Consider the following 229,247-nt stretch of genomic DNA (forward strand, 5'->3'; position numbering starts at 1 on the left):
GGATCTGCGAGGGTGTCGCGCCCGATCAGACGCAGGTCGGCAGAGGGCCGCCGTGGAAGGCGATGGCGTCGCCGAACGCCCGCAGCAGGTCCAGCTCGCCGCCCCCGGCCGCGTCGAGGTAGGCGCGGTGCAGGTTGAGCACCAGGCGCTCGGAGTCCGCCCACCCGGCGAACTCACCGAGGTCGCACCGCTCGGCGGCCTCCAGCGGCGTCAGCCCGTCCCTGCGCCCGCGCTCGGCGGTGTCCAGCACCAGGCGGTAGTACCGTTCGTGGGCCGCCAGCGCCTCCGGCAGCGCCCGCGCGTCCACCAGCGGGCCGTGCCCGGGGACGACATGGTCGGGCTGGAAGGCCGCCATCCAGTCCAGCGACCGCAGCGCCCCCTCGACCGACCCCATGAACACCAGCGGCGTCAGTCCGTGGAAGACCAGGTCCCCGGAGAACAGCACCCGCTCCTCCGGCAGCCAGGCGACCACGTCGCCGGTGGTGTGCGCGGAGTATCCGGGGTGGCGCAGCTCCACCCGGCGCTCGCCGGTGAACACCGTCAGCTCCGAGCGCAGCGTGATGGACGGCAACCGGCGCCGCACGCCGCCCCAGTCGGGCACCGGCGCCCAGACCGGCGGGCACCCGTCGATGATCGGGTCCACCCGGAGCCCTTCGCGCATCGCCTCGTGCCCCACGATGACGGTGGAATCGGGCAGCAGGCTGTTGCCGTAGGCGTGGTCGCCGTGCTGGTGGGTGTTGACGGCGACGCGCACCGGGGCGTCGCCGGTGGCCCCGCGCACGGCGTCCAGCAGGCGGCGGGTACGCCGCTCGGTGGCGCAGGTGTCGATCAGGACCACGCCGTCGTCGCCCGTCACCACTCCGGCGTTGTTCAGCCACCACGTCCCGTCCGGCTGGACCCAGGCCAGCACGCCCGGGACGACCTCGTGCAGGGCGGCGGCGTCGGGCGTCGCATCGACGGGCTGCTGGGAGATGACCCTCACACCTCTTCCGGTAGGCGGAACACGACGAACAGCGCGAACGGCAATCTACCTCCTGCGCCGGCGTCGTCCCTCAGCCGGCCCTCCGCAGGTCACTGCACGATCGCGAGCATCACGTCCGAGGCGCTGGGACGGTTCTCCGGCCGCTTGTCCAGGCAGGTGCCGACCACCCGGGCGAGCGCCTCCGGCAGCGCGGACAGGTCGGGCTGCTTGGTGAAGATGCGGTGGAACACCGCCGCGATGTTGTCCTCGCCGAAGGCCGGACGACCGGTCGCGGCGAACACCATCGTGGCGGCCCAGCTGAAGATGTCCGACTCCGGCCCGACGCGCTCGCCCGAGACCTGCTCCGGCGACATGTACGCCGGGGTGCCCAGCACCCCGCTGCCGGTGGCGGTGGCGTTGTCCAGCACGCGGGCGATGCCGAAGTCGACGACGCGCGGGCCGTCCGCGCCGATCAGGACGTTGCTCGGCTTGAAGTCGCGGTGCACGATGCCGGCCCGGTGGATCGCGGCGAGCGCGCCGGCCGTCCCCAGCGCCAGGCGCACCAGGCCGTCGTGGCCGCGCGGGCCCCGGTCGCGGACCAGTTGCTCGAGCGACGCGCCCTCGACGTACTCGCTGACGATGAACAGCCGCTCGTCGGCGACGTCGGCGTCGATGACCCGGGCCGTCGAGAACGGCGCCACGCGACGGGCCGCCTCCACCTCGCGCAGGAAACGCTGCTGCGCGCCGTTCTCGGCGGCCAGCCGGGCGTGCAGGATCTTGATGGCCACCCGGGTGCCGTCGGGCGTCTCGCCCAGGTACACCGAGCCCTGTCCGCCCTGCCCGAGGCTGCCGATCAGGCGGTAGCGGCCGATGCGGTCGGGCTCTCCCGCGGGCAGCGGGCCGGGCGCCTGGGTGGGGATCGTCGAGACGTCCCGCGAGCCGGACGGGCCGGGGGCCGTGACCCGGGCCGCCACGGGCGCGTTCACGGCCGAGGGGGGTACGGAGGACGGGGTGTCCTGAGGCCGCCCGTCCAGCGGATACCGCCCCTGGTCCTGCGGCGCCAGGTTCTGCGGCGCTCGGTCCTGCGACCCCCAGTCCTGCGACCCCCGGTCGTGCGTTCCCTGGCTCTGTGGCGTCCGGTCCGCCGGTCCCTGGTTCTGCGGCGCTCGGTCCGCCGGTCCCTGGTGCTGCTGCGTCAGGAAGCGCGTCCGGTCCTGCGGCGGCCGCTGCGGCTGGTCCTGCGGCCGCTGGTGCTGGGACCACGGGGGGCGGGAGTCCTGGCCCGGATGACGCGGGGGGACGGCGCCGGGGTGGTAGGGGGGCTCGGGCCGCCGCTGGGCGTGGGGGTGGCTCTGGGCGTGGTTCTGGCCGGGACGCTGGTGGGGGGCGTGGTTCTGCTGCGGGTAGGGCCCGGAGGCGGGGCGCTGCGGGTAGGGCCCCTGCGCGTACGCGGGGTGCTGGTCCCGGCGCGGCGGCGGGTAGGGCGCGGCGGCGGCGACCCCGGGGGCGAACACCGTGGTGCGGATCGCCAGTGAGTGGATGAGCCCGCCGATCCAGTTCGTGAACAGCCCGACGACGATGAGCAGGCCCGCCCAGTCGGGGTAGTTGTCGACGCTGTCATAGGCGACGATGAGCACGAACATCACGAAAAGGCTGAGGAAGTACAGCATCGCCGCCACCGCGATCATCGGGGCGCGCTTGCGGTAGGCCGCGTACCCGATGGTGAAGGGCGTCGCGAATCCGCAGGTGAACACCGGAGCCAGCGCCCATACGAAGCTGATCGCGGTGGTGGTCTGCGAGGGCCTGCCTGGGTGCATATCGCGAAGATTACGGGGATAGACGGGCTTGTGCAGGTTTTTGCCGGTCAGGGCAGGTAGATGGTCATCTCCAGGAGCTCGGCGGTGAGACGGGGCGGCAGGTCGACGGCGATGGACATGTCCTCGGCCGAGATGAACCCGCCGACGTTCGCCCGCACCTCGGCCACCCGCTCGGCGAGCTCGGGCGTCATGCCCGGCAGGCCGGCGATCACGTTCACGGGCGCGTGGTTGACGTCGACCAGCCCGCCGTCGTCGTACTGCCGGGGCAGGTCGGGACGCCCGATGCGCAGCTCACGGGCCAGCGACGGGTCGCGCTCCACCAGCTCGCGGGCCTGCTGGCGCAGTTCGCGGCGGTGCTGGGCGAAGGCCACGGCATGGTCGTTGGGGGTCTCCGTGCGTTCGAAGACCTTCCTGCGGATGACCAGCGAGTGGATCGTGCCGCCGAGCCAGCTGCCGGTCGAGCCGATGACCGCGAGGGCCTCCGCGAAGTCGGAGCCGTTGTCCGCCAGCCCGACCACGACGGCGACCATGCCGATGGCGTAGATCGCCGCGGACAGCGCCAGCATCGTGCTGCGCAGCTTCGCCGCCGCGTACGCCATGGTGAACGGCGTGGCGGCGCCGCAGGTCAGCAGCGGCGCGAGGGCCCACAGGACGCTCGCGGCGCCGTTGCCCGACGGCGCCGGCGGCGGGACGCGGGGCGGGAACGGCGGCTGGTAGGGGTGGCCGTGCGGGCCGGCGGGCCCCGGCGCGCCGTACGGGCCGGGGGGCGCCGGGCGGGAGTAGGGGGCCAGCCCGTGCTGGTCGAGATGAGGCGGAAAGAACGGGTCTGCGGCCGGTCGGGGGTTCGGCGGGGCGTACGGAGGACGTCCTTGCTCGGGCCGGGGACGCCGACCTTGCGCGGGCCCCTGCCCTTGCGCGGGCCCCTGCCCTTGTGCAGGCCCGTGCCTCTGCGTGGGCTCTTGCCTCTGCGTGGGGTCTTGCGCGGGGCGCGGCCGGCCCTGGCCGGGCCACGGCTGCCCCTGCTCCTGGTGCGGCCGTCCCTGTTCCTGGTGCGGCCGTCCCTGCTCCGGCAACGGCCGCGCCGCCTGGCGGGGCCGTGGGGCCGTGGGGCCGTTCGGGTCCAGCTGGTGGGGACGTGGCACCGTCGGCCCATTCTGATCACCAGGCTGGGGGGAGGAGCCTCCCGGTGGCCCCGATCCTGGGCCCCCGTGGCCGTTGGTGGGGTGCATACCGCGAACAATACGGCCTCCGGTAGGCTCCCGCATCGGCCACAAGGACCACATGCCCAGGCCGATTAGTCCCCCAAAATCGTGATGATTGTGGAAAACCCGGAGATGGCCGGGGCTCGTGCATTCACGGGGACGCCTATGTGCGCCATGATGTTGAACCGTGGCTCGTATACCAGGAGAAGGGCTGGCGAAGGGTCTGGCCGTCACCTTCCGCCACATGCTGAACAGGGCGGACACGCGGCAGTACCCGGAAGTGCAGCCTGATCTGCCCGCCCGCAGCCGCGGGGTCATCGCCCTGGTCGAGGAGAACTGCACGGTCTGCATGCTGTGCGCCAGGGAGTGCCCCGACTGGTGCATCTACATCGACTCCCACAAGGAGACCGCGCCGGCCCCCGAGGGGGGACGCCCGCGAGCCCACAATGTGCTCGACCGCTTCGCGATCGACTTCTCCCTGTGCATGTACTGCGGCATCTGCATCGAGGTGTGCCCGTTCGACGCCCTGTTCTGGTCGCCCGAGTTCGAGTACGCGGAGTACGACATCCGCAACCTCCTCCACGAGAAGGACAGGCTCGGCGAGTGGGCGCAGACGGTGCCGATCCCGCCCGCGCACGAGCCGAACGCCGAGCCCCCCAAAGAGATCGCCGCCGCCGAACGCGCCGCCTCCCGCCCCGCCCCCACCCGTCCCGGCACCGCCTCCGGCCCCGCCCCCGACCGCCCCAGCGCCGCCTCCGGCCCCGCCCCCGACCGTCCCGGCACCGCCTCCGGCCCCGCCCAGCCCTCGGCCGGTGCCGCCGCCCCGTCCGAGACCTCTTCCGGCTCCCCGTCCGCGGCCCCGTCCAGCCCCGCTGCCGCCGCATCCGGGGTTCGGCCCGCGGCTGCCTCCGAGGCTCAGCCCGGGGCCGCGGCCGGACCGGGGGCCACGACGGGCGGGGCGTCGCCGGGACGTACGGCGCACGCCGCCGTCCGCGCGATCAGGCCCCCAGGCGCGCTCCCCAAGAAGCCCGCCGCCCCACCGCCTGCAGCCCCGCCCGCCGCACCCTCACCCCCTGCGGCCCCACCCCCCGCCGCCCGGGAAGAGGCCGCGGAGCCCTCGAGTCCGGAGACCGGCTCCGAGCCCGCACCGCGGACCGGCTCCAAGCCCGCACCGCGGACCGGCTCCGAGTCTGGACCGCGGACCGGCCAAGGGCCGGGACGGAGACCGGAGGCGGCGCCGCACACAAGGGAGCGCCCGGAGGACTCCGAGGCGCGACCAGAACCAGGGCCGTCCGAGGGGCGGCCGAAGCCGGAGCCGTCCGAGGCGCGACCGGAGCCAGGGCCGTCCGACGGGCGGCCGGAGACGGGGACGGTGGGGGAGTCGTGAGCTCCGCGCCGCCCGGCCTGTGGCCCCCCACGGGGCAGGAGATCGTCTTCCTTCTGCTCGGCGTGGTGGCGGCCGGGGCGGCGCTGCTCGTGGTCACCACGCGCCAGATCGTGCACGCCGCCCTGTGGCTGGTCGTCTCCTTCGGCGCGCTCGCCGGGTGCTACCTGGTGCTCACCGCCGAGTTCGTGGCCTGGGTGCAGGTGCTCATCTACGTCGGCGCCGTCGTCGTGCTGCTTTTGTTCGGCGTCATGCTGACCCGCGCGCCGATCGGCCCGTCCACCGACCTGGACTCGGGGAACAAGACGGTGGCCGCGGTGGTCGCCGTGGCGACGGCCGCCGTCCTGGTCACCACCGTGATCGACGGGTTCCGCACCGCCTACGCCCCGCTGGAGCCGGGCGAGGGCGCCGCGAAGCCACTGGGGGCGAGCATCTTCCGTACCTGGGTGCTGCCCTTCGAGGCGCTCTCCGTGCTGCTGCTGGCGGCGCTGATCGGCGCGATCGTGCTCTCCCGTACCGACATCGGCGGAAAGGATTGACGTGCACGTCGTCTATCCCGTCGTGCTCGCCGCGCTGTTGTTCTCGATCGGCGTGTACGGCGTGCTGGCCCGGCGCAACACGATCCTCGTGCTCATGTCGGTGGAGCTGATGCTCAACGCCGTCAACCTCAACCTCGTGACCTTCGACGTCTGGCTCAAGGACGCCCTGCACGGCGGGCAGGTGCTGACCCTGTTCGTCATCGTGATCGCCGCGGCGGAGCTGGGCGTCGGGCTGGCGATCGTCCTGGCGGTGTTCCGCAACCGGCGCACCATCGAGATCGACCGCCTCCGCGACCTGGCCGAACCCGATTCGGACCCGGACCCGGCCGCCGGCTCACAGGACCGCCCGCACGACGCCGAGACCATCCCGGCCCGAGGCGGTGCGGCATGAGCGCCGGTGCGGTGCGGGCCGACCGGCGGTCACATCCGAGCCTGAGGCGGTGCGGCATGAGGGCCGCGGACGCCGGAGTCGTGGGCGGTGGCGCATGAACGCTCTGCCCGGGCTCGCGGCGGTGGCGGTGGTGCTGCCCTTCCTCGGTGCGGTGGCCGGTCTGCTGGGCACCCGCCTGCCCCGCCGCGGCCGGCCGCCCGGGACGGTCGATCGGGCGGTGTACCGGAGGGCGGCGTGGTTCGCCGTCGCCCCCACGGCGCTCGCCACCGTGCTCGCCGTCTGGGTGCTGGTGACCTACCTGGGCGACCTGCCGTCCGGCTTCACGACCTACGTCCCGATGCACGAGGGCCCCCGGCAGCCCGCCGGCGCCATCGAGAGCACCCTGTCGGTGGTCGGCACCGGGGCCGTCCCGATCACCATCGGCCTGCGCGTCGACGAACTGGCCGCCGTCATCGCGGTGCTGGTGGGGTGCGTGGCGCTCGCCGTGCAGATCTACTCGACCGGGTACATGCGCGACGAACGCCGCTACCCCTCCTACAGCGCGTTCATCAGCCTGTTCACCAGCGCCATGCTGCTGGTCGTCTACGCCGCCGACCTGCTGGTGCTCTACGTGGGCTGGGAGGTCATGGGCCTGTGCTCCTACCTGCTCATCGGCCACTGGTGGGAGGACCGCGCCAACTCGCGGGCGGCGGTCAAGGCGTTCCTGGTGACCCGGGTCGGCGACGTCGGCTTCCTGTTCGGCCTGTTCACCCTGGGCCTGGCCGCGGGGAGCTTCCGCGTCTCCACGGTGCTGGACCGGGTGCCCCACATGTCCACCGGCACGCTGGTCGCGGCGACGCTGCTCCTGCTGCTCGGCGTGGCCGGCAAGAGCGCCCAGGTGCCGCTGCACACCTGGCTGCCGGACGCGATGGCGGGCCCCACGCCGATCAGCGCGCTCATCCACGCCGCCACGATGGTCGCGGCCGGCATCTTCGTCGTCGCCCGGCTGTACCCGGCGTTCCTGGGCGCCCGACCCTCGCTGGACCTGCTCGCCGTGATGGCCGCCCTCGGCATGCTCGGCGCGGCGCTGGCCGCCCTGGCCCAGGACGACCTGAAACGGGTGCTCGCCTACTCGACGATCAGCCAGCTCGCGTACATGGCGGGCGCCCTGGCCGCCGGGTCCGACCAGGCCGCGATCTTCCACCTGGTCACCCACGGCGCCTTCAAGGCGCTGCTGTTCCTGTGCGCGGGAGCGGTGATCCACGCCGTCGGCTCCAACCTGATGAGCGACATGGGCGGGCTGCGACGGTCCATGACCGTCACCTTCCCGGCCATGACCATCGGCTTCGCCGCCCTCATGGGGTTGCCCCCCGCCAGCGGGTTCTTCAGCAAGGACGCCGTGCTCGCCGCCATCGAGCACGCGGCCACCGGAACCGCGCCGCTGACCGACGCCGCCGCGTGGCTGCTGTACGCCTGCGCCCTGGTGACCGTGGCGGTGACCGGCGCGTACGCGACCCGCGCGTGGCTTCGTACGTTCTTCGGGGCGAGCCGCGTGCGCCACGTCCCGCTGCCGGAGCCCGAGCCGGGCGTGGCCCACGTCTGGGACGGGCGTGAGGCTCCGGCGTCGATGCTGTGGCCGATCGGCGTCCTCGTCGTCCCGGCTCTGCTGCTCGGGTTCGCCGGCGCCGGCCTGGTCGAGTGGTCCTCGGCGGTGATCAGCCTGCTCGTGGCGCTGCTCGGCGCGGGCGTCGTGTACGCGTCCTGGCGCGCCGACCCGGCGGCCGACCCGGCCCGGGTGCTCGGGCCGCTGCGGACGCCGTGCGAGCGGGCCTTCTACGTGGACGCGGTGTACCACCGGCTGTTCGTCGCCCCCGTCCTGTGGCTGGCGAGAGCCGTCGCCCGGGCCGACGACACGGTCGTGGACGGGGCCGTCCAAGGGTCGGGACGGCTCGCGGTCGGCGTCTCGGGCCTGCTGCGGCGCGGCCAGACGGGCAACGCGCAGCTGTACCTGACGGGCGTCCTCGCCGGCGTCCTGATCATCGTCATCGGAGCGGTGGTGCTGGGATGAGCGCGGTCGGCGTCAGCGTGGTGGTGTCGCGATGAGCGCGGTCGTCGTCGGAGCCGAGGGCGGTCGCCGCCGGGGCGGTGGTGTCGTGGTGAGCGCGGTCGTCGTCAGGGCCGAGGGCGGTCGCCGCCGGAGCGGTGGTGTCGTGGTGAGCGGAGTCTTCGCCGGGGCGGTGGTGTCGTGATGAGCGCGGTGGTCGTCGGGCTGCTCGCCGTTCCCCTGGCGGGGGCGCTGCTCCTGGTGCTGTTCCCCGGCCCCGGGCGGTGGCCCTGGTACGGGGCGGTGGTGTCCGGGGTGACGCTGGTGCTCGCCCTGGGGCCCCTGGCCCGGTTCGACTACGCGCGGGCCGCGCGGCCGCAGTTCGAGATCGACGCCGCGTGGATCCCGGGCCTGGACCTGCGCTTCCACCTCGGCATCGACGGCATCTCGCTTCCCCTGGTCGTGCTCACCGCGCTGCTGACCTTCCTGTGCTTCGTGTACCTGGTGCGCCACCGGCCGGAAGAGGGCCGCGTCCGGTCCCTCGTGATCACGCTGCTGGTGCTCGAAGTCGGGATGATCGGGACATTCCTCGCGCTCGACCTGTTGCTGTTCTTCGTGTTCTTCGAGATCGTGCTCGTCCCGATGTACTTCGTCATCGCCGTGTGGGGCGGCGGGGGACGCCGGGCGGCGGCGGTGAAGTTCATCCTCTACACGCTGCTCGGCTCGGCCGTCCTGCTCCTCGGCCTGCTGCTGGTCTGGGCGCACACCGGCACGCTGGACATGGCACTTCTCGCCCGGCGGCACGGCGCCGGGATGTCCCACGGCGTGCAGGTCCTCGCCTTCCTCGCCATCGGCCTCGGCCTGGCCGTCAAGGCGCCGATGTGGCCGCTGCACACCTGGCTGCCCGCCGCGCACACCGAGGCCCCGACCGTCGGCTCGGTGCTGCTCGCCGGCGTGCTGCTGAAGATGGGCACCTACGGGTTCGCCCGCATCGCCATCCCCATCGTGCCGGAGGGGGCCGCCGCGCTCGCCCCCTGGCTCGGCGCGTTCGCGGTCGCCGGCATCGTGTACGGCTCGCTGGCCTGCCTGGCCCAGCGCGACCTCAAACGCATGATCGCCTACTCCTCCGTCGGGCACATGGGGTTCGTGCTGCTCGGGCTGGCGACGCTGACCCCCGTCGGGATGAACGCGGCCCTGTTCGGCAACATCGCCCACGGTCTGATCACCGGCCTGCTGTTCTTCGTCGCGGGCGGGATCAAGGAGCGGTACGGGACGGCCGACATGTCGCGGCTCGGCGGCGGCATGCTGGCCCGGATGCCCTACGTCGCCTCGCTGCTGACCTTCGCCTGCGTGGCCTCCCTCGGGCTGCCCGGTCTGGCCGGGTTCTGGGGCGAGATGCTCGCGCTGCTCGGCGCCTTCCAGCCGGCGCAGGGACTCTCCCGGCCGCTGTTCCTGGTCTTCATGGCCGTCGGCGGCCTCGGCACCGTCCTCACCGCGGCGTACTTCCTGCGCATGCTCTCCCGCGTCACCCACGGCCGGCCGCCCGACGCCGGGCCGGTGCCGGGAGAGCCCCTGGCGGAGGCGCCACCCGGCGAACCCGCGCCCTTCGGTGAACCCGTGGTCTTCGGTGAACCCTCGGTCTCCGGCGAACCCGCGATCTTCGGCGAACCTGCGTCCGAGGAAACCCCGGGCGGCGTCCCCGAGGAAACCTGGGGCGAGGTCCCCGCAGGGGCTCCGGGCGGCGCGCCTGCGCAGGTTCAGGGCGCCGCGCCTCCAGAGGTTTCGGGCGGTGTTCCGGTGGCGGTGGCGGGCGGTGTGCCCGCGCCTCGCGGGCCGATGCCGGATGTGAGCGCGTACGAGCTGGCGGCGTGGACGCCCCTGGTGGTCCTCACCGTGGCGCTCGGGCTGTGGCCCAAGGCGCTGCTCGCCGTCACCGACCCGGCGGTCCAGGCGTTCCTGGGGGCACGATGATCCAGTCCATCGACTACGCGGCCATCGCGCCGCCGCTGATCCTCGCGGTGGTGGCCGGGGCGGTGCTGCTGCTCGACGCGTTCCTGCCCCGCGGCGGGCGCACGACCACGGCGCTCGGTTTCCTCACGCTGGCCGGCGTCCTCGCCGCGCTCGCCGTGGTCGCCGCGCAGGCCCTGCGGGGCGGGCGCCTGGCGACCTTCTGCGTGCCCGCGGGCCTGAACGGAGGCGCAGGCGGCGCAGGAGGCACACCAGGCACAGGGGGCGCGGCCGGCGCAGGGAGCGCAGGCGGTGCCGCCTCCTCCTGCTCGTTCGTGGTCGACGGCGTCACCCTCGTCTTCGGCGCCGTCGTGCTCTGCGCCGCCGTCGTGGTCGTCCTGCTGTCCATGGCGCAGCTCGCCGACCGGACGATCCCGCCCGGCGAGTGGCACTTCCTGCTGCTGTGCACCCTCACCGGCGCGGTCACCCTGCCGGCGTCCCGCGACCTCATCATGCTGGTGGTCTCGCTGGAGCTGGTCTCACTGCCGGTCTTCGCGCTCGCCGCGCTCAAGCGGTACGACGCGCGGGGCTCGGAGGCCGCGCTCAAGCTGTTCCTGGTCTCGGTGATCTCGACGGCCGTGATGCTCTTCGGCGTCTCGCTGCTGTACGGCGTGACCGGGTCGGTCCACCTCGACCGCATCGCCGCCCGGCTCCCCGTCTCGGCCTCCGCCTTCCCCCGCATGTACGTCGACTTCGTCGCGTCGGGCGGGGCGGCGGCGGACGGGCCCGGCCAGGTGCCCGCCGGCGTCCTCACCGTGGGCGTCGTGCTGGTGCTCGCCGGGTTCGCGTTCAAGGTCGCGGCGGTGCCGTTCCACTTCTGGGCCGGGGATGTCTACCAGGGCGCCCCGGTGCCCGTGGCGGCGCTGCTGTCGGTCATCTCCAAGTCCGCCGGGTTCGCCGGGTTGATCCTCGTCCTGACCACGGCGCTGGCCGGCCAGGCGGGGATGTGGAGACCGCTCGTGGCGGTGCTCGCCGCGCTCACCATGACCGCCGGCAACCTGCTGGCCCTGCGGCAGCGCCACGCCGTGCGGCTGCTGGCGTGGTCGTCGGTCGCCCAGTCCGGGTACATCCTCGCCCCGCTGGGCGTGGCGGGCAAGGCGGCCGTGTCCGCGTCCATCGCCTACCTGGCGATCTACGCGGCCATGAACATCGGCGCGTTCGCCGTGGTCATGGCGGTCAGCAGGACGGCGGAGCGCAACGAGCTGGACGACTACCGCGGCCTGGCCTTCCGCGCCCCGGTGCCGGCGCTCGCGCTGGCGTTCTTCCTGATCTGCCTGGCCGGGCTGCCGCCGGGACTGGCGGGCATGTTCGCCAAGATCGTGGTGTTCCGCGAGATCGTCCAGGGCGGCGCGGGTTGGCTGGCCGTCGTCATGGCCGTCAACACCGTGATCGGGCTCTACTACTACATCGGCTGGACCGCCCGGCTGTTCGCCCCCGTCCCCGCCACCCGCCCGGTGACCGGCCCCGCCACCGGCCCGGTCACCGTGCCTGCCACCGGCCCGGACGAGGGTGACCGCGTCGACCGGCTCGCCGGGCGTGCCCCCTCCCGGGCGGTCACGGTCGCGATCGCGCTCGGGCTGGCGGCCTCCGTGGCCTTCTCGATCGCCCCGCAACTGGTCCTCTCCGTGGCCGGCTGACCTCGCCGCCCGACCCCTCCTCCACCCGCCCCGCCGCCCGAATCCTCCTCCGTCCGCCCCGCCGTCCGAATCCCTCCCGCGCACCCCACCGTCCGGACTCCTTCTCCGCACGCTGCATTGTCCGAACGACTCCTCCGCCCGCTCCGCCGTCCGGACCCCTCCCGCGCACGCCCCACCCGTCTTTTCCCTTGTCCTTTGTCCTTTGTCCCAGCGTGCCGACGACGGTCTTTTCCCAGCGTGCTGACATCGCGCGCCCGCCTGCCCCGGTCGCGCGGCTGGGAACGTTGGGGCAGGCCGCGAACGTTGCCAGTAGTGAGCGCAGCGTTCCGAGAGGGGGAAGCGTGCACAACAACGGCCTGCGTACCGCAGTGCTCATGGGCGCCTTGTCGGCTCTGATCCTGATCGCGGGATCATGGCTGGGAGGCGGCCGGGGCGTGCAGGTCGCCGTGCTCGTCGCCCTGGCCGCCAACGCGGTCGCCTACTTCTTCTCCGACCGCATCGCCCTGTCGGCCATGCGGGCCCGCCCGGTCGGCGAGGTCGAGCAGCCCGGCCTGTACCGCATCGTCCGCGAGCTGTCGACCGACGCCCGCCAGCCGATGCCGCGCCTATATCTGTCGCCCACCGTGCACCCCAACGCCTTCGCCACCGGCAGGAACCCGCGCAACGCGTCCATCTGCCTCACCTACGGCATCGTGCGATTGCTGGACGAGCGGGAGCTACGGGGCGTGATCGCCCACGAGCTCTCCCATGTATACAACCGCGACATCCTGATCTCCTCGGTGGCCGCGGCGCTGGCCACGATCATCACCTACTGCAGCTATCTCGCGGTCTTCTTCGGCGGCTCCGCGGACGACGACGAGGGGCCGGGGTTCATCGGCGCGCTGCTGATGATGTTCCTCGGCCCGGTCGCCGCCGGGATGATCCAGATGGCGATCTCCCGGTCCCGCGAGTTCCAGGCCGACGAGTCGGGCGCCCTGCTCACCGGCGACCCGCTCGGGCTGGCCTCGGCGCTGCGTAAGATCGAGATGGGCGCGCGCGACCTGCCCCTCCCCGAGGAGAGCCGGCTGACCTCCGCCTCCCACCTCATGATCGCCAACCCGTTCCGCGGGGCAGGGGTGGGCAGGCTGTTCTCCACCCACCCCTCCACGGCCGCCCGGGTGGCCCGCCTCGAACGCATGGCCGGCTACCGCCGCTGACCAACGGGAGGACCGTCCCGGCCTGCCTCACCATCGAACTGCGTGCGATCGTCCTCGGCACGCGCCAGACCTGTCCGCTCGCCAGGTCCCGGACCACGAACGCCTGGGCCCCTTCGCTGTAGTACGCGACGCGCCGCCGTCCCGGCTGACTTGAGCGGAGCGGCGACGTTCGTCTCGTTCTCCGAGGTCGGCTCGGAGTGGTTCTGCGGGAAGGGCGAGGAGCCCGATCGGGACGGGGGGTCTAGGAGCGGTCGTGCGCGGGGTCGGTCTCCTCGGCCTTGAGGGCGGGCAGGCCGTCGATGCTCTCCCGGTTGTGCTTGGCGCGGTAGGCGCGCCTCTGCCGCACGTCTTTGCGCTCTCCCCACTCGTCGAGCAGGGTGCGATCCTCGTCGAAGGACATGTGCGGCACGGCGAAGCCGCAGGAGTCGGCGATGCGGTCGCATTCCACGACGATGACCGACCGCACGCCCGGGTGAGGCCCGAAACGCCCGAGCAGCCGGGCGAACTCCGGGTCGCCGCTGGTGAGGACGCGGCCCCGGCCGGACAGGCGCACGATGTTCGGGGCGCCGGAGAACGCGGCGAACATGATGGTGATGCGCCCGTTCTCGCGGAGGTGCGCGATGGTCTCGACGCCGCTGCCGTCGAGGTCGAGATAAGCGACGGTGGTGTCGTCCAGCACGGCGAAAGTGTCGGCGTATCCCTTGGGAGACATATTGACGTGCCCGCCGCTCTCAGGTGCGGTGGCGACGAAGTAGACCGGCTGCTCGGAGATGAACGTGCGCAGCCGGTCGTTCAACGCGTCGTAGACCTTGGCCATTTAGCCCTCCTAAGACCCGATATATCGGACTTTATAGGAGAGGGCATCGGTCATTCCCCGGGGAGATCGGTCATTCTCCGGGAAGCCACCAGGTGTAGATCTTGCCGCGTACCCTGAATGAGTCGATCTTCTTCAGCGCGCCGTCGGACGGGTCGACCCTGCTGGCCGTCACCCGCGTCAGCGTGCCGTCGTCGCTGGAGCGCAGCCGCCAGAGCGTCAGCTTGCCGGACTCGTCCCAGTCGAGCCGGTAGGGGCTCTCGGAGGAAGGGACGTTCAGGTCGACGGCCGGTGAGACCGCGTCCGTGGACAGGTCGTACAGCCGCAGGCGTGGCCTGCCGGACGTCGGGACGATCACGACCCCCACCGTGACGCCGTCGTCGGCGAGCGCGATGGGCGAGTTGTTCGACACGACCTGCGGCACCTCCCGGCTCTCGCCGGCCTGGCCGTCGGTGTCGTACACCGTGAACTCGGTGGTGTTGTCCGCGGTCGTGCGCGACAGCAGAACGCGCCGGCCGTCGGGGCTGAACCCCTGCACATCGTCCTTACCGGGCAGCTTCACGACCTCACCCGACCTCAGGTGCACGACGAGCGTCGGCAGCTTGCCGCTCGCGTCGCCGTAGTCGACCACGACGGTGTCTCCGTCGTGGGAGAGCGTGGCCGCGACGTCCTCCATGCCCAGCCTCTTCGGCAGCTTGGCCGAGGAGCCGGGGAGGCCGTGGCTGCGGCCGCTCGCCACGTCCTTCCACACCAGCTTGTGGTCGGACCTGCGGAAGTACACCACCCGCGAGCCGTCGCCGCTGACCGCGAACGGGGCGCTCGACTCCTTGTCCGGCCTGCCGTCGGCGCCGCGCGGGTACACGGTGGCCTCCGGCACCTTCACGGTCTTCCCGTCGCGCAGGCTCAGCGTCCACGAGCCGCACGGGGTGACGTAGTCACCCTTGGCGCAGCTCGCCACCCAGGCGTACCTGACCGCCTTGCCGCTCGCTGTGTTCGTAGTGTGCGTGGTGTGTGTGGTCTCCCGGGTCTTCGCGGTGGAGGCGGCTCCCGTGAACGCCTCCGCCGGGCCGGTGAGGGCGGTGGCGGTGGCCATGGCGGCCATCGCCAGCAGTGCCATTGTGCGCGTCCGCTTCATGCGTGATCCTCTCGTCACCCTCAATAGATGCAGGTCTCCGACGAAAAGTTGAGTCACGATTCAGCGTCGGCCGAGCCCCGACCGGCGACCACAAAACGACGGCAGCCACAATCAGCTTTCAATCGCGATATGTCGCGCTATGTCGATGCGTTATGCCCCGTCAATCGACGCAATTCGGTCATTCGAGCGGTGGAGGTCGCGTTCGATACGTGTGCTCACGTTGCTCAGCACGAGCAGGCGCATGAAGTCCTCCCTGGGCAGCCCGCTGAGCCCGAGGGCGGCGCGGGATGCGGCGCTCGCCGCCTCGGCCGGTGAGGCGTTAAGGGCGCTCCGGAGGACGACCAGCGTCTGACTTGCCAGATCCAGCCGGTCCGTCTCACTCCCGCCGGGTGCATCTCGGAGCATCTTCGCCCGTATGTCACCGGCCTGCCGGCTCAATTCGGAGCGCAGGGCGTCTCGTTCTCCCTGGGCCGGCTCGCCATGATCAAGTATTCGCATGACCTTACCGGGAAGTGGACCTTCGAGTGAGGCGGCCGCGATGACGATGGAGACGACCTGTCTGAGGACGGCAGAGGCCATCGCCGGGGACGGATCGTCGAGGATCCGCGCGAACTCCGGCTCGTCCAGGAAGGGCGCTCGGGGATACCGGTACGCGGCTGGAACGAGGGGGTCCGGGAGCGCATCGGTGATCTTGAAGACGTATCGGGGAGATCGCAACCACGCGGGAGTCAGCGGCTGTCCGCTGATCTTCTTTCCCAGTGCGAGGACGCGCGCTTTGAGTTGCTCGGTCGTAAGACCTTGCCGCAGGCCCACTTCGGCCAGAATGCCGTCCAATGCGGCTGGATGAGCTCCCGATCGTCGCTCGGGGTCGAGGAGTTCGAAGGCGGTTTCGGTCACGCCGTCTACGGCGTAACCGATGGAGCTGTCCAGCTCGACGTTCCAGTGGACGTTGAAAGCTCGGCCCCCTTCGGAGAGCGACTCCAGGATGACGTTCCTCGAGCCCTGGTATCCACCTGGTTCGTACGCGATCGTCCAATCGCCGATCGTGGCGAGCTGCACCAGTTCAGCTGTGTCGTCTTCTTCGAGTTCCTCGATCTCGTCTTCCGTGGCCCACAGCCCGGTCTCCACGTCCGCGCCGAACCTGCGCGCCACCTCGTCCAGGTCACGCTCCTGACACCAGGTCAGGCACGGTTGCCTCGACAGGCCGGCGTGCAGTAGCTCCGAGTACTGCGCATCGGCGGAGCTCATATCGTCACCTCGGAAACGTGGTCCGCCGGGGAGCAAGCGTCAACACCGTACAGCTCCGCCTTGGCGCGGCGCCCGTGGTCACACCCGACATGTACGTGGGGAGTGGCCCGAGGCACAGGAGAGAGCGCGTGCCCTGGTGGACGGCGCGCTCGGCCATGTGCCCCGGATGTGCCCCCCGCGGGCTCCGCCCGATGAGCCGGCAGGTCGGAGCCGTGAAACTCGACCGGCTAGCGGTAGTTCGTGAACTGCAGGGCGATGTCGAGGTCCTTGCCCTTCAGCAGCGCGATGACATCCTGGAGCTCGTCCTTCTTCTTCGAGCTGACCCGCAGCTCCTCCCCCTGGATCTGCGCCTTGACCCCCTTGGGCCCCTCATCTCGGATGATCTTCGAGATCTTCTTCGCGTGCTCCTGGTCGATGCCCTCCTTGAGGCCGACGACCAGGTGGTACTCCTTGCCGGACAGCTTCGGCTCGCCCGCGTCCAGCACCTTCAGCGACAGCCCGCGCTTGATGATCTTCTCCTTGAACACGTCAAGGACGGCGCTCGCGCGTTCCTCGCTGTTGGCCTTGATCTCGATGTTGTTCTGACCCGACCAGGCGATGCCCGCGCCCGTGCCCTTGAAGTCGAAGCGGTGCCCGACCTCCTTGACCGTCTGGTTCAGCGCGTTGTCGACCTCCTGACGGTCGATCTTGCTCACCACGTCGAAACTGCTGTCGGCCATCGGTATAGGTGTCCTCTCTCGTCCCTCCGACCCTAGCGACCCAGGAGGTGTCGCGTGTGGATCAGGGCGTCGGCGGCCGTTGTCACAGCCGCCCCGGAAGTCCGCTATTCTTCTACCTGTCGCCGCGAGAGCGAAGACACGGCAGGTTGCCCGAGTGGCCAAAGGGAGCGGTCTGTAAAACCGTCGGCTCAGCCTACCCAGGTTCGAACCCTGGACCTGCCACACAAGCCAGCACGGCCCCTGACCAGCAGAGATGCGGTCAGGGGCCGTTCTTGTCATGTCCGGCTGTGTCCGACCGTCACCGGCTCTCTACGGGTGATCGTGCCCAATGCGTGCCCAAGGATCGGCCGGCGGTGTTCGGGTGTGGCGTATGGCATGCTCGCCCGTGGACGTACTTCGCGTAGACCCGCTAGCTACTTGCCCCTGAAAAAGAGGCTTTGAGGCTCGGGCGGATCTTGCCGGTCGGTTGAGGCTTGATCGAGTTGGCTGGGTGTCGGCTCTGCCGGAGCAGCAGCCGGTAGTCAGCCGCCGATCACGGCCATCCGCTGCAGGTTGTAGGCGAAGATCCCCAGCCCGGCCCAGGTCTGAGCGCCTCCGAGACGGCGTAGCCGGGTCCGGCGGAGTCCGAATGTCCGCTTGAGGTGACTGATACGGGCTTCGACTCCCACCCGCCAGTTGCGCATCCGCCGGAAGCTGCGGGTGTGCTCGTACTCACGCCGGGACTTGCTGAGGGTGCCACCACGCTGCAGGCCGATGTGCCGCACCCCCAACTCGGCCAGGGCCTTGTCTGCTGCCGCGGTACCGAATCCGCGATCGCCGACGACGGTGGCCGGGACACGGCCGGTCCGCTCGATGACCTGCTCGACAGCCGGGACAAGTTGGGGAGCATCACTGGGATTGCCCTTGTTCAGCCGATGGAAGCAGATGAAGCCACGTTCGTCTTCGGCCACCAGCAGGGTGTAACCGAACTGGGTCGGGTGCTGGGGCTTGCCCTTGCGGATCGGACGGGCATCGGGGTCGGCCAGCGACACCATCCGGTCGGGGATGGTGCGGTTGCCGGCCAGGCGTTGCGTGGTCTGAGCCAGCAGCCGACCGGTGCCCGACACCGTCTGCTCCAGATCGTTGATCAGGCGTGCGAGCCGCCTGGAGGGCCGACGCGATAGGGCACGGCGGGCATTGCGGATCACCTGCGCCACCTGCGCCGACGTCGTGGCCGCGATGCCGGCGATCTCGCCGGTGAGCCGATCGATCTCCCCCAGCGCCTGGCCGGTGCGCCGCCGCAGGGTGCGGCTGATCTGCTTCAACCGGCGCCCCGCTGAGCGGCTGCGGTTGCGAAACGGGGTCCGGATCGCCGCGCCCGCCGCTTTGATGCGCCGTACCAGCCCGCCCAGTTTTCGGACCCCGTGCTCCAGAAGGTCGGCATCGGTGGGGTGGTCGATGTCGGCTTCGACCACGGTGGTGTCGATGCGCAGCTTGTGTCCTCGCAGTAGCTTGTCCTCCGTCAGCTTGCCCACCAGTGCGGTGTTGAGCTGGTCGAACACCTCTGGTCCCGCCCGCCGGACCAGTTTGATCAACGTCGTTGAGTGCGGCACCCGCCCATCCAGTGGAATGCGGCAGAAGCGACGCCAGCTGATGGAATCGGCGACTTCCCGGCACAGCGATTCATAGCCCAGCTGGTAGCGGTGTTTCAGGTACAACATTCGCACCAGGCAGGAGATCGGCACCGACGGGCGCCCCAGCCGGGCGTGGAACAACCCTCTCCAGGGTGCAATGAACCGCTCATCATCAAGGTAGGCGTCGATCCGGGCCAGCTCCTGCGGTAGCCGCGTCACCTCCTCCGGCAGCAGCGTCTCCCACAACGCGATCTGTTGCCCCGAGACACGCAGCACCGGTTACCACCTCCGGCGGGAACGACATCGACGTCATTCTCAACCGGCCGAGCCTGCCAGCGCTGTGATTGCCGAGGTCAGAAGTGCCTACCTCGAACCCTTCTTCAGGGGCAAGTAGCTAGGGTCACGCGGTCCTCAGACGCCACCCTTCGAGGTGGGTCGGCGCGATGGTGTGCTGCGGGTACCAACCCCACTCCTCGCATTGATCGCCGGTCACGGGCGTCTTGCCGTCGGTCTTTCTCACCCGCCATGCCTCGATGGCGTAGTCCACGTTGTATCCGTCCACGCCATATTCGGCGATCAACCGGGTTCTCGGCGGCACGGTCGTCTCCAGGTTCACCCCGATGGAGGTCGTGCGGCTCATCTCGATAGTGGCACTGACGTTGGCGGTGAGATAGGGCCCCGGGGTCGCGGTGACCCCGGTCGTGGCCGCGACGCGGAACGTTTGGGATCTCGATGACGAGATCGTGTATCTGACAGGGGAGTCGGTGCCGTTATCAAGTAGCTGCCCGTCGCTGACGAGGAACTGGGGCGTGACGGACAGCGTCGTGAACCGATACCCTTCCCAAACTGCCACCCCCCTGCTGTAGGCGATGAGCTTCCATTCGGTTATCCCGTTGGGGCAGGGCACGATCGCGCCGGCGTTGGCCGCGGTCGGGGTGACCGTCACGGCCAGCACGGAGAGCAGGATCGCCATCGAGGTGATGCCACCGAGCCGGGTGCGCCGCCTTCGCCCGGCTCCTGATCGGGTTCGCTTCGCCGAACCGTTTTTCGGTACGTTCATATTGCCCTCCCAGTGCTGATTCGACGCGGAAGCAGTACGGCGACAGGCCTATCTACCGGGCGTCGGCATGCATGATTAAGGACGTCCGGAGTTCTGTGAATGGGTCCGCTCGCGAAAGTCATGTGAACGATGCCGGCGCCCACATCATCTACGGGCCCCCGGAACTTGACCAGGGCCCAAATTGAGTGAGCGTTTCATCCTGATTTGTGCGGCCGCGCGTTTCCCGTGTCCGCGGGGGGCAGTGGCTGTCCTGCAGCGGTGCGCCGCCGACGCGGGTGCGGGTGCGGGTGTAGCGGACCACGGGGCCCTGTCGTGCGCAGCATCCCGACGATCTGCTGGACGAGCAGGACGCCGCCGAGTACCTCGGCGTGAGCTACGCCGCGGTCCGCCATGACCGGGCCGCAGGCCGGCTCGGCGATGCGTGGAGAGAGGTCGGTGGGGTGTCGCATGCCCGCCGCGCCGACCTCGACCAGGTGATGACCGCCCGGCCTGGACGCGGAGTCGGTGGTGGCAGGCCCTGGCTCGCAGTATGCACATTCGTTAGCCCCAATAAGGTCAGGGCGCACAATCTGTGACGTCGTCTCGCAAACCCAGACGGCTCTCGTAGATGGCCACCTTATGGGTTATCAGCTCGAGGCAGTCGTTGAGTTCGTGCATCTGTGCGAGCACCCGCTCCTGATGTTCGCGCAACACCTCCAGCCGTTCCACCTCGTTGCCTTGGCCCGCCTTGACGAGCTCGGTGTAGCGCCGGATGTCGGTCAAGGGCATGCCGGAGGCTCGCAGCCGGATGCACACGCCCAGCCAGTCGACGTCGCCCGCAGCGTAGACCCGGTGGCCTGCGGCTCCCCGCCGTACCGGCTGGGCCAGCAGCCCCTCCCGCTCGTAGAAGCGGAGTGTGTGCACGCTGAGCCCGGTGCGTTCGGCGACCTGGCCGATTCTCAAACCCGACATGTGGCCCAGTTTGACTTAGAGTCGGCTCTAGATTCTACGGTCCGAGGTATGAGATATCGCATCCTCGGCGGCACCGGCATCGAGGTCAGCACCCACTGCCTCGGCACCATGATGTTCGGCGCGTCCGGCAACCCCGACCACGATGACAGTATCCGCATCATCCACACCGCTCTCGACCACGGCATCAACTTCGTCGACACCGCCGACATGTACTCGGCGGGCGAGTCCGAGGAGATCGTGGGCAAGGCGCTGCAGGGCCGGCGCGACGAGGTGGTGCTGGCGACCAAGGTGCACTTCCAGATGGGGGACGGGCCCAACCGCAGCGGCAACTCGCGGCGTTGGATCATGCGCGAGGTCGAGGCGAGTCTCAAGCGGCTGCGCACCGACTGGATCGACCTCTACCAGATCCACCGTCCCGACCACCGGACCGACATCGAGGAGACCCTCTCCGCACTGACAGATCTGGTACGGCAGGGCAAGATCCGGGCCTTCGGCAGCTCGGCCTTCCCAGCGCACGAGACGGTTGAGGCCTACCACGTGGCTCGGCAGCGCGGCCTGTACCGCTTCCGCACCGAGCAGCCGCCGTACAACATCCTGGCCCGCGGCATCGAGGGCGACGTCCTTCCCACTGCGCAGCGGCTCGGTATGGGCGTGCTCACCTACAGCCCGCTGGGCTGGGGGTTCCTGACCGGCCGATACCGCAAGGGGCAGCAGGTCGACATGTCGCAGGGCCGCGCCGCGCTCGCGCCGGAACGGTTCGACCCGTCGGTCCCGACCACCGCAGCCAAGTTTGAGATCGTCGAGGAGCTGGTGAAGCTGGCGGACGAGGTCGGCTGCACCCTGCCGGAGCTGGCCGTCGCCTTCGTCGCGTCACACCCGGCGGTCACCTCGGTCATCCTCGGCCCGCGCACGATGGAGCAACTGGAGAGCTTGCTGAAGGGCGCCTCACTGGCGCTCGACGACGCCGTGCTCGACCGGATCGACGAGCTCGTGCCACCCGGCACCAACGTCTACCACCCTGTCGGTCTCTGGAGTCCCGCACCCCTGACCGACCTCGCGCTGCGCCGCCGCCTGCTCGGCGACCGCGCCGCGAGCTAACCCAGGAACCGTACGCGACACGATCCTGGTGTTGGGAGCGGCCGGCACGACCGGCCGGCCGCGCGCGTCGCCGTAGGCAGCTCGTGGAAGGAGCAATGACCGACCAGGGACGGCGTCGGCCGAAAAGAGGCCCGCTGCGGGACTAGGCACCAATCCCCGGGTACGCCTCTCGTAAGGACCTACTGCCGAAGTTGAGACGAGGGCTGGCGGAGTGAAGAACCCTGGATCTGAGATTCAGGGGCCGGGGTAGACGCGTTTTCGCGGTGAGACGGTAAAACCGTCGGCTCAGCCTGCCCCGGTTCGAACCCTGGACCTGCCACACCAGCAGAGAGGGCCCCTTACCAGCAGAGATGTGGTCGAGGGCTTCCTCGTTTCATCGCCCCTGAGTGACCATGATTCCCCGCTGTTTCCCGTGAGATCTGGCACGCGATCAAGACGCGATTCCCGCGCGGACGCGCACGTTTCCTGAGCCGGAGGAGTCGGTCTGCTGGGCTTGCCTGGGTCGGGGCAGGCGGGACGATCAGGCTTCCACCTCGGCCACGTACGGCCCTTGGCGTGCACCGTTTCCTACCCGGAGCCGAGGCCCCCGCCGGAGGCATGGTTTGGGGTTGCAACCTGTACCGGGGTACGGGCCTACCGTCGAGCTGTAGGGGTCGCTCGCGTGAGAGTCGGGCGGTCTTGGCACGTGGAGGGCTCATGGGGTGGGCACCGGCTGCATGCACGCTGCCGACGGAGGAACGGCCGTTGAGGGTGGCGGAGTTCGATGAGTTGTTCGCCTCGGCGCTGCGCCGGCTGGAGCGTGTGACGTCTACGCGTCTGCGGCTGGTGCTGGGTGGTGGTGCGCGGGTGGAGGAGGCCGCGAGGGATCTGGCTGCGCGTGAGTCGGCCTGCTGCTCGTTCTTCGTCTTCACCTTCGCCGGCGACGGTGAGGGCCTGGTCCTGGACGTCGAGGTGCCCGCGGTTCACGCCCGTGTGCTTGATGGGCTGGCGGCTCAGGCGGTCAAGGCGGCTCCCCGGGTGGCGTCGTGAGCGGGAAGTGGTTGCGTACGGGAGAGGTCGCGGAGGCGGTGGGGGTCAACGTCCAGACGTTGCGTTACTACCATCGGCGGGGCCTGCTGGAGGAGCCGCGGCGGAGCAACGGAGGGCACCGGCTGTATCCGCCGGAGACCGTGACGGTTCTTCGTGTGATCAAGGTGGCGCAACGGCTGGGCTTCACGCTGGACGAGGTGGCCGGCCTGGTGGAGGCGGTCGCACATCGTCATGGCAGACCGGATCGGGGTTTGCGGGTACGGGCGTCGGCCAAGCTGGCCGAGGTGGAACAGAAGATCGCCGACCTTCAGGCGATTCGCGAGACGCTCGTCCAGGCGGTGGATGCCGGGTGTGACGACCTGGTGGCGTGTGCGGGGAGTCCGTGCTGTCCGCTGCCGTTCTCGGACGTGGCCGACGGGGGCGAGCATGCCGACGCCAACTGATCCCGGCCGAGGCCGGCGACTGCTTCCGGCCGGCGTGACGGGCTTGGCCGCACTGGCCTGCGCCGCTTGCTGTGTGCTTCCTGTACTGCCGGCGGCAGGGGTGATCGGTGGCGCTGGAGCTGTGGCGCTGACGAATGTGATGCCGATGGTGGCTGTGGGCCTGGCGGGCGTGGCCGTGCCGGCGTGGGGACTGGCGTGGTTCCTCCGGAGCCGCAGGCGGGCCACTGCATGCGCAGGCGGAGACGGCTGCGGCTGCCACAGTGCGAAGACCCGTCGGCACTCGGTGAGCGACCCTCTACAGTCACGGCTGTGACTGTCGCGCGTTCCCTTCTGCTGTTCGTGGTCGCCGCGCTCGCCGAGATCGGCGGGGCCTGGCTGGTCTGGCAGGGGGTTCGAGAACAACGCGGGCTGCCGTGGGTCGGCGCCGGGTTCATCGCCCTGGGCCTTTACGGGCTCGTGGCCACCTTCCAGCCGGATGCCGACTTCGGCCGCATCCTGGCCGCCTACGGCGGTGTGTTCGTGGCGGGGTCGCTGGTGTGGGGCATGGTGGTGGACAAGTTCCGCCCGGATCGGTGGGATCTCATAGGGGCGGCGATCTGCCTGCTGGGTGTGCTGGTCATCATGTACGCCCCACGCGGGTGACCACAGCCGAACAGATCGACCCACGCCGCCGTCACCAGCGGAAACACGGCGAAGCCTCCTTGCTGTGTGTCCGGCTGTTCGTGGTCATCAGCGGCGTTCTGCGGGGCGTCGCGGCCAATACGCGGCCGAGTCCGCTACGAGCATGCGAGGCGATGTCCGGCCGGACGACTCGCAGACCGCTAGGGCGCGGATGACGGGTTGGGTTGCTGTACTGCCGCTGTCGGAAGGTGCATGCTCAGCGAGCATCAAGGGGACATGGATCTCATACGGGAGTGCTGCGCTTCGAACCAGTCGGCGGCTATGTCCGTTCGCGTGACCCGTCCGATGAGCTCCAATGCCGAAGCCAGGCTTTCGTCCGAATCAACCCGATCATCGGTGGGCTCGTCCCCGCTGATCTGGAAGCGCAATCCTTCCATCAGGTGATCGAGCGCGTGCGGATCGTCGCCGAGCCGGTCGCCTGGGCATCTGGGTTCGAAGGCGACGACCATGCGTCCATCGCGGGCGTACTGGAACAGGGCGTTGTTGTTGATGTCCATGTCGAGGCTGAGGGCTTGCCCGCCGCCGGCGGCGAGGGATCGTACGAACGCGGCGTCGGTACGTGCGGGCAGGACACAAGTCCAGTCGCCGACCTCGGCCACCCAGAGGGAACCGTCGTCGATCGCGTCATCGAGGATCTCGCTCAGGTAGCACGGGGTGCGAGTGCCGGGGTCCAGTGAAAAGTGGGATGCGATGGTCGCGATGTCCACCCCCTGTACCCATACGGCGCAGAATCCCAGCGACCAGAGGTCATTGTGGTCGTCGAGACCTTCGGTGAAGAGGGTCGATTCCAGCAGGTCGTACAGGTGTGTTCTCGACTGCATGCTCATTGCCTCTCTTCCAGTCGCTGATCATGCGCCGATTCGACGGGGGTCAGCCATTGTGTGTCGCGGCCTGTACGAGGGTGTCGGCCGGCTTTTGACCTGGTGCAGCGATCGCCATTGGCGCGGATGAATCAGAATGAAGCATCGGTGTTGCCCATGATAGGTACTCTGCGTATGGAGTTCTTCTGTTACCACCGGGATCGGCGTGACTCCGCGGCATTGCGCGATGAGCTGCTGGAAGAGCACTGGTCCTATATGGACCGGTACGCGGCGGAGATGATCGCCCGGGGCCCGACCCTCGATCGTGGCCGCGATACGGCCACCGGCAGCGTGCACATCGTTGACCTGCCCGATCTCGCCACTGCGCGTGCGTTCGTCTTCGACGAGCCCAACTACCAGGCCGGCGTGTACCGGGATGTGATGCTGCGTCGGTGGCAGAACGTGCTGGGGCGCACCATGTGGGACTTCTCCGGCGGCCGAGACGGGGGCGACCGGTACCTGGTGCTGGGGCTCGGCTCTGGTCAGGCTGCCGACCTTGTCCCGCCCCTCGGCCAGGACGAGCTGATCGCGTATGGGCCGCTGCTGTCGGACGACGGCACCACCTGGCTGGGCACGGCCCTGTTGATCCGGGCGCCGGACCCGGAAGCGGCACGCGCGGTCCTGACCTCGGACCGTTACGCCGACATCGAGGTCCACGACTGGCAGTTCGGCGGGCGGGGGTGACGGTGAGCAATGTGTCATGGCTGACCGGTAGAGGGCTGTTCCTTGATGACGCGGTCCCGGGGGCCGCCGTAGACGGGGTTTGTGTCGAAGCGTTTCTCTGTGACGAGCAGGCGGATCGCTCTCGGATCGCGGTCGGGCTGCTCCGCCTCCCAGACGATCCAGTCATCGCCGACGGGATTGGTCTGCGTGCGCACCTCGCTATAGCCGCCGGGGTTGTCCGGCGCGACCGCCATGATCAGGTAGGTGACCTTCAACCCGCGCTTCCTGAGTTCGGGTAGAACCTCCCCGACGGTCTTCTCGTCCACCCGGAAATCGGCGAGCGAGCCGCCCTTCGTGGTCGCCGTCCGGTACTCGTACTTGATCATCCGCGGCTCGTGTGACGTGTCGGGCACGAGAACGCATGGGGCGACCGGGCCGCTCATCAGGATCGTGCTGGTGGAATGGTCGCTGATCGTCCAGACGAACGTCTGGCCGGGCTTGAAGAGATGGGTGTCGATCCGCATCTGCCAGCCTTGTCCGGACTCTTCACCGGGGATGTTCTCCGGCACGGAGTACAGGCCGCGGGGAATGTCCTGGACATGGGCTCCACGCGGTTCCCTGCACCACTTGCCGGGCGGTGCGTAGTCGACGATGGCCGGAACGTCGAGCTCCTTCAACCGCTTCGCCAGGCCCGCCTGGTCGCGGAAATCCCGGATCTGGACGTACACGACGCCGTCGGGTTCCTCGGTGACCGCGTAGGAGGGGGTGCCGCCGTTCTCCAGCAGGCTCGGCCCCACCACGATGCCCGCGGCGAGCAGGCCCGCGCCCGCCAACCCCATGAGCAGCTGTGGGGCATGGCGCCGGCGGGGACGGGCGGAGGACGGGCCGGGCTGGTCGGAGGACGGGCCGGGCTGCTCGGCGGTGATCGCCGCCAGGAGCTCCCGCGCCCCCGTGTCGGACGCGCCCCCACCCGGCGCGCCCGGTTCCACCCGCGCCAGCGCACGGGTGATCACGTCGATGTCGTCGATGTGCTTCACAGCTGCCCTTCCTCCGCCGGGATCAGCCGGCCTTCCGGTCTGAACCGCACGTCAGCCTCGGCGAGCGCGCGGGCGAAGCGCCTGCGAGCGCGGTGGAGTCTGATGCGTACGGCGTTGCGCGACAGGCCGAGCACGGTGGCGATCTGCTCTCGGTCCAGCCCTTCCCAGGCGACCAGGGACAGCAATTCCCGATCGGCGTCCGGCAAGGTGAGGAAGACCTGCTTGATCGCTGTCAGCTCGACCTCGCTGTCGGGCGCGGCCTGGTACACGTCGGCCAGTTCGGCGTCGAGCTGCACACTGAGGGCTTGGCGACGCACCTCGCCGCGATAGTGGTTGGCCAGCACCTTGCGCGCCACGCCGTACAGCCACAGCGTGGCCTGTCCGCCGTCCGGCACTTCGCCCATCCGCCGCCAGGCGATGGCGAAGGTCTCGGCCACGACGTCCGCCGCATCCTGCGGTGAGTCGCAGCGCCGGGCCGCGTACGCCGTTAGCCGGCCATACGTCTCCCTGTACACGGACTCGAACCTGGCCCGCTCACCACCCACCGGCTGGACCCATCTCCGGTCTCGTTGGCATTCTCATGCTGCTCTCCTCATGGCGCGGTCCACGGACATCTGTGCCTATGTAGAGAGAAGGGCCATCATTTCGCGTCGGGACGCGGGAAGTCGGATGTCTTGACGCGGCCAAGCGGCCACAGGTGGAAGAGCGGAGGTCGAGGGGCCGGTCAGGCGCGGTGGCGGCGGTGGATGTAGGTGGATATGGAGTGGATGGCGTTGGGAGCGCAGGCCGCGGCGAGGCCGATGACGACGCCGGAGAGGAACAGCATGCGCTGCGCGATCGCTTCGCCGTTCACGTCGACGTAGCTGGCGCGGACCTGCAGGGTGGCGAGCTCGCCTTCGCTCTTCCAGCTGAAGCCGGGCGTATTGCCCGCTTCGACAGGATCGACGCTGAGGTAGTCCACCCGCAGTGGCGCCTCGTCGAGGATCAGCACCATTTGCGTGTACCGCTTGAAGTCGGTGAAGTCGCACGCGCTGGAGATGCGGTCCCACTCGGCGAAGGTCAGGCCGGACAGATTCCCGTTATGGGTGGCGGCGGCCAGCCCCGTGCACTGCATCTGGGAACCGACCTGCGGGGACGCGAACGCGATCCGCGAGTTCTCGGCGCTGATCGGCGGTATGCGCATCTCGCCGGTGAGCCGGCGGGAGTCGTCCAGGAGGACGAGTTGACGGTCGCCGAGTTCGACCGACTGGAGTTTCGTCTCACCGATGCGAGGTCGGTCGATACGGGCGCCGCCGCGGAACTCCAGGATGACCGGGAATGGGTTCGCGCGCGCGGTGTCCCAGTAGAGCGCCAGAGACTGCGTCCATTCGTCCTGATGGCCGGGCTCCTGGGATTTCTCGTAGGAGACGTTGAGCGAGGACTCGGTGAGCTTGGCCTCGCGGGGGAGGTAGATCGTCACGTCGCTGTCGAACCCGTAGTCCGGGCGCAGATGTGGGGACAACGGTGCGCCGGGACGTCCCGCGTCGAACAGCGCCCAGGCCAGCCCACACAGCGACACCGCGGTTGTGAGGAGCAGGATGCCGGCCACGGGAAAGCGGACCTGCCGTCGCTGTTCGGGGGGTGGCTTCAGAGAGGGGGCCGGGATACGTGGCGCCGGTGCGGGAGGCGGCGGGGTCTTCGGCGTCGGCGGGGTCTTCGGCCTGCGGCGTCCGGCCGGCCGCCCGCCGCAGTATCGCCCGGGCCGCGGAGAACAGCAGTACTGCCGCGACGAAGGGGAGGTGGCGGAGCACCGGAGATCGGTGGCGCTGGTCAGGGGACGTCTTCGGGCGGGGTGACGGTAAGCCCTGCCGGGGAATGGGTCCGTGGCGCGGTGGGGTCTTCCGTGGTGGCGGTCGTCTCGTCATCGGACCTGCCGTCAGCCGGTCGGCAAGATGAGCCCGCAACCGTCCGGCATGATCGCGTTGATCACCTCCTGGGTCGACGTGCCGATGTCGGAGGTCACGGTGACCTTCAATGGGTACTGCGGGACACAGTGGTAGCTGCCGTCGTCCAGGCGGTTCAGCCGGAACAGCGGCCCCAGGCGCTCCGACAGGTCTTCGTCGGTTCTCAACGGGACGTCCCGCCCGTCGGCGGTCAGGGTGAGGTACTGGTGGAAGCGGACCAGCACGGTGGCGCCCGGTTCAAGCGCGAAAGGCGGCCGTTGCGTCACCGAAGGCGTCCGGGAAAGGACCGCCGCGTTGTTCTGGTAGATGTCGACCTGGCGCGTCCCTCTGGCTGTCTTCAGCGCTAATAGTGCGCCCGCTTTGTCGCGGTTCGTGGGGAATGTCGTGCTGATGTCGACGATGCAAATCCTGTTCTTGGTGAGGTTCGCGATCGAGTAGACGGGTTTCCATTCGATCTCGGGTGTGCCACCACCGTCCGGCGGGTCGACGATGGCCAGCGCCATGGTCAGGTCGAACTTCCCGCTGATGCCGATGCCGCCCGCCGAGGACCCGTTGCCGACGGCGACCTCGTCGCAGCTCCTGTTCGGCGGCGTGGTGGAGGCGGCACAACCGGTCGTGGCGAGGACGATGGCGGCGAGAATATTCGACGCGTTGCATCTGAGATGGGTGATTCCACGCTGACGCACGCTGCCTCCGGGGAGGATGACCGCCGGGTCGGCTCTCGATAAGGGGGACGATATTCAGTTTAGTGGCTCAAGCGGTCCGGCGCTGTCCGTGCGTTGTGGCCGATATCCATGCTGGATTATCAGGTTGCGTGGTGTCCAAATATGGGGGAATCATCCCCGCCATACCTCATTGTTGGTTCCCTGCGACGGTCGAGGAGGGCGCCTCGGGTGCCGGGGGTCGGTAGAAGGTGGGCCAAGCGGTGGCGGTCACTCGGGTACGGCGGTGAAGAGTTCGTAGCTGTGGCCGTCGGGGTCGCGGACGTATACGCCTCGGCCGCCGGCGAGGTGGTTGATGTCGCGGTCCCAGCCGTGTGCGGGGCCGGAGCCGTAGTCGACCGACGGGGCTCGGCCGAGCCGTTCCATGACCGCGTCGAAGGTGTCGTCGTCGACCAGGAACGCGTAGTGGCCGGGCTGGGGCCGGTGGCGGTCGTCGAAGTCGAGGGTGAGGTCGTCGTTGACCCTGACGGGCGTGAACGGCCCGGCGGGCGGGCCGACCCGCAGGCCCAGGAGGTCGGCGAAGAAGGCGGCGGCCACGGTCCGGTCGGTGGCGGGGACGATCAGGTGGTTCATGACGATGGTCATGGAGAGCCCTTCAGGAGGATCGAGATGCGTGCGATTCGCACATAATCATATGTGCGAATCGCACGCAACCGCCCGTAGGGTGAGGGCATGAGAGAGGGGCACGACGGAGGACCCGCGCTGTTCCGCCTGGTGCGCTTCTGGTCACGCAGGTGGGCCGGCCGCGCATCGGAGGAGCTGACCGGCGAGTCGCGTCACGTGCAGCACATCCTGGTCGTCGAGGCCGTGGTCACGAACGCGTCCCGCGCCGTCGCCGGGGAGGACGCGGTGGTCACCGTGGGCACCGTGGCCCACCAGCTCGGGCTCGACCATTCGGGCGCCAGCCGCATGGTGAGGGACGCGGTCGAAGCCGGCTACCTCGCCCGCGCCGCCTCCGAACGCGACCGGCGCCGCGCCTGCCTGCGGCTCACCGAGAGCGGGGAGGAGTTGCTGGCGAGCGCCAGGCGATGGCAGCGCCAGGCGTTCGATGAGCTGACGGCCTCGTGGCCGGAGGACGACCGGCGGCGGTTCGCGAGCTATCTGCGGCGCCTGGCCGACGACGTCGGCGCATAGCCGCCGCGACGCGTCCGGCCGGCCGGCCGGCCAGGTCTTGTGTCGCGTCTTGTGCTGCGTTTTGTCTGACCGCCGCGTCTGATGCCGCGTCCTGTGCCGGCCTTGCGTCGCGTTGGCCGGTGCCCCGGAGCCGGCGCGCAGGTTCGTGGGCGCGTGCGGGACCGCCGGCGCGGGGGATGGGCCGTTACCGGCAGGTCGCGGTCTCCGGAGCGCAGAACTCGACCTCGGGATAACGGGGGGACGGCTCGTTCAGCAGGGGTTGCGGGATGCCGCGCAGGTGCAGGTCGAAGAAGGCGCGGACGTATCGGCGGGTGATCTCCACGGTGCGGGTCGCGGACAGGTCGCCGCCGAGGTCCACGCCGATCTGCTGGGCCAGCAGGTCATAGTCGGTGAAGGACGCGTGCACGGCTCCGGCCACGACGAGCCAGCGTTTCCACCCGGTCAGGTGCTCCCAGTCACGGTCCCACGTGGGGTCCTCGCCGCCCGGGCTGTGCAGCGTCTGGCCCAGGAACAGGAAGGGCCGCGCCACTCCGCTCGCGGAGATCGGGGCGAACATCGTGCCGTCCATGTTGATCCCGGCGCGTACCCGGGGGTCGTTCAGCATGGTCTCGGCGGCGCTCGCGCCTCCGAGGGAACTGCCCGCCATCGCGATCCGGGACGGGTCGATCAGCGAAGCGCCCTGCCACGCGGGGTGCGGTCCGGTCAGCTCGTCGACCACGAAGGAGACGTCGACCGCCCGGTTCTCCACCGCCTTCTTCCCGAAGTCGTCGGTCTCCAGTTCGCAGGCGGCGCAGGTGGTCAGCCGCCCGCCGGGGAAGGTGGTGGCGAAGGTCTCGTAGGTGTGGTCGATGCCGGCCACCACGTAGCCCCTGCTCGCCAGCTCCTCGGCCAGGGCGGTGAGCGAGCTCCGGGGGTCGGTGAAGCCGGGAGACAGCACGACGAGGGGGAGAGTGCGCCGGACTCCCGCCGGTCTCGCGTCGGTGTGGGCGTTGGTCCGCGTTCTGCTCAGCACGTCGGCGGGGACGCCCGTCACTCCCTTGCCTTGCAGGATGAGCTCCGACTCCTTGGGCGTCACGTACGGCGCGCGCGGGCCGCTCCGCGACGTCGCCGGGTACCAGAGGGAGACCATGAGCTCCCTCGCCCCGGCCTCGGGGACCCACGGATCGGGGCGGGAGGCGTCTTTCAGGTACAGGGATGTCGTGCCGACCGGATGGGGACCGGTCGGCGCCGGCAGGTACGGGGCGCCGCTCGGCGTGGCCGAAGGACCGGCGGAGGAGGCGGAGACAGAGGCGGAGACAGGGACGGAGGCAGAGGCGGACGCGGGCGCCCAGGAGGTGGCGGCCACCAGCGCGAGCAGTCCGGCAACGGCGGCCAAGCCGCCTCGCGGGCCGTGGCCGCCTCGCGCGGCCACGGCCCGCGGCCTTCTCCTGCTCGGACCGGGGCCGGTGGGGGGGGTGACTCTCGTCGTGCTCGGTCAGGCGCTCGGTGCGCTGGGCCGGAGCGGAATCGTCGTAGGGCATGGAGCGATCTTGCGAGTTCAGGACGGCCCCGGTATCGACCGAAGGTGCGGTCGGCACGGTTTCCGAGCAGTCCTTTCGACCGATCGCCGGCCCTTCACGCGGATCGGCCCTGCGCGTCTCACGACGGCGATCTCGGGAGCGGCAGTTGACACCAGCGTGGTGGAACGCGGTGGAACGCCTACCGGGTGGGTGCTGAACGGGCACCGTTTCAGGACGATCAGAGGGGCGCACATGAAGGCACGTCCATCAGGTCACCCGGAAGGCCGTGGTGACGGATGACCCCCACGCAGAACTCCCGCGACGACGATCGCCTTTCGTCGTCCCCGTCGTCAGGAGAAGCGCATGTCCGGGCGTGATCGAAACCACCGCGTCTCCCGTCGCGTGATGCGGGTGCTCGGCGGCGCGGCGGCGCTGGCCGCCCTGCCGGCGATTCTGTCCGTGCGGCCCGCGATGGCGGCGCGGCCCTGCTACGGCGACTGCCAACCGGGTGTGGTGCGGTCCGCCGGGGTCCTCAAGTACGACGCCCCCGTGGGCGTGGACGACCAGATCACCGTCAGCGCGGCCGGCGGGTTCCTCACGGTCGCCGATCCCACCGCCACGCTCACCGTGGGCGCCGGGTGCACGCTGGTGACCCCGCACGAGGCGCGCTGCGCGTCGGCGAACGTCGGCTCGATGGTCGTCCGCGGGCTGGACGGCGACGATGTGATCACCAACTCCACGGGCCTCGCCGCACGCCTGATGGGCGGGGACGGTGACGACCGGCTCGTCGGCGGCTCGGGCGACGACACGCTGGTCGGCGGATTCGGCGGCGACCTGCTGCGGGGCGGCGCCGGCTCCGACACCGTCGCCTACTCCGAGGTGTCGAACCGGCTCGGCGTCCGGGCCGATCTCGACGGTGCGACCGGCGACGACGGCAGCTCGGAGGACGGGCCCGCGGGCGCCCGCGACACCATCGCCGCGGACGTGGAGAACCTGGAGGGGACCAACGCCGACGACGTGCTCATCGGCGACGCGGGCCCGAACGTCATCGACGCGTCGAACGGCCACGACCTGATCCAGGGCCTGGGCGGCGACGACCGGCTAACCGGCAGGGGCGGCGGCACCCTCGACGGGGGCGCCGGCGCCGACCGTTGTACCTCCGACCTGCGAGGTCTGCTGGAGACGGTGGACACCTTCAGCGGCTGCGAGACCACGGAGATCGTGACCTAGTGCCGTGATCGAATCGGGCGCGGCAGGGCGGCGCCGGTCGAAAACGGTTTCACAGCCCGCGGGCGGGTCTCTACCCTGTACGCCGTGACGACTCAGGTGATCGTGCTCAACGGCGGGTCCAGCGCGGGCAAGTCCGAGATCGTCCGGCGCCTGCAGGCCGTCCTGCCACGGCCATGGCTGGCTTTCGGGGTCGACTCGCTCATCGAGGCGATGCCCGCGTCCATGCGGGCGTCGGATGCGGGAATCGAGTTCGACCAGGACGGCGGAGTGAACGTCGGGCCGGAGTTCATGGCGCTGCAGACCGCGTGGATGGAGGGGATCGGCGCGATGGCCCGCGCCGGAGCCCCGGTCATCATCGACGATGTCTTCCTCGGCGGAGCGGCGACCCAGCGGCGCTGGCAGGCGGCTCTCGGCGGACTGGAGGTCCTGTGGGTCGGGGTCAGGTGCGACAGCGCGGTCGCCGCCGAGCGCGAGAGGGCCAGGGGGGACCGGGTCCCGGGAATGGCGGTGACGCAGGCGGAGATCGTCCACGAGGGCATGGTCTATGACGTGGAGGTGGACACCACGCGGACCGGGTCCCTGGCGTGCGCGGAGATCATCGCCGATCGCGTGCGGCGATCCGGCGAACCCCTCTAGACACCGAGCCTGGCCGCGAGCCGCGGGCGGATCTCGAGTCGCCGTCCAATCGTTGCGGCTTCGCCATCTACCAGGGGTCTGTGACGGCTGTGACCGGTGGGAAGATTGCGGCCTCCGGGAATAATGTGGAGTTTCCGGACAAGGCGGAGTCAGAGCTGCTAAGTGTTGTGCGGCCAGGATTCACAGCAGAGAGGTTCGGCATGGACCGCGACGGCCACCCGAGATCCCACGAAGAGGATCCTCTCCAGCAGGTGGGGCCCACGGGCATCGACCGGGACGACCAACCGGTGCGCCCGGGCGGTGACGTGCTGTCCGACGGCTGGACGCCCGGACACGAACCCGCTCACGCCCCAGACGACGAGGCGTCCGACCCTGACCGGGCCGACCATCAGTGGGCCGAGGGTGACGAGCGGCCCGAGAGTCTCGAAGAATTCGACTATCTCTACCGCCGCGAGGGCGAGGAGATGGTGCTCGACGACGAGCGGTCCGAGGACCCTGAGCGGCCAGGTCACGAGGAATGGGACACCGAGAGCGGAGGGGAGCGCGGCTTCCTCGGCTCGGGGTGGACCGGCGAGGCGGACGCGGAGGAGAAGGGCGGCAAGAACAAGGGGTTCATCGTCGCCATCGCCGCGATCGTGCTGCTCGCGGTGGCGGGCGGCTGGATCGTGTCCACCTCGGTCGGCTCCAAGCCGGAGGCGGCCTGCTCGGCCCCCGGCAAGTGCCCCTCGGTCGAGCAGCCGGACCCCGCGCTGACCGACACCCCCAGTGCCGGGCCCAGCATCGACGACCCGGCCACCGAGCCCACCGCCGGGACCGGCGAGACCGCGGAGCCCCCCAGCGGGACGCCCACGCCGACGGCCGGCCAGGGACGGCAGACGCGCCCGCCCACGTCCCGGCCGACGCCGACGCGCACCCGGGTCCACTCGCCGCGGCCGTCGCCCAGGTCCAGCGGCCGCCCGCAGCAGACGCAGGATCCGCGGATCGAGGACGACCCCGAGTCGTCCCCGAAGCCCCCGCCGACCACGCAGGCGCCCCCGCCGCCGGCGCCGAGCCCGACCCAGAGCGAGAGCGGCGGCGGCCTGCTGGACTGGATCTTCTGATCGTTCTGCCCGACGTCTGAAGACCCGCCGGCCGCCCGAAGACCTGCCGGCTGTTTGACGACCTGCCGGACGTCTTAAGCCTCTGGGCCGCCTGAGGGCCCGGAGGCGGCCGGCCAGGTCGACGGACGCCGGAACCGATGTGGACCTTGATTGGGGTTGAGTGCAGCGCGATGCCTAGCCTTGTGCCCGCGGTCGTCGTGCCGGGATCGCTGAAGCGTGCCCCGCAACCGGTGCTGTCGTCGGAGAACGATCTGGTGCTGCGGCCCTGGACGGCGGCGGACGCGCCCGCGATCGTCGATGCCTTCCAAGATCCGGACATCCAGCACTGGCACGCGCGCAGCGTCGAGTCGCTCGCCGAGGCCGAAGAGATGATCGAGGGCTACGCGCAGGGCTGGCGCGCCGAGTCCAGCGCGCACTGGGCGGTGGTCACGCCCCGGGGCGAGGTGCTCGGCCGGGTCGCGTTCCGCACCTTCGACCTCTTCTGGGGACACGCGGAGGTGGCCTACTGGACGCGGGCGGCGGCCCGGGGGCGCGGCGCGGCCACGACGGCGGTGCGGGCGCTCACCACCTGGGCCTTCGGCATCGGCCTCCACCGGCTGTACCTCTACCACTCGACGCTCAACGACGCCTCCTGCCGTCTCGCGCTCAAGGCCGGCTTCGCCCTGGAGGGCACCGAACGCAGTTCCATCTTGCACCCCGACGGCTGGCACGACATGCACCTGCACGCCCTGGTCAACCCCTCCCACCTCTCCCAGGCCACGGCACTCCCGGCCTGACCACAGCGGCGTCCGTCTCCCCCCACTCGCGTCGGCGTGCTGGTCATGATGTACGCGCCGCGCGGGTGACCGACTCGCCCATACCCGCCCGTGCCGGCCTGTCCCGGCCCTCACCCGGGCCGTCGCCCGCACCCGGTCGCTCGGGGGCGGCGGACGGTCGGGCACGGGCCGGTCGGGCACGGGCCAGCCGGGTATGAGCCGGTCGGGCCAGGTCAGCGGACGGTCGGGCATGAGCCGGTCGGGCCAGGTCAGCGGACGATCTGGAGGAGGGCCTGGGTCCGGGCCTGCGCGGGTTCGGCGAGGCGCTGGAGTTGCCTGCCGGAGGCGTCCAGGACGACCAGGGTGTTGTGGCCGGAGCCGGCGACCCGGACCACCAGGCGGCCGTCGGGCAGGTAGAGGGCGCCGATGAGACGGCCGCGGACCGCGATCGGGACCTTGGCGCCGGTGGTCGTGTCGACGATCGTCGGGCGGAACCACACGGGCCAGCCGCCGTCGCCGCCGGGGTCCTTGGGAGACAGGGTCGCCACGACGACGCGCTCGCCGTGCGGCGACAGGCTCTGGACGTGGTTGGCGAGCTTGACGCCCTTGACCCTGACCGACGTGCGGGCGCGCAGGTCGAGCCGGTAGACGCCGTCGGTGGTGCCGGCGTACCCGGCCAGGTAACGGCCGTCGGCGGACCAGGCCAGGTGGCAGACCCCCATGGTGGTGCCCGCCTTGCGCGTGCCGCCGCCGGCGGCGCCGGCGATGGCCACCGGCGAGGCGTCGCTCTCACTGCTGGGCAGGAAGGCCACCTTGGCGGAGTCGGGCGACCAGACCGGGGTCAGGCAGGGGGCGTTGGCTCCGGCGCCCTTGGCGAGGGTGGTGACCTTGCCGGCGGCGCTCACCTGCACCTTGCCCAGCCCGGTGATCCAGGCGATCTTCCTGCCGTCGGGGGAGGCGGAGAACTGCCCGGTCTCCGGTGTGACCCCCAGCCGGATGGGGCCCTTGCCGGGCTCGAAGCGGGTCACGACGTACCCGCGGTTGAACCGCGCGTAGACGGCGACGCCCTTGATCGGGGCCGGCTTCGCCGCCGCGGTCGTGGAGGTGGGCGCCGATCGGGCGGGGGAGAGCGGGGTGGTGCTCGCCGAGGCCGGGGCGACGGCCAGGGGGGCGAGGAGCGCGGCGCCGAGGACGGCGCCGAGCGGCAGGTATCGGTTCATAAGGTGCCTCATCATCTGTGGTCTTGTCCGTGTGCCCTTGTTCGACGCTCGTCCGTCCCGATGAGTTCGCTCGGATCGCGTTCTACGGCGCGACAGGCCCGATCTGGCCCCGTGTGAAAGGCCCCGGGTAAAAGGAGATGCGTCCAGGCGAGGGCGTTCGCGAGGATCAGCGCATGGCTGAAGCATGGATGATCGACGAGCTGGCCTACGCGGGCCATGAGCATCTCGACCCCGAGTTCATCACCGGCTACGACCGCAAGCAGGGGTATCCCGACCCCTCCGCGGACCTGGCCGTCCTCGCCGAGCACGGGGTGGGCGAGGACGCCACCGTGGTGGATCTCGCCGCGGGCACCGGGCAGTTCACGCTGGCCGCGGCGCGGCGGTTCCGGCGGGTGGTGGCGGTGGACGTCTCTCCCGTGATGCAGGACGCCCTGCGCGGGCGTGCGGAGAACGCCGGGTTGTCCAACATCGAGCTCGTCCGGGCGGGTTTCCTGACCTACGAGCACGCCGGGCCGCCGGTCGACGCCGTCTACACCAGGAACGCGTTGCACCAGTTGCCCGACTTCTTCAAGGCGATCGCGCTGGAGCGCATCGCGGGCCTGCTGCGGCCGGGCGGCGTGCTGCGCCTGCACGATCTGATCTACGACTTCCAGCCCTCCGAGGCGGGGCGGGTGTTCGACGGCTGGTTCGCGGGCGCGGTGTCCGATCCGGCGGAGGGGTACACCGCGCAGGAGTACGCCGAGCACGTGCGCACGGAGTTCAGCACCTTCCGCTGGCTGCTCGAACCCATGATCGCCGCGGTCGGCCTGCGTATCGTGGACAGCCGGTTCCAGGCGGGTGCCTATGGCGCCTATACCTGCATAAAAGCGTGATTGATGACCTGTCGCCGCACGAACGAGGCTCTCTGGTGCTTTCGGCGAGGCAGGGGAATTCGCGGCGCCGGAGGGCAGCGGCAACACGGCGCGGCGGAGGGTTGATGACCCGGGCGGGTAGCTGATTGGCTGGAAGTGCGGGACGAAGCGTGTCCCGCGCTGGTGTGGACCGAGGTGTGTCCCGCCCAGGTGCGGACGAAGGCGTGTCCCGTCCGGATGCGGACGAAGGCGCGTCCCGTCCCGATGCGGACGAAGGCGTGTCCGCTCTGGTGCGGGACGGCGGCGTGTCCCGCTCTGTCCCGGTGTCATGGTCATCGGGACGTAGGGGACGTTAGCTGTTCCTTAACCAATAAGTCCGCATCAGGGGAGGAAGCGTTCATATGTAGCGGCTTGGGTCCATTAGGTCTACACACCATGCGAATGGAAAAGGTGCTTTCATGACCTCCTCGATGTCACGCCACGAGGCGACCGGCGCGACCGGCGGTGACGTGTCCGACGGCGACGTGTCGAGCCGCGGCCTCTCCCGCCGTGACCTGTTCCGCGCCGGCGCGGTGGGCGGTCTGGGCATCGCCATCGCCGGCAGCGTGGAGTCGATCGCCGGCCCCGCCGCCTTCGCGCAGACCGGGGCCAAGGGCGCGACCGGCTACGGCGCCGTCGTCGCCGACCCGGCCGGCCTGCTGGCGCTCCCGCCCGGCTTCTCCTACAAGATCGTGGCGCAGGCCGGCAAGACGCTGCTGGAGACGGGCGAGCCGACCCCGAGCGACGCCGACGGCACCGGCTGCTTCCGCGCGCCGCACGGCTTCGTGCTGGTGAACAACCACGAGATCGGCGGCGGCGAGCCCTACGGCGTACCGGCGCTGGACGGCCTCACCTACGACCCGGGCGCGCACGGCGGCACGACCAACATCGAGGTCGACAAGCAGGGCGACCGCGTCCGCGAGTACGTCAGCGTGGCCGGTACGCACAACAACTGCGCCGGCGGCATCACCCCGTGGGGCACCTGGCTCACCTGCGAGGAGACCGAGCAGCGCGCCGGCGGGGCGTTCCAGAAGGACCACGGCTACGTGTTCGAGGTGGACCCCTTCGACCGCGACGCCAACAAGAACCCGGTCCCGCTGAAGTTCCTCGGCCGGTACTCGCACGAGGCCGTCGCCGTGAACCCCCGCAACTCCGAGATCTACCTCACCGAGGACGCCAGCAGCCCGAACGGGCTCTACTACCGCTGGACCCCGCCGCGCGGCTTCCACGCCCGCAAGGGCGCGCTGCGGGCGCTGGCCCTGACCAGCGGCGGCGACACCGCGGGCACGCTGGAGGCGCTGAGCGCCTACAAGGGCGGCAAGCACATCAAGGACCTGTCCGAGGCCACCCAGCCCGGCACCCGGTACAAGGTCAAGTGGGTGGCGGTTCCCGACCGCGACGCCAAGACCGTCTCGGTGCGCAAGCAGTTCACCGACGACCAGATCACCCGCAGCCGCAAGCTCGAGGGCGCCTGGTTCGCCGACGGCGGCGCCTACTTCGTGGCCAGCTACGCCCGCCACGACGACGGCAGCGTCAACGAGCACGACGGCCAGGTCTGGTTCTACGACCCCGAGTCCGAGACGATCACGCTGAAGACCATCTTCGGCGTGAACCCCGACCCTGAGGCCGACACCGACTACGACGGACCGGACAACATCACGGTCTCGCCGTACGGCGGCGTCATCCTGGCCGAGGACGGCGAGGGCGTCTCGCACCTGGTCGGCGTCACCAAGCAGGGCACGCCGTACCCGATGGCCCGCAACGAGCTGAACGACAGCGAGTTCACCGGCCCGACGTTCAGCCAGGACGGCAGGATCCTGTTCGCGAACATCCAGACCCCGGGCTACGTGTTCGCCATCACCGGCCCGTGGCGCCGTCCGTCCGACGGCAACGGCCACGGCGACCACGGTCACGACCACCACTGATCGCCACTGGCCACCACCTGACCATCGCCACCGCCGGCTGACCGGCCGGCCGGCGCGCTGACGCGGCGCCGTCTCCTCCCTTCGGGGCGGGGGCGGCGCCGTTTCGCGTCCCGGACGGGCCGCTCGCGCCGGCGGGTGCACGCCGGGAGGCCGGGAATAGGACAGACCCCCCTAAAGGTTGCCTTGGGCAATAATATATATTTGCCTAAGGCAACTAGATGGAGGAAGGGTCATGGCGTCCGACGGCGACCGCGGAGAACTGCTCGTCCGGCTGGCCGAACTGGTGCCGGTGATCAAGGCGGTCAAGCGCGACCTGCCGTTCCCCGGCCCCCGTGCGGGCCTCAGCCTCCTGGTCGTGCTGTACCGCTGCGGCGCGATGCGCCTGGGCGAGCTGGCCGACTGCTCGGAGGTCGACCAGTCGGTGATCAGCAGGCACGTCGCCGACGTGGAGGAGCGGGGCTGGGTCGAACGCGTGCCCAACCCCCGCGACGGGCGTTCATGGTACGTCCGCCTGACCCCGGACGGTGAGCGGGTGGTGCGCGAGGCGCTCGCCCACGCGCGGCACTCCATCGAGGGAGCCCTGGACGGCTGGACGGACGAGGACGTCGCCGAGCTGTCGGGACTGCTCGGCCGTTTCCGCGCCGGCTTCGACGCCCACCGCGACCGGCCCCTCCATCGCGACCGCCCCCCACAACCTATGCCGGACACGGCCCCTGTGCCGGACACGGCCCGAGCTCAGACAGTGAAGGGACTTCGATGACCACCGCAGTACCGGCGGAGACGCGGGAGGCCGCCCCCGATCCGGCCGCACCCATGTCCCACAGGGAGATCCTGGAAGCGCTGTCGGGCCTGTTGCTCGGCCTGTTCGTGGCGATCCTGTCGTCCACGGTCGTGTCCAACGCGTTGCCCACGATCATCGCCGACCTGCACGCGGACGAGAACACCTACACCTGGGTGATCACCGCGACGCTGCTCGCCACCACGGTCTCCACCCCCATCTGGGGCAAGCTCTCCGACCTGGTGAGCAAGAAGACGCTGGTCCAGCTCGCCCTGCTGATCTACATCATCGGCTCGGCGATCGCGGGCGTCTCGCAGAACCCGAGCATGCTGATCGGCGCCCGGGTCATCCAGGGACTCGGCGCCGGCGGCCTCACCGCCCTGGTCCAGGTCATCATGGCCGCGATCATCGCGCCCCGCGAGCGCGGCCGCTACTCCGGCTATCTCGGCGCGGTGTTCGCCCTGGCCACCATCGGCGGGCCGCTCATCGGCGGCGTGATCGTGGACACCTCCTGGCTCGGCTGGCGCTGGTGCTTCTACGTCGGCGTGCCCTTCGCCCTCATCGCCCTGGTCGTCCTGCAGAAGACCCTGCACATCCCGGTGCGCAGGCGCGCCGTCAAGGTGGACTGGCTCGGCGCGCTGCTGATCACCGCCGCCGTCTCGCTGCTGCTGGTGTGGGTCTCCTTCGCCGGCCACAAGTACGACTGGCTGTCGTGGCAGACCGGGGCCATGGTGGGCGGCGCGGTGGTACTCGCCCTGCTCTTCCTGCTGGTGGAGTCCAGGGCCGCCGAGCCGGTCGTCCCGCTGCGGCTGTTCCGCAACGCCGCCATCAGCCTCGCCGTGGTGGCCAGCCTGCTGGTCGGCGTCGCCATGTTCGGCGCGACGACCTTCCTCAGCCAGTACTTCCAGCTCGCGCGCGGCGAGACGCCGACGATGGCGGGCGTCATGACCCTGCCGATGATCCTCGGCCTGGCGCTGGCCTCCACCATCGTCGGACAGGTCATCACCCGCACCGGCCGGTGGAAGATCTTCCTGGTCACCGGCTCGCTGCTCCTCACCGCGGGCGTCGCGCTGATGGGCATGCTGCGCTACGACACCGACTACCGGCTGCTGGCCGTCTACATGTTCCTCATCGGCGTGGGCCTCGGCATGACCATGCAGAACCTCGTGCTGTCGGTGCAGAACCAGGTCCGTCCGCAGGAGCTCGGCGCGGCCAGCTCGGTCGTCGCCTTCTTCCGCACGCTCGGCGGCGCGATCGGCGTCGGCGCCCTCGGGGCGGTGCTCGCCCACCGCGTCATCGACTACATGGCCGAGGGCCTGGGCAGGCTGGGCATCCGCGGCGGCGGGCTGAGCGAGGGCGCCGTCCCCCGGCTGTCGGAGCTGCCGGCGCCCGTCCGCACGGTGGTCGAGGACGCCTACGGGCACGGCGTCGGCGACCTGTTCCTGTACGCCGCGCCGTTCGCGCTGCTGGCGTTCATCGCCATCCTGTTCATCAAGGAGATCCCGCTGCGCAGCGCCAGCGGCGAGGAGCTGCAGGCCGCGACCGCCGACGGCGTGCCCGCCCCGGTCGGCGGCCCCGGACGCCACGCCCAGCGCAACGGCGAGACGCCGGTCACCGCGGCCCTGTCGGCCAACGGCACGACGCAGCCCACCGCGGCCCTGTCGGCCAACACCATGACGCCGGTCACCGCGGCGTTGCCCGCCAATGGGATGGCGCAGGCCGGCGCGGCGCTGTCGGCCACCCGGACGGCGCAGGCCACCGCGGCCTTCCCCGGTGAGGAGATCGGCGCCGAGCCGCAGGAGGGCAGCGGCATCCGCGGCGTGATCCGCGGCGGCGACGGCACCCCGGTGGCCCAGGCGACGCTCACCCTGATCGACCTGCGCGGCCACCAGCTCGGCCGGGCCGTCACGCAGGCCGACGGCGGGTACGGCATGTGGACCCCCGGCCCCGGCAGCTACGTCCTCATCGCCTCCGCGGGCGAGCACGACCCGCAGGTGGCCACGCTCGCCGTCGGGGAACGGCCGCTGGACTTCGACCTGACGCTCGTCGGGTCCGGACGGCTCGCGGGCACGGTCCGCGACCTGGACGGCGCCCCGGTCCCCGCGGCCATGGTCGTCGTGGCCGACGTGCGCGGCGAGGTCGTCACCACCGGCCTGACCGGTCAGGGCGGCGACTTCGGCTTCGCCGGGATCGTCGCGGGCGACTACACCCTCGCGGTCAGCGCCGAAGGCTACCGCCCGGCGGCGGTGCCGGTCGCGGTCGGCACCGGCCAGACCAGGCAGGACGTCGTCCTGCTGCACGGCGCCCGGGTCAGGGGCACCGTCCGGGTTCAGCAGGACGGACGGCCGCTCGCCGACGCCCGCGTGACCTTGCTCGACGCGGCGGGGAACGTGGTCGGCTCCGCCACCACAGGAGAGGACGGCGAATACGCCTTCGCCGACCTCACCGGCGGCCAGTACACGGTCATCGCCACCGGGTACCCCCCGGTGGCGAGCACGGTCACCCTCAACGGGCAGGGCGAGGACGCCCACGACGTCTGGCTCGGTCACCCCGAATGAGCGGCGAGTGGAACACCACCGGGCCCGGCGTCGTCGCCGGCGCCACCGGATCGCACGGGTTGCGTGCCGTGGTGCGCGGCAAGGACGGGTGGGCGGTAGGGCACGCGGTGCTCACCGTGACCGACATGTCCGGTCGCCAGGTGGTCCGGGCCGAGGTGGGCGCGGACGGCGCGGTCGCGACCGCGCCGCTGCCCTCCGGCGTGCACACCGTTGTGGTCACCGCGGTCGGCTACGCGCCGGCCGCCGTGACGGCCATCGCCTCCGCCTCGGGATCGGCCGACCTCGGGGTCATCGAGCTCGCCCGCCAGGGCGGCGTGGAGCTGCCGCCGCCCGGGCTGTGGACGATCGACCCTGCCCACTCCAAGGTCGCCGCCACCGCGCAGCACCTCGGGCTGTCCAGCGTGCAGGGTAGGTTCGCCGAGTTCGCGGGACGCATCCAGATCGGCGCGACGGCCGAGAGCTCCTCGGTCGTCGCGGAGATCGACGCCGCTTCCATCGACACCGGCAACCGGACGCGCGACGAGCACCTGCGCTCGGCCGACTTCCTGCACGTGGCCGCGCACCCGCGGATCTCCTTCCGCAGCACCGGGCTGTCCCCGGCCGGCCCGGACCGCTGGACCATGCGCGGCGAGCTCACCCTCGCGGGCGTCACCCGTCCGGTGGACCTCGCGCTCTCCTACCTCGGCGCCGGGCCGGACCTGTGGGGCGGGCTGCGCGCCGCCTTCCGCGCGGTCACCGAGCTGCGCCGGGAGGACTTCGCGATGAACTACAACCAGGTGGTGCAGGCCGGCATCGCGCTCATAGGAGCGACACTGAAAGTGGAGCTCGACGTCCAGGCGGTACGCGACAATGAGTCTCCGAACGGCGCGGGCGCCCGGACCTCCGGCGCGGACGCGGTGCGCGGCGCGTGAGGGGAGGCAGGCCGAGATGACCACGATGGAGACGCAGACGGCGGTGCCCGTCGAGCAGTACGAGGCGTACTGCGCGCTGGAGCGCCAGCTCGGCCTGCTGTTCCGGCGCTCCCGGGCGCTGTCGGCCGAGGTGGCCCGCGAGGTGCACCCCGAGCTCGAACCGGGCGCCTACAGCCTGCTCGTCCGCATCGACGAGGCCGCGCCGGCCCGCCCGAGCGACCTGGCCGCCTACTTCGGCGTCGGCAAGGCGACGATCAGCCGCCAGATCAAGGTGCTGGAGGAGCTCGGCCTGGTCGGGCGGCAACCTGACCCGCTGGACGGCCGCGCCCAGCTCCTGGCCCTCACCGGCGAGGGCCAGGCCAGGCTCCACCGGGCCCGGGCGGCCCGCCAGCGGCGCTTCTACGCCATGCTCGGCGCCTGGCCGCAGGAGGACGTCGAGCTGCTGGCCGGCATGCTCGCCCGCTTCAACGAGCTGGCCGCGAGCGACCTCGGCCAGGACTGACGCCGTGCGCCGTCACCTGGTGGGCGGCGACAGGCGCCGTCACTTGGTGGGCAGCGACAGCGCGGCGCCGTTGCCGGGGGCGTAGACGGTGATGCCCTGGGGGAGGGCCTTGAGCTTCTCGATCTCGGCGCAGGTGCGGCACCGGTCGTAGCCGTCCTGGCGTGCCTTGTTGGCGTCGGCCTGGGCGCGCGCCTGGGCGACGGCGGCCTGGGCCTCGGCCACTCCGGCGAAGGCCGCCTGGGCGCGGTCCACCGCCGACTGCACCTGCGTGGGCAGGGTGATCCTGACCAGGTTGAACCGCAGGTCGACCAGGAAGTCCGCGCCGAGCATCTGGCGTAGGTCGCCGGCGAGGGTGCTGTTCACGGCGTTCTGCACCTTGACCAGGGCGGCGTTGTTGTCCCGGGGGGTGAGCCGGACGGCCTTCTGGGCCGCGCCGCTCTCCACGAAGGCGCAGGAGGAGACGAGCTCGGCGCAGCGGAACACGCCGATCTGGCTGCGCAGGGCGTTGTCCACGACGGGCCTGATGGCCTGGCCGAAGAAGCCGGACCAGCCCTCCTCGCCCTCGTAGGCGTAGCGCATCTCGTTGTCCTGGCCGCGGAACCTGCGGGTGCCGAACTTGTCGTCGAACAGCCGCAGGGTCTGGTGGTCGAGGTTGAGGGTGAAGTACAGCGTGCCCTCGATGCCCATGTTGACGCCGTCGCTGCTCGGGACGGTCACGACGTCGACGCCGAGCAGGGTGCTGCGCTTGGGGTCCGCGGTGATGGTGTAGAAGCGCTGCTGCGCCGGATATCGGTGCACTTCGGACCACCAGCCGGTCCAGGTGAGGCTCGAGGCGGGGTCGATCACGCCGCGCACCCGGTTGTCGTCGAGGGGCCCGCCGTCGCGGACCACCGCCACCTCGCCGCCGTCGGTGCTCTCGTAGCCGCTGAGCAGGCCGATGACGCTGACGATGGCGACGATGACGGCCACGACCGCCGCCACGGAAGCCGATACGGCGCGCACGGACATGAGGGCCTCCAAGGTAGAGCCGCTGTGAGATGGGGGTGGCGCTCGTACGGAGTACCCTCAAATGTAAGTATTGTTGAACAACTCCACAAGTCTCCTGCGGGGCCCGTCTTCGCGGCCGTATGCCGGCGTGGACCGGTGCCACTACCACCGTGTCCGGCGGTGACGATGGTGATAGAGCGAATGCCGATAATTCGGGCAACTGTCGGGCATCAGGCATACTCTGTGCGGCTATGGAGACGCGCTGGGTCGGACCGGACGGGTACGAGATCACCGCCGCGACGCGCGGCGGGTGCCAGGTGCTCCGCCTGTGGCGGTACGGCGAGTTCGTCACCGACTGCTCCGCCGTCGACGAGCTGCGCCTATATCTGGACCTCGCCGACCTGTGCGAAGTGATCACCGTGCCGTTCGGCGTCCGCTCCCCGCGCGCCCGCACCGAGGCCCTGCGCTAGCCCCCGCCGGGCCGTCGCGGAGGCGGCTGCGGTGGACGTTCTGATTCGCGTCGACCGCTGGGGGAGTGTATGGTTACACCTGTCCGAAGCGCGGAGCGGTAACGCGAAACGCGGCGAGGTCGGCCCCTTTAGCTCAGTCGGCAGAGCGTCTCCATGGTAAGGAGAAGGTCTACGGTTCGATTCCGTAAAGGGGCTCCACAGCGTAATCGCCCTCTCCCGGAATTCCGGGTGGGGCTTTTCGCTTGTGGGATACCAGTGCTCGCCGGTCGCCTGAAATAGGGGAAGTATGGGGGTCCCGTGATCAGGCATACTGGGAGCGCCTGGTCCCGATCGGGCGCGCGATGGGCGTGCGCGGTCGTCAGACGGGTCGGGTATCCTTTCGTGGCCGGTCCAGTTCGCCGGCCTGAGGCGGAGTAGCTCAGTCAGGCAGAGCAAGCGGCTCATAATCGCTGTGTCGCCGGTTCAAGTCCGGCCTCCGCTACTACCCTGCCGGGTTCCCTGTGAAGGGTGACCGGGTTCGGGTTGTCCATGTGTCCCAAACGTAGAAAGGCACTCCCACGTGGCTGCCACCGACGTTAGGCCGAAGATCACGCTGGCCTGCCAGGAGTGCAAGCACCGCAACTACATCACGCGGAAGAACCGGCGCAACGACCCGGACCGGCTTGAGCTGAAGAAGTACTGCCCCAACTGCAGGTGCCACCGCCCGCACCGCGAGACCCGCTAGGGTCCCACCGCCCGCCGCGCCGCAGGGCCGCGACGGACGCCGCCGTCCACTGGACGGGCGGCGACAGGGCATGGTGCGCACGAAGGCCCGGCGCCTTCGGCCACCCCTGGGCACCATCACGCACGACCGGCGTTCTCCCTGAGGGCGCCGGTTTGTCGCGTCCGGAAACGGCCCGCGCCCGCACGCCCGGCCACGCCGGTGGTTCGCGACGGCCGAAGGTTGTTCTGTTACGGTCGGGCTGGCGCGATGTCCATTGGCCTTCGGCGGGCGGACCGGCGAATCGTCCCTGGGCACCGCCTCCGTCAGCTCCGCGCGCGCGTCGAAAGGCACCGGCACGATGGCTTTGAACCGAGATTTCGTCGGACGGACCTATCCGGCGTCCGGCTCCTACGAGGTCGGCCGAGTCAAGATCAAGGAGTTCGCGGCCGCCATCGGGGACCAGAACCCGATCTACCGCGACCCCGAGGCCGCGAAGGCCGCCGGCCACCCCGACGTCGTCGCCCCGCCGACCTTCCCCATCGTGTTCAGTGTCACGGGCGTCGGCGCGGCCCTCGCCGATCCCGAGCTCGGACTCAACTTCGCCATGGTGGTCCACGGCGAGCAGCGCTTCGAGTACACCCGGCCGATCTACGCGGGCGACGAGCTGCTGTGCACCTCGACCATCTCCGAGATCCGCAGCGTCGGCCGCAACGAGCTGCTCACGGTGACCAGCGAGGTGACGACCGTCCAGGGCGAGCCGGTGTGCAGGACCTACAACACCCTGATCGAGCGCGGAGGGGCGGCGTAACCGATGACGGCGACCGTGAAGTACGACGAGGTCGAGGTCGGCCAGGAGATCCCGGCCGTCGAGTACCCCGTCCACCGCGTCAACCTGGTGATGTACGCCGGGGCCTCCGGCGACTTCAACCCCATCCACTGGAACGAGCGGCACGCCAAGGCCGTGGGCCTGCCCGACGTGATCGCGCACGGCATGTTCACGATGGCCCAGGCCGGCCGCTTCGTCACCGACTGGGCCGGCGACCCCGGGGCGGTCGTCGACTACGGCGTCCGCTTCTCGTCCATGGTGGTCGTCCCGGACAACGACGAGGGCGCCGTGATCACGGTGAGCGGCCTCGTGGAGGAGAAGCTGGACGGCGACCGCGTGGTCATCGCGCTCACCGCCAGGTCCGGCGACTCGCGCGTCCTGTCCCGGGCCCGCGCCACCGTCCAGCTCGCCTGACCGTCCGCTCGCTTGACGGTCCGGCTCACCAGGGGCACCGGCCCGCCTGGGAGCACCGGCTCGCCGCCGAACCGGGGGGCGAGCTGGGGCGGGCCTGAATGCTTCGGTGCCAGGTGGGTACTGGGGCGAGCGTGACAGAGCCACCGAACCACGTATATGGACTCGCCGAGCAACGGGCGAAGGCCCGTGCGGAGCGTGACTTCGCCGCTGCCGACGCACTGCGCCAGGAGATCGAGGACGCGGGCTGGCTGGTCCGTGACGAGGCCGGCGGATTCGAGCTGACGCCCAAGCCGTTCAAGGTCTGGCCCACGGTCGCGTCGATTCCCGTCCCGTTGACGCCCGACTGGCCGGGCGGTGGCGCCGACAGAGCCGCCGACGGGACCGCCGACGTGGCCGAGAGCACCGAGGCCGAGACCGGCACCCGGCACGCTGAAAACATGGTCGCCTCGCAGATGCTGTGGGACTCCACGCTGGCGGCCTCGCGGCTCGACCAGGCGGCCGGTGCCGCGACGCCGGCGCGCGACCACGCCGAGGGCGCCCCCGGAGCGGTGACCGTGGCCCTCCTGGTCGACGGCGGCCCGGCCGAGCTGCGCACGTGCGTCGACGCGCTGGTGGGCCACACCGAGGCCAAGATCCTCGCCGTGGACCTCGGGAACGTCGAGGAGGCCGGGGTCGTCCTGCACGAGCTGGCCGAGCGTCATCCCGGCCGCATCGAGGCCTGGCACGTCGCCGAGGCCCCGCACTGGCGCGGCGGTCCGGCCGGGTGGGGCGCGGTCCGCAACAAGCTCCTGGCGCTGGACTCCGGGGACGTGCACGTCGTCATGGAGACCTCCACGATCCTCGACGGCGACGCGATCACCCCGCTGGTCGCCGCGCTCGGAGGCGACGTCGTCGCCGCCGGGTGGAAGGGCGTCGACCCCGACGAGGGCGGCCTCGACTGGCACGACGCCGGGCCGGGCCGGGTGCGCGGGCTGCTGGGCTACCTGTTCGCCGTCCGGCGTGACCAGGCCCTGGCGGCGGGCGGCTTCCCGGAGAAGGCGCGGTACTACCGCAACGCCGACCTGGAGTTCTCGCTGTCGCTGCCGGGCACGCTGGTCGTCCCGCACGAGCCCCTCCCGGTCCACCAGGAGCGCCACCGCGGCTACCACGACGTCGACCCCGACTACCGCGAGCGGGAGTCCCGCCGCACCTACGACCGGGTGCTGGCCAAGCTCCGCTCCGGCGGGGACAGGCCGGACGACGAGGACAGGGCCGAGGACGCGCGCAACGCGGACGCGCCACGCCGTTACTGACCAGGCGGGGCTCCGGAGCCGGGGCCCGGTGACACCGACGGACGCCGGAGCCGGGGCCCGGTGACGCCGGCGGGCGCCGGGGCGGCACTAGGCTGATGGCCGGCACGCGGCCTTCGCGTGCCGTTCCGCATGTCCTTGGGGAAGACGCATGGCTGACCGAGTGGCCGGGGTGCGGCTCGCGCCGTTCACCACGTTGAGAGTGGGCGGCGCCGCCCGCGCCTTCGCGGAGGCGTCCACCGACGAGGAGCTCGTCGAGCTGGTGTCGGTCGCCGACCGCGCCGGTGAGCCCGTGCTGGTCCTCGGCGGCGGCAGCAACCTGGTCATCTCCGACGAGGGCTTCGACGGCCTGGTCGTGCGCGTGTGCACCCGCGGGGTCGAGGTGCGCGACGAGGCCGATCGCGTCGTGGTGACCGCGCGGGCCGGGGAAGACTGGGACGCGCTGGTCACCCGGGCGGTCGCCGAGGGCTGGTCCGGCGTCGAGTGCCTGTCCGGCGTGCCGGGGCTGGTCGGCTCGACCCCGATCCAGAACGTCGGCGCGTACGGGCAGGACGTCTCGCAGACGGTCACCGGCGTGCGCGTCTACGACCGGCGCTCGGGCGAGGTGCTCGACCTGGACGCCGCCCAGTGCGGGTTCTCCTACCGGCACAGCGCGTTCAAGGCGGACCTGGCCCGTTATGTCGTGCTGTCCGTGACGTACGTGCTGGAAAGGTCGGACAAGTCCGGACTGATCGCGTACAAGGAGCTCGCCGCGAAGCTCGGCGTCGCCCTCGGCGACCGGGTCACCCTGCACGAGGCCCGCCACGCCGTGCTGGAGCTGCGCCGGGGCAAGGGCATGGTGCTGGACGCCGCCGATCCCGACACCTGCAGCGCCGGGTCGTTCTTCACCAACCCCGTGCTTTCCGCGGAGCGGGCCGCCGAGCTGGAGGCCCGGGCTCCCGGGTACCCCCGTTGGGACATGCCCGGCGGCGCGGTCAAGGTGCCGGCCGCCTGGCTCATCGAGCACGCGGGCTTCGCCAAGGGCCACCGGCGGGGCCCGGCGCGCATCTCCACCAAGCACACCCTCGCCCTCACCAACCCCGGCGGGCACGCGGTGACCGGCTTCCCGAGCGACCCCGAGGTGGTCGCCCTCGGAGTCCCGTCCCGCCCGTCTCCGTCGCCGGCCCCGGCGACGGCGGCCGACCTGCTGGCCCTGGCCCGCGAGGTCCGCGACGGCGTCCATGCCGCCTTCGGCGTGACCCTCGTCCCCGAACCGGTCCTGGTCCGCCTGACGCTCTGATCGCCGCCGGTCAGCCGATGAGGGCCTCGCCGATGAGGAGGATGCCGAAGACGGCGAAGGCGGCGGCGGCGCCGTAGCGGATGACCTTCTCGGGCAGGTGCCTGCCCAGCATGCGCCCGACGAGGATGGCCAGCGCGTCGGCGGCGACCATGCCGATCGTGGAGCCGACCCAGGTGCCGAACCAGCCGTGCTGGGTCGCCAGGGTGATGGTGGCGAGCATGGTCTTGTCGCCCAGCTCGCTGAGGAAGAACGCCACGGTGACGGCGACCAGCGCGTTGCGGGTCGTGCGCTCGGCCTTGCGCGACTCCTCGTCGCTCAGCTCGTCGCCGCGCAGCGTCCACAACGCGAAGCCGAGGAAGGCCACGCCCGCGACGATCGAGATGGCCGTGGTCGGCAGGGCGTCGCCGATGAGGCCGCCGAGGCCGACGCTGAGCAGGTGGACCACCGCGGTGGCCAGGGTGATGCCGGCGAGCACCGGCAACGGCTTGAAGCGGGTGGCGAAGGTCATGGCCATGAGCTGGCTCTTGTCGCCCAGCTCGGCCACGAAGATGACGCCGAGGCTTATCCAGAACGCTTCCACAGGGGGGTCGCCCTTCTTGTTCCTGCGACCGGGCCGGAAGCGGCATCACCAGAGAGCTCGGGGGAGTCGGCTTCGGCCCGCCGCGCATGTGCACGACAACGGGCCGAAGGTCTCGTCCGCCTCATCGAGGCCCACGCGACCGGGCTCACGCCAGCATGTCGACCACGCGGTTCGGGACTACTCCCCTTCGGTGTTCGCCCCACCCTACCCGACGGCGCTCAGGGGGTGGACCGGCACGTCGGGCCACCGGCTCCGGCGCAGGTCAGGTGAACAGGGAGAGGCGGTGGGCGGCGGCGGCCGCCTCGCCGCGGGTGGAGACCGCCAGCTTGCCCAGGATGTTGGACACGTGCACGCTGACCGTCTTCGCCGAGATGAACAGCTCGCCCGCGATGTCGCGGTTGGAGCGGCCGAGCGCGACCAGCCGCAGCACCTCCAGCTCGCGCGGCGTGAGATCAGGGGCCGCCGAGGCGTCCACCGGGGCCGCGGGGCCCGCGGTGACCGTCACCCCGACGCGGCGGGCGAGCGCCTCGATCTCCCCCATGAGCGGCCGGGCGCGCAGGCCGGCGGCGATGGCGCGGGCCTCGGTCAGCCGCGCCGCCGCCCCGTCGCGGTCGCCGGCCTTGGCGCGGGCCGCGGCGGCATGGGTGAGCGACCGGGCACGCGGGTACGGGCGGCCCAGCCGCTGCCAGGCTTCGGCGGCCGCGTCGTGCTCGCCGGTGAACATCAGCCCGAAGGCGTCGGCGACCGGGCCGTCGGACTTCATGGTCGCGAAGAGCCCCTGGGCCCGGTGCCACACCTCCCGCGCCCGCTCGGGGTGCGCCGCGGCGGCCACCTCGCAGGTCAGCCGGGCCTGCGCCATGAACTGCCAGCCGAGCATCGCCTTGTTGGAGTGCGGCATGTCGCCGACCCGCAGCATCTCCTCGACGTCGTCGAGCGCCGGGCCCGGCCGGCCGCGCAGCAGGTGGAGCTCGACGCGCAGGCGCAGGTTGGTCAGCCACTCCTGGGCGTACTCGTCGCGTTCGTTCTGCAGGGCGCCGACCTCGGCGAGGACCTGCTCCATCAGTTCGACCTCGCCTCGTCCGGCGGCGAGCTGGCCGCGCAGGCGCCGCAGGTGACCGCGGATCTTCGGGATGGGGTCCAGCGCCAGGGCCTGTTCGATGACCTCCATCGCCTCGTCCCAGCGGCCGAGCGCCTCCAGGGCCTCGGCCCGGTTGTTGGCGATGAAGGCTCCGCTCACCCGATAGCGGCCGTACTCACGGGCCAGCGCGTCGCCCTCCAGCGCCAGGGCCACGGCCTCCTCGGAGCGGCCGAGGTTGTTCAGGGCGTCCACCTTGTTGCCGATGGTGCGCAGGACGATGCGCTGGTTGCCGAGCTCGGTGGCGGCCTCCATGGCCCGCTCGTTGGTGCGCAGCGCGCCCTCGAGGTCGCCGGCCAGCGAGTGGCCGAGGGCGAGGGTGCAGAGCAGGTCGGCCTCCATGCACACGTCGCCGAGGTCGCGGGCGATCTGGAGGGCCTCCTCGGTGAGCACGGTGCCCTCGTCGGTCTCGTTGCTGAACATCAGGAACGAGCCGAGCCGGGACAGGACCTGGGCGCGGGCGGCGCTCGGCGCGGGCACGAGCCGTTCGGCGTAGCGCAGGTCGGGCAGCGCGCCCCGCCGGCCCCGGTCGATGGTGAGCTGCGCCCGGCGCACGAGAAGGTAGGCGACCCGTTCGGGCTCGGCGGCCTCGTCCAGCTCGGCCAGGGCGCCCTTGACGAACTTCAGGCCCCGCTCGACCTCGCCGCTGATGGCGGCGGCCTCCGAGGCCCGCTCCAGGATGCCGACGTGGTCGGCGCCGATGCGCTCGGCGGCGTCCGGCACGCGGTCCCACAGCGACAGCACACGCTCCAGCAGCTGCATCTGCTCGGTGTAGGCGAAGGCGTCGGCGGCCTTGCCCGCGGCCTCCCAGGCGGAGGTCAGCGCCCACAGGTGGTCGCGCGCGGAGTACCAGTGGTGAGCGATCTCGATGGCGGCGCGGCCGGGAGGGACGAGCTTGCGGTCGCGGTCGATCTCCTCGGCGAAGCGCGCGTGGATGCGGTTGTGCTCGCCCGGGAGCATCTCCTCGTGCACGGCCTCGCGGATCAGGGCGTGCCGGAAGACGTACGCCCGCCCGTCCACCAGCATGACGTTGCCGGCGATCGCGGGGCGCAGGGCGTTCTCCAGGTCGATGTCGGACAGGCCGGTGACCGCGGCCAGCAGTTCGTGGCCGACGCGGTTGCCGCCGGCCGAGGCGACGCGCAGCACGCGCTGGCTGTCCTCCGGCAGCCGTTCCACCGAGCCGATGATCAGGTCCTGGAGGGAGTCGGGGACGCTGGAGCAGTCGTCGCCGCGTTCCATCAGCGCCTCGACGAACAGCGGGATGCCCTCGCTGCGCTGGTAGACCTTGCGGACGACCGCCGCCTCGGGCGCGTCGCCCCGGATGCCGGCGATCTGCGCCGCGACCTCGCTCTCGCTCAGGCGGGGCAGGTCGATGCGCGCCACCCCTTCGACGCGCATGAGCTCGGCCAGCACCGGGCGCAGCGGGTGCTGGCGGTGCAGCTCGTCCGAGCGGAACGTCATGATCATCAAGATCGGGGCGGTCCTGAGGTTGCGACTGAGGAAGGCGATCAGGTCGCGACTGGACCGGTCGGCCCAGTGGATGTCCTCGATGACCAGGATGACCGGCCGGCGCTCCGCCAGCCGTTCGAGAAGGGTGAGGATCTGCTCGAACAGCCTGGCGCGGCCGGTCTCGGTCTCCCGCTCGCCGCTGGGCTCGCCGAACTCGGGCAGCAGGCGGGCCAGGTCGCGGGCGGCGCCCTCCGGGAGCAGGGCGGCCACCTCGGCGGCGCCCATCTCCCTGACGAGCTGGCGCAGGGCGGCGGTGAACGGCGCGTAGGCGAGGCCCTCGGTGGACAGCTCGACGCAGCCTCCGGCCAGGATGTGCGCGCCGGTGTCGGCGGCCTCGTCGGTGAAGCGCAACACCAGGCGCGTCTTCCCCCCGCCGGCCTCGCCCCCGAGGAGAACGGCGGAGGCCGCCTGCTTGCGCGCCTGCTCGAAGGCGTCCGAGAGAGTGCGCAACTCTGCTTGTCGGCCCACGAAGACAGGACTCACCATCCGGCCCACCATGTCTGCCAGCATGTCATGCCCAATAGCGTCTTTCGTACTGCTTTTCGGTCAGGGTGAACAGGATGGGGAGCGCCCCTCCGGGTTCATTACGGCGGCTGTGACGCCCGGCCGGGAGGGAGGTCCCGGCCGGGCATCGTGCGCGAGGGTCTCAGCCGCGATCGCCGCGGATGAGCTTGCGGGGTTCGCCCCTCCGGCTCGCCGTCGGCCCGCGACCGGGCCCGCGGCACGCCGGGGAGGTTGTGACCGAGGGCGGTCACGAGGTGCGCAGCTTGCCGAAGGCGGCGCGCAGGCGGTGCTGCGAGCCCTCGGACCGGGCCTTGCGGCCGGAGGCGGCCTCACGGGCGCGGCGGTGCTCGCCGGCCTCGGCGTGCAGCTCGGCCACGCGGCTGATGATGAGCTGGTAGTGGAGCTCGGGAGCCATTTCGGCTTCTCCTTCGATGTCGTCTTCTCTGACATCTCTAGACTCGGGCTAAGGCGCCCCCTCCCACATCGGGCGGATGCCTTATCTCCCGGGCGTCCTACGGCCTAGGACCGTCTAAGGCGCTCTGAGCCGCCTTAGGCCCCTTAATAGAGCCGTAGGCGACAGGTGATGAAATGCCGCAGGCCCCGCCGGGCGGGCGGCCCGGTTTGGAACAATCAGGCCGGTCGGCGATGCTGGTGAGGTGTCAACACTGACGACCTCGCCCACGGAGATCGCGTCGTCGAACGCGTCCCTGAGGGCATTCCTGCACGGCCTGCCCGGTGTCGATCGTGTGGGTGCCGATCAGCGCGCCGCGATGCTGGGCACCCGTTCCATCAAGACGACGGCCAAGGCCCGAGCCATCGACCTGGCCATCTCCATGGTCGACCTGACCACCCTGGAAGGAGCCGACACCCCCGGCAAGGTGCGCGCGATGTGCGCCAAGGCCGTTCGGCCCGACCCCGCAGACCCCTCCGTCCCCAAGGTCGCCGCCGTCTGCGTCTACCCCGACCTGGTCCCGCAGGCCGTGGACGCGCTCGGCCGGTCCGGCGTGAAGGTGGCGAGCGTGGCCACCGCCTTCCCCAGCGGCAGATCGTCCCTCGGCGTCAAGGTGGAGGAGACCAGGCAGGCCGTCCAGGACGGCGCCGACGAGATCGACATGGTGATCGACCGCGGCGCGTTCCTGTCCGGCGACTACCGCAAGGTGTACGACGAGATCGTCGCGATCAAGGCCGCCTGCGCCCGCGACGCCGGTGGGGAGGACGCCCACCTGAAGGTCATCCTGGAGACCGGGGAGCTCGCCACCTACGACAACGTGCGGCGGGCGTCCTGGCTCGCCATGCTGGCCGGCGCCGACTTCATCAAGACCTCGACCGGCAAGGTGTCCCCGGCCGCGACGCTCCCCGTCACGATGGTGATGCTGGAGGCCGTGCGCGACTTCCGCGAGCAGGCGGGCCGCGTCGTGGGCGTCAAGCCGGCCGGCGGCATCCGCACCACCAAGGACGCGATCAAGTATTTGGTGCTGGTCAACGAGACCGCCGGCGCCGACTGGCTCGACCCGGCCCTGTTCAGGCTGGGCGCCTCCAGCCTGCTCAACGACCTGCTGATGCAGCGCCAGAAGATGGCCACCGGCCGCTACGCCGGCCCCGACTACTTCACCCTCGACTGAGGCGGCCCCCATGTTCGAATACGCACCGGCGCCCGAGTCGCGCGACATCGTCGACATCCGGCCGTCCTATGGCCTGTTCATCAATGGGGAGTGGGTCGACTCGCTGGGGGACGCGCGCGACAAGACCGTCAACCCGGCCACCGAAGAGGTCCTGTCGGAGTTCGCCCTCGCCGCAGGCGCCGACGTCGACCGGGCGGTCTCCGCGGCGCGCAAGGCCTACGAGTCGGTCTGGGGGCGGCTCCCCGGCCGCGAGCGCGCCAAGTACCTGTTCCGCATCGCCCGCATCATCCAGGAGCGCGCCCGCGAGCTGGCCGTGCTGGAGTCCCTGGACAACGGCAAGCCGATCCGCGAGTCGCGCGACGTCGACCTTCCCCTGGTCGCGGCGCACTTCTTCTACTACGCCGGGTGGGCCGACAAGCTGTCCTACGCCGGGCTGGCCCGCAGGACGCCCGACGGCGGCTTCGCCGACCCTCGGCCGCTCGGGGTCGCCGCGCAGGTCATCCCGTGGAACTTCCCGCTGCTCATGCTGGCCTGGAAGATCGCGCCCGCGCTGGCCTGCGGGAACACCGTCGTGCTCAAGCCGGCCGAGACGACGCCGCTCACCGCGCTGGCGTTCGCCGAGATCTGCCGCCAGGCCGACCTGCCGCCCGGCGTGGTCAACATCGTCACCGGGGCGGGGGCGACCGGGCAGGCGCTGGTCTCCCACCCGGACGTGAACAAGGTCGCCTTCACCGGCTCCACCGAGGTCGGCCGCCAGATCGCCCGCTCGGTCGCCGGGACGGGCAAGAAGCTGACGCTCGAGCTCGGCGGGAAGGCCGCCAACATCGTCTTCGACGACGCCGCGCTCGACCAGGCCGTCGAGGGCATCGTCAACGGCATCTTCTTCAACCAGGGCCACGTGTGCTGCGCGGGCTCGCGGCTGCTGGTCCAGGAGTCGATCCAGGAGGAGCTGCTCGCGGCGCTCAAGCGTCGCCTGGGCACGCTGCGGCTCGGCGACCCGCTGGACAAGAACACCGACATCGGCGCGATCAACTCCGCGGCGCAGCTCGACAGGATCAAGACGCTCAGCGAGGCGGGCGAGCAGGAGGGCGCCGAGCGCTGGTCGCCGCCCTGCCCGATCCCCGACAAGGGCTTCTGGTTCCCGCCCACGCTGTTCACCGGGGTCGCCCAGTCGCACCGCATCGCCCGCGAGGAGATCTTCGGCCCGGTGCTGTCGGTCCTCACCTTCCGCACGCCCGCGGAGGCGGTCGAGAAGGCCAACAACACCCCCTACGGGCTGTCCGCGGGGGTGTGGACCGAGAAGGGGTCGCGCATCCTGTGGATGGCCGACAAGCTCCGCGCCGGGGTCGTGTGGGCCAACACCTTCAACCGCTTCGACCCGGCATCGCCGTTCGGCGGCTACAAGGAGTCCGGATACGGACGCGAGGGCGGGCGGCACGGACTGGAGGCCTACCTCGATGTCTGACCCCTGTGAGCACCGCCGGGCGCCCCGCCGGGCCCGCCGGGCGCAGATCACCCGCGGGCACGCCCACGCCCGTTCCGGCCTTACGGCCACGACCGCCCGCCAGGGCTGGTTCGCCCATCGTTGCGGGGTGAGCCGCTGCCGCCAGGTGATCCTGACGGCGCGGCTCTCGCCGGAAGAGATCACCTGGAGAGGCGATGACTGAGCCGGGCAGGCTCGCCGTGCGCAAGACGTACAAGCTGTACATCGGCGGGGCGTTCCCGCGTTCGGAGAGCGGAAGGTCCTACGCCGTGACCTCCTCCAAGGGCGACTTCCTCGCCAACGCCGCCCTGGCCTCGCGCAAGGACGCCCGCGACGCGGTGACCTCGGCCCGCAAGGCGTTCCCCGGCTGGTCCGGCGCCACGCCCTACAACCGGGGGCAGATCCTCTACCGCATCGCCGAGATGATGGAGGGGCGCCGGGCGCAGTTCGTCGAGGAGGTGACGACCGCCGACGGGGTGTCGGCGCGCAAGGCCGGCGAGCTGGTGGACGCCGCCGTCGACCGGCTGGTCTGGTACGCGGGCTGGTCGGACAAGATCGGCGCCGTCCAGGGGGCGGCCAACCCGGTCGCCGGGCCCTACTTCAACCTGTCCACCTCCGAGCCGACCGGCGTCGTCGCGGTCATGGCGCCGGGGGAGGGCCCGCTGCTCGGTCTGGTGTCGGTCATCGCCCCGGTGATCGTCACGGGCAACACCTGCGTGGTGGTGGCCTCCGAGCGCGCGCCGCTGCCGGCGATCACGCTGGCGGAGGTGCTGGCGACCTCCGACCTGCCGGGCGGGGTGGTGAACCTGCTGACCGGCAGGCTCGCCGAGATGGCCCCGTGGCTGGCGTCACATATGGACGTCAACGCCGTGGACCTCACCGGCTGCCCGGAGGAGCTGGCGGTGTCCTGCCAGCAGGCCGCGGCCGAGAACCTCAAGCGGGTGCTGCGCCCGGCCGGCAAGACCGACTGGCTCGCCGACCCCGGCACAGACCGCATGACGGCCTTCCTGGAGACCAAGACCGTCTGGCACCCCATCGGAGTCTGACCCCACCGCGGCGCGACGGCCCCCGCACACCAGGGTCGTCGCGCCGCCCTCTTCACAGCACATCCCGCCTTCGGCTCCCGTTTCCGACCGGTGAGCCTGAGATCTGGTGTCCTGTGCTGGAACCTTTCGGCGCGGCACACTCATGCGGTGGCCGCACATGTGCGTCGGGCGCGAATCTTCACCCGGCCGGTTCCTCCCTGCCATGGGCTGGAGGTGATCGGCGCCGGGGCGGTGGATCGTGATACGGCGATGCCGGCGCCGGTTACGGCGCCCGGCCGGGCCGGTCTCGGTCGTCCGGTCAGCCGGGGGCTCGGCGGTTGGTGTGGCGGGTGGGGGTGGCTGAGCCGGGGTCCTCGGGCCAGGGGTGGCGGGGGTAGCGGCCGCGTAGTTCGGCGCGGACGGCGCGGTAGCCCTCCCGCCAGAAGGAGGCCAGGTCGGCGGTGACGGCGGCGGGCCGTCCGGCCGGAGAGAGCAGGTGGACCACCAGCGGGACCCCGGCGATCCGGGGCGCGGCCTGCCAGCCGAACAGTTCCTGGAGCTTGGCGGCCAGCACCGGCTGGTCCCCCGAGTAGTCCACGCGGACGCGGGAGCCGCTCGGCACGGTGATCCGCTCGGGGGCGACCTCCTCGAGCCGCAGCTGCCAGGGCAGCAGCCGCTTGAGCGCCGCCGCCATGTCGACCCGCGCCAGGTCGGAGCGGCGGCGCAGGCGCGGGAGGTCGAGCCAGACCGGGGCCGCCTCGATCAGGGCGGCGTCGGAGACGTCCGGCCAGGGGTCGCCGAGGACCCGGTGGCAGAAGGCCATGCGGTCGCGCAGCGCCACGGCCTCCGGGGTCCAGCGCATCAGCGACAGCCCCTCGGCGCGCAGGCCCGCCATGATCGCCTCGCCGGCGCGGGCGGCCGGCAACGGCGTGGACGACAGTTCGACGGCGCCCAGCCGTTCGACCAGGCGCGCCACCACCTCGCCGTCCCACCCGATCTCCTCCTCGACGCGGTGGAACGGCGCCGCGGCCCGCCGGGCGACGTCCTCGTCGATGACCACGGCCTGTCCCACCCGTGCCGAGGGCGAGCCGGTGGGACGGTCGGCGACCGCGATGGCCAGCCACTCCGCCGAGGCCAGCCGGGAGTCGCGGGGCAGCGTCGCGGCCGTGCCCGACACCATGAGGTACCCGCCGCCCCGGCGACGCGCCACCCGCTCGGGATAGGCCAGCGCCACCACCAGCCCGGCCACCGCGTCGTCCCCGGCGTCGCCGCGCGTGACCGCCTGCCGTTGGGTTGCCGCGCCGGCCGCCGTGTCGTTCGCCGTCCCCGCGCCTGCCGCCGTGTCCGCGGCATCGGGGCCGGCCACCGTGTCGTAGACGGCGGTCTGGGCGGCCTGGGTGAGGCGGCGGGTCTCCTTACGCCAGGCGGGCGACCCGTCGCGGCGGGCGTCGCGCCACAGCGCCACCAGGTCGTCGGTGGCCGTGCGGGGAAGCTCCTCCGACAGCAGCGCGACGACTTCGGCGGCACGCGGCGGGCCGTCGAGCAAGGCGCGGGCGAGCCGCGGATGGACGCCCACCCCGGCCATCCGCCGGCCGCGCCCGGTGACCCGCCCGTCCTCGAGCGCGCCGAGCGCGTGGAGCGTGCGCAGCGCGGCGGCCATGGACGCGGCCGGTGGCGGGTCGAGCAGCGCGAGCCCGGAGGCGTCCGGCGTGCCCCAGCAGGCGGCCTGGAGCGCGAACGCCGTCAGGTCGGCCAGGGCGATCTCGGGCTGGGCCTGCTCGGGAAGCCGCTCGTGCTCGGCCTCGGTCCAGCACCGGTAGACCGTGCCCGGTGCCTCGCGGCCCGCGCGCCCGGCGCGTTGCTCGGCGGAGGCCCGGGAGACGCGCACGGTGGTGAGCGAGCCCAGGCCGCGGCCGTGGTCGGTGCGCGGTTCGCGGGCCAGCCCGGCGTCCACCACCACCCGGACTCCCGGGACGGTCAGGCTGGACTCGGCCACGGAGGTGGCCAGGATCACCCGCCTGCGCGGTCCGGGCGACAGGATCGCGTCCAGTTCCTCCGCCCTGCCGTGGGCCCGCAGCACGTCGATCTCGGCGGGCAGGCCGGCCAGCGCGGACGCCACCCGTCCGATCTCCCCGACGCCGGGCAGGAAGCACAGCACGTCGCCCTCCCGCTCGTCGAGGGCCCGCCGGACCACCCCGGCCACGTGGGCGAGCAGGGCCGGGTCCACCCGCATGCCGTGCGGCGGGGCGGCCGGACGCGGCGGCGGGGCCCACACCACCCGCACCGGGTGCGCGGTGCCGGAGGCACGGACCACGGGGACGTCCCCGAGCAGCCGCGACCAGGGAGAGGTGTCGGCGGTCGCGGAGGCGGCCAGCAGCCGAAGGTCCGGCCGCAGGGTCGCCCGGACGTCGAGCAGGAACGCCAGCGCGGTGTCGGCGTCCAGGTGGCGCTCGTGGCACTCGTCGACGAGCACGGCGTCGACCCCGTCCAGATCGGGGTCGCGCTGGAGCCGTTGCAGCAGCACGCCGGTCGTCATCACCTGGACCCGCCGGCCGGGCCGGTGCTCGCCGCGTACGGTGAAGCCGACCTCCTCGCCGACCCGCGAGCCGAGCACCCAGGCCATGCGCCGGGCCGCCGCGCGGGTCGCGACGCGCCGGGGCTCGGCCACGACCACCCGGCGCGGCGGGCCGCCGGAGTACAGGCCGGCCAGGGCCAGCGGCACCAGGGTCGTCTTGCCTGTGCCGGGCGGGGCGGCCAGCACGGCGCCGCCGGCCCGTTCCAGCGCGGCGCGCAGTTCGGGCAGCGCCTCGCGCACGGGCAGGTCGCCCGCGCGCGACTCCTCCACGGTCATCGAAGACCTCCGAGGAGACCTCCGCCTTCAGGCGGGGGAGGAATCGGACCCCTGCGGAGCAGGACAGGGGTAGGGAGTTCGCCGTGAGGCGAACCCCCGTATCGAACAAACGCGCGATTGTTGGCTGGTGACGCGGTAAGGTGTGCGGCGTGGCGCAGATCGTGAAGCGGGCCTACAAGTACCGCTTCTACCCCACCGCCGACCAGGCCGAACAGCTCACGCGGACGTTCGGGTGCGTGCGCCTGGTCTACAACAAAGCCCTCGAGGAACGCACCCGCACCTACACCCAGGAAGGCCGCGGTGTCTCCTATGTGGAGTCCTCGGCGCGCCTGACCGAGTGGAAACGCAGCGACGAGTACGACTTTTTGTCGCAGGTGTCGTCGGTGCCGTTGCAGCAGGCCCTGCGCCACCTGCAGGCGGCGTTCGCGAACTTCTTCGCCAAACGGGCCAAGTACCCGACGTTCAAGTCCCGCAAGAAGTCGCGGCTGTCGGCTGAGTACACCCGTTCGGCGTTCTGCTGGCGCGACGGGCGGTTGACGCTGGCCAAGATGGACGCGCCGTTGGAGATCGTGTGGTCGCGCCCGCTGCCGCAAGGGGCCAAGCCGTCCACGGTCACGGTCTGCCGGGATGCGGCGGGGCGGTGGTTCGTGTCCATCCTGGTGGAGGAGAAGATCACGCCGCTGCCCTCGATGGAGGCGTCGGTGGGCGTGGACGCCGGCATCACCGCGCTGGCGACGCTGTCCACCGGGGAGAAGATCGTCAACCCGCGTCACGAGCGGGCCGACCGGCGCAAACTGGCCCGTGCCCAGCGCGGGCTCTCCCGGAAACAGAAGGGATCCAGCAACCGGGCCAAGGCCCGACTTCGGGTGGCGAGGGTGTATGCCCGGATCGCCGACCGGCGCCGGGATCATCTGCACAAGGTGACCACACGGCTTGTTCGCGAGAATCAAGTGATCGCCGTGGAAGACCTGACCGTCCGCACCATGGTCAAAAACCGTTCGCTGGCGCGCGCCATCAGCGATGCCTCCTGGCGGGAGTTGCGGGGCATGCTGGAGTACAAGGCGGCCTGGTACGGGCGCACACTGGTGGTGGTGGACCGGTGGTTCCCCTCCTCCAAGCTGTGCTCGGCCTGCGGAACCCTGCAACAGGCGATGCCGCTGAATGTCCGGGAGTGGGACTGTGCTTGCGGCGCGGTCCACGACCGGGACGTCAACGCGGCCAAGAACGTGCTCGCCGCCGGGCTGGCGGAGAGCTGAAACGCCTGTGGAGCCGGTGTAAGACCTCAACGAGAGTCCTCTCGGGCGGGCGACCGGCAGTGAAGCAGGAAACCTCACGGGCGACCGTGGGAGTCCCCCTCCTTCAGGAGGGGGACGAGGTCAAGTACCGAGCTTGCCGCACCCGGCGGAGTGCCGGGCACCGGCCGGTGGGCCGCGACCGTCGTCGGCGCGGGAAGGGCCGGTGTGGCCGCGGCCGTGGTGGCGGTCTACCGCCTGATCTCGTACCGGGCCATGCTCATCGGGGGGTGGACCGTCTGGGCGTCGCCGGGCGTCATCGGGCCTGGAGCGCGTCCAGGGCGACGGCCATCGCGATGATCACTCGCCGGTCGAGCCGGGGATCCTGGATGTCCACGATGTAGCGGTCGCGCAGGCCGTACTTGCGGTCCACCGAGAAGGCGATCTGCGCCCCGGCGCCGAAGTCGAAGTGGTACGGCAGCCACGACAGCGAGTCGACGAACCGGCGCAGGATGCTGACCAGCACATTGCGCTCCTGCCCGGTGAACGTCGGCATGCCCGGCTGCTGGAAGTGCCACGTGGAGCGCAGCAGCGACGCGCCGAACTCCTTGCGGAAATAGCCGATCGGCTGGCCGGCGTGGTCCACGACGTCGTACCCGCTGCCCAGATCGAGCACCTTGCGGGCCTTGAACCCGGCGAGCACGTACTGGCGCGACTCGTCGGTGTAGAGGGTCACCTGCTCCTTGAACGCCAGGCGCTTCTGCTCGGCGAACGCCACCATCGGCCCCTCGGAGCCGTCGGGCTGCTCTATGTGGACCACATAGCGGTTCACCATCATGGTGATCTTCTGCCGGACGAGCAGGCGGCGCTGTGCCTGCAGAGTGGGGAGGTCCACGTTGTTCTCCATAGTCAGGGGATTGCCACCCTAAGGCTTGTCGGCCTTCCGGCGGCGTACGTGGGCGGGTGATGACGAATGTCCACTCCGGAACGGGGCAGGAGTCTCGTTCGTTGGTCAAGACAACGGAACGGGGGAGGAGTCTTAATGTATCGCTCGAGAAGGTACAAGATCATCGCTGGTGTCTGCGGTGGCATCGCCGAGAAGTGGGGCTGGCCGCCCACCATGGTGCGCCTGCTGTTCATCCTGTCCTGCATCCTGCCGGGCCCGCAGTTCGTCATCTACCTCATCATGTGGGCCTTCGTGCCGAAGGCCCCGGCGGCCTACGACTCGGCGGCCGCCTACCGGCACTGACGCCGCGCGGGCCCGTGGTCCACGGGCCCGTCGTCCCTGGGCTCGCGGCCGGCGGCGGCCGGTCGCGGGGGCGGGGCCGTCCCGCGACGACGCGTGGGCGGTTTGTCATCCTTTCATGGGACGTATGCTCGGAGCCGTGAGCGAACGAAGCGTACGTGCGCGGCCGCTGACCCTGGTGGACGACGACCTCGTCGACTACGAGCAGGCCATGGACCGCATGAGCGACCTGGTCGCCGCGCGGCAGCGCGACGAGTCGCCCGACACCCTGTGGCTGCTCAGCCACCCGCAGGTGTTCACGGCGACCAAGCGCACCGCCGCCGAGCACCTGCCCGATCCCTCGCACGGCATCCCCGTCGTCCTCACCGGCCGCGGGGGCCAGCTGACCTACCACGGGCCGGGGCAGCTCGTCGGTTACCTGATCGTCCGGCTCCGCCCGGACGAGGGCGTCGTGGACTACGTCCGCGAGGTGGAGCTGCGCATGGTCGAGGCGCTGGAGAAGCTCGGCCTGCTGGCCGAGCGCCGCCAGACCCCGCCGGGGTCGGAGCTGCTCACCGGCGTCTGGACGCGCGGCACCGGCCGCAAGGTCGTCTCCATCGGCATGCGCGCGAGCCGGGGCGTCACCAGCCACGGCTTCGCGTTGAACGTCGACGGCGACCTCGACCCGTGGCACTACGCCATCCCGTGCGGCATGCCCGACGTCGACATGACCTCGCTGGCGCGTGAACTGTCCGAGCCGCCGTCCATGGACCAGGTGCGCCGTGTGGTCGCCGAGGCCTACGAGGCGTCCGCTTCCTGAGAGGTCGTCGGCGCGGACCACGGGCCGGGTTTCCCGCCATGGGACGGCGCGGCGTGCGCCGAGCCATGGGACGGCGCGGCGTGCGCCGGTGGCCTTCTCGCCGGCGCGGCGCCGGCGAGAAGGCCACCAGGAGCGGCCGGCTCGCGTCCGCGGGTCAGCCGACGGGCTCGTCCATGGGGAGCTCGTCGACGTTGCGGCGCGGGCCGGTGAACCAGTGGCGCGCGGACAGCGTCCACCACAGGGCGATGCCGAGCAGCACGGCCCCGACGGCGATCGGCGCGTAGTTGACCGACGTCCAGGTGAAGTCCGCCGACCCCGGCACGCCGGCCGGGCTGATCGGCAGGACGAAGTACACCGAGATCACGATGATCTCGATGACCGCGATCCAGCCGAGCACCTTGTACTTGCCGCCCAGCGTCCACGGCCCGGGGCGGAAGGCGGCGCCCATCCGCAGCCGCAGCCAGATCGGGATGAGGAAGGCCAGGTACAGCCCGATCACCGCGATGGACACCACGGCCAGGAAGGCCACCGGGGTGGTGGTGCCGGCGGGGGCGTACAGCGCCGGCAGAGTGATCAGCAGGGCGACGGCGCACCCGGCGATGATCGCGTTCACCGGCGTCCTGTTGCGGTCGACGCGCGACCACAGACGCCATCCGGGCACCGCGCCGTCGCGGGAGAACGCGTAGGTCATCCGGGACATCGAGGTCACGCAGCTCATGCCGCAGAAGAACTGGCCGATGGTCGAGATGCCGAAGATCACCGTGGCCAGGCTCGGCGTGAGCGACGAGGTGAAGATCGCCCCGACGAAGCCGGCCTCCTTGTTGACGGCGTCCACGTCGGTGGCCGCGAACAGGAAGGCCAGCAGCAGCACCCATCCGCCGATGGCCGAGTAGAAGATCGACTTCCACAGGCCCTTCGCGGCGGAGGTGGCCGCGCCGTGCGTCTCCTCCGACACGTGGGCGCAGGCGTCGAAACCGGTGATCGTGTACTGGGTGAGCAGGAAGCCCAGCGGCAACACGTACAGCCAGAACGTCGGCCCCGACGCGCCCGAGCCGAAGCCGGAGTTGTTGAACCGCTCGAACAGGAAGCCGACGCTCTGGTGCTCCGACGGCCCGAAGATCAGGATCAGCACGACGACGGCCGCGCCGAACACGTGCCACCACACCGAGATGTTCTGCAGCAGTGAGATCAGCCGGTGGCTGAAGATGTTGATCAGCGCGTGCAGCACCAGGACGATCGCGAACAGCAGGAACGTCTGGTGCAGCGGGTCGCCCTTCGCCCAGCCGTCGCTGAACCGGCCGATGGTGATGTTGAGGAACGTCGCGCAGCCGTAGTCCACCGAGGCGGTGACCGCGATGAGGCCGATCAGGTTCAGCCAGCCGGTGAACCAGCCGTGCACGGGACGGCCCAGCTTGGCGGCCCACCAGTAGATGCCGCCGGCCGTCGGGTAGGCCGAGACCAGCTCGGACATGCAAAAGCCGATGATGAGGATGAACGCCGAGATCAGCGGCCAGCCGACGGAGATGGCGATCGGCCCGCCGTTGTTCCACGCCTGGCTGAAGGTGGTGAAGCATCCGGCCAGGATGGAGATGATCGAGAAGGAGATCGCGAAGTTGGAGAAGCCGCTCCACGATCGCGAGAGCTCCTGCTTGTATCCGAGTTCGGCGAGGCGTTTGGCGTCGTCGTCGAGGGTGGGCTGGGCCATCGAGGCCTCCTTGGTGGCGCGGGTGGTGCCATGGTGCGGTGCGGGGGGTGCGTACTGCGAGGGAACCGCCGGGAGGTCGGGCGACCGCCGGGAGGTCGGGCGGGTCAGCCGGCCCGCGGGTCCCGCCCTCCGGGGGCGTTTCCGTGGGGCGGGCCGGTGGAGGGCGCTGAGGACGGGCCGGTGGAGGGGGCCGGGGACGGGCCGGTGGTGGTGTTTCCCGGGGACGGGTCGGAGATGGGGGCCGGAGGCGGGGCGGTGGAAGAAGCCGGAGGCGGGGCGGTGGGAGGAGGAGGGGCCGGTGAAGGATGCGCGGACGGCGGGGCGGAGGGCGGCACCGCGCCTCCCGCCGGGCGTCGCCCGCCTCGGACGTCGTCGAGGAGCCGGCCGAACCCCGGATCGTCGAGATCGCGGACGGCCTGGGCGTACTTGTCGGCGGCCTCGGCCTCATAGTCGAAGTCGGCCGCCGCGGCATGCTCGGCGAGCAGGCCGTGGTGGACGCTGAACCACAGCGTCCAGGTGAAGTTGGACATGAGCAGGTAGAGCCGGACTCTTGCCGCGGGATCCTCGTCCCCGAAGTAGGCCCGCGTCAACCGCCCGGCCATCTCGGGGTCGTAATCGGCCTCCGCCGCGATGTCGCCCAGCTCGAACGCCGGGTCGTTGTTGCCCGACAGCTGGTAGTCCACGATGCGGACCGCCGAGCCGTCGAAGATGAAATTCTCCGGCAGCAGGTCGTTGTGGCAGGGCACGGTGGGCGCCGGCCGCGCGGCCATGGCGGCCTCGATCGCCGCGATGGCGGGCAGCCGGTCTTCGTACCCCTCCGGGATGCGCAGCGCGTGGCCGCGGCACAGCGACAGTAGCTCGTCGAGCTTGCGGAAGATCGAGAAGTCGGTGGCGAAGCGCGGCCCGGCGTGCAGGCGGCGGCAGGCCAGGGCGATGCTCTCGGTCATCTTCGGGTCGCGCACGGCGGCGGCGTCGAGCGTGGCGCCGTCGATGTACTCCAGCAGGACCGCGCCGGGCAGGCGCAGCAGCACCTTGGCCCCCACTCCCGCCTGGGCGGCCCGGACCGTGTTGACGATCTCCAGGTCGAGGGGGATGCCCAGCCCGGCGGCGGAGACGCGCGGGTCCAGGACGCGCAGCAGCCAGCGGTCGCCGGCCTCGGTGTCGACGCGGACGATGTGGTGGCTCAACCCGCCCTTGATCGGGGTAGGGATGACCGGCCGGCCCGCCCAGGCCGCGACGAGTTCGAGTGCCGAGCCGAGGTCTGGCACGCGGGCCTCCTTTGGTCTACCTTCAGACCATTGATCCGATTCTGCGGGCCGGTCGTTACACGGGGGTATCGATGGTGGAACTTCCCGCCGAGGCGCAGGCCGTGGTCGTCGGCGGCGGCGTCGCCGGGTGCAGCGTCGCCTACCACCTGGCACGACTCGGCTGGACGGATGTCATCCTGCTCGAACAGCACGGGCTGACGGAAGGCACCACCTGGCATTCGGCGGGATTCGTCGGCCAGCTTCGCTCCACGGTCACCCAGACTCGCATGATCATGTACTCGGCGGGGCTGTACCCGGAGCTGCGCGAGCTGACCGGGCTCGACCCCGGCTGGCACGGCGTGGGCGGGCTGCGGCTGGCCACGACCGCCGAGCGGCACGAGGAACTGCTGCGCCAGGCCGGCGCCGCCGAGACCTACGGGCTCGACATGGACCTCGTCTCGGCCCGCGAGGCCCGCGACATGCTCCCGCTGATGGAGGTCGGGGACGTGCGCGCGGCCCTGTGGCTGCCAGGGGACGGCTGGCTGGACCCGGCCAGCCTCGGCCGCGCCCTCGCCGCCGGCGCCGAGAAGCTCGGAGCGCGCATCGTGACCGGCGTCCAGGTGACCGGCTTCGACGTGCGGGACGGGCGCGTGCGCGGCGTCCGGGCCGGCGAGCACGTCATCGCCACCGGGACCGTCGTCAACGCGGCCGGCGCGGCGGCCGGGCGGCTCGGCCGGCTGGCCGGGGCCGACATCCCCATCGTGCCGATCAAGCACCAGTACGTCGTCACCCGGCCGTTCGGCGTCCCGGCCTCGACGCCCACCGTGCGCGACCCGGACAACATCGTGTACTTCCGTGAGGAGGACGGCGGCATCCTCGTCGGCGGCTACATCCGCACCCCGCAGGTCTGGCAGGCCGCCGAGCCGCTGTCCGAGCCCCGGACGCTGTTCGAGCCCGACATGGGCAAGTTCGCCGAATCGTGGGAGTCGGCCCGGCGCAGGCTCCCCGGCTTGGGCGAGACGGGCGGGCAGGACGCGGCGGACTTCGCCAAGGTGGTGCACGGGCCCGAGGCGTTCACCCCGGACGGGGAGTTCCTGCTCGGCGAGACCGCGGTCGCCGGCCTGTGGGTCGCGGCCGGATTCTGCGTCCACGGCCTGGCGGCGGCGGGCGGCGTGGGCAAGGTCATGGCCGAGTGGATCGTGGACGGCACGCCGGAGTACGACGTCTTCGGCATGGACGTGCGCCGGTTCGGCGCGCACGCCCGCGGCGCGCGGTGGGCCCGCGCGAAGGCGCTGGACTCCTACAGCAAGTACTACGACGTGGTCTATCCCGGCGAGGAGCGCACGGCCGCGCGCCCGCTGCGCCGTTCTCCCGCCTACCCGCGCCACCTCGCGCTGGGCGCAGAGTTCGGCGAGAAGGCCGGCTGGGAGCGGGTGAACTGGTTCGCCGCCCCTGCCCCCGCTTCCGCGTCCACGGGCGCCGCCGTCGCGGCCGGGGACGGCGACGGCGGCGGGGAGGACTTCCGGCCGGCCGGATGGGCGGGGAGGTTCTGGTCGCCGGCCATCAGGGCCGAGTGCCTGGCCGCCCGCGACGCCGCCGCGCTGTTCGACCAGACCTCCTTCGCCAAACTGGAGATCACCGGGCTGGCCGGCCTGCAACGCCTGTGCGCCAACGACCTCGACCGCCCCGTCGGCTCGGTGGTCTACACCCAGCTGCTCAACGAGCGCGGGGGCATCGAGGCGGACGTGACCGTCACCCGCCTGGCCGCCGACCGCTTCCGCATGGTCACCGGCACCGCGTTCGGCGTGCACGACGCCGCCTGGCTGCGCCGCCACGGGCTCGACGTGCGGGACGTCACCTCGGCCCACGCCTGCTACTGCCTGTGGGGTCCGAAGGCTCTGGAGGTGCTCGGCGAGCTCAGCGACGACGACCTGACCTTCGGCTACATGCGGGCGCGCGAGATCAGCGTGGCCAACGTGCCGGTGCTGGCCCAGCGGGTGACCTTCGCCGGCGAGTTCGGCTGGGAGCTCTACTGCCCCACCGAGTACGGCCTGACCCTGTGGGACGCCCTTATGGAGGCGGGCGCGCCGCACGGCGTGCGCCCGGCCGGCTACCGGGCGCTCGACTGCCTGCGGCTGGAGAAGGGGTACCGCGTCTGGGGGCTGGACATCACGCCGGAGACCACGCCGCTGGAGGCCGGTCTCGGCTTCGCCGTCGCGGCGGGCAAGGACTTCGTCGGGCGCGACGCCCTCACCGCCCCGCGGCGTTCGCTGCGCTGCCTGGTGCTCGCCGACCCGCGGCAGGTCTGCCTGGGCGGCGAGCCGGTGCGCGTGGACGGCGTGCCCGCCTCCCGGGTGACCAGCGGCGGCTACGGCCACCGGGTCGACCGCTCGATCGCGTACGCCTACCTGCCGGTCGGCGAGGAAGGGCCGGACGCCGCGCCGCCCGGCGTGGTCGAGGTGGGGGTGAACGGCGGGTGGGTGCCGGCCGAAATCGCGGCCGAGCCGCTCTACGACCCGGGCAACAGCCGAGTCCGTCACCTTCCCGGAGCGTAAGGGCCGCTTCACAACCGTTCCACAGTTGCGGTGCGGCAGGGTTGAAAATCATTCCTACCGCGCATACCTGTACGCGGTCCTCCTGATTCCGCGGTGTCGCGTTCCGGTGGCGGCCGGCGAGCGCCGAGCGTCCGACGAGGAGGGGCACACGGCGCGACCTCACCCGACGCTCCAGGAGGCGAGCATGGGCACTCCCGCACACCCCCGCACGTCCGGCAATCCCGGCACGTCCGCCGGGGCGGGGGACGCCGTCGACCTGATGGACTTCGAGCTCATGCGCGACCCCTTCCGCGGCTACGCGCGGCTGCGCGAGCGGGCCCCGCTCGTCCGGGGGACGTTCTTCGGGCGCGGCACGCCGATCTGGCTGGTCACCCGGTACGCCGACGTCAAGACCGTCCTCGGCGACCCGCGCTTCGTGAACGATCCGGCGAACGTGCCCGGCATGGACGTCGGCGACATCCGCGAGCGCGAACTCGCCGCGCGGGGAATCCCCGAGGAGTACGCGCCGTACATCCTGGACAGCGTCCTGGACGCCGACGGAGCCGACCACCTGCGGCTGCGCAGGCTGGTGTCGCGCACCTTCACCGCGCGCCGGGTCCTGGAACTGCGTCCGCGCGTCCAGGAGATCACCGAGTCCCTCCTCGACCGGCTGGAGGGCCTCGGGCGGCACGGGGCGGTGGACCTGATGGAACACTTCGCCTACCCGCTGCCGATCACCGTCATCTGCGAACTGGTGGGCATCCCCGAACAGGACCGCCCGCAGTGGCGCGAATGGGGCAAGGCCCTGGTGGCCCTGGAGGCGGGCGGCATGGCCGGCGCCCTGCGGGACATGGTGGAGCACATCCACACCCTGATCGAACGGCGCCGCGCCGCGCCGACCGCGGACCTGCTGACCGGCCTGATCCGCACCCACGACGAGGGCGGCGACCGGCTCGGCGACACCGAGATGGTCACCCTCGTGCTGACCCTGGTCCTGGCGGGTCACGAGACCACCGCCCACCTGATCGGCAACGGCGTCGCCGCCCTGCTCACCCACCCCGAGCAGCTCGCCCTGCTGCGCGGCGACCCGGGGCTCATGCCGCGCGCCGTGCACGAGCTGATGCGCTGGTGCGGGCCGGTGCAGGGCACCCGCCTGCGGTACGCCGCCGAGGACGTCGAGATCGGCGGCATGCCGGTGCGCAAGGGGGAGGCGGTGATGGCGGTGCTGGTCGGGGGCAACTACGACCCCCGCGTGTTCGACGACCCCGAGCGGCTCGACGTCACCCGCGAGCCGGACGGGCGCAGGGAGACCCACGTGGGGTTCGGGCACGGCCTGCACTACTGCCTCGGCGCGGCGCTCGCCCGCCAGGAGGCCGAGGTGGCCTTCGCGGGGCTGCTGCGGCGCTTCCCCGGCATGGCCCTGGCCGTCGCGGCCGAAGATCTGGAACGCCAGCCCATGCCCGGCTCCTGGCGCCTGGCCCGCCTCCCCCTCCACCTCTGACGCCGACACCCGGATTCGCTCCGACCACGCCGGCTCCCCGGATCCGGTCGGACTGCACCGGCCACCGGGCGCCGGTCTGACCGCGCCGACTTCCCGGCTCCGGCCGATCATCTGGCTTCGTTCGGCCGCGCCCGCTTCCCGCTCCTCGTTTGACCGTGCCGGACATCCTGCTTCGGTCTGACCGCCGCGCCCGGCCTCAGTTCGCGGTGTCGGGCGTCTCCCGCGGAGCGCCGGGGATCGGGGCTCCGGACGGCATGCCGGAGGAGACATGCGCCTCGTACACCTGCCGCCACGGCAGCGCGGTGTCGCTGTGCGGCCCGCCGGCCGCGGCGCCGGCCAGGTGCTTGTCCAACTCGGCCAGGCAGACGGTCCAGCCGGCCGCGTTGCGCGCGGCCGTGTCGGCCCGCTCCAAGACGTTGACGAGCGTGAGCCGGCAGCCATGGTCGCCGGCGGGTTCGAGGTAGAAGTGCAGCTCGTCGCCGCCCCAGGTGAAGGCCAGGCGGCGTGGCGGCTCGAACGTCACGACGGTGCCGGTCATGGTCTCGAGGTTCGGGTCACCCGAGAAGGTGATCTTTCCTCCGGCGTGGGGTTCGAGCTCGACCGCCGAGGGGAACCAGTGCGCCAGCCCTCCGGGCGTGGCGACGGCCTCCCAGACCCGCTCGACCGGATGGTCGTAGACGCGCTCGAAGCGCACCGCGGGGCGGCCCCGGTGTTCGATGGAGGTTCCGAGATCCATCAGTTCTCCTTGGTGGTGTCGAGGTGGTGCCCCAGCGCGTCGAGCCGGTCGTTCCACAGCCGCCGGTAGGGGGCGAGCCAGGCGTCGAGCTCGGCCAGCGGGGCCGGGTCGATGGTGTAGACACGGCGCTGAGCGTCCCGCGCGACCTGCACGAAGCCTCCGTCCCGCAGCACCCGCAGGTGCTTGGACGTCGTGGGCTGTGACAGGCGCAGCGCGTCGACCAGCTCGCCGACCGTGCGCGGACGTTCACGCAGGAGGTCGAGCATGGCGCGGCGATGCGGATCGATCAGCACGGACCAGATGACATCGGGCACACCAGCCAGTATGCCCCGCCCTGCATATACCGGTCAAGGCATGTAACCCGGCTGGACCCCGGCGAACCCCGAGCGACGCCTCGACACCCGCGTACTTGCCGCCGGCGGGGGCCGGGGCGGCGAAAATTTCACCGGGTTCGGGGGCGGGCGGTGCGCTGGCCATGGCGGACGTGTGTCGGGTCCGGCGCGGGGTTGACCGGCTCGGGCGCGGGTGCGTTGATCCGAGGGTGAACCGGCTCCGCACGTGCGGCGGAGCCCGTACGGCGGTGCGGCCGGAGCAAGAGGTAGGGGCCGCTCGGTGTTCGTCCGAGAAGGGGGTAGTCATGTCCGTACGCCGAGGCGCGCGTCTGGTCTCGCTGGCCGTGCTCGCGGGAGCCGCCGCGCTGTCGTTCGCCCCGCCCGCGGCGAACGCCGCCGCCGAGGACTGCAAGCCCGGATCGATCTGCGCTTACAGCGGATACAACTACAGCGGCAAGATGGTCTACCTGCCGCCGGGCGGCGGGTGCGTGGCCGCGCCGTTCCCGATCGCCTCGATCAGGAACACCTTCGGCTCGCCCGGCATCCCCGCCGTGGCGGCCGTGTTCGCCGGCGCCGGCTGCACGGGGACGCTGGTCGGCGGTGTGGGCCAGCAGGGCAGCCTGCCCGTACTGTGGCCGAACGGGCTCAGCGTCGGCTTGGCCTGGTAGCGGCCGGAGCAGGGCCGTCGGCCTGGCCTGGTAGCGGCTGGAGCAAGGACAAGGCACGGAACGGTCAGATGGCCGTCCCAGGCGCGGCCGGGGCATGCCCCGGCCCGCAGGGGCGTTCGAGGCGCGGACCGGTCAGAAGGTGAGCGGGGGGAGCTCGGAGCGGGTGGGCAGGCCCTGCCAGGGGCTGTGGCTGGCGACGGTGAACGCGGCCAGCGCCGAGCCGCGGCGCAGCCGGTCGGTGGGGTGCAGTTCCTCCAGCATGCCGCTGAGGTAGCCCGCGACGAAGGACCCCCCGGCGCCCACCGGGTCGACCACGGTGACCGGCGCGGCCTGGGCGTCGTAGCGCATGCCGTTGATGGTCGCGCTCGCGCCCTTGCCTCCCCGGGTGACCACCAGCTCGCGGACCGTTCCAATGGCCGGCTCGATGAGCTGCAGTTCGTCCTGGTTCGCGAACAGGACCTCGGCGCCCATCGCCAGCTCGGTGAGCGCCTCGACGGCCTCCTGGCGGTCGACCCAGAGCTGCGGCCGGTGGTTGACGTCGACCGACACCGCGACGCCGGCCTCCCTGGCCAGCTTGATGGCGTGGTGGGCCGCGCTCCAGGCGGTGCCGCTCAGGGCCGGGGTGATGCCGGTGACGTGCAGCACCTTGGCCGACTGCAGGACGCGCGCGGGGATGTCGCCCGGACCGAGCCGCGAGCCGGCCGACCCGCCGCGGTAGTGGACGACGTGCCCCACCCGGCCGATGCGCCGCTGCCGGATGGCGAGCCCGGTCGGCGCGGTGGAGTCGGTCTGGGCGTGCGAGACGTCCACTCCCTCGCCCCGCAGCACCGTCAGGACGCGGGCGCCCAGCTCGTCGACGCCGACCCTGCCCAGCCAGGTCACGGAGTGCCCCAGCCGGGCCAGGCCCACGGCGGCGGTCAGCTCGGCGCCCGCGACGTCCAGCCGGACGTCGGTGTCGTGCCGGAGCCGGTCCGCGGAGACGACGCCCAGCGCCTCGCCGAGCGTGAAGATCTCGGTCATGTCAGGTTCTTTCCTGCCACGCGACATGCCCATCTGCCGCTGATGGCGGAAAGCATGGCAGAGACCGATATCGCTCACAACGAGAAGGTGGGTTTCGGCTCCGATCACCCCCGAAGGCCGGCCGGTCAGCCTCCGCCGAACGCGTCGACCGCGGCCTGGCAGAAGGCCTTGAGGTCGTCGGGCTTGCGGCTGGTGATGAGGGTGTTCGGCCCGTTGGTGCAGACCATGACCTCCTGGTCGGCCCAGGACGCGCCCGCGTTGTGCAGGTCGGTCTTCAGGCTCGGCCATGACGTCATCGCGCGGTCGCCGACGACGCCGGCCTCGATCAGCGTCCACGGCGCGTGGCAGATCGCCGCCACCGGCTTGCCGGCGTCGAAGAACGACCGGGCGAACCGCACGGCGTCGTCGTTCATCCGCAGGGCGTCGGGGTTGGCGACCCCGCCGGGCAGGATCAGGCCGTCGAAGTCGTCCGCGCTCACCTCATCGACGGTCGCGTCGATGTCGAAGGCGTCGGCCTTGTCGAGGTGGTTGTACGCCTGGGCCTTGCCGCGCTGGGTGGAGACCAGGCGCGGGGTGCCGCCGGCCTGTTCCACGGCCTTCCACGGCTCGGTCAGCTCGACCTGTTCGATGCCCTCGGGGGCCACGAGAAAGGCGATCGTCTTGCCCTGGAGCATGGTGCCTCCTCTGAGCTGCGTTTTCTCCCTTACTCGACGTCCCGTGCCCGACTTTTCGCCTTATATACGCGAATATCTGGAACCCTTCACATCTCCGTGCGGAGCGCCTCAAGGAAGCGCCGGGACTCCGCCACGGTGGCGGCCTCGACGCAGAGACGGTCCATGACCTTCATGTACGGGTCGGTCTCTTCGCGCTTGTCCAGGTAAAGAGCGCTGGTGAGCTGCTCCATGTAGACCACGTCGGGAAGGTCGCGCTCGTTGAAGCGCAGGATCGTGAACGGACCGCCCGCCGCCGCGTGGCCGCCCTGGCCGAACGGCACGACCTGCACCGTGATGGTGGGCGACTCGGTGAGCTCCAGGAGGCGGTCGACCTGGGCCCGCATGACGTTGCGGCCGCCGAGCGGGCGTCGCAGGGCCGCCTCGTCCACCAGGGCCCACAGGCGGGGGCCCTCCGGCCCGATCACCTGCCGCTGGCGGGCCATGCGGAGCGCCACGCGCCGGTCGATCTCCTCGACCGAGGCCTCGGAGTGTCCCAGCATGATCACCGCACGGGCGTAGTCCTCGGTCTGCGTCAGGCCGGGGACGAACTGGATCTCGTAGGTGCGGATGACCGACGCGGCCTCCTCCAGGCCGACGTACAGCTCGAACCACGTCGGCAGCAGGTCGCTGTACTTCTGCCACCATCCGGGGGCGTTGGCCTGCTGGGCCAGCTTGAGGAACGTGGCGCGCTCGTCGGGGTCGATCACGCCGTAGAGGGTGAGCAGGTCGGTGATGTCGCGCGTCTTGAAACCGACCCGGCCCAGCTCCAGGCGGCTGATCTTGGCGTGCGAGGCGCGGATGGCGTCGCCCGCGGCCTCGCGCGTGATGCCCTTGGCGATGCGCAGCCGGCGAAGGTTCGCGCCGAGCAGGATGCGCAAGGCGGTGGGGCCGCCTCGCGAGTAGGCGAGGATATGTCCGTCAGGTACGTCGTCGTCTTGTCCGAGGGCCGTGATCATGCGAGCTCCTGGAGCCACGGATGAATGAGCAGCCGACAGTGTCTCATCCCTGAGTGGTGCTCGTACACCACGCGACATCGGCGAGGGGTTTTTGGCCCTCTCTTTGCGTATAAACGGTCATAGACGGGCATATGTCTGAGTTCCGTGGGGAAAAGTGGCATTTGCACGTGCATCGGCACTTGCATCAGAACGTGTCGTGAAGAAAGATTGACTCGCCCCGTCATGTCCGGACCGCGTGAACGGCCCCAACGTAGTGAGGACCTTGATGACCGCACACCACCAGGCTTGCCGGCAGTCCGTTGTACGGGGTGAGGCTCCCTGGTGGCTGCTGCCCGCGATGGAGGGCGACTCCTGGGAGCCGGTGGCCGCCGAGCTGTGCTCACTCGGCCGCACCGGTGCGACGATCAAGATGGCCCGAGACTTCACCATGGCGACGCTGAACAACTGGGGGCTGGGCGAGCTGGCGTACGACACCCGCATCGTGGTGTCCGAGCTGGTCACCAACGCCATGCGGCACGCCGGGGAACCCACCCGGCTGCGCCTGCTCCACCGGGCCTCGCACCTGGTCTGCGCCGTCTCCGACCCCTACGACGGGCCGCCCGTCGTCACCCGCGCCGACTACTTCGCCGAGAGCGGCCGGGGGCTGCACCTGGTCGAGAGCCTCAGCTGCTCCTGGGGCTGGAGGATGACCGAGGGCCAGGGCAAGCTCGTCTGGGCCGCCTTCATCGCCCCCGCCGTCACCGTCGCCTACGGGCACACCCGCGCCTCCGCCTGAGCGTCCCACGGCGGACAGGAGCCCGCCGGCGGGACGAGGCCCGCCCTGATGCGGTGACCATAGATGTTCACCGGGCGCGGCTCTCTCCCCCGGCCATGTGCTGGACGTGATCGGCGCCGGGTCGGCGGGTCGATGTACGGCGATGTCGGCGCCTGTCACGGCGCCCGAGCCCGTGAACGTTCGCAGGCAGCGCACTCAGTCCGGCCGGTCCGCGCTCTCGTGGGCGTGGTGCCGCTCGAGCACGAGGCGGGTCAGCTCCACCCGCGATCCGATGCCCAGCTTGCGGAAGATCTGGCGCAGGTGGAAGGCCACGGTGTGCACGCTGATGAACATCTGCTCGGCGACCCGCCGGTTGGTCCATCCCTGGGTGACCAGCAGTGAGACCGTGCGCTCTGTGTCGGTGAGGCTGGCCCAGCCGGTGACCGGCCGCTCGGCGGTGGCCCAGTGCCGGTGCCGCACGCCCAGCCGGCGCAGCCTGCGCCGCAGCCGGGCCGCGTCCCTGGCCGCCCCGCACTCCTGGTAGCCGGCCAGCGCCTGGTCCAGGCTCCGCACGCACGCCCGCCGGTCGCCGGCGGCCTCCAGCGTCACGCCGAGGTCCTCGGCGGCCGAGGCGCGGGCCCAGGGGTCCACGCCCTCCTTGACGGCCAGTTCGAGCGCTTCGGCGTCCCCTTCGAGCAGGCCGCGCGCGTGGGTGGCGGCGGTGCGGACGGTGGGGAACCCGGGGGCGCCCTCCGCCAGGCGCTCGGCCGAGGCGACGGTGAGCCGGGCGCCGGGCCGGTCGCCCGCCGCCAGGGCGACGCGGACCAGCCACGCCGCGGCGGCCGGGTCCGCCACCAGGAGGCCCGGCCGTTCCCGCACCCCGGCGTAGAGCGGGCCGAGCCGCTCCAGCGCGGCGGCGGGACCGTCCCGGGCCTCGACGACCTGCGCCGCGGCCATCGCGCACCAGCAGGCGGCCGTCCCTGCCTGGAGCGGCCACCCGTCGTCACCGTCCGCGTGGCGCTCGGCCGCGCGCAGGTCGCCCCGGCGCAGCGCGACGGTGGCCAGCACCGACGCCGCGACGGCGCCGGACAGGCGGGCGCCCGTGGCCTGGACGAGGTCCAGCGCCCGGCTCGCCCGGGCCGCGGCGTCCTCCGCACGCCCGGCGGCCAGTTCGGCCCGCGCCGACAGGGCCGCCGCCCCCGCCGCCCACGGGCCGTGGCCGGGCACCTCTCCCTCCGCCGCCCACGCGCGGTGGCCGGGCGAGTCGTCCTCCTCGGCGGCCTCGCCGATGACGGCGCGGGCCTCGTCGAGCAGGCGGACGTCGGTCAGCATCGCGGCCAGCGCGAGCCGCGTGCAGGCCCGCCCCTCCGGATCGCCGGCGTCCTCCGCCCGCCCGACGGCCTCTCTGGCCGCGCGCAGGCCCTCGGCGAGGCGTCCGGACTCCCACCAGATCGTCCCGAGCACCGCCGTGGCCGCCGCCTCCGCCGCCTCCCCGCGCCGTCCGGCGTCCGCGAGGACCCTGACGGCCTCCCGCTCGGCCCGTTCGCGGTCGGGCAGGGCGGACAGGCCGTACAGCAGGCCGAGCGTGGCGCGCTCGCGCCAGGGGGCGGGCAGCGCTCGCTCGCGGAGCGCCGCCTCCGCCTCGGCCACCGCCTCGGCCGGCCGCCCGGCCGGCAGCAGGACCCCGGACAGGGCGCAGTGCAACGCGGCGGCGGCCGGGGACGTCGCCCGGGCCGGCGTCGAGCGCGCCAGCCGTTCGGCGTCGGCGAGCCGCCCGGCCTCGGTGGCCGCCTCGACGGCCGTGACCGGGCGCGCGGGCCGGCGCGGATCGGCTCGCGAGCTCAGCTCGACCGCCTGGACGGCGAGGTCGGCGGCGGCGCCGGGCGCGGTGGCGCGGACCTCGGTGACCGCCCGGTCCAGGTCGGCGAGGGCGCGCGTGTCGCCCGGCCGGGCGCCCTCGACCAGGTGCCCGGCGGCCCGCGCCGCCGCGCCGCCCCGGCCGAGCAGGAGGCGGCCGGCCTGGTGGTGCAGCGCGTTGCGCATCGCCGCGGGCAGATCGTGCAGGACGGCCCGCCAGACCAGCTCGTGCCGGAACTCCAGCGTGTCGCCGGCGGCGAGGAGCAGCCCGGCGTCCAGCGCCTCCTCGACCGCGGGGAGCAGCGTCGCCGGGCCGGTCCCGACCAGGTCGCCCACGTCCTCGGGGGAGAAGCGCCGGCCGAGCACCGCCGCCACCTCCACCAGCTGGCGCCCCTCCCGGCTCAGCCCCCGCAGCCGCGACCGCACGGCGGCGCGCACCCGCTCGGGCGGCTCGGGCGGCGGGCACGGGCTCTCCCCGCCGGGCCGGGCGGCGGCCGGGGAGGGCCGCGGCAGCCGGGCACGGCCGCCGCGCACCTCGACGGCGCCCTCCTCGCGCAGCCCGCGCAGCAGCTCCACCAGCAGGAACGGGTTGCCGCCCGCGCCCGCGGCGAAGCTCAGCAGACCGGGGTCGGGCACCGCGCCGAGCACGTCGGCGGCCACCGCGGCGACCGCCTCCTCCGGCAGCGGGCGCAGCGCGAGGCGGGTGGCGCCGTGGCTCTCCAGGGCCTGGAACAGGTGTTCGCTGCACTCCCCGGCCCGCGTCGCCGGGCAGGGACGCCCGTCCGTCGTGACCGACCGGGACAGCAGCCACACCAGGCGGCGGCATCCGAGGTCGCGGTGCAGGGCGCGCAGGGTGGCGAGTGTGGCGGAGTCGGCCCGTTGCAGGTCGTCCAGGCCCACCAGCACCGGGCGGCCGGGCGCGCCGCGAGCCAGCCGGACGCGCAGGTGCTCCAGGGCGCGCGTGCCGAGCCGCTCGGGCGACAGCCGTTCGGCGCTGCCGGTGGCCAGCGCGAACCCCCGCCGGGAGGCGTGGGCGGCGGCCTCGGCCAGGAGCAGGGTCTTGCCCGTGCCGGGCTCGCCCTCGACGAGCAGCGTTCCGCCGCCGCCGTGTTCGGCCGCGCTCAGCAGCCGGCCGAGGATGTGCCACTCGGGCTCGCGTCCACGCATTTCTCCCCCGTGACAAGGGTCCGGGTCGTCGCGGCGTGCTCCGCCGGCCGTCGGGGGCCGCGCCCGGGCCCTCTGGACGATGGGGCACGGCACCCGTTCTGGCCTGCTCTTTCAACAGTACACAGGGGCTCTGGCGGCCAACGACTACCCGTATTGAGGATGTGCGGCCGTCCCTCGCTGGCCAGTGTCGAAGGTGTGGGCGTGCGCGCTGCGCGACGACGCGTCAGCGTGCACGCCGCCATCCCCGTCGTCCTGCGGGAGGCAGCAATGGCCAAGGCAGTCGGCATCGACCTGGGAACGACCAACTCCGTCATCGCCACGACCGAAGACGGCCAGCCGGTGGTCATCCCGAACGCGGAGGGACAGCGGACGACGCCGTCGGTGGTGGCCTTCACCGACACCGGGGAGAGACTCGTCGGCCAGCTCGCGCGGCGGCAGGCCATCCTCAACCCCAAGGGCACCCTCTACTCCGTCAAGCGCTTCATCGGCCGCCGGTACGACGAGGTGGAGAGCGAGATCCACGCCGTCTCGTTCGACGTGGCGCCCGGCCCGGACGACGCGGTGCGCTTCAAGGTCGCCGGCAAGCTGTACGCGCCGGAGGAGATCTCCGCCCTGGTGCTGCGCAAGCTGGTCGCCGACGCCGCCAAGTTCCTCGGTGAGAAGATCACCGAGGCGGTGATCACGGTGCCCGCGTACTTCAACGACGCGCAGCGGCACGCCACCAGGGACGCCGGCAAGATCGCGGGCCTGGAGGTCATGCGGATCATCAACGAGCCGACCGCCGCCGCCCTGGCCTACGGGCTGGACAAGAAGGGCAGCGAGACGGTGATGGTGTTCGACCTCGGCGGCGGCACCTTCGACGTGAGCATCCTGGACATCGGCGAGGGCGTCATCGAGGTGCGTTCCACCTCCGGCGACACCCACCTCGGCGGCGACGACTTCGACCGCCGGCTGGTCGACCACCTGGCCGACGAGTTCCAGTCCCAGACCGGCATCGACCTGCGCAGGGACCCCCAGGCCCTCCAGCGGCTGTTCGAGGCCTCCGAGAAGGCCAAGGTGGAGCTGTCGTCGGTGACCCAGACGACCGTCAGCCTGCCGTTCATCACCGCGGACGCCAACGGGCCCAAGCACCTGAACACCACCCTGATGCGCTCCACCTTCGAGGAGATCACCAGGGACCTGGTGGAGCGCACCATGGGCCCGGTCCAGCGGGCGATGGAGGACGCCAAGCTCTCCGCCGACGACCTGGACGAGGTCATCCTGGTCGGCGGCTCCACGCGCATCCCGGCCGTGCAGAACCTCGTGCGCCGCCTCACCGGAGGCAAGGAGCCGAACATGACGGTCAACCCCGACGAGGTGGTGGCCGACGGCGCCGCGGTCCAGGCCGGCGTGCTCAAGGGCGAGGTCAAGGACGTGCTGCTGCTGGACGTCACGCCTCTGTCGCTGGGCATCGAGACCCTCGGCGGGGTGATGACCAAGGTCCTGGAGCGCAACACCACCATCCCGGCCCGCCGCACGGAGACCTTCAGCACCGCCGAGGACGATCAGAACGCCGTGGACGTGGTGGTCCTGCAGGGCGAGCGCGAGCGCGCGGCCGACAACCGGGCCCTCGGCCGGTTCCGGCTGGAGAACATCCGCCCGGCGCCCCGCGGAGTGCCGCAGATCGAGGTCACCTTCGACGTCGATGCCAACGGCATCCTCAACGTCGCCGCCAAGGACAAGGACACCCGCGCCGAGCAGCGCATCACGATCAGCGAGAGCTCCAACCTGGACAAGGGCGAGATCGACCGGATGGTCCAGGACGCCGAGCGGCACCGCACCGAGGACGCGAGGGTCCGCGAGGCGATCGACGCGAGGAACGAGCTGGACTCGGTCGCCTACCAGGTCGAACGTCGGCTCGGCGAGCTGGGCGAGGCGGTCCCCGTCCACGAGAAGGCCCGCGCCGAGCAGCTCGTCGCCGACGCGCGGCAGGCCGTCAAGGAGGAGGCGCCGGTCGAGCGGCTGCGCGACCTGTCCTCCGAGCTGCAGCAGGTGTTCCACGGCCTCGCCGCCGTCACCGCCCAGCAGCAGCGGCCTTCGGACCAGGAGCAGGGCGCCGGCCCGTCCGCCTCCCAGGGGGCCGCGCAGGGCGGCGGGGCGAAGGGCGGCGACGACGTCATCGACGCCGAGTTCACCACGTCGGACTGACCCCCGGGACCGCACGCACGATCGACACGCACGATCGACACGCGGGAGTGACGACGCCGGACCGACACGTCGGACCAGAAGGAAACGGACATGGCCGAGGAACGCGGTGAGACCCCGGGGGGCGCGGGGCGCCCGCCCCCCGCCGGGGCGTACGGCGAGCCCGCCGGGCGTCCGCCGGCCCGGGCGCCCGGCCAGGGGCCGGACCGCTCGCCCGCCGGGGACGGCGGGAACGCCGAGGACACCGACGCCAGGATGGCCGAGCTGGAGGACCGCTGGCTGCGGTCGGCGGCGGAGCTGGACAACCTGCGCAAACGCGTCGCCAGGGACGCCGAGCGCATCCGCGCCGAGGAGCGGGCCCGCACCGTGCGCGAGTGGCTGCCGGTCGTCGACAACCTGGACCTCGCCCTGCGGCACGCCGACGCCGAGGCCGGCGCGGTCGTCGAGGGCGTGCGCGCGGTACGCGACCAGGCCGTCGCCATGCTGGCACGGCTCGGGTTCGCCCGGCACGAGGAGCTGGGCGTGCCGTTCGACCCGGTCCACCACGAGGCCGTGGGCACGGTCGCCGACCCGCAGGTCCCGGCGGGGACGGTCGCGGGCGTCGTGCGTCCGGGGTACGGCGACGGCGAGCGCCAGCTCCGCCCGACGGCGGTGATCGTCGCGACGGCTCCGGAGCGGCCGGAACCGGCGGGGTGATGGCGGCGCGGGATTTCTACCAGGTGCTGGGAGTGCCGAGGACGGCCACTCAGGACGAGATCCAGCGCGCCTACCGCAAGCTCGCCCGCGCCTACCATCCCGACGTCAACAAGGACCCCGGCGCCGAGGAGAGGTTCAAGGACGTGTCCGAGGCCTACGACGTGCTGTCCGACCCGGCCAAGCGGCGGCGCTACGACGTGTTCGGCCCGGACTGGCGGTCGGTGCCCGAGGACGTGGACCCCGACGCCTACCGCCGGGCCGGTGCCGGCGCGGGGGCGGGCTGGGCCGGCGCGCCGTGGGATGCGGCGTCCGGCGCGGGCTCTGGGCGCGGCCAGGGCTTCCGGTTCACCTCCGACCAGGCCGGCATGGACATCGATCTGGAGGAGCTGCTGGGCGGCATGTTCGGGCGGGGAGGGGGTGGCCGGCGCCGCTGGGGCCCGGTCCCGGGGGCCGACCAGGAGGCCGAGATCACCCTCGACGTCGGCGAGGCGTTCCACGGCGGGCGCCGTCCGATCACGATCCAGGGCGCGCAGGGGTCGCGCACCTTGCAGGTGACGATCCCGCCGGGCGTGACGGACGGCCAGCGCATCCGGCTGGCCGGCCAGGGCGGCCACGGCGCCGACGGCGGCCGGGCGGGGGACCTGTACCTGATCGTCCGCATCGCCGACCCGCGTTACCGGGTCGAGGGGCGCGATATCCACGTTCCGCTGCCGCTGACCCCGTGGGAGGCGGCGCTCGGGGCGACCGTGCCGGTCGACACGCCCGGCGGGGAGGCGAAGGTCAAGGTGCCGCCGGGCACGTCCTCGGGCCGCCGGCTGCGGCTGCGCGGGCGCGGCCTGCCCGACCCCAGGGGCACGCCGGGCGACCTGTACGCCGAGGCGCGCGTCATGGTGCCGTCGAAGATCACCGACGAGGAGCGCGGCGCGTTCGAGCGGCTGGCGGCGGTCTCGCACTTCAACCCCAGGAGCGGAGCGCCGTGACCGGCGCCGGTCTCCCGCTTCAATCCCAGGAGGTGAGCGCCGTGACCCGGCGCCGGTCTCCCGCTTCGACCCCAGGAGGTGAGCGCCGTGACCTCGCGGAGGCGTCCCATGACGACGGCCCTGACCCCGGCGCCGGGCATCGGCGTCGAGTCCTTCGCCCGGGCGGGCGGCCTGCACCCGGACCTGGTGCGCAGGCTGGTCGCCCTCGGCCTGCTGGAGCCCATCGACCGGTGCGGGGATGAGCTGAGGTTCGCGCCGTCGCAGCTCGTCGTGCTCGGGCGCATCGAGCGCCTGCACGAGGGCCTGTCGCTGAACTACGCCTCGCTGGGCGTGGTGCTCGACCTGCTCGACCGCATCGCGGAGCTTGAGGCGGCCCTGCGCCGTCACGCCTCATCGACGACGGGAGTGTCATCGTGGACCCGAACCGACTGACCCAGAAGTCGCAGGAAGCCCTGCACGACGCGCAGACCAAGGCGATCCGCCACGGGCACACCGAGGTCGACGGCGAGCACCTGCTGCTGGCCCTGCTCGGCCAGCAGGACGGACTGGTGCCCCGGCTGCTGACGGCGGCGGGCGGCGACCCGGACAAGCTCACCCTGGAGCTGGAGTCGGAGCTCCAGCGGCGTCCCAGGGTCGGCGGCCCCGGCGCCTCCCCCGGCGAGGTGTACGTGACCCGCCGGCTGTCGCGGCTGTTCGACCAGGCCGACCAGGAGGCCAGGCGGCTCAAGGACGAGTACGTCTCGGTCGAGCACCTGCTGCTCGCCCTCGCCGACGAGGGCGTCGAGACCTCGGCCGGGCGGCTGCTGCAGGGGCACGGCATCGCCCGCGACCGGCTGCTCTCGGTCCTGACGCGCATCCGCGGCAACCAGCGGGTGACCTCCGCGCATCCCGAAGTCGCCTACGAGGCGCTGGAGAAGTACGGCATGGACCTGGTCGCCGCGGCCGGGGCGGGCAAGATGGACCCGGTCGTCGGGCGGGACGCCGAGATCCGCAGGGTCGTGCAGATCCTCTCCCGCAAGACCAAGAACAACCCGGTGCTCATCGGCGACCCCGGCGTCGGCAAGACCGCGATCGTCGAGGGGCTCGCCCAGCGCATCACCCGCGGCGACGTCCCCGAGGGGCTCAAGGACAAGACGATCTTCAGCTTGGACATGGGGTCGCTCATCGCGGGCGCCAAGTACCGCGGCGAGTTCGAGGAGCGGCTGAAGGCCGTGCTGACCGAGGTCAAGGCGTCCGAGGGACGCATCCTGCTGTTCATCGACGAACTGCACAACGTCGTCGGGGCCGGGGCGAGCGAGGGCGCCATGGACGCCGGCAACATGCTCAAGCCGATGCTGGCCCGCGGCGAGCTGCACCTGATCGGCGCGTCCACGATCGTGGAGTACCGCAAGCACATCGAGAAGGACGCCGCCCTGGAGCGCAGGTTCCAGCCGGTGTTCGTGGAGGAGCCGTCGGTCGAGGACGCGGTGTCGATCCTGCGCGGCCTGCGCGAGCGGCTGGAGGTCTACCACGGCGTCAAGATCATGGATGCCGCGATCGTCGCGGCGGTCGTGCTGAGTCACCGGTACATCTCCGACCGCTTCCTGCCGGACAAGGCCATCGACCTGGTGGACGAGGCGTGCGCGATGCTGCGCACCGAGATCGACTCGATGCCGGCCGAGCTGGACGAGCTGACGCGCCGCGTGACGCGCCTTTCGATCGAGGAGGCGGCGCTGGCCAAGGAGGACGACCCGGCGAGCGCCCAGCGGCTGGAGGGCCTGCGCAGGGAGCTGGCCGACCTGCGGGCCGAGTCCGACGCCATGCGCGCGCAGTGGGAGGCCGAGCGGCACGCCCTGAGGAAGGTGCAGCAGCTGCGCCAGGAGATCGAGACGGTGCGGCGCGAGGCCGAGCGGGCCGAACGCGGGTACGAACTCGACCGGGCCGCCGAGCTGACGCACGGCACGCTGCCGGAGCTGGAGCGCAGACTCCGCGCGGCCGAGGAGCAGCTGGAGTCCAAGCAGGGCGCCCACCGGCTGCTGCGCGAGGTGGTGACCGAGGAGGAGATCGCCGGCATCGTCTCCCGGTGGACCGGCATCCCCGTCAGCCGCCTGAAGGAGGGCGAGCGGGAGAAGCTGCTGCGGCTGGAGGAGATCCTGCACGAGCGGGTCGTCGGCCAGGACGAGGCGGTGAAGGCGGTGGCGGACGCGATCATGCGCGCCCGGTCGGGCATCAAGGACCCGCGCCGGCCGATCGGCTCGTTCATCTTCCTCGGCCCCACCGGGGTCGGGAAGACCGAGCTGGCCAAGGCGCTGGCGCAGGCGCTGTTCGACACCGAGGAGAACATGGTCCGCGTCGACATGAGCGAGTACCAGGAGCGGCACACCGTCAGCCGGCTGGTCGGCGCCCCGCCCGGGTACGTCGGCTACGAGGAGGGCGGCCAGCTCACCGAGGCGGTGCGGCGCAAGCCGTACTCGGTGGTGCTGTTCGACGAGATGGAGAAGGCGCACGCCGATGTGTTCAACATCCTGCTCCAGGTGCTCGACGACGGGCGGCTGACCGACGCGCAGGGCCGCACGGTGGACTTCCGCAACACCGTGATCATCATGACGTCCAACATCGGGTCGCAGTTCCTGATGGACGGCGTGACCGCCGTGGGCGAGATCGACCAGCCGGCGCGCGACCTGGTCATGGCGGACCTGCGCGGGCGCTTCCGCCCGGAGTTCCTCAACCGGGTGGACGACACGGTGCTGTTCAAGCCGCTGACCGAGCCGGAGGTCGAGCGGATCGTCTCGCTGATGTTCGACGACGTCAGGACGCGGCTGGCCGACCGGATGATGAGCCTGGAGGTCACCGGGGCCGCGCTGCGGTTCATCGCCGAGCAGGGCTTCGACCCGGTGTACGGCGCCCGCCCGCTGCGCCGGTTCATCGCCCGCGAGGTCGAGACGCGCATCGCCCGCGCGCTGATCGCCGGGGACGTGCGGGACGGGGCGGTCATCCGCGTCGAGGTGACCGACGGCGATCTCGTCGTCTCCTACGACAACCCCGGCGGCGCGTGACCGCCGTCGGGATGGCCGAGGCTGATCGTCATTCGGCGCGCACCGGTGCTCTCGTCGCCGGGGGACCGCCCGGCGTGATCGTCCCTCCGGCGGTCGTCAAGGAATTTCGTCCACGGCGGAACAGGGCTCGCGGCAATTCGCCGGAAGCGGAAAAAGCGCGGCCGGTGACGCCGACAGTGAAAAAGCTGTCGGCCGGCCGGAACGCCTGGCACCGTTGAAGACGTAATTCGCCGTGCCGGAAAGGCGCGGCGTTCACGCGTCCGATTCGGGAGCAGGTGGCAATGGTGTCCTCCGGCGTTCATTCCTTTGATCCGTTCGCGTCCGCCGGCGCGGGCCGCGTCGTGGGTTCGCACCCGGTCGAGGCGCCCCCGCCGGGGATGCTCGACGTCCTGGGCCAGCGACTGCTGCGCGAGCGCATCGTCTTCCTCGGAAAGGAGGTGGACGACGATATCGCCAACAGAATCTGCGGCGAGCTTCTTCTGCTGTCCGCCGAGGATGCCAAGCGGGATATCTTTCTCTACATCAACTCGCCCGGCGGCTCCGTTTCCGCCGGAATGGCGATTTACGACATCATGCAATATGTCCCGAATGACATCTCCACGGTGGCGATGGGGCTCGCCGCCTCGATGGGGCAGTTCCTGCTCTGCGCCGGAACGGCGGGCAAGCGTTACGCGCTCCCGCACACCCGCATCCTGATGCACCAGCCGCTGGGCGGCATCGGCGGCACGGCCTCCGACATCAAGATCCAGGCCGAGCAGATGCTCTACACCAAGAAGCTGCTGGCCGAGCGCATCGCCTTCCACACCGGTCAGCCGGTGGACCAGATCGAGCGCGACTCCGACCACGACCGCTGGTTCACCGCCGAGGAGGCCCGCGAGTACGGCTTCATCGACAAGGTGGTGGGCAGCGCCGCGCTGGTGCCCTCCGCCGGCCCGGTGTCCTGACCCGAGACGAGGAGGGGACAAGCCCATGTCAGAACGCCGACCCGAGCTCTCCGCCGGCGTGGCGCCCATCGCCGCCAGGTACGTCGTGCCGTCCTTCACCGAGCGCACGACCTACGGCGTCAAGGAGATGAGCCCGTACAACAAGCTGTTCGAGGACCGCATCATCTTCCTCGGCGTGCAGATCGACGACACCTCGGCCAACGACGTGATGGCCCAGTTGCTGACGCTGGAGTCGCTCGACCCCGACCGCGACATCAGCATCTACATCAACTCGCCGGGCGGGTCGTTCACGGCCATGACCGCGATCTACGACACCATGCAGTTCGTCCGGCCCGAGGTCCAGACCGTCTGCATCGGCCAGGCGGCCTCCGCCGCGGCCGTGCTGCTGGCGGCCGGCGCCCCGGGCAAGCGGGCGGCGCTGCCGCAGTCGCGCGTCCTGCTCCACCAGCCGTCGATGGAGGGCAGCTTCGGCCCCTCCAGCGACATGGAGATCCAGGCGCGCGAGATCATCCGCATGCGCGCCCTGCAGGAGGAGCTCCTCGCCCGGCACTCGGGCCGCACGGCCGAGAGCGTGCGCGCCGACATCGAGCGCGACAAGATCTTCACCGCCGAGGAGGCCAGGGCGTACGGCCTGGTCGACGACATCTTCGCCAACCGCAAGCGCGTCGCCGCCCTGGTGCGCTGACATGACGACGGCGCCGCCCGCGGGGATGCATCTCCCCGCGGGCGGCGCCGTTCGCCCAGGTCAGACCTGGCCGGCCTTCTCCAGGCCCTCGCAGCAGGTGCCGACGATCAGCCGGGTGACCACGTACGGGTCGCAGTTGGCGTTCGGGCGGCGGTCCTCGATGTAGCCGTGCTTGTCGACCTCGACCTGCCACGGGATGCGCACCGAGGCGCCGCGGTCGGAGACGCCGTAGCTGAACTCGCTCCACGGGGCGGTCTCGTGCATGCCGGTGAGCCGCTTCTCGATGCCCGAGCCGTAGCCCGTGATGTGCTCCTGGGCCTTCTCGCCCAGGGCCTCGCAGGCGGTGATGATGGCGTCGTAGCCCTCGCGCATGGCCTTGGTGGAGAAGTTGGTGTGCGCGCCGGCGCCGTTCCAGTCGCCCTGCACCGGCTTGGGGTCGAGCGTGGCCGACACGCCGAAGTTCTCGGCGATGCGGTAGAGCAGCCACCGGGCGATCCAGAGGTGGTCGGAGACCTCGACCGGCCCGGCCGGGCCGACCTGGAACTCCCACTGACCGGGCATGACCTCGGCGTTGATGCCGGAGATCGCCAGGCCCGCGGTCAGGCAGGCGTCGAGGTGGGCTTCGACGATGTCGCGGCCGTACACCTCGTCGGCGCCGACGCCGCAGTAGTAGAAGCCCTGCGGGGCGGGGAACCCGCCGACGGGGAAGCCGAGCGGGCGGCCGTCCTTGAAGAAGGTGTACTCCTGCTCGATGCCGAACCAGGAGTCCTGGTCGGCGAAGCGCTCGGCGACCGGGGTGAGCAGCGCCCGCGTGTTGGTCGCGTGCGGCGTCATGTCGGTGAGCAGGACCTCGCACAGGACGAGCACGTTGTCGCCGCCCCGGATCGGGTCCGGGCAGGTGAACACCGGCTTGAGCACGCAGTCGGACGCCTTGCCCGGCGCCTGGTTGGTGCTGGAGCCGTCGAAGCCCCAGATCGGCAGGTCGGCTCCGTCGGCAAGAATCCTGGTCTTCGACCTGAGCCGGGCGGTCGGCTCGGTGCCGTCGATCCAGATGTACTCGGCCTTGTAGGTCACGACGATCCCTTCAGCAAGGCAGACCCCTCTCGTGTCCGCAACGCCGAGGTTTCCAATCAGCCGTTTCGGAGCTGTTGCCCGTTTATGAACGCCGTGTGAAATGGTGTCAGGGACGCAGTGGCTTTGCTCACACGTCCTCGCTGGTCAGCGCCATGATCGGGTGGGAAGGTCTAGGCCTGTGGCGCCGCTGGCGAGGCTGTCTCCTCGGCGAGGACCAGGGCCGGCAGGCCGGGGAAGCGCGCGTCCAACTCGGCCCTGCGCAGCCGGTCGAACCGGCGCGGCCCTCTGTCCGGTCGAACACTCGCGACTCTACCTCTCACACCCCGCGTCGCATGGCGCGGGTGCCCCACGTCAGGCCGATCGCGGCGACGGCGGCCGCGGCGGCCACCCCGTACAGCACCGACAGGTCGGCGAACCGTCCCGCGAACAGCGCCCGTTCCGCCTCGACGACGTAGGTCACCGGGTTCAGCGCGGCGGCCGTCCGCAGCCAGGCCGGCCCGTGGTCGATCGGCAGCAGCACGCCCGACAGCAACATGAGCGGGAACGCCACCACCTGCGTGACCGCCCAGAACAGCTGCCCGCTGGGCTGGGAGGCGATCGCCAGCACGAACGACAGCGAGCCGAGCCCCGTGCCGAACACGATCAGCAGCGCCAGTGCGGCCAGCACGCCCGCCACGGGCAGCCGCAGGCCGAGCGGCACCGCGAGGCCGATGAGCACCGCCGCCTGGGCCAGCAGGATCACGAACTCCTTCAGAATGCGCCCGACCAGCATCGCCGCGCGGTTGAGCGGGGTGACGAGCATCCGCTCCATCGAGCCGCCCAGCAGCTCTATGAGCAGCGAGTATCCGGCCAGCATCGGCCCGGACAGGCACATCATGATGAGCGTCCCGGGCACGAACCACTGCCACGGCGAGGTCGCCCCTTCGGCTCCGGCCCACCCGCCCTGGCCCGTCGTGCCCGCGAGCAGCGGGCCGAACAGGAACAGCAGCAGCAGCGGCTGCGCCATGGCGAAGACCGTGCTGTACGGTTCGCGCAGCGCGGGGACGATCTCCCGGACGAAGACAGTGCGGGTGTCCTGGAAGAAACGCCGGCTCATGCCCATCCCTCCTTCCGGCCGTCCCGGCCGTCGCGCCCGTTCTGGTCCTGATGGTCCTGATGGTCCTTCGGGCCGTCCTGATCGGCGGACCCGGCCGGCCCCGCCGTGGGGCCGTGGCCGGCATCGTCGCTCTCGAGCAGGGTGCGCCCGGTGAGCGCGAGGAACACGTCGTCGAGCGTGGGCCGGGCCGTCTCGGCGGCGGCCACTCGCACGCCCGCCTCCTCCAGCGTCCGCAGGTACGCCGGCAGCGCCACGGCGGCGTGCGGCACCCGGATCTCGACGGCCGTCCCGGACACGCCGACCCCCTCGGGGCCGGCGACGCGCTCGGCGGTGACCGCGGCCCGCGCGGCGTCCTGCTCGGACGCGCAGGTCACGGTGATGCGGTCGCCGGCCAGGTCGCTCTTGAGCTTCTCCGCCGTCCCGTCGGCGATGATCCGGCCACGGTCGATGATCACCACCCGCTCGGCCATGCTGTCGGCCTCCTCCAGGTAGTGGGTGCTCATGAACAGCGTCGTGCCGTGCTCGGCGCGCAGGCGCAGGATGTGCCGCCAGATGTCGGCGCGCCCGCGCGGGTCGAGCCCGGTCGTCGGCTCGTCCATGAAGAGCAGCTCGGGCCGGTGGACCAGCCCGAGGGCGATGTCCAGACGCCGGCGCTGCCCGCCGGACAGGGTGCCCGGCCGGCGGTCGGCCAGCGCCTCGAGCTCCAGCATCCCGAGCACCTCGTCGGCCCGCCGCCGCGCCACCGGGACGGGCAGGCCGTAGCAGCGTCCCTGCGTGACCAGCTCGTCGCGGACGCGGAAGCTCTCGCCGGCGCTGTTCCTCTGCCCCACGTACCCGATGCGGGCGCGCACCCCGGCGGGGTCGGACACCACGTCGCGGCCGGCGACGGTCGCGGTCCCCGAGGTCGGGGGCAGCAAGGTGGTCAGCATGCGCAGGCTGGTGGACTTCCCGGCGCCGTTCGGGCCGAGGAAGGCCACCAGCTGTCCGGGCTCCACGTCGAGGTCGATACCGCGGACGGCCTCGACGGTACGGCGTCGCGCCGTGAACCGCCGGGTCAGTCCTCGGGCATGGATCATCGTCCCCTCCTCAAGGGGTTGCGGGCGTTCACGGGCATGGCGAGAGAACCCCGGCCGGGGGTGTTTCGGTGATGATTCATCTTCGACCGGCCCGGCCGGAACTGGCAAACATGAACGTCGCATTCACATACGGCCGCCACCTGCGGGAACGCCTTTCACCGCCATTCGGGAAAAGGCCGTCGCGGTGGCGAATTCCTCCGCCGCGGACCCCTCTGACCTGCTCTTTCCCGGCGGGACAGGGAAAAGGCGAAAAAAGATCCGAGGGCTGCCCGCCCGCCCGCGCGTCCGGCCGGTACGGACGTCCGGGGGGCGCCGTCAGCCGCCGGTTTCCAGGGGGACGCGGAGCCAGTACGGGGAGCGGGCGCCGGGCAGGTAGGGGCTGTCGAGGCGCTTGGCGAGGACGGCCGGGATGCCCTGGTCCCCGGCCACCTTCAGCACGGCCTCGCCGTCGCCGGGGAACCACGGGGTCGGCTGCCAGTGGCGGTCGCGCAGGGACAGGTGGTCCAGCGTCCTGCGCCGGTCGCGGTAGGACCTGCCGAGCAGGTCACCGGTGTTGAGCCGCAGCACGTCGAAGATCATGTAGATCACGGTGCCGCCGACCTCGGCGATCCGGCCGTCCAGCACGGCGGGCAGGCCCCAGGCGGCCTTGCCCAGACCGGCGAGCTCCTCCAGGCCGGGAGTGGTCCGCGGGGTGAGCGGCACGCCGTCCGCGCCGATGAAGCGCGCCTTGCCCTCGCCCAGGATCGCCAGGGCGCGGGTGCCGCCGAGGTCGAACTCGAAGCCGTACGCCTCCTGGTCGCGGGGCGGCCGCTTGCGGTCCTCCGCGAGCATGGGACGCAGGCCGTCGGCGGGCGGCAGCCCCTCCCGCGGCGGCGGGTCCATCCGGTGGATCATCCAGTTCTTGCCGTCGGTCGGGAACAGCACGTACCGGCCCGAGGACCGGGAGCCGTGCAGCACGAACTTGATCTCGCGGTCGGTCCACTTCTCGGTCTCGTAGGTGCCCCGGTCCCAGATGAGCATCAGCCCGCCGCCGTACTCGCCCGCGGCGATCTCGCCCTCGAACGTCGCGTACTCCAGCGGGTGGTCCTCGGTGTGCACGGCCAGGTGGTTCGGCGTGCGGTCCAGCGGCAGGCACTTCGGGATCGCCCACGACACCAGCACGCCGTCGCGCTCCAGCCGCAGGTCCCAGTGCAGCCGGCGGGCGTGGTGCTCCTGGATGACGAAGGTGTCGTCGTTCCCGGTGGGCGGCGGCCCGGGCTCGGGGACGGGTTCGGGGGTGCGGGCGGCGTCGCGCTTGCTCCGGTAGGTGTCGAGCTTGTCGGCCGGCATTGCCGGTTATTACCCACACTCGGGCGGCGCGCACCTCCGTATCGCCTGTCCGGGCGTCGATCCCGTCCAGCCGGGTCGGCCTTCGACCACGCCGCCGGGACGGCCCTCGACCATGCCCCGCCGGTCAGCTTTCGGCCCCGGCCGCCGGCTCCTTCCGCGGATCGGGGACCTCGGGTCCGGCGGGCGGCGCGCCAGGCGCGTCCTGCGGGACGGCGGCGGCCGGGTCGTGCGGGACGGGGGTCCAGGCGGCGGTCAGCGCGCCCCCGAGCAGCCCGAGGACCATCCCCAGCAGGAAGCCGCCGACGTTGACGTAGACGACCGAGGCGATCGACAGCAGGATCGCCACGACGCCCAGGAACACGCGCTGCGCCGGCTGGAAGACGATCAGCACGCCGAGGGCGATCATCGTGATCGAGAGCAGGTACGCCAGCCCCGCCTCCACCGAGTGGACGATCAGCGGTAGCGCGTCCAGCGAGAAGGGCAGGCTGATGAGTTCCACCCCGGCCAGCAGGGTGAGCAGGCCGCCCCAGAACGGCCGCGAACGCCGCCACGCCCTCATCGCCGCCCGCCCTCGCGGCCGTGCGGCGGGAGCCCCGGGGGCGCCGGGAGCGTCGTTCACGCCGGGCGTCCCGTGCGGGCCCGGGCGCTCGGGCAGGGGGTGGCGGTCATCGGTCGTCAGAAGCACTCGTGATCGCCCAGCAGGACTCGGAGCGTCAGGTTGGGCAGGTCGAGCCGTGCGGCGCTGAGCGCCAGGAAGACCTGCCGGTTGTTGCGCGAGACGACCTTCGGCGCCTGCACGCCGGGCGTTCCCGGCGGGCCGGTGATGCCGGGGATCTGGTCCAGCGTGCTGGCGTCGCGGCCGAGTTCGATGCCGGTGTAGGTGACATCGCCGGCGATCATGGTCGTCTTGATGACCTGGCGGATGGCGACGACCGGCCGCCCGTCGTTCCCGGCGGTGGTCCGCACGGTCACCGGCCCGATCGGGGTGTTCAGCAGGTAGCTCTGGCACAGGTTGAAGGTCTCGAGGCGCCCGCTGGCGACGATGTAGACGGGGATCTTCTGCCCGTCCTTGGTCTCCACGAAGCCGCCGAACTCCTCGTCCCCGAACGCCTTGACCAGGTCGGCCGACGACTTGATCGGCGTCCCGGCGACGACGAACGACGCGCCGACGGCGCCCTGCACGGTGGCGCCGACCAGCATCGTCGCCGCGGCCGTCGCGGGGATGAAGATCATCGCGAAGCGCTTCCACCGTACGCGACCCTGTTCACGCATGGCCACACTCCATGTCGCCGGCAAGCTGACGGACACCTGCCGTGACGATCGGCACGGCTACCAGGCGAGCATGAGGATCAGCCGCTCCTCCGATCAACCGGCCACGCCGGATATCGTCGTACGTTTGCGCTGATCAGCGGCCGGTGGGCGAGAAATGGGCCCGGAAGGAAAAGATCTTGACAGGGCTCTGGGCTACCCCTGACGCGGCCCCCGGCGCCCCACGGGCCGGCCCGGACGTCGCCCCGGCCGCGAGCCTGGCGGCCCGCGCTCCGCCGTCCAGGTCGCCACGCCCGATGTCCGCGACCGGTGTCAGGCGCGCCACGGCATGTGCTGGAGCGTCCAGGTGTTGCCGTCCGGGTCGGCGAAGAAGGCGTAGTAGACGCCGCCCATGTCCTCGACGGGGCCCACCTCCGCGCCGCGCGCGATGAGCGCCGCGCGTGCCTGCTCGATGTCGCTCACCACCAGGTGCAGGGCGCGCAGCGAGCCGGCCGGCATGTCGGCCATCGGAAGGCCCTCGGTCAGGGTGATCGAGCAGGCGGAGCCGGGCGGGGTCAGCTGGACGACCCGCACCCCCTCCGCCGGCCGGACGTCGACGTCCACCGCGAAACCCAGCTTGTCGGCGTAGAACGCCTTGGCCCGGTCGATGTCGGAGACGGGCACCGGCACCAGTTCGAGCAGATACGCCCCAGGACGTACGGGCAGCGTGACGCCCGTCGGCGCGGCGTCCTCGACGGTCTCTCCGGGCTCGGCCTTCGCGTCATGGGTCTCGGTCATCGTGATCCGCCTTCCGTCATGTCGTCGAGCAAGGTCATCGTGGGCGTCGGCGTCACCGATATCGTCCGCGCACGCCGCGATACCCCAGTGTGATGCCGCATGCTCACGGAAGCCGCACTCGGCGTGGCCGGGCGATACTGGTGAGCATGGGACGAGAGGAGCTCGCCGTCGCGTTCGACGCCTTCGAGCGGGCCGGCTGGCGGGGCCGCAGCGAGGCGTACAAGCAGGGCGTCGCGGTGCTGACCGCCCGCCTGATCGAACCGGTGCTGGACGAGGCGCGGGTCGGCGCCGGCAGCCGCGTCCTGGACGTCGGCTGCGGCCCCGGCGGGGTGAGCGCGGCGGCGCTGGCCCGGGGAGCGGAGGTGACGGCCGCCGACGCCGAGCCCGAGATGGTCGCGGCCACCGCGCGGCGCCTGCCCGGCGTGCGGGTCGAGCACGCGATCCTCCCGGTCCTGCCGTTCGGGGACGGAGAGTTCGACGCCGCCGTCGGCAACCTCGTCATCAACCACGTCGGCGACCCGCGCGCCGCCGTACGCGAACTGCGCCGCGTCGTCCGCCCAGGCGGCAGGGTGGCGCTGACCTCCTGGTACTACCCCAAGATGCGCGCCACCGTCGTCTTCGACGAGGCGGTCGCCGCGGTGGGGGTGCCCCGGCCCGCCGACGTCCCCGAGAAGTCCCCCTTCCAGGCGTACGGCACCCCGGAGTCGTTCGCGGGGCTGCTCCAGGACGCCGGGTACACCGAGGTGCGCGCGCGGACGCTGGAATGGGAGCACACGGTCGACCCGGAGGAGTGGTGGACCGCCATCCTCACCGGAACCGCCCGCACCGCCGCCGTGATCGCCCGGCAGAACCCGGCCACCATCGAACGCGTGAAAGCCGCCTACCACGCCATCCTCGCCCCCCACCTCACCGAGGACGGCCGCGCCACCCTCCCCGCCGCCGCCCTCCTCACCTCCGCCACCCGCTGACCCGGCGACGTGGCGACGAAGGCGATGGCGGAGGTAACGGTCGCCCGGTCCGGCGATCTGGCGCGGTAGACGTGGACCGAGAAGGTCACGGGCGCCGCACGACCTTCACCGCGGCTCGACGGTCGCGAAGACTCCCCGTGCGGTCGTCCCGTCCGGCCAGGTCCACCCGGCGACGAGGTCTCCGGGCAGGCTCCGCGCGGCATCCGCCGGTCGCAGGACGCGGTTGACCCGAACCTCGCCCCCATCGCCAGGGGCGGTCGCGTGCACGGTGACGGTCGGGTCCGGGGTGTCGCTCTGGCTCTGGTGCTGCGGGATCGCCTCGCCGCGCAGCAGGGCGCGCAACCGCGCCATCACCACCGGGTCGTGCACGCCGTCGTAGATCCAGCGGGTGCCGAGCACCCCGTGCTCGGAGGTGCCGATCAGCGCCTCGCCGGTAACCTCCTCCAGCGCCGCGTCGCGGTACCCCATCGGCACCAGATACGCGACCGGTTCCCGTCCGGCGGCGTCCACCACGACCATGAACTCGATGCCGACCGCGCCCTCCGGATCGTCCAGGCGGAACCCGCCGGCCCTGACCGGCTCCGGCGTTCCCGCCTCGCCCACGTACCAGCTCTGCTTGGGCAACCACCCGGCGAGCAACTCCAGCTTGGTGGGCGTCATGGTGGTGTGGTGGATGAAGGCCATGCGTACTTCCTCACGCGCAGGGGGTGGGCCCGTCCTCCAGCGGGAGGGCGCCCTTCCGAAACGCTCCCTATTCCAGCACCTTTCGGTATCCGGGTGTCACCGGCGGAGACGTCCGGGACGGCACCCATGGCGCACCGGCGAGGGACCCGCTCCCCGAGGCGGCACGCCGCGACAAACCGCCAATATGCGGAGAAATACGGACGAAACGTGATCGTCGGATCATGGCAATAGATCACGCCCACACTTGCCTCCAGAGATCTTGGAGGTGTCTGTGGACTACAGCAGGCGTGGATTCCTCACCGCCGTCGGTGCCTCGGGCGGCGCCGGCGCACTCCTGGCCACGATGGGCGCGCTCGGACTCGCGCCCACGGCCGAGGCGGCGAGCCGCACCCGGTTCGACCCGCCCCGGCCGTCCGACTTCACCCTCACCGGCAGAGGGGCGAAGAAGGTGATCGTCCTCGGCGCGGGCGTCGCCGGCCTCGCCACCGCCTACGAACTGGGCAAGGCGGGATACGACTGCACCGTCCTGGAAGCGCTCGACCGGGTCGGCGGCCGCAACTGGACCATCAGGGGAGGCGACCGGATCACCGAGCTCGACGGGTCCACCCAGATCGCCCGCTTCTCCGATGGCATCTACATGAACGCCGGCCCGGCGCGGCTCGCGCAGTGGATGGTCACCATGGACTACTGCCGCGAGCTGGGCGTCGACCTGGAAGTGTTCACCAACTCCAACGCGCAGACCTACATCTTCAACGCCTCGGCCGGGATGACCGCCCCGGTCACCTGGCGCACCGCGAAGGCGGACGTCTACGGCTACATCTCCGAACTGCTCGCCACCGCCACCGACGGCGGCGCGCTCGACGCCAAGCTGACCGCGCAGGACAAGGACCGGCTCCTCACCTTCCTGCGCGGCTTCGGCGCGATCGGCACCAAGGCCAACGGATACGCCTACACCGGCAGCGGCGACCGCCGCGGGTACAGCACCGACCCCGGCGCGGGGGAGCAGCCGGGCGTCCCCCTCGGCCCCGTCCCGTCCCTGTCGGACGTGCTCGCCAGCGGCGTCGGCCAGCGCTTCTCCTTCGAGCTCGGCTACGACCAGGCGATGCTGATGTTCCAGCCGGTCGGCGGCATGGACGCCATCCCCAAGGCGTTCGCCGAGGCCATCGGCAGGCACAAGATCTGGCTGCGGTCGAAGGTCACCAGGATCACCGACCTGCCGAACGGCGTCGAGATCGAGTACCAGGACAAGAACGGCAAGGTCCGCACCGTCAAGGGCGACTTCTGCGTGGCCGCCATGCCGCCGCACCTGCTCGCCAGGACCCCGCACAACCTCGGCCCGGACGTCCAGGCGGCCCTTGCGACGCCGACCGTCACCTCATCCGGCAAGATCGGCCTGGAGTACCGCCGCCGCTGGTGGGAGACCGACGAGAACATCTACGGCGGCATCACCAACACCGACCTCGACCTGTCGGTCGTCTGGTACCCCTCCTACGGGTACGGCAAGCGGCGCGGCCTGGTCATCGGCTACTACAACAACGGCGCCAACCAGGACGCCTACGCCGCGCTCCCGCACGCCGAACGGGAGAAACGCGCCATCGAGCAGGGCATGAAGATCCACGGCGCCAAGTACCGCGACGAGCTGGTCACCTCCGTCTCGGTGTCGTGGAAGCGCCAGCCGTTCATCGAGGGAGCCTGGGTCGGCTGGCCGTCCCGCACGGGCGCCTACCAGCTTCTCAACAGGCCGGCCGGCCACGTCCACTTCGCGGGCGACTGGCTCAGCTACCTCATCGCCTGGCAGGCCGGCGCCCTGGAGTCGGCCAGAAAGACCGTCACCGACCTCCACCAACGCGTCCTCGCCCACTGACCGCCCGCGCCCCCGCAACACCGCTCCCCGCCCGGGCTCCCTCCCCGCCCGGGCCGGGGGGCGGCCACAGAAGTCCGCCGGCGCGGCTCTCCATCCCCGGTTTGCTGGAGGGGACCGCGCCGGGTCGGCGGGTCGGTGCGATGGGCGCCTCGGGCGGTCTCGCATGCTGACCAGCGGGTGAACGTTCGTGAACACCTCGCCGTCCGCGGACGATGATCGGTTAGGGTGCCGTCTGGCCAGAGCCCGGCCGCGACCTTCGACCTCCCCGACGCCGTGAGGACTCTTGACCGCCCAGGAAGTCCAGCACCCGCCCGACCTCGATTCCGCGCGCGGGCAAGGGAACCAGGAGGCCACCCGCCGGGAGCACATCAAGACCGGAGCGCGTGCCGTCGGCCCCCGCGCCGCGGCGGCGGTGATGGCCGCGCTGCCGGCCGTCGTGGGCCTGTGCGCGGGCGACGCCGCCGCCGGGTTCTTCCCCTTCGGTGCCACCGCTCGCGGAGTCAGCGACCTCGGCAACCAGTACGTCCCGTTCTACGGCTACTTCTGGGACGTGCTGCACGGCCACGCGCGCGGCGACCTGTTCGTGAACTGGGCCTCCGGCCTGGGTTCCAGCTATCTCCCGGACCTGTTCTATTACCTGGCCAGCCCGTTCTCGCTGCTGGTGGCGCTGTTCCCCCGGGCGCGAGTGGACCTCGCCGTGTACGTGGTCACGGTGGCGAAGATCGCCGTCGCGGCCGGGATCATGGCGTGGTACCTGCGCGGTCTCACCGTGCGCCGCCATCTCCGCTCCGGCGCGGCGGCGGTCTTCGGCGCCGCGTACGGCCTGTGCGGGTGGGCCGTGACCGACGCCGTCTACAACCCCATGTGGCTCGACGGCCTCATCGCCTTCCCCCTGCTCTGCCTGGTCGCCGAGTGGGCACTGGCGGGACGCCGCCCGGTGCTCGGCGTCGTGTTCGTGGCCTTCTGCTGGGTGTGCGACTTCTACACCGCCTACTTCGCGACGATCGGCGCCGCCGTCCTGCTCCTCATCCGACTGGCCTCCGACCCGCCCGAGCCGTTCAGGTCATCCGAGCCGTCCAGGTCATCCGAGAGGTCCGGGTCGTCCGAGCGGTCCGAGCGGTCCGATCTGCGAGGCAGGTCGCGCGGGGTCGTCCGCGCCGCGCTGTACGCCGTCCTCGGCACCGGGCTGGCCGCACCGGTCGTCCTGGTGGTCTACTTCGCGGCCAAGGACGCCTGGCCGGTCGCGCCGAGGCCGTTCGTCCCGCCCGGCGCGGAGGTGCTGCTCGGCCGCCTGCTCCCGGGCGGTTACCAGTTCAGCTCGCCCGCGCTGTACGTCGGTACCTTCGTGCTCTTCGCGGCGCTCACGCTGCCCTTCAACCCGGCCGTGCCGGTGCGCGCCCGCGCGGTGTGGACGGCCGCGACCCTCGCCGTCCTGGGCTCGATGCTGTGGCAGCCGACGGTCCGGATCTGGTACGCCTTCACCAGCCCCAACGGCAGCTTCTACCGTGAGGCGTTCGTCCTGTGCGGCCTGCTCGTGCTCGCCGGCTGGACGTCGTTCTCGCGCGGCGTGCCCTCCCCGCGCGCCCTGGCCGCGGGGACGGCGCTGCTGGCGGCCATCGTGTTCACCGCGTCCGGCTGGGACCGGCTCACCCCTGACATGATCGAGCGCACCGCCGCCACGGCCGCCGCGGGCGCCGTGCTGTACGGCATGATCGTGCTCACCCGCCATCCAGGCCTGGACGCCTGGCCGCGTCCGGCGCTCGTCCGGGTGCGCCGGGGCGTGGCCGGGGCGGCGCTGGCCGGGCTGGCCGCCGTTCAGACCGTCGAGGCGGCCGCCAACGTGTCGACGATCGACGTCAAGCGGGCCGGCCACCTCGACTCCCACGCCGCCTGGGGGCCGTGGCACGAACGGCTGAGGGCGGCCGTGACCTCGGCCGACGCCTGGCCCGCGTACCGTACCGAGCCCGGCCAGGCGCAGGTGAGCGGCAACGATCCGCAGTTCGTCGGCGGCGAGGGCGCGCAGTACTACAGCAGCCTGACCTCCACGGCGCTGATCGACACGCTCGGCCATCTCGGCTTCGGCTGGACCTCACGCGGCCGTTCGCCGAGGAGCCTCGACAACCCGGTCACCGACGCCGTCCTCGCGATCGGCGCCCGCGCCCGCTCCACCCTCCCCACCGGCCCGGCGCTCCCGTCGTCGCCGAGCGCGGGCGTCCCCCAGGTCACCCTCACCCGGACCCTGGCCGCGCCGCTGGTCACCGTGCGCCCGCCCTCGTCCGCCGTCCCCCGGTACGGCGCCTCGCCGTTCCGCAATCAGGAACTCCTGCTGGGCAGGCCGGTGTACGACGTGCCGGACGTGCGTTACCTCACCGTGGACGGCGCCGACCTGCCGGCGGACGCCCACGGAGCGCTGACGACCGTGCCGGACCGCGTTCCCAGCGCCTCCTACCCCTACGTTCTGCGCGCCACCTGCCGTCCCGGCGAGGAGGTCTACCTCTACGGTCCCGAGTTCTCCGGCAGCGTGACCCTCGCTGGGAACGAGCCGGTGCGCTTCGCCGGCATCGCCGGACAGACCCGGGCCCCGGTCCACCGGCTCGGCACGGTGCCCATGACGGGCAGGCTCAAGGTCAAGCTCCGGCCGGGCCTGCCGGGCAGCGTGCCCCGCCAGGCGCTCGGTTGCCTGGACGTCCGCCGCCTGGCCGCCGCCGTGCGCGACCTGCGGGCCACCGGCGCCACGAGCGTCCGCGTCTCCGGTCACACGCTCAGCGCCACACTGCCGGCCGGCAGCACCGGGACGGCCGTCGTGGCGGTCCCGGCGATCCGCGGCTGGACCTGCTCGCTCGACGGCGCCCCGCCCCGTCCCGTGCGGCGCCATCTCGGCCTGCTCGCCGTCCCGCTCGACGGCACGGCCACCTCGCTGAGCTGCTCCTTCACTCCGCCCGGCCTGCGACTCGGTCTCGCGGCCACCACGGCCGCCCTGCTGACGGGCGCGGCCCTGCTCATAGGCACCACCGCGCGAACGAGCACCCCAAACCCAGACGGGCATCACCTCGCGGACGGGCGCGACTTCGCGGTCCGTCGCCGACGACGCCGGACGCGGGACGATCAGGCGTAGGTCACCCGCCGGCCGGTGCGGCGTAGGCGGGGCGGGCTCCGCGGACGTTGAGCATGATGGCGTACACCGAGGTCGAGGCGGTCATGAACAGCCAGTTGCGCTTGAGCCCGCCGAAGACCAGGTTGGAGGTCTTCTCCGGCAGGCGCAGCTTCCCGATGAGCGTGCCGTCGGGGGCGAAGCAGTGCACCCCTTCGTGGGTCGCCGCCCAGATGCGGCCGGTGTCGTCCAGCCGGATGCCGTCGAACGAGCCGGCCGTGCATTCGGCGAGCACCTTCCCGCCGGTCAGCGTGCCGTCGTCGTGCACGTCGAACACCCGCAGGTGCTTGCGCCGGGTGTCCACGACGTACAGCAGCCGCTCGTCCAGCGAGAACGCCAGCCCGTTGGGCCGGACGAAGTCGTCCGCCACCACCCGCACCTCGCCCGTGACCGGGTCGGCGCGGTACACCTGGTCGGCCCCGATCTCGCTGTCGGCCCGGTGACCCTCGTAGTCGCTGGTGATCCCGTAGGAGGGGTCGGTGAACCAGATGGACCCGTCGGACTTCACCACCACGTCGTTCGGGCTGTTGAACCGCTTGCCCTCCCACCGGTCGGCGATGGTGGTGACCGAGCCGTCGTGTTCGGTGCGCGTTACCCGGCGTCGCCCCTGCTCGCAGGAGATGAGCCGCCCCTGGGCGTCGAGGGTGTGCCCGTTGGTGTACCCGGCCGGCGTCCGGAACGGCCCCACGGTGCCGGTCAGCTCGTCCCAGCGCAGCATGCGGTCGTTGGGGATGTCGCTCCACAGCAGATAGCGCCCCGCCGGCACGTACACCGGCCCTTCGGCCCACCGGCAGCCCTGGTAGATGCGCTCGACGCGCTCGTCGCCCCCGACCGTGGCGAACCGCTCGTCCAGCTCCTCCAGCTCGGTGGGAATGGTCTCCGTCATGCCCCCAGCAAAGCCTACCGAACATCATATCGTCAATCGGCCTTATATCGATATCTCGTCTCATGAACCTGCATAGACACAAGATGAGATTCGGGAGTCGGGTGATAGCGTCCCCCCATGGACGACATCGACAGGGCGCTGATCGGCCTTCTCCAGCAGGACGCCACCCGCTCCTACGCCGCGCTGGGCGCGGCCGTGGGTCTGTCCAGCGGCGCCGCCCACGAGCGCGTCCGCAAACTGCGCGAACGCGGCGTCATCCGGCGTACGACGGTGGACGTCGATCCCGTGGCCGCCGGCCGGGGCGTCCTGGCGTACGTGATGGTCGACGGCACCACGTGGATGGGCGACACCCGCCAGGCGCTCAGCGCCATCCCCGAGGTGGAGGAGGCCCACGTCATCGCCGGCCCCGCGTCCCTCCTCCTCAAGATCAGGGCCGCGAGCACCCAGGACCTCCAGGACGTCCTGCGCAGACTCTTCGAGGTCGACGGCGTGGCCAGAACCCAGACCATCGTCGCCCTGGAGACCTTCTTCGAACGCCCCCTCCACGTCCCCGCCCCGGACATGCCACGGTGAGCGGACGGCATCTCGCGCCGCTCACTTGCCACGCCGTCCACATCAATGGAACGAACCCTGTTCCGCTGTAGGTTCATGCAGGCGTCGTCTCAACGGGCGGGTGGACCTCCCCGGCCTGGCGGAGAATATGGCGGTCGCACCATGACGGAGATGGGTCTCGGAGAAGGTGCCGAGTTCGAATCTGGTCTGCCAGTAGGACACTATGAGGTTCGTGTAGAGCTGTTGTTTGAGGGGACTCCTCGTCCTTCTCGTCGCTGAAAGATCCCCAACACTCCCGGTAGACCGGATTTTCGAGCGCCATTGTGATCAGCTCGTTGTGCGTCGTCCGCGAACTCTGCTCGCGGGCGAGCTTGGCCTCACGTGCCTGTAACACCAGAGATACCGTGATGGCGGTCAGTGCGAAAACGGAGATGAGCGCGGCCGCCGCTCCATAAGTCTGTCCTATCTCGCTTCTTCGCGACCATCCTCCACCGTCGTCCAGGAGATCGAGCGCGAGGGGCGAGAGCACGACAAGACCGACTGCCAAAAGCACGAGCAGGACGGTGAGGAATAGGATGAAATGGCCTCTGAATGGTGAACCGGGTAGTGGCCTGAGCTTCGTGTGGCGCCGAGGATTGTGGACGGTCATACCGCCCTTCATACCCCTTGGGGGGCAGGCGGGGGAAGATCGGCGATCTTCTTCGGGAAGTACCGGAGGAGGTCTTCTCCCTGACGCCAGTGATCTCTGATCTCGTCGCGGCAGGAGGCGACGAGATGGATGTCGGTGAACTTGCGGGCACCCGCGAGGACCCCGTCCGTGTAGGTGATGTCGTACATCACCGGGTGCCCGGAGCGGTCCCCGAGCACCACTACCTCGGGCAGTGCCGAGTGCGTCTCCAGATGCGCGATCGTGTCCGCGGGCAGGATCCTGATCTCCTCACCCAGCTCAGCCCAGATCATGAGCAGGTGCAGTTCCCATTGGAGGTAGGAAGTGGGTGGCTCGCATACGAATCGAACGCGCCGTTGGGTGATTCCGTGGCGGTCGAGCTGCCTTTGGTGCTCGGCCCTCGCGGCCCGCAGTTCATCGGCGAGCCTCAGGGACTTCTCCCAGTGACCTTCCGCCATGGCGACCCAGCTCGGAGAGGACGGCTCCTTGAAAGTGATCTGCCGCTCCAACTTCCATGAGGCGTCGACTCTCCAGAAGTTCTCCTGGAAGTCGTTCCTGTAGGAAGTGAGGTCGAGGACTTCTGCGGGCAGGCCACTGAGCTGCTCAAGCATCTGGGATGTCCGGTTTGGCCGCCATGAGGAGATGTCGAGGGATCATTACGAGACGCTCGTCGGCGCGAACCGTCACATCGCCTGGAAGCCTGTTCGCATGGCTTTCCGTGACGTCCCGCCCGACCACGACGATGTCTCCGTTCTCCATCTCCCAGATATCGGGACAGCCATCAGTGTTGGCAGTGCCTCCGAGTTCACGCATGGACCTGCCGATTCTACGAACGAAACCGGCTTCTGTCTTCGCTTCCCACGGTGTGTCCACTGGCCGCACCTTCCGAAGGGCTCACACGTCCCGGGATGTCTTCAGCCTCACAAAATCCTTGTTGCGCGTCAATATTATGTGATAGACCCCTATATGCGCCGAGCCCGGAATGGCATATAGAAACGGGTCGCCAGCCTGCCATTTGACCGTCCAGGAGCCTGCGGGTCTGTGCTCCTGATCGCGCCGTCGACACAACCGGCCGCGAACAAGGCGGAGGGCCTCATGGTCTGCCGCATGAGACCGTCGCACGGAAGTCGGGATGCGACCGGGGTGGCGGCGGGTCGCTAACCTGGGGCGTGATGAACCGTTTGACGACGTCGAGAGGTGGGTTCGACCTCACCCGCTTCCCCGAGAGTCCCCGTGACCCGCTTCGCGCCTGGGACGCCGCCGACGAGTATCTCCTGCGGGAGCTCGAGGGGATCGACGGCGTCCCGACGGACCTGTCGGGCACCGTGGTGGTGCTGAACGACCGGTGGGGCGCCCTGGTCACGGCGCTCGCCGATCACCGTCCCGTGCAGATCACCGACTCCTACCTCACCCAGCGGGCGACCCAGGCGAACATCGAGCGCAACGGGGTCGCGGCGGACGCCGTGCGACTGGCCACGACCCAGGACCCGCCGCCGGACCGCATCGACGTGCTGCTCGTCCGGGTGCCGAAGAGCCTCGCCCTCCTCGAGGACCAACTGCACCGCCTGGCCCCGCACGTGCACGCGGGCACCGTGGTCGTCGGCGCGGGGATGGTGACCGAGATCCACACCTCGACGTTGAGGCTGTTCGAACGCATCCTCGGGCCGACCAGGACGTCGCTGGCCGTGAAGAAGGCGCGGCTCATCTTCTGCGCGCCCGATCCGGGGCTGTCCCGGGGCGAGAACCCGTGGCCGCGAAGCTACGCGCTGCCCGCCGGCGTCGGCGCGGTGTCGGGCCTGACCGTCACCAACCACGCGGGCATCTTCTGCGCCGACCGCCTCGACGTCGGCACCCGCTTCTTCCTCCAGCACCTGCCGTCGCGCCGCGGCCCCGAGCACGTCGTGGACCTGGGCTGCGGCAACGGGGTCGTCGGGCTCGCTGCGGCGCTGGACAACGGCGAGGCCCAGGTGACGTTCATCGACGAGTCCTACCAGGCGCTGGCATCGGCGGAGACGACCTTCCGGGCGCACATCGACAACACGGACGCGAGCGCCACCGCGCGGTTCCTCGCCGCCGACGGCATGTCCGGCGTCCCCGCCGGCACGGTGGACCTGGTGCTGAACAACCCGCCGTTCCACGCCCACCGTACGACGACCGACGAGACGGCCTGGCGGATGTTCAACGGGTCACGCGCGGCGCTTCGCCGCGGCGGTGAGCTGTGGGTGGTGGGCAACCGGCATCTCGGCTACCACGCCAAGCTGCGCCGGCTGTTCGGCAACTGCGACGTCGCCGCGAGCGACCCCAGGTTCGTCGTCCTGCGAGCCGTCAAGCAGTGACTCCGGGCACGAGCGAGCGCCCATCCGCATCGCGGGCACAGTCGTCCGCTCTCCCCGTGAACCGGGAGCGTGGTCATGTGCGCGCGGCCCGGTGCTCCCGGGGGCTGACGCCGCGGACGCGTTTGAAGGCCGTGCTCAGCGCGAACGAGCTGCCGTAGCCGACCTGCCGGGCGACCGCGCCGACGGTGGCGCCCGGTTCGCGGAGCAGGTCGGCGGCCAGCGCGAGCCGCCATTCGGTGAGGTAGGACATGGGCGCTTCGCCGACCAGTTCGGTGAAGCGGCGGGCCAGCGCCGCCCGGGAGACCCCCGCCTTGGCGGCCAGCGAGGCCACGGTCCACGGCTCGGCGGGGTTGTTGTGCAGCAGCCGAAGGGCCCGCCCCACGACCGGGTCGCTGTGCGCCCGGTACCAGGCGGGCGCCTTGGCCTCCGGCCGGGCGAACCACTCGCGCAGCGCGGCGATGAGCAGCAGGTCGAGCAGCCGGTCCAGGACGGCCTCCTGCCCGGGGTCGTCTTTGACGATCTCGGTGGCCAGCAGCGGGACCAGCGGGGAGTCCCAGGAGTCGCCCGGCACGACCAGCAGCGGCGGCAGCGCGTTCAGCAGCCGCCGGCTGACCTCGCCCCGCATCGTGTAGGTGCCGGTGAGCAGCATCGTCGGGCCGTCCGGGCTGTTGCCCCAGGTGCGCACGCCGAGGTCGCGCATCTCGGGCACCTCCTGCCCGCCCGGGGTGGTGCAGACCTGGCCCGGACGGATGACGACCTGCGGCGCCGTCGCCGGGTCGTCGGCCACGGTGTACGGGCCGGGACCCCGGATGATCGCCACGTCCCCCGGGACGAGCCGTACGGCCGCGCCCTCGTCCGGAAGCACCTGGGCGTCGCCCCGCACCATGGCCACCAGGGTGAGCGGCGCCCGGTCCTCGATGCGCAGCGACCAGGGCGGGCTGAGCACCGAGCGCAGCAGGAACGCTCCTTGGGCTCGGGGGCCGTCAAGGAGCCCGGCGACCGCATCCATGGAGACGATTAAACACAGAATCGCGAGCTATGGCTATGTAGCGTCTCACCCGCTCGCGCTTCAATGATCGGTATGACGAACACACGAGAGCAGAAGACGATCCTGGTCCTCGGCGGGACGGGCAAGACCGGCCGCCGCGTCGTCGAGCGGCTACAAGCGAGCGGGGCGCCCGTGCGGGTCGGGTCGCGATCCGCCGCACCGCCCTTCGACTGGTCCGACCGGGAGACCTGGGCCCCGGTCCTTCAGGACGTCAGCGCGGTCTACGTGTCCTACTACCCCGACCTGGCGGTGCCCGGCGCACCCGAGACGGTCGGCGCGTTCACCGAGCTCGCGGTGGCCTCCGGGGCCTCCCGGCTGGTGCTGCTGTCCGGCCGGGGAGAGGAGGAGGCCGAGGCATGCGAGAAGCTCGTCCAGGCCTCCGGGGCCGAGTGGACGATCCTGCGGTCCAGCTGGTTCAGCCAGAACTTCAGCGAGGACTATCTGCTGGAGCCCATACTGGGCGGCGAGGTCGTCCTCCCGGTCGGCGACGTGCCCGAGCCGTTCGTCGACGCCGACGACATCGCGGACGTGGCCGTGGCGGCGCTCACCGAGGACGGGCACGCGGGCCGGCTCTACGAGCTGACCGGCCCCCGGCTGCTCACCTTCGCCGAAGCCGTCGCCGAGATCTCTTCAGCGGCCGGCCGGCCCATCCGGTTCGTCCAGGTCTCCCCGGAGGACTACGCGCACGCCCTGGCCGCCGAGAACGTCCCGCCCGAGGTCGCCGGCCTCCTGACGTACCTGTTCACCACCGTCCTGGACGGCCGCAACGCCTACCTGGCCGACGGCGTCCAGCGCGCCCTGGGCCGCCCCCCTCGGGACTTCACCGACTACGCCCGAACCACCGCCGCCACCGGCATCTGGACACCCCAGCACAACTGATCGTCCTGCGTGCTTTCGGGGCCGGTACGAAGGCGACCCGTGCACGCCCAGGAGCTCTTCTTCGCCTTGTACAACTCGACTTATTATAAGTGCGGTTATACAAGGCGCCTGGTCGGCGAGGCGTTCGCGGGCTCGACCGAGGCCCCACGGAGCCGATCACCCTGATACGTCCGCGTGCCGGCGATTTCGCGCGGGGGATCGCGTGATCCCCTATTGTCGGACCGACACGCTGGAGGGGTGGATGTCCGACCTGTCACCGTTACGCGCCGGTGAGCCGGGCCAATTCGGTGACTACAGGCTGCTCGGCCGCATCGGCCAGGGCGGTCAGGGCACGGTGTACCTGGCCGAGTCGTCAGCGGGGGAGCGGGTCGCGATCAAGGTGCTGCACCCGCACCACGCGATGGACGAGAACGCCGAGCGCATGTTCCTGCGGGAGGTCGCCACCGCGCGGCGGGTGGCGACCTTCTCCACCGCCCGTGTCATCGAGGTCGGTACGGCGAACCACCAGCCCTATATCGTCAGCGAGTACGTCCAGGGCGCCTCGCTGGAGCAACGGGTCCGCGAACGCGGGCCGCTCACCGGCGACGAGCTGGTACGCCTGGCGCTGGGCACGGCCGGCGCGCTGGCCGCGATCCATCAGGCGGGGGTCGTGCACCGCGACTTCAAGCCGAGCAACGTGCTGCTCGGCCCCGACGGGCCGCGGGTCATCGACTTCGGCATCGCCCGCGCCCTCGACTCCGTCACGGTCACCGCCAGTGGCGTCGCGGGCACCCCGACGTACATGGCGCCCGAACAGATCGCCGGCGAGCAGGTCGGCCCCCCGGCCGACGTGTTCGCCTGGGCGGTGACCATGGTCTTCGCGGCCACCGGCCGCCGTGCCTTCGGCGGCACGAGCGTGCCGTCCGTTCTGCACGCCGTCCTCACCGCCGAACCCGACCTCACCGAGCTGCCCGGGTCGCTGCGTCCGCTCCTCGGCCGATGCCTGGCCAAGGACCCGCAGGCCAGGCCCACGGCGGCCGAGATCATGCTTCAGTTGGTGGGCCACGACGCGCCCCCGCCGCCGGGCGTCACAGCCGGCGTCCCGCCCTCCACCACCGCCGCGTCACCGGTTTCGCCGCCTTCGTCGCAGGCGACGGTGACCACGGCGGGGAAGAGGGTCGGTCGGCGCCGGGCCGGACGCTCCCGTCGCGTCAGGCGGCGCGCGATGGTTTCCTCGCTGAGTGTGCTGCTCGCCCTCGCGGTCACGGCCGGCGTCTGGCTGTGGCGATCGCCCGGCGACCACCCCGTCGACTCCGCAGGCCCCTCCACCACGCCCTCCGCCTCCCGCCGAGCCACCGCTTCCCCGTCCGCCATCGCCGCCGTCGCCGGCAAGCTGGACAAGGTCGGCATCGCCCTGGACATCGGCGGCCGGGGTGACATGTGGTTCAACGACTCGGCCGTCCCGGGCATCGAACGCGCCAAGCGGGAACTCGGCGCACGCGAGGTCAAGGAACTGGCGGCGAAGGCGGGTGAGTCGGAGGAGCAGAAGACGCAGCGGCTGAGAGGGCTCGCCAAGAGCGGGCACAACCCGATCATCGCGATCGGCTACGCCTACTCCGAGGCGGTCAGAGCCGTCGCGACCGAGTTCCCCGGCACCACGTTCGCGATCGTCGACAGCGAGGAGGCGAAGGGAGGCAACATCTCCAACCTGGTCTTCGCCGAGCAGGAAGGCGGCTTCCTCGCCGGCGTGGTCGCAGCCCTGAAGTCGAAGAACGGGCACGTGGGCTTCGTCGGAGCGGTCAATGACAGCGGACCGATCGAACGGGCCGCCGCAGGCTTCGTCGCGGGCGCCCGGTCGGTCAAGCCGGACATCAAGGTCGACGTGAAGTACGTGACCCGCTCCCCGGACTTCGGCGGCTTCAACGACCCCGACCAGGGCCAGATCGTCGCGGCCGGCCTGTTCCGCGCGCACGCCGACGTGCTCTTCCAGGCGGCGGGCGACTCCAACCTCGGTGTCATGCGAGCCGCCGAGGCGGCCGGCGGGCACGTCATCGGCGCCGAGGGCGACGAGGCCCACACCGCGGACGACACGATGCGCGACGTCGTCCTCACCTCGATCATCAAGCGCGTCGACATGGTCGTCTTCGACTACCTCAAGGATTTCTCCACCGGCTCCGCCAAACCCGGCCGCACCGTGTACGGCGTCAAGGCCCACGGCTTCGCCTACACCACGACCGGCCACCACATCGACGACATCGCGGCCCGCCTGGACGAGGTGGAGCAGAAGATCGCCAACGGTCAGATCGACGTCCCGAAGCAGTGATCGGACGCAGCGACCTTCATGACCGCGACCGCCTCCCGACGGCACGTCCGGCCCTGGCGAGCGCGCCACCCTGCGCGTATCGTATGACGACGGCGTAGACCATGGATCACCACCCGTCGGCCATCCGCGACACCACGCGTCTGAGGTCAGTCACCAGGTGCCGGCGCGGGCTCTTCCGGACGGCGTCCCCAGGCCGAGATCAGCGGCGCGAGGGTCAGGTCGAGCTCGCCGGCGTGGATGGCGGCCAGGTGCGCGTCGATCTCGGCGTCGTCCGTCAACCCGGCCGCGAGCAGTTCGCCGCGTACGTGGCGTATGGTCGCCGCCTCCAGCCGGTCGCAGGCCGGCCCGCCGACCGTGAACGAGCCCGCCGCGGCGACGTCCACCAAGCCCGCCTCACGCAATGCCCGCGGCAGCGTCCGGCCGTAGCGAAGGTCCGCGCCGCGGCGCGTCAGCAACTCCCGGACCGCGTCGCGCAGCCGGTTGGCCCGCCGCTGCGCGGGGCCGCTGTCGTCCAGGCACGCCAGTGGCTGCAGAGCGGTGTCGGCGTCCTCGACCAACAGCCAGCCGCCGGGCCGTAGCGCCGCAGCCATCGTGGCCAGCGCCCGGGCCCGGTCGGGCAGGTGGACCAGCACGAGGCGGGCGTGCACCAGATCGAACGTCCCCGGTTCCGGGGGCGGATCAGCGACGACGTCGTGCCGGCGCACCTCGTACCCGTCGCCCGCCTTCAGCCACGACGGGTCGATGTCGGTGGCCAGCACGTACCCGGTCGGGCCGACGGCCGCCGCGAGCGCCTCGGGGATGCTGCGGCCACCGGCGCCCACCTCCCAGCAGCGCGAACCGGCCCTGACCCCGAGCCGGTCGAAGTGCGCGCGCGTCACCCCGTCGAACAGCTCGGCCAGCCAGACGAATCGCTCGCCCGCCTCGGCGCGCGCGTTGTCCAGCAGGTACCCGCGGGCGGCTTCTCCACCGGGCACGCCGGTCGGATCCGGTCGGTCACCGACGTCCGGCGGGCGAGGCGAGGAGGTCATCACCACATGGTCGACCTCCCCGGGCCGCTACGCCACAACGAGGGCAGAGGGATATCTCACACGACGACACCGCCACCGTCATCAGCCGCGAGCGCCGCGTTCTGTGCTCTGTCGAGCCGCCCGCTGATCTATCGGGGAGGGATCCCGCGGCGACGGTTCACACGGCGTCCCGACGGCATGGCCCGGCCGTGTCCTGATCGATGGCTCCACGATGGCCGGATGTCGCTGCCGGCCATCGTGGAGTACCAGTCGGTTAGCTGCAGGGGTCGCTGGGTTGGGTGTCGCCCTCGGTGGCGCTACGGACTACGAAGTAGCTGATCTGCACTACCTGTGGGCGGTCGTATCCGCTGAGCCGCATCTTGATCGCCGAGGTGGAGGCCTTCTGCCAGACGTTGTCCATGTACTGGTCGCAGGGTCCCGGCTGCGTGGTGTTGATGAGGTTCCACACGGCTGTCCAGGCGCCGCCGGTGGTGGTCGTGGTGCTCCCGTCGCTGAGTACGCCGCTCGGTCCGCCTGAGCTTGGGCCGCCCGAGGTCGGCCCGCCTGAGTTCGGTCCGCCTGAGCCGGTGTCGCCGCCGGGCACGCCTCCAGTCGGGCTGAAGTCCGGGCCGTCGTCGAACCAGGGCCCGTGGTCGGTGCCCGACAGTGGGTTGCCCCAGTAGCTGTCCCATGGGATGTACACGGTGTTGCCGTTCACGTATTGCTGTGGCGCACCGGGAACGACTCCGGTGTCGTCGGGCGCTTCGTCGGGGAACGGTTGCACTGCGGTGGGATTGAAGTAGACGTCGTCTGGGATGATGACGTCGCCGCCGGGCTGGATGAACCGGCAGATGCTGTCGGGGTCGGTGCCGTCGCACAGTTCATCGGGGTCGTTCTGGGCCACTTGTCGCAGGTGGTCGACGTCGGCGGGGTCGGTCGTCGACGCCTGTGGGTCCATGATGATCGCGTCGGGGTTCGGCCCCTTCGGGAAGTACTGCGGGAACTCCTTGGCCATCCACGTGGCGAGTGCTCTGCCGATCGCTACGGCGCCGAGCTCGTTCGGGTGGTAGCTCTCCTGGTATTCGCGGGAGCCGGATTCGCCTGAATTCTTCTTCAGGTCGTTGAAGTAGGAGTCGGGCTGACCGACCTCATGTCCGGCGACCACGCTGGTGCCGCCCGGTCCGGCCGTGTTCGGGTCGAACACGTGCACCCGGACGCCGGGGTGGGTGCGCTGGTAGGCCGCGGCCGCCTTGCTGATCGTGGCGTTGACCTCCTTGACGTACGAATACAGTACGTCGAGGGTTTGATGGCCGACCGCCGCGAGGTCGGCGTTGCCGGTGGGTTTGACGCCGATCGGGTACAGCCCGACGATGATCTCGGCGAGTGGCATCGCGAGGTGGGTGCGGTGCAGCCCTTTCATGATGTTGTCGGCGACTGTCGACAGACCGCGCAGCTTTTGCAAGATAACCTGCTGGACGGTCTCCTGCTGCCGGATGGCAGCGGACGGGTCCTCCGGATAGCTGGAGAAGGCACCGGCCTTGGTCGCGGTCGAAACGACGTCGAAGAAGCCCGCGTCGTTGCCGCCGAGACCGAAGAACGCGATGTTGGTGTTCGGGTCGACGCCGTCGAGCTGCGGTTCGTTGCGGATGTCGCCGTTGCTCTCCTTCTGCTGCTGCACCAGGTGCCGGGTCGACGCCCCGGAAGAGGCGTTGAACTGCAGCCGGTCGGGCCCCCAGGACGTCTGCAACGACGCGGGGGTGATGCGGTACTGGTCGATCAGCGGGCGGCGGCCCGCCTCCAGCAGCATCCACGCGACGTGGGGAGGTGCGTAGCCGGACTGGTGCCGCCCGTCCACGACCATGCCGGGCCGGTTCGCGTATGCGCTGGTCTTGCTGGCGCCCTCGCCGGCCCAGTAGCTGTCGCCCATGACGGTCATCACGAATTTCGGTGGGTTCAGGGGGTCGCAGCCGACGATCTCGCAAGGCCTGCTGGTCGGGTCCGGCACCGGGTTGGCCGCGGCCGGGCCCCCGCTGATCGCCGAGACCAGGCCGACGATGACGGCGACGCCCGTCGCGACGAGCCTACCCGCGCGCGTTCGATGGGGAGGGGACATATGCCTGCCTTTCTCGCACCTCGGTCCTGACGGAGGGCCGGGGATTGACCGGAGGCTATTCATGCTCGCGGGCGGTTAGCATCGGGCATCTCCCTATAGGACCCCCGCACACGTGCCATGGTCCTGATCGGGCGGCTGCCGGTGTCGCGCTGGGTGGAGCGGGTGCGCAAAGACGCGGCCCCTCCATCACCATGGCGTTGGTATGGGCGGTGGCCTGGCTGCTGGGCCTACACCGCCGCCGCCCGCGCCTTGCGGCCGCGGCGGCGCCGGCGGAACCACCCGCTTGAACAACTTCCACAGCTCATCGGGCACCAGCCGTTTAAGGAACGCATCCACGATCGCCTCAACGAGCCGACCCCAAATGAGTCACCGTCTTATTCATTTATCGCCCCCTGGTGATTGCTACATTGGTCGCACGTTCACCTGGGGCGGGAAGGCTCATCAGATGGCGCCGATCGTGTTCGTGCTGGACGCACATGAACGCTGACCCGCCGGATCCCGGAGGTCCTGGTCAGGACCCTGCCGTCCCTAAGCCCGGTTACTCGGTGGAGGTCCGGGAATCGCAGGGCGTCCAGGTCGGGGAGCGGAACACCCAGATCAACTACACATATAACAGGCTGACCTGGGTGGACGGATTGGCGCCGCCGCCACTGGTGAGCGTATCGGGAGAGATCGATTCCCCCTACCGGGGGCTGAACGCGTTCGAGGAACGGGACGCCCCGTTCTTTTTCGGGCGGGAAGCGGCCGTGGGCCAGGTAATCGACCGGATGGCGCGCCAGCTGGCGGGAGCCGGCCTTCTCGTCGTCTCCGGGGTCTCGGGCGCGGGCAAGTCCTCACTGCTGCGCGCCGGGGTCATTCCCCGGATCAGGGGGACCGGGCTGGCGGCCGCACCCGAAGCGGCCACCTGGCCGTGCCTGGTGCTCACCCCCACCCCGTCCCCGCTCGATGAGCTGGCGCTGCGCATCGCCCTACTTGGCGGTGCCGGTGCGGGCGTGCTGCGGCAGGCGGCACAGTCGGACCCGGCGGCTTTCGCGCTCGCCGTGCGGCAGGCCGCCCTGACGGCGGCACCGCCCTCCGCCGGGCCACCGGGCGCAGCGGCGGGGCAGCGCATGCCGTCCAGTCCGCGGCTGCTGATAGTGGTGGATCAATTCGAGCAGGTTTTCACGCAGTGCCCGGACGAGGCGGAGCGCGCGGCGTTCATCGCGGCCCTCCACGCGGCGGCGACGCTGAGACACGGAGCCGAACAGCAGCCGGCCGCGCTGGTCGTGCTCGGCGTGCGCGCCGACTTCGAGGCCCGCTGCGCGGACTACCCAGAGCTGGCCGACGCGGTCCAGAACCGTTACCTGGTGACCGCCATGACCGCGCGGCAGCTGCGGCTGGCCATCACCGAGCCCGCCCGGCAGGCCGGCGCCGAGGTGGCGCCCGACCTGGCCGACCTGCTGCTGGCCGAGGTCCGGGCCCGGCAGCACGGCGGCTCCGGGCCGGGGGTGCTCCCCCTGCTGTCACACGCGCTCGACCAGGCATGGCGGTCCCGCTCAGGCCCGCACCTGACGCCGGCCGATTACGAGCGGACCGGCGGCATCGAACGGGCCGTCGCCGACAGCGCGCAACGCGCCTATGACACGCTGACGGCGGCCCAGCAGGCAGCGGCCCGCCAGGTGTTCATCCGGCTGACCGCCGTCGGCGCGGACAACGTGGACACCGCGCAGCGGGCCACGCGAGTGGAGCTGACCGATGGCATCAGCGCCGCGCAGGCGAGCGACGTGGCGGCGGTCCTGGAAGGGTTCGCCGCCGAGCGGCTGCTCACCCTTGCCGCCGACAGCGTGGAGATAAGCCACGAGGTGCTGCTCACCGCCTGGCCGCTGCTGCGCGACAACTGGCTGGGGGAGAGCCATGCCGACCGCGTCGTCCGGACCCGCCTGCGGAACGCGGCGGCCGAATGGGAGCTTCACTCCCGGGATCCCTCCTACCTCTACGGCGGCACCCTGCTCGAAGCCGCCACCGAGACGGTCGCCAGGATCGACGCCGATCCCGGGCGTAACCCGCCGCTCAGCCAGGCCGAGCGGGACTTCCTGCGGGCCGGCGACCGCTCCCGCCTCGCTCAGGCCCGCCGCCGCCGCGCGGTCCTGGCCGGTCTGCTCACGCTGGCCCTCGCCGCCGTGGCCGGGGGCGGCGTCGCGCTGGTCAACGCGGCGAACGCCAACCGGCAGACGGCCATCGCCGTCCGCCAGCACGCCATCGCGCTGTCCCGCCAGCTCGCCGCCCAGGCGGTGTCCGCCGACCCCACCGACGTGGTCACCGCACGACGGCTGGCGGCGGCGGCCTGGCACGTGTACCCGACGAGCGAGGCCGGCTCGGCCATGGTGACGCTGCTGGCCGAGCAGCAGCAGTGGGGGATGCTGCCCGCCTCCACAACCCCGGTGTCCCAGGTGGCGTTCAGCGCGGACGGGAAGCTGCTGGCGAGCAGCGACGACGCCGGAACCGTACGGATATGGGATGTGGCGACGTCCCGTCCCGTCGGCCGACCGTTGCCCACCACCTCGCGGCCGGACGCCCACCCCTACTCGCTGGGGATCGCCTTCAGCCCCGACGGCAGGCTGCTCGCCGCCGCCGGCCACGACCGCAGGCTGTGGATCTGGAACGCGGCCGACGGCAAGCCCGTCGGGGTCCCGCTCCGGCCGGACGACCAGCGCGCAGATATCGCGCCGGATGTGGTGGCGTTCAGCCCGGACGGAAAACTGCTGGCCGCCGGCTGCAACGACGGGACGGTCCGCCTGTGGGACCTGACGGCCGGCCACCCGGTCGGCCCGCCGGTGCGGCGGTTCGCCGGCCCCTACAGCGCCGTGACCACCATCGCGTTCAGCCCGGACGGTACGGCACTGGCGGCCGGCAGCGATGGCCAGGTGCGGCTTTGGAGCACGACCACGGGCAGGCTCCTCGGCGCACCCCTCCAGGTCCAGCCCTCCGGTTCCAGCGGCTCCGTCAACACGGTGGCGTTCAGCCCGGACGGCAAGCTGATGGCCACGTACGCCACATCGGGCCTGGTGCGGTTGTGGAACCCGGCGACGGGCCGGCTCGTCAGGCAGTTCCTGTCCGGTGCCCCGTCCAACTCCGCCGAGGGGATGGCGTTCAGCCCCGACGGCCGGCTGCTGGCGGTCGCCGACGGCAATGCTCGCCTGGTCCGGCTGTGGAATCCCGCCACCGGCCGGCAGACCGGCGAGACCCTCGCGGTCAACTCCACCGTCTCCTGGTACGTCAACGGGCTGGCGTTCAGCCCGCGGGGCCACGTACTGGCCGGCGCCGCCGGCGACGGCACGGTCCGGCTGTGGGACCTGGACGCCCGCCGCTTCGTCGGCCAGCCGCTGCGCGCCGGGACCGTGAACACCTTCTCGGTCATCTACGATCTGGCGTTCCGCGGGCAAGGTGACCTGCTCGCCGCCATCAGCAGCGATGGCCTGGTCCGGCTGTGGGATCCCGCCACCGGCCGGCAGACCGGGAAGCCGCTCCAGGCCGGCGAAACGTCGCTCGGAGGCTCGCTGGCGATCAGCCCGGACGGCACCCGGCTCGCCACCGCCGGCATCTCCCCGAGCGTCGAATACCGGCAGCTGGTCCGGGTGTGGAACCCCGTCACCGGGCGCCCCGCCGGACCGTGGCTGCAGCCGGCCGGCACGACCGACGCGCTCAGCGCGGTGGCCTTCAGCCCGGACGGCGACCTGCTGGCCGCCGCGGGCGACTCCCCGATGATCACCCTGTGGGACCGGTCCGGCCGGCGCCGCGTCATCAGCACCGGGGGCGACAAGGACCCCCACCCGTTCCGGCTCGCGTTCAGCCCGGACGGGACCCTCCTGGCAGGCGGTCTCGGCAACGTGCTGCGCATGTGGAACCCCGTCACCGGCCGGCCCGCCGGCGTGCCGGTCCGGGTGAGCGGCGACACAGGGGTGACCATCTACGCGATCGCGTTCAGCCCGGACGGCAAAGTGGTGGCCACCGCCGACGGCGCGGGCACCGTGCAGCTGTGGAACCCGCTCACCGGCCACCGCGTCGGGCGGCCTCTGCCGCACTCGGCCGAGATCAGCCGACTCGCGTTCAGCCCGGACGGCAGCCTGCTGGCCGGCGTGGGCATCGACGGGACCCTGCGGCTGTGGGACCCGGCGACCGGTCGGTTGGTCAGCGAGCCGTTCCGCGCCGCCGACCTGGCCGAGAAACTGCGGGCCATCGCCTTCAGCCCGGACGGCGCGGAAGTGGCCACCGCGGGCAACGACGGGGCGATACGGCGCTGGCGTGTCTGGCCGCTCGCCCACCCCTACGAGGCGCTCTGCACCACCACGGGCGCCCCCACCAGCCGAGAATGGGCGAAGTACGCCCCCGGTGAACCGCAGCCCGCGGTCTGCTGACGCATCCGGGCACGCCCTGTACCAGCTGCGATCAGGCTTCGGTCAGTCACAAATAGCTCATAAAGCGCGGTCGTAACGTCGGCGGGTCGCGGGCGTATGACCGGGTGTGCGGTATGCGCGGAGGGGCGGTCACGCGACCTGGTCTCCGGGCGCGGCAGCGCGACCGGTCGGATCCGGCGGTCCCGCCGCACCAGCCTGGCCGAGCCGGCCAGCGGCATCACCCGCACCAGCGGGCTCGATGCGTGAACCGAGAGGAAATCGATGGAACCGGTTACGTTGATCGTGACGGCTCTCGCGGCCGGAGCGAGTTCCGGGGTGATCGAGGGACTGGCCGGCACCGTCAAAGAGAGCGTGAACGCCGCCTTCGCGAAGCTGCTCGATCTGGCGCGGCGCCGGTTCGAGGGAAACGCCGGCGCCGAGGTGATCCTGTCCGAGCACCAGAACGACCCGGCCGCCTACGAGGCGCCACTCGCCAAGAAGCTGGCCGCGGCAGGCGCGGCCGACGACGCCGAACTTCTCGCCGCCGCCACGGCCCTGATGGAGCTCCTGGACCGTTCGGGCGCGAGTTCTGGTAGGTACAACGTGAAGATCAACGACTCGAAGGGCGTTCAGGTCGGCGAGGGCAACACTCAGCACAACACGTTCTGAGCGTGGGTTCGCGAACGCCCACTCAACGGTCGCGCATGAGCAGCAGGGTGTCCAGGCCGCGTACCAGGCCGGTGTGGCCGGTCACCGCCCGGACGGCGAGCAGCGTGCCCGCGACGTACGGCGCCGGAGTTGACCCGGCGTCATGGCGGATGACCAGGCGCTCGTCCGGCAGCGCGAAGACGACCTCGGTCGAGACGACGAAGCTCGGCAGCCGCACCGAGTGCACCTGGGTGCCCGCCACGGTGGCGCCGCGCGCTTCGGCGTACCCGCTGGTCTCGCCGATGGGGACCTGCAGGGCAGGGGTGTTCACCTCGGCGAGCCGCTCGGCCAGCTCGCGGGCCGTTCCGCTCGGCGCGTCCGGCTTGCCGGCCTTGGCGTAGTCGATGATCTCCCGGTTGGGCAGGTAGCGGGCGGCGAGCAGGGCGGCGGCCTGCGCCATCGCGGCGGTGAGCGAGAAGTTCCCGGCCGCGGCGACGCCCACGCCCGCCTCCCGGGCCGCCGCGTCGATGCGGGCGAAGTCGTCCGCGCCCAGGCCGGACGTCCCGATGACCACCGACACCCCACGGCCGATCGCCGTCAGCACGTTGCCGAGCACCGCGTCGTGGGAGGTGTAGTCGACGAGCACGTCCACGCCGTCCAGCGCCTCGTCGACCCGGCCGGACACCGGGACGCCGTTCGCGGCGCCGCCCCAGACCTCTCCCAGGTCCTTACCGGCGGCTGACCGGCTGACCGCCGAACGCAACCGCAGATCATCGGAGGCCAGCACGGCCTCGGCGACTGGCCGTCCGGTCCACCCGGTCGCACCTGCCACACAGACGGAGAGCATGGACGTTTCCTCCGGTCGCTCTGGCTTCTTCGGTTCGATGCCGACGCCCGGCACGAGGAGACCAACGGTAACGGCATCCAGGCCCGCGCTTCCGTACGAACCCGCTCTCTGCACCGGCCCGAGCCCGTCCTGGCGTCCGAAGCGGTGCCGCAGGCCGACGAGGCCCCGCAGGTGACAGCCCTGAAAGGCATCTCTGCGGCGGTTTTCGCCTCCTATATCCCCTTTATCCAGTCGAGTGGCGAACGCGTTCATTCGTGCTTGGTTGAGCATTCATTCGCGTCTGTTGTACTTGCCGGCGGCGTCCGCACGACCACCGGCGTCACATCCTCAATTCCCGGAAGGGGAACCATGCGTCTGGGTATGAAGCGTCGGCTTCTGATGTCGCTGTCCCTCGCGGCCACCGTCATCGCCGGCACCTCGGCGATCGCCTCCGCGGCCGACGACCGGCACGACAACGGACACCCCTCGCGCGACAGCGCCACCGCGCAGCTCCTCACCAAGGTCGCCCGCGGCACCTCCTGGACGCAGAGCACGGCCCCGCTGAAGCTGAACTTCGAGACCTACCACCCGCAGGGCATGCTCCGGGTCGGCGACCGCTACTACATGTCCTCCGTCGAGATCATCAAGCCGACGACCCCGTGCAACCCGGCCTGCGACGGCTACGACCGCACCCCGGGCGAGGGCCTCGGCCACCTCTTCGAGTTCGACCAGGCGGGCAACCTGCTCCGCGACCTGAAGTTCAAGGACGGCGACGCCTACCACCCCGGTGGCATCGACTACGACGGCCGGTACCTGTGGATCCCGGTGGCCGAGTACCGCCCGAACAGCAAGGCGATCGTCTACAAGGTGGACCTGGCGAAGTTCCGCGCCACCGAGGTACTGCGCGTCGACGACCACATCGGCGGCGTCGTCCACGACCTCAAGAACGACCGCCTCGTCGGCATCAGCTGGGGCTCGCGCACCTTCTACACCTGGAACATGCAGGGCAAGCTCAAGGGGACTACGAAGAACCCCGAGCAGTTCACCGACTACCAGGACTGCGACTACCTCGCCGAGGGCAAGGCCGCCTGCACCGGCGTTGCCAGCTTGAACGTCGGCGGCCAGTCCTTCCAGCTCGGCGGCATCTCCCTGCTCGACCTCGACTCACTCACCGCGATCAACACCATCCCGATCACCGCCCTCAGCGCCGCCGGCAACTCCATCACCCGCAACCCCACCTGGCTAGAAGCCAACGGCAACGCCCTCACCCTCACCGCCGTCCCCGACGACAGCCAGTCCACCCTCCTCACCTACACCACCCCCGCCCTCTCCTAACGGCCCCACCGGGGTGGCCGCACTGCCGAGACTCGCAGTCCAACCCGGCCGTACGGCCTCCCAAGTGCCCCGCCCGCCTGCAGCCGCAACAGGCGGGCGGTTCCTTTTGCCCTCTTCCGTGGTTCCGAGAACTCGTTGTCACGCGTCGCGCTCGGCCAGCAGGGAGATCGTCTGCTTGTTCTTTCGGACGGTGCGGGCGGCCGGGATGCGAGCGGCGGTCGCAGCGGGCAGCTCGGTGGCCGATTGATCCCACGGCCAGAACTGGGCGGCGTCAAGTTCGTCGGCCTGCACCCGGATCCGGGCAGGCTCAGTGATGGTGCCGCCGTCGAAGATGAAGTTCATCATCGGCCGCGATCACCCATCGGGGGCACCCAGTCGACCACGAGCAACGCACCAGATCGAATCTGCAGGCCGAGTTCCTCTCCGATCTCGCGCGCGTAAGGGCGGCTCACCCTCGTCGGCCATTTCGCCGGGCACCGCCCAATAATCGCGGTAGTTGGGTTTGACCAGCAGAATGCGATCGGCGTCGTCGGTGGGCAGCATGCACGCGGAAACGTGAACCGTGGGCAGGCTCTCATACCACTCGGCAGGCGGCAGATAGATCTGGCTCACCTCATCCACGCTACCCGGTGCAGAATCAGCACGTCGGCCAGCAAGGTGATGCGAGCAGTGACATGTCGCGAGTGGATCCGTTTATACATCTTCAGTCGCTGTACCGCCAAGAGGCGCTTGATCGATGTGACCGGCCCTCGCGTGTGCCGCCACGATAAGGGCGGCAGTCGCATTTAGGGAAATATGCACATCCGCGCTGATCGGCGCAAGAACAGCGTTTAGACGCTTTCTAGCACTTCATCGATGTCTCCGAATCCCTTCTGGAGCTGCTGCACCGTGAGGAACTCTACATGCGGATCTAACAGTCTCTGAGGTTTTCCGGACTTGTGTGCCAACTCGCCTCTGGCGGTAGCCCACGCTTCCAATGTGCTTAGCCATTGCTCGTCAATATCTTCTTCCCGGACCCCAAGAGGCAAGAGTATGCGAAGAAGATTCTTCTCCTTGATTCCATTGTTTTGCATTATGACGTAGTTGAGGTAGTTCTTTCGCGCGGCGTCAACGCGCTGGGTGAGGTCAGGGGCCCTTCTTTGCTTTTCCTTGGCGGAGAGAATTGTTGTCTCCTTCCAGCCCAAATTGCTCTCGAATGCGACTAAAGATAGCAAGCTTGGTCGAATACTGCCGTCACTTAGCCATTCGCTGACGGCGCGTGCAACAATTTGCTGTGCCCGATCTTCGATAAATGCTTCGAACTCAGCGTGGGCTAGCAGGCGAAATGCCCTTGCGCATTCGTGCACCTGTACCGCGTATAAGCCCGTTGGATCGAACTCTTCCGGAAGAAGGTTGCTGCGTAGTTCTAGAATTCTGACCGAAAGAGTCTGAAAACGGGGAGATGGCATCAGTATCCCCTGAAGATTATTCTTTCGTCGCCACTCAGATACGGAATCCGGAGATTCTCGGTGCCTACGATAGAGGCTAGGACTTCGCCCCACCTCTGAAGCCGGTACTGAGTTGCGGGTATAGATTTCGTAGTGCTTTGTATCGCCTTAACAAATTCACCGTCTGTATCGCAGAGGTCTTGGAATGCATCTCTGATGTCGGAAGCCTGTGCTTGTGCGGCAGTTCTAATCGAGGGGGATGTAAAGTGATAGGTCATTACGTCGAACACGGCCCTATTGAAGCGGTTCTCGTAGTGATCCTTTTCCCAGCGGTGGAAGGCGTCGGAGCCGAAAATGGCTACCACGCAATCGATTGCGAGATCACACTGGCGCGCCCTGCCTTGAATGTCCTCATTTTCGGCCGACCATTTCTGGTTGAGCTTCTCCGTTGTCCCGTCGAGGAATTTCTTCAGGTCCCCGCGGTAATCTGGCAGATAATAGGAGAAGGAGAAATAGCGCAGAAGAATCTCGACGTCCCTCATGCGAAAGTCTGGCCCGCTGAGCTTAAGTGCTTTTTGGAGGGACGTGCTTCCGCTCGCATGGTCATCAAGAAAGTTCGTAAATTCGCCAGGATGCAGTGCTTGTCTTAGCTCTTGGGGAGACAAGCTTACGCTACCGGTGTTTAGTCGCAGAAAGACGAGATTTAGGAACTCCTCGTTTGGCCATGCTCGGACAACTACGGTGCGTATGGTTTGATTGAGAAAGGAATTTAGATCCTCCACTCGAGCGGCGTCATTCTCCATCTTTGCTAGAGTATGCCTGTTGAGGTCCGTGCGTACATCAAGACCCCGTAGGGTGAACTTACGAAATTCGTCTTTCGCATTTGACGCAAAGGATGATCCCTCTGCGAACTGTCGGAGCGCAAGAAGTCTTTGCTTTCCATCTAGAACAAGGAATGAACCACGACGTTTCTTGTCTTCGGCGAGCACTAGCTGAGGTATAGGAAGACCGAGGATCAGTGACTCTATAAATCGACTTTTTCGCTTGAGATCCCATGCGTCCCTACGCTGGAACCGTGGATTTAGTTGTATATTCCCCCGGCGTAGCTGACTCAGAATGGTCTCGGCTGTCCAGTCGGTGTCAGTAACCACTGCTTGAGAGACGGCATCTGGTGCCACGGGCTCCTCGTCGTCCTCGAGGTCTCCCCAGGGCATATCTTGCTGGGAGGTGTCACTTTCCATATCGTCATCATCCTGATCACGCATGCGGCTTAACCTTTCCCTGATCTTGGGGGAGTCTACCCCGTTGAGGGCACTTCGTCGCAAGGGTAACGGAATGAGATATTTAGCCGATCCACTAGATCGATGTCGCTTTGTCCGCATATGCCCGTCTTGTCGGCTACATATCGCTCCATGACGCTGCTGCGGAGAGATGGGACGACTCTCGGCAGAGTGGAGACCTCCTTGCGGCGCGCCGCGACTACTGCGCCTCCCCGTATCCACAAAGTAGAAGACCGCGGTGTTCTGAGTTGGTTCCAGAAGAATGAAAGAAGAAGAACGCGGCTGAGCTGAGTCATGGTGAATTCGCGAGAATGACTCTGGTGGGCGGACGGCGATGCTGACATGGCCGTGAGGTCCGCGGCGAGCGAGATGGTCCGGGTTCGGCGTAAATATCGTCGACATCAACATTTTGGGAGTCGACCCGCGTGTCGTGTTGCGGACACGGCCGAGGCTTACTCCTGTAGCGGACCTCTACCTGTCGGCATTCACTATGTGAGGTGAGAGGCACTCAGTCGTTCACGTGTATACCGTGGTTCGAAATATGTGATACCGCTCTTCAAGAAGAGTCTGGTCTGGGCGGTCAGAACGACGGCGAGGGAGGGTGATGCGGTGGCCATTCATCTCTTGAATTCCATGCTTGAGCATTGGCCCGTCGATCTCTTCGAGAATGTCGGTACGGACCTCAATGGCGTAGTCGGGTCGAATGCCTATGATATTTTGATCATACGCAGCATGGTGGATTTTGCACAGAGCTAAGCCGTTTGAGATCGCTGGTACACCGCGGACATGGCGGTCAGGGATGATGTGGGCTGCGTCCAAGAGTGAGCGATGTCGTAGACGGCATATGGTGCAGGCGGTCTCGTATGCCTGGATCACTCGTTGCCGAAACACAGGTTGGTGCAAACGCTGTTTCGTAATCCGTTCTGCATAGTGACGTTCTATCTGGCTCGCTGTTCCGTCAATCGCCAGGTGTCGCTGCGCGTCATCTAATGCGACGGCAACCTGAGACTTCTCGGGCTCCACTGCGATAATCCATACGGGGAAGAACGGCAGATAGATGCTCTGTTTGATGCCGTAAAACCACATCAACGGCACACTGAGCTCAAAGGCCAGCCGCAGTCCGACATTGGTGTAATGCCGCGGGTTGCCCTGAAACTTATAGCGCAGCAGGCCATCGGAGCCCACAGCATCGTCGTAAGGTGCGCGGGCCATGTCGGAGGTGTAGGTCGTTAGAATTGAAAGAGCCGCAGTCATGCCTTGCGGTTTTCGGATGCCGAGTTGATTGTCAATCAGGGGAAACGTTCGACCTTCAAACTGGAAGCCAAGCAACTCGTCGCGACGCACGATAGGGTCTTCGGGGGTGCAGCGCCGGCGAAGCCACGTCATTGCCGCCGCCCGCACCCGACTGTCAAGATCATCAGCCTGTGACGTGATCACGACACTATGTTCTATACCCTGATGGGGTGCCTCCGCCAGAGGGGCCTCATACGGTGCACGGCACCACCATCTATGTAGCTCAGCGGGCCCTACGCCCCGCTGGCATTAGCGATGAGATGGGAGCGGTCTGATCTTCCTGCTTGGCACCGGCCTGCCCGTTCGATCTGTGGCCACTGCCAGCGAACTTTGCCAGTCAGCTCGCCATCGACACCTTCACAAGCGCGACGAAGGAAATCCTGACGCCGTTGAAGTAGGACTCGCATGGTCATGTGGCTGCCATCGTGGTCTGCCCTGCGACGTCGTCTGCGGTCTGCCAGTCTTTGTTGATGCCGACCAAGTGGTCGCTGGTCAAAGGGATCGCCTGGTCGGCGGCGGAGCCGGGGTCATCCGCCTGCACTACGCATACGGGTGGGTCAAGGTCGCCGTGCGGTGGTCGAGTACGCAAGTCTAGACCTGCGTACTCATATGATCTTCGCTACAAATGCGTTCCACTCCTTGTGGCGCAAGATGAGGATGGGGCCGTCGGGGCATTTGGAATCGCGTATTGCGACGTGTGAGTCCGTTCGGGCGACCTCTACGCAGTTCTCTCCCTGGGCCGTGCTGTGGGTGCTCTTGCGCCAGTCGGCGCGCGAGAGGTCGATGTCCTGCCGGTTGATCATTCTTTGCTCCCGAATTCGGACTGGACCGATTGGATGAACCTGACAGACTCCGCTGGGCCAAGGGCGATTGCCCGGAGGTGGTCGAACATCAGCGTATATCGCGCTACTTCTTCCGTCTCCTCCAAATACAGGGCGGTGGCTGCGGTCTCCAGGTAGATGATCGGGGCGAAGAACTGCGGTGTCGGGAAGTCGAGGATGACGAACGGGCCGGACAGGCCGGGGTGGGCGCCGGCCTCGGTGGGGATGATCTGCATGGTGACTCGCGGGTGCTCGCTCATGTCGATGAGCCGTTGCAACTGTTCGCGCATCGTGTCGCTGTCGCCTACGGGGCGCCGGATGGCCACCTCGTCGAAGACGACCCACAGTGTCGGGCCGTCGCCGTCTTCCGCGAGCAACCGCTGTCGTGCGACGCGTGCCTCGGTGCGTCGTCTGACCTCCTTGGACTCCATGACGAGTGCGGTACGCATCACCGCGCGGGCGTACGCCTCGGTCTGGAGAAGTCCCGGAATGACCTGCGGTTCGAAGTTCCTGATCGTGGTGGCTTGAGCTTCCAGGTCGAGGTAGGAGCCGGTGAGGACGTCGCGGTACTCAGTCCACCAGCCCTTCTGTCGGCTGTGCCGAGCGAGTGCGAGGAGTGCCTCGCGACGTGCCCCGTTTACCTCGTAGAGGTCGAGGAGGTCTCGAAGGTCGCCGGTGCTGATCCCGGAGCGCGCGCTCTCGACTCGCCACACCTTCGTCGCGTGCCAGTCGAGTCGTTCGGCGACCTCTTCCCTGGAGAAGCCGGCTGCCTCCCGCAGGCGTTCCAACTCGGAGGCGAGCCTGCGATGCCGGATGGTGGGATTCGTTAGTTGGGGCATTTTGGACCCTTCTGCTGTTCGGGACGACTTGCCGTTTTCTGGAGGAGGGCGGCATGGACCGTGGCGAGAGCTCCTCACTCAAGATCGGTGTTATCTCGCAGAATTTTTGGGATTACGGTTGCACCGTAGTAATCGACCCGTCACTCTCGGTAGAGCTTGCCATCGAAGGTGCTGTTGGCGCAGGGAAACCGGAGATCTGGAGGTGCTGGGCGATGACCATGGACCAGGCGGGGGCTGTGGAGGGGCACGTCGCGGTGGGGGAGTTGGTCGGGGCGCCGAGTGGGTGGAGTCTGGTGCCGAATCCGGCGGTGGCGGGGGAGGCGTTGCGGGTGCGGTCGTTTCGGCGGGAGACGTTCCGGGCGACCGGCGATCAGGTTTCGCAGGCGCGGCAGGTCACGCAGCAGACGCTGCTCGATCACCCGGCCGCGGAGATCGCGGTGCTGCTGGTGTCCGAGCTGTCCTCGAACTCCGTCCGGTACAGCGGATCGTCCTTCTTCACCCTGGCCATCGTCCGGACGTTCACCGAGGACCTGCACATCAAGGTCATGGACGAGGGGAACAACGGCCTGCCGCGGCTGCTGCGGGACGACCAGGGCGCCGAGAGCGGCCGGGGCATGCGCCTGGTCGACGCGCTGGCCAAGCAGTGGGGCATCACCCGACGGCGCGGCGACGGCATGGCCGTGTGGTTCGACGTGGACGAGAAGCTGCCCGAGACGTGGGTCGACCTGCTGCTCGTCGGCGAGAGCTGAACGGAGACGGCCGGATGTGTCACCTCACCGATCGCGAGCGCCAGGCGCTCCGCCTGGCCGCCGAGCTGCGCGGGCGTATGCAGGAGTGGCTCGGCCGCCGGGGGATCGCCGCGTCCCCGGTCGTCTCGCCGTTCATCGATCCGGCCGGAGAGGCGAGCGTCCTGATCAGGATGAACGCGCACGCGGCGCTGGCGATGATCGTCGGGTTCGAGGAGCAGCGCCGAGGGGACGCCGGGATGCGTGACGCCCGCATCTGGCCGCCGGAAGCGTAAGCCGGTGGGGCGTCTCATGCGCTCGGCCACAACTGGGTCGCCGTAGATCGTTTGCGCCCGTCCGCGTCGTCAGTCGTGAACTCTCGCAGCGTGAGGTGTCCGCGAGCGATGGCGATCGGGTGCATGGGCGGGAGGTTTTCGGCCTTGCGGCAGGGCGGTGCCGGCGGAGAGTTGACCGTACGCCTCGATCTCCTGCTGCAGTCGCCGAGCCGTCGGTGCGATCACCGGTTGGGGAGCGCGGAGTGCGGTATGGATGCGTTGCACGCTCCTCACCGCCGATGCCTTCCTCGGCCGGCTCAGATGATCAGGATGCTCCCTCAGTGACGACATCGCTTGACCCGGCCGGAGACGCGAGCGTTCTATCTCCCGAGGCTGGGGCTCGCTGAGCGTACTGTGATGACAAAACCGGCACATGGACCATCACTGGATATGGCAGAAACACGCCGCGGTGACGTCATCGTCCATGTATAGATGGATCATGACCGCGCGCTATGACGGCCATGCGGAGTGGTACGACGACTTCAATGCGCCTTTCGCCGCTGACAACGTCGCTTTCATCGTCGAGCTCCTCGGTGCCGGGGAAGGCTTGTGCCTTGACATCGGTTGCGGCACCGGCCTGTACCTTGACGCCATCCGGTCCACCGGCCGGACCGTCATCGGCCTCGATCGCTCGACCGACCAACTGCATATCGCCCGCCGCAGGGATCGCGCTCCACTCCTCCAGGGCGATGCGACCATGCTTCCGTTCGCTGCGAACAGCTTCCACACCGTCGCCACACTGTGGGTCTCCACCGACATCGGTGACTTCGCCAGGCTGATGAAGGAGGCGGCTCGTGTGCTGCGTCCTGGGGGTCTGCTGCTGTTCCAGGGGGTGCACCCCTGTTTCAACGGCCCGCACATCGAGCGCCGCCCGGATGACGCGCTGCTCATCCATCCCACCTACCGGACCGCGGGATGGCACAGGCGCGGCCCGTGGTGGCCCACGGGTGGAGTTCGGGACCGGGTGGGGATGAGCCACGTACCACTTGCCGACCTGATCAACGCATTCATCAATGCTGGACTGAACATCAAGCAGGTCTTCGAGCTCGGCGAGCGGCCCATCCCTTCAGTGCTGGCGGTCACGGCCACCGCGTGATCTTCAGGGCCGCCACGCCTGACTGATCACGCCGACATTGACCTGAACGAAACCAGCCTGGTCATCGGCTCCGCGGCGCAGTGCAGACGTCCTGCGACGCCTGCCGGCCGTGCTCGACCCTCGGCACTTTCAAGGAGCGCTAAACGGTCCGGTCAGCACCCGGACCTGGTCGGCTGGAGGGGCGATCACGGTCGTAGCATCCCAATCGGAGAAAGTGATCTCCATCGGGGTCTTCGCGTTCAGTCGTTGCCGTACCGGCCGCCCCTGGTCATCGAGCCAGAGCTCGTACGTGGCGCGCGCGCCGAACTCCTTGAGCAACTGGTCGCGGAGCCGCTTCTGCGCCGCCTTGTCGCCGGCCCGAACCTTGGCGTACTCGTCTGCGGTGTCCTGCTCCCACGGCAGCGGGTCGTACACCTCGAGGAACGCATCGAGATCCATTTCGTTGAGCGCCTTCCGCATGTCGATGGTGACCGTGTAATGGTCGAGCCCGCCATCGGATGCCGGGCCGCTCGCTCGTCCTGTCGCCGCCAGCAGTGCGTGCACCCGGTGGCTGTTCACCAGGGTGATGGCCTGGTTAGTGAGCAAGTCGATACCCAGCAGGTTGTACGGCTCGTGCTCTTTGGTGATCTTGTCCCAGGGCTTGCCCGGCGCCACCTCCTCCCCGAGCATCTGCGTGTACCCGGTACCGCCCGTCTGGATGAGCCGTCCGCGGAAGCCCTCGCCCAGGTCGGCGGAGACGTCCTGGTCCTGCCCCCTGATGACCACGGTGGCGCTCTGGACGCCCTTCGTCGCCACCCGCCTGACGTCGTGGTGGGCCTGCAGATACGTCTCGACGTATCCAGCGATCTCAGGAGCGGTCTTCGGCCCCGTGCCACAACCCGCCACCAGCACCGCCAAGACGGCGATCAGCACGTATGTCCGCACGCCGGGAATGCTCGCACAGCCCCGTGCAGAAGCCTCTGGCACCGACGTGCAGATCCCGTGCAGAAAGGTCATCGGTCATGTTCGGCCGGCCGGATGCGAGGTCATGAGGCTTCGGCAGGCGCAGCGCCGGTGGGGGGCGCTGGTCGATACTCGGATGACCGGTGAGGGGGTCTTGCGCGAGAATGCGGCGCATGTCTCAGGCGAAACTGCGCACCGCCCGCATTGAGCTTGTTCCGCTGTCCGACGAACACCTCGAAGACGAGATCGCGCTCGACGCCGACCCCGAGGTCATGCGGTACCTCGGCAACGGCCGTGCTCGTAGCCGTGAGGAGGTCGAGGTTCTCCATGGGCAGCGGCTCGCGGCCGCGGACCGCGTCGCGGGACTGGGTTTCTGGGCCGGGTTCGTCGACGGGCGGTTCGTCGGCTGGTGGATCCTGCAGCCGCCGGAGCGCGTCGATCAAGGGCCGGTCGAAGGGCAGGCCGAGCTTGGCTACCGGCTCCTGCGTCGCTACTGGCGCCAGGGATTGGCCAGCGAGGGAGCCCGCGAGCTCATCCGACACGGGTTCGAAGATCTCCGGCTGCGTCGCATCTTCGCCGAGACCATGGTGGTCAACACCGCCTCCCGCGCGACCATGACCGCACTCGGCATGGAGCATGTCCGTACGTTCCACATGGAGTGGGACGAGCCGATCCCCGGCAGCGATCTTGGTGAGGTCGAGTACGCGATCACCCGAGAGCGGTGGCTCGCTCGCCAGGCGGCCGAAGCTTGACCAGAGTGCTTGCGCCGATGAGCCAGGGCACGGCGGTAGGGGAACGCGACCCAGCGTGAGCGAGAGTCCTGCTGGAGGGCAGGACTCGGCAAGCCGCAGACAGAAGCCTTCTGAAATGGCGCCCAGCCGCAGTGGGGGTTCAGGCGATCAGTAGGCGGAGGCCGAGTTCTGCCTCTTCGAGGTTGAGGAGGGCTTGGTTGCGTTCGGGCCAGCGGCCGGAGGTGAGGTCGGCGCGGAGGTTGCGTACCGCGCGCTGTTCGGCGTCCGGGCCGACTGTGGTCCAGACCGACATTCCGCGGCGGACGTTCTCGTCCAGGTATGCCTCCGGCCGGCGCCAGTAGGCCTCGAAGAAGCCGTCGGCGCAGTCCCACGGGATGGGCACCGGTTCGATCCGGGCCCCGATCGCATCGGCCAGCTCGGTTATCGAAGGCCGGCCGACGAGGAGGTTCGCGACCTCGGGCAGGTAGTCGCGGGTGAGCCAGAACCGGTGAAGCCATCCGGTGTCACTGGTGTCGTGCGTGAACACCACCACGCGGCGAGCGACCCGCCGCATCTCGCGCAGGCCGGCGATCGGGTCCTGCCAGTGGTGGATGGAGGCGACGGCCATCGCGGCGTCGAACGACTGGTCGTCGAACGGCAGGTTCTCGGCGGATCCGACCAGGCACGGCGCCGCGTCCGCAGGGCGCTGCGAACGCATGAGCGCCGACGGTTCCACCGCGAGGACGTGGCGGTCGGGGGGCTCGTAGGACCCGGTGCCGGCCCCGACGTTCAGGATGGTCCGGGCATCGCCGAGCGCGGCCCAGATCTGTGCGGCGATGCGCGGTTCGGTGCGTCGTGTCGCGGTGTAGGTGGCTCCGATGGTGTCGTACAGCTGCGCGCTGGACATTGACGCCGCCTTCCTGGCTGTCACCCTCGCCGGCTCCGCGTCGTCCCGGTGGCCTGGGGGCGTGTCCCTGCCCGGGAGGTCGCTTGATCGCTGTTTCACCCTACTGATGGAACGGGGACTTGAGCATGCGACCAGGGGGTCGGCTGTGAGAGGAGCGGTGCTGCCCGCGGAAGCCCGACCTCTCATCGAGTCGTTCGGCTCACGTCGGGGGCGTGTTCGTTAGGTGCCTCATCGCCGCCAGGGTCTGGTCGATGGTGGCCGGGAGGTCGGGGTCGCCGTGCTGGTCGAGCCAGCGGGTCACCGCTATCCGGAGCGTGGTCACGGCGATCTCGGCCGCCAGCCGGGCGGTCAGGTCGTCGACCCCGCGGTCGCGGAAGCCCTGCTCCAGGGCCTGCGACATCAGCGAGAACTTGCGCAGCTCGCGCTCGTGGAGGGCGGGTTCGGCGTCGATCGCGGCCCGTCGGCGTAGCAGGTAGTCGAGGCTGCGGCCCTCGAAGATCTCGGCCGCGGCGGGGGCCAGGCCCTCGGTGATCAGTTCCATCGGGCCGAGCGACGGCGGGGCCTCGGCCATGAGGCGGGCCACCTGCTCGGGCACCATCTCCTCGCCGGCGAACAGCACCTCACGCTTGTCGGCGAAGTGCCGGAAGAACGTACGGGTCGTGAGCCCGGCCCTCGCCGTGATCTGCGGCACGGTCGTCTCGGTGAAGCCCTGCTCGAGGAAGAGATCGAGCGCGGCCTGTTCGAGCCGTTCTCGCGCACCCGGCTGCCATCGACCCATGTGGCACATTCTAGTGATGACACGTCATGTCGTGCCATGCGATAGTGATGACACGAAGTGACATGACTGTTGGAGGCGAACATGACGGGTGAGATCTGGGTGCTCGGCGCGACGGGACGGGTCGGCCGGGAAGCCGTGGAGCGTCTGCGGCGGGCGGGCGCCGAGGTGGTGGTGGCCGGCCGCGATAGGGAGCGGCTGACCCAGGTGTGTCCGGACGTCCGGGCGGTGACCGGCTCGCTCGACGAGGTCTGCGCGCGGCTGGCCACCGAGGCGCCGGCCGTCGTGATCAACACGGTGGGCCCGTTCGCGGTCACGGCGCCGCAGGTCGCGCGGGCCTGTCCGCCAGGCACCCACTACGTCGACGTCGCCGCCGAGCTGAGCGCGTTCCAACTGCTCCACGGCATGGACCGGGAGGCGGCGGCGACCGGTCGCACGCTGGTCTCCGGGGCGGGCTTCGGCGTGCTCGCGACCGAGAGCATCCTGCTGCATCTGCTGGCGGCCGAGGAGAAGCCGTCGCGGGTACGCATCGACGCCGTCGCGTCGGTCGCGATCGAACCCGGCGCCCTCGGCGAAGCTCTGGCCGCCACCATCGTGCACGGGTTGCTCGACGGCGGCCACGAGGTGCGGCAGGGCCGGTTGGTACGCGCCCGGGCCGGCGGTGCCGCCGAGCGGCTGACCACCCCCGACGGGGATGTGGTCACCACCGCGTCCCTGGGGGGCGGCGAGCTCTTCGCGGCCTGGCGGGCCAGTGGCGCCCCGTCGGTGATCGGCGCCTCGGCTCTCGTCCCGGCCAACCCGGCCGTCCGGGCGGCTCTGCCGGTGATCAGTGGCGTGCTGCGGTTCCCCGGCGTGGCGGGCTTCGTCACTCGGCGGCTCGCCGGCATCACCACGACCACGGCCAAGGAGCGCCCGCGCCGATTCTCCTGGGCCCGAGCCCGAGTCGAATGGCCGTCCGGTCGCGTGCGTGAGGGCTGGCTGCGCACCGGCGAAGGCATGACGTTCACGGTCGGCGCCGTCACCGAGGTGGCCCAGCGCCTGGCCAAGGGCGAGGGCCGGCCCGGCGCGTTCACCCCGGCCAGGCTCTTCGGACCCGAGGTGGCGCTGGCCGCCGGCGGCGAGTTCGTGATCACGGACTGAGAACTCCCGCCGAACCTGGCGAAACAGGTCCCCTGGAAGCCGGCCGGCGAGCTCGACCCGACCGGTCGCGTCACGTGGTCGTCGGCGGTGCCTGTGAGGCCGCGCCGAGATGCCTCGGAGGCCGTGCCGAGCTGATCGACGTCTGCGTCCGCTCGTCGTGGCCGCGCAGGAACAGGCCGTGCGGGTACACGTCGGTCTTGACAGGCAGCCGTCTGGCTGCCTAAGTTAAAGGCAGCCGAAAGGCTGCATATCAGGCGGCGACCGGGGTACGAGGGCGGGCATGGACGAGGTATTCAAGGCGCTGGCCGATCCGAGCCGGCGCGCGCTGCTCGACTCGCTCAACGCCCGCAACGGGCAGACGCTGCGCGAACTGTGCGCCGGGCTCGACATGGCCAGGCAGTCCGTCAGCAAGCACCTCGCGGTGCTGGAGGAGGCCGGGCTCGTCGCCACCGTGCGGCGGGGCCGGGAGAAGCTGCACTACCTCAACGCCGCGCCCGTGCACGAGATCGCCCACCGGTGGATCAGCCGCTACGACCAGGCCAGGGTGCAAGCCCTGGCAGACCTGAAACTCGCCCTGGAGGAGACCTCGATGGACGCGCCGAACTTCGTCTACACCACCTACATCCGCACCACCCCGCAGAAGCTCTGGCAGGCGCTGACCGACCCCGCCTTCACCCGCCGCTACTGGGCCACGGAGTTCATCACGGACTGGTCCGTCGGCTCGCCGATGACCTGGGACAACCACGGGGTGATGATCAGCGACCCGGAGCAGGTCGTGCTGGAGGCCGCCCCCTACAGTCGGCTCTCCTACACCTGGCACGCCATCACCCCGGAGCTCGCCAAGCGCTTCGGCTGGGACGACGAGATGGTCGCCCGGCTGTCCGGCGAGGCCCGCTCGAAGGTCACCTTCACGATCGACGAGGAGGCCGCGCAGGTGGTGAAGCTCACCGTCGTACACGACGGGTTCGAACCCGCGTCGAGCCTGGCCGAGATGGTGAGCCACGGCTGGCCGAACGTGGTGGCGAGCATGAAGACGCTGCTGGAGACCGGCGAACCGTTGCCGTCCGACGGGTGACCTCCCGATGTGAGGCGTCCTGAACCGGCCGTCACCGCCACGACTGGTGCGCTCAGGCGGGTCGCTGGGCGGGCGGCGTCCAGTGCTCGCTCACCCAGGCGTCCAAGGTGGTCAGATTCCGGTGCCGGGCGCGCAGTGACGGCAGGTCGGCCTTGAAGCCGGTGGTGTTGAACCAGTCGAACATGTTGGCAAGTTCCGCACTGAAGGCACGTACCTGCTCGATGGGCTGGGAGTGGAATCTCACGGACGTGCCGGCTGCACGCGCGAAGACTTCGGCCATTTGCGGGCCGGTCAACTCGTCCCCGGCGATCTCGATGCCGCGTCCTATGAACTCCGCGGGGGCGTCGAAAGCATCCGCCGCGATGACGCCGATGTCTTCGGGCGTGATCATCTGCAGCTTCGTCTGCGGGGACAACGCCAAGGTGAGCACGAGTTCACCGTCCGCCCACCGAGGGCCCAGGTCTTTGAAGTTGCTCATGAAGAAGGGAGACCGCAGGATCGTCGCGGGCAGGCCGAGTTCGGTGAGGTGTTCCTCCACCGCTCTCTTGCTCTCGAAATGCCGCACCTTGCTGGGACGGTCGGCGCCACCGACGGAGCCGTAGACGAAGTGCCTGACTCCCGCTCGGGTGGCGGCGTCGGCGACGGCCTTGCCCTGACGGATCTCACCGGCCGTGCCGTCGGGCCCGGTGAAGGTCTGCACGCTGTAGAGGCCGTGCACGCCGCGCAGAGCCGCATCCAGCGAGGCCGGATCGTCCATGTCTCCGCGGACGAGAATCGCGCCGCTCTCCTTCAGCGCGACCGCCTCGGGCTTGTCCGGGTCACGGACCAGCGCATGCACCGTCCGACCTCGGGCCAGCAGTTCGCGCGCGGTAGCCCCGCCCTGCCGTCCGGTCGCTCCCGTGACGAGAATGATCTGGATGTCGGACATGCCATGCTCCTCAAGCCGCGGTGCTGGGCGTCGTGTCGGACACCCTTGTGCGCACAACACCTTGCTCCCTCAACCACGGTTGAGGTCCAGCGCATGAGACACGCATCTTCATCCAGAGGGCGCCACTTGCCCCGGGAGCGGTCGTGCCTGATCGTCCTATGCTTCTCCGCCTTCTTCCGGCGTCGGTTGCGGGGAGGCGGCGTCGGGGTGGGCGGCGATGAACTTCTCGAGGAGTTCGTCGGCGAGCTTGCCCCGGGCGGGGACGTCCAGGCCCTGCTCGCGCGCCCATTCGCGGACGTCGGTGAGGGTGTAGCCCTGCAGGCGGGGGGAGGTGTCGGCGGTCTTCTTCGCGCGGGTCGCCTGCTTCACCTCGCGGGAGCTCTCGAGGACCTGCTCGATGAACGCGAGAGCCTCGCTCAGCCGTTGCTGGTTGGCGTCGGACAGGTCGATGGCGAAGGTCCGGTTCAGCAGCGGGAACTCCCGTCTCGCCACGTCATCGCCCTCGGAGTGGTCGAGGTCGTCAACCAGTATCACCTTCTGCGCCACGTGCGGCCCTTTCCGGGTGGATCATCAGTTGTCTGTCTGAACCGTGGCATCATACTGGTGTTCGAGAAATGATCGTGCGATCGACTCGCCCGAAGGGGCGCACATGGCGGGCCGGTCGGACGTCGCCGGGTCGCCGGCAGGGTCCGCCGGCCTCGCGCGGCGGGGGTCGGTCACGGTGTGCTGATGGTGACGGAGGATCGGCCAGAGCCTCTCATCGCACCGACGGTTCAGACGTGGCCGCCTGCGCCGGGGTTCATCAGGTGTTCGACCAGTCTCCGGTAGTCGTCCTTCATCGGCAGGTCGGGTTCGACGTGGACGCGTCGCCGCCGGGTGGTGACGTCGACGTCGCGGATCGGGTCGTGCCCGTGGTGGTCGTAGGTCTCCCACCACATGCCGATGCCGCGGCGCTGCCAGGCGGGCAGTTCGTTGAAGTTGACGCCGTGCCTGAACAGCAGCTCGTTCTTGTCGGCGATGCTCGCCCGTTCCAGCAGCTTGGTGGCCTCGCGTTGGGAGCGGCCGTCCTTGCGCAGCGTCCAGTAGCACCAGCCGTTGAGCGCGCAGCGCGCGGCGTCGGCCTGCCGCCAGGACAGGTAGTCCACGACGTCCTCGACGCCGTTGCCCAGCCAGACGCGGCTGTCGAAGTGCACGGGCTCGCCGGCGGCGTGGGTGAAGGCCGCGGCGGCGACGGACGCGGACAACGACACCAGTTTCTCCACCTCGCGGCCGAACAGGTCGAAGGCCGGGGGAAGCACGACGGAGATCTCATCGCTCTCGGTGTACGCGTACCGTCCGCCGAACTCCTCCAGCAGGCTTCGCGCGGTCCCGGTCATGAGGGTGGAGAAGCGCTGGTCGAATGGCTTGTCGAAGCGCTGCTCGGTGTAGCGGGAGAAGCTGCGGCCGTCCACCCGGATGACGGTCCAGGCGCCCGGCAGCAGGGTCAGCGAGTGGAACCATTCCCGCGCTCGCATCCGTGCTTCCAGCTCGTTGCCGTTCACGGCTCTCCTTTGTCGTGAAGTCTTCGTCACAGGCGGAGGCGACGACGAAGATCTCATCGAATCCCGGCTGGGGGCGCCTCAGGAGTCCGAGGGTGGCATGGATGCCGACCTCGGGCATTCTGGTTTTCTCCCCTCGTACGGCATGCGCTCGAGTGAGATGGCCAGGCCGGGCGGGAACCGGTAGCCGACCACCAGAGCGCCGTCCACTCGGGGAGGACGTCGGTGGTCGCCGGTGTCCGCCGTGTCATCCCAGGCCCCGTCGTTCCCGCCGACGGCCCATGGTGGCGGAGGCGAGCAGGAGGCCGAGGGCCGTCACCAGTGCCAGGCCGAGCGCTTCGGGCAGCAGGCCAGGCGGTGGAGCCGCCAAGCCGAGCGGGTCGATCACCGTGACATCCCAGCCGGACGCGGCCACCGCGGCGCGGACCCGGTTCGCGTCGGCGGCGAGCCACCAGTCGGTGGCGGGAAGCGGCGGGCGTGCCGCGGCCAGGTTCCACGCCTGCAAGGACGGCAGGTCCACGAGGGCGCCGGCCTGGTCCAGGGGGATGCCGGGCATGCGCTCGACGATCCCGACGAGCTCAACCTGGACCCGCTGACGGCCCAGCGCGATGAAACCGGTGCGGCCCGTGGTGAGCTTCGCGGATGCGGCCAACTCGGGCGTGAGGACGATGGGCAGCGGCCGGTCTTCGGCGGTGCCCGCCGGTACGGGCCGCACGGCGGTCGCGGCGGCCTTCACCTTGAGCGAGAACAGCCCCGCGCCGCTCTCGGCGTGTTCCGACCAGCGCTGATCCGTCGGCAGGCTCACCTCTCGGCCGTCGGCGCGCAGGGTGGTCACGGTCAGCGCATGGGGGAAGTCGTCGATCGAGTCCCCCAGGAAACCGCGGACGGACAGCGGGTAGGCGATCTTCCCGTCCCGGCCGGCCAGGCCGGCGAGGTCCACATCCACCTTCGTGACACCCGAGCGCAGCGGTGCGACCGGCATGTCGTGCCAGACGCCGATGGCGTCGGAGATCACCACTCGCAGCTGCGGAGGGTCGGCGGGCGCCTTCACCTCGACGGTCAGCGTACGCGGGGCGCCGGGAAGCGGCATGGCGCCGATCTTCGGCCGACCGGTGGCCATCGCGGCCGCGATCTGCGTGACCGTTCGGTCCGACAGATCGGGCCGCAGGCGGAACACCTCGGGGAGGCGGGTGGCGTCGATGCCGAGCAGGGTGCTGTTGCGGAGGTCGACCTCGATCCGATCGCGGTGGCCGGGCACGGCCGCGGTGACGCCCGGAAGAGCGGCGAAAGCGGTCCCGCGGCCGAGGACGCCCGGCGTGCCTCCTGCCGGGGGGCCGGTCAGCCGTAGGTCGGCTCCGGCCTGGTGGGCGGCCTGATCCGCCCGCGACGTACGCCAGGTGCCGGCGGCGCCGAGCGCGGCCACGGCCACTGCGGCGGCGATCGCCGCGGAGAGCACCCGGATGCCCGGCCTCGGTACCTCGACGAGGAGCAATACGGCCGCGAGCAGCGCCATGGAGATCGCCGCCAGGAGCGCCCCCGTGTCGAAGGCGGCGGGCGGCCTCAGTCCCGAGGCCGGCCACCACGGAACCGCGCTCGCCGGCGAGAGCGGTAGGCGGGCCGCGAAGGGGGCCGCGATCACGCAGCCCGCGACCACCGCCGCCGTGCCCGGCGACCAGTTCGCCCCCTTGGGCCGAGGTAGGAGCAGCAACGTCAGAGCCAGGACCGCCGCCAGCCCCAGGACCGTCCAGCGGGCCGACGACGAAGCGGCCTCCAGTCGCGCCAGCGTGGCGGGCAGGGCGCTGAGAGACGTGCATACCGGGCACCCGTTCGCCTTGAACCGCTCCCGCAGGTCCCCCAGCCGGGCGACCGCCTCGCGCATGTGCCCGACCGTCATGCCGCGCAGATCCGGCGTGACGGTCCAGGTGGCGTTGACCGTCGTCGCGAAGTGGTCGAGGAAGGTGGCCTGGTCCACCATGAGCGGGCCGTAGGTCGAGTAGCCGTTCCGCTCGACGCCGCGACCGAACATCAGGTCGCCGTCCCAGCGAGGGCCGAGCGGGTCGTTCGGTACGAAGACTCCGGTGATCTTGACCTGTACCGGTTCGCCGTCGATGCGACCGATCGTGGTGAATGCATTCCCGGCCTCAAGGCCGCTGTTCGAGGCGGCGGCCTGTGAGATCGCCGCCTCGACCGGCTCGGTACGCGACCGCGGCCACGAACCCGAGATCAGCCGGGCATGCCGCTGAAACCCGTCGAAGCTGTCGAACCTGAGCCGCTCCGGCCGTCGGAACCGCACCTTCTCCTGGCCCGGCATCGCGTAGCCGTCCGAGCGGAGCAAGGTGGTCACCTCGACGGGCGCGCCGCCGAACGTCACGGCCGTCTGCTCCCGCACGACCCGGTCGTACGTGGCGAAGTTCGCTGCGTTGATCACCCCGGCGACCGTGACGCCGACGGCCTGCGGCGGAGTCGTCTCCACGGCATGGCGCACTCCCGCGTCGCCCAGGGAGAAGGCGCATATCCCCAGCCCGGCGAATGCCGTGGTGACGAACATGAGAAACAGGGCCAGTCTCAACGTGGCCGGCTTGTTCTCGTCGCCTGCCTGAATTCCCATGACGAGCCCTTTAGCTGTCGATATCCCCCGTGATCACCTCGGCAATCATGCTGAGGACTCCGAGGCGGAGTCAAGCGGTTGGGAGGGTGATTCGTGGGGTGATGTCCGGGATCGCGTATCGTGATCGACTGGTCACCGACCGATGGATCTGCGTCTTCCATGCCGTGGTCACCGGCTGGATCAGGCCCATCGGACGTCGGATGAGTCGCTCGGGCGCGGTTCGCGGCCAACTCGCCCCGCCATGCCGCCGCACCCATGCCCGCCGGCCGGCAGTAACGCGACAATTCTCACGCTCACCCGACGCGGTGCGGGTATTCACTCGCGAACTACCCCGCACAGGGTTTGTTGACGGCACGACGCGGATATGGTCGATTTCGGGGTGGGCATACCGCCTGCCGAGCTGTTTCGGCAGGCGCTGTGCGGTTTCGGCTATGAGTAGTGAAAAGGGTGATCGAGGGGTCCGCCGAAGCATTGTCCGGTGGAACGGGAGAAACAGCGGCGGTCCACCCGGACGACGGCCACGCGCCCGGCGGCAGGGTCCGCGAGTGGAACCATTCCCGGGCTCGCATCCGTGCTTCCGGCTCGTCGCCGTTCAGGGCTCTTGCCTATTGTGAGACCTCTGTCGTGAACCCTCCGTCCCCGTCGAAGCCGACCTCGAAGATCTGGTCGAACCCGTCGGCCGGCCGGGGGCGCCTCAGGCGTTTGAGCGTGGCATAGATGCCGACCTCCGGCACCCGGGTCTTTCCCGGCCGTACGGCGTTGCGTTCGAGCGAGCCGGCGACGTCGGGCGGGAACCAGTAGCCGACCACCGGGGCGTCGTTCGCCCTGGCGATGTCGATGAGCGGACGCCATTCGTCGGGCGAGGGATTGGTGTTGTCCACCGCGACGTTCCTGCCCTCGGCCAGCGCCTCCTGGACCATCCGGAGCTGGCGCCGCTGCCGTTTCCGGGCGTTCGGAAAGGCGTCCTTGCTCACATGGACATGCGTTCGCGCCAGCGACTGCCGGTAGAAGGTGGTCTTGCCGGACCCCTGCAGCCCCACGAGAATCGCCATCGCTGCGTCGCCCACCCGGCAATTCCACCATGGACCGTCGAATGACAGCCGGGGCAGAGGCCCTTTTCGCGGGCGCTGAGGTTCTCGCGCGGTGACGGGTTCTGGGTCGTCGACCTCGCGGCGACCAAGTAGGACGCCCCGCGCTCCATCTCAGTGCCTCTCAGGTCAGGTGGAGGTGGATCATGGGGAGGGTGTCGACGGGGGCGCCGGTGGCGCGTTCGATGGTGGCGCGGAGGTTGGCCCATGCCTTGGGGTGGACGCGGGCGTAGCGGCGGAGGGCCGCGTCGGCGTCCGCGCGGGACAGGGGGGCCGCGATGGCGGGAGCGCTGCGGCGCAGGCCGCAGGAGACCCTGACGTGCGGGTCGGCCAGCACGTTGCGGTACCACTGGGCCCGCTCGCCGAAGCCCGAGACGATCACGTACTCGTCCCTGGCCGGGTGCTCGACCACCTCCAGGACGGCGAACCTGCGGGCGCCGGTGGTGCGGCCGATGTGCTCCAGCATCAGCAGGCGCGAGCCGAACAGGATCCCCAGGCCGGCCCGGTAGAGCCAGATGGGCGCGCGCACCAGGCGGCGGGTGCGCAGTACACGTGCTCCGATCGCGGTCATGATGCCCGTTGTGTTCACGCCTACCGGCTTACCACCGATCATGCCCGTGCGCAGCTCGGGCGATGAGGCGGCTACATGTGTGCTCCCACCGAGAATGCGACTGGTAGTAGCCTTGGTGGTATGAGCGATGGTGGAACAAAAAAGTTCAGTGTCACGATCCCTGAGGAACTCGCCGCCACCGTGCAGGCGCGGATCGGGAAAGGAAGTTTCTCGGCCTATGTGTCCGAGGCGTTGGCACGGCAGATCGAGCGGGACAATCTGCGTGAGCTGGTCAGCGCGGCCGAGTCCCAGCACGGCCCTGTCGAGCGTTCCGCGGTCGAGGCCAAGCGCGCGCTTCTGCGGGATGACGCCCACGAGCACGTCTCTGGCAATTCGTCGGCCGCCTGATGCCGGGATCCTTGGTCCTCGACTGCGAGGGCCTGTCCAAGGCGGTACTTCAAACGCCTGAACTGACCGAGTGGCTGGCGGCGGCGGAGGAGGAGGACGTCCGGGTCGTCGTCAGCGCGGCCACTCTTGTCGAGGTCTCCCATCCGAAGATCAACCGGGCCCGTTACGAATGGACGCTGTCCCGTCTGGTCGTCGAGCCCGTGACGAGGGAAGTCGCTCGAGACGGCGCGGCGCTTCTCGCCGCGGCCGGGCTACACGGGCACAAGTACGCTATCGACGCCATGGTCTGCGCCACGGCTCTTCACCTTCCGCGTCCGGTGACGGTTCTGACCTCCGATGTCGAAGACATCATTAAGCTCAGCCAGCGCCGGCTGCGAGCCGTGAAGGTTTGAGGTACGTCGTCCCACGAGGTACCAGGCAGGGAAGCCTGAGCCGGCCGGGGGAGTGGGTGGAGGGCCCCGGCCGGCGTTCTGGCCGTATGAGCGGTCAGGTCTGTCTTGGATCTCTTGGCGTTGACGTACTTGGTGAGTTCCTGCTCGCGGCCCGGCCGGACTCGCCGTGGTTCGGCGACACCCACCCCCTCGATGGCCGCGCGGAACTCACCCGGATGAGCTCCGCGCGGAGGTCCGTCTTCAAAGTCAGGAGACGGGGGAGGCCGCGACCGGGCCGGCCCAGTGGTCGGAGCCGGTCGGCCATGTCCGCGACGGCGTCCGCCGGCTGAGCAGGCTCTCCTCAGGCGTGCCCACGGCGCAGCGGGCGCCGCGCGGCGGCACCTTCAGCGAGATCAGGTACGCGTCGAAGATGTCGTCCTGGCACTTGTCCTTGCCGTAGATGCGGTGCCCCCAGCCCTCGTACGTGAGCAGCACCGCCTTGGGCCCGAGCTGACGGGCCGCGTTGGCGGACCATATCCACGGGGTGGCCGGGTCGTGCACGGAATTCCCGAGCAGCAGCGGGGCGTCGCCGGTGTACCGCAGCGCGTGCGGCGCGTTGGTGGTCGGGTAGTTCATGCAAATGGGCAGATCGTCGGTCGGGTACGGGTGGTACCCCGTGTCGGGTGCGAGCAGGCTGGAGGCGCGCATTAGTGCGGCGTACTCCTCGTAGTTCCGCACCCGGAGGTTGTAATCTTGGCAGAGAACCGCGGTCGGCAGATACGCGACGTCACCCTCCACGGGCTGCCGGCCCGGCAGCGGGGGCACCCACTCAGGCTCCGGCCCGCCGTCCAGCCAGTTGATCACCTCGCTCAGCAGGTGCCAGTCCGGTCCCTCGGTGCCCAGGGCGGCGTTGTAGATGACCTGCAGTTCGGTCATCGTCTGGCCCGTGCTCGGGTACTTCAGCTCACCGCGCCGCGCCTTCGCCCGCAGGTCCTTCCAGATCGCATGGATGTCACGTCCATGCAGGACGCAGCCGGTGTCCTGCTCGCACCAGCCGACGAACTGGTCGAACGCGTCCTCGATGGCGACCGCCTCGGTGGCCAGGAAGCCCGCGACGCCGAGGCTGTGGTCCATGTTGCTGTCGAGCCCGAGGGCCCGGACGCGGCCGGGGAACAGCTCGGCGTACATCTGGCCGATCAGAGTGCCGTACGAGATGCCGTAGTAGGTGAGCTTCTCCTCGCCCAGGGCGGCGCGGAGCGCGTCCAGGTCACGGGCGACGTTGACCGAGTCGACGTGGTCGTACAGCGGACCGGTACGTGCGCGGCAGTCGGCGTGCAGCTTCTTCGTGAACGCGTTCCAGGCGTCGAAGTCGGCCTGGCTTCTCATGACGGTGTGCGGCATCCGGTTGTACACCGACGCCGAGCAGATCACCGGGTTGCTGCGTCCCACGCCCCGAGGGTCGAACCCGACGATGTCGAACCGTCGCTGCAGTTCCTCGGTGTAGGACCCGGGGGCGCCGTACACGGCCTCCACCCCCGACCCGCCCGGACCACCGGGGTTGATCACCAGCGAACCGACCCGCGCGGCCGGATCGGTGGCCTTCCGCCGCGCGACGGCGATGTCCACCTTCGCCCCGGCCGGCTTCGACCAGTCGATGGGCACGCTCAGCGTGCCGCACTCGGCGGCAGGCTCCTCCTCGCAAGGCGCCCAAGCGATGGTTCGCGCCGTCAGGACCTCGGTGTCCGCACTGGCCGTCGAGACGGGTAAGACCGTCGCCACCGCCAGGAAGGCGGCGAACCAGAAAGCTCTTCTACGCACGTTGCTCCAGTCTCTCGTCGATCCTCTGTCGGAACGTGCGACCGTAGCGGATCACCACATACGTGGCAGCAGAAACAGGGAAGAATGGCGGCATTTCTCCTACAGGGCCGCCTCTCGGACGGGGTGCACTTTGTCGGATGATCTGGACAAACTGATCATCCGACTGACAATCTTGCCGTTTGTGCGAACGAAGATCCTTATAGTGACAGTTTGTGGTTCTCTGGCCGCGTTGACGGGTTCAGCGACGGCGAACGCGGCCGTCAGCGCCGCCGGCCCCACCTTCCAGTTGCCCTTCCCCTGCGGAGAGACGTGGGTCGGCAGCAGTGGCAGCTTCGCCCACACGGGCAACGAGATCGACTTCAACGGCAGCGCGAACGACGGTGACAGGGACCGGGGCAGGACCGTCGTCGCCGCGGCGGCCGGCACGGTCGTGATCTCCGCGTACCAGACGGCCAACGGCTTCGGAAACCTGGTCAAGATCCGTCACTCGGACGGCAGCGCGACCCTCTACGCCCACCTCAGCGCCCGGACGGTGTCCCAGGGGGCGAGAGTGGCGCAGGGCCAGAAGATCGGCGCGGTAGGCAACAGCTCCGCCAAGTACAAGATCGTGTCGCATCTCCACTACGAGCAGCGCTCGGCCGCGGGCAAGATCGTCCGTGCCACGTTCAACGGCGCCGCCTTCAAGTACCCGGGCCAGAGCGTGAAGTCCAGGAACTGCGGAGGCGGTGCCGCCCCGCGAAGCGCTCCCAGCGGCTCCAACCCCTACACCGCGGCGAAGGTCTGCGGCTCGGGCTTCAAGCAGGTCGACGTGGCGACGCTCGGCTCGCAGGGGCGGGTGTTCCTGATGTACTCCTCGGCGACCGGGCAGAACTGCGTCGCCACGGTGCGCAACAGCGGCAGAGGCAAGGTCGCCGCCAGCGCGTACCTGGAAGTGAAGGGTAAGGCGCGGCAGACCGACGCGGGCAGCTTCCAGTACTACGCGGGGCCGGTGCGCGCGAAGGCCGCCCGCACCTGCGTGAAGTGGGGCGGCTCGATCGGCACGGCCAAGTACGACAGCCCCTTCGAGCACTGCGGCTGACGGCGGCACGAGCTCCGCTGCCGTCCTCGGACAGCAGCGGAGCGCCGACCTTTCTAGGGGATGGCGTGCTCGAAGTTGTCGCCGACGGCGTAGGTGACCAAGGTGGTCAGGACGCGGGCGACGGAGTCCCTGTCGCGCACGTCGCACAGCAGGATGGGAGCCACTCCGTCCAGGCCGAGGGCGCGGCGGATCTTGACGGGGTCGTGGCGGCGGGCGCCGTCGAAGCAGTTGACGGCGACCACGAACGGCAGGCCGCGCTGCTCGAAGTAGTCGACGGCCGGGAAGCAGTCCTCCAGGCGGCGGGTGTCGGCCAGGACGACGGCGCCGAGCGCGCCGAGGGCCAGTTCGTCCCACATGAACCAGAACCGGTCCTGGCCAGGGGTGCCGAACAGGTAGAGCCATAACCCGTCCCGGACGGTGATGCGGCCGAAGTCCAGCGCCACGGTCGTGGTGGTCTTGGCCTCGACGCCGGAGACGTCGTCCACACCGACACTGCGCTCGCTGAGCAGTTCCTCGGTGTGCAGCGGCCGGATCTCGCTGATCGTGCCGACCATGGTCGTCTTGCCGACCCCGAAGCCGCCGGCGATGAGGATCTTGATGGCCATCGCCGGGGCGGCGCCTGGGGCGGCGGCCCGATCAGAGGCTGCGTAGCGCATGCAGCACTTCCCTGTAGATGCGTTCGTCGATCGCCTGCGCGGCAGGCTGCGGTCGGTCGATGGTCACGAGACCCTCGCGACGCAGGTCGCCGAGGATCACGCGGGTGATGTTGATCGGGAGCCTCAGCTGGGCGGCGACGTCCGCGACCGGGGTGGGCCTGCGGCACGTCCTCAGGATGGCCAGGTACTCCGGGCCGAGGTCCGGCTGCTCGAACGGGATGCTGACGGTCGTGACGATGGCCACCAAGTTGAAGGATTCGCCGGGTGGGCGCGCACGGCCGCCGGTCAGCCCGAAGAGCCTGACCAGCGGCCCGGGATCCTCTCCGGTCACTGACGCACGCCGTTCCAGGCGGGTGCCGGAGCCGCTCCTCTCGGCAGGGCGGACAGGTGCTCGCCGACGCGCTTGACCATCAGCGCCATCTCGTAGGTGACCATGCCCAGTTCGGCGTCGCCCGAGGCGAGCACGGCCAGCCGGGCCCCCTGACCCGCCGCGGTGACGAACAGGAAGCCCTCCTCCAGTTCGATGATGGTCTGCCGGACGCCGCCGAGGCCGAAGTGGCGTCCGGCGCCGAGGGCGAGGCTGTGGCTGCCGGCGGAGATGGCGGACAGGTGCTCGGCGTCCTCCCGGGTCAGGCCCCGGGAGCCGCCCATGGCAAGGCCGTCCCCGGACAGCACGATGGCGTGCCGCACGCCGGGGACGCGCTGGGTCAGGTCGTCGAGCAGCCAGCTCAGTTCAGGTCTGGGTTCGGGCATCGGAATGGCCCTCCTTTCGATTGCGCGTCATCTACTTCTGCTCGGCCTCGCCGCGGCCCTGCTGCCAGCCGCGCTGCATGGACGACATGATGCTGAAAAGTTCCTCGGGGGAGCGCACGCTGACTTCGCGCTGTTCGGCGGCCCGCGTGCGGCGGAGCTGGGGGGCCATGCTGGCCTGCCGCACCCGTATCGGCAGCCCGTCCAGGTCGTCCTCGTCGGTGCTCGGCACGGCGGCGGACGGACGGCCGGCCGGCGGAGCGGCCGGTGAGGTCGCCGGCCGGGCGGGCGGCTCGGCGGGTGGCTGAACAAGTGGCGGGGCGGATGGCGCGGTGAACGGTTCGGTGGGCGGCGAGGCGGTCGGCGAGGCGGGAGGACGGTCGGAGAGCGGGGTGAACAGCTCAGCGGACCGCCGGCCCGAGGGCTGGACGGGTGGCTGTGCCGGCGGCTGGGAGGCCCCTGGCGTCCGGTGGGGGAAGGACGACGCGTCCGGTGCCGGAAGCGCCCGTTGGGCGGTGGGTGGAGGCGTGCCCAGAGCCCGGGTGGGCCGGTCCCCCCGGTCGGGACCCATCGAGGCGCCCCGTTGCGAGGGTATGTGGGAACGTTCCCACCAACTGGGGGCGGGCGCCGGGGCGGCGCGGTCCGGCATGGGTTCGATGACGGGGGCGTCGGGCGTGGCGAGCAGGGCGACGGGCAGCAGCACGATGGCCGTGGTGCCCTCGTAGGGGGAGCGCCGCAGCGAGACCTTGATGCCGTGCCGGGCCGCGAGCCTGGCCACGACGAACAGGCCGAGCCGGTCGCTGTCCACCAGGTCGAACTCCGGCGGGTCGGCGAGTTTGGCGTTCAGCTCCTCCAAGGCGGCCTCGCTCAGCCCGAGGCCGCGGTCCTCGACCTCCATCGCGAAGCCGTTGGCCGCCGCCATGCCCCGCACGTGCACGGTGGTCTCCGGCGGGGAGAAGACGGCGGCGTTCTCCACCAGCTCCGCGAGCAGGTGGATCACGTCGGCGACCGCGACGCCCAGCAGCTGCGGGGCCTGCGGCATGGGCGGCACGATGACGCGGGTGTAGTCCTCGACCTCCAGCACGGCGCTGCGCGCCACGTCGAAGATCGGCACCGGGTCGCGCCACCGGCGGGCGGGCGTGGAGTCCGACAGGATGACCAGGTTCTCCGCGTGCCGCCGCATGCGGGTGGTGAGGTGGTCCAGCCGGAACAGGTCCTCCAGCGTGTCCGGCTCCTCGACGCGGCGTTCCATCGTGTCGAGCAGGGTGAGCTGGCGGTGCAGCAGCGCCTGGTTACGCCAGGCGAGGTTGAGGAACACCTGGCCGATGCCCTTGCGGAGCGTCGCCTGGCTGACCGCGGCCTCCACGGCGGTGCGCTGCACGGCCGAGAACGCCTGGACCACCCGCTCCACCTCGGCGGTGCGGGCCGAGTCCAGGGGCGGCGCCTCGGTCGCCGGGTCCACGTCGTCGCCCCTGCGCAGCCGTTCGACCAGCCGGGGGAGCCGTACTTCGGCCAGTTCCACGGCCGACCTCTGCAGGCGCCGCAGCTCGACGATCATGGACAGGCCGAACCGGAACGACAGCAGGATCGAGGCGATGACCGCCACCAGGCCGAGGCCGAGGACCAGCCCGATGCGCCAGTACGCCGCGGTCTTGGTCGCCTGCCGGGCCTCCTCCACCCAGAACAGCTCGTTCTGGGTGTCACGGTTGATGGTCTGCAGCAGGAGGCTGGTGTCGCTCTTCCAGTCGTCGGGATCCACAAATGGCACGCCGGTCGCGTTCCAGTTGAAGACCCTGTCCTCCATCTCCAGCAGCCGCCTGTAGGGCAGGCCCCGGACGAGGTTGTCGTACTGGACGCGCAGGTCGGGTCCGACGTCACGGGCGGCGTTCGCCATGATCATGCGGCGGCCGGTCATGGCGGCGACGAACGCCGAACGGTCGCTGGGAGTCATCCGCCGCTGCACGATCGTGCTGGTGAGGACGGCGTTCTCCCTGCTGAGGTACTCGGCGCCGCTGTTGTAGGCGGCCATGCCGCGCACCGCCCGGTCGGTCGACACGTCGCTCAGCGCGCCCCCGGCGTTGAGCTGCCGGCCGGCGTCGTCGATCAGCTTGTTGTAGGCGTCGATGACCCGGACGGGCGGGAAGAGGCTGCCGCTGTCGGCGGACCGGCGGAGCGTCTGGAGCGAGTCCAGCGCCCCGATCAGGGTGCGCACCTCGGCGGGGGTCTCGTCCTTGCTCTGCTGGCCGACCGACCCGATCAGCTCGCGCAGTTCCTGGGCCCGGTCGTCGGTCAGCTGCCGCTGCCTCGCCAGCGCCTGGTCGTTGCCGGTGCTCCGGGCCTGCGCGGAGGCCTGGCGTTCCCGCTGGAGCTCGTAGACCAGTTGCAGGACCGGCGCCCCGATGGCCTGCCAGCGGCTCTGCGTGCGGGAGATGTCGGAGATCTCCGTGATGCTGGAGTAGGCGATGAAGCCCCAGAAGGCGACCATGGAGACCAGAGGCAGCGCGAGGATCCTCAGGAGCCTCGTGCGAATCGGAGGGGGCGAGCTCATCTGTCGTGTCCAATTTCGTGTGCGGCGCGCCCTTTGTGGACGCGGGTTGGAGCCGTTCCCCGAGTGGCGTCCCGCGGCCACTGCGCCGATGATCTGGACAACTATGCCCACTTGGGCACAAGTGCATCAAGACAACATGGCGAAGATTGTATATCGAAGTTCGTCCAGAGTCGCATGATGTGTACGGTGCGTAATCACTGTGAGGAGTACGCCACTCTGTGTCATCCATTTCGGACATGACCTTGTGGTTCGTCCACCGCGAGGCTCTGGATCCGCCCCCGCCGCACGGGTGAAGATGAACCCGCTACTTCCGCAGTGGTGATCTACCCGGGAATCGTGGCTGGGGGCGTGCGTGGGCTTACGGGTGGCGATCGTGGGCGGTGGTCTCGGGGGGCTGGCGGCGGCGCTGCACCTGCGCCGGGCCGGCGTGGAGGCCCAGGTGTACGAGCAGGCGCCGGTGCTGCGCGAGGTGGGCGCGGGGGTGATGCTGGCGCCGAACATGGTGCGGCTCATCGCGCGGCTCGGCCTCGGGGACGCCCTGGCGCGGTGCGCGGTCTGGCTGGAGGAAGCGTGGGAGTACCGCCGGTGGGCGGACGGCCGGGTGATCTCCTCCCAGCCTATGGGAGAGGCGTGCGAGCGGCTGTACGGCGCCAACCTGCACACAGCGCACCGGGCCGACCTGCTCGCGATGTTCCAGGACGCGCTGCCCGCGAGCGTCGTCCGCCTCGACCACCGCTGCGTGGCCCTCGACCAGGACGACGCCGAGGTCGAGCTCACCTTCGCGCACCGGTCGGGAGGCACGACCACGGTGCGCGCCGACGCGGTCATCGGGGCCGACGGCATCCACTCGACCGTCCGGCCGCGCATCGTGGCCGAGGCGGCGCCCCGGTTCTCCGGCTTCAGCGCCTTCCGTGCCCTGGTCCCCGTCGAGCGGGCGCCCGAGTACGCGCGGCGGCGGGTGCAGACCCTCTGGCTCGGCCCCGCGCGGCACGTCGTGCACTATCCGGTGTCCGGCGGGCGCCTGGTCAATCTCGTCGCCGTCGTGCCGGCCGGCGAGTGGCGCCTTGAGTCCTGGACGTCCGACGGCGAGCTCGCCGACTTCGCCCGCGAGTTCGAGGACTGGGACGCGGGCCTGCGGCGGCTCATCGATGCCGCGCCCGGCACCAAACGCTGGGCGCTCTACGACCGCGGCCCGCTGGAGCGGTGGACCAGCGGCCGCGTCACTCTGCTCGGTGACGCCGCGCACGCGATGCTGCCGTTCTTCGCCCAGGGCGCCGGCCAGGCCATCGAGGACGCCGCCGTGCTCGCCCGGTGCCTGGGCGGCGCCGACCCCGACACGGTGCCGAAGGCCCTGCTCTCCTACGAGGCGACCCGCAGGCCGCGCGCGAGCCGCGTGCAACTGATGAGCCGGGGCCGCGCCGAGTACAACCACCTGGCGGACGGTCCCGAACAACGCGAACGCGACGCCGGCCTGCGCGAGGGGGACGTCCTGCGGCACAACGCCTGGCTCTACGCCCACGACGTCGACGCCGAGCCCCTGGTGTGCTGACCGCCGGGTGCGGGTCGGCCGGCCGCCGTCCGGCGACGGGCCGTGTGCCCGGTCGCGTCCCTCCGGTCCCCGCCCGACATCGGCGAAGCCATCCCCACTGGCCGATGAAAAGCCATATGTCCTTTTGAAGCGTTTATATGTGGTTTCTGGAATCGGCATTCAATGTGATCAATTGATTAGTCCGGATATGTTTCGTTCCAAGGCTTCGAGTGCAAGTATGGCCGGGCGGAGCAGAGACGGACCGTCTTCGCCGATCGCCGTGCCATGTGATCTCGCGCGCCCTCGTGCGAGTTTCGACGGCTCGATCCGCCATGCCCCGGGGCACCTATCTCGCTTCATCGGATCCGAGCTGGAGGATCTCTTGCGCGAAGACGGCTCATTGCCGAGCTACGACCGGCTCTTCGGCGAACTGGACTTCGGGGAGCAGGAGGAGCCGGGGTCGGTCACCTCGCCCGCGGCCTACCTGGCCGACCTGCTCCAGCTCGTGGAGGACAACTTCGAGGAGCCGTCGCTGCTCGAACGGCGGCCGGGGCTGAAGCGGGTCGTCCTCGACCATGCGGGCACCTACACCGAGGTCCCGTACCTGGACATCGTCAACGAGGTGCTGGCGAGGTTCCTCACGGCGGACGCGTCCGCGGACCCGGACACGACCTCGGCTCCGGGTACGTCCGCAGGCCCGGACATGTCCGCGGATCCGGATACGACCGTGGGCCCGGACACGTCCGGAGGGCCGGGCATGTCCGCGGACGCGGACACGGCGGGTATGGGCGCGGGCGCGGACGCAGGTACGGGCGCGGGCGCGGGCGCGGACGCGGGTACGGACGTGGACGCGGGGCCCGCGACGCAGGCGGAGGTGGAGGCGGAGGCCTTCGCGCGGTTGCGTGAGCTGCGCTTTCCGTTCGACAAGCCGTTCTCGTTGCAGGACGAGCGGTTCCGGGCGTACCTGCGCCGGTTCGAGATCGCCCCCGACGAGTTCTACCGCGCGTTCGCGGCGCGGGTCAGCGCCGACGTGGTCGCCCGCGAGTACCTGGGCCTCACGCCCGAGGACGCCGCGATCGTGACGACCGTGCTCTCCGGCGAGGCCGCCGTCCAGGAGTGCTACGGCCTCGGCGACAAGCCGCTGACCGCGTTGCAGGACGTCGACCGGTTCCGCCGGGCCACCATGCTCACCGCCGCGGAGCTGCGGGACCTGCTGTTCCAGAACCTCCTCCCGCTCGCCCGCCCGCCGCACGCCGAGGCGTCGGCCTTCTTCGTCAACCAGGGGGGCACCCCCGTGAGCGTGGACGCGGAGGGACGGCGGCTGGTGTGGGGAGCCGAGGAGACCCCCGTGCCCTGGGAGTGGTTCGAGAGAACGCGCCGTTTCGTGCGCCTCGCGCGCAGGACCGGCCTGTCGATGGCCGACCTGGACGTGGTGCTCAGGACCTGCTGCGGCAACCGCATCGACCCGGCCGCCCTGCGCGTGCTCGCCGCGGTGGTGTACCTGCACCGGACCCACGACCTGCCGGTGGACGTGGTCTGCGCCCTCGCCGCCCCGATGGACACCACGGGCATCCGGGACGGCGCCGACCCCCGCGACCTGTTCACCCGCACCTACAACGACGTCATGACCGCGCCGGGCGGCCAGGAGGACGGCCTGGTCTGGCCATGGCCGGACGCGCCGCCATCAGGGCGGGCGCTGCGGTGCGCGGGTGACATTCTCGCGCCGCGCAACGCCGCCTACCGCCGCCGCCTGGCGAGCGGCCTGTCGGTCGGCGAGAGCGACCTGGTGGAGATCGTCGTCCGCTACCGCCGCCGGTACGCGGGCACGCCGCTGGAGCCCGGTCCGTTCGACCGCGAGGAGATCGGTCTGGCGGCGCTGTCGCTGCTGCACCGGGTCACCCGGCTGAGCGCGGCGCTCGGCCTTTCCACCGGCGAGTTCTTCGGCGTGCTCGCGGCCGTGGAGGCCGATCCCGCGCCGCGGCCGCAGGGCTACACGCCCTTCCGCGGGCTGCCGCTGGACGACGATCCGGGCACCCGCGACTGCCATCGCATCCTGGAGGCCGGGGACGCCGGCGCGAGCCTGTGGCTGGCCCGGACGCTCTCCGGCGTCGCCGAGTGGATGCGGGCCGACGGGTTCGGCGTCGAGGACCTGGGCGCGGTCATGGGCGGTCCGGTGGCCCTGTCCACCGGCGATCCGCTGTCCACCGGCCTGGACGGTCGTGCGGGCGTGGACGCGGCGTCGAGGGCGGACGGGGCGTTGGCGGCGGGCGGGGACGGTACGGGCCGGGCGGGCGAGGGCGCGGTCCCCGCCGACGACGGGACCGAGGCGGTCGCCGCGGACCTGGGCCGGGAGTTCCAGAGCGTGGCGTTCGGCCCCGGCTCCTTCGTCTCCGACCGGTTCGGGGAGCGGGCGTCCCAGGTCATCCAGGACGTGCTGACCGCCTACGACGGCGTGGTGTCGCCGGGCGACGACCGGGTGCTCCGATTGGACCGTGCCGAGGCGGAGCCGGCGGCCTACGACGCGCTGACCGACCTCGCCGTGCTCACCGAGGAGGACTTCCTGGACCTCGGCCTCGACGAGAGGCTGACCGGGAAGATCTACGCCGATCTCGTCACCGCCGGCTACCTGCGGGCCAACGGCGAACTGGTGCTGGACAGGCTTCCGGGTGAGGGGGAGGAGCTGCGCCTGACGCGCGACTTCACCCCGCACCGCCGCGCGCTCTACGACGTGATCGCCCGCCTGTGCGGCGCACCGGCGCCCGACACGGACGCGCCCATGGACATGGCCATGGATGCTGACGCCGGCATGGACCCGGCCACGGGAACGGGCACGGCAACGAACCCGGACGCGAAAGACGCGACGGATAGAGAGGACGCCGAGGACGCCGAGGACGCCGAGGACGCCGGTGCGGACACGGGTGCGGGTGCGGACGCGGGTGACCTGGTGGCCGGTGATTCCGGGGTCGAGGGCGCGGACGCCGCGGATGCCTGGCCGGATGACGACGAAGCGGCGGGCACGGCGGCGCTGTACCCGTCCGATCTGGTCTCGCTGGGCCTGGGGCCCGACGAGCAGGCCGAGCTGTACGACAACCTCGTCTTCAACGGTTACCTCGACGCCGAAGGCGAGATCCTCTGGCCCGCGCCCTTCACGAAGGAGGACCCGCAGGACTCCGACGTCGAGCTGCTCGTCGTCAACGCCGACCTCGGAGACGTCGCCCCCGCCGTGCTCGGACGGCTCCGCGAGCGGGTCGAGCGGTTCCACGGCGGACGGCTCGTCCTGGACCCCGCCGTCTTCGCGGCGCTCCCGCTGACCGAGATCCAGGTCGGCGCGCTGGTGGAGGCGCTGCGCTTCAACGAGTACCTCGACCGGGACGGCGCGTACCGCGACAAGGCGGCCCTGCTCGCCGCCGGCCCCGACGACCTGGCGCTGCCGCCCGAGTTCCACCCGCACCGCGGGGCCGTGCTGTCGGCGATGCGCGGCCAGGTCGAGGACTTCAGGGCGGAGCTGTGCACGTTCGTCGCCGAGGACTTTAAGGACATCGCCGACGAGGCGGTCGCCGGGCGGGTCCTGGCCGACCTCGACGGCGCCTTCACCGACGACGGCCTCATGCGGGTGGACGCGACGATGAGGGCGGTGGCGGACTCGTCGGGCTCGGCCTTACTGGGAGCGTGGTTCACCGACGCGGAGACGGCCATGGTGGCCGGCCGCGTCTCCGCGATCCTCGCCGAGCAGCGGCCGTACCGGCTCGACCTGGTGGCGCTCGCGGCGCTGGACTTCGACGAGCGCGAGCGCGCCCGGCTGGTGGACATGCTCGTCGGGGCGGGGGACCTGAACCGGGCGCTGGCCGTCCCCCTCGAACGGCTCGGGTACTTCGGCGACGCGGGCAACGTGCTGCACTACACGGTCGCGGGCCTGGAGGACTACGCCAAGGACCTGTTCTACCTGCTGCACGCGGTGGCGATCGAGGTGTCGGCCGGGATGGCCGAGATCGTCGCGACCCTCGGCGCGCTCGCCGACCGGCAGCGGACGCTGGTGTCCTCGCTGCTGCAGGACGCCCTCGGCGTGCCCGCGGACACCGTCGCCGCCATCTGCGCGGGCGTCACCGGCGGCGCGGCGCAGACCATGGAGATGCTGGTGGTGCCCGCGCTCGCCGCGGCGGACGCCGCCGCGGACGACGGCCTCCCGGGCGCGGCGGAGCCGGCCGGCGCGGTGGGCCCGCGCTTCCGGCGCGCCTACCGGCGGATCCGCGGGTTCGCCGTGCTCGCGGCCAAGCTCGGGCTGGACGCGGCGGAGGTGCTGGTGGCCTTCCGCGACCAGGACCTGGTGGGCGGGTACCCCGAGCCGCTGGCGCTGCCGCCCGGCGCCGGCCGCTTCGACGCCCTGCTGGAGACCGCCGACGGCGGCGTCCTGCTGTTCCTGGGCGACGCCTACTGGGCCTACTCGCCGGGGACCTACACCCTGGCCGACCCCCGGCCGCGGCCGCTCACCGAGCTGTCGGACCGGTTCGCCGGCCTGCGGAGCGTGGACGCCGCCTTCACCGTCGCCGGCGCCGAGTGGATCGTCGGTCGGCGGAGCGACGGCGCTTCGCGGACGTTCGTCAGGGAGCACGGCAGCGCCCGCTGGGTGGAGCGCGACCGGGTGTGGGGGAAGGTCGAGAACGCCTTCGACGACCCCGAGCGCGTGGACGCGGCGTTCGTGGACGACGAGGGCAGGGCCTACCTGTTCCGCGGCGACCAGTACGTGCGCTACTCCGGCGCCGACTACACCGTCGTGGACGAGGGGTACCCGCGGAGCATCGGCGAGTGGTGGGAGGGCGAGGACCGGCGGACCCCGCTGCCCGCGCCGTTCCGCCGGTCGATCGACGCCGGGTTCCGGCACCGGGACGGCGCGGTCCACCTGTTCAGTGGCGACCGTTTCGTCACCGTCGGCGACGCGGCCGACCGTCCCATCGCCGGCACCTGGGGCAGGGTGCGCAACACGCTCGCGGGCGCCGAGCGGGTGGACGCGGCGTACGCGGACGCCTCGGGCGCGGTGTACCTGTTCGCCGGCGACCAGGTGTTGGAGTACGCCGACAGCATCGAGAACGACGGCGTCCTAGCCGTCGAGGGGTACCCGCTGCGCATCGAGACACGTTTCCCCGGCGCGCCGGTCGCGTTCGAGGGCGGGCTGGAGGCCGCCTTCGCGACCGGGGACGGCGCCGTCCACCTGTTCAAGGACGGCAGGACCATCGCCCTCCCGCCCGCCCCTGGAGCAGGGGGCGGCGCCGGTGGGGAGCAGGACCGCTGGGGGGCCGCCGACCAGGTGGTGCCGGTGGCCGGGCGCTGGGGCGTGCTGTCCGACGTGCTGCCCAGCGGCGCCGTGGAGTCGGCATTCGTCGGGATGGACGGCCGGACCTACCTGTTCAGCGGCGAGCGGTACCTGCGGTACTCGACCTCCGACTACTCGGTCGTCGACCAGGGATACCCGCGCGGCATCGAGCCCGACTGGGGCGGGCTGCGCAGGGTGGACGCCTCGTTCGTCCTGGACCGCAAGACCTACCTGTTCGGCCTGCCCGGGCGGCTGTTCGACCTCCCGCTCGACCCTGAGGACGCCTCGGCCGCCGAGGCCGAACTGGCCGCCGGCCGCGTCCCGCGGGCGCTGCGCCGCCGCCTCGCCGAGCACGCTCTCCCTCTCGCGGACGACGCCCGGCCGGTCCCTGAGGGCGGAGGCGGTGCCTGGAGGGTGACCACCGAGCAGGGCATCGAGGTGGAGGTCCGCCGTGAGGGCGACCGGCTGGCCGTGCACGGCGGCCCCGGCGACGAGACCTCGTTCTACGTCCGCTACTCCACCCGCGACTATTCGACGCCCGACCCCGGCCACCCCCGTCCGCTGACCGACGACTGGTGGAACCTGCCGTCGAGCCTGTCCGGCGACCCGAGGTTCGCCAGGGTCGACGCCGTGTTCACCGGGCGGGATGAGCTGACCTACCTGTTCTCCGGCGACCGGTTCGTGGTGTTCGACAGCAGGCGCCGCTGGTGGTCGGAGGTGCGCACGCTGCGCGAGGACTGGGACAGCGTCCCGTTCGAGCGGGTGGACGCCGCGTTCGTCGGCAAGGACGGCAAGACCTACCTGTTCTCCGGCCGCCGGTACGTCAGGTACTCGACCGCGGACTACACCCGGGTCGACGACCGCTACCCGGCGTCGGTCACGCCGTTCTGGGGCAACGTCGTCAACGCCCTCGCGCGCACGGGCCGGGTCGACGCGACGCTGGTGGCGGACTCGACCGAGGTCGTGGACGGCGTGGAGGTCGTGCGCACCCACACCTACCTGTTCTCCGGCGACCAGTACGTCCGCTACGAGGGCGAGGACTACTCGGCGGTGCAGGACGGCTACCCGCGCCCGATCGCCGCCCTCGCGCAGGAGCCCCGGCTGCGGAACCTGCACGTGCCGCTGGCGGGAGGCATCGACGCCGCGTTCGCCGACCGGCGCAACGTGTACCTGTTCAAGGACGGCAGGTGCCACGTCGTCTCCGACGGCCTCTACCGGCGCCACACCCACCTCGACCTGGCCGGGGTCACCTGCGCCTTCATCGAGGACGGCCGGGTGGTCGCGCAGGGACCGGACGGCTGGCGCCACCTGGGCGCGCTGGAGGGGACCGTGGCCACGTCGGCGCCCACGCGGCCGAGGACGCTGCGCGCCGTCCCGCCCGAGTACCGCACGGGCCTTTCCGCCGTGCTGCGGGGCGCCGACGGCACCACCTACCTGTTCAAGGGATCGTCCTGCTACAACGTCCGGCTGGGACGCGACTACCCCCTCGCCGAGGAGTGGGGGTGGCCGCGCGACAACATCCACCAGCGCGGCATCGTGGACGCCGCGTTCGTCGGCCGGGACGGGAACACCTACCTGTTCAGCGGCGACCAGTTCGTCACCTACCCCGCCGCCCCGGGCACGTCCGGCACCTCTCGTACCTCGGACGCCTCGGAGGCGGGCCGGCCGCGTCCGGTGGCCGAGCACTGGGCGGGGCTGTCGAACGTGGCGCTGGCCTACGTGCGCGACGGCAGGACCTACCTGTTCGAGCGGCCCGGCCCCGACGGGCGGACGCGCTATGTCGTCTACTCCGGCGCGGACTACCGGAGCCCCGACCCCGGGTACCCGCGCCCCGCCGACGCCGGCTTCTGGGACATCCCGCAGGCCTACCGCGCCGAGGGGTTCACCTTCCCCGACGCCGTGCTGTTCGAGGGGAGCACCATGCTCCTGCTGCGCGGCGACGAGTGCCTGCAGTACGACCAGGTGGCGGGCGTGTGGTCCTACCCCCGTCCGATCGAGCGCGTCTGGCGGGGCTACGGCCGGGACCTTCGGCCGGGCGAGGCGCTGCGGACGGCCTTCACCGCCGGCGACGGCGCCACGTACTTCTTCTTCACCGGCCGCTTCACCGCCTACCGCGACGGCGCCTTCTCACCCATGGAGTCGACCAGGGAGCGGTGGAGCGGCTCCCGCGGCCTGTTCGGCGCCGCCGGCGCGCACGGTTCCCCGGCCGGGTCGCCGGTCTCCGATGCCCCTGCCGGGTCGGCCTCCGGCCCCTCGGGCGGGCCGGTCTCCGGCTCGCCGGACGGGGACGGCGCCGGCCAGGCGGAGGACGTGGCACGGGTGGACGCCGCGTTCGTGTACCGGGGCTCGGCGACGTTCCTGTTCTCCGGCGACCGGTACGTGCGCTACACCGGCGCCGAGTACCGCTACGCCGACCCCGGCTACCCCAAGCCGATCATCGGCGAGCTGCGCAAGGAGGAGGCGTTCGCCAACCTGCCCGAGTCGTTCGACGATGTGCTGATCGACCGCCTCGCCGCGGGCCACGACCGGCTGGTGGAGGCGGTGGTCGCGAACCGGCGCACCGTTTACCTGTTCGTCGGCGGCGAGTGCCACGCGGTGTCGGACGCCGCCGCCGTCACCTACGACCTGGGGTTCGCCGGCCGGGTGCGCAACGCGCTGGCCGAGCGCGGCCGGGTGGACGCGGCGCTGGTCGCCGGCGGGCGGGCCTTCCTGTTCTCCGACGACCAGTACGTGCGCTACTCCGGCACCGACCTGGCCTTCGCCGACGAGGGGTACCCGCGGACGATCGCCGCCGCGCTGCCGGCCGAGCTGGGGGTCGCGGCGCTGCCCGAGGAGTTCCACGACGGCATCGACGCGGCGTTCACCGGCGCCGACGGGCACCTCTACCTGTTCAAGGGCAAGAAGTACCTGCGCGCCGACGACCCGGCCACCGCCGAGCCGGTCGCGCGGCCGGTCGCCGGGACGTGGGGCCGGGTGCGCAACGCGTTCGCCGACGGGCCGCCCGGGGTGGACGCCGCGTTCACCACCCCGGACGGCGAGCTGTACGCCTTCCGCGGCGACCAGTACGCCCGCTATGCCCCCGGTGACCTGGAGCGGGTCGAGCAGGGACACCCCCGCGCCATCCGCAACGCCTGGGGCGACCTGCCGGCGTCCTTCGAGGCGGGCATCGACGGGGCGTTCGTCTTCGAGGGCCGCACCTATCTCGCCAAGGGCGACCAGTACGTGCGCTACTCCGGTACGGCCGCCGAGGCGAGCCGGCACGGCGCCGGCGGAGCCGGCCAGGCGACGACGAGCGGCGCGGGCGGAGCCGGCCGGGCGACGACGAGCGGCGCCGGTCCGGGGAGCCCGGGCGGGGCCGGACGGTACGGCGTCGTGGACCGCACCTATCCACAGGCGTTCGCGCGACGCTGGTCCGCCGCGGCGGACTACCGGCTGGACGACGTCGCCACGATCGCCCGCTTCGCCGCCCTGGCTCGCGAGCACCCGGGCGGCGACGGCGGGCTGGCCGCCCAGCTCGGCGCGGGGCCCGTCCCCGTCCAGGACCCCTACCGGGGGCTGGCCGCGCTGTTCGGCTGGGACGCCGAGGAGCTGAGGTGGGTCAAGCGGCACCGCGACCTGCTGCCGGGCGCGCCGCGTCCGGGCGACCGGCTGGAGATCGAGTTCGTCCTCCAGCTCGCCGAGCTGTTCCCGCTGGCCGGGCGGCTGGGCCTCGGCCCGTCCGCGGTGTACGCCGACGTCTGGTCGCGGGTCCACGGCGAGCACGAGTCGGCCGCCGAGCGCGAGTCGGCCGCCGAGCGCGAGTCGGCGGCCGGGCACGAGCCGGCGACGGAGCGGGAGTCGGCGGCCAGGCGCGCGGCGGAGCTGGAGCGCGCCGCGTCCGCCCTGTACGGGCTGCTCGCGCGGGCGCACGGGCCGCAGGAGTGGGCCGAGCTGTCGCGGCAGGTTCACGACGAGCTGAACCTGCTCAAGCGGGACGCCCTGGTCTCGGCCGTGCTCGCCGCCGGTTCCGGGGGGCGGACCTCGCGCGAGCTGTTCGAGCACCTGCTGATCGACGTGGACATGGGCGCGCGCGGCACGACTTCGCGGGTCAAGGAGGCCATCGCGGCCGTCCAGCTCTACCTGCACCGCTACCTGCTGGACCTGGAGCCGGTCACGGTGTACTCGGGCCTGGCCGCCGAGCAGGTCCGCGCGCGGGTCAAGGCCCTGTGGGGCTGGATGCGCAACTACCGCACGTGGGAGGCCAACCGCGAGGTCTTCCTGTACCCGGAGAACTACCTGCGGCCGGAGCTGCGCGACACCAAGACCCCGGCCTTCCAGGAGCTGGAGAAGGACCTGCTCCAAGGGGAGATCACCGCCGACGGGGTGCAGCGCGCCTACAAGCGCTACCTGGACGAGTACACCGAGGTGTCGCGGCTGGCGATCGCGGGCGGCTACGTCTACGTGCCCGATGGCGCCGGACGGGGCACGCGCGGCCTGGTGCTGTTCGGCCGTACCAGGACCGCCCCGTTGCGGTTCTACTACCGGCGCGCCGAGTTCCGCGAGGGCGTCCGGCTGTCCACGACCTGGGGGCCGTGGCTGAAGATCGACCTGCGCATCGACGCCGAGAAGGTCTATCCGATCCACGCCTTCGACCGGGTGTTCGTCTTCTGGGTGGGCGTGGAGGCGGTCGTCCCGCGCGACACCTCCAACACTGCGCTTACGGCCACGCGGACGGGCGACAAGCAGACGGTCACCGCGCCGCCCGCGCCGCAGCGCGTGAAGATCTTCTACTCCTTCTGCAACCTGAACCAGGAGTGGGTCCCTCCGCAGGTCGTCGGGTCGGCGGACATCCTGTGGAGCGGCGCGTTCCCCGACATCCCGCTGTCGGTGTGGTCGGCGCCGCTGCCCGGTCAGGATCCCGGTGACGAGCACGACGCCATCCTCGTCTCGTGCGCCCTGCCCGCCGCGCCCGGCGCGGTGTCCTTCGCGCTCACCCCCGAGCTGTACGCCGTCCCGGTCATCGGGCTGACGGCGCAGACGGGCAGGCCGGGCGAGGTCGCCGACATCCTGGCGCCCGAGGAGGCCGAGGCCGTCGGGGCGGGGGCGATCGTGCGGTTCAACCGGCCGGCCTCCTCGCCCGACCGGCACTGGCTGAGCGTCGACCACAAGGGCGGCAGCTTCCTCATCAGGCCGATCATCCCGGCCCCGGCCGAAGAGACGCGCCTGACCATGCTGCGCGGCAACAAGGACAAGCTGCCCGCGTGGGACCGCGTCGACGCCGCGTTCGAGCTGGCCGACGGCACCCGATACTTCTTCGGCAACAAGAGCGGCCGCTACGTCAAGATCGCCCGTGGCCGTACGCGGGCCAGATCGGATCTACCCATCGCCGGCGACTGGGGCAGGCCGCCGGAGAACCTCACCACGACCGGCGTCGTGGACGCCGTGCTGGTGCGCGCCCGGCACGTCTACCTGTTCTCCGGCGATGAGTACGTCCGCTGTACGGGGGATGCTCCCATCGGGCCGCCCGACCCGGGCTTCCCTCAGCACATGCGCGACAACAGCGACAACCTGCCCAAATGGTCCGCGGTGGACGCCGCGTTCACCGCGCCGGACGGCACCGAGTACTTCTTCTCCAAGGAGCGCGGCGGGTACGCCATGTCCGGCTCGCTGGAGACCGTCCGGCCGATGTGGGAACGCTGGACCCCGCCCCGCGACCTCGCCGACGGCGGCGACGACATGGCCTTCATCGTCGACCACCTGGACGCCGCCTTCGTCCGCGACGGCCGCACCTACATGATCTTCGGTGACCGCTACCTGCGGTACACGCTCGCCGGGGACGACGGCCGGCAGCGGCTCGACGAGGGCTACCCCAAGACGCTCGCCGGCAATCCCGACGGCCTGCCCACCTGGAGCCCCGTCGGCGCGGCCCTGGTCACCCCCGGCTTCTCCTGCTTCTTCGACAACACCGCGCAGACCTACGAGCTGCGCGTGGGGAACGGCGAGCCGGGCACGTACGAGACCCGCGACCTCGGCAGCCGCTGGCGCACCGTCGACGCCGCCTACGTCGAGGACGGCGCGCTGTACGTGACCAGCGGCACGGAGTACGCCCGCTACACCCTCGGCCCGGACGGCGCCCCCTCGGGCGTCACCGACCAGGGCTATCCGCGTTCGATGGCGCGGCCGGTGAACGCGGTGTTCCGCCAGTCCGGCCACCGGTACGTCTTCAGCGGCGACTCCTACGCCGTCTGGGAACCCGGGCGGGACCTCGACGCGGTCACCGCGTACACGCCGATCGCCGGAAACTGGGGCGAGCTGCCCGACGGCGTGGAGACCGGCCTGACCGGGGCGCTGGACACCACGGCGGAGCTGTTCCTGTTCATGGGCGACCGGTACGTGCGCTACGCCAAGGACGCCGAGGTGGCCGTCCCCTACGAGTACGCCACGCTGCCGCAGGAGATCGTGCGCCTGACCACCAGCACCGCGTTCGTGCTGAACCGGCGGCTGCTGGCCGGCGGGGTGGCGGCGCTGCTCGCCCCCGAGACCCAGGAGACCGACGAGCTGCCCGCCTTCGGGACCGGCGCGACCGGGCCCACGACCGTGCGGGTGCGCGCGGACAAGGTCACCCCCGAACGACTGCCCACCAGCTCCTACCTGGACTTCCAGAGCAGCAACAGCGTCTACTACTGGGAGATCTTCTTCCACGCGCCGCTGCTCATCGCGCAGGCGCTCAACGGCGCCCAGCGGTTCGAGGACGCGCGCCGCTGGTACGAGTACATCTTCGACCCGACCGACCCCTCCGCCTACTGGCGGTTCCTGCCGTTCCTCGCGATCGACCCGCGGGCGCTCGCGGACGGCTGCGCGGGCGACCTGGCCGAGCTGCGGCGGCTCGGCGCCGAGGTGTCCCGGACGGAGGCGGAGCTCGGCCCGGAACTGGACCGGCTGAGGTCGCTGGCGGCGGCGTTCCAGGAGCGGGCGCTGGAGGACGACGACGTCGACCACCTCAGGGACCTGGCCACCCGCGACTTCGACGACGCGCTGGACGAGGTCACCGGCGCCGAGACGCCCCGGGCGCGGGCGGTGCTGGCCGAGCTGCGCGAGCGCGTCGCGCTGGTCGGGGGCTTGCGGCGGCAGTACGACCTGGTGGGCGACAACGGGCGGCTGCTCGCGGCCTACCGGGAGGACCCGTTCGACCCGCACGCCATCGCCGCGCTGCGCCCGGTGGCCTACCGCCGCGCGGTCGTCATGGCCTACGTCGACAACCTGCTCGACTGGGGGGACATGCTGTTCCGCCAGTACACCGCCGAGAGCGTGGACGAGGCGCGGATGCTCTACATCCTCGCCCACGACCTGCTGGGGGATCGTCCCGGCCGGCTGCGCCCGGCCATCGGCACCGGGACGGCGCGCAGCTACGCCGACCTGGAGCGGGAGGAGCGCCTCCCGGAGCTGACCGGAGGCGGCGAGATGCTCACCGGGCCCGGAGCGGTGCACGCCGGAGTGGCCGACCCGTACTTCACCATCCCCGGCAACGCCGTGTTCGGCGAGTACTGGACGCGGGTCGAGGACCGGCTGCTGAAGATCAGGCAGTCGCTGGACATCATGGGCGTCAGCCGTCCCGTGCCGCTGTTCGACCCGCCGATCGACCCGGCCGCCCTGGTGAGCGCCGTCGCCGGCGGCGCCGCGCCGGACGCGGCCGCCGCCGCGCCGCCCGTCCCGGTGCCCGAGCACCGGTTCGCGGTACTGCTGCGCAGGGCCCAGGAGCTGGTGGACAAGCTGCGCTCCTTCGGCGACGCCCTGCTCGGCGTGCTGGAGCGGCGCGACTCCGAGGAGCTCACCCTGCTGCAGGCCCGGCAGGAGACCGTGATCCTCGGCCTGGCCCGCGCCGTCAAGGAGGCGCAGATGGAGGCCGCCGAGGAGAGCAAGCGCGAGGCGGAGGCCGGGCGGACCGCCGTCAACACGCGGCTGTCGCACTACCAGCAGCTCGTGGACGACGGCATGTCGCAGGTCCAGCGGGCGCAGATCGGTCTCATGACGCTGGCCGCCGCGACCCACCTGGCCGCCGGCGGGCTCAAGCTCGGATCCTCCATCGCGCACGGCGTCCCGCAGGTTCTGTTCGGCCCGTTCATCTTCGGCACCGAGTACGGCGGCAAGCAGATCGGCAAGGCGCTGGACAAGGCCGCGGAGGTCCCTGAGCAGTTCGGCGAGTCGTTCAGCCTCCTGGGCGAGCTGCTCGGCGTGGTCTCGGAGTACCAGCGCTCCGAGCAGGACTGGCGTTTCCAGATCGACCTGGCCCGCAACGACCTGGCGCAGGCGGAGCACCAGGTGGCGAGCGCGGAGCACGCGCTGACCGCCGCGCAGCGCGACCTGGACGTCCAGACGCAGGAGATCGCCAACCAGCAGGCGGTCACCGCGTTCCTCAAGGACAAGTTCTCCGGCGCCGACCTCTACCAGTGGATGGCCGGTCGCCTGTCGGGCCTGTACTTCCAGGCCTACGGGATGGCCTACGAGATGGCGCGCGCCGCCGAACGGGCCTACCGGTTCGAGCGGGGCGTCCCCGACGGGCCCGCTTACATCAAGCCGCTGTACTGGGACAGCCGCCGCGCCGGGCTGACGTCCGGCGAGAGCCTCGGCATGGACCTCGACGTGCTCGCCAACGCCTACCTCGCGGCCGACACCCGCGACCTGGAGATCGTCAAGCGGGTGTCGCTGCTGGCCCTGGACCCGCCGGCCATGCTGCGCCTGGCGAGCACCGGCCGTTGCGAGTTCGCGTTCACCGAGGCGCTGTTCGACCGCGACTTCCCCGGGCACTACCGCCGCCAGATCAGGACGGTCGGGCTGTCGTTCGAGGACGAGGGCGGCGGCCGTCCCGACCTGAATGCGACGCTGACCCAGCTCGGCCACAAGACCGTGCTGGACGCCGACGCCAAGGCCGTCAAGCACCTGCTCGACCCCAAGGGCGCGCCCCCGGCCACGGTGCGCGCCGACTGGCGGGCCGGCCGGCAGATCGCCGTCTCCCACGTCGAGGACGGCGCCGACGGCGACGGGCTCTTCGAGCTGCGCTACGACGACGACCGCTACCTGCCGTTCGAGGGCACCGGCGCGGTGTCCACCTGGCGCCTCGCGCTGTCGGGCGCCCGCCCGGCCGCGCTGCGGGACGTGGTGATCACCGTCCGGTACACCGCCAGGAACGGCGGCGAGGTCTTCGCCAACGCGGTCAAGGGCATGCTGCGGCCCTACCCGGCCGCGCGGTTCCTCGACCTCGCCCGGGACTTCCCCGACCAGTGGCAGGAGTTCACCGCCGGCGACGCCCCGTCGCTGGTGCTGCCGGTCACCACCGACCTGCTCCCGGGGCTGGCCGACCCGCGCGTCACCGGCGTGCAGGCCGTGCTGGACATGACCGGCGCGGCCGGCGACGCGCCCGTGCGCCTGACGCTCGGCGCCGGCCGCGCGTTCCCGCTGCCCGGCGGCGCGTACGTGCCGACGCCCGGCCTGCGGGTCGCCGCCGCCGGCGGCCCCGGCTGGACGCTCACCCTGGAAGGCGACAAGGCGGCGCTACGGAACATCGGACTGGTGCTCACCTACAAGGCCGGAACGCACTAGCCGTCCCGGCGGACAGGAGATCGGGCGATGGGCAAGAAGAAGGACAAGTCGCGGAAAAAGGCCCGCAAGGGCGGCAGGAGCACCGACTCCGGCTCCGACTCCGCTAAGGAGAAGGCGCCGCCGCGCAAGGACCCGTCGGACGACGAGGCCCGGGAGACCGGTTCCGCCATGGAGGAGTCGCAAGCCGAGGAAGGCGGCAGCGACGACGACAACTACGAGATCGGCTCGGACTACGATGACTTCGTCCGGCGCTCCCCCCGGCCCGCTTCGCCGTCCACGCGCCGCTCCAGCAGCGACGACGACGACCGGCCGGTCGCCCAGACCGGCGGCACGCTGGTGCGGACCAAGCAGCAACAGGTGGTGCGCGCGCCCGCGCCCGCCCCGGCGCTGCCCGCCTCCCGCGTGCCGGACCTGGTCGCCTACCTGACGAGCCTCCCGCGCGACCTGGCCGCCCACCTCCTCTCGTTCGTGAACTTCACGGACCTGCTGAACGTGCGCGCGCTGAACCAGCAGGCGAAGAAGCTCGTGGACGGCCTGTCGCCCGGGCTGACGCCCAAGGTGCTGGGGCCCTTGGACCTGCGGCAGTTCTGGATCCGCCTTGTCCGCAGGGTCGTGCCCGGAACCTCGCCGCTGTACGTGATATCGGTGGCCCGCGAGATGCCCGCCCCGGCCGACCCGAAGTTGTGGCGCGACATCGGCGAGTTCCTCCGGGTGCCCTACACCGATATGCCGGAGATCATCGCGGAGCTGGCCTGGCAGCGCGGCGAGGCCGACGACGAGGCCATCCTCGCGGAGCTCGACAAGCTCGCCGAGGACACCGGTATCGACGCCGATGAGGTGCGTGCGCGCTACGAGAACATCGTCGTGTCGGCGAACCCTCTGACCCTGCTCAAAGGAGCCGGCACCGACCCGGGCACGGCGGAGACGGGAAGGGTCCCCGGCCCCGAGGAGCGCAGGCTCAGGGCGGCGGTGCACGAGCGGTTGCGGCTCAGGCACGCGGCTCAGGCGCAGAAGGCCGCGGCGGCCGGCGGCGGCAGGGAGTACCGTGCCGAGCTGCTCAAGGGGAAGAAGAATAAGAGGGAGAAATCGACCTCCGAGCAACGGTCGCTGGACCGGCTCGCCTGGGTCCTGCAGCACCTGCAGGACAGCAGGGAGTGCGTCGCCGTGGCCAGCGCCGGAAACGAGCTGCGGGTGTGGGCCAACACCCCTGACGACCAGATGGCCCGCGACCTGAACGATCTCCTCGAGGTGGCGCGCGCGCAGACCGCCGGCGCCGAGGAGGATCTGAACGACCAGCTCCAGGGCATGTGGAACCTGCTGCGCCAGTCCGGCCTGGACGTGCGGGACGGCGAGCCCACCCTTCAGCAGTGGAAGGCGGCCGAGCGGCGCCTGCGCAAGACCATCACCTTCCTCGCCGAACTCGAGGCGACCTGGGGAAAGATCCAGACAAGCGCGCAGACCCTCCAGTTCCTGGACGGGAAGGTGCACGCCGAGGTCCAGTTCGCCGACGACCTGCTGAGGCTGCGAGCCGAACTTCAGGCGAAGATGGAGACCCTCCCGGAGGACCAGCGGGCGGCCTACCAGGAGCGGTTGCGCCTGATCGACCAGGTTCGTGTCGCGGTCGGCATCTCCAAACTGTGCTGCCTGAAGTGCTATCTGGCCATCAAGGCGGTGATCTCGGTCGAGAAGCTCCCCATCACCATCTCCGGCACCCACTACCGCACCTACGACTGGCCCATGCCCCCGTCGCTGGCCTCCTCCGAACCCCTGCTCCGGGCCTACCTCAAGCTGCCGGCCAAGCTAACGAAGGCCGGTGACAAGGAACTCGACGCCGCGCTCAAGGACCCCGCCAAGAGGGCCGTGATCGTCAAGGCGATCAACACCTACGTCGTGGACGGCTACCTGACCCCCAACGGCTATATCTCCAGCGAAGACGAGAGCGGGCTGGAGCTCACCCTGTACGACCAGCCATTCGAGCCTCCGGCCGACGACGAGTCCGAGGAGCCGACCGAGACCGCGCAGGACCAGCCGGTGGCGCCGGCGGACGAGCAGCGGGAGGAGTCCTCCGGCGGGGAGGAGGTCGTCCAGCCCCCGAAGAAGCGCAAACTCTGAAGAGAACCGGGCCCGCCGTCCGGTGGCGGCCGAGGGGCGGGCTCAGGGGTGTGGGGCGAGGTGGACGACCTTGGTGTGGGTCATCTCGTCCAGCAGTTCGGGGCCGTAGCCGAAGCCGTGGCCGCTGCCGCGCAGGGGCTGGGCGGCGCCGCCCGGGGCGCCGCCGAACACGGCGTTGACCTTGACGGTGCCCACGGGCAGCTCGCGCCAGGCCCGCTGGGCGTTGGCCATGGACGGGGTGAGGACGGTGGCGGCCAGTCCGTACGCGCCGCCCGCCGCCAGTTCCAGCGCCGCCTCGAAGGAGTCGACGACCCGCACGGGCGCGACCGGGCCGAAGGTCTCCTCGCGCATGATCTCCATGTCGTCGGTGCAGCCGGTCAGGACGGTGGCCGGGTAGAACGCGCCGGGGCCGTCGGTGACCCCGCCGCCGGTCAGCACCCGGGCGCCCGCCTCGACCGCGGACCGGACGTGCCGGTGGACGACCTCGCGCTGCGCGAGGTCGACGAGCGGGCCGAGGGTGGTCTCCTCGTCCATGCCGGAGCCCATGCGCAGTTCCTCGGCGCGCTGGATGAGCGCGCCGAGGAAGGAGTCGGCCACGTCCCGGTGCACGTAGACCCGTTCGACGGAGGTGCAGATCTGCCCGGCGTTGGCGAAGCAACCGGTCGCCGCCTGCGCGGCGGCCCACTTGACGTCCACGCCCGCGTCCACGATCAACGGGTCCTTGCCGCCGTTCTCCAGGAGCGTCGCCGCCCCGGTGCCGGCCGCCGCCGCGGCGATCGCCCGCCCGGCCGCCGTGGAGCCGACATGGGCGACCAGGTCGACGCCGCGATGCGCGGCCAGCGGCTCGCCCGCCCGGCCGTCGCCCGGCACCATGGTCAGCACGCCTGGCGGCAGCTCGGCGGCGATCAGCTCGGCGAGCATCGCCCCGGTGTGCGGGGTGCGCTCGGAGGGTTTGTGCACGACGGTGTTGCCGGTCACGACGGCCGCGCCGACCAGCCCGCAGGCGATGGCGACCGGGTCGTTCCACGGCGTGATCACCGCGACGACGCCGCGCGGCTCGTACACCATGAGGTCGGTGGCGTCCCAGCCGCCCTGGAGGCTGTGGCCCCGGTGCAGCGGCCCGAGCTCGGCGTACTGCCGGAGCGTCCCGACGCCGGCCGCCACGCCGCCGCGCGCGTCGCCGATCGGCTTGCCCATCTCGCGGGTCACCAGCTCGGCCAGCTCGCCGGCCCGGGCCGCGACCGCGTCCGCGGCGGCGTGCAGCCGGGCGGCGCGCTCGGCGGGGGTCGTGCGGGCCCAGCCCGCCAGGGCGCGGCGCGCCGAGGAGACGGCCCGCTCGGCGTCCTGCGCGCACCCGGTGGGGGCCTCGCCGACCGGCTCGCCCGTCGCTGGGTCGGCGATCGTCCGCCATCGCGTGGCCGCGCTCGCCGACCACGCGCCGTCCACCAGCACCCAGCGGTCACTACCTCGCACGACCTGCCCCTTTCCCCCGTCAACGCCGCCCGGAGCCTACCCGGGAACCGTCCGTTCAGTCGGCGGCCGCCGGGGCGGACGGCGCCAGAGGACGTCCGGCCATCGACGGCGATGCCCGGTGAGGCGGCCGAGCCGTCAGGGGTACGTTGGGAGGAGAGATCTCCTGCGCGCCGAACGCGCCCGAGATCCGTCGCGGACGTGATCGGGGGAGGCCGGATGCTCGGGTTGCCCGACGGGGTCGGTGGATGCCTGTTCGACATGGACGGCGTGCTCACCCGCACGGCGACGGTGCACGCCGCCGCGTGGAAGGAGACCTTCGACGCGTTCCTGCGCCAGCGGGCCGACCGGACGGGCGAGGCGTTCGTCCCGTTCGACAAGGTGTCCGACTACGACAGGTATGTCGATGGCAAGAAGCGGCTGGACGGCACCCGCGCCTTCCTCGCCTCACGGGGCATCACCCTGCCCGAGGGCACGCCGGACGACCCGCCCGACGCGCCGACCGTGCACGGGCTGAGCAACCGCAAGAACGCCCTCGTGCAGAAGATCATGGACAGGGACGGCGTGGAGGTGTTCCCGGGCTCGCTCCGCTACGTCCAGGCCGTGCTGCGGGCCGGGCTCGCCACGGCCGTGGTGTCCTCCAGCGCCAACACCGCGCGCGTGCTGGACGCGGCGGGCATCGCCGGGCTGTTCCAGGCCCGGGTCGACGGCGAGGTCGCCCAGCGGCGCGACCTGGCCGGCAAGCCGGCCCCGGACATGTTCCTGGCCGCCGCCGAGGCGCTCGGCCTGCCGCCCTCGCGGGCGGCGGTGTTCGAGGACGCGCTCGCCGGGGTGGCGGCCGGCCGCGCGGGGAGGTTCGCCGTCGTGGTCGGCGTCGACAGGGCCGGCCAGGCGGACGCCCTGCGCGAGCACGGCGCCGACATCGTCGTCACCGACCTCGCCGAGCTGCTGGAGCGATGATGATCCAGCACCCCGCGTTCGCGGTCGAGCCCTGGGCGGTGCGCGAGCATACCCTCCACCTGGACGTCCTGGCGCAGACCGAGTCGGTGTTCGCCCTGTCCAACGGGCACATCGGCCTGCGCGGCAACCTCGACGAGGGCGAGCCGCACGGCCAGCCGGGCACCTACCTCAACTCGGTCTACGAGCTGCGCCCTCTGCCGTACGCGGAGGCCGGCTACGGGTACCCCGAGTCCGGGCAGACCGTGGTCAACGTCACCAACGGCAAGCTGATCCGGCTCATGGTGGACGACGAGCCGTTCGACGTGCGGTACGGCACCCTGCACGAGCACGAACGCGTCCTGGACCTGCGCGCCGGGACGCTGACCCGCCGCGCCCACTGGAGCTCCCCGACGGGAACCGAGGTGCGGGTCACCTCCACACGCCTGGTGTCCTTCACCCACCGCGCGGTCGCCGCGATCCACTACGAGGTCGAGCCGGTCGGCCGGCCGTGCGGCGTGGTCGTCCAGTCCGAGCTGGTGGCGAACGAGACCGTGGCGTACGAGACCGGCGACCCGCGCGCGGCGGCCGTGCTGGAGTCGCCGCTCGTGCTGGAGGAGAACACGCCCGCGAAGGAAGGAGTGGCCATCATGGTCCACTCCACGCGGGTCAGCCGGCTGCGGGTCGCCGCCGCCATGTGCCACGACATCGACGGCCCCGAGGGGACGCGCGTCGACGCCGACGGCGCCCACGACGTCAGCCGGGTGACCATCGCGACACGCCTCAAGCCCGGCCAGAAGCTGCGGCTGGTGAAGTTCTTCTCCTACGGCTGGTCGGCCAAGCGGTCCCGTCCCGCCATGCACGACCAGGTCGTCGCCGCGCTCGCCGCCGCACGGCTGGCCGGCTGGGAGGGCCTGCTGGCCGAGCAGCGGCGGTTCCTGGAGGAGTTCTGGGCCGGCGCCGACGTGGAGCTGGACGGCGACCCCGAGGTGCAGCAGGCCGTCCGCTTCGGGCTGTTCCACCTGGTGCAGGCTTCCGCCCGCCTGGAGAACCGGCCCATCCCCGGCAAGGGGCTCACCGGGTCGGGGTACGACGGCCACGCCTTCTGGGACACCGAGATGTTCGTGCTGCCGGTGCTCACCTACACCTACCCCCGCGCCGCCGCGGACGCGCTCGCGTGGCGGCAGTCCATCCTGCCGAAGGCGCAGAAGCGCGCCACCCAGCTCGGCTTCTCCGGAGCCGCCTTCCCCTGGCGGACGATCAACGGCGAGGAGTGCTCCGGCTACTGGCCGGCCGGCACCGCGGCCTTCCACATCAACGCCGACATCGCCGACGCGGTCGTCCGCTATGTCGACGCCACCAAGGACACGAGCTTCGAGCGCTCGACCGGCCTGCCCCTGCTGGCCGCCACCGCCCGGCTGTGGTGCGCGCTCGGCCACCACGACGCGCAGGGACGCTACCGCATCGACGGCGTCACAGGCCCGGACGAGTACAGCGCCGTCGCCGACGACAACGTCTACACCAACCTGATGGCCGAGCAGAACCTGCGCGAGGCGGCCGAGGCCGCGAGCCGCCACTTCGAGCTGGCGCAGCGGCTCGGCATCACCCTCGACGAGATCGCCACCTGGCGCGACGCGGCCGCCTCCATGTACGTCCCCTACGACGAGCGGCTCGGCGTGCACTGCCAGAGCGAGGGGTTCACCCGCCACGCCACCTGGGACTTCGAGGGCACCCGCCCCGAGCAGTACCCGCTGCTGCTGCACTTCCCCTACTTCGACCTCTACCGCAAGCAGGTGGTCAAGCAGGCCGACCTGGTGCTCGCGCTGCACCTGCGCGGCGGGGCGTTCACCCCCGAGGAGAAGCTCCGCGACTTCGCCTACTACGAGGCGATCACCGTCCGCGACTCCTCCCTGTCCGCCTGCACCCAGGCGGTGATGGCCGCCGAGGTCGGCGCTCTCGACCTCGCCCACGCCTACCTGGGCGAGGCCGCCCTGATGGACCTGGCGGACCTGGAGCACAACACCATGGACGGGGTCCACATGGCCTCCCTCGCCGGGGCGTGGATCGCCCTGGTCTGCGGGTTCGGGGGCATGCGCGCCGGCGGGGGCCACATCTGCTTCGCCCCGAAACTGCCGCCGGGCATCACCCGGCTGGCCTTCCGGCTGCGGTACCGCGGACGGCTGCTGCGGGTCGGCGTCACCCCCGCCTCGACGACCTACCGGCTGCTGTCCGGCCCGCCGATGACGCTCACCCACCACGGGCACCGGTTCTCCATCGACGGCAGGCCCGTCACCCACCCCACGGTGAAGGTGTCCCCGCCGGAGGTGAGCATCCGCCAGCCGCCCGGCCGCGAGCCCGCCCCGCGCCAGATCCCCTGACATCGAACGGCCGTCCCGCGGCCGCCCGCCCATCCACCGGAGGAACCACCGATGACCACCACCCCGCTCCGCGAACGCGCCTCCTGGAAGGCGCTCAAGGAGCATCACGCCGAGATCGGCGGCCGCCACCTGCGAGAGCTGTTCGCCGAGGACCCGGGGCGTGGGGAGCGCATGAACGCCGAGGCGGCCGGGCTGTACCTGGACTACTCCAAGAACCGCGTCACCGGCGAGACGCTGGGCCTGCTCGCCGACCTCGCGCGCGAGAGCGGGGTGGAGGAGCGCCGCGACCTGATGTTCCGCGGCGAGCGCGTCAACACCTCCGAGGGACGCTCGGTGCTGCACGTCGCGCTGCGCATGCCCAAGGGTTCCACGCTGGTCGTCGAGGGGGTGGACGTCGTCGCGGAGGTCCACGAGGTCCTCGACCGCATGGCCGACTTCGCCCGGCGGGTCCGCTCGGGAGAGTGGACCGGGCACACCGGCAAGCCGATCAAGAACATCGTCAACATCGGCATCGGCGGCTCCGACCTCGGCCCGGTGATGGCCTACGAGGCGCTGCGCCACTACAGCCGCCGCGACCTGACCTTCCGGTACGTCTCGAACGTCGACTCCACCGACATCGTCGAGGCCACCCGCGACCTGTCGGCCGAGGAGACGCTGTTCATCGTCTCCTCCAAGACCTTCGGCACCTCCGAGACCCTGGCCAACGCCCACTCGGCCCGCGAATGGCTGATCGCCCGGCTCGGCGACGAGGAGGCCATCGCCCGGCACTTCGTCGCGGTGTCCACCAACGCCGAGCGCGTCGCCTCCTTCGGCATCGACACCGCCAACATGTTCGGCTTCTGGGACTGGGTCGGCGGCCGGTACTCCATGGACTCCGCCATCGGGCTGTCCACGATGGTCGCCATCGGGCCGGAGAACTTCCACGAGATGCTCGCCGGCTTCCACGAGATGGACGAGCACTTCCGCACCGCGCCGCTGGAGCGGAACCTGCCGGTGCTCATGGGCATGCTCGCCGTCTGGTACGTCGACTTCTTCGGTACGCAGAGCATCGGCGTCATGCCCTACGAGCAGTACCTCAAGCGGTTCCCCGCCTACCTGCAGCAGCTCACCATGGAGTCCAACGGCAAGCGCGTGACCCGCGACGGGCAGGTCGTCGACTACGACACCGGCCCGGTCTACTGGGGCGAGCCCGGCACCAACGGCCAGCACAGCTTCTACCAGCTCATCCACCAGGGCACCCACCTGATCCCGGTGGACCTCATCGGGTTCGGCAAGAGCCTCAACCCGCTGCGCGACCACCACGACCTGCTGATGGCCAACGTCTTCGCCCAGGCGCAGGCCCTGGCCTTCGGCAAGACCGAGCAGGAGGTGCTCGCCGACGGCACCTCCCCCGAGGTGGCCCCGCACCGCGTCATGCCCGGCAACCGCCCCACCAACGTGCTCCTCGCCGAGACGCTCACCCCGCGCCTGCTCGGCGTCCTGGTCGCGCTCTACGAGCACAGCGTCTTCACCCAGGGCACCGTCTGGGGCATCGACTCCTTCGACCAGTGGGGCGTCGAGCTGGGCAAGGTCCTCGCCGGGCAGATCGCCCCCGAGCTGCAGAGCGACGGCGAGCCCGACCTCGCCCACGACTCCTCCACCAACACCCTGATCCGCCGCTACCGCGGCCTCAAGAACGCCTGAGCCCCGGGCGCCACACGACGGACCGCCCCCGGCCCACGGCCGGGGACGGCCCCGCCCAGGGTGCCCCGGGTCACGTGCGCCGGCGGCACAGCCGGTTTCCAATGGTGCGTACGGGAACGGCGCCGGTGGGGCGGTCGGTCGGGGCCCCGCTGAACCTCGGGCCGCGCCGGTACGTCGAAGGGGTATGTCCAACGACATGTCAGGGCGGTTGCCGAGGCGCGGGTTCCTGCTGGCGGCGCTCGCCGCCCTCGCCGCCGCGGGCTGCGGGGGAGGCGACACGCGCGTGCTCACGGCGTCAGGAGTCGGGCGCGAGACCCCTGCGGACGACGCCCCGGTCGCCGAGGTCGTCCGCGGCGTCACCGCCTTCGGGCACGCCCTGCACGCGGCCGCCGCCGACGCGGCGCGCAACACGGTGCTCTCGCCGCTGAGCATCGCCTGCGCCTTCGCCATGGCCAGGGCGGGCGCCGCCGGCCCGGCCGCGACCGCTCTGGACCGCGTGTTCGGCTTCCCCGCCGCCGGGCCGCACACGGCGTTCAACGCGCTCACCCGGCGCATCGTGACCGTCCAAGGCCCGCCGCCCCCGCCCGACCGGCGGGCCGAGCGCGACGCCCGCGAGCAGAGCGCCGGCCCGGTCGCCGGCATCGCCAACGGGCTGTTCGCCCAGGAGGGCCTGCCGGTGCGGCAGGAGTTCCTGCGCGTCCTCGCCGCGCAGTACGGCGCCGGGGTGCGCACCGTGGACTTCGGCGGGGACGCCGCCGGCGCCATCAACGCGTGGGTGGACGAGCAGACGGCCGGGAGGATCACCAAGCTGTTCGACCGGCTGGACCCGGCGACCCGGGTGGTCATCGCCAACGCCGTGTACCTCAAGGCCGACTGGGAGCACCCGTTCGCCGAAAGCCCTCCCGAACAGGGCGCCGCCTTCACCCGGGCGGACGGCTCCACCGTTCGCGCCGACCTCATGCGGCTGCGCACCTCCCTGAGGTACGCGGAGGGGACGGGGTGGCAGGCCGTCGAGCTGCCGTACGTGAAGAGCGAGCTGGCCATGTGGGTGCTGGTCCCGCGGCGCGGCGGGTCGCCGGCCGATCTCCTCGCCCCCGGGACGCTCGGCCAGGTCGCGACGGGGCTGCGGCCCCGGGCCGTGGACCTCGCCCTGCCGGAGTGGGACTTCGGCACCGGCCTCGACCTGGAGGCGCCGCTGCGCCGCGTCGGGCTGGGCGCGGTCTTCGACGGCGGCGACTTCTCCGGCATCGCCGAGGGGGCCTTCCTCGGCCAGGCGATCCACCGGGCCGACATCAGCGTGGACAAGTGGGGCACCGAGGCGGCCGCCGTGACCGGGCTGGCCTTCCCCACCGCGGGCCTCGCCGAACAGCCGATCGAGGTGCGCGCCGACCACCCGTTCGCCTTCGCGATCGTCCACCGCCCGACCTCGGCGCCCCTGTTCATCGGCCACGTCGCCGACCCCACGGCCACCACCTGACCCCGGCCGGCCGGGCCTCCGGAGGGGGAGGCCCGGCCGGCCGCCCCCGGCGACCCAGGGAACGGCTCGGGAGAGGGATCGGTCCGGCGGTTCAGGGGGCGGTGAACAGGTGGAGGCGGTGGGCGGTGGCGGCGGCCTCGCCCCGGGAGGACACGCCGAGCTTGGCCAGGATGTTGGAGACGTGCACGCTCACCGTCTTGGAGGAGATGAACAGCTCGGCGGCGATCTCGCGGTTGCTGCGACCCGCGGCGACCAGGCGGAGCACCTCGTGCTCGCGGGCGGTGAGCCCCAGCCCGGCCTCTCCGGAGGCGGGCGGGGACGCGGAGGAGCCGTCCGAGGCGGTGAGGGAGAGCCGGGCACGCCGGGCGAAGGAGTCGATCTCGGCGCTGAGCGGCGTGGCGCGCAACCGGGCGGCGAGGCGAGCCGACCGGACCAGCCGCTCGCCCGCCTCCTCGCGCTCACCGGCGGCGAGGGCCGCCCGCGCGGCGCCGAACAGGCAGAGCGCCTCCGCGTACGGGTGGCACAGCGCGGCCCACGCGCCCACGGCCTTGTCCCACATCGGCCGATCGGCGTGCCCGGACAGGCGGGCCGCCTCGGCGGCGAAGGTCAGGCTGTGCGCCTCCTGCAGAGCCCCCTGGACCTCCAGCCGCCCGGCCACCGCCCGCACCTCCTCCAGCAGCGGGCCCGCCGCGCGCAGGCACGTGGTGAGCACGGGCCAGGCGTACCGGGGGCTGGCCGTCAGATCTTGGTCGCGCAGGGCGTGTTCGACCAGGCGCGCCGCCTCGGCGTCACGGCCGCGCGCGAGCAGCAGCTCGACCTCCCGGCGCAGGTGCGGCAGTAGGGACTGGTCGCGGTAGGTGCCCGAGGCGATGACCTTCGCCGTGGAGAGGAACAGCGCCTCGGCCCGGTCGACGTCGCCGCGGGCCATCATGATGTCGGCCGCGAAGCCCTGCAGGCTCGCGCGGTAGGGCGCCGGCGGCCCGACCTCGACCGCGCGCTCGATGACCTCCAGCGCCTCGTCCCACCGTCCGAGCGAGAGCAGCGGCTCGGCCAGGTTGATCGCCAGAAACGCCCCGGAGGTGCGGGCCAGCCCGTACGCCTCGGCGTCGGCGATGCCCCTGCGGGCGACCTCGGCAGCCTGCTCGTGCCGGCCCGCCCCCTCCAGCGCGTCGGACTCGGAGATCGCCGCCCGCATGAGCGCATTGTAGGTGCCCGCGCGCTCGGCGATCTCCCGGGCCCGGGCGAACGCCGCCACCTGCGGGTCCAGCGGGGAGGAGTACTGGCAGCGCGTCCAGATGAGGGTGACCAGGGCGTTGGCCTCGGTGCGGGCGTCGCCCACCTGCCGGGCGACGCGGATGGCCTCCTCGGCCAGGCTTTCCTTGTCGGCCCAGGCGCGCGGGTCGTGAAGCATGCGCGACAGGCTCTCGAGAACCTGCGCGCGCAGCGACGAGGGAGGCTCGGCGGGAACCAGCTCGGCCGCCGCCCTCAGGTCTTCGATGTGCCCGGCGCGGCCGAGGTCGTAGCGGGTGAGGCCGCGCTGCCGCAGCAACTTGGCCGCCCGGAGGGGATCGGCGGCGGGGTCGATCTCGCGCAGCGCCGCCTTGGCCAGGGAGATGCTGCGCTCGAACTCGCCGGCCAGGTGCGCCACCGTGGTGGTCTGCCGCAGCACGTCGATGAAGTCGCGGCCCACGCGCTCGGCCGCGTCTGGCACCGAGTCCCACAGTTCGATCACCCGGGTGAGCATGCGCAGCTGCTCGTCGAAGGCCGCCGACTTGCGGGCCGCGGCGGCGGCGCGCCACGCGGCGTTCAGCGCGCAGGGGGCGTCGTGCGCGGAGTACCAGTGGTAGGCCAGCTCGATGGCGCCGCGCGTGCCGGGCAGCAGGGCGGGATCGTGCTCGAGCGCCTTGGCGAAGCGGGTGTGCAGGCGGGCGCGCTCGCCCGGCAGCAGCTCGTCGTGGACGGCCTCGCGGATCAGCGCGTGCCGGAAGGCGTACCCCTCGCCGTCGACCTGCAGCACGTTGCCCGCGACGGCGGGGCGCAGCGCCCCGGACAGGGCGCCGTCGTCCAGGCCGGTGGCCGCGGCCAGCAGACGGTGCTCGATGCGGGCGCCGCCCGCGCTGGCCGTCCGCAGGACCTCCTGGGTCTCCTCGGGAAGGCGCTCGACGCCGGCCAGGAGGAGATCGCGCAGCGACTCGGGCATCGGCCCGTCCTCGCCGCCGCTGAGCAGCGCCTCGACGAACAGCGGGTTGCCCTCGCTGCGCGCGTAGATCACGTCCACGTCGAGGGCGGTGGGCTCGTGGGACAGGATGCTCGCGGCCTGCCGGACCACCTCGCGGCGGGTGAGCCTGCGCAGCTCCAGCCGGGTGACCCAGTCGATGCGGGTGAGCTCGGCGAGCAGGGGGCGCAACGGGTGGGTGCGGTGCAGCTCGTCGGAGCGGTAGGTGACCAGGGTGAGGATGCGGGTGTCGGGCCTCTGGTAGCGGGTGAGGAACGACAGCAGGTCGCGGGTGGAGCGGTCGGCCCAGTGGGCGTCCTCGATCACAAGGACGGTGGGGCCCTGCTCGGCGAGCCGCTCCATCAGGCCGAGGACGTGCTCGAACATGCGGGCGCGCGCCTCGGGGCCGTCGTCGTCCGGCTCGCCGAACTCGGGCAGCAACCGGGCCAGGCCACGCGTGCGGCCGCCCGGCAGCAGCGCGGCGACGCCGTCATGGCCGAGATCGTGGGCGAGCCGCCGCAGGACCGCGGTGAACGGGGCGAACGGCAGGCCGTCGGTGCCGAGCTCGAGACAGCCGCCGACGAGCACACGGGCGTCGCCGGCGCGGCCGGCGAACTCGCGGATGAGCCGGCTCTTGCCGACCCCGGCCTCGCCGCCGATGAAGACGGTCGTCGCCGAACGGGCGCGCACCCGGGCCAGGGCGTCGCGCAGGAAGGTCAGCTCGGCCCCGCGCCCCACGAACAGCGGACTCACCGAATGCCCGCTCACGCCGCCACCCCCGCCCCCGCGACGGCCGCACCCCGAAGCCGCGCACCGGCCCACGCACCCCGGCCAGGCACCCGTACGCCCCGGCTCAGCACCCGAGCGGCCCGGCGATCCCGGCTCCGTACCAGGGTCGCCCCGCGATCACGGGCGGACGCGACGGCACCATCGCGACCGGTCACCCCCTCCGTCTCAACCACGTGACCAGCATGTCACCTCCCACCGACATTCCCCCACCGCATTTCGGGCGGCCGGTCGGGGTGGTCACAGTGGTGGGAGCCTGGACTCTCGCGATGATGGTCGTAGAGTGAGCCCATGAGCCCGAAGATCGCGACCGCGGACACCGTCACCCGTGAACAGCTCCTCGACTTCGTCCGCGACCGCCACCGCGGGCTGATCATCACGACGCGGCGCGACGGCGGTCCTCAGGCGTCCCCGGTCAGCTGTGGCGTGGACGAGCTGGGCCGCATCGTGGTCTCCACCTACCCCGAGCGCGCCAAGACCAAGAACGCCCGGCGCGACCCCCGGGTCAGCATCGTGATCCTTTCCGACGACTTCGACGGGCCGTGGGTGCAGATCGACGGGGCCTGCGAGGTGCTGGACATGCCGGACGCGCTGGAGCCGCTGGTCGAGTACTACCGGTCCATCGCCGGCGAGCACCCCGACTGGGACGACTACCGCGCCGCGATGGAGCGCCAGGGCAAGTCGCTGCTGCGCATCACCCCCTCCAAGTGGGGCCCGGTGGCCACCGGAGGCTTCCCCGCCCGCCTCGCCTGAACATCCCCGGTCGAGTGCCGGGCGGTCAGGATCGGCTGTTGGAGTGCTGGGTGCGGATGCCGGCCAGGATGGTGGCGATGCCGTGCTCGAACTGGGCGTCGGTGTCGGGCGCGAGGAGGCCGCCGAGCATCTTGGCGGCCAGCGGGTACCGCTCGGTGTCCGCGAGCCGGGCGATCGTCTCGGCCTGGTAGGGATTGCCTCCCTCGCCGTACGCCTCGCCGAGCCTGGCCTGCTCTTCGATGGTGAACCCGATCGTGTAATGGAAGATCGTGGGCACGGCGCGCGCGGCCTCCTCCAGGGTGAACCCGGCGTCCTGCAGCGTGCGCAGAACCAACTCGATCGTCCTGATGACCACCGGATGGCCGACGTGGGTGCCGGCGACGACCCGCGCCCCGTCCCGGTGCCGCAGCATCGTGCGACGCAGCCGCATGGCCCGCTCGCCCAGCCACTGATCCCAGGTGACGCCGCGGCGAGGTGACTCCAGGCCCTCGTCCGCCTCGACCATCACCAGGGTGGCCATGGCGTCGAGCAGTTCCTGTTTGCTCTTGACGTGCCAGTAGAGGGCGGGGGCTTTGACGTCCAGCTCTTTGGCGACCAAGCGCATGGTGAGCCCGTCCAGGCCCACCTCGTCGAGCAGGCGCAGAGCGGTCCGCGCGATGAGCTCGGCGGTTATCTTCATCGGTCCTCCCGGTCGGGCACGCGCTTGACAGCTTAACAGCGTTCGAGGAATCCTTAACGGCGTTAAGGGACGAAGGGAGACCCCGATGGGTGGCATGACGGCGCAGGTGGTCATCGCGGGAGCCGGTCCGACCGGCCTGATGCTGGCCTGCGAGCTGAGGCTCGCGGGCGTGGACGTGCTGGTCCTCGAGCGGGACGCCGAACGCGCGGACGCCGAGTCCAGAGCCGGAGGGATGCACGCCCGCACCTTGGAAGTGCTCGACCAGCGAGGCATGGTGGAGCCCTTCCTGAGGGCCGGCCGCCCGCTGCCCGGCGGGCACTTCTCGGCGCTGCCGCTGGACTTCCGGAACCTGCCCACCCGCCACCCGCACCTGCTCGTGCTGTTGCAGCGCCGCATCGAGCGGCTCCTCGAAGAGCACGCGACGCGGCTCGGCGTCCGGCTGTGGCGCGGGGCGGAGGTGACGGGCCTGCGCCAGAGCGGGTCCGGTGTCGAGGTCGAGGTCGAGGTGCTGGGCGGTGGTCCGCAGGGGGACCGGCGTCACGGCGATGCCGGGCGGCGGTGGATCGGCGCCGAGTACCTGGTGGGATGCGACGGCGGACGCGGCGCCGTACGGCGGCTCGCGGGCATCGGCTTCGCCGGCACCTCCGCGACGCTCACCGCCATGCTCGGCGACGTCGAGCTGGACGCCCCGCCGGAGCACCCGCTGTTCCAGGAGCGGCGCGAACACGGGACGATCAGCGTGCTCAGCTTCGAGCCCGGCTGGCACCGGGTCATGACCACCGAGTTCGACCAGGTGGCGGGCAGGGACGAGCCGGTCACCCTCGAGGGGCTGCGCCGGGCGTGCCTCAAGATCGCGGGCACCGACTACGGCATGCGGAGCCCTCGCTGGCTCTCCCGGTTCGGCGACGCGGCCCGGCAGGCCGTCGAATACAGGTCGGGCCGGGTGCTGCTGGCCGGGGACGCCGCCCACGTTCACTTCCCGGCGGGCGGACAGGGGCTCAACCTCGGCGTGCAGGACGCGGTCAACCTGGGCTGGAAGCTCGCCTTGGTGGTGCACGGGCACGCTCCCGATTCGCTGCTGGACAGCTACCACGCCGAGCGGCACCCGGTCGGGGCGCGGGTGCTCGAGAACACGCGTGCGCAGACCGCCCTGTCGCGCGTCGACGGGCACACGACCGCGCTGCGCGCGACGCTCGCGGATCTGCTCTCCCTGGACGACGTCAACGCCCGCCTGTCCAGCATGATCACGGCGCTGGACGTGCACTACCCGATGGACGGCGGGCGCTCGGTGGACGGCGGGCATCCGCTCGTCGGATATCGGGTTCCGGACGTCGAGCTCGCGATCGGCACCGGCGAGGTTCGCGTTTTCGAGCTACTGCACCAGGCCCGTGGCGTCCTGCTGTGCCTGGACGGCGGCGCGCAGGAAGGGCCGGCGGCGCACCTGGCGGGGATCGCCTCGGAGTGGGCCGGCCGGGTCGACCTCGTACGGGCACGTCCCTCGGCCGATGTGTGGCAGGCGCCGGTGGTGGGCGCCGTGCGGCCTCCCGTGGCCCTTCTCGTCCGGCCGGACGGTCACATCGCCTGGGCGACGGGCGCGCGACCTGACCTCGACGGCGCGCGTGCCGCCCTGACCACCTGGTTCGGACCGGCACGCCGATGAAGCTCAGAGCCGCACATCAGGCAAGGGGAGGCGATGGGGCGGTGCCACCTTCGTGTCGCCTACGGGGAGATCTAAGGGCACAGCGGGTCTGGCGTAAGGGCTGCAGTGGGGGCGTGCCACCTCCGGGGGATTCGAGAAAGCAGTGGATCTGACATAGGGGACGGGTGGGAACGTGCCACCTTTCTGGGGATATTGAGAAATTTGACGACTGATGTCACCTTGTGATCGGCTCTTGCCTTCCGTCTTTCTTGCTGGCCGGTGTCCGGACAACGGGAGCCATCCATGCCGCGTCTCCAACGGCACGCGCTCGCGCGGATCGTGCTGTCCGCGTCCGTCGCCGGATCCCTGGTGATCACCACCGTTCCGGCCGCGCACGCCGCCCACTCGACGTCCTCGGCGTCTCCAAGCTCCTCGGCGTCCCCCACGTTCTCCACGTCCGCCAGGCATTCCGCGTCCGCCAGGATCTCGGCGTCCGCCGCCACGACGCGCCCCAGGGGGACGGGCGGCGGGGCCGGCATGCGCAAGATCGTTCCGGTGCCGCCGATCGCCGTTCCTCCGGCCGCGAAGGCCGAGGTCCCTATGGGGCCGTCGCTGGCGGACCGTCCCGTGCCGGTCCGGGCGGTCGGCCCGGCCGCGCCGGAGGTCACCATCCCCGCCGGCCCGGCGCTGGCCGGCAGGCTGGCCGACGACGCGGCTTCCCACCTGCGCGCCGAGGGCGTGTTGGGCGGCGACGGCGGCCCGTCCCCCGATCCGGACCGGTTGCTTCCCACGGCCGGCGACGCCGAACCGCTGAGCGTGTCCAAGGCCCCGGCCGGCGCCGTCAAGGCCATGGCGGCCAAGGTCCAGCGGCTGTCGGGCTTCGACCTGCCAGGGCTCCACCGGGCGCTTCCGGAGGGCGTCCCGCTCGTGACCTACCGGCTGTGCGCGCAGACCGCGTCCCTGGCGGCTTCCTGCTCGGCGCCCCAGCCGCTGGCCAAGCCGGTCGCGGCGGACGTGACCGGCGACGGCGCCCCGGACATCGTCGCGAGCCTGGTCCCCACGCTCGACCGCGCGGACCTGGTCGGCAGGGCGAACGCGCTGGCGAGCGCTCAGCGCAGGCTGAGGGAGCCGGTCGGCGGCACGGCCGGCTCCCTCCTCGGCGGCACGGGCAAGAGCGGCCCGAGCAAGAGCGGCTCAGGCAAAAGCGGTTCGCCGGGTGACGAGGCCGAGCGCGATCGGCGGCGGGACGACCTGGCGGTGCGCGTGGCCGACGGGCTGGGCCTGGCGACGGCGCGACTGGGCACCGGTGCGGATCGTGACAAGGCGTTGAAGGCCCAGGTGTGGGCGCGGTTCGACATCCCCGCGGCGGCGTCGGGGGCCGGTGCCACGAGGCTATCGATCGGCTTCGACGGATACCGGCGCGGCACGTCGCTGTCCGCCCTCGACTGGGCGGTCTACCGGTTCAGGACGGGCGGCCAGGGCGGCGAGGGTGGTCAGAGCAGCCGGGGCGGTCAGGGCGGCGGGGGCGGTCAGGGCGGTCGGGGAAACCGGGGCGGCCAGGGCGTGGCCGAGGTCCAGGTGGACGTGCGGAGGTCCAGGCCTGGCGCCTCGATCGCGACCGTGGCCGGCGTCGCGGCCCTCTCCCAGGGCGGACGGCCGTCCGAGCCCGTGCTGGTGAGCCTCAAGCAGTCGCCGGTCCCCGAGAAACTGACCATCAGCGCGCGGTTCGACGCCGGCGAGGGCGAGGGCACGCTGAAAGCGGCCGTGTCCCGGCCCTCCACGCTGGACGCGCTGGTGCTGGACGCCAGAGACGCGGGACGGACGGGCGGCCGGTGCACGCAGGTGGTGCTGGACAAGGTCGCGTCGCAGGTCACCGCCGATCTGACCCATAGGGCGGCGGGCGGCGCCACCGAGATCCGCTTCTCCGGGCCCTCGCCGATGAACAGGGCGGAACTGCGCGACTACACCTACCGGGACGGCCGGCTGGACAGGGTGATCTCGGGGACGATGACCGGTGTGCCGGCCGACTTCCGCGCCCGCTATGAGGCCGTGGACGGCAGATCCCAGGCGCTGACCATCGGAACGCCCCGACCCGGGACGGCGCCGGCAAGCCCGGCGGGACGGACGCCGTCCCCGACCCGGGCCGCGTCCGGGGTGGACGCACAGGCGCGGAAGCCTGTGGTCGGGCCGGCTGCGGGGGCTCGGGCTGCGGAGGTGGTGGTGTACGACCGGAAGGCGGCCGGAACGGTCTTCCGGGCGTCGCTGACCGGCCTCCCCGCCGTGATGCGGATTTTTTACGACATAGCGGGAAACCGCATAACGCACACCTCCAGCTCGCCGATCGGTGGCGTCGAGGTCCTCCTGCAACGCGACGGAGGCGCCGTCTCGGCCCCCGCGGGCGGCCACGTCACGGTCATCAAGGACGGCGGGCGGCTCGGCGTCTCGGCCAGGCTCACGGCCCTGGCCGGGTTCGAGCTGACCTACGGCGACCGGCCGCACGCCATGCTGGAACTCGCCTCCGCCGGACGGCCGTTCCTCGCCGCGGCGAGCATCGACGGCGCGCATCTGCTGCGGATGGAGATGTCCACCACCCCGCGCCGGGTCGAGGTGGACCTGGACCCGGCCGCCAGGAAGGCGCGGTACCAGGCGAGCGGCGCGATCGGCAGGCTGCGCGCTGCGTACGCGGGCCCGCGACAGGGGCCCACCATCGACAGCAGCCTGTACGGCCTGCGGTCCACCGTCGAGGGCTCGTGGCGGCTCGGCGAGCGGCCCACCGTGGAGGTCACGACGACCTCGGGCCTGAAGAAGGCCGAGCTCTATTACAACCGCGCCTACGTCACCCAGGCCGGCGGCCCGGCCCAGGCCTCCGGCGGCCCCGCGGGCGCCGGGCGGGCCGACCATGGTCAAGGCGAGGGCGCCGGGAGGACCGGTACGGCCCCGAGCGTGGGCGCCGGACGGGGCGGCGGGGACGGCGGGGATGACGTCTGGGTCACCGTGGCCGGGGTGCACCGGCGGGTCGCCATGCTGGCCGATCTGGCCGGCGGACGCCTGAGCTGGACGGCCGACCGTCCCACCGCCTCCGTGTCGGCCTTCGCTCGCACCCGGTTCCAGGGACGCGACTTCCGCGTCGCGGCCGAAGCGCGGGACGTTCCTGCCCGCTTCGAAGCCGGCTGGGGCGGCGGAACCTACTACTTCCAGGGCCTGTCCGGGCCGGTCGGATCGGCGACGGTCGCGGTGGCCGACCACGACGGCGCGCGGGCGCCCCGGGGGCCGCATCTGGCCGTGCACTACGACCACTCCACCGGTGACCTGGACGGCAGCGTCCGCGTGGACGGTCTGACCGGCGCCCGGTTCGGCGGTGGCGGTGGCGGCTTCAAGGCGTCCTTCCAGAGCGGTTCCCCGGCGGTTCGAAACGCTTCCCCGGTGCCTCGGAGTGGTTCTCCGGCGGTCCGGAACGGTTCTCCGGCGACTTCGAGTTCCCCGGCGGCGGGTGGGGGCGCGGGGCGGGGGGTGGCGTTGGATGCGGACGTGCGGTTGGAAGGTGATCTGCGCTTCGGGGTGCTCGGGACGCTGGGGCCGGTCCCGGGTGACGTCGAGGTCTCGGCCGTCCCGGGCGGGCCGGTCACCTACAGCGCCGCCGGGCGCCGGATGGACCTGAAAGCGCAGGTGTGGCTGGGCAAGGCGGCGGCGATCGGCGCGATCCCCGGGGTGCCGGAGGTGGCGAGCGGCCTGTCCATGGTCGACGGCGGCTGCGTTCCCGGCGCCGCGGGCTGCGCCGCCGACCAGGGCGCCTTCTGCCTGGGCGGACCGCCGGCCGCCGGTGGCACCGTCCAGAGCCCGGCGGCGGGGTCCACGGGCAGGCGCTGTTTCGGCGTCCGCGGGTTCGTGCGGCTGAGGGGCCTGCCCGCGAAGGCGACCGTGGACCTGGCCCGGAAGACCTTCTCCTTCTCCGGGTACCGCCCTTCGGACCGGCGGCTCGCGGTCTACCTGGCGAGCAAGGTGGTCGCCCCGGTGCCGATCAGGGCGTACGCGACGCTGGACGGGCTGCCGCGGGAGGTCACCGGCATGTCGGTCGGCCCGTTCGAGACCGGGCTCGGCAAGGACGCGGACGGCCGGAACGCGAACGTGATCAGGGTGAACTACCGGGTGGAACCGGCCGCGACGCTCACCTCGTTGCGCGCGGCGGTGGAGGCCGATACCGGAACCTCGTACGGCGTCGTGCGGGCGCTGGCCGTGGTCGATCCGGTCCCGGCGGCGGTCGCGATCGACGGCGCGTACGGGCGGAAGACCCATCTCCGGGTGCAGAACTCCGCCCCCGTGAAGCGACTGGAGGCCAAGGTCACCGTCGTCCCGCCCGGGTCGCAGGCCGGAGGTGCGGTCGTCCCGGCAGGGGTGGGGGGGCGGCCGGTGTCGGGGGTGGTGCGGTTCACGGATGTGCCGGCCGCGTTCACCGTGGACGGCGGGGATGCGGGGGACGGCGGGCTGCGCGTGCCGGGCTTGTCCTACCGGGCGGACGGCGGGGCCAACACGCTGGACGGGCTGTTCGCCGTCGAAGGCGGGCTGGTAGGGAGGGTGTACCGGCCGGCGCAGGGGGAGGTGCTGGGCGCCTCGTTCGCGGTGCGCGATCTGGCCTCCGAGGCGACTATCCGAATAAATCATGATCTGTCGGTCGAGCTGACGTCCAAGCCGGTGCCGACCCGGCTGCTGGAGGTCCACGCGGGCCTGTCGGTGAGCCCGGTCGCGCGGCAGCGGATCAGCGTGCGCAAGGACATCCCCTACACCAGCGGCTTCCTCGCCTTCCAGATGCGGGGCGGGTTCGGGCTGGGCCGCAGCGTGATCCGCGACGTCTCGCTGGGCGTCCACGGCGTGTCATGGCTGAGGATCCGGCCCGGCAGGGTCCCCTTCGGGATCGACGCGCCCGCCGAGCTGGGGTACGTGTCGCCCGGCTTCGAGGGGAACTATGACCACCTGGACCTGCGGGCGGACGGGGTGGACCTGCGTCCCGACGTGCGGCTGAAGGTCCGCGTCGCCCGCGGGATCGGCAGGGACGCCTTCTCCGACACCGTGAGGCTGGGCCGGGCGACCTCGCTCTCGTTCCGCCGCTACGACCAGCGGACCCGGCCGATCAGCGCCGAACAGGCGCTCAAGGTGGGGTCGACGCCGATCGCCTGCCTGTCGATCGGCACCAGGCCCGGCCTGGCCGCCGCCCGCCGGGCGAACGCGATCACGCTGCGCGGCGCGGACGGGCCGCAGGTGGTCAGCCTGCTCGACGCGGGCGGCCAGGCGCAGGGGTACGTCCTTGACCTGCTGTCGCAGTTCATGTCCCCCTTCGACGGCGCGGGATGGGAGGTCTCGCGCCTGACCCCCGGCCGCTGCCGCCGCTGACGTCCCAAGCGCCCAGGCCGGTGGTGGCGGGGGATGGCGTGGTCGTGGAGAGGCTGTGGGGTTTGTGGGCCTTGCGGCCGGTTATGGGTCGCGACGAGAGGTTTCCACGCATCAGGGGGTGAGGGCCGTGACGACGACGTCCGAGGAGGACCTCGGCGCCGGCTCTGTGCCGGTGACCGTGGTGATCGCCACCAGGAACCGCCGGGAGGAGCTCCTGCGCACGCTGGAGCGCCTGCGCGCCCTGCCGGAACGTCCCCCGGTGATCGTGGTGGACAACGGCTCCTCCGACGGCGCCGCCGAGCGGGTCCGCGCGGCCTTCCCCGAGGCCGAGGTGATCGGGCTGCACCACAACCTCGGCGCGCCCGCCAGGAACATCGGCGTGCTGGCCGCCCGCACGCCCTACGTCGCCTTCAGCGACGACGACTCCTGGTGGGAGCCCGGCGCGCTCCGGCTGGCCGCCGAGACCTTCGACGCCCACCCCCGCCTCGGCCTGATCGCGGCGAGCATGCTGGTGGGTCCGGAACGCGCGCCCGACCCGATCAACGCCATGCTGGCGGCCACGCCGTTACGCGGCGGCCCTGACCAGCCGGGGCCGCCGGCGCTGGGCTTCCTCGCCTGCGGGTCGGTCGTGCGCCGCCAGGCGTTCCTGCAGGCCGGGGGGTTCAGCCCCGTGCTGTTCTTCCCCGGTGAGGAGCAACTGCTCGCCTACGACCTGGCGGCGCTCGGCTGGGACCGGTGCCACGTGCCGGACGTCGTCGCCGTCCACGAGCCGTCGCCTCTGCGCGAGCCGGCGGCGGGCCGGCGCCGGGTGCAGGCGCGCAACGCCCTGCTGACCGTGTGGCTGCGCCGTCCGGCGGGAGTCGTGCTGCGGGAGACCGCGCGCCTGGCCGCCCGTGCGCCGCGCGACCCGGCCTGCGGACAGGCCCTGCTGTCCGCCCTGCTCCGGTTGCCCCTCGTGATCGCCGGGCGGCGGCGCCTGCCCGCCCACGTCGAGGCCGCCGCACGGCTGCTGGAGTCCGGCGCCCGCCCCGCCGAGCGGGAGGCCGGGCACACCGCCGCGCCCGGAGGGAGGGACGTCCCGGGCGTCGGGGTCCCTTCATGACCCCCGGGGACGGGCGGGTCACGGTCGTGGTGATCACCATGGACCGGCGGGAGGAGTTGGTGCGCACGCTGGGGCACATGACGGCGCTGCCCGAGCGTCCTGGCGTGATCGTCGTGGACAACGGCTCGCGTGACGGGAGCGCGGACGCGGTCGCGCGGGACTTCCCGGGGGTGCGGCTGATCCGCAGCCCGCACAACCTCGGGGCCGTCGCCCGTAACGCGGCGGTCCAGGAGGTCATGACGCCATACGTGGCCTTCTGCGACGACGACACCTGGTGGGAGCCGGGCGCACTGTCCAGGGCCGCCGACCTGCTGGACGCCCATCCTCGGCTCGCGTCGGTCACCGGCCGCATCCTGGTGGAGCCGTCGCTGCGGGAAGACCCGATCACGCCTGAACTGCGCTACTCGCCGGTCCCCGGTCCGCCGTGGCTGCCCGGCCCGGCGCTGTTGAGCATCCTCGCCGGCGCGTCCATGCTGCGGGTGACCGCGTTCCGCGAGGCCGGGGGGTTCTCGCCGAGGCTGTGGCTGGGCGGGGAGGAGGAACTGCTCAGCCTCGACCTGGCGGCCCGCGGGTGGTGGCTGTGCTGGGCGGAGGACGTCGTCGTGCACCACGCCGCCTCCACCGTCCGCGACCGCAGGCAGCGGCGCAGGCTCGGCATCCGCAACACCCTGTGGACCGCCTGGCTGCGGCGTCCCGCGTTCGACGCGCTGCGCCGCACGGTGGCCGTCCTGCGGTCGATCCCCAAGGACCGGGCGAGCGTCTCGGCCGTGGGCGCGGCGCTGGCCGGGCTGCCGTGGGTGCTGCGGGAACGACGGGTCGTGCCGATGGACGTGGAGCGGGGGCTGCGCCTGCTGGAGGAGCCGCAGCGCACCTCGGTCGCCCGCCGCTACGTCGACTGACGGAGATCATCAGGGCGCCCGACGCCGCGTCCACTGACGGAGATCATCGGGGGCGCCCGCGGGCCGGGCCGGGGGAGTTCGGATGCTCATGGCACCCCGGTGGAGGGCTCGTTCGGGCGCGGAGGAACATACAGATATGGACGTATCACTCGATCCGTGCGCTTACTGCGACATTCTCGCGGGACGGGCCGAGGCGAGCCTGGTCTTCCAGGACGAGACCGCGATCGTCGTCATGGACGGCAACCCGGTGAACCCGGGACATGCCCTGGTGGTGTCGCGCGTCCACGCCGGCGGGCTGGAGGACCTCGACGAGGAGATCGGCGCGCACATGTGGCGCCTGGCTCAGCGGGTGGCGCGGGGTCTGCGCCGCTCCGGGCTGCGATGCGAGGGCGTCAACATCTTCGTGGCCGACGGCGAGGTCGCGCTGCAAGATGTGTTCCACACCCACATCCACGTGTTCCCGCGCTTCGAGGGCGACAACGTCGTGGTGGACGCCGACTGCGAGCCGCGAGACCGCCGGCTGCTGCTCAAGGAGGCCTGGGCGCTCCAGGAGGCGATGAAGCCCCTCGTCGCGGCGCCTTCGGCGGAGATGTTCCCGCACCACGCGCCGACGCTGTGAGACGGCGGAACCTCGGATCGTTCGACGGTGGATCTTCCCACTGGGCCGATGACCGTGGAACTCATGAGGGATTCCGCATACACACCGGTGCCATGACCCACGCCCGCGAGCCGTGAGCCACCCCCTCCCGCCGGGCCCGCCGGGAGGCGCCCGCGACAATGGAGGCGAGGGGGGATCGCGCATGCGCGTGGCCGTGCTGGGGATGGGCAACATGGGCAGGGCCGTGGCCGCGAGGCTGCTGGCCCAGGGCTACCACGTCACCGTCTGGAACCGGACGCCGGGGCGCGCGGCCGAGGTGGTCGAGTCCGGAGCGGTCGAGGCGTCCTCGCCTCGGCAGGCCGCGAGGGACGCCGAGGCCGTGCTGATGTCGCTCACCGACGAGCGGGCCGCCCTGGAGGTGATGTCCGCCCTGACCGGCCCCGGCGACGGGCCCCCGGCGCAGGACACCCGCGACCCCGACGACACCGGCCGCTCAGGCGGTCCCGGCGGTTTCAGCGGTTCTGAGGGTTCGGGTCACTCCGAAGGTGCAAGCGGCTCTTACGGCTCGGACGGTTCCAGGGTCGTGGTCGACATGAGCACCGTCTCGCCGGAGGCCTCGCGCCGCCTGCGTGAGCTGGCACCTGGGCGGCGTTTCCTCGCCGCGCCGATCCTCGGGGCGCCGCAGGCGGTGCTGAGCGGGTCGGCCGCCGGGCTGGTCGGCGGCGACCGCGCGCTCGCCGAGCGCCTGGAGCCCATCTGGTCACGGCTGTTCTCCGCGCATTGGTACTGCGGCGCCGACCCCGGGGAGGCCTCGGCGTTCAAGCTGCTCAACAACTACCTGCTGATGGCCGGGATCGCGGTGCTCGGCGAGGTGGTCGCGACGGCCGAGGCCGCCGGCCTGGACAGGACGCTGCTGCGCGAGGTCCTGCGCAGCTGGCCCACCGTGGCGCCGGGGCTGCACAACCGGCTCGACGATCTCATCGCCGGGCGCCACGAGGGATGGTTCGCCACCGCCCTCGGCGCCAAGGACGTGCGGCTGCTCACCGAGGTCGCCGAGTCCAACGGCGTCTCGCCGCCGATCGCCCGGCTGGTGCAACGGCGGTACGAGGAGGCGGTGTCCGAGGGGTGGCGGGACGCCGACATCACCGCCGTCGTCGAACTGCTCCGCCGCCGCCCCTCACCCCCCTGACGCCAGGGACGTCCGCCCGCCGCCGCTCACTCCGCCAGGGACGTCCGCCCGCCGCATCTCCGGCGCTGACGCCCGGGAACGACCGCCCAGAGGACCACGGGGCCGGCCGGCGGCGGCGTGGGCCTCAGCCGGGCAGGCGCAGGACGGCGGCGCCGGTGACGCGGTCGGCAGCGAGGTCGGCGAGAGCCTGGTCGGCGCGGTCGAAGTCGTAGGGGACCGTGGTGACGCGCAGCGGATGGCGGGTGGCCAGCTTGAGGAACGCGTGGCCGTCCTCGCGGGTGTTGGCGGTGACGCTGCGGAGCGTGCGCTCGTAGAACAGGTCCTCCTCGTAGGTCAGCGAGGGGATGTCGGTGAGGTGGATCCCCGCCACGGCGAGCGTGCCGCCCATGTCGAGCGCCTTCAGGGCCACCGGGACCAGGTCTCCGACCGGCGCGAACAGGATCGCGGCGTCCAGCGGCTCGGGCGGGGCGTCGTACGCCCCGCCCGCGGAGGCCGCTCCGAGCTCCAGCGCGAGATCCTGGGCGCGCCGCGAGCGGGTCAGCACGTGCACCGCCGCGCCCTGCGCGATCGCCACCTGCGCGACCAGGTGCGCCGAGGCGCCGAAGCCGTAGACGCCGAGACGCCCGCCCGGCGGGAGATCGGCGCGGGCCAGGGCGCGGTAGCCGATGATGCCGGCGCAGAGCAGTGGGGCGAGCCGCTCGGCGGGCAGGTCCTCGGGCAGCTCGTAGACGTAGTCCTCCAGCGCGGTGACGTACTGGGCGTACCCGCCGTTGACGTCCCAGCCGGTGTGGCTCGCGTTCGGGCACAGGTTCTCCGAGCCGCGCAGGCAGTAGCGGCACTCGCCGCAGGTGGAGTGCAGCCAGGCGACTCCGACCCGGGTGCCGGTCGCCGGCCGCCGCACGCCGGCGCCCTGGGCGACGACCCGGCCCACGACCTCGTGCCCGGGCACGGTGTCCGGCCGTCTGGGCGGCAGGTCGCCCTCGGCGAGGTGCAGGTCGGTACGGCAGACGGCGCAGACCTCGACCTCCACCAGCACCTCGCCCGGGGCCGGGGCGGGGATGGGCAGCCGCACGCGCTCCAGCGGCCCGCTGGACATGGGCCCGGGTCGGCGTACCACCCAGGCGGTCATCGTCTCGGCCATGCCTCCATGGTCACACGCCGGAGGCGGGAAGGATCGCCACGGTTGGTGAAGGCACGATGACGCTTGGTGTCGGTGCGATCTCCTGCCTGCGGGTTTAAATCTCTCCCAGGAGGAAGCGAGGTAACCAGGACCACACGAGTCAGAGGGGAAGACCGTCGATGGACGCCATCGTGCTGTTGAAGGACGACCACAAGACCGTCGAGAAGCTGTTCAAGGAGTTCGAGAAGGCGGGCGAGAAGGCCTACAAGGAGAAGCAGCGGATCGTCGAGCAGGTCATCCGCGAGCTCACGACGCACGCCTACATCGAGGAGGAGATCTTCTACCCGACGGCCCGTCAGGACGTCCCCGACACCGCCGAGCACGTGCTGGAGAGCGTCGAGGAGCACCACGTCGTGGTCTGGATGCTGTCGGAGCTGCGCGACCTCGACCCGCAGGACGAGCGGTACGACGCCAAGATGACGGTCCTGATGGAGAACGTCCGCCACCACGTGGAGGAAGAGGAGCAGGAGTGGTTCCCGCAGGTGCGGGAGGCCATGGGCCGCAACAAGCTCCAGGAGCTCGGCGAGCGGATGGAGAAGGCCAAGGCCGACGCCCCGGACAACCCCCTCGCGCTGATCAGCGCCCGCAAGTAGGCGGATCGCCGGCCGCCGGGGCCGGGCCGTGGAGCCCGGCGCCCGGCGGGGCCGGCGAGGTGCTCGGGGTGTCCGGCGAGGCCGGCGAGGGGCCCGGGGTGTCCGGCCGGGCCGGAGGCGGCCTCAGCGCTGGAACGGGGTGATGCCCCAGTGGTGGGCGACGCTCTCGCCGGGGGCGAGGCGGATGAGGTCCTCGCCGGTGCGGAAGGCGTTGGGCGGGCAGCTCATCGGCTCCACGGCCAGGCCGCCGCGCCGGTGCTCCCCGGACAGGGAGTCGCCGGTGAAGAGCTGGAGCCATTCGACCCCCTCGCCGCCCCACAGCTCCACGCCGCGCGTGCCGTCGGCGGTGGCGAGCCGCGCCCGGACGCGCCCGCCGGCGTCGCGGGTCAGGCCGGTGAACGGGGTATCCAGGGACAGCTCGCCGATCGGGCGGCCGGCGCGGAAGTCGTACGGGGTGCCCTCCACCGGGCGCCTGCCGACCGGGATCTTGCGTTCGTCCACGGCGACCCACTCGGCGGCGGGGAGCGTGAGCACGGCCTCGTCGAGCGGCTCGCCGACCGTCAGGTAGGGGTGGGCGCCGAAGCCGTACGGCGCGGGGGTGTCCCCAAGGTTGACCACCCCGATCTCGACCGCAAGGCCCGAGCCGTCCAGGGTGTAGGCGACCGAAAGGTCGAGGATGTGCGGGTAGCCGGTCTGCGGGAACAGCCGCAGGCCCAGCGTGATGGACGCCTCGTCGCGCATGAGCACCCGCCAGGGCAGCGTGCGGGTGAAGCCGTGCGCCGCGTTGCCGAACTTGGGCTCGGTCAACGCGAGCTGCCGCTCCTGGCCGTCGAAGGTGTAGCGCCCGTCCTGGACGCGGTTCGGCCAGGGGAGCAGGGGCACCCCCGCCGACCCGGGCGGGGTCCGGTGCTCGGAGTAGCCCATGACGAGCGGCCGGCCGTCGTGCGTGAGGGAGCGCAGGCCCGCTCCGACCTCGGTGACGACGGCGCGCAGGCCGCCGGCCTCGATGGTGTGCTGCTCTCCGGTGGGCGCGATCGTCGTCACCCGCCAATTCAACACCATGGTGCTCAGGGGTGACGGGCGGACCCGCGGCCGATAGGCGCCACCTGGACTTATATCGCGGCCGGCCATGGTGCTATCGCGGCGGGTCCCGGCCGTAGGGGGACGCGGCGGCGACAGTGTGGGGCGCCGGTGGGGTCTCCGGGCGCGGGGGGCGGTGTTTGTCTTAAATAAGGCATTTCGGTGGGGCGAAGGCCTTCCAGCGCAGTACGGAGCCGACGCCCACCGGCCGTCCCGGCACTGCGGGGTGTGTGGAAGGACGTACATGGACGCGATCACCATTCGGGAGGCGACCGGCGGCACGACCTCCGAGGTCCGCGACGAGCGGGCCAAGCTGCTGCGGTTGCACGAGTCACTGACCGCCCTCGGCGTGGACGCCGAACTGCGCGAGCAGATGCCCGCGCTGCTGGTCCACCGCCCCGACGTGGGGCTGCCCCTGTGGGTCTTCGTCGGGTACGGGGGCGCGTACTACTCCTGGCAGTCGGCCGAGAAGCGCCACCCCGTCCGCGACGTCGCCGGCGCCGCGCTCGCCTTGACCGACTACATCACCGGCAGGACCTTCTGACCCCGCTCCCGCGCCGCCGGGCGCGGGAGCGGAGCCCCCGGCGAGGGCGGGAGCCCTTGCCGGGGTGGAGATCAGAACAGGTCGCGCGAGGGCCGCGGCAGCACGACGTCCTTGGGCCCGCGCCACTGTCCCTCGGCAGGAGCCGGGGCGAAGTCCATGGTCGTCGCCGGGGCGGAGTCCTGGCCCGCCGGGGGCGCGGCCAGCGGCAGCCGGATCCGGCTGCCGGACAGGTCGACGGTGACCGTCGCCGGGGCCGGGTCCGCCGGGTCGGTCATGGTCTCGCTCGCGTCGCTCGCGGCCAGGACGACCGCGAGGCGGTGGCCCGCCTTGACGACGGAGTCGGCCGGCAGCGTGTCCCAGGTCAGCCGGTACTCCTTGCCGGGCGTCAGATCCTGCGAGGTCGTGAGGGAGCGGCGGTTGCGGGCGTCGAGCCAGCCGCGGGCCACGATCTCCAGCGGCAGGCGCGTGGTGACGGTCTCGGTCCGCCGGTAGCAGGCGTCGTCGTCGGCCGTGCTCTCGCCGTGACAGCTCTCGTCGGCCAGCGTCCTTATGCCGCCGCCGGAGTTGTAGAAGTCCAGCCGCTCGTCCTCGCCGTAGTCGACCACCAGGGCGGTCAGGTTCACCCCCGGGCGGTCCACCTTGGCGCGGATGTCCATCTGCGGGGTGCCGGAGATCCGTACGGCCCGCTTCAGCGGCGGGGTGAGGAACACCAGCCGGTTCGGCGAGGCGGCCGTCGGGTCGGAGACCATCTGGTCCTCGGTCTGCCACGGGTCGTCGGTGAAGCTCGCGGTCGTGCCCCCGCGCGGGGGCAGCGGTCCGAGGCTTCCCTGCGCGTCCTGGCCGGGGCGCAGCCACAGCGGCAGGTCCAGCGAGCGGGCCGGCCAGTCGGCCTGCCTCACCCACTGCGCGGGCGCCACCTGCACGTCCGCCCTGGGCTGTCGCAGGACGCCGGTGTCGATGCCGTGGAGCCACTGGTCGAACCAGGCGTGCAGCGTGTCGACCCATTCTTCGCGCCGGTAGTCGAACGGGTCGACATGCCCGTACTGCGACAGCCACAGCTTGCGCGGCACGCCGCGCCGGGCGAGGGCCTCCCAGTAGGTGCTGAAGTTGTCGGTCTTGACGTTGGTGTCGCCGAGCCCGTGCACGGCGAACACGCTGGCCCGCACCTTGCTCACGTCGGCCAGGCCGCCCTTGAGGTAGTCGCGCTCGGCCCAGAAGGCGTTGTAGTTCCCCGTCGCGTCCTCCTGGCCCTCGTGCAGGCGTTGCCGCATGGCGGCGCACTTGGCCGGTGGGTCGGAGTCGATGGTCTCCGCGAGCCACGGCATGTAGTCCTCGGTGTAGAGCACCCCGTTCATGCGGGTGTAGCGGTACCAGCTGCTGATCGCCGAGATGGGGACGATGGTCGCGAGCCCCTGGACGCCGGTGCCCGCCACCGCGATGGGCAGCGTCCCGTCGTAGGACTTGCCGACCATGCCCACCTTGCCGGTGGCCCAGCTCGCCGTGGCCGGGCTGCCGTCGGGGTTGTAGCCCTTGGCCCGGCCGTTCAGCCAGTCGATGACGGCCTTGCCCGCCGCGATGTCGGCGGCGGCGCCCACGTCCGGGCAGCCGTCGGACCTGGTGGTGCCGAGCATGTCCACCAGCAGGACGGCGTACCCGCGCGGCACGAAGTAGTTGTCGTAGAACAGCGGGAACTTGACCGGCAGCCCGGAGGCGTCGTACCCCTTGTGCTCGGCCTCGTTGCCGCGTCCCACGGTGTCGTAGTACGGGCTCTCGTCCATGATGACCGGGACCTTCAGGCCCTGCTCGGTCTCCCTGGGCCGGACGAGGTCCACGGCGGCCAGGTCGTTCCTGCCGTCCCCGTCGCTGTCGACCGGGGTCTCCACCCTGATGTGCTCGCGGACGGCGCCGGCGTAGGAGAAGACGGGCTGGGTGCGGCCGTCGATGACGCTGATGCGCGGCACGGCGTGGGCGGCGGCGACGCCGCCGGTCGTGGCGGTCAGCGCCAGGGAGATGCCGATGGCGCCGAGCAATCTGGACGATCGCCGCAAGGTGTACCTCCGGGGGGGATGCGCGCCGATCATGCGCAGATCACTGTTATCTCAGCTGACAAAAGATGTAAATACCGTCCTATGTCTGGATCAACGGCCGTTATAGGGAAACCGGCCCCCACCGGCCGGGCGCTCCTCCGAAGGAACAGGCCGGGGTCGGGGCGTCCACGCACGGCGAACTCGGCGGTCGCCCAAGGAGTTCGAGCGCGAGGGGTTGTCCACAGGCAGAGCATGGTCCTGGACGGTCGTCCACAGGGAGGGCCGTTCGCCTTCGGGGGGTGCGGGCGGCTCATAGAATGACGCGATGACCTCCCTCGACGATGGCCTCCAGGCGTCGGACGCCTTGCGGGTGCTCGGCCGCGTGTTCGGCTACGCGTCGTTCCGTGAGGGTCAGCAAGAGATCATCGACCACGTCGTCGCCGGTCATGACGCGCTGGTGCTCATGCCCACCGGCGGCGGCAAGTCGCTGTGCTACCAGATCCCCGCGCTGGTGCGCGAGGGCACGGGCATCGTCGTCTCGCCGCTGATCGCCCTCATGCAAGATCAGGTCCACGCCCTGACGGCGCTCGGCGTGCGGGCGGGCTTCCTCAACTCCACGCAGGACATCGACGAGCGCCGCCAGGTCGAGACCGCCTTCCTCGCCGGCGAGCTCGACCTGCTCTACCTCGCGCCCGAGCGGCTGCGGGTGGACGCCACGCTGCGGCTGCTCGACCGCGGCGCGATCTCGCTGTTCGCCATCGACGAGGCCCACTGCGTCGCCCAGTGGGGGCACGACTTCCGGCCCGACTACCTCGCGCTGTCCATGCTGCACGAACGCTGGCCCGACGTGCCGCGCATCGCCCTCACCGCGACCGCCACCCCGGCCACCCACGCCGAGATCGCGACGCGGCTCAACCTGCGCGACGCCCGCCACTTCGTCGCGAGCTTCGACCGGCCGAACATCCAGTACCGCATCGTCCCCAAGAGCGACCCCAAGCGGCAGCTCCTCGCGTTCCTGCGCACCGAGCACGCCGGCGACGCCGGCATCGTCTACTGCCTGTCGCGGGCCTCGGTCGACAAGACCGCCGAGTTCCTGGTCGCCAACGGCATCGCCGCCCTGCCCTACCACGCGGGCCTCGACGCGCGCACCCGCGCCGCCAACCAGTCGCGGTTCCTGCGCGAGGACGGCCTGGTCATGGTCGCCACCATCGCCTTCGGCATGGGCATCGACAAGCCGGACGTCCGCTTCGTCGCCCACCTCGACCTGCCCAAGTCCGTCGAGGGCTACTACCAGGAGACCGGCCGCGCCGGGCGCGACGGCCTGCCCTCCACCGCCTGGCTCGCCTACGGGCTCCAGGACGTCGTCCAGCAGCGCAAGATGATCGACACCTCAGAGGGGGACGACGCCCACCGCCGCCGCCTCGCCGCCCACCTCGACGCCATGCTGGCCCTGTGCGAGACGGTCGAGTGCCGCCGCGCCCGCCTGCTCGAGTACTTCGGCCAGAAGGGCGTCCCCTGCGGCAACTGCGACACCTGCCTGACCCCGCCGCAGTCCTGGGACGGCACCATCGCCGCCCAGAAGCTCCTGTCCACCGTCGTGCGCCTGGCGCGCGAGCGGCGGCAGAAGTTCGGCGCCGGCCAGATCATCGACATCCTCCTCGGGCGGACGACCCCCAAGGTCGTCCAGCACGGGCACGATTCGCTGAGCGTGTTCGGGGTCGGCACCGAGCTCGGGGAGTCCGAATGGCGGGCCGTGGTGCGTCAGCTGCTGGCCCAGGGGCTCCTCGCGGTCGAGGGCGACTACGGCACCCTGGTGCTGACCGAGGCGAGCGGCGAGGTGCTGGGCCGCCGTCGCGAGGTGCCGATGCGCCGTGACCCCGAGCGCCCCGCGCGCGCCGCGGCGAAGGCCGCCAAGACCGCAAAGGGCGCCCCCGCCGACCTCCCCGAGGAGGCCGTGCCGGTCTTCGAGCGGCTGCGCGCCTGGCGCGCGGCCACCGCCAAGGAGCAGGGCGTGCCCGCCTACGTCATCTTCCACGACGCCACCCTGCGCGAGATCGCCACCATGATGCCCACCTCGCTGGACGAGCTGGGCAAGGTGAGCGGCGTCGGCGAGAACAAACTCGCCAAATACGGCCAAGGCGTCCTGGACACTCTCGCCGCCTAGCGTCATCCGCCTAGCCTCATCCGCCGGTGACTCATCCGATGCCGTACCGCCGTACGGGTCCACCCGGGCAGCCGAAGCCCCCGCCGCGTCGCGCGACGGGGGCTCGGCGTGGGGGCCGGGGCGGTCAGACGATCTTCGTCCAGCTGCGGCCGATGAGGTCGTCTCTGGTCAGCTCTTCGACGTGGTCGCGGACGCTGCCGCCGCCGAGGCTCACCGGGGCCCAGTAGTGGTTGGCCCTGAACTTGCCGCCGTACCTGGTGGAGATCCAGACGTTGAACGACATGGTGATCCTGCTGTGGTTGAGCGAGCGCACCAGACAGTAGATCTCGTAGTTCCCGGCCGAATTCCGTTTGCGGGTTCCGCAGGAGGCGCCGCCCGGTTTTGTCACAAAACGCACCTTTGACACGACGCCGTGCGGCAGGTCGGTGCGCAGGACGAGCGCGTCGTTGTTTATTTGGTTCGGATTGGTGACTTTGAAGGTATAGCGAGCGGGCCAGCCCCGCCGTATCGCCTTGGGGTAGGAGACGGTGACCCGGGACCTGAGCTGCGAGACCGTCTCCGTGGCCGACGACGCGGAGGTGGCGCTGGTGGCGGCCTGGGCGCTTTGCGGCGCCAGCAGGAATACACCGGCGGCGAACGCGACGGGCAGGAGAAGTTTGCGCATGAATGCTACTCCAAGGGGGGACGTCGAAACGCTGTGCACCGTGTACAACGAGCATGAGTTGCCGAGGTTCCCCGGGCGCGGCACTTTTTTCCGGTGATTTCGCCGGGCCTGGTCGCACGGCCACAGGACCGCCCGCGAGGCCCGTTACGACCGCCCGCGAGGCCCGTTACAGGTCGGCCGGCGGCCGGCCGGTCTCGGCCGGCGTGGCGGCGCCACGCGCCCAGGGCAGCGCGGGCAGCCCGTGCCGGGTGCGCAGGAACATCCAGAACACCGGCGCGGCGACCAGCACGCCGACGAGCACCCAGACGGTCGCCGTGGTCGAGACGTCGAACATCTTCAGCGCCGAGGCGAGCAGCACGAACGCCAGCGCGCGGCGGATCAGCCCGCCCGGCGCACGCGAGGAGATGCGCGAGCCGATGTACACGCCCGGGATCGAGCCGGCCAGCAGCGCGACGGTGACCGAGAGCTGGAAGTCGCCGAAGATCAGGTGCCCGATCGCCGCCGACATGACCAGGGGGACGGCCTGCACCAGGTCGGTGCCGACGAGCTGGTTGGCCTTGAGCGCCGGGTAGACGGCGAGCAGTGCCACGATGATCAGCGAGCCGGAGCCGACCGAGGTCATGCCGACCACGAGCCCGCCGATGACGCCGATCACGACGGTCGGCAGGGGACGCACCGGGACGGCGGCGGGCGGGGCGGTGGCGGCCGGCTCGCCCGGCTCGGCGGTGCGCCGTCCGGTGGCCGCGGTCCTGCGCTCGGCGTTGTCGCGCATGGCCAGGTAGCCCCGCACGGCCAGGCCGGTGGCGGCGATCAGCAGCGCGACGCCCAGCGCCTTCTGGATCACCTTCTGCACGTCCTCGCCGTCGCCGAGCGCCCGGGCGATCAGCACGCCGCAGAACGCGGCCGGGACCGAGCCCGCGCACAGCCAGCCCACCATCCTGAGATGGACGGTGCCCCTGCGGAGGTGGACCAGGCTGCCGACGGGCTTCATGACCGCCGCGGCGACCAGGTCGCTGGAGACGGCGGCCAGCGGGGGGACGCCGAAGAAGGTGACGAGCATGGGTGTCATGAGTGCGCCGCCGCCCATGCCGGTCAGGCCGACGACGATGGCGACGAGGAACGAGCCGATCGCCATGGTGAAGTCGAAATCCACCCGCATACCCTACCAAAACCATCGGAATATGGCCTTATGTAAAACGGCGATGTGCCCGGCGCCGTAAGGGGCCGGGCACATCCAGGGGATCAGCGGACGCAGCCGGCCAGTTCCGCCCGGTCCGGCGTGGTGGCGGTGGCGCCGAAGAACAGCTTGGCGCAGTCGGTCAGGAAGGGCGCGTTCTCCTCGGGGATGTAGTGCCCGGCATCGGGGACCACCACCGGCCGCACGTCGTCGGCGACCTGGGAGAAGGAGGCGCCGACGCCGGGGCCGAAGGAGAACTCCCCGCCCATCGCCAGCACCGGCATGGGCAGCCGCGTGCTCGCGTTCGCCTTGTTGTTCTCGGCGTCCGCCGGGAACGCCCGGTAGTACTCGTACCCCGCGCTGCGCCGCGCCGGGTCGGCGTAGGCGGCGTAGTAGGTCTCGCGGTCGATCAGCTCAGGGTGCTTGCTGAACTGGAACATCATGCCGAGGTAGGTCGGGACGTCGTCGTTGTCCATGATCGTCTCGGGGATGGGCTTCGGCGACATGTTGAAGCGGAAGTGCCAGCTGATCCCGTAGAGGTCCTCCAGGCCGAAGCCCGCCAGGGGCGTCTCCAGCACGGCCAGGCGGGTCACCTCGCCGGGGAAGTCGCGGGCGTACGGGTAGGCGATCAGCGCGCCGAAGTCGTGCCCGACGAGCTGCACCTGGGTGAAGCCGAGCCGGTTGACGGCCTGCCGCACCCGCCGCGCGGCGGCGGCCTTGTCGAAGCCGCCGGTGGGGATGGAGGAGGCCCCGAGGCCCGGCAGGTCGATGGCGATCACCGTGTGGTCGCGCGCGAGCTCGGGCATGACCTTGCGCCACATCCACCAGGTCTCCGGCCAGCCGTGGATGAACACCAGGGCCGGGCCGGACCCGCCCCGCACGTAGTGGACGAAGCCTCCGTCGACGGCCACCCGGCCGTGGACGAAGCCGGGGGCGAAGCGGGCCGGCCCCTCGGTCGGCTCGGTCGCGGCGCGGTCGGCGCCGGCGGCCGTGGTGAACAGCCCCATGACCAGGACGAGGAGCGCGCCGACCGCGCCCGCCCGTAACCTTCCGCGGCCCCGGCGCCGTGCCGGCGTATGCGTGGTGTTCTCCTGCGACGACATGTGTTGCCCTTCTATCGGGGAGCCGCGGACCGTTCCAGAGCCCGAGAAGGCGGTACGGTCGCGGCGGTCGGATCATCGATCAGCGTATGGCGGCCCACGTCTCGGTGTCCGTGGCCGCGCGGCGCCGGATGAAGCTTTCACGATCCCGGGCCCCGCCGTCTTCTTCCAGCGTGCTCAACCCGCTGGTGGCCACGCCGGAAAGCCCCCCTGTGAAGCCGGCCGACGGCCCGCCCCCGCGGGCGGGGTCAGGCGCCGACGGTGCCGTCGACGCCCTCGCGGATGAGGTCGGCGTGCCCGTTGTGCCGGGCGTACTCCAGCAGCACGTGGAGCATGACCAGGCGCAGCGACACGTCCTGCTCCCACCGGGCGGCGTGGGCGGTGACCTCCAGGGACGGAGTCCGCAGCTCGATGCGGCGCGCGTGCTCGACCTCCGCCTGCCAGGCCGCGAACGCCTGCGACCGGGTGGCCCCGCTCGCGTCGTAGGCGACCTGGTAGTCGCCCTCGTCGGACCAGACCAGCGGGACGTCCTCGCCGCCCATCACCCGGCGGAACCACGCGCGCTCGACCTCGGCCATGTGCCGCACCAGCCCGAGCAGCGACAGCGTGGACGGCGGCATGGAGCGACGGCGCAGCTCCTCGTCGGACAGGCCGTCGCACTTCATGGCGAGCGTCGCGCGCTGGTAGTCGAGGAAGCCGCGCAACATCGCGCGCTCGTCCCCGATCACGGGCGGGGGGATCCGTTCGGTGGTCATTGGCGCCTTGTCCCTTTCTGTGCCGGAGCGCGTGGATCGCGAGGATCGCGAGGATACTGCGCGACACGAGGGATCCGGCGGGGGCGAGCGGACGCCGCGCGTCACTCGCCGCGGCGGGCGCGGGCGCGGCGCTTGCCCTCGTGCATGGCCTGGACCCGGGCCACCGGGATGGTGTGCCCCTGCTCGACCAGGTCGTCCGGCAGCCGCTGGGGCGGGGGCATCAGCTCGGCCCAGGGGTCGCCGTCGCCGAGCAGCCGCGCCGCGGTGTGGACGGTGAAGTCGGCCGGCGACACCCGGGGCAGGTCCTCCCACGCCACGGGGAAGGAGACCGGCGCGCCCGGCCGCACCCGCGGGCTGTAGGCGGCCACCACCGTCGCCCCGCCGGCCCGCGTGGAGTCGAGGAACACCTTGCCCTCGCGGTCCTCGCGGATGAACGCCGTCGTGGCGAGCGCGGGGTCGACGCGCTCGGCCCGCGCGGCCAGCGCCCGGGTCGCGGCGGCGAGGTCCTCCATCGCGACGCCCTCGGCCACCGGGACGAAGATGTGCAGCCCCTTGGCCCCGCTGGTCTTGACCGCGCCCGCCAGCCCGGCCTCGTCCAGCGCCTGCCGGACGAGCCGGGCGGCCTGAACGGCGAGCGGGAAGGCGTTGTCCTCCGGAGGGTCCAGGTCGAGCACCAGGTGGGTGGCGTGGTCGCCGCGCACCAGCGCCGGGTGGTACTCCACCGCCCGCTGGTTGGCGAACCACAGCAGCGTCCGCCGGTCGTCGCACAGCGCGTAGGACACCTGCCGGTGGGAGGTCTCCGCCCACACCGACACCGTGCGCACCCAGGACGGGGTGTACTTCGGGACGTTCTTCTGCATGAACGGCGCCTGCCCCGGCCGCACGCGGAGCACCGACAGCGGGCGGTCGCGCAGCACGGGCAGGATGCGGTCGCGGACCGCGTCGAGATAGTCGACCAGATCGCGCTTGGTCGCGTTCGCCCCGTCGAACAGCGGCCCGCCGAGATTGGTCAGCGGCACCCCGTCCCGCGTCTCATCGCTGGTCATCCGCCCTACGATGCCCCGCCCCCGGCCGCCGGGTCAACCATCACCGGCGGGCGGGCCGTCCTGCGGATCGGCCGGAGGCTCGCCGGCGAACCAGGCGACCCAGCGCCGCTGCCAGGGCGTCTCGACCGCCCTCGGGTGGTGGTGCTCGCGGACCCACGCGACCGCCTCGTCGGGCCCGAGCCCCGCGAGCGTGGCCAGGCAGGCGATGACCGTGCCGGTGCGGCCGACGCCTCCGCCGCAGGCGACCTCCACCGGCGAGCCCGAACGGGCGTGGGCGTGCAGGCGGATGACAGCACGCGCGGCGGCGTGCCGGTCCACCGGCAGCAGGAAGTCGGGCCAGCGGATCCATTCGTGCGGCCAGGCCAGGGCGTCCTGGTGGCGGCGCTGGAGACGCGCCGAGCCCAGGTAGAGCCCGTAGCCGGGCACCGGCCCGCCGGGCAGGGGCCGCCGCAGGCCGCGACCGCGGACCCAGACGCCGTCGGGCAACTCGATCGCACCGGAGAGCGTTTCCGCCATACGAAGATTGTCGCGCACCGCCTGACCTGTCCGTCCCGCGACGGGCGGGCGACACGCCTTCTGGTCCGCCGCCCGCCCGCCACCGGCTGCCGTCCGGCGTCCGGGTGGAACCCCTGGGCGATGACGCCTGCGTGGCCGAGGTCGGCTCGGACACGCCGCGGATGCTGGCCTGCTATCTCGGCATGCTCGGCGCCGACTTCGAGGTCACCGGGCCGCCCGAACTCGTCGCGGAGATCCGCGCGCTGGCCGGCCGCTACCGGCGGGCGGTTCCGGAGGGAGCACCTTGAGGTACGTCGCCGCCCGGCGTGCCGGGCATCGAGCCGCCCGGCCGACCCGGCGGGCCTAGGCGGTCACGGCACCGGAGGGGATCGGGCCGGCGTAGACCAGGCCGGCGGCGGCGACCTCGCCGTCCTGCTCGACGGAGACCCGGACGGGCACCTCGCCGCCGCTCGCCTCCCCCTCCACGCGGGCGCGGACGACGGCGGCGCCCCACAGTTCCACGTACCGGGTGAAGGTGGCGTACATCTTGACGGGGGCGAGCGGCAGCGGGTGGGTGAGGGCGAGCGTCGCCTGCCGCATGGCCTCCATGAGGGCCATGCCGGGGATGTGGTCGAGGCTGTGGTCGAACAGCACCGGATGCGCGGGGTCCACCCGCAGCGGCCAGGCTCCCTCCTCGGGCGTGCGGTCGAGGGGCACGCCGAGGACGACGTCGAAGGGCCGGTCCCGGCCGACCAGGCGCGGGTCGACCGGGTCGGCGAGCGGCCGGTCGCGCGCGGGCCGCCCGGCCAGGCTCGGCGCGCGGAGCCGGTCGTGGGCCGCCCGGGACACGCAGTCGAAGCTGCCCTCGCCCATGCCGACCAGCCGCCCGTCCCGGTAGAAGTCGACGTGCCCGCGCAGCCCGGCGAGGGTGCTTCCCCGGTGGCGCACCTGGCTGCGGGTGAAGCGGAGCGTCAGGTCGGTGGGGCCGGTGCCGACGGCCAGGCCGGCGAGGTTCACCTCGTAGGACAGGTCCCACATGAGGAAGCGGCGGTCGAGCGGGCAGTCCAGTTGCGCGTGGCTCACCACGAGCCCCGCCTGGCGGATGGTCTCGGCGGCCAGCAGCGGGTCGTGGCATCCCCCGGCCGGTCCGTAGAAGCCGTGGGCCCGGGGCCACTGGGCCGCGACCACGGAGGTCTTCTCGTCGAGGGCCCGCCACCCGGTGATCATCACCTCGGACACCGCGCTCCGATGGACCAACTGCCGAGGGACGGTCTGCTCAAAAAGTGCTGGATCGGCGGATAAATCCAGCACATCGGGTGTAGCCATGGGGTACCACCTCTCTAGAGCTGCTGCCCTCGAGGGGGTCGAGGGCGTAGAATACCGACCGACCGGTTTTTTTTAGGAGGAAGCACTTCCGCGATGGCGAAACAGGCACGTGCGCGGGCCACCAGACAGCGCATCCTCGAAGGCGCGGCCGAGGTGTTCGAGGAGTGCGGCTACGCGGCGACGACGATGGCCGAGATCCTCCAGCGCTGCGGAGTCACCAAAGGCGCGCTCTACTTCCATTTCGCCTCCAAGGAGGAACTGGCCAGGGCGATCCTGGCCGCCGACGAGACCCTCCTTTCCATGCTGGTGTCCGGCGAGTCGGCGGCCCTGCAGGTGCTCATCGACGCCTGTCACGGCTTCGCCCGCGACCTGCTGGACAACGTCATCTCACGGGCGAGCGTGCGCCTGGCCATCGAGCACGGCACGTTCTCCGGAGGCGACTTCACCACCCACGTGATGTGGCAGGACGGCGCGCGCGACCTGCTGCTGAAGGCCCGTGAAGAGGGCGACCTGCGGCCGGAGGTCGACGTGGACGCCGCCGCCGCCACCGTGGTCGCCGCCTTCACCGGCGCCCAGATCGTCTCGCAGGCCGTGACGCGCCGCCGCGACCTGCACGAGCGGCTCACCGACTTCTGGCGCCTGATGCTGCCGGGCATCGTGCCGCCCGACCGGCTCTCCCGGTTCGATCCCGCAGGGGCCGCCTCCACCGGCCCCGTGCCGGACTACACCAGGGTGTAACCGCCGTCCACCGGCAGCGTCGCGCCCGTCACGAAGGACGCGCGGTCGCTGGCGAGCCAGGCGGCCGCCTCGGCCACCTCCTCGGGTTCGGCGGTCCTGCCCTGCGGGGTCGCCGCCCGCAGCAGCTCCTCCATCTCCGGCCGCAGGGCGAACCAGGCGTCGATCATCTCCGACCTGGTCGTCCCCGGCGCGATCGCGTTGACCCTGATGCGCTGCCCCGCGTACTCCGCGGCGGCGGCCTTGGTGAGCCCGATGACCGCGTGCTTGGCGGTGACGTACGGCGCCCCCACCGGCGTGGCGACCAGGCCTCCGACGCTGCTGGTGTTGACGATGGAGCCGCCGCCGTTGACCAGCATCTGGCTGATCTGCCGGCGCATGCAGTGCCAGACCCCGCGGAGGTTGACGTCGATGACGGCGTCGAACACCGCGTCGTCGAGCAGGTGCATCGGGGAACGCTCCACACCGAGCCCCGCGTTGTTGAAGCCGATGTCGAGCCGTCCGTACTCGCGGACGGCCGTGGAGACGGCCCGGTCGACGTCCTCGGGGCGGGTCACGTCGGCCACCGCGTAGACGGCCTCGAAACCCTTTCCCCGTAATTCGTCCACCAGGTCGCCCAATTCGCGTTCTCGCCGTGCGACGAGAACGACGGCGGCGCCTTCGCGGGTGAATACCCGCGCGGCCGCCGCGCCGATTCCACTGCTGGCCCCGGTTATCAGAGCCACCTTGCCCGATAAAATATCCGACATGTACACATTGTCGCTGTGATCTCTGTCGGCTGACAATATGTTCCGCGTTTAAAGTATGTGAATTCTAAAGATCGACCGGCTGATTGTGATATGGCTTTTGGGGAATCAGGTGCCGGAGCGATAGCGGTGCATCAGGGCGACCGCCATCGCACCCTCGCCGACGCCCGAGGCGACCCGCTTGACCGAACGGGCGCGCACGTCGCCGGCCGCGAAGACGCCCGGCACGCTGGTCTCCAGCGGGTACGGCTCGCGTTCCAGGCTCCACGCGCCCGCGGGCATCTCCGAGCCGGTCGGCAGGAAGCCGTGGTCGTCGCGCTCCACCACGCCGTCGAGCCACCCGGTGCGCGGCCGGGCGCCGATGAAGGTGAAGACGAAGCGCGCCTCCTGCTCGGTCGTCTCGCCGGTGGCGACGTCGGCCAGCGTGATGCGCTCCAGGTGCTCCTCACCGCCTAGTTCCACCACCCGTGTGCCCAGCCGGACCTCGATCGCGGGCGTCCTGCGGATCTCGTCCACCAAATATTGCGACATGCCCGCTTCCAGGGAGGCGGCCCGGATCAGCATGGTGACCTGGCGCGCGTACTTCGCGAAGTGCAGCGCCGCCTGCCCCGCCGAGTTGGCGCCCCCGATGACGTGGACGTGCTCCGACGTGCACGACTGGCTCTCGGTGGTGGCCGCGCCGTAGTACAGGCCCGCCCCGGCGAAGCGGTCGGCGCCGGGGATGTCCAGCCGGTTGTAGGACACGCCCATGGCTAGCAGCACGGTCTCGGCGCTGATCTCGGTGCCGTCGGCCAGCGTGATCACCCGCGCCGGGTCGGCGCGGCGCAGCGCCGTCACCTCCACCGGGTACAGCAGCTCGGCGCCGAACCTGCGCGCCTGCGAGACCGCCCTGCGGGCCAGGTCGCTGCCGGCCAGCCCGGTGGGGAAGCCCAGGTAGTTCTCGATCAGGCTGGAGGTGCCCGCCTGCCCGCCCGGCACGTCGGAGTCCACCATGAGCGTCGACAGCCCCTCCGAGGCCGCGTACACCCCGGCCGCCAGCCCGGCGGGGCCGGCCCCGATGATGACCGTCTCGTAGTGCGGGCGCGCCGCCGCCGTGGGCAGCCCCAGCCGCTCGGCGAGCCGGGCGGCGCTCGGCGCGGCCAGATGGTCGCCCTCGGCGAAGAAGACCAGCGGCAGCGCCTCCCGCCGGCCCTCCGCCAGCAGCCGCGCCTCGGGGTCGGCGTCGACGTCCAGGAAGCGGAACGGCTGCTCGTTGCGCGTCAGGAAGTCCCGCACGGCGTGGGTCGCCGGCGAGACCGGGATGCCGACCACCTTGATGCCCCGGTAGGCGGGCCGGTGCGCGGCCAGCCAGTCCGACAGCAGGTCGTCCAGCACGGGGAACAGCCGCTCCTGCGGCGGGTCCCACGGTTTCATCAGGTAGTGGTGCAGCCGGACCCGGTTGATCGCGGTGATGGCCGCGTCGGTGTCGGCGTAGGCGGTGAGCAGCACCCGCCGCGCCTCGGGGTAGCGCGCCCCCGCCTCCAGCAGGAACTCCACCCCGGCCATCTCGGGCATCCGCTGGTCCACCAGGAACAGCGCCGGATCGTCGCCGCGCTCGTCCAGCGCGTCGAGGATGCCGAGGCCCTCCTTGCCGGAGGCGGCGCCGAGGATGCGGTAGCTGCCGGAATAGGTGGCGCGCAGGTCCCGCCGTACGGCCCTGAGCACCTGCGGATCGTCGTCCACGGCCAGGATGACCGGCTTGCCCGTCTCGTCGCTCACGTCTGTCCGTCCTCCTCGTCCACGGGGGAACACCAGGCCATGGCGGCCTCCAGAATCGGGACGTGCTCCAATCGAGACCTTCAGCGTAGGTACGCCCCCCGGGCGGGCCATCGCGGACCTGATTTAGTCCCGCGAATCGGGTCCCCGCCGCCTCGCGCGGGCGCGCGTACCCGACAAAGTGCGCCCGGATCCTTTGACCGCCCGCCGACGCCGGTGCGAGGCTCCGACACACCTGGCCTGGGAGCCGTAGGGCGAAGGGCCGCACCTGCCCCGAGAGGAGCCCGCCCATGGGCGCAGCAGATCTCCTTCCGGACGAACTCCGCGCGCATCCCCTGTTCGACGGGCTGAACGGGGAGCAGTACCGATGGCTGGCCGACAGCGGCCGCTCACACGAGCTCGGCGACGGCGAGGTGTTGTTCGCCGAGGGCGCCCCCGCGCGCTTCTTCGTGGTCCTGCTCGACGGCGAGCTGCTCATCTCCAAGGTGGTCGACGACCGGGACGAGGTGCTCGCCCGCCACTCCACCCGGGACGGCGCGGAGGAGCGGGCCATGCTCGCCCACACCTTCACCGGCGAGCTGTGCGTCCTGGCCGGCGACGCCTACCTGGCCACCGCCACCTCGGTCGGCCACAGCCGCGTCGCCCTCTACGACCGCGACACCTTCCTGCAGATGCTGGTGCGCGCGCCGCGCGTGTCGGAGATGGTGGTGCCCGTCCTGGCGCTGCGCGCGCAGGACATGATCGTGAGCGGTGGCCGGCGCTCGACGCTCGCCTCGCTCGGCACCCTGGCCGCGGGCATCGCCCACGAGCTGAACAACCCGGCCTCCGCCGTGATCCGCGCGATCGGCGAGCTGGACGACGCCGTGGAGGAGCTGGAGGCGGCGGCGGAGACCTGGGGCCAGACGGCGGAGCAGGCGGAACGCGCGGCCCTCGCGGACGCGCGGCGCGACTGGCTCGCCCGCCCGCGCGGCAGCGGTCCCGGCGACGCGCTCGGCGTGAGCCTGCTGGAGGAGGAGCTGCAGGACTGGCTGGAGGACCACGGGCTCGGCGACGGGTCCTCCCTCGCGCCCCTGCTGGCCGAGCGCGGCCTGGACACCGGCTGGCTCGACGACCTCGGGGCGCGGGTGTTCGACGCCCGTCTCCCCGCCGCGCTGCGCTACCTGTCGGAGAGCCTGCGCATCCGCTCGTGCGTCATGGACGTGCGCGACGCCGGCACGCGGGTCTCGGCGATCGTCAGGAACACCAAGGAGTACACCAACCTGGACCGCGCGCCGGAGTCCGACGTGGACGTGCGCGAGGGCCTTGAGTCCACGCTGGCGATGCTGCGCCCGAAGCTCGCGGGCATCACGGTCGTGCGCGACTACGCCCCCCCGCTGCCCCGCGTCCCCGGCTACCCGACCGAGCTGAACCAGGTGTGGACGAACCTGGTGGACAACGCGGCGGGCGCGATGGGAGGGCGGGGCGAACTGCGCGTCAGCGTGCGCGGAGAGGGCGGGTGCATCCTGGTCGAGGTGGCCGACACCGGCCCCGGCATCGACGCCGCCGTGCTGCCGCGCGTCTTCGAGCCGTTCTTCACCACCAAGGACATCGGCGCGGGCACCGGGCTCGGCCTGCACCTGTCGCACCGCATCGTCACCAAGCGGCACCGGGGGTCCATCACCGTGCGCTCGCGCCCCGGCGACACGCGGTTCCAGGTGCGGCTGCCCGGGCCGCCGGCCTCCCCAGGGGCGGCAGCGGCGGCGGAGGAGGACGGCGCGGCGCCTACGTCGTGCCGGGCGCTTCCCGCCGATGCCTGACCTCGGCCCAGGTGAGCAGCACCAGCAGGCCGGCCAGCGCCGCCGTCTCGGCCAGTGGTGAGAACGCGGTGGACGAGAGGCCCAGCAGCAGGGCGCCGAGCGCGGCGGCGACGCGGACGGCGACCAGCCTGCGGGCCAGCGGCCGGCGGATCACCAGGTGCGCCGCGGTCGTGGCCAGCAGGAACGCCGCGGCGCCGCCGGTGAGCGCGAGGCCGGCGCCGGCCGGCATGTGCGCCTCGGCGGCGTGCTCGATGAGGGCCTCCGACCCGACGGCCGTGGCCGCCAGCCCGGCGAAGATCAGCAGGTGGCCGTACCCGTAGGCGAACCCGCGCACCAGCGAGGAGCGCCCGCTGGTCAGCGCGTTGATGATGACGCGGTGGTCGACGTGTTCGAAGTACACCCACCACAGGCACGCGGCGATCACGAACGTGAAGAACGCGACGGGCAGCGCGCTCGGCGTCGAGGGGGCGCCCCGGGCGCCCCAGGCCACGGCGAGCACCGACTCGCCGAGCACGATCAGCGTGAACAGGCCGAGCCGCTCGGGCAGGTGGGAGGCGTGCGCCGGCGGCGAGGCCACCGTCAGGTACGCCACGAACGGCGTGGCGATCTCCACCAGCAGCGCGAGCGCCCACAGCGCCAGGTGCCAGGGCGCCGACACGGCCACCGAGGCCAGCCACAGGGCGCCGCCGCAGCCGAACCCCGCGACGTAGATGCCGCACAGCTGGCGCAGCGCGGCGTTCTGCGGGGGGCTCTGCGGGGCGTCCCGGCCGGCGCCGGGGCGCGGGGCCCCGGGCGCGTCCGGGGCGGTCCCCGGCGCGCGGGCGGCGCGGCGCGCGTACCCGTACAGGCCCACGAGGATGGCCTGGAGGGCGGCGTTGGCCAGCGCGAACCCGTGCGCCCCGTCCAGCGTGCGGCCGTCGGGGGAGATGGCGACGCCGATCGTGCTGGCCAGCACCAGCGAGCCGAACATCCCCGCGAGCAGGGCGATGCGGAAGTGCGTCGCGTCCGTCTCGAACAGGTCGGCGTAGTAGGCGAAGCTCATCCACACCCACCACACCGGGACGAACAGCGCGCAGAACACCAGGAGCCCATGGAAGGTCAGGTCGCCGTGCAGCAGGCGTGCCAGCTCGGACACGGCGGCCACGAAGACCAGGTCGAAGAACAGCTCCAGCCACGAGGCGTGCGTCGCCTCGGTGGAGCCGGCCAGATAGCGCAACGTGGGAGAGCGTCCGGTGCTCACGAACCTCCTCGGTGGAGCGCCGCCGGGCGGGGCGCCACGAGCCTACGACGGTCCTCCCGCCCGGACCCGGCACCACGCCAGACGGGGCGAGCACGGCACCCGGCGGGGACGACCGGGTGCCGTGCTCGGGGAGGGGGCGGAAAGGGGGACAGGGAGCTCAGGACAGGACGAGCTCGGCGGGGACCTGGCCGGCGGGGATGTCGAGCAGGCGGATGACGGCGCCGGCGATGTCCTCGGGACGGAGCATCGACGCACGCGACGCCCACGAGCGCGCCCAGTCGGCCATCGGCGTGTCGACCAGCCCCGGGCAGATCGCGCACGCGCCGACGCCCTCGCCGGCGAGCTCCTGGTGCAGGGCGGCGGTGAAGCCGACCACGCCGAACTTGGCCGCGCAGTACAGCGAGAAGCCGGGGTCGGCGCGCTTGCCGGAGATGGAGGCGATGTTCACGATGAGCGGGCGCCCCTCGCGCGCGACCTTGCGCAGGTAGGGCAGCGCCGCCTGGCAGAACAGGATGGTGGCCCGCAGGTCCACCTCCAGCACCTCGGTGATGGTGGTCGTGCTGTAGGACTCGAAGGGCCCGGCGGCGAGCAGGCCCGCGCTGTTCACCAGCACGTCGAGCCGCCCCCAGCGCCCGATGTGCGCGGCGACCGCGGCGTGCGCGGCGGCCGGCTGGGCGACGTCGGCGACCACGGTGTGCACGGCCCCGTCCCCGAGGCCGGCCTCGGCGCCGAGCCGGTCGGCGGCGTGGCGCAGCCTGCCCTCGTCCCTGCCGAGAATGGTCACCGCGTGCCCGCGGGCGACCAGCGCGCCGGCCACGGCCAGGCCGATGCCGCTCGAACCGCCGGTCACCAGCGCCGCGTGCTTGGGGCTGCTCATCGGTGTCTATTCCTCCACGATGTCGGGGATGATGGCGGCGAGCGCCCGTTCGGCGAGCGCTCCGATGGTCAGGGCGGGGTTGGTGCACGCGGCGCTGCCGCCCGGCAGGAGCGCCCCGTCCACGACGTACAGGCCCGGGTAGCCGTTCACCCGGCCGTACTCGTCGGTGGCCAGGCCCAGGGGGACCCCGCCGCAGGGGTGGCCGGTGAGGCCGGCGTCGATGGCCTCGATCTTGCCGGTGCCGAGCCGCTCGAACGCCGCGCGCGCGCCGTCGGCGATGACGGTCGCCTCGGGGTCGTCCTTGGGCCAGGTCAGGCCGACGGTGTCGGTGCGCCCGTCGTAGGAGAAGGTGCCCTTCGCCGGGCCGAGGCCCATGCCGATGAGGCCCATGAAGCCCTCGGGCATCTTGGCCTGGGGGATGGGCATGGCCGCCATGGCGATGGGCGCGACCGGGTTGTCCAGGTCTTCGAGCACCGCGCCCGCCGGGCCGCCCTCGCTCGGCCCGGTGGGCGGCAGGCCGCTCCTGATGATGACCAGGTCGCCGTTGGCGCCCCAGCGCGTCCCGACGGAGTCGGCCAGCTTGGGCAGCGCGCCGGTGTCGCGGGCGCGGACGAGCAGCTTGGTCGTCGCGACCGACCCGGCGGCCAGGAACAGGTGCTTGGTGTGGATGTCCCTGCGGGCGACGACGCGGCCGTTGTCGTCGAGCTCGTCCACCGTGACCAGGTAACCGGAGCCGTTCTCGCGCACGTCGGTGACCTGGTGCAACGGCAGCACCTCGACCTTGCCGGTGGCCTCGGCCCTGGGCAGGTGGGTGCGGTCCAGGCTGCGCTTGGCGCCGCTGTTGGCGCCGTACCAGACCTGGCCGGCGATCTGCGAAGGGGGAATGGCGCCGGCCAGCTCGGCGCGGATGACGTCCCAGTCGAGGCCCAGCTCGAACAGGCGCGCGGTCATCCCTGCGGCGGCGGCCTCCTCCAGCAGCACCCGCTGGCCGCGGTAGCGCTCGTGGGCGAGCACGTCGGCGGGCATGGTGGACACCCCGACGGCCTCGCGGACCTTGGGGTACCACACCTCGTCCATCTCGTCGTAGCTCAGCCACGAGGGCATCACCCGGCCGAACAGGTCGCGCCGGGGCTGGTAGAGGACGGTGTTGTAGACCAGCGAGCCGCCGCCGACGCCCGCGCCCACCAGGACGTCGATGCCCTCGCCCCTGACCCGTTCGAGCACGCCGGTGTAGACGTCGATGGGCAGGCCCTCCTGGGCCGGGGCGACGGTCACCGGGCTGAGCCAGGCGGCCCGGCCGTCGGGGCTGTCGTAGGTGGCGAAGGTGTCGTGCGCGTCGGTGATGGGCCAGCGGCGCCCGCGTTCGAGCACGAGCGTCTGGACGCCCGCCTCCGCCAGGCGCAGCGCGGCGATGGCGCCGCCGAACCCGCTGCCGACGACCAGGGCCTCAGTGTCGCGCATTGCCGCCTCCCGCTATGAGAACGGTGACCTCGTGATCGTCCCCGAGGACCTCGCGCGCGAGGTCGAGCGGGGTCTTGCCGTCGTGGCCGGTCAGGCCGAGCGGCGCGCCGGCCTGGACCAGGATGCGGGCGCAGTCGGCGTAGCCGTGCCAGAGCGCGTCGTGCAGGGGGCTGTAGCCGTTGGTCGCGCCCTGGAAGGCCAGGTCGACTTCCGGGTGGGCGACCAGCAGGCCGGTGATGTCGGCGTGCCCGTTGTAGACGGCCTTGTGCAGCGGGACGGCGCCGAACGTCGGCTCGACGGCGTTGACGTCGGCCCCGGCGGCCAGCAGCTCGGCGACGATCTCGGTGTGCCCGTCGCGGCAGGCCACCAGCAGCGCGGTGTGGTCGTCGTTGAAGCCGTTGACCATCGGCCAGCGGGTGTCGACGGGGAACCCCTCGGCGAGCAGTTCGCGGACCTTGGCCAGGTCACCGCCGGTGACGGCGTTCATCAGGGCGTGCCCGGCCGCCGCCGCGTCGTCGGACTCCTGCCGGGCGCGCAGCAGCTTGTCGGACTCGATGAGGCGTTCCTTGCCGAAGGTGTTGACGTTCAGCTCGTACGCGAAGTGCTCCTTCATCGAGAAGCCGTAGTGGGTGGACAGGTTGAGCCCGGCGCCGTGGTCCAGGAGCACCTCGACGATGCCCGGCCACTTGAACCACAGGGCGTCCATGAGGGGGGTGTGGCCGGTGGTCGCGGCGACGGCGTCGACGAAGGCGCCGGCGCCGAGCAGGTCGCGCACGACCTGCGCGCTGCCGCCCTGGCAGGCCTTGTGCAGGGCGGTCGCCCCGGCCTTGGCGTCTGTGGTGAAGACGTCGGCCCCCGCGTCGAGCAGCGCCCGCACGGCGGGGGCGTCCGCGCGGCCGGAAGCGATCATGAGCACGTTGAGCCCGGTGTCGGTGTCGCGCTCGTCGGGATCGGCGCCGGCGCTCAGCAGGTCGCGGATCTCTCCGACGGCGCCGCGGCGCACCGCCGCGGTCAGCTCGCCTTTCATGTGCCACCTTTCGGTAAGGCATCCGTTGAGCTGGACAGTAGGCCCGGCCGCCCGCGGTGGCCATAATCGCCGCGCTTTCGCCGGGCACTTTGTCAGTTGGCCGTCCTGCGGCGAAGACCGACCGAGGATAAGCCGATATTTCCCGATTGCCAGGTGACTTGACTTTAACGGCGGATTCAATGCGCTATGTCGAGAAGTAATGGTTTCTGCTTTGACGGTGGCCGAACGGCGCTGCGATCGTCCCAGTGAAGATCCCTGGCGAAAAGGAGATCGCATGATCCACCAGTTCATCCTGGCCGCCCCGAAGCCAGGCATGACCGCACAGGAGTTCCAGGACTACTGGGTCAACGTCCACGCGGTGAAGTTCGCCGCCAAGATCCCGCAGATCCGGCGCTACCTGATCGACTCGCGCGTCCCGTCCACGGCGGACCGCGGACGGCCGGCGCTGCCCCACCAGGGCATGGCGGAGATCTGGCTGGCCAACGAGCAGGAGCAGCTCGCCTCGCTGCAGACCGAGGAGTTCCTGCACGGGGCGCGGCTCGACGAGCCGAACTGGGCGGCGTTCTGGCTCACCATCGTGCTGGACACCGACGCCCACGAGATCGTCCCCGGCCCGCCGCTCACCGAGGCCGCCCCGTCCTGGGTCAAGGTCACCACGCTGATCAAGCGCAGGCCCGGCCAGGACCTCGCCGACCACCGCGAGCGGACGCTCTCGGAGTACGCCCCGGTCGTCAGCGGGCTGCCCGGGGTGCGCCGCCACCTGCACGCCCACACCAGGGACGGCTTCTACACCTTCGGAGAGGCGTCCTTCGACAGCGTCGAGCAGATCTGGTTCGACGACGTCGCGGCGGCCGAGGCCGCGCTGGCCTCCCCGTACTTCACCGAGAAGGTCGCCCCGGCGCTCGACGCCGTCGCCGACCCCGCGCACGTGTTCTCCCTCACCACCCGGGAGAACTGGATCATCGGCCCGCAGGAGGAGCGATGAGCAGGAAGGTCCTGGTGCTCCTGTCCGAGCACGGCTACTGGGGTGAGGAGCTGCTCGGCCCGCTCACCCACTTCGACCAGCGCGGATACGAGGTCGTCTTCGCCACGCCCACCGGTGGCCGCCCGCACGCGCTGCCGCCCAGCATGGACCCCGACTACGTCGACCCGCCGCTCGGCCGCTCGGTCACCACGCCCGAGGTCGCCAAGCTGGTGCGCGAGCTGGACGACTCCGACCGGCTGGACCACCCCCTCGACATCTCCGCCGTGGTGCCCGACCGCCCCTACGTCGCCGACGACGACTACCTGCACGCCCTGGAGGCCTACAACAGGACGCTGGACAGGCTGGCGGAGCACATCGACGGGTTCGACACCATGCTGATCGTCGGCGGCAGCGGCCCCATCGTCGACCTGGCCAACAACGGCCGCGTCCACGCGCTGATCCTCGGCTTCCTCAAGGCCGGCAAGCCGGTGGCCGCCGAGTGCTACGGCGTCGCCTGCCTGGCCTTCGCCCGCGACTGGGAGGACCGCAAGAGCATCATCTGGGGCAAGCACGTCACCGGCCACTGCAAGGAGTACGACTACAAGGACGGCACCGGCTTCCTCGGCACCGACTTCAACATGGGGCCGCCGCCGTACCCGCTGGAGTACATCCTGCGCGACGCCACCGGCCCCGAGGGCCGCTACCACGGCAACTTCGGCAAGGAGACCTCGGTCATCGTCGACTACCCGTTCATCACCGGCCGCTCGACGCCCGACTCCTTCCTCACCGGGCAGAAGATCGTCGAAACGCTGGAAGACGGTCTGCGCCGGTTCGGCTGGTGAGCCCCATGAGCCCCACGGACGCCAGGACCGGCAACGAGGCGATCATCGAGCAGTTCCTCGCCGACGGCATGCGGTACATGTTCGGCAACCCCGGCACGGTCGAGCAGGGCTTCCTCGACGCGCTGGAGAAGTACGACGACTTCCACTACGTCCTGACGCTGCAGGAGACCGTGGCGGTGGGCATCGCCGACGGCTACGCCCGCGCCACCGGCGGCCCCGCCCTGGTGCAGCTGCACAGCGGCGTCGGCCTCGGCAACGGCATCGGCATGATGTACCAGGCCAAGCGCGGCCACACCCCGCTCGTCGTGGTCGCCGGCGAGTCCGGCGTCGAGTACGAGGCGATGGACGCGCAGATGGCCGCCGACCTGGTCGCCATGGCCAGGCCCGTCACCAAGTACGCGACCCGGGTGACCGACTCCTCCTCGGTGCTGCGGACGCTCCGGCGCGCCGTCAAGATCGCCATGACCCCGCCGCGGGGCCCGGTGTTCGTCTCGCTGCCCCTGGACGTGCTCGACCGGCCCAACGACGAGCCGGTCGTGCCCTCGGTGGTCCCCTACACCGCGACGGCCCCCGACGCCGCGACGATCCGCAGGGCGGCGGCGCTGCTGGCGGACGCCACGGCGCCGCTGGTGCTGTTCGGCGACGGCGTGGCCGCCTCCGGCGCCCAGGCGGAGCTGACCCGCGTGGCCGAGCTGCTCGGCGCGGACGCGTGGGGGGTGGAGATGTCGGAGGTCTCCATCGACGGCCGCCACCCGCTGTACCGCGGCCAGACCGGGCACATGTTCGGCGAGGTCAGCCGGGCCGTCGTCGCCGGCGCCGACGCCGTGCTCGTCGTGGGCACCTACCTGTTCCCCGAGGTCTTCCCCGACCTGGCCTCGCCGTTCCGGCCGGACGCGCGCATCGTGCACGTCGACCTGAACTCCTACGAGATCGCCAAGAACCACCCGGTGACGCTCGGCCTGGTCGCCGACCCCAGGGCCACCCTGGCCGCGCTCGCCGCGGAGCTTTCGTCGTCGATGTCGCCGGCCGCCCGCGAGGCCGCCGCCGGGCGGCTGGGCCGCGCCGCCGAGCGGCCCGCGGCCCAGGCCGACGAGGACTCGCTGCTCGGCGCCTTCGCCCGCCGGCTGGCCGAGCGCGCGCCCGAGGACCTCATGGTCTTCGACGAGGCCCTGACCGCCTCCGGCGTGCTCGGCGCCCACCTGCCGCCGCGGCTGCCGGGCCACTGGTTCCAGACCCGCGGCGGCTCGCTCGGCGTGGGCATCCCCGGCGCGATCGGGATGAAGATCGCCAACCCCGGCAAGACCGTCGTCGGCTTCACCGGCGACGGCGGGAGCATGTACACCATCCAGGCGCTGGCCACCGCGGTCCGCGAGGGCGCCGGCGCCAAGTTCGTCGTCTGCAACAACCGCGGGTACCGGCTGCTCGACCTCAACATCGAGCAGTACTGGCGTGAGCGGGACATCGCCGCGCACGCCTTCCCGCGCTCCTTCGACCTGGCCCACCCCGAGCTCGGCTTCACCGACATCGCCCGCGGCCTGGGCGTGGAGGCGATGCGGGTGGAGAAGCGGTCCCAGGTGGAGGAGGCCGTCGAGCGGATGCTGCTCGACGACCGGCCGTTCCTCATCGACCTCATCACGGAGTGACCGTGGCCGACACCCGCGTCGCCGTCCTGATGGAAAGCGACTACTACGAACCCGAGATCTTCTACTACCAGCGCAGGTTCGCCGAGGAGGGCATCCCGGTCGACTTCATCACCCGCCTGTGGGGCCAGGAGTCGATGACCTTCACCGGTCACGAGTACCGCGCGCCCTTCACGGTCTCCAAGAGCCTGGAGGAGGTCGACCCCTCGGACTACGCGGCGCTGGTCGTGCCCTCGGGCATGGTGTCCGACCGGCTGCGCTACACCGACGACGTGGACCGGCTCGCGCCGGCCACCGAGCTGCTGCGCCGCGCCTTCGAGGACTCCCGCGTCATCAAGGGGATCATCTGCCACGGCATGTGGCTGGCCGCCTCCATCCCCTACGTCGTGCGCGGACGCAAGATCGTCTGCCACAACAACCTGGTCGGCGACGTGCGCAACATGGGCGCGGAGTACGTCGACAAGGACGTGGTGATCGACGGCGACCTCGTCACCGGACGCTCGGGACAGCAGTGCCACCTGTTCGCGAGGACCCTCGTCGACCTGCTCACCCAGAAGGACGAAATCCTATGAACTTCACCTTCTCCGACACGATCGCCGGCCAGGTCAGCGCCTACGACGCTGCCTCCCGCACCGCCACGGTGGTCACCGCCGACGGCCGCGACTTCGCGGTCTCGATGGACGGCGGCCCGAGCGCCGAGCTGCTGCACAACCTCGGCGAGCCCTACACCGACGCCTCCGGCCAGCTCGACGCGATGCTCGTGCCCGGGCGCTACCTGTTCGCCTACGGCGTGTTCTACCCGCACGCCGAGGGTGAGATCTTCGACGCCAAGCGCGTCATCTTCCTCGGCCGCCGCCCCGGCGAGTTCCGCTTCGAGGAGCAGAACTGGTGGGTCCACCAGATCCAGGAGATCGCCGCCTTCTACCGCAAGGCGCAGTTCGGCGACGGGCCGGTGGACTTCTCCGACTACCGCACGATGATCAGGCTCGGCGGCGAGAAGACCGACAGCCACGTGCAGGAGACCGACACGATCTCGCGCCTGGTCTACGGCATGGCCTCGGCCTACATGCTCACCGGCGACGACGCCTACCTGGAGGTCGCCGAGCGCGGCACCGAGTACCTGCGGGCCAACCTGCGCTTCGTCGACGCCGACGAGGACATCGTCTACTGGTACCACGGGCTGAAGATCGAGGGCGACGTGCAGCGCAAGCTGTTCACCTCGGAGTTCTCCGACGACTACGACGCCCTCCCGATGTACGAGCAGATCTACGCGCTCGCCGGCCCCGTCCAGACCTACCGGATCACCGGCGACCCGCGCATCAAGAGCGACGCCGAGGCGACGCTGCGGCTGTTCGACCGGTTCTACCTGGACCGGGAGAAGGGCGGCTACTTCTCCCACATCGACCCCATCCTGCTGAGCCCCGACCACGAGTCGCTCGGCGAGAACCGCGCCAGGAAGAACTGGAACTCGGTCGGCGACCACGCCCCCGCCTACCTCATCAACCTGTACCTGGCCACCGGCGACCCCAAGTACGCCGCGTTCCTGGAGTACACCTTCGACACCATCGTCGAGCACTTCCCCGACGACAAGAACAGCCCGTTCGTCCAGGAGCGCTTCCACCGCGACTGGTCGCACGACACCGCGCACGGCTGGCAGCTCAACCGCGCCGTCGTCGGCCACAACCTGAAGATCGCCTGGAACCTCATGCGGATGAACTCGCTGAAGCCCAAGGCGGAGTACGCCGAGCTCGCCACGCACATCGGCGACATCATGCCGCCCATCGGCGCCGACCGGCAGCGCGGCGGCTGGTACGACGTCGTGGAGCGCCTGCGCCGCGAGGGCGAGGACCGCTTCCGGTTCGTCTGGCACGACCGCAAGGCGTGGTGGCAGCAGGAGCAGGCCGTGCTGGCCTACCTCATCCTGTTCGGCGTCACCGGCCAGGACCGCTTCCGCGACGAGGCCCGCGGAGCCGAGTCGTTCTACAACGCCTTCTTCCTCGACCACGACGAGGGCGCGGTCTACTTCAACGTGCTCGCCAGCGGCCTGCCCTACCTGCTCGGCACCGAGCGGCTCAAGGGCAGCCACTCGATGAGCATGTACCACTCCTCCGAGCTGTGCTACCTGGCCGCCGTCTACAACAACCTGCTCATCAGCGGCAAGCCGATGGACCTGTACTTCAAGCCCGACCCCGACGGCTTCGACGACCGGGTCCTGCGCGTCTCGCCCGACCTGCTGCCGCCCGGCTCCATCAGGATCGGCGCGGTCGAGATCGACGGCGAGCCCTACGACGACTACGACGCCGGCGCGCTCACCGTGAACCTCCCCGAGGCCACCGGGCGCGTCAAGGTGAAGGTCACCGTGGAGGCCGTCCGATGACGGCCGGCGTCACCCTCAGCACTGCGGGCGGCCTCACCGTCGCCCGCGTCGAGGGCGAGATCACCAGCGCCACGGCCCCGGCCGTCCAGGAGCGCCTGCTGCCGCTGGTCGCCCCCTCCAGCACGCTGCTCGTCGACTTCTCCAGCGTCACCTACGTCTCCAGCGCCGGGCTGCGCATGCTGCTGATCCTGTACCGGCGGGCCCAGCAGGCCGAGGCGCGCGTCGTCATCGGCGGGCTGTCGCCGGAGGTGCGGTTCGTCATGTCGGCCACCGGGTTCCTCGGCTTCTTCGAGGTCGCCGACGACGTCGAGGGCGAGATGGGCCGCCTCACGGCCGAGATGGGACGCGTGGGACCGTGACCGCCGAGCGCATCGACCTCCCGCGGATCGACGATTTCCCGACCCGGCGGATCGGCGCGTACCGCGTGCGGCAGGGCCGGCCCTTCCCGCACGGCGCCACCCTGGTGCCGGGCGGGGTGAACTTCTCGGTCTTCTCCGACGGCGCCACCGCGATGACGCTGGTGCTGTACCGGCGCGGCGACGCCGAGCCGCTGGAGGAGCTGCCGTTCCCGCCCGAGTACCGCATCGGGAGCGTCTTCACCATGACCGTCTTCGGCCTGGACCTGGAGAGCCTCGAATACGGCTACCGCGCGGAGGGCCCGTTCGACCCGGCGCGCGGCGACCGGTTCGACCCGGGCGCCATCCTGGCCGACCCGCACGCGCTGCTGCTGTCCGGGCGGGACGTGTGGGGCGTCCCGCCCGACTGGAGCAAGCCCTACCAGTACCGGTCCATGATCGCCCAGGAGGACTTCGACTGGGAGGACGACGTGCCGCTGCGCACGCCCAGCGAGGACCTGGTCATCTACGAGACCCACGTCCGCGGCTTCACCCGCCACCCCTCCTCGGGGGTGGCGGCCCCGGGCACCTACGCCGGGCTGCGGGAGAAGATCCCCTATCTGCGCGACCTCGGCGTCAACTGCGTCGAGCTGATGCCGATCTTCGAGTTCGACGAGTTCGACAACGGGCGCGTCAACCCCGCGACCGGCGAGCGGCTGCACAACTACTGGGGCTACAACACCATCGGCTTCTTCGCCCCCAAGGCCGGGTACGCCGCGACCGGCGCGTTCGGCATGCAGGCCGACGAGTTCAAGGCGCTGGTGAAGGACCTGCACAGGGCCGGCATCGAGGTGATGCTCGACGTGGTGTTCAACCACACCGCCGAGGGCAACGAGCAGGGCCCGACGATCTCGTTCAAGGGCCTGGACAACGCCACCTACTACATGCTCACCCCCGAGGGGTACTACTACAACTTCAGCGGCACAGGGAACACCGTCAACTGCAACCACCCCGTGGTGCGCGACTTCGTGCTCACCTGCCTTCGCCACTGGGTGTCGGAGTACCACGTCGACGGGTTCCGCTTCGACCTGGCCGCGATCCTGGACCGCGGCCCGGACGGCGCCCCGCTGCCCAACCCGCCGCTGCTGGAGCAGCTCGCCTACGACCCGATCCTGCGCCACACCAAGCTCATCGCCGAGGCGTGGGACGCCGGAGGGCTCTACCAGGTCGGGCACTTCCCCAACTACGGCCGCTGGTCGGAGTGGAACGGCAAGTACCGCGACGTCCTGCGCAGGTTCCTCAAGGGCGACGAGGGCACCACCGGAGAGCTGGCGGCGCGCGTCGCCGGCTCGCCCGACCTGTACGGCGGGCGCGGACCGGCCGCCTCGGTCAACTTCGTCACCGCGCACGACGGCTTCACCCTCAACGACCTGGTCTCCTACAACGACAAGCACAACGAGGCCAACGGCGAGGGCAACGCCGACGGCGCCAACGACAACAACAGCTGGAACCACGGCGCCGAGGGCCCGACCGAGGACCCGGGGATCAACGCGCTGCGCACCCGCCAGATGAAGAACGCGCTGGCGATATTGCTGGTCAGCCAGGGCATCCCCATGCTGCTGGCCGGCGACGAGGTGGGCCGCACCCAGCTCGGCAACAACAACACCTACTGCCAGGACAACGAGCTCTCGTGGTTCGACTGGACGCTGGTCGACGCCAACGCCGAGCTGCTCAGGTTCGCCCGGCGGATGATCGCCTTCCGGCACGCCCACCCCGTCCTGCGCGAGGGCAGGCACCCGCTCGGCGTCGACACCACCGGGGTCGGCCTGCCGGACGTGAGCTGGCACGGGGTGGACGCCTGGCGGCCCGACTGGTCGCCCGGCAGCAGGCTGCTGGCCGTGATGCGCGCCGGGCGCGACGCGGACGGGGCGATGGACCAGCTCTACGTGGTGATGAACTCCCACTGGGAGGGCCACGACGTCGAACTCCCCGACCCCGCGGGCGGCGTCTGGCGCCTGTTCGCCGACACCGGCGCCTCCGCGCCGCACGACGTCCACGACCCCGGCGCCGAGCCGGCGACCGCCTACCCCGGGCGCGTGTACGTCGCACCCCGCTCAGTGGTGATCCTGACCCGCTCCGACGACTAGGAGAACTGACGTGGCATTCATCGCAACCCTCAGCACCGGCTCGGGCACCGCGACCATCCGCCTGGCGGGCGAGCTCGACGCCGCCACCGCGCCGGAGTTCCACGACGCCATCGACGACGCCGTGGCCACCGGGGCCGCCCGGCTGGTGATCGACGCCTCCGAGCTGACCTACATCGCCAGCGCCGGCCTGCGCGCCCTGGTGTTCGCCCGGCAGAAGGTCGCCGAGGACGTCACGATCTCCCTCGTCGGCGTCACCGAGCCCGTCCTGAAGGTCATCAAGATGGCCGGGCTCGACCACGGCTTCGACATCACCGCCTCGTGAGCCCGTCGTGCCGCGCATCCCGGCGTCACTGTCGTCCCTCGACCAGGTAGCGGACTACGTGCTCGGCCTGGCCGAGCGCGCGGGCCTGCCCTCTGACCTCTCCGACCGGCTGCGCCTGGCGGCCGACGAGCTGGCGACCAACATCGTGGTCCACGGCTACGGGGAGACCGGAGGCGAGTTCGTCGTCGAGGGCGGGATGGACGGAGAGTCGGTCTGGCTCAGGTTCGAGGACGACGCCCGGCCGTTCGACCCCAGGTCCGGATACCGGCGGCCGGACTACGGGCTGCCGTTCGCACAACGCCGCATCGGCGGTCTCGGGGTGTACCTCGCCCTGACCGCCGTTGACGGTTTCACCTACCGGCGAGTCGCGGGGCGCAACATCAGCACGCTGCGGATCCTCAGGGATGGAGCACATCAAAATGACCAGCGTTCTCGTGCTGGATGACGATTCGCCGCCCCCCGGCCTGCGGCGGGCCCTCGCCGAGGCGGGGGTCCGCGTGCGGGTGCACTCACCGGCCGACGTGCTCGCGGCCGAACGGATGCCCGAGGTGGACGTCTTGCTGGCCTCCGCCGCCGTGCCGCCCAACATCGTGCGGGCCGTCGCCCGGCGGATGGACGAGGAGGGTTGGCGGCCCACGCTGCTCGCCTACACCGAGCACGACTTCGGCGCGCTGGAAGGGCACGTCCACGGCGGGGCCGACTACCTGATGCCGCCGTTCCTGACCTCGCTCGTCCGCGCGCGGCTCGGCACCTGCCACGAGCAGGCCGAGCTGAGCCGCGCGCTGCGGCTGGCGGGAGGCGAGGCCGACCTGCACCGGTACGAGCGCGAGCTGGAGATCGGCAGGGAGATCCAGCTCGGCTTCCTGCCCGACTCGCTGCCCACGCCCGCCGGGTGGGACATCGACGTGCGCTACCGCCCGGCGAGGACCGTCGCCGGCGACTTCTACGACGTGTTCGAGCTGGTCAACCGCCGCAGGCTCGGGCTGGTCGTCGCCGACGTGTGCGACAAGGGGGTGGGGGCCGCGCTGTTCATGGCGCTCATCCGCAGCCTGCTGCGCCACACCGCGGAGCACGGCGGCGTCCATGGCCTCAAGAGCGTCGACCTGCCGGGCGACGCGCGTTCCATGCCCGTGGCCGGCGCCGCCACCCTGCTCAACGCCGTCGAGGCGACCAACGAGTACCTCACCCGCAACCACGTCCACCAGGGCTACTTCGCGACCATGTTCTTCGCGGTGCTCGACCCGGTCACCGGAGGGCTGGTCTACATCAACGGGGGTCACAACCCGCCCGTGCTGATCCGCGGCGACGGCGGGGCCCCGCTCGTGCTGGACCCGACCGGGCCGGCGGTGGGCGTGCTGCGCGACTCGACCTTCACGCTCGGCCACGCCCATCTGGACCCCGGCGACCTGCTGTTCATCTACACCGACGGGGTGACCGAGGCACGCGACCCCCACCGGGCGTTCTTCGGGGAGGACAGGATGCTGGACGTGCTGCGCGAGGGCGCCGGCTCCGGCGACGACCTGCTGCGGCGCGTCGACGGCGCGCTCACCGGGTTCGTCGGCACGGCCGAGCAGTCCGACGACATCACCATGCTGGCCCTGCACAGGACCGGCGCCTGATGGCCCGCGTCGTCACCATGCACTCCTACCGGGGAGGCACCGGCAAGTCGAGCACGGCGGCCAACATGGCGCTGCTGTTCGCCGCGGGCGGCCTGCGGGTGGGCGTCCTGGACACCGACATCCAGTCCCCGGCCGTGGACGCCATCTTCGGCCTCGAACCCGACCCCTCGATGTGCACCTTCGCCGACTACCTGGTCGGCCGCTGCGAGATCGAGGACGCCGCCCGGCCCGTGGACGGCATGGACCTGTTCGTGGTCCCGAGCCGGGCCGGGCTCACCGCCATCAACGAGATCATGACCAGCGGCTACGACCTCGGGCTGCTGAACGAGGCCGTCCTGCGGCTCACCGCCTCGCTGGCGCTGGACGTGCTGATCATGGACACGCACACGGGCATCAACACCGAGACCGTCACCGCCGTGGCCGGCTCGGACGCGATGGTCATCGTCACCCGCGCCCACCGGCTGGACCTGGCGGGCGCGGCCGAGAGCGTCGCCCTGGCCGACCGGCTCGGCTGCCGGCAGCGCATCGTCGTGGTCAACATGGTCCCCGAGGGGATCGAGGACGGCGACCTGGTGCCGCGGGTCGAGCAGGCCTACGGTCTGCCGGTCGCCGCGGTGCTGCCGTACGTCCCCGCGATGGCCGGGCCGGACGGCGCCCACGTCTTCGTCACCGCCGACCCCGGGCACGCCTCCGCCGCCGGATATCACGACATCAACGCCTTGGTGATGTCCGACACCGTCTGCCGGCTGCCCTCCTGACGGGCACGGCGCGACGGCGCCCCTCGCGCGGCGCGGCCGGTGCGAGGGGCGGCCGGTCAGGGGTGTGCCCGGCCTTCGCTTGACAAGCGGACTTGACACAGTAGCCGCGCATACATGTCGGTTCTCGGCGTCGGCGGGTACCGTTACGTGCAGTGAACGCGCAATCGCTCCCTTGGCTGAAGGCGGGAGGCGACACCGTGAGCTTCATTGTCAGGCGTGACGGTTCCCCGCTCGGCGGCATTCACGTTCCATCCCGGCTGCTGGGCGAGTTCGACCTGCGACGCATCCGCCAGGGCCGTCACCAGCGCCTCTGGCAGGTGTTCGGCGCGCACACCACCGGTTCGGGCACGACCTTCTCTGTGTGGGCGCCGAGCGCCCGCGAGGTCCGGGTGGCCGGCGACCTCGACGGCAGGGAGGGCGGGTCCTCGCACCGCATGCTCCCGATCGGCTCCTCGGGCATCTGGGAGCTCTACCTGCCCGGCGTCGGCGACGGCTACCGGTACATGTACGACGTCCTGGGCGCCGACGGGCAGTGGCGGCGCAAGGCCGACCCGTTCGCCTCGGCCGCCGACCGCCCTCCGGGCACCGCGTCGGTCGTGTTCACCTCCGGGCACCGCTGGCGCGACGCCGCCTGGCTGGAGCGCCGGGCGCGGGCGGTGGCGCAGGAGGAGCCGATGAGCGTCTACGAGCTGCATCTCGGCTCCTGGCGGCCCGGCCTGACCTACCGCGAGCTGGCCGAGGCGCTGCCGCCGTACGTCGCGGGGCTCGGCTTCACGCACGTGGAGCTCATGCCGGTGGCCGAGCACACCTCCGACGAGCGGCTGCCCACCGCCCTGTACGCGCCGACCGCGAGATACGGCGACCCCGACGACTTCCGCCGCCTGGTGGACCGGCTCCACCAGGCGGGCGTCGGCGTCATCCTCGACTGGACGCCGCTGTGCCTCGCCGCCGACGAGGAGGGGCTCGCCCGCTTCGACGGCACGCCCCTGTACGAGGCGGTGGACGCCGGCGACGGCAGGCCGAGCGTCCCCGGCGGCGCCCGCGAGGCTCCCGCCGCGCACGCCTTCGACCACCGGAGCCCGTGGGTGCGCAACTTCCTGACGGCCAACGCGCTGCACTGGTGCTCGCAGTTCCACATCGACGGCCTGCGCACCTCCGGGTACCCGGGCGACCGCGACCCCGAGGCCGTCGCGCCGTTCTTCCGCGAGGTCAACTCCACGCTGCACTGGCTGAGCCCGGGGACGGTGGCGGTCGCCGAGGCGGCGGGCGCGGCCGAGGAGACCGCGCCGCTCACCGGGGTCGCCGGGCCGGGCTTCGACCTGCGGTGGAACACCGGCTGGACGCAGGACTGCCTCGGCTACCTGGCGAGGGACCCCGGTGACCGCAGGTACCACCACGGGGAGATCACCTTCCCCATGGTGTACGCCTACTCCGAGCGCCACATCCTGCCGGTCTCGCACGCGGCCGGGTCGCTGTCGTCCGCGCTGCCCGGCGACGCGCGGCGGCGGCGGGCGGGCCTGCGGGGCTTCCTGGCCTTCATGTGGGCCCATCCGGGCAAGAAGCTGCTGTTCATGGGCCAGGAGTTCGCGCACGAGGGGGAGTGGGAGCAGCCTCTCGGCCTGGGGTGGGAGGAGGCCGACGAGGGCGTGCGCACCCTGGTGCGCGACCTGAACGCCGCCTACCGCCGGCTGCCGGCGCTGTGGCGGCTGGACGCCTCTCCCGACGGGTTCGGCTGGATCGTCCCGGACGCGGCGAGCGACAACGTGCTGGCCTTCCTGCGCTATGACGACGACGGCATGCCGCTGGCGTGCGTGTGCAACTTCTCCGCGGTCGCCCGCGAGGGATACCGGGTCGGGCTGCCGTTTCCTGGCCGGTGGGCCGAGGTGATCAACACCGACGCCGCGCCGTACGGGGGGAGCGGGCTGGGCAACCTCGGGGCCGTGGAGGCGACGGCCTCCCCGTGGCACCGCTGCGAGGCGAGCGCCTCCATGGTCCTCCCGCCGCTGTCCACCGTGTGGCTGCGTCCGGACCCTCGTCCGGTTTCTGACAAAGTCAGCGCCCCCTAGCGCAAAAAAACCGCACGGCCGGTATTGTTTTCTTCGGCACCTCTTACGGGTGTTCGCCTTTGAACTCTGTGGGCGCGGGCCGCGGACATAGGGGGTCGCCCGTGAGCGTCAGTTCCTTCACCTCTGAACAGGAGAACGCGGCGTCGGAGTTCTTCGCACGGTTCTGCGGCATCGTGTTCTCCTCCCTCAAGCGTCGCGACCAGCGCAGATGGGCACGGCTGTACATCCGGGGGCTGCTGTCCATCGAGGGACGCAAGACCATGCGCGGCATCGCCTCCCTGGAGGCCGAGCCCGCCGTCGAGCAGAGCCTGCAGCAGTTCATCAGCCAGTCCCCGTGGGGCTGGATCTCCGTGCGGCGCGCCCTGGCCGGCTACCTCGAACAGGCCATCCGCCCGATCGCGCTGGTCGCCGAGCCGCTGGTGATCCCCAAGTCGGGGGACCACTCGGTCGGCGTCGAGCGCCGGTTCGTCCAGAAGCTCGGCCGCCTGGCCAACTGCCAGCAGGTCGTCGGGGTGTGGCTGGCCTCCGACCAGGCGGCCTTCCCCATCGACTGGCGTCTCATCCTGCCCGAGAGCTGGACCGACGACCCGGGCCGCCGGCGACGGGCGGGCATCCCCGACGAGGAGGTCAGCCTCACCGTCGAGGAGTGCGCCGCCGAGGTGGTCACGAGCATCGTCCACGGGTGGGGCCTCAAGCCGCGCCCGGTCGTGATGGACGCCAGGGAGATCGACCTCGGACGGCTGATCTACGAGCTGTCCGCGCGGCAGGTCCCCTTCGTGCTGCGGGTGAACGACTCGGTGCCGGTCAGTCCCTCGGACCCGCGCATCCCGATGGGCATGGGCCGCCGCATCGAGGCCGGCCGGCTGGTCGACGCGCTGCGCGACGTCAACCGCATCGTGGAGTCCCGCAGGCCCCCGTCCATGGGCGCCACCCCGGCGCCGCAGTCGGTGGTCGTGGCCGCGCGGGTGCACACCCCGTTCCACTCGGCGACGGCCCAGGACGAGCCGCCGGCCCTCACCCTGCTCGGCGCCTGCCTCGGCCCCGAGCGGCGCTCGGTCGCGGTGTGGCTGTCCAACATCACCACGCTGCCGCCCACGACGCTGCTGCGCCTGGCCGAGACGGCCGAGCGGGTGGCCTGGGACCGGGCGGGGGTGACCCACCGCCTCGGCCTGCGCGACTTCGAGGGCAGGTCGTTCCGCGGCTGGCACCACCACGTGACGCTGGTGTCGGCCGCGCACGCCTTCTGGATGCTCCTGTCGGGCGCCCGCGACCACCGCCTGTTCCCCCCCGGCCCGACCCCCGCCGTCCCCACCGCCCAAACCCCCCGCACCGCCTGACCCCCAGCCTCCCGAGCCATCCCCTCGGCCACGCGAACCAGATCGCGCCCCCCTCCGCCCGATATGTGGTGGAGATGACCGGCGCCGGGTCGGCGGGTCGTGGTACGGCGAGGCCGGCGCCGCCCTATGGCGCCTGGCCGGTGAACGTACGCGCACGGCGCGCACTAGTTGGGCGGTGTGAGCAGGGTGTCGAAGACGACGGTGAAGAACGAGGCGAAGGCGTCGGGGGAGCGGGTGGCGCGGGCGTCGATGAGGGTGCCTTCCCAGGCGTTGACGATGAGCCGGGCCGTCGCCGCGGGGTCCAGGCCGGTGCGGAGCGCGCCGGCGTGCGCGGCCTCGGCGAGGACACCCGCGACCAGGTCCGTCCACACGCGCAGGCTCTCACCGACGCTCGCGCGGATGGTCTCGCTGTGGTCGGTGATCTCGGTGCCGAAGTTGCCGAACATGCAGCCGCGCTTGTACCCCCAGCCGACGACGTCGTCGCGCAGGAACTCGAAGTGCTTCCTGAGCCGGGTCAGCGGCTCGACGGAGGTGTCGGCGAGGTCGCGCATGCGCCGGCTCTCGCCGTAGCGCTCCAGGGCGATGACGGCCAGCGCCTCCTTGCTGGCGAAGTGGTTGTAGAAGGATCCCTTGGGCACGCCGGCGCCGTCGGTGATGTCCTTCACTCCCGCCGCGTTGTACCCGCGGGCGTGGAACCGGTCGAGCGCGGCCTCGACGATCTCTTCGCGCATGCTCTGCCGTGCCACGGCCATCCCCGCCTTCGTCCACCAATATGGTCGGTCGTCTTATAGTAGTCGGACGGGACCGGTCGTTCGCCTCGGATGCGAGCGACCGGACTAAGACGACCGGTCATATTGTGATCGGCATCCCTATCGGAAGGAATCACGACATGTCCACCTACCGTGCGGTTCAGGTGTCCGGAGCAGGGACGGGCGACTGGGCCCTGGTCGAGCGCGAGCTGACCGATCCACTGCCGGGGCAGGTGCGCCTGCGGGTCGAGGCCTGCGGCATCTGCCACACCGACGCCCTCGCCGTCGGCGGCGTCATGCGGCCCGACCCCTCCGCCCCGATCGTGCCGGGCCACGAGGTCGTCGGCGTCATCGACGCCGTCGGCGCCGGGGTGACCAGGTGGCACGTCGGCGACCGGGTCGGCGTCGGCTTCCTGAACGGCCACTGCGGCGAGTGCGACTTCTGCCGCCGCGGCGACTTCGTCAACTGCGCCGACCAGCCCGTGACCGGGACCTCCGTGGACGGCGGGTACGCCGAGGTCGCCTACGCCAGGGCGAGCGGGCTCGTGCGCATCCCCGACGGGATGGCCCCCGCCGACGCAGCGCCGCTCCTGTGCGCCGGCCTCACCGTCTACCAGGGCCTGC

At 71.4% G+C, this 229,247-nt stretch carries 190 protein-coding genes, 3 tRNA genes and 2 pseudogenes (1 of these 195 cut by a window edge); 105 read left to right on the forward strand and 90 right to left on the reverse strand.

Translation table 11 applies throughout. The features are described from left to right. Positions 1–25: 25 nt before the first annotated feature. From ACFQSB_RS05320 to ACFQSB_RS05330, 3 genes are all read right to left on the reverse strand, one after another. On the reverse strand, positions 26–982 hold the full coding sequence (locus tag ACFQSB_RS05320) for an MBL fold metallo-hydrolase (RefSeq protein ID WP_380824604.1): 957 nt from the start codon (positions 980–982) through the stop codon (positions 26–28). Between the two features lie 89 nt (positions 983–1,071). Next, a complete protein-coding gene (locus ACFQSB_RS05325) occupies positions 1,072–2,778 on the reverse strand; it encodes a serine/threonine-protein kinase (RefSeq protein WP_380824605.1) in 1,707 nt (568 codons plus the stop codon). Positions 2,779–2,825: 47 nt separating this feature from the next. Beyond that, positions 2,826–3,920, reverse strand: a complete 1,095-nt coding sequence (locus ACFQSB_RS05330) for a ComEA family DNA-binding protein (protein WP_380824606.1) — start codon at positions 3,918–3,920, stop codon at positions 2,826–2,828. A gap of 247 nt (positions 3,921–4,167) precedes the next feature. Between ACFQSB_RS05330 and ACFQSB_RS05335 the strand changes: the two genes are divergently transcribed. The 8 genes from ACFQSB_RS05335 to htpX all read left to right on the forward strand — a co-directional run bounded on the left by ACFQSB_RS05335 (position 4,168) and on the right by htpX (position 13,157). Beyond that, positions 4,168–5,367: a 4Fe-4S binding protein gene (locus ACFQSB_RS05335; protein WP_380824607.1), complete on the forward strand. Its 1,200-nt coding sequence runs from the start codon at positions 4,168–4,170 to the stop codon at positions 5,365–5,367. Continuing rightward, positions 5,364–5,903, forward strand: coding sequence for an NADH-quinone oxidoreductase subunit J family protein (locus tag ACFQSB_RS05340; RefSeq protein WP_380824608.1), 540 nt, complete (start codon positions 5,364–5,366; stop codon positions 5,901–5,903). The genes ACFQSB_RS05335 and ACFQSB_RS05340 overlap by 4 nt, the downstream gene beginning before the upstream one ends. Before the next feature lies 1 nt (position 5,904). Continuing rightward, entirely contained in the window at positions 5,905–6,294 is a 390-nt protein-coding gene (gene nuoK / locus ACFQSB_RS05345) for an NADH-quinone oxidoreductase subunit NuoK (protein ID WP_380824610.1), read from the forward strand. Between the two features lie 94 nt (positions 6,295–6,388). Beyond that, a complete protein-coding gene (locus tag ACFQSB_RS05350; RefSeq protein ID WP_380824612.1) occupies positions 6,389–8,341 on the forward strand; it encodes an NADH-quinone oxidoreductase subunit 5 family protein in 1,953 nt (650 codons plus the stop codon). A gap of 31 nt (positions 8,342–8,372) precedes the next feature. Beyond that, positions 8,373–8,522, forward strand: coding sequence for a hypothetical protein (locus ACFQSB_RS05355; RefSeq protein WP_380824613.1), 150 nt, complete (start codon positions 8,373–8,375; stop codon positions 8,520–8,522). Then, positions 8,522–10,288: a complex I subunit 4 family protein gene (locus ACFQSB_RS05360; protein WP_380824615.1), complete on the forward strand. Its 1,767-nt coding sequence runs from the start codon at positions 8,522–8,524 to the stop codon at positions 10,286–10,288. Before ACFQSB_RS05355 ends, ACFQSB_RS05360 begins: the two co-directional genes overlap by 1 nt. Beyond that, positions 10,285–11,961 (forward strand): NADH-quinone oxidoreductase subunit N, encoded by a 1,677-nt coding sequence (locus ACFQSB_RS05365; RefSeq protein WP_380824616.1) that lies wholly within the window; start codon positions 10,285–10,287, stop codon positions 11,959–11,961. The genes ACFQSB_RS05360 and ACFQSB_RS05365 overlap by 4 nt, the downstream gene beginning before the upstream one ends. A gap of 341 nt (positions 11,962–12,302) precedes the next feature. Then, positions 12,303–13,157 carry a zinc metalloprotease HtpX gene (gene htpX / locus ACFQSB_RS05370; RefSeq protein ID WP_354838095.1) on the forward strand — a complete coding sequence of 285 codons (855 nt, stop codon included), beginning with the start codon at positions 12,303–12,305 and terminating at the stop codon, positions 13,155–13,157. A gap of 241 nt (positions 13,158–13,398) precedes the next feature. On the opposite strand, the gene ACFQSB_RS05375 is transcribed toward htpX, so the two are convergent. The 4 genes from ACFQSB_RS05375 to ACFQSB_RS05390 form a co-directional block, all read right to left on the reverse strand. Then, complete coding sequence (locus ACFQSB_RS05375; protein WP_380824618.1) at positions 13,399–13,974, reverse strand: pyridoxamine 5'-phosphate oxidase family protein; 576 nt, start codon at positions 13,972–13,974, stop codon at positions 13,399–13,401. Between the two features lie 70 nt (positions 13,975–14,044). Next, positions 14,045–15,106, reverse strand: coding sequence for a hypothetical protein (locus ACFQSB_RS05380; RefSeq protein WP_380824620.1), 1,062 nt, complete (start codon positions 15,104–15,106; stop codon positions 14,045–14,047). A gap of 150 nt (positions 15,107–15,256) precedes the next feature. Continuing rightward, positions 15,257–16,354 carry a DUF6461 domain-containing protein gene (locus ACFQSB_RS05385; protein ID WP_380824621.1) on the reverse strand — a complete coding sequence of 366 codons (1,098 nt, stop codon included), beginning with the start codon at positions 16,352–16,354 and terminating at the stop codon, positions 15,257–15,259. Positions 16,355–16,581: 227 nt separating this feature from the next. Then, positions 16,582–17,073 carry a YajQ family cyclic di-GMP-binding protein gene (locus ACFQSB_RS05390; protein WP_354838109.1) on the reverse strand — a complete coding sequence of 164 codons (492 nt, stop codon included), beginning with the start codon at positions 17,071–17,073 and terminating at the stop codon, positions 16,582–16,584. A gap of 140 nt (positions 17,074–17,213) precedes the next feature. On the opposite strand from ACFQSB_RS05390, the gene ACFQSB_RS05395 reads away from it, so the two are divergent. Next, a tRNA-Tyr gene (locus ACFQSB_RS05395) sits at positions 17,214–17,295 on the forward strand. Positions 17,296–17,594: 299 nt separating this feature from the next. Here the strand turns inward: ACFQSB_RS05395 and ACFQSB_RS05400 are convergent. The 3 genes from ACFQSB_RS05400 to ACFQSB_RS05410 form a co-directional block, all read right to left on the reverse strand. Next, positions 17,595–18,962 carry an ISNCY family transposase gene (locus tag ACFQSB_RS05400; RefSeq protein ID WP_354846417.1) on the reverse strand — a complete coding sequence of 456 codons (1,368 nt, stop codon included), beginning with the start codon at positions 18,960–18,962 and terminating at the stop codon, positions 17,595–17,597. A 124-nt stretch (positions 18,963–19,086) separates the two neighbouring features. Then, entirely contained in the window at positions 19,087–19,659 is a 573-nt protein-coding gene (locus ACFQSB_RS05405) for a hypothetical protein (protein WP_380824622.1), read from the reverse strand. Positions 19,660–20,301: 642 nt separating this feature from the next. After that, complete coding sequence (locus ACFQSB_RS05410) at positions 20,302–20,697, reverse strand: MerR family transcriptional regulator (protein ID WP_380824623.1); 396 nt, start codon at positions 20,695–20,697, stop codon at positions 20,302–20,304. A gap of 48 nt (positions 20,698–20,745) precedes the next feature. On the opposite strand from ACFQSB_RS05410, the gene ACFQSB_RS05415 reads away from it, so the two are divergent. The 4 genes from ACFQSB_RS05415 (at position 20,746) to ACFQSB_RS05430 (ending at position 23,909) form a co-directional block, all read left to right on the forward strand. Then, entirely contained in the window at positions 20,746–21,795 is a 1,050-nt protein-coding gene (locus ACFQSB_RS05415) for an aldo/keto reductase (RefSeq protein ID WP_380824625.1), read from the forward strand. Between the two features lie 750 nt (positions 21,796–22,545). Next, a complete protein-coding gene (locus ACFQSB_RS05420; RefSeq protein WP_380824627.1) occupies positions 22,546–22,824 on the forward strand; it encodes a hypothetical protein in 279 nt (92 codons plus the stop codon). Beyond that, complete coding sequence (locus ACFQSB_RS05425) at positions 22,821–23,267, forward strand: MerR family transcriptional regulator (RefSeq protein WP_380824628.1); 447 nt, start codon at positions 22,821–22,823, stop codon at positions 23,265–23,267. Before ACFQSB_RS05420 ends, ACFQSB_RS05425 begins: the two co-directional genes overlap by 4 nt. 309 nt (positions 23,268–23,576) lie before the next feature. Beyond that, on the forward strand, positions 23,577–23,909 hold the full coding sequence (locus ACFQSB_RS05430; RefSeq protein ID WP_380824629.1) for a YnfA family protein: 333 nt from the start codon (positions 23,577–23,579) through the stop codon (positions 23,907–23,909). A gap of 245 nt (positions 23,910–24,154) precedes the next feature. Here the strand turns inward: ACFQSB_RS05430 and ACFQSB_RS05435 are convergent, their stop codons facing one another. Further along, entirely contained in the window at positions 24,155–24,775 is a 621-nt protein-coding gene (locus ACFQSB_RS05435) for a DUF6461 domain-containing protein (RefSeq protein WP_380824630.1), read from the reverse strand. 168 nt (positions 24,776–24,943) lie between these two features. On the opposite strand from ACFQSB_RS05435, the gene ACFQSB_RS05440 reads away from it, so the two are divergent. Further along, positions 24,944–25,492: a YciI family protein gene (locus ACFQSB_RS05440; protein ID WP_380824632.1), complete on the forward strand. Its 549-nt coding sequence runs from the start codon at positions 24,944–24,946 to the stop codon at positions 25,490–25,492. 14 nt (positions 25,493–25,506) lie between these two features. Here the strand turns inward: ACFQSB_RS05440 and ACFQSB_RS05445 are convergent, their stop codons facing one another. The 5 genes from ACFQSB_RS05445 to ACFQSB_RS05465 all read right to left on the reverse strand — a co-directional run bounded on the left by ACFQSB_RS05445 (position 25,507) and on the right by ACFQSB_RS05465 (position 29,758). After that, positions 25,507–26,508, reverse strand: a complete 1,002-nt coding sequence (locus ACFQSB_RS05445; protein ID WP_380824633.1) for a hypothetical protein — start codon at positions 26,506–26,508, stop codon at positions 25,507–25,509. Beyond that, on the reverse strand, positions 26,505–27,053 hold the full coding sequence (locus ACFQSB_RS05450; RefSeq protein ID WP_380824635.1) for an RNA polymerase sigma factor: 549 nt from the start codon (positions 27,051–27,053) through the stop codon (positions 26,505–26,507). Before ACFQSB_RS05450 ends, ACFQSB_RS05445 begins: the two co-directional genes overlap by 4 nt. A gap of 179 nt (positions 27,054–27,232) precedes the next feature. Then, on the reverse strand, positions 27,233–28,096 hold the full coding sequence (locus tag ACFQSB_RS05455) for a hypothetical protein (protein ID WP_380824636.1): 864 nt from the start codon (positions 28,094–28,096) through the stop codon (positions 27,233–27,235). A gap of 327 nt (positions 28,097–28,423) precedes the next feature. Beyond that, positions 28,424–29,137 (reverse strand): hypothetical protein, encoded by a 714-nt coding sequence (locus ACFQSB_RS05460; RefSeq protein ID WP_380824639.1) that lies wholly within the window; start codon positions 29,135–29,137, stop codon positions 28,424–28,426. A gap of 246 nt (positions 29,138–29,383) precedes the next feature. Beyond that, the gene (locus ACFQSB_RS05465; RefSeq protein ID WP_380824640.1) at positions 29,384–29,758 is read right to left on the reverse strand and encodes a VOC family protein; all 375 of its coding nucleotides are present in this window, start codon (positions 29,756–29,758) and stop codon (positions 29,384–29,386) included. Positions 29,759–29,845: 87 nt separating this feature from the next. On the opposite strand from ACFQSB_RS05465, the gene ACFQSB_RS05470 reads away from it, so the two are divergent. Then, the gene (locus ACFQSB_RS05470) at positions 29,846–30,307 is read left to right on the forward strand and encodes a MarR family winged helix-turn-helix transcriptional regulator (RefSeq protein WP_380824643.1); all 462 of its coding nucleotides are present in this window, start codon (positions 29,846–29,848) and stop codon (positions 30,305–30,307) included. 184 nt (positions 30,308–30,491) lie between these two features. On the opposite strand, the gene ACFQSB_RS05475 is transcribed toward ACFQSB_RS05470, so the two are convergent. Further along, positions 30,492–31,682, reverse strand: coding sequence for an alpha/beta hydrolase family protein (locus ACFQSB_RS05475; protein ID WP_380824645.1), 1,191 nt, complete (start codon positions 31,680–31,682; stop codon positions 30,492–30,494). Between the two features lie 487 nt (positions 31,683–32,169). On the opposite strand from ACFQSB_RS05475, the gene ACFQSB_RS05480 reads away from it, so the two are divergent. From ACFQSB_RS05480 to ACFQSB_RS05495, 4 genes are all read left to right on the forward strand, one after another. Next, the gene (locus ACFQSB_RS05480) at positions 32,170–33,036 is read left to right on the forward strand and encodes a calcium-binding protein (RefSeq protein ID WP_380824647.1); all 867 of its coding nucleotides are present in this window, start codon (positions 32,170–32,172) and stop codon (positions 33,034–33,036) included. 84 nt (positions 33,037–33,120) lie between these two features. Next, positions 33,121–33,672: a chloramphenicol phosphotransferase CPT gene (gene cpt, locus ACFQSB_RS05485; RefSeq protein WP_380824649.1), complete on the forward strand. Its 552-nt coding sequence runs from the start codon at positions 33,121–33,123 to the stop codon at positions 33,670–33,672. 200 nt (positions 33,673–33,872) lie between these two features. Beyond that, positions 33,873–34,772, forward strand: coding sequence for a hypothetical protein (locus ACFQSB_RS05490; protein ID WP_380824650.1), 900 nt, complete (start codon positions 33,873–33,875; stop codon positions 34,770–34,772). A gap of 170 nt (positions 34,773–34,942) precedes the next feature. After that, entirely contained in the window at positions 34,943–35,548 is a 606-nt protein-coding gene (locus ACFQSB_RS05495; RefSeq protein ID WP_380824651.1) for a GNAT family N-acetyltransferase, read from the forward strand. A 248-nt stretch (positions 35,549–35,796) separates the two neighbouring features. On the opposite strand, the gene ACFQSB_RS05500 is transcribed toward ACFQSB_RS05495, so the two are convergent. Then, a complete protein-coding gene (locus tag ACFQSB_RS05500; RefSeq protein WP_380824653.1) occupies positions 35,797–36,747 on the reverse strand; it encodes a WD40 repeat domain-containing protein in 951 nt (316 codons plus the stop codon). A gap of 173 nt (positions 36,748–36,920) precedes the next feature. Here ACFQSB_RS05500 and ACFQSB_RS05505 point away from each other — a divergent pair, with 173 nt between their 5' ends. The 6 genes from ACFQSB_RS05505 (at position 36,921) to ACFQSB_RS05530 (ending at position 44,311) form a co-directional block, all read left to right on the forward strand. Continuing rightward, the gene (locus tag ACFQSB_RS05505) at positions 36,921–37,619 is read left to right on the forward strand and encodes a class I SAM-dependent methyltransferase (protein ID WP_380824655.1); all 699 of its coding nucleotides are present in this window, start codon (positions 36,921–36,923) and stop codon (positions 37,617–37,619) included. A 437-nt stretch (positions 37,620–38,056) separates the two neighbouring features. Further along, positions 38,057–39,562 (forward strand): alkaline phosphatase PhoX, encoded by a 1,506-nt coding sequence (locus ACFQSB_RS05510; RefSeq protein WP_380824657.1) that lies wholly within the window; start codon positions 38,057–38,059, stop codon positions 39,560–39,562. Positions 39,563–39,794: 232 nt separating this feature from the next. Further along, positions 39,795–40,322: a MarR family winged helix-turn-helix transcriptional regulator gene (locus ACFQSB_RS05515; protein ID WP_380824659.1), complete on the forward strand. Its 528-nt coding sequence runs from the start codon at positions 39,795–39,797 to the stop codon at positions 40,320–40,322. Next, positions 40,319–42,898: an MFS transporter gene (locus tag ACFQSB_RS05520; RefSeq protein ID WP_380824661.1), complete on the forward strand. Its 2,580-nt coding sequence runs from the start codon at positions 40,319–40,321 to the stop codon at positions 42,896–42,898. Before ACFQSB_RS05515 ends, ACFQSB_RS05520 begins: the two co-directional genes overlap by 4 nt. Continuing rightward, on the forward strand, positions 42,895–43,809 hold the full coding sequence (locus ACFQSB_RS05525; protein ID WP_380824663.1) for a YceI family protein: 915 nt from the start codon (positions 42,895–42,897) through the stop codon (positions 43,807–43,809). Before ACFQSB_RS05520 ends, ACFQSB_RS05525 begins: the two co-directional genes overlap by 4 nt. Positions 43,810–43,825: 16 nt before the next feature. After that, positions 43,826–44,311 carry a MarR family winged helix-turn-helix transcriptional regulator gene (locus ACFQSB_RS05530; protein WP_354916963.1) on the forward strand — a complete coding sequence of 162 codons (486 nt, stop codon included), beginning with the start codon at positions 43,826–43,828 and terminating at the stop codon, positions 44,309–44,311. Between the two features lie 39 nt (positions 44,312–44,350). On the opposite strand, the gene ACFQSB_RS05535 is transcribed toward ACFQSB_RS05530, so the two are convergent. Then, on the reverse strand, positions 44,351–45,319 hold the full coding sequence (locus ACFQSB_RS05535) for an SPFH domain-containing protein (RefSeq protein WP_354838161.1): 969 nt from the start codon (positions 45,317–45,319) through the stop codon (positions 44,351–44,353). Between the two features lie 230 nt (positions 45,320–45,549). Here ACFQSB_RS05535 and ACFQSB_RS05540 point away from each other — a divergent pair, with 230 nt between their 5' ends. From ACFQSB_RS05540 to ACFQSB_RS05575, 8 genes are all read left to right on the forward strand, one after another. Then, entirely contained in the window at positions 45,550–45,768 is a 219-nt protein-coding gene (locus ACFQSB_RS05540) for a transposase (RefSeq protein WP_380824665.1), read from the forward strand. Between the two features lie 122 nt (positions 45,769–45,890). Beyond that, positions 45,891–45,966 (forward strand) — tRNA-Thr (locus ACFQSB_RS05545). Positions 45,967–46,175: 209 nt separating this feature from the next. Continuing rightward, positions 46,176–46,249 (forward strand) — tRNA-Met (locus ACFQSB_RS05550). Between the two features lie 78 nt (positions 46,250–46,327). Beyond that, complete coding sequence (gene rpmG / locus ACFQSB_RS05555) at positions 46,328–46,492, forward strand: 50S ribosomal protein L33 (RefSeq protein WP_089324515.1); 165 nt, start codon at positions 46,328–46,330, stop codon at positions 46,490–46,492. 337 nt (positions 46,493–46,829) lie between these two features. Then, positions 46,830–47,279: a MaoC family dehydratase N-terminal domain-containing protein gene (locus tag ACFQSB_RS05560; protein WP_354838165.1), complete on the forward strand. Its 450-nt coding sequence runs from the start codon at positions 46,830–46,832 to the stop codon at positions 47,277–47,279. Between the two features lie 3 nt (positions 47,280–47,282). Beyond that, positions 47,283–47,711 (forward strand): MaoC family dehydratase, encoded by a 429-nt coding sequence (locus ACFQSB_RS05565; protein ID WP_354838167.1) that lies wholly within the window; start codon positions 47,283–47,285, stop codon positions 47,709–47,711. Between the two features lie 131 nt (positions 47,712–47,842). Continuing rightward, on the forward strand, positions 47,843–49,003 hold the full coding sequence (locus ACFQSB_RS05570; RefSeq protein WP_380824667.1) for a glycosyltransferase family A protein: 1,161 nt from the start codon (positions 47,843–47,845) through the stop codon (positions 49,001–49,003). Between the two features lie 148 nt (positions 49,004–49,151). After that, positions 49,152–50,279 carry a UDP-N-acetylmuramate dehydrogenase gene (locus tag ACFQSB_RS05575; RefSeq protein WP_380824669.1) on the forward strand — a complete coding sequence of 376 codons (1,128 nt, stop codon included), beginning with the start codon at positions 49,152–49,154 and terminating at the stop codon, positions 50,277–50,279. Positions 50,280–50,289: 10 nt separating this feature from the next. On the opposite strand, the gene ACFQSB_RS05580 is transcribed toward ACFQSB_RS05575, so the two are convergent. The 3 genes from ACFQSB_RS05580 to ACFQSB_RS05590 all read right to left on the reverse strand — a co-directional run bounded on the left by ACFQSB_RS05580 (position 50,290) and on the right by ACFQSB_RS05590 (position 54,422). Further along, a complete protein-coding gene (locus ACFQSB_RS05580; RefSeq protein ID WP_380824670.1) occupies positions 50,290–50,859 on the reverse strand; it encodes a TMEM165/GDT1 family protein in 570 nt (189 codons plus the stop codon). 262 nt (positions 50,860–51,121) lie between these two features. Further along, the gene (locus ACFQSB_RS05585) at positions 51,122–54,013 is read right to left on the reverse strand and encodes an ATP-binding protein (protein ID WP_380824672.1); all 2,892 of its coding nucleotides are present in this window, start codon (positions 54,011–54,013) and stop codon (positions 51,122–51,124) included. A gap of 241 nt (positions 54,014–54,254) precedes the next feature. Then, the gene (locus ACFQSB_RS05590) at positions 54,255–54,422 is read right to left on the reverse strand and encodes a hypothetical protein (protein ID WP_354838177.1); all 168 of its coding nucleotides are present in this window, start codon (positions 54,420–54,422) and stop codon (positions 54,255–54,257) included. A 250-nt stretch (positions 54,423–54,672) separates the two neighbouring features. Here ACFQSB_RS05590 and deoC point away from each other — a divergent pair, with 250 nt between their 5' ends. From deoC to ACFQSB_RS05610, 4 genes are read left to right on the forward strand one after another with little or no spacing between them, the layout of a single operon-like run. Beyond that, the gene (gene deoC, locus ACFQSB_RS05595; protein ID WP_380825051.1) at positions 54,673–55,629 is read left to right on the forward strand and encodes a deoxyribose-phosphate aldolase; all 957 of its coding nucleotides are present in this window, start codon (positions 54,673–54,675) and stop codon (positions 55,627–55,629) included. A gap of 10 nt (positions 55,630–55,639) precedes the next feature. After that, the gene (locus tag ACFQSB_RS05600) at positions 55,640–57,094 is read left to right on the forward strand and encodes an aldehyde dehydrogenase family protein (protein ID WP_380824674.1); all 1,455 of its coding nucleotides are present in this window, start codon (positions 55,640–55,642) and stop codon (positions 57,092–57,094) included. Further along, positions 57,087–57,296 carry a hypothetical protein gene (locus ACFQSB_RS05605; RefSeq protein ID WP_354838181.1) on the forward strand — a complete coding sequence of 70 codons (210 nt, stop codon included), beginning with the start codon at positions 57,087–57,089 and terminating at the stop codon, positions 57,294–57,296. Before ACFQSB_RS05600 ends, ACFQSB_RS05605 begins: the two co-directional genes overlap by 8 nt. After that, positions 57,289–58,158, forward strand: a complete 870-nt coding sequence (locus ACFQSB_RS05610) for an aldehyde dehydrogenase family protein (protein WP_354838183.1) — start codon at positions 57,289–57,291, stop codon at positions 58,156–58,158. Before ACFQSB_RS05605 ends, ACFQSB_RS05610 begins: the two co-directional genes overlap by 8 nt. A gap of 298 nt (positions 58,159–58,456) precedes the next feature. Here the strand turns inward: ACFQSB_RS05610 and hrpB are convergent, their stop codons facing one another. Continuing rightward, positions 58,457–60,988: an ATP-dependent helicase HrpB gene (hrpB, locus tag ACFQSB_RS05615; protein WP_380824675.1), complete on the reverse strand. Its 2,532-nt coding sequence runs from the start codon at positions 60,986–60,988 to the stop codon at positions 58,457–58,459. Between the two features lie 149 nt (positions 60,989–61,137). Between hrpB and ACFQSB_RS05620 the strand changes: the two are divergent. Further along, positions 61,138–62,330 (forward strand): annotated as a pseudogene (locus ACFQSB_RS05620) (RNA-guided endonuclease InsQ/TnpB family protein); the annotation flags it as partial. Positions 62,331–62,536: 206 nt separating this feature from the next. Here ACFQSB_RS05620 and ACFQSB_RS05625 read toward each other — a convergent pair. Then, positions 62,537–63,115, reverse strand: coding sequence for an LURP-one-related/scramblase family protein (locus tag ACFQSB_RS05625; RefSeq protein ID WP_354838191.1), 579 nt, complete (start codon positions 63,113–63,115; stop codon positions 62,537–62,539). A 147-nt stretch (positions 63,116–63,262) separates the two neighbouring features. On the opposite strand from ACFQSB_RS05625, the gene ACFQSB_RS05630 reads away from it, so the two are divergent. Both ACFQSB_RS05630 and lipB read left to right on the forward strand, forming a co-directional pair. Further along, positions 63,263–63,469: a PspC domain-containing protein gene (locus ACFQSB_RS05630; RefSeq protein WP_354838193.1), complete on the forward strand. Its 207-nt coding sequence runs from the start codon at positions 63,263–63,265 to the stop codon at positions 63,467–63,469. 136 nt (positions 63,470–63,605) lie between these two features. Next, positions 63,606–64,265, forward strand: coding sequence for a lipoyl(octanoyl) transferase LipB (gene lipB / locus ACFQSB_RS05635; protein ID WP_380824677.1), 660 nt, complete (start codon positions 63,606–63,608; stop codon positions 64,263–64,265). A gap of 154 nt (positions 64,266–64,419) precedes the next feature. On the opposite strand, the gene ACFQSB_RS05640 is transcribed toward lipB, so the two are convergent. Then, positions 64,420–65,970, reverse strand: coding sequence for an amino acid permease (locus ACFQSB_RS05640; RefSeq protein WP_380824679.1), 1,551 nt, complete (start codon positions 65,968–65,970; stop codon positions 64,420–64,422). Between the two features lie 104 nt (positions 65,971–66,074). Next, entirely contained in the window at positions 66,075–67,238 is a 1,164-nt protein-coding gene (locus tag ACFQSB_RS05645) for a phosphotransferase (protein ID WP_380824680.1), read from the reverse strand. Positions 67,239–67,309: 71 nt separating this feature from the next. On the opposite strand from ACFQSB_RS05645, the gene ACFQSB_RS05650 reads away from it, so the two are divergent. After that, the gene (locus ACFQSB_RS05650) at positions 67,310–69,772 is read left to right on the forward strand and encodes a GcvT family protein (protein WP_380824682.1); all 2,463 of its coding nucleotides are present in this window, start codon (positions 67,310–67,312) and stop codon (positions 69,770–69,772) included. 184 nt (positions 69,773–69,956) lie between these two features. Next, complete coding sequence (locus tag ACFQSB_RS05655) at positions 69,957–71,252, forward strand: cytochrome P450 family protein (protein ID WP_380824684.1); 1,296 nt, start codon at positions 69,957–69,959, stop codon at positions 71,250–71,252. A 196-nt stretch (positions 71,253–71,448) separates the two neighbouring features. Here the strand turns inward: ACFQSB_RS05655 and ACFQSB_RS05660 are convergent, their stop codons facing one another. After that, positions 71,449–71,988 carry an SRPBCC family protein gene (locus tag ACFQSB_RS05660; RefSeq protein WP_380824685.1) on the reverse strand — a complete coding sequence of 180 codons (540 nt, stop codon included), beginning with the start codon at positions 71,986–71,988 and terminating at the stop codon, positions 71,449–71,451. Beyond that, positions 71,988–72,302: an ArsR/SmtB family transcription factor gene (locus ACFQSB_RS05665; RefSeq protein ID WP_380824687.1), complete on the reverse strand. Its 315-nt coding sequence runs from the start codon at positions 72,300–72,302 to the stop codon at positions 71,988–71,990. The genes ACFQSB_RS05660 and ACFQSB_RS05665 overlap by 1 nt, the downstream gene beginning before the upstream one ends. Before the next feature lie 323 nt (positions 72,303–72,625). Here ACFQSB_RS05665 and ACFQSB_RS05670 point away from each other — a divergent pair, with 323 nt between their 5' ends. Further along, positions 72,626–72,988: a peptidase inhibitor family I36 protein gene (locus ACFQSB_RS05670; RefSeq protein WP_380824688.1), complete on the forward strand. Its 363-nt coding sequence runs from the start codon at positions 72,626–72,628 to the stop codon at positions 72,986–72,988. A gap of 132 nt (positions 72,989–73,120) precedes the next feature. Here the strand turns inward: ACFQSB_RS05670 and ACFQSB_RS05675 are convergent, their stop codons facing one another. The 3 genes from ACFQSB_RS05675 to ACFQSB_RS05685 form a co-directional block, all read right to left on the reverse strand. Further along, entirely contained in the window at positions 73,121–74,008 is an 888-nt protein-coding gene (locus tag ACFQSB_RS05675; protein WP_380824689.1) for a sugar kinase, read from the reverse strand. 125 nt (positions 74,009–74,133) lie between these two features. Continuing rightward, on the reverse strand, positions 74,134–74,682 hold the full coding sequence (locus tag ACFQSB_RS05680) for a type 1 glutamine amidotransferase domain-containing protein (RefSeq protein WP_380824690.1): 549 nt from the start codon (positions 74,680–74,682) through the stop codon (positions 74,134–74,136). An 86-nt stretch (positions 74,683–74,768) separates the two neighbouring features. Further along, positions 74,769–75,677 carry a helix-turn-helix domain-containing protein gene (locus tag ACFQSB_RS05685; RefSeq protein ID WP_354916901.1) on the reverse strand — a complete coding sequence of 303 codons (909 nt, stop codon included), beginning with the start codon at positions 75,675–75,677 and terminating at the stop codon, positions 74,769–74,771. Positions 75,678–75,942: 265 nt separating this feature from the next. Between ACFQSB_RS05685 and ACFQSB_RS05690 the strand changes: the two genes are divergently transcribed. Further along, positions 75,943–76,452, forward strand: coding sequence for an ATP-binding protein (locus ACFQSB_RS05690; RefSeq protein WP_380824691.1), 510 nt, complete (start codon positions 75,943–75,945; stop codon positions 76,450–76,452). 195 nt (positions 76,453–76,647) lie between these two features. Here ACFQSB_RS05690 and ACFQSB_RS05695 read toward each other — a convergent pair whose 3' ends face one another. Next, positions 76,648–79,455 carry a helix-turn-helix transcriptional regulator gene (locus ACFQSB_RS05695; protein ID WP_380824692.1) on the reverse strand — a complete coding sequence of 936 codons (2,808 nt, stop codon included), beginning with the start codon at positions 79,453–79,455 and terminating at the stop codon, positions 76,648–76,650. Positions 79,456–79,722: 267 nt separating this feature from the next. Here ACFQSB_RS05695 and dnaK point away from each other — a divergent pair, with 267 nt between their 5' ends. From dnaK to ACFQSB_RS05735, 8 genes are all read left to right on the forward strand, one after another. Then, positions 79,723–81,642, forward strand: coding sequence for a molecular chaperone DnaK (gene dnaK, locus ACFQSB_RS05700; RefSeq protein WP_380825053.1), 1,920 nt, complete (start codon positions 79,723–79,725; stop codon positions 81,640–81,642). 90 nt (positions 81,643–81,732) lie between these two features. Continuing rightward, positions 81,733–82,335, forward strand: coding sequence for a nucleotide exchange factor GrpE (locus ACFQSB_RS05705; RefSeq protein ID WP_380824693.1), 603 nt, complete (start codon positions 81,733–81,735; stop codon positions 82,333–82,335). Continuing rightward, the gene (locus tag ACFQSB_RS05710; protein ID WP_380824694.1) at positions 82,335–83,315 is read left to right on the forward strand and encodes a DnaJ C-terminal domain-containing protein; all 981 of its coding nucleotides are present in this window, start codon (positions 82,335–82,337) and stop codon (positions 83,313–83,315) included. The genes ACFQSB_RS05705 and ACFQSB_RS05710 overlap by 1 nt, the downstream gene beginning before the upstream one ends. Before the next feature lie 108 nt (positions 83,316–83,423). Continuing rightward, positions 83,424–83,747, forward strand: a complete 324-nt coding sequence (locus tag ACFQSB_RS05715) for a chaperone modulator CbpM (protein WP_380824695.1) — start codon at positions 83,424–83,426, stop codon at positions 83,745–83,747. After that, the gene (clpB, locus tag ACFQSB_RS05720; RefSeq protein WP_380824697.1) at positions 83,729–86,350 is read left to right on the forward strand and encodes an ATP-dependent chaperone ClpB; all 2,622 of its coding nucleotides are present in this window, start codon (positions 83,729–83,731) and stop codon (positions 86,348–86,350) included. The genes ACFQSB_RS05715 and clpB overlap by 19 nt, the downstream gene beginning before the upstream one ends. Further along, on the forward strand, positions 86,347–86,568 hold the full coding sequence (locus ACFQSB_RS05725; RefSeq protein WP_380824700.1) for a hypothetical protein: 222 nt from the start codon (positions 86,347–86,349) through the stop codon (positions 86,566–86,568). The genes clpB and ACFQSB_RS05725 overlap by 4 nt, the downstream gene beginning before the upstream one ends. A gap of 159 nt (positions 86,569–86,727) precedes the next feature. Beyond that, positions 86,728–87,294 (forward strand): ATP-dependent Clp protease proteolytic subunit, encoded by a 567-nt coding sequence (locus tag ACFQSB_RS05730; RefSeq protein WP_354838747.1) that lies wholly within the window; start codon positions 86,728–86,730, stop codon positions 87,292–87,294. A gap of 25 nt (positions 87,295–87,319) precedes the next feature. After that, positions 87,320–87,979: an ATP-dependent Clp protease proteolytic subunit gene (locus tag ACFQSB_RS05735; protein WP_380824702.1), complete on the forward strand. Its 660-nt coding sequence runs from the start codon at positions 87,320–87,322 to the stop codon at positions 87,977–87,979. 60 nt (positions 87,980–88,039) lie between these two features. Here the strand turns inward: ACFQSB_RS05735 and glnII are convergent, their stop codons facing one another. The 7 genes from glnII to ACFQSB_RS05770 form a co-directional block, all read right to left on the reverse strand. Continuing rightward, a complete protein-coding gene (gene glnII, locus ACFQSB_RS05740; RefSeq protein WP_354838234.1) occupies positions 88,040–89,053 on the reverse strand; it encodes a glutamine synthetase in 1,014 nt (337 codons plus the stop codon). 316 nt (positions 89,054–89,369) lie between these two features. Next, a complete protein-coding gene (locus tag ACFQSB_RS05745) occupies positions 89,370–90,149 on the reverse strand; it encodes an ABC transporter permease (protein ID WP_380824704.1) in 780 nt (259 codons plus the stop codon). Beyond that, on the reverse strand, positions 90,146–91,225 hold the full coding sequence (locus tag ACFQSB_RS05750; protein ID WP_380824705.1) for an ATP-binding cassette domain-containing protein: 1,080 nt from the start codon (positions 91,223–91,225) through the stop codon (positions 90,146–90,148). Before ACFQSB_RS05750 ends, ACFQSB_RS05745 begins: the two co-directional genes overlap by 4 nt. Positions 91,226–91,540: 315 nt before the next feature. Next, positions 91,541–92,554, reverse strand: a complete 1,014-nt coding sequence (locus tag ACFQSB_RS05755) for a DNA polymerase ligase N-terminal domain-containing protein (protein WP_380824706.1) — start codon at positions 92,552–92,554, stop codon at positions 91,541–91,543. A 124-nt stretch (positions 92,555–92,678) separates the two neighbouring features. Continuing rightward, the gene (locus ACFQSB_RS05760) at positions 92,679–93,113 is read right to left on the reverse strand and encodes a DUF6114 domain-containing protein (RefSeq protein ID WP_380824708.1); all 435 of its coding nucleotides are present in this window, start codon (positions 93,111–93,113) and stop codon (positions 92,679–92,681) included. Between the two features lie 116 nt (positions 93,114–93,229). Continuing rightward, positions 93,230–93,826 carry a DUF6230 family protein gene (locus ACFQSB_RS05765; protein WP_380824710.1) on the reverse strand — a complete coding sequence of 199 codons (597 nt, stop codon included), beginning with the start codon at positions 93,824–93,826 and terminating at the stop codon, positions 93,230–93,232. A 309-nt stretch (positions 93,827–94,135) separates the two neighbouring features. Further along, entirely contained in the window at positions 94,136–94,600 is a 465-nt protein-coding gene (locus tag ACFQSB_RS05770; protein ID WP_380824711.1) for a VOC family protein, read from the reverse strand. A 146-nt stretch (positions 94,601–94,746) separates the two neighbouring features. On the opposite strand from ACFQSB_RS05770, the gene ACFQSB_RS05775 reads away from it, so the two are divergent. Beyond that, positions 94,747–95,568 carry a class I SAM-dependent methyltransferase gene (locus tag ACFQSB_RS05775; RefSeq protein ID WP_380824712.1) on the forward strand — a complete coding sequence of 274 codons (822 nt, stop codon included), beginning with the start codon at positions 94,747–94,749 and terminating at the stop codon, positions 95,566–95,568. A 105-nt stretch (positions 95,569–95,673) separates the two neighbouring features. On the opposite strand, the gene ACFQSB_RS05780 is transcribed toward ACFQSB_RS05775, so the two are convergent. Beyond that, entirely contained in the window at positions 95,674–96,252 is a 579-nt protein-coding gene (locus ACFQSB_RS05780) for a maltokinase N-terminal cap-like domain-containing protein (protein WP_380824713.1), read from the reverse strand. A 271-nt stretch (positions 96,253–96,523) separates the two neighbouring features. On the opposite strand from ACFQSB_RS05780, the gene ACFQSB_RS05785 reads away from it, so the two are divergent. Together ACFQSB_RS05785 and ACFQSB_RS05790 are read left to right on the forward strand one after the other, a co-directional pair. Continuing rightward, the gene (locus ACFQSB_RS05785; protein ID WP_380824716.1) at positions 96,524–98,116 is read left to right on the forward strand and encodes a flavin monoamine oxidase family protein; all 1,593 of its coding nucleotides are present in this window, start codon (positions 96,524–96,526) and stop codon (positions 98,114–98,116) included. 283 nt (positions 98,117–98,399) lie between these two features. Further along, complete coding sequence (locus ACFQSB_RS05790) at positions 98,400–101,231, forward strand: YfhO family protein (protein ID WP_380824718.1); 2,832 nt, start codon at positions 98,400–98,402, stop codon at positions 101,229–101,231. Between the two features lies 1 nt (position 101,232). Here the strand turns inward: ACFQSB_RS05790 and ACFQSB_RS05795 are convergent, their stop codons facing one another. Beyond that, the gene (locus tag ACFQSB_RS05795; protein ID WP_380824719.1) at positions 101,233–102,153 is read right to left on the reverse strand and encodes an SMP-30/gluconolactonase/LRE family protein; all 921 of its coding nucleotides are present in this window, start codon (positions 102,151–102,153) and stop codon (positions 101,233–101,235) included. A 117-nt stretch (positions 102,154–102,270) separates the two neighbouring features. Here ACFQSB_RS05795 and ACFQSB_RS05800 point away from each other — a divergent pair, with 117 nt between their 5' ends. After that, positions 102,271–102,726 carry an Lrp/AsnC family transcriptional regulator gene (locus ACFQSB_RS05800; RefSeq protein ID WP_354838269.1) on the forward strand — a complete coding sequence of 152 codons (456 nt, stop codon included), beginning with the start codon at positions 102,271–102,273 and terminating at the stop codon, positions 102,724–102,726. Positions 102,727–102,768: 42 nt separating this feature from the next. On the opposite strand, the gene ACFQSB_RS05805 is transcribed toward ACFQSB_RS05800, so the two are convergent. From ACFQSB_RS05805 to ACFQSB_RS05820, 4 genes and pseudogenes are all read right to left on the reverse strand, one after another. Continuing rightward, entirely contained in the window at positions 102,769–102,927 is a 159-nt protein-coding gene (locus tag ACFQSB_RS05805) for a hypothetical protein (protein WP_380824721.1), read from the reverse strand. A gap of 43 nt (positions 102,928–102,970) precedes the next feature. Next, positions 102,971–103,366: pseudogene (locus ACFQSB_RS05810) on the reverse strand (DUF6082 family protein); the annotation flags it as partial. Continuing rightward, complete coding sequence (locus ACFQSB_RS05815; RefSeq protein ID WP_380824725.1) at positions 103,363–103,983, reverse strand: DUF6879 family protein; 621 nt, start codon at positions 103,981–103,983, stop codon at positions 103,363–103,365. The gene ACFQSB_RS05815 and the pseudogene ACFQSB_RS05810, both read right to left, overlap by 4 nt. After that, a complete protein-coding gene (locus tag ACFQSB_RS05820) occupies positions 103,976–104,185 on the reverse strand; it encodes a hypothetical protein (protein WP_380824727.1) in 210 nt (69 codons plus the stop codon). The genes ACFQSB_RS05815 and ACFQSB_RS05820 overlap by 8 nt, the downstream gene beginning before the upstream one ends. A gap of 359 nt (positions 104,186–104,544) precedes the next feature. Between ACFQSB_RS05820 and ACFQSB_RS05825 the strand changes: the two genes are divergently transcribed. Continuing rightward, positions 104,545–105,708, forward strand: a complete 1,164-nt coding sequence (locus ACFQSB_RS05825; RefSeq protein ID WP_380824729.1) for a methyltransferase — start codon at positions 104,545–104,547, stop codon at positions 105,706–105,708. Between the two features lie 73 nt (positions 105,709–105,781). Here the strand turns inward: ACFQSB_RS05825 and ACFQSB_RS05830 are convergent, their stop codons facing one another. Next, entirely contained in the window at positions 105,782–106,717 is a 936-nt protein-coding gene (locus ACFQSB_RS05830) for an AraC family transcriptional regulator (RefSeq protein WP_380824731.1), read from the reverse strand. A gap of 72 nt (positions 106,718–106,789) precedes the next feature. On the opposite strand from ACFQSB_RS05830, the gene ACFQSB_RS05835 reads away from it, so the two are divergent. Both ACFQSB_RS05835 and ACFQSB_RS05840 read left to right on the forward strand, forming a co-directional pair. After that, entirely contained in the window at positions 106,790–107,635 is an 846-nt protein-coding gene (locus ACFQSB_RS05835) for an NAD(P)H-binding protein (RefSeq protein WP_380824732.1), read from the forward strand. Between the two features lie 241 nt (positions 107,636–107,876). Beyond that, positions 107,877–109,937 (forward strand): BMP family ABC transporter substrate-binding protein, encoded by a 2,061-nt coding sequence (locus ACFQSB_RS05840; protein ID WP_380824733.1) that lies wholly within the window; start codon positions 107,877–107,879, stop codon positions 109,935–109,937. A gap of 146 nt (positions 109,938–110,083) precedes the next feature. On the opposite strand, the gene ACFQSB_RS05845 is transcribed toward ACFQSB_RS05840, so the two are convergent. Together ACFQSB_RS05845 and ACFQSB_RS05850 are read right to left on the reverse strand one after the other, a co-directional pair. Next, positions 110,084–110,965, reverse strand: a complete 882-nt coding sequence (locus tag ACFQSB_RS05845; protein WP_380824735.1) for a methyltransferase domain-containing protein — start codon at positions 110,963–110,965, stop codon at positions 110,084–110,086. A gap of 253 nt (positions 110,966–111,218) precedes the next feature. Continuing rightward, positions 111,219–112,871, reverse strand: coding sequence for an SGNH/GDSL hydrolase family protein (locus tag ACFQSB_RS05850; protein ID WP_380824737.1), 1,653 nt, complete (start codon positions 112,869–112,871; stop codon positions 111,219–111,221). 662 nt (positions 112,872–113,533) lie between these two features. Here ACFQSB_RS05850 and ACFQSB_RS05855 point away from each other — a divergent pair. Both ACFQSB_RS05855 and ACFQSB_RS05860 read left to right on the forward strand, forming a co-directional pair. After that, positions 113,534–117,451, forward strand: a complete 3,918-nt coding sequence (locus tag ACFQSB_RS05855) for an NACHT and WD repeat domain-containing protein (RefSeq protein WP_380824738.1) — start codon at positions 113,534–113,536, stop codon at positions 117,449–117,451. Between the two features lie 261 nt (positions 117,452–117,712). After that, the gene (locus ACFQSB_RS05860; protein ID WP_380824741.1) at positions 117,713–118,099 is read left to right on the forward strand and encodes a hypothetical protein; all 387 of its coding nucleotides are present in this window, start codon (positions 117,713–117,715) and stop codon (positions 118,097–118,099) included. 22 nt (positions 118,100–118,121) lie between these two features. On the opposite strand, the gene dapB is transcribed toward ACFQSB_RS05860, so the two are convergent. Continuing rightward, on the reverse strand, positions 118,122–118,925 hold the full coding sequence (gene dapB, locus ACFQSB_RS05865; protein ID WP_380824742.1) for a 4-hydroxy-tetrahydrodipicolinate reductase: 804 nt from the start codon (positions 118,923–118,925) through the stop codon (positions 118,122–118,124). A 360-nt stretch (positions 118,926–119,285) separates the two neighbouring features. On the opposite strand from dapB, the gene ACFQSB_RS05870 reads away from it, so the two are divergent. Then, a complete protein-coding gene (locus ACFQSB_RS05870; RefSeq protein ID WP_380824743.1) occupies positions 119,286–120,239 on the forward strand; it encodes a DUF6454 family protein in 954 nt (317 codons plus the stop codon). A gap of 138 nt (positions 120,240–120,377) precedes the next feature. On the opposite strand, the gene ACFQSB_RS05875 is transcribed toward ACFQSB_RS05870, so the two are convergent. From ACFQSB_RS05875 to ACFQSB_RS05905, 7 genes are all read right to left on the reverse strand, one after another. Next, the gene (locus tag ACFQSB_RS05875) at positions 120,378–120,584 is read right to left on the reverse strand and encodes an NUDIX hydrolase (RefSeq protein WP_380824744.1); all 207 of its coding nucleotides are present in this window, start codon (positions 120,582–120,584) and stop codon (positions 120,378–120,380) included. 9 nt (positions 120,585–120,593) lie between these two features. Further along, complete coding sequence (locus ACFQSB_RS05880) at positions 120,594–120,851, reverse strand: NUDIX hydrolase (RefSeq protein WP_380824745.1); 258 nt, start codon at positions 120,849–120,851, stop codon at positions 120,594–120,596. A gap of 218 nt (positions 120,852–121,069) precedes the next feature. Next, entirely contained in the window at positions 121,070–121,687 is a 618-nt protein-coding gene (locus ACFQSB_RS05885) for a HEPN domain-containing protein (protein ID WP_380824746.1), read from the reverse strand. After that, positions 121,687–122,931, reverse strand: coding sequence for a DUF262 domain-containing protein (locus tag ACFQSB_RS05890; RefSeq protein WP_380824748.1), 1,245 nt, complete (start codon positions 122,929–122,931; stop codon positions 121,687–121,689). The genes ACFQSB_RS05885 and ACFQSB_RS05890 overlap by 1 nt, the downstream gene beginning before the upstream one ends. A gap of 531 nt (positions 122,932–123,462) precedes the next feature. Next, positions 123,463–124,383: an HNH endonuclease gene (locus ACFQSB_RS05895; protein WP_380824749.1), complete on the reverse strand. Its 921-nt coding sequence runs from the start codon at positions 124,381–124,383 to the stop codon at positions 123,463–123,465. A 461-nt stretch (positions 124,384–124,844) separates the two neighbouring features. Continuing rightward, the gene (locus tag ACFQSB_RS05900) at positions 124,845–125,042 is read right to left on the reverse strand and encodes a DUF397 domain-containing protein (RefSeq protein WP_380824750.1); all 198 of its coding nucleotides are present in this window, start codon (positions 125,040–125,042) and stop codon (positions 124,845–124,847) included. Further along, the gene (locus tag ACFQSB_RS05905) at positions 125,039–125,899 is read right to left on the reverse strand and encodes a helix-turn-helix domain-containing protein (protein ID WP_380824751.1); all 861 of its coding nucleotides are present in this window, start codon (positions 125,897–125,899) and stop codon (positions 125,039–125,041) included. The genes ACFQSB_RS05900 and ACFQSB_RS05905 overlap by 4 nt, the downstream gene beginning before the upstream one ends. Positions 125,900–126,111: 212 nt before the next feature. Here ACFQSB_RS05905 and ACFQSB_RS05910 point away from each other — a divergent pair, with 212 nt between their 5' ends. The 3 genes from ACFQSB_RS05910 to ACFQSB_RS05920 all read left to right on the forward strand — a co-directional run bounded on the left by ACFQSB_RS05910 (position 126,112) and on the right by ACFQSB_RS05920 (position 128,055). After that, positions 126,112–126,648 (forward strand): ATP-binding protein, encoded by a 537-nt coding sequence (locus tag ACFQSB_RS05910; protein ID WP_380824753.1) that lies wholly within the window; start codon positions 126,112–126,114, stop codon positions 126,646–126,648. A 14-nt stretch (positions 126,649–126,662) separates the two neighbouring features. Further along, positions 126,663–126,920 carry a hypothetical protein gene (locus tag ACFQSB_RS05915; protein WP_380824755.1) on the forward strand — a complete coding sequence of 86 codons (258 nt, stop codon included), beginning with the start codon at positions 126,663–126,665 and terminating at the stop codon, positions 126,918–126,920. A gap of 478 nt (positions 126,921–127,398) precedes the next feature. Beyond that, positions 127,399–128,055, forward strand: a complete 657-nt coding sequence (locus ACFQSB_RS05920; RefSeq protein ID WP_380824756.1) for a class I SAM-dependent methyltransferase — start codon at positions 127,399–127,401, stop codon at positions 128,053–128,055. Positions 128,056–128,184: 129 nt separating this feature from the next. On the opposite strand, the gene ACFQSB_RS05925 is transcribed toward ACFQSB_RS05920, so the two are convergent. Beyond that, entirely contained in the window at positions 128,185–128,979 is a 795-nt protein-coding gene (locus tag ACFQSB_RS05925) for a PIN domain-containing protein (RefSeq protein WP_380824757.1), read from the reverse strand. Between the two features lie 191 nt (positions 128,980–129,170). Between ACFQSB_RS05925 and ACFQSB_RS05930 the strand changes: the two genes are divergently transcribed. Further along, complete coding sequence (locus ACFQSB_RS05930; protein WP_380824758.1) at positions 129,171–129,749, forward strand: GNAT family N-acetyltransferase; 579 nt, start codon at positions 129,171–129,173, stop codon at positions 129,747–129,749. Positions 129,750–129,888: 139 nt separating this feature from the next. On the opposite strand, the gene ACFQSB_RS05935 is transcribed toward ACFQSB_RS05930, so the two are convergent. Together ACFQSB_RS05935 and ACFQSB_RS05940 are read right to left on the reverse strand one after the other, a co-directional pair. Beyond that, on the reverse strand, positions 129,889–130,635 hold the full coding sequence (locus tag ACFQSB_RS05935; RefSeq protein WP_380824761.1) for a class I SAM-dependent methyltransferase: 747 nt from the start codon (positions 130,633–130,635) through the stop codon (positions 129,889–129,891). 199 nt (positions 130,636–130,834) lie between these two features. Then, positions 130,835–131,413: a TetR/AcrR family transcriptional regulator gene (locus tag ACFQSB_RS05940; protein ID WP_380824763.1), complete on the reverse strand. Its 579-nt coding sequence runs from the start codon at positions 131,411–131,413 to the stop codon at positions 130,835–130,837. 81 nt (positions 131,414–131,494) lie between these two features. Here ACFQSB_RS05940 and ACFQSB_RS05945 point away from each other — a divergent pair, with 81 nt between their 5' ends. Together ACFQSB_RS05945 and ACFQSB_RS05950 are read left to right on the forward strand one after the other, a co-directional pair. Beyond that, positions 131,495–132,550, forward strand: a complete 1,056-nt coding sequence (locus tag ACFQSB_RS05945; RefSeq protein ID WP_380824765.1) for a saccharopine dehydrogenase NADP-binding domain-containing protein — start codon at positions 131,495–131,497, stop codon at positions 132,548–132,550. A 280-nt stretch (positions 132,551–132,830) separates the two neighbouring features. Beyond that, complete coding sequence (locus ACFQSB_RS05950; protein ID WP_380824767.1) at positions 132,831–133,625, forward strand: ArsR/SmtB family transcription factor; 795 nt, start codon at positions 132,831–132,833, stop codon at positions 133,623–133,625. A gap of 52 nt (positions 133,626–133,677) precedes the next feature. Here the strand turns inward: ACFQSB_RS05950 and ACFQSB_RS05955 are convergent, their stop codons facing one another. From ACFQSB_RS05955 to ACFQSB_RS05980, 6 genes are all read right to left on the reverse strand, one after another. After that, complete coding sequence (locus tag ACFQSB_RS05955) at positions 133,678–134,553, reverse strand: NmrA/HSCARG family protein (RefSeq protein WP_380824769.1); 876 nt, start codon at positions 134,551–134,553, stop codon at positions 133,678–133,680. Between the two features lie 156 nt (positions 134,554–134,709). Continuing rightward, positions 134,710–135,087 (reverse strand): Lsr2 dimerization domain-containing protein, encoded by a 378-nt coding sequence (locus ACFQSB_RS05960; RefSeq protein WP_380824770.1) that lies wholly within the window; start codon positions 135,085–135,087, stop codon positions 134,710–134,712. A gap of 239 nt (positions 135,088–135,326) precedes the next feature. After that, a complete protein-coding gene (locus tag ACFQSB_RS05965; protein ID WP_380824771.1) occupies positions 135,327–136,094 on the reverse strand; it encodes a tRNA(His) guanylyltransferase Thg1 family protein in 768 nt (255 codons plus the stop codon). A 244-nt stretch (positions 136,095–136,338) separates the two neighbouring features. Then, positions 136,339–138,699 carry a hypothetical protein gene (locus ACFQSB_RS05970; protein WP_380824774.1) on the reverse strand — a complete coding sequence of 787 codons (2,361 nt, stop codon included), beginning with the start codon at positions 138,697–138,699 and terminating at the stop codon, positions 136,339–136,341. 605 nt (positions 138,700–139,304) lie between these two features. Then, positions 139,305–139,766, reverse strand: coding sequence for an AAA family ATPase (locus tag ACFQSB_RS05975; RefSeq protein ID WP_380824776.1), 462 nt, complete (start codon positions 139,764–139,766; stop codon positions 139,305–139,307). A 145-nt stretch (positions 139,767–139,911) separates the two neighbouring features. Beyond that, the gene (locus tag ACFQSB_RS05980) at positions 139,912–140,358 is read right to left on the reverse strand and encodes a nitroreductase family deazaflavin-dependent oxidoreductase (RefSeq protein ID WP_380824777.1); all 447 of its coding nucleotides are present in this window, start codon (positions 140,356–140,358) and stop codon (positions 139,912–139,914) included. 120 nt (positions 140,359–140,478) lie between these two features. Here ACFQSB_RS05980 and ACFQSB_RS05985 point away from each other — a divergent pair, with 120 nt between their 5' ends. Both ACFQSB_RS05985 and ACFQSB_RS05990 read left to right on the forward strand, forming a co-directional pair. Next, a complete protein-coding gene (locus ACFQSB_RS05985; protein WP_380824779.1) occupies positions 140,479–140,745 on the forward strand; it encodes a CopG family transcriptional regulator in 267 nt (88 codons plus the stop codon). A gap of 11 nt (positions 140,746–140,756) precedes the next feature. Next, the gene (locus ACFQSB_RS05990) at positions 140,757–141,137 is read left to right on the forward strand and encodes a DNA-binding protein (RefSeq protein WP_380824781.1); all 381 of its coding nucleotides are present in this window, start codon (positions 140,757–140,759) and stop codon (positions 141,135–141,137) included. A 246-nt stretch (positions 141,138–141,383) separates the two neighbouring features. Here the strand turns inward: ACFQSB_RS05990 and ACFQSB_RS05995 are convergent, their stop codons facing one another. Next, a complete protein-coding gene (locus ACFQSB_RS05995; protein WP_380824783.1) occupies positions 141,384–142,934 on the reverse strand; it encodes an alpha/beta fold hydrolase in 1,551 nt (516 codons plus the stop codon). Positions 142,935–143,163: 229 nt separating this feature from the next. Here ACFQSB_RS05995 and ACFQSB_RS06000 point away from each other — a divergent pair, with 229 nt between their 5' ends. Further along, positions 143,164–144,012 carry a M23 family metallopeptidase gene (locus ACFQSB_RS06000; protein ID WP_380824785.1) on the forward strand — a complete coding sequence of 283 codons (849 nt, stop codon included), beginning with the start codon at positions 143,164–143,166 and terminating at the stop codon, positions 144,010–144,012. A 53-nt stretch (positions 144,013–144,065) separates the two neighbouring features. Here ACFQSB_RS06000 and ACFQSB_RS06005 read toward each other — a convergent pair whose 3' ends face one another. Genes ACFQSB_RS06005 through ACFQSB_RS06020 form a run of 4 tightly spaced genes read right to left on the reverse strand, consistent with a single transcriptional unit; the run spans position 144,066 to position 147,966 of the window. Beyond that, positions 144,066–144,668 (reverse strand): GTP-binding protein, encoded by a 603-nt coding sequence (locus ACFQSB_RS06005; RefSeq protein ID WP_380824787.1) that lies wholly within the window; start codon positions 144,666–144,668, stop codon positions 144,066–144,068. After that, positions 144,649–144,999, reverse strand: a complete 351-nt coding sequence (locus tag ACFQSB_RS06010; RefSeq protein ID WP_380824789.1) for a DUF742 domain-containing protein — start codon at positions 144,997–144,999, stop codon at positions 144,649–144,651. The genes ACFQSB_RS06005 and ACFQSB_RS06010 overlap by 20 nt, the downstream gene beginning before the upstream one ends. Continuing rightward, positions 144,996–145,421 carry a roadblock/LC7 domain-containing protein gene (locus ACFQSB_RS06015; protein ID WP_354838416.1) on the reverse strand — a complete coding sequence of 142 codons (426 nt, stop codon included), beginning with the start codon at positions 145,419–145,421 and terminating at the stop codon, positions 144,996–144,998. The genes ACFQSB_RS06010 and ACFQSB_RS06015 overlap by 4 nt, the downstream gene beginning before the upstream one ends. 31 nt (positions 145,422–145,452) lie before the next feature. Then, complete coding sequence (locus ACFQSB_RS06020; RefSeq protein WP_380824791.1) at positions 145,453–147,966, reverse strand: sensor histidine kinase; 2,514 nt, start codon at positions 147,964–147,966, stop codon at positions 145,453–145,455. A gap of 373 nt (positions 147,967–148,339) precedes the next feature. Between ACFQSB_RS06020 and ACFQSB_RS06025 the strand changes: the two genes are divergently transcribed. From ACFQSB_RS06025 to ACFQSB_RS06035, 3 genes are all read left to right on the forward strand, one after another. Continuing rightward, on the forward strand, positions 148,340–149,515 hold the full coding sequence (locus tag ACFQSB_RS06025; RefSeq protein WP_380824793.1) for an FAD-dependent monooxygenase: 1,176 nt from the start codon (positions 148,340–148,342) through the stop codon (positions 149,513–149,515). A gap of 361 nt (positions 149,516–149,876) precedes the next feature. Beyond that, on the forward strand, positions 149,877–164,378 hold the full coding sequence (locus tag ACFQSB_RS06030) for a hemopexin repeat-containing protein (RefSeq protein ID WP_380824794.1): 14,502 nt from the start codon (positions 149,877–149,879) through the stop codon (positions 164,376–164,378). Positions 164,379–164,405: 27 nt separating this feature from the next. Beyond that, on the forward strand, positions 164,406–166,490 hold the full coding sequence (locus ACFQSB_RS06035; RefSeq protein ID WP_380824795.1) for a hypothetical protein: 2,085 nt from the start codon (positions 164,406–164,408) through the stop codon (positions 166,488–166,490). A gap of 42 nt (positions 166,491–166,532) precedes the next feature. Here ACFQSB_RS06035 and ACFQSB_RS06040 read toward each other — a convergent pair whose 3' ends face one another. Further along, positions 166,533–167,963 carry an aldehyde dehydrogenase family protein gene (locus ACFQSB_RS06040; protein ID WP_380824796.1) on the reverse strand — a complete coding sequence of 477 codons (1,431 nt, stop codon included), beginning with the start codon at positions 167,961–167,963 and terminating at the stop codon, positions 166,533–166,535. Between the two features lie 216 nt (positions 167,964–168,179). Between ACFQSB_RS06040 and ACFQSB_RS06045 the strand changes: the two genes are divergently transcribed. The 4 genes from ACFQSB_RS06045 to ACFQSB_RS06060 all read left to right on the forward strand — a co-directional run bounded on the left by ACFQSB_RS06045 (position 168,180) and on the right by ACFQSB_RS06060 (position 174,434). Next, positions 168,180–168,920, forward strand: coding sequence for a beta-phosphoglucomutase family hydrolase (locus tag ACFQSB_RS06045; RefSeq protein WP_380824797.1), 741 nt, complete (start codon positions 168,180–168,182; stop codon positions 168,918–168,920). After that, complete coding sequence (locus tag ACFQSB_RS06050; RefSeq protein WP_380824799.1) at positions 168,920–171,274, forward strand: glycoside hydrolase family 65 protein; 2,355 nt, start codon at positions 168,920–168,922, stop codon at positions 171,272–171,274. The genes ACFQSB_RS06045 and ACFQSB_RS06050 overlap by 1 nt, the downstream gene beginning before the upstream one ends. A gap of 51 nt (positions 171,275–171,325) precedes the next feature. Continuing rightward, positions 171,326–172,957 carry a glucose-6-phosphate isomerase gene (gene pgi / locus ACFQSB_RS06055; protein WP_380824800.1) on the forward strand — a complete coding sequence of 544 codons (1,632 nt, stop codon included), beginning with the start codon at positions 171,326–171,328 and terminating at the stop codon, positions 172,955–172,957. Between the two features lie 196 nt (positions 172,958–173,153). Beyond that, complete coding sequence (locus ACFQSB_RS06060; RefSeq protein ID WP_380824801.1) at positions 173,154–174,434, forward strand: serpin family protein; 1,281 nt, start codon at positions 173,154–173,156, stop codon at positions 174,432–174,434. Positions 174,435–174,525: 91 nt separating this feature from the next. On the opposite strand, the gene ACFQSB_RS06065 is transcribed toward ACFQSB_RS06060, so the two are convergent. Beyond that, a complete protein-coding gene (locus tag ACFQSB_RS06065; protein ID WP_380824802.1) occupies positions 174,526–177,417 on the reverse strand; it encodes a helix-turn-helix transcriptional regulator in 2,892 nt (963 codons plus the stop codon). Positions 177,418–177,726: 309 nt separating this feature from the next. Here ACFQSB_RS06065 and ACFQSB_RS06070 point away from each other — a divergent pair, with 309 nt between their 5' ends. Continuing rightward, positions 177,727–178,188 (forward strand): PPOX class F420-dependent oxidoreductase, encoded by a 462-nt coding sequence (locus ACFQSB_RS06070; RefSeq protein ID WP_354838452.1) that lies wholly within the window; start codon positions 177,727–177,729, stop codon positions 178,186–178,188. A 25-nt stretch (positions 178,189–178,213) separates the two neighbouring features. Here ACFQSB_RS06070 and ACFQSB_RS06075 read toward each other — a convergent pair whose 3' ends face one another. Next, positions 178,214–178,867 (reverse strand): TetR/AcrR family transcriptional regulator C-terminal domain-containing protein, encoded by a 654-nt coding sequence (locus ACFQSB_RS06075; protein WP_380824804.1) that lies wholly within the window; start codon positions 178,865–178,867, stop codon positions 178,214–178,216. A gap of 85 nt (positions 178,868–178,952) precedes the next feature. Between ACFQSB_RS06075 and ACFQSB_RS06080 the strand changes: the two genes are divergently transcribed. The 6 genes from ACFQSB_RS06080 (at position 178,953) to ACFQSB_RS06105 (ending at position 189,679) form a co-directional block, all read left to right on the forward strand. After that, complete coding sequence (locus ACFQSB_RS06080; RefSeq protein WP_380824806.1) at positions 178,953–180,527, forward strand: FAD-dependent oxidoreductase; 1,575 nt, start codon at positions 178,953–178,955, stop codon at positions 180,525–180,527. A 282-nt stretch (positions 180,528–180,809) separates the two neighbouring features. Further along, positions 180,810–185,891 (forward strand): hypothetical protein, encoded by a 5,082-nt coding sequence (locus tag ACFQSB_RS06085; protein WP_380824807.1) that lies wholly within the window; start codon positions 180,810–180,812, stop codon positions 185,889–185,891. 127 nt (positions 185,892–186,018) lie between these two features. Next, complete coding sequence (locus ACFQSB_RS06090) at positions 186,019–186,993, forward strand: glycosyltransferase family 2 protein (protein WP_380824808.1); 975 nt, start codon at positions 186,019–186,021, stop codon at positions 186,991–186,993. Beyond that, positions 186,990–187,892, forward strand: a complete 903-nt coding sequence (locus ACFQSB_RS06095; protein WP_380824809.1) for a glycosyltransferase family 2 protein — start codon at positions 186,990–186,992, stop codon at positions 187,890–187,892. The genes ACFQSB_RS06090 and ACFQSB_RS06095 overlap by 4 nt, the downstream gene beginning before the upstream one ends. 136 nt (positions 187,893–188,028) lie before the next feature. Further along, a complete protein-coding gene (locus tag ACFQSB_RS06100; RefSeq protein ID WP_380824810.1) occupies positions 188,029–188,511 on the forward strand; it encodes an HIT family protein in 483 nt (160 codons plus the stop codon). Between the two features lie 181 nt (positions 188,512–188,692). Then, on the forward strand, positions 188,693–189,679 hold the full coding sequence (locus ACFQSB_RS06105) for an NAD(P)-dependent oxidoreductase (RefSeq protein ID WP_380824813.1): 987 nt from the start codon (positions 188,693–188,695) through the stop codon (positions 189,677–189,679). Positions 189,680–189,803: 124 nt separating this feature from the next. Here the strand turns inward: ACFQSB_RS06105 and ACFQSB_RS06110 are convergent, their stop codons facing one another. Further along, positions 189,804–190,820, reverse strand: a complete 1,017-nt coding sequence (locus tag ACFQSB_RS06110) for a zinc-dependent alcohol dehydrogenase family protein (RefSeq protein WP_380824815.1) — start codon at positions 190,818–190,820, stop codon at positions 189,804–189,806. Positions 190,821–190,978: 158 nt separating this feature from the next. Here ACFQSB_RS06110 and ACFQSB_RS06115 point away from each other — a divergent pair, with 158 nt between their 5' ends. Then, positions 190,979–191,452 carry a hemerythrin domain-containing protein gene (locus ACFQSB_RS06115; protein WP_354838480.1) on the forward strand — a complete coding sequence of 158 codons (474 nt, stop codon included), beginning with the start codon at positions 190,979–190,981 and terminating at the stop codon, positions 191,450–191,452. A gap of 123 nt (positions 191,453–191,575) precedes the next feature. On the opposite strand, the gene ACFQSB_RS06120 is transcribed toward ACFQSB_RS06115, so the two are convergent. Then, positions 191,576–192,496 carry an aldose 1-epimerase family protein gene (locus ACFQSB_RS06120; protein ID WP_380824817.1) on the reverse strand — a complete coding sequence of 307 codons (921 nt, stop codon included), beginning with the start codon at positions 192,494–192,496 and terminating at the stop codon, positions 191,576–191,578. A 280-nt stretch (positions 192,497–192,776) separates the two neighbouring features. Between ACFQSB_RS06120 and ACFQSB_RS06125 the strand changes: the two genes are divergently transcribed. Then, entirely contained in the window at positions 192,777–193,076 is a 300-nt protein-coding gene (locus ACFQSB_RS06125; protein ID WP_380824818.1) for a hypothetical protein, read from the forward strand. A gap of 71 nt (positions 193,077–193,147) precedes the next feature. Here the strand turns inward: ACFQSB_RS06125 and ACFQSB_RS06130 are convergent, their stop codons facing one another. Continuing rightward, positions 193,148–195,124, reverse strand: coding sequence for a Xaa-Pro dipeptidyl-peptidase (locus ACFQSB_RS06130; RefSeq protein WP_380824819.1), 1,977 nt, complete (start codon positions 195,122–195,124; stop codon positions 193,148–193,150). Positions 195,125–195,428: 304 nt separating this feature from the next. Here ACFQSB_RS06130 and recQ point away from each other — a divergent pair, with 304 nt between their 5' ends. Continuing rightward, complete coding sequence (gene recQ / locus ACFQSB_RS06135; protein WP_380824821.1) at positions 195,429–197,267, forward strand: DNA helicase RecQ; 1,839 nt, start codon at positions 195,429–195,431, stop codon at positions 197,265–197,267. A 124-nt stretch (positions 197,268–197,391) separates the two neighbouring features. Here the strand turns inward: recQ and ACFQSB_RS06140 are convergent, their stop codons facing one another. The 6 genes from ACFQSB_RS06140 to ACFQSB_RS06165 form a co-directional block, all read right to left on the reverse strand. Continuing rightward, a complete protein-coding gene (locus tag ACFQSB_RS06140) occupies positions 197,392–197,931 on the reverse strand; it encodes a hypothetical protein (protein ID WP_354838495.1) in 540 nt (179 codons plus the stop codon). A gap of 166 nt (positions 197,932–198,097) precedes the next feature. Beyond that, entirely contained in the window at positions 198,098–199,090 is a 993-nt protein-coding gene (locus ACFQSB_RS06145; RefSeq protein ID WP_354838498.1) for a sulfite exporter TauE/SafE family protein, read from the reverse strand. 83 nt (positions 199,091–199,173) lie between these two features. Further along, positions 199,174–200,211 (reverse strand): alpha/beta fold hydrolase, encoded by a 1,038-nt coding sequence (locus ACFQSB_RS06150; protein WP_380824823.1) that lies wholly within the window; start codon positions 200,209–200,211, stop codon positions 199,174–199,176. A gap of 245 nt (positions 200,212–200,456) precedes the next feature. Continuing rightward, positions 200,457–200,963 (reverse strand): DinB family protein, encoded by a 507-nt coding sequence (locus ACFQSB_RS06155; RefSeq protein ID WP_380824826.1) that lies wholly within the window; start codon positions 200,961–200,963, stop codon positions 200,457–200,459. 101 nt (positions 200,964–201,064) lie between these two features. Next, positions 201,065–202,009 carry a DNA polymerase domain-containing protein gene (locus ACFQSB_RS06160; RefSeq protein WP_380824827.1) on the reverse strand — a complete coding sequence of 315 codons (945 nt, stop codon included), beginning with the start codon at positions 202,007–202,009 and terminating at the stop codon, positions 201,065–201,067. A 33-nt stretch (positions 202,010–202,042) separates the two neighbouring features. Then, positions 202,043–202,525 (reverse strand): protein-tyrosine phosphatase family protein, encoded by a 483-nt coding sequence (locus ACFQSB_RS06165; protein WP_380824828.1) that lies wholly within the window; start codon positions 202,523–202,525, stop codon positions 202,043–202,045. An 86-nt stretch (positions 202,526–202,611) separates the two neighbouring features. Here ACFQSB_RS06165 and ACFQSB_RS06170 point away from each other — a divergent pair, with 86 nt between their 5' ends. Then, on the forward strand, positions 202,612–202,812 hold the full coding sequence (locus ACFQSB_RS06170) for a WCX domain-containing protein (protein WP_380825055.1): 201 nt from the start codon (positions 202,612–202,614) through the stop codon (positions 202,810–202,812). 55 nt (positions 202,813–202,867) lie between these two features. Here ACFQSB_RS06170 and ACFQSB_RS06175 read toward each other — a convergent pair whose 3' ends face one another. Further along, a complete protein-coding gene (locus ACFQSB_RS06175; RefSeq protein ID WP_380824829.1) occupies positions 202,868–203,830 on the reverse strand; it encodes a ScbA/BarX family gamma-butyrolactone biosynthesis protein in 963 nt (320 codons plus the stop codon). Positions 203,831–203,923: 93 nt separating this feature from the next. Between ACFQSB_RS06175 and ACFQSB_RS06180 the strand changes: the two genes are divergently transcribed. After that, positions 203,924–204,568 (forward strand): ScbR family autoregulator-binding transcription factor, encoded by a 645-nt coding sequence (locus ACFQSB_RS06180; protein WP_380824830.1) that lies wholly within the window; start codon positions 203,924–203,926, stop codon positions 204,566–204,568. Here the strand turns inward: ACFQSB_RS06180 and ACFQSB_RS06185 are convergent. Continuing rightward, entirely contained in the window at positions 204,553–205,314 is a 762-nt protein-coding gene (locus tag ACFQSB_RS06185; protein WP_354838519.1) for a glucose 1-dehydrogenase, read from the reverse strand. The genes ACFQSB_RS06180 and ACFQSB_RS06185 overlap by 16 nt on opposite strands. Positions 205,315–205,419: 105 nt before the next feature. After that, complete coding sequence (locus tag ACFQSB_RS06190) at positions 205,420–207,069, reverse strand: FAD-dependent oxidoreductase (protein ID WP_380824831.1); 1,650 nt, start codon at positions 207,067–207,069, stop codon at positions 205,420–205,422. A gap of 287 nt (positions 207,070–207,356) precedes the next feature. Here ACFQSB_RS06190 and ACFQSB_RS06195 point away from each other — a divergent pair, with 287 nt between their 5' ends. Beyond that, a complete protein-coding gene (locus ACFQSB_RS06195) occupies positions 207,357–208,862 on the forward strand; it encodes a sensor histidine kinase (RefSeq protein ID WP_380824832.1) in 1,506 nt (501 codons plus the stop codon). On the opposite strand, the gene ACFQSB_RS06200 is transcribed toward ACFQSB_RS06195, so the two are convergent. The 4 genes from ACFQSB_RS06200 to ACFQSB_RS06215 all read right to left on the reverse strand — a co-directional run bounded on the left by ACFQSB_RS06200 (position 208,828) and on the right by ACFQSB_RS06215 (position 213,467). After that, the gene (locus ACFQSB_RS06200; RefSeq protein ID WP_380824833.1) at positions 208,828–210,102 is read right to left on the reverse strand and encodes a low temperature requirement protein A; all 1,275 of its coding nucleotides are present in this window, start codon (positions 210,100–210,102) and stop codon (positions 208,828–208,830) included. The two genes, ACFQSB_RS06195 and ACFQSB_RS06200, sit on opposite strands and share 35 nt — an antisense overlap. Positions 210,103–210,259: 157 nt before the next feature. After that, positions 210,260–210,979 (reverse strand): SDR family oxidoreductase, encoded by a 720-nt coding sequence (locus ACFQSB_RS06205; protein WP_354838531.1) that lies wholly within the window; start codon positions 210,977–210,979, stop codon positions 210,260–210,262. A gap of 6 nt (positions 210,980–210,985) precedes the next feature. Further along, positions 210,986–212,440 carry a GMC family oxidoreductase N-terminal domain-containing protein gene (locus tag ACFQSB_RS06210; RefSeq protein WP_380824835.1) on the reverse strand — a complete coding sequence of 485 codons (1,455 nt, stop codon included), beginning with the start codon at positions 212,438–212,440 and terminating at the stop codon, positions 210,986–210,988. Continuing rightward, positions 212,427–213,467 carry an ankyrin repeat domain-containing protein gene (locus ACFQSB_RS06215; RefSeq protein ID WP_380824836.1) on the reverse strand — a complete coding sequence of 347 codons (1,041 nt, stop codon included), beginning with the start codon at positions 213,465–213,467 and terminating at the stop codon, positions 212,427–212,429. The genes ACFQSB_RS06210 and ACFQSB_RS06215 overlap by 14 nt, the downstream gene beginning before the upstream one ends. 274 nt (positions 213,468–213,741) lie before the next feature. On the opposite strand from ACFQSB_RS06215, the gene ACFQSB_RS06220 reads away from it, so the two are divergent. From ACFQSB_RS06220 to ACFQSB_RS06280, 13 genes are all read left to right on the forward strand, one after another. Next, complete coding sequence (locus ACFQSB_RS06220; protein ID WP_354838540.1) at positions 213,742–214,452, forward strand: EthD domain-containing protein; 711 nt, start codon at positions 213,742–213,744, stop codon at positions 214,450–214,452. Then, positions 214,449–215,273 (forward strand): type 1 glutamine amidotransferase domain-containing protein, encoded by an 825-nt coding sequence (locus tag ACFQSB_RS06225; RefSeq protein WP_380824838.1) that lies wholly within the window; start codon positions 214,449–214,451, stop codon positions 215,271–215,273. Before ACFQSB_RS06220 ends, ACFQSB_RS06225 begins: the two co-directional genes overlap by 4 nt. Positions 215,274–215,278: 5 nt before the next feature. Further along, a complete protein-coding gene (locus ACFQSB_RS06230) occupies positions 215,279–216,916 on the forward strand; it encodes a thiamine pyrophosphate-binding protein (RefSeq protein ID WP_380824839.1) in 1,638 nt (545 codons plus the stop codon). A gap of 2 nt (positions 216,917–216,918) precedes the next feature. After that, a complete protein-coding gene (locus ACFQSB_RS06235; RefSeq protein WP_354838547.1) occupies positions 216,919–217,485 on the forward strand; it encodes a DJ-1/PfpI family protein in 567 nt (188 codons plus the stop codon). Beyond that, on the forward strand, positions 217,482–219,290 hold the full coding sequence (locus ACFQSB_RS06240; RefSeq protein WP_354921888.1) for an AGE family epimerase/isomerase: 1,809 nt from the start codon (positions 217,482–217,484) through the stop codon (positions 219,288–219,290). Before ACFQSB_RS06235 ends, ACFQSB_RS06240 begins: the two co-directional genes overlap by 4 nt. After that, the gene (locus ACFQSB_RS06245; RefSeq protein ID WP_380824841.1) at positions 219,287–219,649 is read left to right on the forward strand and encodes an STAS domain-containing protein; all 363 of its coding nucleotides are present in this window, start codon (positions 219,287–219,289) and stop codon (positions 219,647–219,649) included. Before ACFQSB_RS06240 ends, ACFQSB_RS06245 begins: the two co-directional genes overlap by 4 nt. Continuing rightward, positions 219,646–221,772, forward strand: a complete 2,127-nt coding sequence (gene glgX / locus ACFQSB_RS06250; RefSeq protein ID WP_380824842.1) for a glycogen debranching protein GlgX — start codon at positions 219,646–219,648, stop codon at positions 221,770–221,772. The genes ACFQSB_RS06245 and glgX overlap by 4 nt, the downstream gene beginning before the upstream one ends. Positions 221,773–221,782: 10 nt before the next feature. Further along, positions 221,783–222,094, forward strand: coding sequence for an STAS domain-containing protein (locus ACFQSB_RS06255; RefSeq protein WP_380824844.1), 312 nt, complete (start codon positions 221,783–221,785; stop codon positions 222,092–222,094). Positions 222,095–222,101: 7 nt separating this feature from the next. Further along, on the forward strand, positions 222,102–222,539 hold the full coding sequence (locus tag ACFQSB_RS06260; RefSeq protein WP_380824845.1) for an ATP-binding protein: 438 nt from the start codon (positions 222,102–222,104) through the stop codon (positions 222,537–222,539). Then, positions 222,514–223,713, forward strand: coding sequence for a PP2C family protein-serine/threonine phosphatase (locus ACFQSB_RS06265; RefSeq protein ID WP_380824847.1), 1,200 nt, complete (start codon positions 222,514–222,516; stop codon positions 223,711–223,713). Before ACFQSB_RS06260 ends, ACFQSB_RS06265 begins: the two co-directional genes overlap by 26 nt. Continuing rightward, positions 223,713–224,471, forward strand: a complete 759-nt coding sequence (locus ACFQSB_RS06270) for a MinD/ParA family ATP-binding protein (RefSeq protein WP_380824849.1) — start codon at positions 223,713–223,715, stop codon at positions 224,469–224,471. Before ACFQSB_RS06265 ends, ACFQSB_RS06270 begins: the two co-directional genes overlap by 1 nt. 197 nt (positions 224,472–224,668) lie before the next feature. Then, the gene (gene glgB / locus ACFQSB_RS06275) at positions 224,669–226,537 is read left to right on the forward strand and encodes a 1,4-alpha-glucan branching enzyme (protein ID WP_380824850.1); all 1,869 of its coding nucleotides are present in this window, start codon (positions 224,669–224,671) and stop codon (positions 226,535–226,537) included. A gap of 101 nt (positions 226,538–226,638) precedes the next feature. Further along, positions 226,639–227,874 (forward strand): IS701 family transposase, encoded by a 1,236-nt coding sequence (locus ACFQSB_RS06280; protein WP_380824852.1) that lies wholly within the window; start codon positions 226,639–226,641, stop codon positions 227,872–227,874. 164 nt (positions 227,875–228,038) lie between these two features. Here the strand turns inward: ACFQSB_RS06280 and ACFQSB_RS06285 are convergent, their stop codons facing one another. Then, positions 228,039–228,620, reverse strand: coding sequence for a TetR family transcriptional regulator C-terminal domain-containing protein (locus ACFQSB_RS06285; RefSeq protein ID WP_380824854.1), 582 nt, complete (start codon positions 228,618–228,620; stop codon positions 228,039–228,041). Between the two features lie 143 nt (positions 228,621–228,763). On the opposite strand from ACFQSB_RS06285, the gene ACFQSB_RS06290 reads away from it, so the two are divergent. After that, positions 228,764–229,247: the start of an alcohol dehydrogenase catalytic domain-containing protein gene (locus ACFQSB_RS06290; protein WP_380824855.1), read on the forward strand. 542 nt of this gene lie beyond the right edge of the window; only the first 484 of its 1,026 coding nucleotides appear in the window; the start codon lies at positions 228,764–228,766; the stop codon falls past the right edge of the window.

The organism is Sphaerisporangium rhizosphaerae (genome assembly GCF_042665155.1).
GTDB lineage: Bacteria > Actinomycetota > Actinomycetes > Streptosporangiales > Streptosporangiaceae > Sphaerisporangium > Sphaerisporangium rhizosphaerae.

What these genes read in the sequence shown, in the direction of transcription:
- dnaK (WP_380825053.1), top strand. Translation starts at nt 79,723, where the DNA reads ATGGCCAAGGCAGTCGGCATCGACCTGGGAACGACCAACTCCGTCATC.
- ACFQSB_RS05860 (WP_380824741.1), top strand. Translation starts at nt 117,713, where the DNA reads ATGGAACCGGTTACGTTGATCGTGACGGCTCTCGCGGCCGGAGCGAGT.
- ACFQSB_RS05675 (WP_380824689.1), bottom strand. Translation starts at nt 74,008, where the DNA reads ATGACCGAGATCTTCACGCTCGGCGAGGCGCTGGGCGTCGTCTCCGCG.
- ACFQSB_RS06210 (WP_380824835.1), bottom strand. Translation starts at nt 212,440, where the DNA reads ATGCGCGACACTGAGGCCCTGGTCGTCGGCAGCGGGTTCGGCGGCGCC.
- ACFQSB_RS06160 (WP_380824827.1), bottom strand. Translation starts at nt 202,009, where the DNA reads ATGACCAGCGATGAGACGCGGGACGGGGTGCCGCTGACCAATCTCGGC.
- ACFQSB_RS05680 (WP_380824690.1), bottom strand. Translation starts at nt 74,682, where the DNA reads ATGCTCCAGGGCAAGACGATCGCCTTTCTCGTGGCCCCCGAGGGCATC.
- ACFQSB_RS05705 (WP_380824693.1), top strand. Translation starts at nt 81,733, where the DNA reads ATGGCCGAGGAACGCGGTGAGACCCCGGGGGGCGCGGGGCGCCCGCCC.
- ACFQSB_RS06155 (WP_380824826.1), bottom strand. Translation starts at nt 200,963, where the DNA reads ATGACCACCGAACGGATCCCCCCGCCCGTGATCGGGGACGAGCGCGCG.
- ACFQSB_RS06110 (WP_380824815.1), bottom strand. Translation starts at nt 190,820, where the DNA reads ATGGCCGAGACGATGACCGCCTGGGTGGTACGCCGACCCGGGCCCATG.
- ACFQSB_RS05890 (WP_380824748.1), bottom strand. Translation starts at nt 122,931, where the DNA reads ATGCGTGATCAGGATGATGACGATATGGAAAGTGACACCTCCCAGCAA.
- ACFQSB_RS05575 (WP_380824669.1), top strand. Translation starts at nt 49,152, where the DNA reads ATGGCTGACCGAGTGGCCGGGGTGCGGCTCGCGCCGTTCACCACGTTG.
- ACFQSB_RS06080 (WP_380824806.1), top strand. Translation starts at nt 178,953, where the DNA reads ATGGGTGGCATGACGGCGCAGGTGGTCATCGCGGGAGCCGGTCCGACC.
- ACFQSB_RS06245 (WP_380824841.1), top strand. Translation starts at nt 219,287, where the DNA reads ATGACGGCCGGCGTCACCCTCAGCACTGCGGGCGGCCTCACCGTCGCC.
- ACFQSB_RS05940 (WP_380824763.1), bottom strand. Translation starts at nt 131,413, where the DNA reads ATGGGTCGATGGCAGCCGGGTGCGCGAGAACGGCTCGAACAGGCCGCG.
- ACFQSB_RS06100 (WP_380824810.1), top strand. Translation starts at nt 188,029, where the DNA reads ATGGACGTATCACTCGATCCGTGCGCTTACTGCGACATTCTCGCGGGA.
- ACFQSB_RS06270 (WP_380824849.1), top strand. Translation starts at nt 223,713, where the DNA reads ATGGCCCGCGTCGTCACCATGCACTCCTACCGGGGAGGCACCGGCAAG.
- dapB (WP_380824742.1), bottom strand. Translation starts at nt 118,925, where the DNA reads ATGCTCTCCGTCTGTGTGGCAGGTGCGACCGGGTGGACCGGACGGCCA.
- ACFQSB_RS05820 (WP_380824727.1), bottom strand. Translation starts at nt 104,185, where the DNA reads ATGCGTGAACTCGGAGGCACTGCCAACACTGATGGCTGTCCCGATATC.
- ACFQSB_RS05540 (WP_380824665.1), top strand. Translation starts at nt 45,550, where the DNA reads ATGGAGACGCGCTGGGTCGGACCGGACGGGTACGAGATCACCGCCGCG.
- pgi (WP_380824800.1), top strand. Translation starts at nt 171,326, where the DNA reads ATGACCACCACCCCGCTCCGCGAACGCGCCTCCTGGAAGGCGCTCAAG.
- ACFQSB_RS05815 (WP_380824725.1), bottom strand. Translation starts at nt 103,983, where the DNA reads ATGCTTGAGCAGCTCAGTGGCCTGCCCGCAGAAGTCCTCGACCTCACT.
- ACFQSB_RS05415 (WP_380824625.1), top strand. Translation starts at nt 20,746, where the DNA reads ATGAGATATCGCATCCTCGGCGGCACCGGCATCGAGGTCAGCACCCAC.
- ACFQSB_RS05470 (WP_380824643.1), top strand. Translation starts at nt 29,846, where the DNA reads ATGAGAGAGGGGCACGACGGAGGACCCGCGCTGTTCCGCCTGGTGCGC.
- ACFQSB_RS05325 (WP_380824605.1), bottom strand. Translation starts at nt 2,778, where the DNA reads ATGCACCCAGGCAGGCCCTCGCAGACCACCACCGCGATCAGCTTCGTA.
- ACFQSB_RS05830 (WP_380824731.1), bottom strand. Translation starts at nt 106,717, where the DNA reads ATGGATGCGGTCGCCGGGCTCCTTGACGGCCCCCGAGCCCAAGGAGCG.
- ACFQSB_RS06165 (WP_380824828.1), bottom strand. Translation starts at nt 202,525, where the DNA reads ATGGCGGAAACGCTCTCCGGTGCGATCGAGTTGCCCGACGGCGTCTGG.
- ACFQSB_RS06095 (WP_380824809.1), top strand. Translation starts at nt 186,990, where the DNA reads ATGACCCCCGGGGACGGGCGGGTCACGGTCGTGGTGATCACCATGGAC.
- ACFQSB_RS05510 (WP_380824657.1), top strand. Translation starts at nt 38,057, where the DNA reads ATGACCTCCTCGATGTCACGCCACGAGGCGACCGGCGCGACCGGCGGT.
- ACFQSB_RS05715 (WP_380824695.1), top strand. Translation starts at nt 83,424, where the DNA reads ATGACGACGGCCCTGACCCCGGCGCCGGGCATCGGCGTCGAGTCCTTC.
- ACFQSB_RS06085 (WP_380824807.1), top strand. Translation starts at nt 180,810, where the DNA reads ATGCCGCGTCTCCAACGGCACGCGCTCGCGCGGATCGTGCTGTCCGCG.
- ACFQSB_RS05685 (WP_354916901.1), bottom strand. Translation starts at nt 75,677, where the DNA reads ATGATCACGGCCCTCGGACAAGACGACGACGTACCTGACGGACATATC.
- ACFQSB_RS05405 (WP_380824622.1), bottom strand. Translation starts at nt 19,659, where the DNA reads ATGGCGATCCTGCTCTCCGTGCTGGCCGTGACGGTCACCCCGACCGCG.
- ACFQSB_RS05910 (WP_380824753.1), top strand. Translation starts at nt 126,112, where the DNA reads ATGACCATGGACCAGGCGGGGGCTGTGGAGGGGCACGTCGCGGTGGGG.
- ACFQSB_RS06075 (WP_380824804.1), bottom strand. Translation starts at nt 178,867, where the DNA reads ATGAAGATAACCGCCGAGCTCATCGCGCGGACCGCTCTGCGCCTGCTC.
- ACFQSB_RS05585 (WP_380824672.1), bottom strand. Translation starts at nt 54,013, where the DNA reads ATGCTGGCAGACATGGTGGGCCGGATGGTGAGTCCTGTCTTCGTGGGC.
- ACFQSB_RS05495 (WP_380824651.1), top strand. Translation starts at nt 34,943, where the DNA reads ATGCCTAGCCTTGTGCCCGCGGTCGTCGTGCCGGGATCGCTGAAGCGT.
- ACFQSB_RS05610 (WP_354838183.1), top strand. Translation starts at nt 57,289, where the DNA reads ATGACTGAGCCGGGCAGGCTCGCCGTGCGCAAGACGTACAAGCTGTAC.
- ACFQSB_RS05670 (WP_380824688.1), top strand. Translation starts at nt 72,626, where the DNA reads ATGTCCGTACGCCGAGGCGCGCGTCTGGTCTCGCTGGCCGTGCTCGCG.
- ACFQSB_RS05930 (WP_380824758.1), top strand. Translation starts at nt 129,171, where the DNA reads ATGTCTCAGGCGAAACTGCGCACCGCCCGCATTGAGCTTGTTCCGCTG.
- ACFQSB_RS05885 (WP_380824746.1), bottom strand. Translation starts at nt 121,687, where the DNA reads ATGCCATCTCCCCGTTTTCAGACTCTTTCGGTCAGAATTCTAGAACTA.
- ACFQSB_RS05755 (WP_380824706.1), bottom strand. Translation starts at nt 92,554, where the DNA reads ATGCCGGCCGACAAGCTCGACACCTACCGGAGCAAGCGCGACGCCGCC.
- ACFQSB_RS06060 (WP_380824801.1), top strand. Translation starts at nt 173,154, where the DNA reads ATGTCAGGGCGGTTGCCGAGGCGCGGGTTCCTGCTGGCGGCGCTCGCC.
- ACFQSB_RS06240 (WP_354921888.1), top strand. Translation starts at nt 217,482, where the DNA reads ATGAACTTCACCTTCTCCGACACGATCGCCGGCCAGGTCAGCGCCTAC.
- ACFQSB_RS05800 (WP_354838269.1), top strand. Translation starts at nt 102,271, where the DNA reads ATGGACGACATCGACAGGGCGCTGATCGGCCTTCTCCAGCAGGACGCC.
- ACFQSB_RS06195 (WP_380824832.1), top strand. Translation starts at nt 207,357, where the DNA reads ATGGGCGCAGCAGATCTCCTTCCGGACGAACTCCGCGCGCATCCCCTG.
- ACFQSB_RS05390 (WP_354838109.1), bottom strand. Translation starts at nt 17,073, where the DNA reads ATGGCCGACAGCAGTTTCGACGTGGTGAGCAAGATCGACCGTCAGGAG.
- ACFQSB_RS05525 (WP_380824663.1), top strand. Translation starts at nt 42,895, where the DNA reads ATGAGCGGCGAGTGGAACACCACCGGGCCCGGCGTCGTCGCCGGCGCC.
- ACFQSB_RS05770 (WP_380824711.1), bottom strand. Translation starts at nt 94,600, where the DNA reads ATGACCGAGACCCATGACGCGAAGGCCGAGCCCGGAGAGACCGTCGAG.
- ACFQSB_RS06070 (WP_354838452.1), top strand. Translation starts at nt 177,727, where the DNA reads ATGAGCCCGAAGATCGCGACCGCGGACACCGTCACCCGTGAACAGCTC.
- ACFQSB_RS06185 (WP_354838519.1), bottom strand. Translation starts at nt 205,314, where the DNA reads ATGTCGGATATTTTATCGGGCAAGGTGGCTCTGATAACCGGGGCCAGC.
- ACFQSB_RS05775 (WP_380824712.1), top strand. Translation starts at nt 94,747, where the DNA reads ATGGGACGAGAGGAGCTCGCCGTCGCGTTCGACGCCTTCGAGCGGGCC.
- ACFQSB_RS05490 (WP_380824650.1), top strand. Translation starts at nt 33,873, where the DNA reads ATGGACCGCGACGGCCACCCGAGATCCCACGAAGAGGATCCTCTCCAG.
- ACFQSB_RS05650 (WP_380824682.1), top strand. Translation starts at nt 67,310, where the DNA reads ATGGTGGAACTTCCCGCCGAGGCGCAGGCCGTGGTCGTCGGCGGCGGC.
- ACFQSB_RS05920 (WP_380824756.1), top strand. Translation starts at nt 127,399, where the DNA reads ATGACCGCGCGCTATGACGGCCATGCGGAGTGGTACGACGACTTCAAT.
- ACFQSB_RS05730 (WP_354838747.1), top strand. Translation starts at nt 86,728, where the DNA reads ATGCTCGACGTCCTGGGCCAGCGACTGCTGCGCGAGCGCATCGTCTTC.
- ACFQSB_RS06215 (WP_380824836.1), bottom strand. Translation starts at nt 213,467, where the DNA reads ATGAAAGGCGAGCTGACCGCGGCGGTGCGCCGCGGCGCCGTCGGAGAG.
- ACFQSB_RS05375 (WP_380824618.1), bottom strand. Translation starts at nt 13,974, where the DNA reads ATGGCCAAGGTCTACGACGCGTTGAACGACCGGCTGCGCACGTTCATC.
- ACFQSB_RS06105 (WP_380824813.1), top strand. Translation starts at nt 188,693, where the DNA reads ATGCGCGTGGCCGTGCTGGGGATGGGCAACATGGGCAGGGCCGTGGCC.
- ACFQSB_RS05985 (WP_380824779.1), top strand. Translation starts at nt 140,479, where the DNA reads ATGAGCGATGGTGGAACAAAAAAGTTCAGTGTCACGATCCCTGAGGAA.
- ACFQSB_RS05655 (WP_380824684.1), top strand. Translation starts at nt 69,957, where the DNA reads ATGGGCACTCCCGCACACCCCCGCACGTCCGGCAATCCCGGCACGTCC.
- ACFQSB_RS05560 (WP_354838165.1), top strand. Translation starts at nt 46,830, where the DNA reads ATGGCTTTGAACCGAGATTTCGTCGGACGGACCTATCCGGCGTCCGGC.
- ACFQSB_RS06145 (WP_354838498.1), bottom strand. Translation starts at nt 199,090, where the DNA reads ATGCGGGTGGATTTCGACTTCACCATGGCGATCGGCTCGTTCCTCGTC.
- ACFQSB_RS06265 (WP_380824847.1), top strand. Translation starts at nt 222,514, where the DNA reads ATGACCAGCGTTCTCGTGCTGGATGACGATTCGCCGCCCCCCGGCCTG.
- ACFQSB_RS05780 (WP_380824713.1), bottom strand. Translation starts at nt 96,252, where the DNA reads ATGGCCTTCATCCACCACACCACCATGACGCCCACCAAGCTGGAGTTG.
- ACFQSB_RS06205 (WP_354838531.1), bottom strand. Translation starts at nt 210,979, where the DNA reads ATGAGCAGCCCCAAGCACGCGGCGCTGGTGACCGGCGGTTCGAGCGGC.
- ACFQSB_RS05410 (WP_380824623.1), bottom strand. Translation starts at nt 20,697, where the DNA reads ATGTCGGGTTTGAGAATCGGCCAGGTCGCCGAACGCACCGGGCTCAGC.
- ACFQSB_RS05440 (WP_380824632.1), top strand. Translation starts at nt 24,944, where the DNA reads ATGGAGTTCTTCTGTTACCACCGGGATCGGCGTGACTCCGCGGCATTG.
- ACFQSB_RS05945 (WP_380824765.1), top strand. Translation starts at nt 131,495, where the DNA reads ATGACGGGTGAGATCTGGGTGCTCGGCGCGACGGGACGGGTCGGCCGG.
- ACFQSB_RS05530 (WP_354916963.1), top strand. Translation starts at nt 43,826, where the DNA reads ATGACCACGATGGAGACGCAGACGGCGGTGCCCGTCGAGCAGTACGAG.
- ACFQSB_RS05845 (WP_380824735.1), bottom strand. Translation starts at nt 110,965, where the DNA reads ATGACCTCCTCGCCTCGCCCGCCGGACGTCGGTGACCGACCGGATCCG.
- ACFQSB_RS05870 (WP_380824743.1), top strand. Translation starts at nt 119,286, where the DNA reads ATGAAGCGTCGGCTTCTGATGTCGCTGTCCCTCGCGGCCACCGTCATC.
- ACFQSB_RS06035 (WP_380824795.1), top strand. Translation starts at nt 164,406, where the DNA reads ATGGGCAAGAAGAAGGACAAGTCGCGGAAAAAGGCCCGCAAGGGCGGC.
- ACFQSB_RS06125 (WP_380824818.1), top strand. Translation starts at nt 192,777, where the DNA reads ATGGACGCGATCACCATTCGGGAGGCGACCGGCGGCACGACCTCCGAG.
- ACFQSB_RS06175 (WP_380824829.1), bottom strand. Translation starts at nt 203,830, where the DNA reads ATGGCTACACCCGATGTGCTGGATTTATCCGCCGATCCAGCACTTTTT.
- ACFQSB_RS06015 (WP_354838416.1), bottom strand. Translation starts at nt 145,421, where the DNA reads ATGCCCGAACCCAGACCTGAACTGAGCTGGCTGCTCGACGACCTGACC.
- ACFQSB_RS05605 (WP_354838181.1), top strand. Translation starts at nt 57,087, where the DNA reads ATGTCTGACCCCTGTGAGCACCGCCGGGCGCCCCGCCGGGCCCGCCGG.
- ACFQSB_RS05640 (WP_380824679.1), bottom strand. Translation starts at nt 65,970, where the DNA reads ATGGCCCAGCCCACCCTCGACGACGACGCCAAACGCCTCGCCGAACTC.
- ACFQSB_RS05630 (WP_354838193.1), top strand. Translation starts at nt 63,263, where the DNA reads ATGTATCGCTCGAGAAGGTACAAGATCATCGCTGGTGTCTGCGGTGGC.
- ACFQSB_RS05825 (WP_380824729.1), top strand. Translation starts at nt 104,545, where the DNA reads ATGAACCGTTTGACGACGTCGAGAGGTGGGTTCGACCTCACCCGCTTC.
- ACFQSB_RS05480 (WP_380824647.1), top strand. Translation starts at nt 32,170, where the DNA reads ATGTCCGGGCGTGATCGAAACCACCGCGTCTCCCGTCGCGTGATGCGG.
- ACFQSB_RS05835 (WP_380824732.1), top strand. Translation starts at nt 106,790, where the DNA reads ATGACGAACACACGAGAGCAGAAGACGATCCTGGTCCTCGGCGGGACG.
- ACFQSB_RS05600 (WP_380824674.1), top strand. Translation starts at nt 55,640, where the DNA reads ATGTTCGAATACGCACCGGCGCCCGAGTCGCGCGACATCGTCGACATC.
- ACFQSB_RS05435 (WP_380824630.1), bottom strand. Translation starts at nt 24,775, where the DNA reads ATGAGCATGCAGTCGAGAACACACCTGTACGACCTGCTGGAATCGACC.
- ACFQSB_RS06230 (WP_380824839.1), top strand. Translation starts at nt 215,279, where the DNA reads ATGAGCCCCACGGACGCCAGGACCGGCAACGAGGCGATCATCGAGCAG.
- ACFQSB_RS05735 (WP_380824702.1), top strand. Translation starts at nt 87,320, where the DNA reads ATGTCAGAACGCCGACCCGAGCTCTCCGCCGGCGTGGCGCCCATCGCC.
- ACFQSB_RS05690 (WP_380824691.1), top strand. Translation starts at nt 75,943, where the DNA reads ATGACCGCACACCACCAGGCTTGCCGGCAGTCCGTTGTACGGGGTGAG.
- ACFQSB_RS05505 (WP_380824655.1), top strand. Translation starts at nt 36,921, where the DNA reads ATGGCTGAAGCATGGATGATCGACGAGCTGGCCTACGCGGGCCATGAG.
- ACFQSB_RS05520 (WP_380824661.1), top strand. Translation starts at nt 40,319, where the DNA reads ATGACCACCGCAGTACCGGCGGAGACGCGGGAGGCCGCCCCCGATCCG.
- ACFQSB_RS06220 (WP_354838540.1), top strand. Translation starts at nt 213,742, where the DNA reads ATGATCCACCAGTTCATCCTGGCCGCCCCGAAGCCAGGCATGACCGCA.
- ACFQSB_RS06225 (WP_380824838.1), top strand. Translation starts at nt 214,449, where the DNA reads ATGAGCAGGAAGGTCCTGGTGCTCCTGTCCGAGCACGGCTACTGGGGT.
- ACFQSB_RS05535 (WP_354838161.1), bottom strand. Translation starts at nt 45,319, where the DNA reads ATGTCCGTGCGCGCCGTATCGGCTTCCGTGGCGGCGGTCGTGGCCGTC.
- ACFQSB_RS05380 (WP_380824620.1), bottom strand. Translation starts at nt 15,106, where the DNA reads ATGAAGCGGACGCGCACAATGGCACTGCTGGCGATGGCCGCCATGGCC.
- ACFQSB_RS05900 (WP_380824750.1), bottom strand. Translation starts at nt 125,042, where the DNA reads ATGATCAACCGGCAGGACATCGACCTCTCGCGCGCCGACTGGCGCAAG.
- ACFQSB_RS06020 (WP_380824791.1), bottom strand. Translation starts at nt 147,966, where the DNA reads ATGAGCTCGCCCCCTCCGATTCGCACGAGGCTCCTGAGGATCCTCGCG.
- ACFQSB_RS05935 (WP_380824761.1), bottom strand. Translation starts at nt 130,635, where the DNA reads ATGTCCAGCGCGCAGCTGTACGACACCATCGGAGCCACCTACACCGCG.
- ACFQSB_RS05765 (WP_380824710.1), bottom strand. Translation starts at nt 93,826, where the DNA reads ATGCGTGAACAGGGTCGCGTACGGTGGAAGCGCTTCGCGATGATCTTC.
- ACFQSB_RS06140 (WP_354838495.1), bottom strand. Translation starts at nt 197,931, where the DNA reads ATGCGCAAACTTCTCCTGCCCGTCGCGTTCGCCGCCGGTGTATTCCTG.
- ACFQSB_RS05980 (WP_380824777.1), bottom strand. Translation starts at nt 140,358, where the DNA reads ATGACCGCGATCGGAGCACGTGTACTGCGCACCCGCCGCCTGGTGCGC.
- hrpB (WP_380824675.1), bottom strand. Translation starts at nt 60,988, where the DNA reads ATGACCGTGGAGGAGTCGCGCGCGGGCGACCTGCCCGTGCGCGAGGCG.
- ACFQSB_RS06115 (WP_354838480.1), top strand. Translation starts at nt 190,979, where the DNA reads ATGGACGCCATCGTGCTGTTGAAGGACGACCACAAGACCGTCGAGAAG.
- ACFQSB_RS05750 (WP_380824705.1), bottom strand. Translation starts at nt 91,225, where the DNA reads ATGATCCATGCCCGAGGACTGACCCGGCGGTTCACGGCGCGACGCCGT.
- ACFQSB_RS05795 (WP_380824719.1), bottom strand. Translation starts at nt 102,153, where the DNA reads ATGACGGAGACCATTCCCACCGAGCTGGAGGAGCTGGACGAGCGGTTC.
- ACFQSB_RS05840 (WP_380824733.1), top strand. Translation starts at nt 107,877, where the DNA reads ATGTCCGACCTGTCACCGTTACGCGCCGGTGAGCCGGGCCAATTCGGT.
- ACFQSB_RS06050 (WP_380824799.1), top strand. Translation starts at nt 168,920, where the DNA reads ATGATCCAGCACCCCGCGTTCGCGGTCGAGCCCTGGGCGGTGCGCGAG.
- ACFQSB_RS05350 (WP_380824612.1), top strand. Translation starts at nt 6,389, where the DNA reads ATGAACGCTCTGCCCGGGCTCGCGGCGGTGGCGGTGGTGCTGCCCTTC.
- ACFQSB_RS05745 (WP_380824704.1), bottom strand. Translation starts at nt 90,149, where the DNA reads ATGAGCCGGCGTTTCTTCCAGGACACCCGCACTGTCTTCGTCCGGGAG.
- ACFQSB_RS05360 (WP_380824615.1), top strand. Translation starts at nt 8,522, where the DNA reads ATGAGCGCGGTGGTCGTCGGGCTGCTCGCCGTTCCCCTGGCGGGGGCG.
- ACFQSB_RS06005 (WP_380824787.1), bottom strand. Translation starts at nt 144,668, where the DNA reads ATGCGCTACGCAGCCTCTGATCGGGCCGCCGCCCCAGGCGCCGCCCCG.
- ACFQSB_RS05760 (WP_380824708.1), bottom strand. Translation starts at nt 93,113, where the DNA reads ATGAGGGCGTGGCGGCGTTCGCGGCCGTTCTGGGGCGGCCTGCTCACC.
- ACFQSB_RS06045 (WP_380824797.1), top strand. Translation starts at nt 168,180, where the DNA reads ATGCTCGGGTTGCCCGACGGGGTCGGTGGATGCCTGTTCGACATGGAC.
- ACFQSB_RS05385 (WP_380824621.1), bottom strand. Translation starts at nt 16,354, where the DNA reads ATGAGCTCCGCCGATGCGCAGTACTCGGAGCTACTGCACGCCGGCCTG.
- ACFQSB_RS05695 (WP_380824692.1), bottom strand. Translation starts at nt 79,455, where the DNA reads ATGCGTGGACGCGAGCCCGAGTGGCACATCCTCGGCCGGCTGCTGAGC.
- ACFQSB_RS05855 (WP_380824738.1), top strand. Translation starts at nt 113,534, where the DNA reads ATGAACGCTGACCCGCCGGATCCCGGAGGTCCTGGTCAGGACCCTGCC.
- ACFQSB_RS05660 (WP_380824685.1), bottom strand. Translation starts at nt 71,988, where the DNA reads ATGGATCTCGGAACCTCCATCGAACACCGGGGCCGCCCCGCGGTGCGC.
- ACFQSB_RS05950 (WP_380824767.1), top strand. Translation starts at nt 132,831, where the DNA reads ATGGACGAGGTATTCAAGGCGCTGGCCGATCCGAGCCGGCGCGCGCTG.
- ACFQSB_RS06150 (WP_380824823.1), bottom strand. Translation starts at nt 200,211, where the DNA reads ATGTCGTCGCAGGAGAACACCACGCATACGCCGGCACGGCGCCGGGGC.
- ACFQSB_RS05955 (WP_380824769.1), bottom strand. Translation starts at nt 134,553, where the DNA reads ATGTCCGACATCCAGATCATTCTCGTCACGGGAGCGACCGGACGGCAG.
- ACFQSB_RS05365 (WP_380824616.1), top strand. Translation starts at nt 10,285, where the DNA reads ATGATCCAGTCCATCGACTACGCGGCCATCGCGCCGCCGCTGATCCTC.
- ACFQSB_RS05905 (WP_380824751.1), bottom strand. Translation starts at nt 125,899, where the DNA reads ATGCCCCAACTAACGAATCCCACCATCCGGCATCGCAGGCTCGCCTCC.
- ACFQSB_RS05590 (WP_354838177.1), bottom strand. Translation starts at nt 54,422, where the DNA reads ATGGCTCCCGAGCTCCACTACCAGCTCATCATCAGCCGCGTGGCCGAG.
- ACFQSB_RS05970 (WP_380824774.1), bottom strand. Translation starts at nt 138,699, where the DNA reads ATGGGAATTCAGGCAGGCGACGAGAACAAGCCGGCCACGTTGAGACTG.
- ACFQSB_RS05875 (WP_380824744.1), bottom strand. Translation starts at nt 120,584, where the DNA reads ATGATGAACTTCATCTTCGACGGCGGCACCATCACTGAGCCTGCCCGG.
- ACFQSB_RS05465 (WP_380824640.1), bottom strand. Translation starts at nt 29,758, where the DNA reads ATGACCATCGTCATGAACCACCTGATCGTCCCCGCCACCGACCGGACC.
- recQ (WP_380824821.1), top strand. Translation starts at nt 195,429, where the DNA reads ATGACCTCCCTCGACGATGGCCTCCAGGCGTCGGACGCCTTGCGGGTG.
- ACFQSB_RS05710 (WP_380824694.1), top strand. Translation starts at nt 82,335, where the DNA reads ATGGCGGCGCGGGATTTCTACCAGGTGCTGGGAGTGCCGAGGACGGCC.
- ACFQSB_RS05515 (WP_380824659.1), top strand. Translation starts at nt 39,795, where the DNA reads ATGGCGTCCGACGGCGACCGCGGAGAACTGCTCGTCCGGCTGGCCGAA.
- ACFQSB_RS05355 (WP_380824613.1), top strand. Translation starts at nt 8,373, where the DNA reads ATGAGCGCGGTCGTCGTCGGAGCCGAGGGCGGTCGCCGCCGGGGCGGT.
- ACFQSB_RS05565 (WP_354838167.1), top strand. Translation starts at nt 47,283, where the DNA reads ATGACGGCGACCGTGAAGTACGACGAGGTCGAGGTCGGCCAGGAGATC.
- ACFQSB_RS06180 (WP_380824830.1), top strand. Translation starts at nt 203,924, where the DNA reads ATGGCGAAACAGGCACGTGCGCGGGCCACCAGACAGCGCATCCTCGAA.
- ACFQSB_RS05915 (WP_380824755.1), top strand. Translation starts at nt 126,663, where the DNA reads ATGTGTCACCTCACCGATCGCGAGCGCCAGGCGCTCCGCCTGGCCGCC.
- ACFQSB_RS05500 (WP_380824653.1), bottom strand. Translation starts at nt 36,747, where the DNA reads ATGAACCGATACCTGCCGCTCGGCGCCGTCCTCGGCGCCGCGCTCCTC.
- ACFQSB_RS05850 (WP_380824737.1), bottom strand. Translation starts at nt 112,871, where the DNA reads ATGGGCGACAGCTACTGGGCCGGCGAGGGCGCCAGCAAGACCAGCGCA.